234 protein-coding genes, 1 tRNA gene, 21 pseudogenes, 2 riboswitches and 2 other annotated features are annotated in these 230,686 nt (G+C 33.6%); of the genes and pseudogenes, 122 read left to right on the top strand and 134 right to left on the bottom strand.

Going from position 1 to position 230,686, the window contains the following annotated elements:
• Positions 1-61 precede the first annotated feature (61 nt).
• Together C568_RS0101870 and C568_RS34095 are read right to left on the bottom strand one after the other, a co-directional pair.
• Positions 62-135: transfer RNA gene (locus C568_RS0101870), tRNA-Ile, on the bottom strand.
• Positions 136-404: 269 nt separating this feature from the next.
• Positions 405-494, bottom strand: a pseudogene (locus C568_RS34095) (class D sortase); the annotation flags it as partial.
• Here C568_RS34095 and C568_RS0101865 point away from each other — a divergent pair.
• The 4 genes from C568_RS0101865 (at position 482) to C568_RS0101850 (ending at position 4,278) form a co-directional block, all read left to right on the top strand.
• A complete protein-coding gene (locus tag C568_RS0101865; RefSeq protein ID WP_231398626.1) occupies positions 482-862 on the top strand; it encodes a hypothetical protein in 381 nt (126 codons plus the stop codon). The pseudogene C568_RS34095 and the gene C568_RS0101865 sit on opposite strands and share 13 nt — an antisense overlap.
• A 218-nt stretch (positions 863-1,080) precedes the next feature.
• Complete coding sequence (locus C568_RS0101860) at positions 1,081-3,084, top strand: serine hydrolase (protein ID WP_018780617.1); 2,004 nt, start codon at positions 1,081-1,083, stop codon at positions 3,082-3,084.
• A gap of 264 nt (positions 3,085-3,348) precedes the next feature.
• Positions 3,349-3,561, top strand: a complete 213-nt coding sequence (locus C568_RS0101855; protein WP_006097103.1) for a hypothetical protein — start codon at positions 3,349-3,351, stop codon at positions 3,559-3,561.
• 189 nt (positions 3,562-3,750) lie between these two features.
• Positions 3,751-4,278 (top strand): hypothetical protein, encoded by a 528-nt coding sequence (locus tag C568_RS0101850; RefSeq protein ID WP_018780616.1) that lies wholly within the window; start codon positions 3,751-3,753, stop codon positions 4,276-4,278.
• Positions 4,279-4,575: 297 nt separating this feature from the next.
• Here C568_RS0101850 and C568_RS0101845 read toward each other — a convergent pair whose 3' ends face one another.
• Positions 4,576-4,923: a YkgJ family cysteine cluster protein gene (locus tag C568_RS0101845; RefSeq protein ID WP_006097101.1), complete on the bottom strand. Its 348-nt coding sequence runs from the start codon at positions 4,921-4,923 to the stop codon at positions 4,576-4,578.
• 463 nt (positions 4,924-5,386) lie between these two features.
• Complete coding sequence (locus C568_RS0101840) at positions 5,387-5,800, bottom strand: hypothetical protein (RefSeq protein WP_018780615.1); 414 nt, start codon at positions 5,798-5,800, stop codon at positions 5,387-5,389.
• An 823-nt stretch (positions 5,801-6,623) separates the two neighbouring features.
• On the opposite strand from C568_RS0101840, the gene C568_RS0101830 reads away from it, so the two are divergent.
• From C568_RS0101830 to C568_RS31685, 12 genes and pseudogenes are all read left to right on the top strand, one after another.
• A complete protein-coding gene (locus tag C568_RS0101830) occupies positions 6,624-6,845 on the top strand; it encodes a carcinine hydrolase/isopenicillin-N N-acyltransferase family protein (RefSeq protein WP_231398618.1) in 222 nt (73 codons plus the stop codon).
• A gap of 138 nt (positions 6,846-6,983) precedes the next feature.
• Complete coding sequence (locus C568_RS0101825) at positions 6,984-7,430, top strand: GNAT family N-acetyltransferase (RefSeq protein ID WP_003204648.1); 447 nt, start codon at positions 6,984-6,986, stop codon at positions 7,428-7,430.
• Positions 7,431-8,031: 601 nt separating this feature from the next.
• Entirely contained in the window at positions 8,032-9,021 is a 990-nt protein-coding gene (locus C568_RS0101820; protein WP_018780613.1) for a trypsin-like serine peptidase, read from the top strand.
• 755 nt (positions 9,022-9,776) lie between these two features.
• Entirely contained in the window at positions 9,777-10,490 is a 714-nt protein-coding gene (locus tag C568_RS0101815) for a class I SAM-dependent methyltransferase (protein ID WP_018780612.1), read from the top strand.
• A 547-nt stretch (positions 10,491-11,037) separates the two neighbouring features.
• Entirely contained in the window at positions 11,038-11,376 is a 339-nt protein-coding gene (locus tag C568_RS0101810) for a DUF952 domain-containing protein (protein WP_006095027.1), read from the top strand.
• A gap of 93 nt (positions 11,377-11,469) precedes the next feature.
• The gene (locus C568_RS0101805; protein WP_018780611.1) at positions 11,470-12,234 is read left to right on the top strand and encodes a serine hydrolase; all 765 of its coding nucleotides are present in this window, start codon (positions 11,470-11,472) and stop codon (positions 12,232-12,234) included.
• A gap of 21 nt (positions 12,235-12,255) precedes the next feature.
• On the top strand, positions 12,256-12,672 hold the full coding sequence (locus C568_RS0101800) for a GNAT family N-acetyltransferase (RefSeq protein ID WP_018780610.1): 417 nt from the start codon (positions 12,256-12,258) through the stop codon (positions 12,670-12,672).
• 221 nt (positions 12,673-12,893) lie between these two features.
• Positions 12,894-13,487: a DUF2441 domain-containing protein gene (locus C568_RS0101795; protein ID WP_018780609.1), complete on the top strand. Its 594-nt coding sequence runs from the start codon at positions 12,894-12,896 to the stop codon at positions 13,485-13,487.
• 55 nt (positions 13,488-13,542) lie between these two features.
• Positions 13,543-14,157, top strand: coding sequence for a DUF4241 domain-containing protein (locus C568_RS0101790; protein ID WP_018780608.1), 615 nt, complete (start codon positions 13,543-13,545; stop codon positions 14,155-14,157).
• Positions 14,158-14,268: 111 nt separating this feature from the next.
• Positions 14,269-14,649: a GNAT family N-acetyltransferase gene (locus C568_RS0101780; protein WP_003204624.1), complete on the top strand. Its 381-nt coding sequence runs from the start codon at positions 14,269-14,271 to the stop codon at positions 14,647-14,649.
• Positions 14,650-14,666: 17 nt separating this feature from the next.
• The gene (locus C568_RS0101775; protein ID WP_006095033.1) at positions 14,667-15,053 is read left to right on the top strand and encodes a ribosomal maturation YjgA family protein; all 387 of its coding nucleotides are present in this window, start codon (positions 14,667-14,669) and stop codon (positions 15,051-15,053) included.
• A gap of 34 nt (positions 15,054-15,087) precedes the next feature.
• Positions 15,088-16,016, top strand: a pseudogene (locus C568_RS31685) (phosphotransferase enzyme family protein).
• A 98-nt stretch (positions 16,017-16,114) separates the two neighbouring features.
• Here C568_RS31685 and C568_RS0101765 read toward each other — a convergent pair.
• Both C568_RS0101765 and C568_RS35095 read right to left on the bottom strand, forming a co-directional pair.
• Positions 16,115-16,567, bottom strand: coding sequence for a GNAT family N-acetyltransferase (locus tag C568_RS0101765; RefSeq protein WP_003204617.1), 453 nt, complete (start codon positions 16,565-16,567; stop codon positions 16,115-16,117).
• A gap of 45 nt (positions 16,568-16,612) precedes the next feature.
• Positions 16,613-16,789: a hypothetical protein gene (locus C568_RS35095; RefSeq protein WP_231398616.1), complete on the bottom strand. Its 177-nt coding sequence runs from the start codon at positions 16,787-16,789 to the stop codon at positions 16,613-16,615.
• A gap of 153 nt (positions 16,790-16,942) precedes the next feature.
• Here C568_RS35095 and C568_RS32490 point away from each other — a divergent pair.
• Both C568_RS32490 and C568_RS0101755 read left to right on the top strand, forming a co-directional pair.
• Positions 16,943-17,053 (top strand): annotated as a pseudogene (locus C568_RS32490) (Thoeris anti-defense Tad2 family protein); the annotation flags it as partial.
• Positions 17,053-17,316, top strand: coding sequence for a Gp49 family protein (locus C568_RS0101755; RefSeq protein ID WP_006095034.1), 264 nt, complete (start codon positions 17,053-17,055; stop codon positions 17,314-17,316). The pseudogene C568_RS32490 and the gene C568_RS0101755, both read left to right, overlap by 1 nt.
• Before the next feature lie 106 nt (positions 17,317-17,422).
• Here the strand turns inward: C568_RS0101755 and rpiA are convergent, their stop codons facing one another.
• Both rpiA and C568_RS0101745 read right to left on the bottom strand, forming a co-directional pair.
• Positions 17,423-18,088, bottom strand: a complete 666-nt coding sequence (gene rpiA / locus C568_RS0101750) for a ribose 5-phosphate isomerase A (protein WP_018780605.1) — start codon at positions 18,086-18,088, stop codon at positions 17,423-17,425.
• Positions 18,089-18,100: 12 nt separating this feature from the next.
• Complete coding sequence (locus C568_RS0101745) at positions 18,101-18,421, bottom strand: 2Fe-2S iron-sulfur cluster-binding protein (protein ID WP_006095036.1); 321 nt, start codon at positions 18,419-18,421, stop codon at positions 18,101-18,103.
• A gap of 148 nt (positions 18,422-18,569) precedes the next feature.
• Here C568_RS0101745 and C568_RS0101740 point away from each other — a divergent pair, with 148 nt between their 5' ends.
• Both C568_RS0101740 and clpP read left to right on the top strand, forming a co-directional pair.
• Positions 18,570-19,268: an RNA polymerase subunit sigma-70 gene (locus tag C568_RS0101740; RefSeq protein ID WP_018780604.1), complete on the top strand. Its 699-nt coding sequence runs from the start codon at positions 18,570-18,572 to the stop codon at positions 19,266-19,268.
• Positions 19,269-19,289: 21 nt separating this feature from the next.
• Positions 19,290-19,871: an ATP-dependent Clp endopeptidase proteolytic subunit ClpP gene (clpP, locus tag C568_RS0101735; protein WP_018780603.1), complete on the top strand. Its 582-nt coding sequence runs from the start codon at positions 19,290-19,292 to the stop codon at positions 19,869-19,871.
• Positions 19,872-19,924: 53 nt separating this feature from the next.
• Here the strand turns inward: clpP and C568_RS0101730 are convergent, their stop codons facing one another.
• Positions 19,925-20,782, bottom strand: a complete 858-nt coding sequence (locus C568_RS0101730) for a glycine betaine ABC transporter substrate-binding protein (RefSeq protein WP_018780602.1) — start codon at positions 20,780-20,782, stop codon at positions 19,925-19,927.
• Between the two features lie 190 nt (positions 20,783-20,972).
• Between C568_RS0101730 and C568_RS0101725 the strand changes: the two genes are divergently transcribed.
• Complete coding sequence (locus tag C568_RS0101725) at positions 20,973-22,178, top strand: quaternary amine ABC transporter ATP-binding protein (protein WP_003204603.1); 1,206 nt, start codon at positions 20,973-20,975, stop codon at positions 22,176-22,178.
• On the top strand, positions 22,171-23,010 hold the full coding sequence (locus C568_RS0101720) for an ABC transporter permease (RefSeq protein ID WP_018780601.1): 840 nt from the start codon (positions 22,171-22,173) through the stop codon (positions 23,008-23,010). Before C568_RS0101725 ends, C568_RS0101720 begins: the two co-directional genes overlap by 8 nt.
• Positions 23,011-23,082: 72 nt before the next feature.
• Here C568_RS0101720 and C568_RS0101715 read toward each other — a convergent pair whose 3' ends face one another.
• The gene (locus C568_RS0101715) at positions 23,083-23,328 is read right to left on the bottom strand and encodes a hypothetical protein (RefSeq protein ID WP_018780600.1); all 246 of its coding nucleotides are present in this window, start codon (positions 23,326-23,328) and stop codon (positions 23,083-23,085) included.
• 209 nt (positions 23,329-23,537) lie between these two features.
• On the opposite strand from C568_RS0101715, the gene C568_RS0101710 reads away from it, so the two are divergent.
• The 4 genes from C568_RS0101710 to C568_RS0101695 are packed head-to-tail and all read left to right on the top strand — an operon-like array spanning position 23,538 to position 25,721.
• Positions 23,538-24,017, top strand: a complete 480-nt coding sequence (locus C568_RS0101710) for an HIT family protein (RefSeq protein ID WP_018780599.1) — start codon at positions 23,538-23,540, stop codon at positions 24,015-24,017.
• Positions 23,995-24,837: a PP2C family serine/threonine-protein phosphatase gene (locus C568_RS0101705; protein WP_029426837.1), complete on the top strand. Its 843-nt coding sequence runs from the start codon at positions 23,995-23,997 to the stop codon at positions 24,835-24,837. The genes C568_RS0101710 and C568_RS0101705 overlap by 23 nt, the downstream gene beginning before the upstream one ends.
• 18 nt (positions 24,838-24,855) lie before the next feature.
• Entirely contained in the window at positions 24,856-25,302 is a 447-nt protein-coding gene (locus C568_RS0101700) for an NUDIX domain-containing protein (RefSeq protein ID WP_018780597.1), read from the top strand.
• Between the two features lie 56 nt (positions 25,303-25,358).
• Positions 25,359-25,721, top strand: coding sequence for a DUF4181 domain-containing protein (locus C568_RS0101695; RefSeq protein WP_018780596.1), 363 nt, complete (start codon positions 25,359-25,361; stop codon positions 25,719-25,721).
• A 76-nt stretch (positions 25,722-25,797) separates the two neighbouring features.
• On the opposite strand, the gene C568_RS0101690 is transcribed toward C568_RS0101695, so the two are convergent.
• Positions 25,798-26,640: an oxidoreductase gene (locus tag C568_RS0101690; RefSeq protein WP_018780595.1), complete on the bottom strand. Its 843-nt coding sequence runs from the start codon at positions 26,638-26,640 to the stop codon at positions 25,798-25,800.
• A gap of 105 nt (positions 26,641-26,745) precedes the next feature.
• On the opposite strand from C568_RS0101690, the pseudogene C568_RS36370 reads away from it, so the two are divergent.
• The 3 genes and pseudogenes from C568_RS36370 to C568_RS36190 form a co-directional block, all read left to right on the top strand.
• Positions 26,746-27,021, top strand: a pseudogene (locus tag C568_RS36370) (transketolase C-terminal domain-containing protein); the annotation flags it as partial.
• Positions 27,022-27,337: 316 nt separating this feature from the next.
• A complete protein-coding gene (locus tag C568_RS0101680) occupies positions 27,338-27,883 on the top strand; it encodes a GNAT family N-acetyltransferase (RefSeq protein WP_018780594.1) in 546 nt (181 codons plus the stop codon).
• A 3-nt stretch (positions 27,884-27,886) separates the two neighbouring features.
• Positions 27,887-28,027 (top strand): annotated as a pseudogene (locus tag C568_RS36190) (helix-turn-helix domain-containing protein); the annotation flags it as partial.
• Positions 28,028-28,160: 133 nt separating this feature from the next.
• Here C568_RS36190 and C568_RS0101675 read toward each other — a convergent pair.
• A complete protein-coding gene (locus tag C568_RS0101675; RefSeq protein ID WP_018780593.1) occupies positions 28,161-28,712 on the bottom strand; it encodes a hypothetical protein in 552 nt (183 codons plus the stop codon).
• A 217-nt stretch (positions 28,713-28,929) separates the two neighbouring features.
• On the opposite strand from C568_RS0101675, the gene C568_RS0101670 reads away from it, so the two are divergent.
• Together C568_RS0101670 and C568_RS0101665 are read left to right on the top strand one after the other, a co-directional pair.
• Complete coding sequence (locus C568_RS0101670; RefSeq protein ID WP_003207301.1) at positions 28,930-29,172, top strand: DUF3977 family protein; 243 nt, start codon at positions 28,930-28,932, stop codon at positions 29,170-29,172.
• 36 nt (positions 29,173-29,208) lie between these two features.
• On the top strand, positions 29,209-29,646 hold the full coding sequence (locus C568_RS0101665) for an NUDIX domain-containing protein (RefSeq protein ID WP_018780592.1): 438 nt from the start codon (positions 29,209-29,211) through the stop codon (positions 29,644-29,646).
• 41 nt (positions 29,647-29,687) lie between these two features.
• On the opposite strand, the gene C568_RS0101660 is transcribed toward C568_RS0101665, so the two are convergent.
• Entirely contained in the window at positions 29,688-30,305 is a 618-nt protein-coding gene (locus C568_RS0101660; RefSeq protein WP_018780591.1) for a TetR/AcrR family transcriptional regulator, read from the bottom strand.
• Between the two features lie 160 nt (positions 30,306-30,465).
• On the opposite strand from C568_RS0101660, the gene kynU reads away from it, so the two are divergent.
• Genes kynU through kynA form a run of 3 tightly spaced genes read left to right on the top strand, consistent with a single transcriptional unit; the run spans position 30,466 to position 33,263 of the window.
• A complete protein-coding gene (gene kynU / locus C568_RS0101655; protein ID WP_018780590.1) occupies positions 30,466-31,752 on the top strand; it encodes a kynureninase in 1,287 nt (428 codons plus the stop codon).
• 3 nt (positions 31,753-31,755) lie between these two features.
• The gene (gene kynB / locus C568_RS0101650; protein ID WP_018780589.1) at positions 31,756-32,385 is read left to right on the top strand and encodes an arylformamidase; all 630 of its coding nucleotides are present in this window, start codon (positions 31,756-31,758) and stop codon (positions 32,383-32,385) included.
• Positions 32,386-32,423: 38 nt separating this feature from the next.
• Positions 32,424-33,263: a tryptophan 2,3-dioxygenase gene (gene kynA, locus C568_RS0101645; protein WP_018766018.1), complete on the top strand. Its 840-nt coding sequence runs from the start codon at positions 32,424-32,426 to the stop codon at positions 33,261-33,263.
• Positions 33,264-33,467: 204 nt separating this feature from the next.
• Here kynA and C568_RS0101640 read toward each other — a convergent pair whose 3' ends face one another.
• Positions 33,468-34,133: an HAD family hydrolase gene (locus C568_RS0101640; protein ID WP_018780588.1), complete on the bottom strand. Its 666-nt coding sequence runs from the start codon at positions 34,131-34,133 to the stop codon at positions 33,468-33,470.
• Between the two features lie 520 nt (positions 34,134-34,653).
• Between C568_RS0101640 and C568_RS0101635 the strand changes: the two genes are divergently transcribed.
• Positions 34,654-35,571: a serine hydrolase domain-containing protein gene (locus C568_RS0101635; protein ID WP_018780587.1), complete on the top strand. Its 918-nt coding sequence runs from the start codon at positions 34,654-34,656 to the stop codon at positions 35,569-35,571.
• Positions 35,572-35,757: 186 nt separating this feature from the next.
• Here the strand turns inward: C568_RS0101635 and C568_RS0101625 are convergent, their stop codons facing one another.
• The gene (locus C568_RS0101625) at positions 35,758-36,090 is read right to left on the bottom strand and encodes a DUF3889 domain-containing protein (protein ID WP_003204562.1); all 333 of its coding nucleotides are present in this window, start codon (positions 36,088-36,090) and stop codon (positions 35,758-35,760) included.
• Positions 36,091-36,235: 145 nt separating this feature from the next.
• On the opposite strand from C568_RS0101625, the gene sleB reads away from it, so the two are divergent.
• The 4 genes from sleB to C568_RS0101600 all read left to right on the top strand — a co-directional run bounded on the left by sleB (position 36,236) and on the right by C568_RS0101600 (position 39,916).
• Positions 36,236-36,991 carry a spore cortex-lytic enzyme gene (gene sleB, locus C568_RS0101620; protein ID WP_003204560.1) on the top strand — a complete coding sequence of 252 codons (756 nt, stop codon included), beginning with the start codon at positions 36,236-36,238 and terminating at the stop codon, positions 36,989-36,991.
• A gap of 15 nt (positions 36,992-37,006) precedes the next feature.
• Positions 37,007-38,347: a germination protein YpeB gene (gene ypeB / locus C568_RS0101615; RefSeq protein WP_018766015.1), complete on the top strand. Its 1,341-nt coding sequence runs from the start codon at positions 37,007-37,009 to the stop codon at positions 38,345-38,347.
• A gap of 26 nt (positions 38,348-38,373) precedes the next feature.
• Positions 38,374-38,970, top strand: coding sequence for a YhcN/YlaJ family sporulation lipoprotein (locus C568_RS0101610; protein ID WP_018780585.1), 597 nt, complete (start codon positions 38,374-38,376; stop codon positions 38,968-38,970).
• A 457-nt stretch (positions 38,971-39,427) separates the two neighbouring features.
• The gene (locus C568_RS0101600; protein WP_018766012.1) at positions 39,428-39,916 is read left to right on the top strand and encodes a GNAT family N-acetyltransferase; all 489 of its coding nucleotides are present in this window, start codon (positions 39,428-39,430) and stop codon (positions 39,914-39,916) included.
• A gap of 239 nt (positions 39,917-40,155) precedes the next feature.
• On the opposite strand, the gene C568_RS0101595 is transcribed toward C568_RS0101600, so the two are convergent.
• On the bottom strand, positions 40,156-40,560 hold the full coding sequence (locus tag C568_RS0101595; protein WP_018780584.1) for a hypothetical protein: 405 nt from the start codon (positions 40,558-40,560) through the stop codon (positions 40,156-40,158).
• A 240-nt stretch (positions 40,561-40,800) separates the two neighbouring features.
• Here C568_RS0101595 and C568_RS0101590 point away from each other — a divergent pair, with 240 nt between their 5' ends.
• On the top strand, positions 40,801-41,970 hold the full coding sequence (locus C568_RS0101590) for a ParM/StbA family protein (RefSeq protein ID WP_003204545.1): 1,170 nt from the start codon (positions 40,801-40,803) through the stop codon (positions 41,968-41,970).
• An 11-nt stretch (positions 41,971-41,981) separates the two neighbouring features.
• On the top strand, positions 41,982-42,317 hold the full coding sequence (locus C568_RS0101585) for a hypothetical protein (protein ID WP_006095004.1): 336 nt from the start codon (positions 41,982-41,984) through the stop codon (positions 42,315-42,317).
• A gap of 222 nt (positions 42,318-42,539) precedes the next feature.
• Here the strand turns inward: C568_RS0101585 and C568_RS0101580 are convergent, their stop codons facing one another.
• Complete coding sequence (locus C568_RS0101580) at positions 42,540-43,439, bottom strand: SMP-30/gluconolactonase/LRE family protein (protein WP_018780583.1); 900 nt, start codon at positions 43,437-43,439, stop codon at positions 42,540-42,542.
• Between the two features lie 127 nt (positions 43,440-43,566).
• Positions 43,567-43,824 (top strand) — a binding site (T-box leader).
• A gap of 83 nt (positions 43,825-43,907) precedes the next feature.
• On the opposite strand from C568_RS0101580, the gene lysS reads away from it, so the two are divergent.
• Positions 43,908-45,467, top strand: a complete 1,560-nt coding sequence (lysS, locus tag C568_RS0101570; RefSeq protein ID WP_018780581.1) for a lysine--tRNA ligase — start codon at positions 43,908-43,910, stop codon at positions 45,465-45,467.
• Positions 45,468-45,619: 152 nt separating this feature from the next.
• On the opposite strand, the gene C568_RS0101565 is transcribed toward lysS, so the two are convergent.
• The 5 genes and pseudogenes from C568_RS0101565 to C568_RS30360 form a co-directional block, all read right to left on the bottom strand.
• A complete protein-coding gene (locus tag C568_RS0101565; RefSeq protein WP_003204532.1) occupies positions 45,620-46,048 on the bottom strand; it encodes a cell wall hydrolase in 429 nt (142 codons plus the stop codon).
• Between the two features lie 266 nt (positions 46,049-46,314).
• The gene (locus C568_RS0101560) at positions 46,315-46,953 is read right to left on the bottom strand and encodes a class I SAM-dependent methyltransferase (RefSeq protein WP_018780580.1); all 639 of its coding nucleotides are present in this window, start codon (positions 46,951-46,953) and stop codon (positions 46,315-46,317) included.
• A gap of 207 nt (positions 46,954-47,160) precedes the next feature.
• Positions 47,161-47,766, bottom strand: a complete 606-nt coding sequence (locus C568_RS0101555; RefSeq protein WP_018780579.1) for a response regulator transcription factor — start codon at positions 47,764-47,766, stop codon at positions 47,161-47,163.
• A 34-nt stretch (positions 47,767-47,800) separates the two neighbouring features.
• Positions 47,801-48,613, bottom strand: a complete 813-nt coding sequence (locus C568_RS0101550; protein ID WP_003207223.1) for a sensor histidine kinase — start codon at positions 48,611-48,613, stop codon at positions 47,801-47,803.
• A gap of 113 nt (positions 48,614-48,726) precedes the next feature.
• Positions 48,727-49,425 (bottom strand): annotated as a pseudogene (locus C568_RS30360) (DUF418 domain-containing protein); the annotation flags it as partial.
• Positions 49,426-49,634: 209 nt separating this feature from the next.
• On the opposite strand from C568_RS30360, the gene C568_RS0101540 reads away from it, so the two are divergent.
• The 19 genes and pseudogenes from C568_RS0101540 to C568_RS0101450 all read left to right on the top strand — a co-directional run bounded on the left by C568_RS0101540 (position 49,635) and on the right by C568_RS0101450 (position 70,581).
• Positions 49,635-50,342 (top strand): response regulator transcription factor, encoded by a 708-nt coding sequence (locus tag C568_RS0101540; RefSeq protein WP_018780577.1) that lies wholly within the window; start codon positions 49,635-49,637, stop codon positions 50,340-50,342.
• Positions 50,339-51,322, top strand: a complete 984-nt coding sequence (locus tag C568_RS0101535) for a sensor histidine kinase (protein ID WP_018780576.1) — start codon at positions 50,339-50,341, stop codon at positions 51,320-51,322. Before C568_RS0101540 ends, C568_RS0101535 begins: the two co-directional genes overlap by 4 nt.
• Positions 51,323-51,464: 142 nt before the next feature.
• A complete protein-coding gene (locus C568_RS0101530) occupies positions 51,465-52,235 on the top strand; it encodes an ABC transporter ATP-binding protein (RefSeq protein WP_018780575.1) in 771 nt (256 codons plus the stop codon).
• Complete coding sequence (locus C568_RS0101525) at positions 52,210-54,141, top strand: ABC transporter permease (RefSeq protein ID WP_018780574.1); 1,932 nt, start codon at positions 52,210-52,212, stop codon at positions 54,139-54,141. Before C568_RS0101530 ends, C568_RS0101525 begins: the two co-directional genes overlap by 26 nt.
• Positions 54,142-54,238: 97 nt before the next feature.
• The gene (locus C568_RS0101520; RefSeq protein WP_018780573.1) at positions 54,239-54,907 is read left to right on the top strand and encodes a lipoprotein BA_5634 family protein; all 669 of its coding nucleotides are present in this window, start codon (positions 54,239-54,241) and stop codon (positions 54,905-54,907) included.
• A 262-nt stretch (positions 54,908-55,169) separates the two neighbouring features.
• The gene (locus C568_RS0101515; RefSeq protein ID WP_018780572.1) at positions 55,170-56,411 is read left to right on the top strand and encodes an esterase/lipase family protein; all 1,242 of its coding nucleotides are present in this window, start codon (positions 55,170-55,172) and stop codon (positions 56,409-56,411) included.
• Between the two features lie 186 nt (positions 56,412-56,597).
• Positions 56,598-57,623: a homoserine dehydrogenase gene (locus tag C568_RS0101510; protein WP_018780571.1), complete on the top strand. Its 1,026-nt coding sequence runs from the start codon at positions 56,598-56,600 to the stop codon at positions 57,621-57,623.
• A 169-nt stretch (positions 57,624-57,792) separates the two neighbouring features.
• Positions 57,793-58,514 (top strand): annotated as a pseudogene (locus C568_RS31680) (MBL fold metallo-hydrolase).
• 180 nt (positions 58,515-58,694) lie between these two features.
• Positions 58,695-58,801: riboswitch (TPP riboswitch) on the top strand.
• Between the two features lie 178 nt (positions 58,802-58,979).
• Positions 58,980-59,669: a thiaminase II gene (gene tenA / locus C568_RS0101500; RefSeq protein ID WP_018780568.1), complete on the top strand. Its 690-nt coding sequence runs from the start codon at positions 58,980-58,982 to the stop codon at positions 59,667-59,669.
• 327 nt (positions 59,670-59,996) lie between these two features.
• On the top strand, positions 59,997-61,529 hold the full coding sequence (locus tag C568_RS0101495) for an alpha/beta hydrolase (protein ID WP_018780567.1): 1,533 nt from the start codon (positions 59,997-59,999) through the stop codon (positions 61,527-61,529).
• A gap of 536 nt (positions 61,530-62,065) precedes the next feature.
• Positions 62,066-62,986: a macrolide 2'-phosphotransferase gene (locus C568_RS0101490; protein WP_018780566.1), complete on the top strand. Its 921-nt coding sequence runs from the start codon at positions 62,066-62,068 to the stop codon at positions 62,984-62,986.
• A 384-nt stretch (positions 62,987-63,370) separates the two neighbouring features.
• Entirely contained in the window at positions 63,371-64,138 is a 768-nt protein-coding gene (locus tag C568_RS0101485; protein ID WP_018780565.1) for a DUF3959 family protein, read from the top strand.
• A gap of 171 nt (positions 64,139-64,309) precedes the next feature.
• On the top strand, positions 64,310-64,558 hold the full coding sequence (locus tag C568_RS0101480) for a hypothetical protein (RefSeq protein ID WP_186372058.1): 249 nt from the start codon (positions 64,310-64,312) through the stop codon (positions 64,556-64,558).
• Positions 64,559-64,817: 259 nt separating this feature from the next.
• Positions 64,818-65,234 (top strand): annotated as a pseudogene (locus C568_RS31675) (DUF3995 domain-containing protein).
• A gap of 73 nt (positions 65,235-65,307) precedes the next feature.
• The gene (locus C568_RS0101470) at positions 65,308-66,321 is read left to right on the top strand and encodes a DUF1835 domain-containing protein (RefSeq protein ID WP_018780562.1); all 1,014 of its coding nucleotides are present in this window, start codon (positions 65,308-65,310) and stop codon (positions 66,319-66,321) included.
• Positions 66,322-66,552: 231 nt separating this feature from the next.
• Positions 66,553-66,969 carry a hypothetical protein gene (locus C568_RS0101465; protein WP_003204498.1) on the top strand — a complete coding sequence of 139 codons (417 nt, stop codon included), beginning with the start codon at positions 66,553-66,555 and terminating at the stop codon, positions 66,967-66,969.
• Positions 66,970-67,169: 200 nt separating this feature from the next.
• Complete coding sequence (locus C568_RS0101460; RefSeq protein WP_018780561.1) at positions 67,170-68,405, top strand: cytochrome P450 family protein; 1,236 nt, start codon at positions 67,170-67,172, stop codon at positions 68,403-68,405.
• A gap of 276 nt (positions 68,406-68,681) precedes the next feature.
• Positions 68,682-69,953, top strand: a complete 1,272-nt coding sequence (locus C568_RS0101455) for an MFS transporter (RefSeq protein WP_018780560.1) — start codon at positions 68,682-68,684, stop codon at positions 69,951-69,953.
• A complete protein-coding gene (locus tag C568_RS0101450) occupies positions 69,943-70,581 on the top strand; it encodes a Vat family streptogramin A O-acetyltransferase (protein WP_018780559.1) in 639 nt (212 codons plus the stop codon). Before C568_RS0101455 ends, C568_RS0101450 begins: the two co-directional genes overlap by 11 nt.
• A gap of 25 nt (positions 70,582-70,606) precedes the next feature.
• On the opposite strand, the gene C568_RS0101445 is transcribed toward C568_RS0101450, so the two are convergent.
• Positions 70,607-71,020 carry a hypothetical protein gene (locus C568_RS0101445; RefSeq protein WP_018780558.1) on the bottom strand — a complete coding sequence of 138 codons (414 nt, stop codon included), beginning with the start codon at positions 71,018-71,020 and terminating at the stop codon, positions 70,607-70,609.
• A 190-nt stretch (positions 71,021-71,210) separates the two neighbouring features.
• Between C568_RS0101445 and C568_RS32470 the strand changes: the two genes are divergently transcribed.
• Entirely contained in the window at positions 71,211-71,366 is a 156-nt protein-coding gene (locus tag C568_RS32470; RefSeq protein ID WP_003204488.1) for a DUF1540 domain-containing protein, read from the top strand.
• Between the two features lie 97 nt (positions 71,367-71,463).
• On the opposite strand, the gene C568_RS0101435 is transcribed toward C568_RS32470, so the two are convergent.
• A complete protein-coding gene (locus C568_RS0101435) occupies positions 71,464-71,961 on the bottom strand; it encodes a PadR family transcriptional regulator (protein ID WP_018780557.1) in 498 nt (165 codons plus the stop codon).
• Positions 71,962-72,099: 138 nt separating this feature from the next.
• On the opposite strand from C568_RS0101435, the gene C568_RS0101430 reads away from it, so the two are divergent.
• The 3 genes from C568_RS0101430 (at position 72,100) to C568_RS0101420 (ending at position 76,625) form a co-directional block, all read left to right on the top strand.
• Positions 72,100-73,311: a cytochrome P450 gene (locus C568_RS0101430; RefSeq protein ID WP_018765994.1), complete on the top strand. Its 1,212-nt coding sequence runs from the start codon at positions 72,100-72,102 to the stop codon at positions 73,309-73,311.
• 340 nt (positions 73,312-73,651) lie between these two features.
• Positions 73,652-74,512: a Cof-type HAD-IIB family hydrolase gene (locus tag C568_RS0101425; RefSeq protein ID WP_018780556.1), complete on the top strand. Its 861-nt coding sequence runs from the start codon at positions 73,652-73,654 to the stop codon at positions 74,510-74,512.
• A gap of 331 nt (positions 74,513-74,843) precedes the next feature.
• Positions 74,844-76,625, top strand: coding sequence for a PAS domain-containing sensor histidine kinase (locus tag C568_RS0101420; protein WP_018780555.1), 1,782 nt, complete (start codon positions 74,844-74,846; stop codon positions 76,623-76,625).
• Positions 76,626-76,756: 131 nt separating this feature from the next.
• Here C568_RS0101420 and C568_RS0101415 read toward each other — a convergent pair whose 3' ends face one another.
• Positions 76,757-77,437: an aspartate/glutamate racemase family protein gene (locus C568_RS0101415; RefSeq protein ID WP_018780554.1), complete on the bottom strand. Its 681-nt coding sequence runs from the start codon at positions 77,435-77,437 to the stop codon at positions 76,757-76,759.
• Between the two features lie 157 nt (positions 77,438-77,594).
• Positions 77,595-77,712: riboswitch (SAM riboswitch) on the top strand.
• Between the two features lie 146 nt (positions 77,713-77,858).
• Between C568_RS0101415 and C568_RS0101410 the strand changes: the two genes are divergently transcribed.
• The 4 genes from C568_RS0101410 to C568_RS32465 all read left to right on the top strand — a co-directional run bounded on the left by C568_RS0101410 (position 77,859) and on the right by C568_RS32465 (position 81,205).
• Entirely contained in the window at positions 77,859-78,407 is a 549-nt protein-coding gene (locus C568_RS0101410; RefSeq protein ID WP_018780553.1) for an ECF-type riboflavin transporter substrate-binding protein, read from the top strand.
• Between the two features lie 10 nt (positions 78,408-78,417).
• On the top strand, positions 78,418-80,118 hold the full coding sequence (locus C568_RS0101405) for an ABC transporter ATP-binding protein (RefSeq protein ID WP_018780552.1): 1,701 nt from the start codon (positions 78,418-78,420) through the stop codon (positions 80,116-80,118).
• The gene (locus C568_RS0101400; protein ID WP_018780551.1) at positions 80,111-80,938 is read left to right on the top strand and encodes an energy-coupling factor transporter transmembrane component T family protein; all 828 of its coding nucleotides are present in this window, start codon (positions 80,111-80,113) and stop codon (positions 80,936-80,938) included. Before C568_RS0101405 ends, C568_RS0101400 begins: the two co-directional genes overlap by 8 nt.
• Positions 80,939-81,106: 168 nt before the next feature.
• On the top strand, positions 81,107-81,205 hold the full coding sequence (locus tag C568_RS32465; protein ID WP_018765986.1) for a YjcZ family sporulation protein: 99 nt from the start codon (positions 81,107-81,109) through the stop codon (positions 81,203-81,205).
• A gap of 249 nt (positions 81,206-81,454) precedes the next feature.
• On the opposite strand, the gene C568_RS0101390 is transcribed toward C568_RS32465, so the two are convergent.
• Positions 81,455-81,766 (bottom strand): hypothetical protein, encoded by a 312-nt coding sequence (locus tag C568_RS0101390; protein ID WP_018780550.1) that lies wholly within the window; start codon positions 81,764-81,766, stop codon positions 81,455-81,457.
• A gap of 687 nt (positions 81,767-82,453) precedes the next feature.
• Here C568_RS0101390 and C568_RS0101385 point away from each other — a divergent pair.
• Positions 82,454-83,248 (top strand): alpha/beta fold hydrolase, encoded by a 795-nt coding sequence (locus C568_RS0101385; RefSeq protein ID WP_018780549.1) that lies wholly within the window; start codon positions 82,454-82,456, stop codon positions 83,246-83,248.
• Positions 83,249-83,793: 545 nt separating this feature from the next.
• Here C568_RS0101385 and C568_RS0101375 read toward each other — a convergent pair.
• Positions 83,794-85,059, bottom strand: a complete 1,266-nt coding sequence (locus C568_RS0101375; protein ID WP_026008587.1) for a sensor histidine kinase — start codon at positions 85,057-85,059, stop codon at positions 83,794-83,796.
• Positions 85,060-85,169: 110 nt separating this feature from the next.
• Positions 85,170-86,042 (bottom strand): serine/threonine protein kinase, encoded by an 873-nt coding sequence (locus C568_RS0101370; RefSeq protein ID WP_018780547.1) that lies wholly within the window; start codon positions 86,040-86,042, stop codon positions 85,170-85,172.
• A 129-nt stretch (positions 86,043-86,171) separates the two neighbouring features.
• Between C568_RS0101370 and C568_RS0101365 the strand changes: the two genes are divergently transcribed.
• The 5 genes from C568_RS0101365 (at position 86,172) to C568_RS0101345 (ending at position 90,181) form a co-directional block, all read left to right on the top strand.
• Positions 86,172-86,690: a GrpB family protein gene (locus C568_RS0101365; protein WP_018780546.1), complete on the top strand. Its 519-nt coding sequence runs from the start codon at positions 86,172-86,174 to the stop codon at positions 86,688-86,690.
• Positions 86,691-86,830: 140 nt separating this feature from the next.
• Complete coding sequence (locus tag C568_RS0101360; protein ID WP_018780545.1) at positions 86,831-87,361, top strand: hypothetical protein; 531 nt, start codon at positions 86,831-86,833, stop codon at positions 87,359-87,361.
• A 12-nt stretch (positions 87,362-87,373) separates the two neighbouring features.
• Positions 87,374-88,048 carry a response regulator transcription factor gene (locus C568_RS0101355; protein ID WP_003203539.1) on the top strand — a complete coding sequence of 225 codons (675 nt, stop codon included), beginning with the start codon at positions 87,374-87,376 and terminating at the stop codon, positions 88,046-88,048.
• Positions 88,045-89,472 carry a HAMP domain-containing sensor histidine kinase gene (locus C568_RS0101350; RefSeq protein WP_018780544.1) on the top strand — a complete coding sequence of 476 codons (1,428 nt, stop codon included), beginning with the start codon at positions 88,045-88,047 and terminating at the stop codon, positions 89,470-89,472. The genes C568_RS0101355 and C568_RS0101350 overlap by 4 nt, the downstream gene beginning before the upstream one ends.
• A 109-nt stretch (positions 89,473-89,581) precedes the next feature.
• Positions 89,582-90,181: an undecaprenyl-diphosphatase gene (locus tag C568_RS0101345; RefSeq protein WP_018765976.1), complete on the top strand. Its 600-nt coding sequence runs from the start codon at positions 89,582-89,584 to the stop codon at positions 90,179-90,181.
• 285 nt (positions 90,182-90,466) lie between these two features.
• On the opposite strand, the gene C568_RS0101340 is transcribed toward C568_RS0101345, so the two are convergent.
• Positions 90,467-90,790, bottom strand: a complete 324-nt coding sequence (locus C568_RS0101340; RefSeq protein ID WP_018765975.1) for a hypothetical protein — start codon at positions 90,788-90,790, stop codon at positions 90,467-90,469.
• Positions 90,791-90,960: 170 nt separating this feature from the next.
• Between C568_RS0101340 and C568_RS36040 the strand changes: the two genes are divergently transcribed.
• Together C568_RS36040 and speD are read left to right on the top strand one after the other, a co-directional pair.
• Positions 90,961-91,086 (top strand): hypothetical protein, encoded by a 126-nt coding sequence (locus C568_RS36040; RefSeq protein ID WP_006094941.1) that lies wholly within the window; start codon positions 90,961-90,963, stop codon positions 91,084-91,086.
• A gap of 388 nt (positions 91,087-91,474) precedes the next feature.
• Positions 91,475-92,308, top strand: coding sequence for an adenosylmethionine decarboxylase (gene speD, locus C568_RS0101330; protein ID WP_018780543.1), 834 nt, complete (start codon positions 91,475-91,477; stop codon positions 92,306-92,308).
• A gap of 590 nt (positions 92,309-92,898) precedes the next feature.
• On the opposite strand, the gene C568_RS0101325 is transcribed toward speD, so the two are convergent.
• Positions 92,899-93,849, bottom strand: a complete 951-nt coding sequence (locus C568_RS0101325) for a nucleoside hydrolase (RefSeq protein ID WP_018780542.1) — start codon at positions 93,847-93,849, stop codon at positions 92,899-92,901.
• A gap of 514 nt (positions 93,850-94,363) precedes the next feature.
• Here C568_RS0101325 and C568_RS0101320 point away from each other — a divergent pair.
• The gene (locus tag C568_RS0101320; protein ID WP_018780541.1) at positions 94,364-95,107 is read left to right on the top strand and encodes a YrrS family protein; all 744 of its coding nucleotides are present in this window, start codon (positions 94,364-94,366) and stop codon (positions 95,105-95,107) included.
• A 105-nt stretch (positions 95,108-95,212) separates the two neighbouring features.
• Here the strand turns inward: C568_RS0101320 and C568_RS0101315 are convergent, their stop codons facing one another.
• Entirely contained in the window at positions 95,213-95,737 is a 525-nt protein-coding gene (locus tag C568_RS0101315) for a GNAT family N-acetyltransferase (RefSeq protein WP_006094954.1), read from the bottom strand.
• A gap of 90 nt (positions 95,738-95,827) precedes the next feature.
• On the opposite strand from C568_RS0101315, the pseudogene C568_RS36365 reads away from it, so the two are divergent.
• Positions 95,828-95,944 (top strand): annotated as a pseudogene (locus C568_RS36365) (DUF1453 domain-containing protein); the annotation flags it as partial.
• 80 nt (positions 95,945-96,024) lie between these two features.
• Entirely contained in the window at positions 96,025-96,531 is a 507-nt protein-coding gene (locus C568_RS0101310) for a DUF3189 family protein (RefSeq protein WP_018765970.1), read from the top strand.
• Positions 96,532-96,565: 34 nt separating this feature from the next.
• On the opposite strand, the gene C568_RS0101305 is transcribed toward C568_RS0101310, so the two are convergent.
• The gene (locus C568_RS0101305; protein ID WP_006094955.1) at positions 96,566-97,276 is read right to left on the bottom strand and encodes a hypothetical protein; all 711 of its coding nucleotides are present in this window, start codon (positions 97,274-97,276) and stop codon (positions 96,566-96,568) included.
• A gap of 563 nt (positions 97,277-97,839) precedes the next feature.
• Here C568_RS0101305 and C568_RS0101295 point away from each other — a divergent pair.
• The 3 genes from C568_RS0101295 (at position 97,840) to C568_RS0101285 (ending at position 101,220) form a co-directional block, all read left to right on the top strand.
• Entirely contained in the window at positions 97,840-99,045 is a 1,206-nt protein-coding gene (locus C568_RS0101295) for an MFS transporter (RefSeq protein WP_003197956.1), read from the top strand.
• A gap of 203 nt (positions 99,046-99,248) precedes the next feature.
• Entirely contained in the window at positions 99,249-100,154 is a 906-nt protein-coding gene (locus tag C568_RS0101290; RefSeq protein ID WP_006094956.1) for a glycerophosphodiester phosphodiesterase, read from the top strand.
• A gap of 211 nt (positions 100,155-100,365) precedes the next feature.
• Entirely contained in the window at positions 100,366-101,220 is an 855-nt protein-coding gene (locus tag C568_RS0101285; protein ID WP_018765965.1) for an alpha/beta fold hydrolase, read from the top strand.
• 250 nt (positions 101,221-101,470) lie between these two features.
• Here the strand turns inward: C568_RS0101285 and C568_RS0101280 are convergent, their stop codons facing one another.
• Positions 101,471-101,938 carry a DUF2306 domain-containing protein gene (locus C568_RS0101280; RefSeq protein ID WP_018765964.1) on the bottom strand — a complete coding sequence of 156 codons (468 nt, stop codon included), beginning with the start codon at positions 101,936-101,938 and terminating at the stop codon, positions 101,471-101,473.
• Between the two features lie 323 nt (positions 101,939-102,261).
• On the opposite strand from C568_RS0101280, the gene C568_RS0101275 reads away from it, so the two are divergent.
• From C568_RS0101275 to C568_RS0101240, 8 genes are all read left to right on the top strand, one after another.
• Entirely contained in the window at positions 102,262-102,786 is a 525-nt protein-coding gene (locus tag C568_RS0101275) for a GrpB family protein (protein ID WP_003197949.1), read from the top strand.
• Between the two features lie 153 nt (positions 102,787-102,939).
• Positions 102,940-103,398, top strand: coding sequence for a GNAT family N-acetyltransferase (locus C568_RS0101270; protein ID WP_003207254.1), 459 nt, complete (start codon positions 102,940-102,942; stop codon positions 103,396-103,398).
• Between the two features lie 509 nt (positions 103,399-103,907).
• Positions 103,908-104,198, top strand: coding sequence for a heterocycloanthracin/sonorensin family bacteriocin (locus tag C568_RS0101265; protein ID WP_018780539.1), 291 nt, complete (start codon positions 103,908-103,910; stop codon positions 104,196-104,198).
• Positions 104,199-104,573: 375 nt separating this feature from the next.
• Entirely contained in the window at positions 104,574-105,020 is a 447-nt protein-coding gene (locus C568_RS0101260; protein ID WP_018780538.1) for an NUDIX domain-containing protein, read from the top strand.
• Positions 105,021-105,486: 466 nt separating this feature from the next.
• Entirely contained in the window at positions 105,487-105,759 is a 273-nt protein-coding gene (locus tag C568_RS0101255; RefSeq protein WP_029426834.1) for a heterocycloanthracin/sonorensin family bacteriocin, read from the top strand.
• 167 nt (positions 105,760-105,926) lie between these two features.
• Positions 105,927-106,949, top strand: coding sequence for a serine hydrolase domain-containing protein (locus C568_RS0101250; protein WP_018780536.1), 1,023 nt, complete (start codon positions 105,927-105,929; stop codon positions 106,947-106,949).
• 53 nt (positions 106,950-107,002) lie between these two features.
• Positions 107,003-107,146: a hypothetical protein gene (locus C568_RS34560; RefSeq protein WP_018780535.1), complete on the top strand. Its 144-nt coding sequence runs from the start codon at positions 107,003-107,005 to the stop codon at positions 107,144-107,146.
• Between the two features lie 305 nt (positions 107,147-107,451).
• Positions 107,452-108,660: an L-lactate MFS transporter gene (locus tag C568_RS0101240; RefSeq protein ID WP_018780534.1), complete on the top strand. Its 1,209-nt coding sequence runs from the start codon at positions 107,452-107,454 to the stop codon at positions 108,658-108,660.
• Positions 108,661-108,702: 42 nt separating this feature from the next.
• On the opposite strand, the gene C568_RS0101235 is transcribed toward C568_RS0101240, so the two are convergent.
• On the bottom strand, positions 108,703-109,146 hold the full coding sequence (locus C568_RS0101235) for a permease (protein WP_231398613.1): 444 nt from the start codon (positions 109,144-109,146) through the stop codon (positions 108,703-108,705).
• Positions 109,147-109,299: 153 nt separating this feature from the next.
• On the opposite strand from C568_RS0101235, the gene C568_RS0101230 reads away from it, so the two are divergent.
• From C568_RS0101230 to C568_RS0101215, 4 genes and pseudogenes are all read left to right on the top strand, one after another.
• Entirely contained in the window at positions 109,300-109,737 is a 438-nt protein-coding gene (locus C568_RS0101230) for an NUDIX hydrolase (RefSeq protein WP_006094969.1), read from the top strand.
• Between the two features lie 98 nt (positions 109,738-109,835).
• Positions 109,836-110,381 (top strand): hypothetical protein, encoded by a 546-nt coding sequence (locus tag C568_RS0101225; protein WP_231398611.1) that lies wholly within the window; start codon positions 109,836-109,838, stop codon positions 110,379-110,381.
• 63 nt (positions 110,382-110,444) lie between these two features.
• Positions 110,445-110,687, top strand: a pseudogene (locus C568_RS31670) (NUDIX domain-containing protein); the annotation flags it as partial.
• A gap of 263 nt (positions 110,688-110,950) precedes the next feature.
• On the top strand, positions 110,951-111,727 hold the full coding sequence (locus tag C568_RS0101215; RefSeq protein WP_018780530.1) for a Cof-type HAD-IIB family hydrolase: 777 nt from the start codon (positions 110,951-110,953) through the stop codon (positions 111,725-111,727).
• A 34-nt stretch (positions 111,728-111,761) separates the two neighbouring features.
• Here C568_RS0101215 and C568_RS31665 read toward each other — a convergent pair whose 3' ends face one another.
• A complete protein-coding gene (locus C568_RS31665) occupies positions 111,762-112,436 on the bottom strand; it encodes an erythromycin esterase family protein (protein ID WP_018780529.1) in 675 nt (224 codons plus the stop codon).
• A gap of 455 nt (positions 112,437-112,891) precedes the next feature.
• Between C568_RS31665 and C568_RS31660 the strand changes: the two are divergent.
• A pseudogene (locus C568_RS31660) lies at positions 112,892-113,709 on the top strand (LAGLIDADG family homing endonuclease).
• A 773-nt stretch (positions 113,710-114,482) separates the two neighbouring features.
• On the opposite strand, the pseudogene C568_RS35075 reads toward C568_RS31660, so the two are convergent.
• From C568_RS35075 to C568_RS0101180, 4 genes and pseudogenes are all read right to left on the bottom strand, one after another.
• Positions 114,483-115,187, bottom strand: a pseudogene (locus C568_RS35075) (YwqG family protein); the annotation flags it as partial.
• 91 nt (positions 115,188-115,278) lie between these two features.
• Positions 115,279-115,686 carry a J-domain-containing protein gene (locus tag C568_RS0101190; protein ID WP_018780524.1) on the bottom strand — a complete coding sequence of 136 codons (408 nt, stop codon included), beginning with the start codon at positions 115,684-115,686 and terminating at the stop codon, positions 115,279-115,281.
• Between the two features lie 21 nt (positions 115,687-115,707).
• Complete coding sequence (locus C568_RS0101185) at positions 115,708-116,901, bottom strand: alpha/beta hydrolase (protein WP_018780523.1); 1,194 nt, start codon at positions 116,899-116,901, stop codon at positions 115,708-115,710.
• Between the two features lie 181 nt (positions 116,902-117,082).
• Positions 117,083-117,934, bottom strand: a complete 852-nt coding sequence (locus C568_RS0101180) for a patatin-like phospholipase family protein (protein ID WP_018780522.1) — start codon at positions 117,932-117,934, stop codon at positions 117,083-117,085.
• 191 nt (positions 117,935-118,125) lie between these two features.
• Between C568_RS0101180 and C568_RS0101175 the strand changes: the two genes are divergently transcribed.
• A complete protein-coding gene (locus C568_RS0101175) occupies positions 118,126-118,503 on the top strand; it encodes a PH domain-containing protein (protein ID WP_003197904.1) in 378 nt (125 codons plus the stop codon).
• A gap of 177 nt (positions 118,504-118,680) precedes the next feature.
• Here the strand turns inward: C568_RS0101175 and C568_RS0101170 are convergent, their stop codons facing one another.
• From C568_RS0101170 to C568_RS0101120, 11 genes are all read right to left on the bottom strand, one after another.
• Positions 118,681-119,154 carry a GNAT family N-acetyltransferase gene (locus C568_RS0101170; RefSeq protein WP_018780521.1) on the bottom strand — a complete coding sequence of 158 codons (474 nt, stop codon included), beginning with the start codon at positions 119,152-119,154 and terminating at the stop codon, positions 118,681-118,683.
• A 5-nt stretch (positions 119,155-119,159) separates the two neighbouring features.
• Positions 119,160-119,681, bottom strand: coding sequence for a YfiT family bacillithiol transferase (locus C568_RS0101165; protein WP_018780520.1), 522 nt, complete (start codon positions 119,679-119,681; stop codon positions 119,160-119,162).
• A 32-nt stretch (positions 119,682-119,713) separates the two neighbouring features.
• A complete protein-coding gene (locus tag C568_RS0101160; protein WP_018780519.1) occupies positions 119,714-120,235 on the bottom strand; it encodes a GNAT family N-acetyltransferase in 522 nt (173 codons plus the stop codon).
• Between the two features lie 81 nt (positions 120,236-120,316).
• Positions 120,317-121,648: an NAD(P)/FAD-dependent oxidoreductase gene (locus tag C568_RS0101155; RefSeq protein WP_018780518.1), complete on the bottom strand. Its 1,332-nt coding sequence runs from the start codon at positions 121,646-121,648 to the stop codon at positions 120,317-120,319.
• 304 nt (positions 121,649-121,952) lie between these two features.
• Complete coding sequence (locus tag C568_RS0101150; RefSeq protein ID WP_018780517.1) at positions 121,953-122,732, bottom strand: undecaprenyl-diphosphate phosphatase; 780 nt, start codon at positions 122,730-122,732, stop codon at positions 121,953-121,955.
• A gap of 142 nt (positions 122,733-122,874) precedes the next feature.
• On the bottom strand, positions 122,875-123,498 hold the full coding sequence (locus C568_RS0101145; RefSeq protein ID WP_018780516.1) for a DUF4352 domain-containing protein: 624 nt from the start codon (positions 123,496-123,498) through the stop codon (positions 122,875-122,877).
• A 175-nt stretch (positions 123,499-123,673) separates the two neighbouring features.
• Positions 123,674-124,048 (bottom strand): nucleotide excision repair endonuclease, encoded by a 375-nt coding sequence (locus tag C568_RS0101140; RefSeq protein WP_006094986.1) that lies wholly within the window; start codon positions 124,046-124,048, stop codon positions 123,674-123,676.
• Positions 124,049-124,174: 126 nt separating this feature from the next.
• On the bottom strand, positions 124,175-124,738 hold the full coding sequence (locus C568_RS0101135) for a GNAT family N-acetyltransferase (protein ID WP_018780515.1): 564 nt from the start codon (positions 124,736-124,738) through the stop codon (positions 124,175-124,177).
• 189 nt (positions 124,739-124,927) lie between these two features.
• Positions 124,928-126,043, bottom strand: a complete 1,116-nt coding sequence (locus C568_RS0101130) for an NAD(P)/FAD-dependent oxidoreductase (RefSeq protein ID WP_018780514.1) — start codon at positions 126,041-126,043, stop codon at positions 124,928-124,930.
• 326 nt (positions 126,044-126,369) lie between these two features.
• Complete coding sequence (locus C568_RS0101125; RefSeq protein ID WP_018780513.1) at positions 126,370-127,020, bottom strand: YdeI/OmpD-associated family protein; 651 nt, start codon at positions 127,018-127,020, stop codon at positions 126,370-126,372.
• Positions 127,021-127,171: 151 nt separating this feature from the next.
• On the bottom strand, positions 127,172-127,963 hold the full coding sequence (locus tag C568_RS0101120; protein WP_018780512.1) for an arylamine N-acetyltransferase family protein: 792 nt from the start codon (positions 127,961-127,963) through the stop codon (positions 127,172-127,174).
• Positions 127,964-128,619: 656 nt separating this feature from the next.
• On the opposite strand from C568_RS0101120, the gene secY reads away from it, so the two are divergent.
• A complete protein-coding gene (secY, locus tag C568_RS0101115; protein ID WP_018780511.1) occupies positions 128,620-129,924 on the top strand; it encodes a preprotein translocase subunit SecY in 1,305 nt (434 codons plus the stop codon).
• Positions 129,925-130,104: 180 nt separating this feature from the next.
• Here the strand turns inward: secY and C568_RS31655 are convergent.
• Positions 130,105-131,012 (bottom strand): annotated as a pseudogene (locus C568_RS31655) (DMT family transporter).
• Positions 131,013-131,160: 148 nt separating this feature from the next.
• Here C568_RS31655 and pdxR point away from each other — a divergent pair.
• Positions 131,161-132,627, top strand: a complete 1,467-nt coding sequence (gene pdxR, locus C568_RS0101105) for a MocR-like pyridoxine biosynthesis transcription factor PdxR (RefSeq protein ID WP_018780510.1) — start codon at positions 131,161-131,163, stop codon at positions 132,625-132,627.
• Here the strand turns inward: pdxR and C568_RS0101100 are convergent, their stop codons facing one another.
• The 3 genes from C568_RS0101100 to C568_RS0101080 form a co-directional block, all read right to left on the bottom strand.
• Positions 132,628-133,125, bottom strand: a complete 498-nt coding sequence (locus C568_RS0101100; RefSeq protein ID WP_006094925.1) for a DUF421 domain-containing protein — start codon at positions 133,123-133,125, stop codon at positions 132,628-132,630.
• A gap of 285 nt (positions 133,126-133,410) precedes the next feature.
• Positions 133,411-133,965 (bottom strand): undecaprenyl-diphosphatase, encoded by a 555-nt coding sequence (locus tag C568_RS0101090; RefSeq protein ID WP_018780508.1) that lies wholly within the window; start codon positions 133,963-133,965, stop codon positions 133,411-133,413.
• 372 nt (positions 133,966-134,337) lie between these two features.
• Complete coding sequence (locus tag C568_RS0101080; RefSeq protein ID WP_080740374.1) at positions 134,338-134,790, bottom strand: CHRD domain-containing protein; 453 nt, start codon at positions 134,788-134,790, stop codon at positions 134,338-134,340.
• Positions 134,791-135,110: 320 nt separating this feature from the next.
• On the opposite strand from C568_RS0101080, the gene C568_RS0101075 reads away from it, so the two are divergent.
• Complete coding sequence (locus C568_RS0101075; RefSeq protein ID WP_017149453.1) at positions 135,111-135,326, top strand: spore germination protein; 216 nt, start codon at positions 135,111-135,113, stop codon at positions 135,324-135,326.
• Positions 135,327-135,352: 26 nt separating this feature from the next.
• On the opposite strand, the gene C568_RS0101070 is transcribed toward C568_RS0101075, so the two are convergent.
• The 4 genes from C568_RS0101070 to C568_RS0101055 form a co-directional block, all read right to left on the bottom strand.
• Entirely contained in the window at positions 135,353-135,589 is a 237-nt protein-coding gene (locus tag C568_RS0101070; protein ID WP_006094922.1) for a DUF3947 family protein, read from the bottom strand.
• A gap of 209 nt (positions 135,590-135,798) precedes the next feature.
• Positions 135,799-136,677, bottom strand: coding sequence for an SDR family oxidoreductase (locus tag C568_RS0101065; protein WP_018780505.1), 879 nt, complete (start codon positions 136,675-136,677; stop codon positions 135,799-135,801).
• Positions 136,678-136,689: 12 nt separating this feature from the next.
• A complete protein-coding gene (locus C568_RS0101060) occupies positions 136,690-137,037 on the bottom strand; it encodes a hypothetical protein (protein WP_018780504.1) in 348 nt (115 codons plus the stop codon).
• 10 nt (positions 137,038-137,047) lie between these two features.
• Positions 137,048-138,421, bottom strand: a complete 1,374-nt coding sequence (locus C568_RS0101055; RefSeq protein ID WP_018780503.1) for an aminotransferase-like domain-containing protein — start codon at positions 138,419-138,421, stop codon at positions 137,048-137,050.
• Between the two features lie 125 nt (positions 138,422-138,546).
• Between C568_RS0101055 and C568_RS0101050 the strand changes: the two genes are divergently transcribed.
• Positions 138,547-139,485, top strand: coding sequence for a DMT family transporter (locus tag C568_RS0101050; protein ID WP_018780502.1), 939 nt, complete (start codon positions 138,547-138,549; stop codon positions 139,483-139,485).
• Positions 139,486-139,502: 17 nt separating this feature from the next.
• Entirely contained in the window at positions 139,503-141,188 is a 1,686-nt protein-coding gene (locus tag C568_RS0101045) for a M3 family oligoendopeptidase (protein ID WP_018780501.1), read from the top strand.
• A gap of 485 nt (positions 141,189-141,673) precedes the next feature.
• Here C568_RS0101045 and C568_RS0101040 read toward each other — a convergent pair whose 3' ends face one another.
• From C568_RS0101040 to mtnN, 6 genes are all read right to left on the bottom strand, one after another.
• The gene (locus tag C568_RS0101040; protein WP_018780500.1) at positions 141,674-142,480 is read right to left on the bottom strand and encodes an N-acetylmuramoyl-L-alanine amidase family protein; all 807 of its coding nucleotides are present in this window, start codon (positions 142,478-142,480) and stop codon (positions 141,674-141,676) included.
• Positions 142,481-143,042: 562 nt separating this feature from the next.
• On the bottom strand, positions 143,043-143,621 hold the full coding sequence (locus C568_RS0101035; RefSeq protein ID WP_018780499.1) for a GNAT family N-acetyltransferase: 579 nt from the start codon (positions 143,619-143,621) through the stop codon (positions 143,043-143,045).
• Between the two features lie 462 nt (positions 143,622-144,083).
• On the bottom strand, positions 144,084-144,581 hold the full coding sequence (locus C568_RS0101030; RefSeq protein ID WP_018780498.1) for an SRPBCC family protein: 498 nt from the start codon (positions 144,579-144,581) through the stop codon (positions 144,084-144,086).
• Between the two features lie 168 nt (positions 144,582-144,749).
• A complete protein-coding gene (locus tag C568_RS0101025) occupies positions 144,750-145,601 on the bottom strand; it encodes a GNAT family N-acetyltransferase (RefSeq protein ID WP_029426831.1) in 852 nt (283 codons plus the stop codon).
• 26 nt (positions 145,602-145,627) lie between these two features.
• Positions 145,628-146,263: an SDR family oxidoreductase gene (locus C568_RS0101020; protein ID WP_018780496.1), complete on the bottom strand. Its 636-nt coding sequence runs from the start codon at positions 146,261-146,263 to the stop codon at positions 145,628-145,630.
• A 46-nt stretch (positions 146,264-146,309) separates the two neighbouring features.
• Entirely contained in the window at positions 146,310-147,017 is a 708-nt protein-coding gene (gene mtnN, locus C568_RS0101015; RefSeq protein ID WP_018780495.1) for a 5'-methylthioadenosine/S-adenosylhomocysteine nucleosidase, read from the bottom strand.
• A gap of 475 nt (positions 147,018-147,492) precedes the next feature.
• On the opposite strand from mtnN, the gene C568_RS0101010 reads away from it, so the two are divergent.
• From C568_RS0101010 to C568_RS0101000, 3 genes are all read left to right on the top strand, one after another.
• The gene (locus C568_RS0101010; RefSeq protein ID WP_029426830.1) at positions 147,493-148,185 is read left to right on the top strand and encodes a response regulator transcription factor; all 693 of its coding nucleotides are present in this window, start codon (positions 147,493-147,495) and stop codon (positions 148,183-148,185) included.
• A complete protein-coding gene (locus C568_RS0101005) occupies positions 148,175-149,332 on the top strand; it encodes a sensor histidine kinase (RefSeq protein WP_018780494.1) in 1,158 nt (385 codons plus the stop codon). Before C568_RS0101010 ends, C568_RS0101005 begins: the two co-directional genes overlap by 11 nt.
• Positions 149,333-149,929: 597 nt before the next feature.
• Positions 149,930-150,940 (top strand): D-alanyl-D-alanine carboxypeptidase family protein, encoded by a 1,011-nt coding sequence (locus tag C568_RS0101000; protein WP_018780493.1) that lies wholly within the window; start codon positions 149,930-149,932, stop codon positions 150,938-150,940.
• 60 nt (positions 150,941-151,000) lie between these two features.
• Here C568_RS0101000 and C568_RS0100995 read toward each other — a convergent pair whose 3' ends face one another.
• The 5 genes and pseudogenes from C568_RS0100995 to C568_RS0100975 form a co-directional block, all read right to left on the bottom strand.
• Positions 151,001-151,768 (bottom strand): glycosyltransferase, encoded by a 768-nt coding sequence (locus tag C568_RS0100995; RefSeq protein WP_018765921.1) that lies wholly within the window; start codon positions 151,766-151,768, stop codon positions 151,001-151,003.
• A gap of 265 nt (positions 151,769-152,033) precedes the next feature.
• Complete coding sequence (locus C568_RS0100990; protein WP_018765920.1) at positions 152,034-152,564, bottom strand: shikimate kinase; 531 nt, start codon at positions 152,562-152,564, stop codon at positions 152,034-152,036.
• A gap of 23 nt (positions 152,565-152,587) precedes the next feature.
• On the bottom strand, positions 152,588-153,073 hold the full coding sequence (locus C568_RS0100985; protein ID WP_003197807.1) for a DinB family protein: 486 nt from the start codon (positions 153,071-153,073) through the stop codon (positions 152,588-152,590).
• A 258-nt stretch (positions 153,074-153,331) separates the two neighbouring features.
• A pseudogene (locus tag C568_RS31650) lies at positions 153,332-153,841 on the bottom strand (GNAT family N-acetyltransferase).
• 29 nt (positions 153,842-153,870) lie between these two features.
• Entirely contained in the window at positions 153,871-154,479 is a 609-nt protein-coding gene (locus C568_RS0100975; protein ID WP_018780491.1) for a flavin reductase family protein, read from the bottom strand.
• A 94-nt stretch (positions 154,480-154,573) separates the two neighbouring features.
• Here C568_RS0100975 and C568_RS0100970 point away from each other — a divergent pair, with 94 nt between their 5' ends.
• Entirely contained in the window at positions 154,574-155,254 is a 681-nt protein-coding gene (locus tag C568_RS0100970) for an ArsR/SmtB family transcription factor (RefSeq protein WP_018780490.1), read from the top strand.
• Between the two features lie 201 nt (positions 155,255-155,455).
• On the opposite strand, the gene C568_RS0100965 is transcribed toward C568_RS0100970, so the two are convergent.
• From C568_RS0100965 to C568_RS0100930, 8 genes are all read right to left on the bottom strand, one after another.
• Positions 155,456-157,396 (bottom strand): AMP-binding protein, encoded by a 1,941-nt coding sequence (locus C568_RS0100965; RefSeq protein WP_018780489.1) that lies wholly within the window; start codon positions 157,394-157,396, stop codon positions 155,456-155,458.
• Between the two features lie 48 nt (positions 157,397-157,444).
• Positions 157,445-158,986, bottom strand: coding sequence for an acyl-CoA carboxylase subunit beta (locus C568_RS0100960; RefSeq protein WP_018780488.1), 1,542 nt, complete (start codon positions 158,984-158,986; stop codon positions 157,445-157,447).
• Positions 158,987-158,988: 2 nt separating this feature from the next.
• Entirely contained in the window at positions 158,989-159,777 is a 789-nt protein-coding gene (locus C568_RS0100955) for an enoyl-CoA hydratase (RefSeq protein WP_018780487.1), read from the bottom strand.
• A gap of 4 nt (positions 159,778-159,781) precedes the next feature.
• On the bottom strand, positions 159,782-160,693 hold the full coding sequence (locus C568_RS0100950) for a hydroxymethylglutaryl-CoA lyase (RefSeq protein WP_006094897.1): 912 nt from the start codon (positions 160,691-160,693) through the stop codon (positions 159,782-159,784).
• 22 nt (positions 160,694-160,715) lie between these two features.
• Positions 160,716-160,931 (bottom strand): acetyl-CoA carboxylase biotin carboxyl carrier protein subunit, encoded by a 216-nt coding sequence (locus C568_RS0100945; RefSeq protein WP_003197789.1) that lies wholly within the window; start codon positions 160,929-160,931, stop codon positions 160,716-160,718.
• Between the two features lie 27 nt (positions 160,932-160,958).
• Positions 160,959-162,296, bottom strand: a complete 1,338-nt coding sequence (locus C568_RS0100940; protein ID WP_018780486.1) for an acetyl-CoA carboxylase biotin carboxylase subunit — start codon at positions 162,294-162,296, stop codon at positions 160,959-160,961.
• 14 nt (positions 162,297-162,310) lie between these two features.
• The gene (locus tag C568_RS0100935; protein ID WP_018780485.1) at positions 162,311-163,456 is read right to left on the bottom strand and encodes an acyl-CoA dehydrogenase; all 1,146 of its coding nucleotides are present in this window, start codon (positions 163,454-163,456) and stop codon (positions 162,311-162,313) included.
• 215 nt (positions 163,457-163,671) lie between these two features.
• Positions 163,672-164,640 carry a YbgA family protein gene (locus C568_RS0100930; RefSeq protein WP_006094900.1) on the bottom strand — a complete coding sequence of 323 codons (969 nt, stop codon included), beginning with the start codon at positions 164,638-164,640 and terminating at the stop codon, positions 163,672-163,674.
• A gap of 542 nt (positions 164,641-165,182) precedes the next feature.
• Between C568_RS0100930 and C568_RS0100920 the strand changes: the two genes are divergently transcribed.
• Positions 165,183-165,830 (top strand): DUF2625 family protein, encoded by a 648-nt coding sequence (locus C568_RS0100920; protein ID WP_018780484.1) that lies wholly within the window; start codon positions 165,183-165,185, stop codon positions 165,828-165,830.
• 191 nt (positions 165,831-166,021) lie between these two features.
• Here C568_RS0100920 and C568_RS0100915 read toward each other — a convergent pair whose 3' ends face one another.
• The 9 genes and pseudogenes from C568_RS0100915 to C568_RS36180 all read right to left on the bottom strand — a co-directional run.
• Positions 166,022-166,234: a hypothetical protein gene (locus C568_RS0100915; RefSeq protein WP_018780483.1), complete on the bottom strand. Its 213-nt coding sequence runs from the start codon at positions 166,232-166,234 to the stop codon at positions 166,022-166,024.
• The gene (locus C568_RS0100910; protein ID WP_006094832.1) at positions 166,234-166,614 is read right to left on the bottom strand and encodes a hypothetical protein; all 381 of its coding nucleotides are present in this window, start codon (positions 166,612-166,614) and stop codon (positions 166,234-166,236) included. Before C568_RS0100910 ends, C568_RS0100915 begins: the two co-directional genes overlap by 1 nt.
• 211 nt (positions 166,615-166,825) lie before the next feature.
• Positions 166,826-167,197, bottom strand: coding sequence for a GntR family transcriptional regulator (locus C568_RS0100905; protein ID WP_018780482.1), 372 nt, complete (start codon positions 167,195-167,197; stop codon positions 166,826-166,828).
• Positions 167,194-167,850, bottom strand: coding sequence for an ABC-2 transporter permease (locus C568_RS0100900; protein ID WP_018780481.1), 657 nt, complete (start codon positions 167,848-167,850; stop codon positions 167,194-167,196). The genes C568_RS0100905 and C568_RS0100900 overlap by 4 nt, the downstream gene beginning before the upstream one ends.
• Positions 167,843-168,697, bottom strand: a complete 855-nt coding sequence (locus C568_RS0100895; protein WP_018780480.1) for an ABC transporter ATP-binding protein — start codon at positions 168,695-168,697, stop codon at positions 167,843-167,845. Before C568_RS0100895 ends, C568_RS0100900 begins: the two co-directional genes overlap by 8 nt.
• Positions 168,698-168,825: 128 nt before the next feature.
• Positions 168,826-169,173 (bottom strand): annotated as a pseudogene (locus C568_RS0100890) (N-acetylmuramoyl-L-alanine amidase); the annotation flags it as partial.
• Positions 169,173-169,400, bottom strand: coding sequence for a BhlA/UviB family holin-like peptide (locus C568_RS0100885; RefSeq protein WP_018780478.1), 228 nt, complete (start codon positions 169,398-169,400; stop codon positions 169,173-169,175). The pseudogene C568_RS0100890 and the gene C568_RS0100885, both read right to left, overlap by 1 nt.
• A 73-nt stretch (positions 169,401-169,473) precedes the next feature.
• Positions 169,474-169,698: a hemolysin XhlA family protein gene (locus tag C568_RS0100880; RefSeq protein ID WP_006094839.1), complete on the bottom strand. Its 225-nt coding sequence runs from the start codon at positions 169,696-169,698 to the stop codon at positions 169,474-169,476.
• 93 nt (positions 169,699-169,791) lie between these two features.
• Positions 169,792-170,099 (bottom strand): annotated as a pseudogene (locus tag C568_RS36180) (hypothetical protein); the annotation flags it as partial.
• Here C568_RS36180 and C568_RS36360 point away from each other — a divergent pair.
• A pseudogene (locus C568_RS36360) lies at positions 170,089-170,784 on the top strand (site-specific integrase); the annotation flags it as partial. The pseudogenes C568_RS36180 and C568_RS36360 overlap by 11 nt on opposite strands.
• A gap of 41 nt (positions 170,785-170,825) precedes the next feature.
• On the opposite strand, the gene C568_RS0100865 reads toward C568_RS36360, so the two are convergent.
• From C568_RS0100865 to C568_RS0100840, 6 genes are all read right to left on the bottom strand, one after another.
• The gene (locus C568_RS0100865; RefSeq protein ID WP_006094842.1) at positions 170,826-171,485 is read right to left on the bottom strand and encodes a TetR/AcrR family transcriptional regulator; all 660 of its coding nucleotides are present in this window, start codon (positions 171,483-171,485) and stop codon (positions 170,826-170,828) included.
• Between the two features lie 25 nt (positions 171,486-171,510).
• Positions 171,511-172,530, bottom strand: a complete 1,020-nt coding sequence (locus tag C568_RS0100860) for an ABC transporter permease (RefSeq protein WP_018780475.1) — start codon at positions 172,528-172,530, stop codon at positions 171,511-171,513.
• Complete coding sequence (locus C568_RS0100855; protein WP_018780474.1) at positions 172,527-173,252, bottom strand: ABC transporter ATP-binding protein; 726 nt, start codon at positions 173,250-173,252, stop codon at positions 172,527-172,529. The genes C568_RS0100860 and C568_RS0100855 overlap by 4 nt, the downstream gene beginning before the upstream one ends.
• A 203-nt stretch (positions 173,253-173,455) precedes the next feature.
• The gene (locus C568_RS0100850; RefSeq protein WP_018780473.1) at positions 173,456-173,707 is read right to left on the bottom strand and encodes a hypothetical protein; all 252 of its coding nucleotides are present in this window, start codon (positions 173,705-173,707) and stop codon (positions 173,456-173,458) included.
• 305 nt (positions 173,708-174,012) lie between these two features.
• Positions 174,013-174,864 carry a metallophosphoesterase gene (locus C568_RS0100845; RefSeq protein ID WP_018780472.1) on the bottom strand — a complete coding sequence of 284 codons (852 nt, stop codon included), beginning with the start codon at positions 174,862-174,864 and terminating at the stop codon, positions 174,013-174,015.
• 303 nt (positions 174,865-175,167) lie between these two features.
• Positions 175,168-176,634, bottom strand: coding sequence for an aminoacyl-histidine dipeptidase (locus tag C568_RS0100840; RefSeq protein WP_018780471.1), 1,467 nt, complete (start codon positions 176,632-176,634; stop codon positions 175,168-175,170).
• A gap of 341 nt (positions 176,635-176,975) precedes the next feature.
• Between C568_RS0100840 and C568_RS0100835 the strand changes: the two genes are divergently transcribed.
• Positions 176,976-177,317, top strand: coding sequence for a GNAT family N-acetyltransferase (locus C568_RS0100835; protein WP_018780470.1), 342 nt, complete (start codon positions 176,976-176,978; stop codon positions 177,315-177,317).
• A 14-nt stretch (positions 177,318-177,331) separates the two neighbouring features.
• Here C568_RS0100835 and spoIISB read toward each other — a convergent pair whose 3' ends face one another.
• From spoIISB to C568_RS0100785, 10 genes are all read right to left on the bottom strand, one after another.
• Entirely contained in the window at positions 177,332-177,508 is a 177-nt protein-coding gene (gene spoIISB, locus C568_RS0100830; protein ID WP_003197743.1) for a stage II sporulation protein SB, read from the bottom strand.
• A gap of 79 nt (positions 177,509-177,587) precedes the next feature.
• A complete protein-coding gene (locus C568_RS0100825) occupies positions 177,588-177,725 on the bottom strand; it encodes a hypothetical protein (protein ID WP_003197740.1) in 138 nt (45 codons plus the stop codon).
• 113 nt (positions 177,726-177,838) lie between these two features.
• On the bottom strand, positions 177,839-178,579 hold the full coding sequence (locus C568_RS0100820; protein WP_006094848.1) for a type II toxin-antitoxin system SpoIISA family toxin: 741 nt from the start codon (positions 178,577-178,579) through the stop codon (positions 177,839-177,841).
• A gap of 197 nt (positions 178,580-178,776) precedes the next feature.
• Positions 178,777-179,511 carry a 2,3-diphosphoglycerate-dependent phosphoglycerate mutase gene (gene gpmA, locus C568_RS0100815; RefSeq protein ID WP_018780468.1) on the bottom strand — a complete coding sequence of 245 codons (735 nt, stop codon included), beginning with the start codon at positions 179,509-179,511 and terminating at the stop codon, positions 178,777-178,779.
• 159 nt (positions 179,512-179,670) lie between these two features.
• Positions 179,671-180,147, bottom strand: a complete 477-nt coding sequence (locus tag C568_RS0100810) for a MarR family winged helix-turn-helix transcriptional regulator (RefSeq protein ID WP_006094850.1) — start codon at positions 180,145-180,147, stop codon at positions 179,671-179,673.
• A gap of 185 nt (positions 180,148-180,332) precedes the next feature.
• Positions 180,333-180,743: a VOC family protein gene (locus C568_RS0100805; RefSeq protein ID WP_018780467.1), complete on the bottom strand. Its 411-nt coding sequence runs from the start codon at positions 180,741-180,743 to the stop codon at positions 180,333-180,335.
• Positions 180,744-181,055: 312 nt separating this feature from the next.
• Positions 181,056-182,330 (bottom strand): MFS transporter, encoded by a 1,275-nt coding sequence (locus tag C568_RS0100800; protein WP_006094852.1) that lies wholly within the window; start codon positions 182,328-182,330, stop codon positions 181,056-181,058.
• Positions 182,331-182,379: 49 nt separating this feature from the next.
• Positions 182,380-183,015, bottom strand: coding sequence for a TetR/AcrR family transcriptional regulator (locus C568_RS0100795; protein WP_006094853.1), 636 nt, complete (start codon positions 183,013-183,015; stop codon positions 182,380-182,382).
• 269 nt (positions 183,016-183,284) lie between these two features.
• Positions 183,285-184,595, bottom strand: a complete 1,311-nt coding sequence (locus tag C568_RS0100790; protein WP_029426828.1) for a DEAD/DEAH box helicase — start codon at positions 184,593-184,595, stop codon at positions 183,285-183,287.
• A 74-nt stretch (positions 184,596-184,669) separates the two neighbouring features.
• Positions 184,670-184,939, bottom strand: coding sequence for a hypothetical protein (locus C568_RS0100785; protein WP_018780465.1), 270 nt, complete (start codon positions 184,937-184,939; stop codon positions 184,670-184,672).
• 188 nt (positions 184,940-185,127) lie between these two features.
• Here C568_RS0100785 and C568_RS0100780 point away from each other — a divergent pair, with 188 nt between their 5' ends.
• Entirely contained in the window at positions 185,128-185,457 is a 330-nt protein-coding gene (locus C568_RS0100780) for a YkvA family protein (RefSeq protein ID WP_003197720.1), read from the top strand.
• Between the two features lie 44 nt (positions 185,458-185,501).
• On the opposite strand, the pseudogene C568_RS35060 reads toward C568_RS0100780, so the two are convergent.
• From C568_RS35060 to C568_RS0100745, 8 genes and pseudogenes are all read right to left on the bottom strand, one after another.
• Positions 185,502-186,505 (bottom strand): annotated as a pseudogene (locus tag C568_RS35060) (aminotransferase class V-fold PLP-dependent enzyme); the annotation flags it as partial.
• Positions 186,489-186,680, bottom strand: coding sequence for a hypothetical protein (locus tag C568_RS36355; RefSeq protein WP_018780463.1), 192 nt, complete (start codon positions 186,678-186,680; stop codon positions 186,489-186,491). The gene C568_RS36355 and the pseudogene C568_RS35060, both read right to left, overlap by 17 nt.
• A 13-nt stretch (positions 186,681-186,693) precedes the next feature.
• On the bottom strand, positions 186,694-187,242 hold the full coding sequence (plsY, locus tag C568_RS0100770; RefSeq protein WP_018780462.1) for a glycerol-3-phosphate 1-O-acyltransferase PlsY: 549 nt from the start codon (positions 187,240-187,242) through the stop codon (positions 186,694-186,696).
• A 40-nt stretch (positions 187,243-187,282) separates the two neighbouring features.
• A complete protein-coding gene (locus C568_RS0100765) occupies positions 187,283-187,567 on the bottom strand; it encodes a hypothetical protein (protein WP_018767041.1) in 285 nt (94 codons plus the stop codon).
• Between the two features lie 46 nt (positions 187,568-187,613).
• Positions 187,614-188,513: a BadF/BadG/BcrA/BcrD ATPase family protein gene (locus C568_RS0100760; protein ID WP_018780461.1), complete on the bottom strand. Its 900-nt coding sequence runs from the start codon at positions 188,511-188,513 to the stop codon at positions 187,614-187,616.
• Between the two features lie 18 nt (positions 188,514-188,531).
• Positions 188,532-189,595, bottom strand: a pseudogene (gene anmK / locus C568_RS0100755) (anhydro-N-acetylmuramic acid kinase AnmK); the annotation flags it as partial.
• Positions 189,596-189,690: 95 nt separating this feature from the next.
• Positions 189,691-190,962, bottom strand: a complete 1,272-nt coding sequence (locus tag C568_RS0100750) for a PTS sugar transporter subunit IIC (protein WP_018767039.1) — start codon at positions 190,960-190,962, stop codon at positions 189,691-189,693.
• A 12-nt stretch (positions 190,963-190,974) separates the two neighbouring features.
• Positions 190,975-191,280, bottom strand: a complete 306-nt coding sequence (locus C568_RS0100745) for a PTS sugar transporter subunit IIB (RefSeq protein WP_003197701.1) — start codon at positions 191,278-191,280, stop codon at positions 190,975-190,977.
• Between the two features lie 251 nt (positions 191,281-191,531).
• On the opposite strand from C568_RS0100745, the gene C568_RS0100740 reads away from it, so the two are divergent.
• Positions 191,532-193,091 (top strand): glycoside hydrolase family 10 protein, encoded by a 1,560-nt coding sequence (locus C568_RS0100740; protein ID WP_029426827.1) that lies wholly within the window; start codon positions 191,532-191,534, stop codon positions 193,089-193,091.
• 266 nt (positions 193,092-193,357) lie between these two features.
• Here C568_RS0100740 and C568_RS0100735 read toward each other — a convergent pair whose 3' ends face one another.
• Together C568_RS0100735 and proB are read right to left on the bottom strand one after the other, a co-directional pair.
• Positions 193,358-194,605 (bottom strand): glutamate-5-semialdehyde dehydrogenase, encoded by a 1,248-nt coding sequence (locus C568_RS0100735; protein WP_018767037.1) that lies wholly within the window; start codon positions 194,603-194,605, stop codon positions 193,358-193,360.
• A 239-nt stretch (positions 194,606-194,844) separates the two neighbouring features.
• A complete protein-coding gene (gene proB, locus C568_RS0100730) occupies positions 194,845-195,948 on the bottom strand; it encodes a glutamate 5-kinase (protein WP_006094865.1) in 1,104 nt (367 codons plus the stop codon).
• A gap of 168 nt (positions 195,949-196,116) precedes the next feature.
• Positions 196,117-196,326 (bottom strand) — a binding site (T-box leader).
• Between the two features lie 755 nt (positions 196,327-197,081).
• On the opposite strand from proB, the gene proC reads away from it, so the two are divergent.
• Positions 197,082-197,900, top strand: coding sequence for a pyrroline-5-carboxylate reductase (gene proC / locus C568_RS0100725; RefSeq protein ID WP_026008671.1), 819 nt, complete (start codon positions 197,082-197,084; stop codon positions 197,898-197,900).
• Positions 197,901-198,227: 327 nt separating this feature from the next.
• On the opposite strand, the gene C568_RS0100720 is transcribed toward proC, so the two are convergent.
• The 4 genes from C568_RS0100720 to C568_RS0100705 form a co-directional block, all read right to left on the bottom strand.
• Positions 198,228-199,061 carry a DUF3974 domain-containing protein gene (locus C568_RS0100720; protein ID WP_006094868.1) on the bottom strand — a complete coding sequence of 278 codons (834 nt, stop codon included), beginning with the start codon at positions 199,059-199,061 and terminating at the stop codon, positions 198,228-198,230.
• A gap of 24 nt (positions 199,062-199,085) precedes the next feature.
• On the bottom strand, positions 199,086-200,195 hold the full coding sequence (locus tag C568_RS0100715) for a toxic anion resistance protein (RefSeq protein ID WP_018780459.1): 1,110 nt from the start codon (positions 200,193-200,195) through the stop codon (positions 199,086-199,088).
• 213 nt (positions 200,196-200,408) lie between these two features.
• Positions 200,409-201,842 (bottom strand): class I adenylate-forming enzyme family protein, encoded by a 1,434-nt coding sequence (locus C568_RS0100710; protein WP_018780458.1) that lies wholly within the window; start codon positions 201,840-201,842, stop codon positions 200,409-200,411.
• A gap of 38 nt (positions 201,843-201,880) precedes the next feature.
• Positions 201,881-202,471, bottom strand: coding sequence for an O-methyltransferase (locus C568_RS0100705; RefSeq protein ID WP_029426826.1), 591 nt, complete (start codon positions 202,469-202,471; stop codon positions 201,881-201,883).
• A 305-nt stretch (positions 202,472-202,776) separates the two neighbouring features.
• Here C568_RS0100705 and C568_RS34545 point away from each other — a divergent pair, with 305 nt between their 5' ends.
• The gene (locus tag C568_RS34545) at positions 202,777-202,935 is read left to right on the top strand and encodes a hypothetical protein (RefSeq protein WP_018767033.1); all 159 of its coding nucleotides are present in this window, start codon (positions 202,777-202,779) and stop codon (positions 202,933-202,935) included.
• A 54-nt stretch (positions 202,936-202,989) separates the two neighbouring features.
• On the opposite strand, the gene C568_RS0100695 is transcribed toward C568_RS34545, so the two are convergent.
• The 5 genes from C568_RS0100695 to C568_RS0100675 all read right to left on the bottom strand — a co-directional run bounded on the left by C568_RS0100695 (position 202,990) and on the right by C568_RS0100675 (position 208,279).
• Positions 202,990-203,859 carry a sigma-70 family RNA polymerase sigma factor gene (locus C568_RS0100695; RefSeq protein ID WP_018780457.1) on the bottom strand — a complete coding sequence of 290 codons (870 nt, stop codon included), beginning with the start codon at positions 203,857-203,859 and terminating at the stop codon, positions 202,990-202,992.
• A gap of 17 nt (positions 203,860-203,876) precedes the next feature.
• Positions 203,877-205,160 carry a protoporphyrinogen/coproporphyrinogen oxidase gene (locus tag C568_RS0100690; RefSeq protein WP_018780456.1) on the bottom strand — a complete coding sequence of 428 codons (1,284 nt, stop codon included), beginning with the start codon at positions 205,158-205,160 and terminating at the stop codon, positions 203,877-203,879.
• Between the two features lie 139 nt (positions 205,161-205,299).
• Entirely contained in the window at positions 205,300-206,940 is a 1,641-nt protein-coding gene (gene spoII / locus C568_RS0100685) for a beta-amylase (RefSeq protein ID WP_018780455.1), read from the bottom strand.
• Between the two features lie 225 nt (positions 206,941-207,165).
• Positions 207,166-207,669 (bottom strand): GNAT family N-acetyltransferase, encoded by a 504-nt coding sequence (locus tag C568_RS0100680; protein WP_018767030.1) that lies wholly within the window; start codon positions 207,667-207,669, stop codon positions 207,166-207,168.
• 289 nt (positions 207,670-207,958) lie between these two features.
• On the bottom strand, positions 207,959-208,279 hold the full coding sequence (locus C568_RS0100675; protein ID WP_018767029.1) for a luciferase domain-containing protein: 321 nt from the start codon (positions 208,277-208,279) through the stop codon (positions 207,959-207,961).
• A 301-nt stretch (positions 208,280-208,580) separates the two neighbouring features.
• On the opposite strand from C568_RS0100675, the gene C568_RS0100670 reads away from it, so the two are divergent.
• Together C568_RS0100670 and C568_RS34540 are read left to right on the top strand one after the other, a co-directional pair.
• Positions 208,581-209,222 carry a cupin domain-containing protein gene (locus C568_RS0100670; RefSeq protein WP_003197674.1) on the top strand — a complete coding sequence of 214 codons (642 nt, stop codon included), beginning with the start codon at positions 208,581-208,583 and terminating at the stop codon, positions 209,220-209,222.
• A 310-nt stretch (positions 209,223-209,532) separates the two neighbouring features.
• Positions 209,533-209,685 (top strand): hypothetical protein, encoded by a 153-nt coding sequence (locus C568_RS34540; protein ID WP_016114857.1) that lies wholly within the window; start codon positions 209,533-209,535, stop codon positions 209,683-209,685.
• 842 nt (positions 209,686-210,527) lie between these two features.
• Here the strand turns inward: C568_RS34540 and C568_RS0100650 are convergent.
• The 3 genes from C568_RS0100650 to C568_RS0100640 form a co-directional block, all read right to left on the bottom strand.
• Entirely contained in the window at positions 210,528-212,324 is a 1,797-nt protein-coding gene (locus C568_RS0100650) for an ABC transporter ATP-binding protein (RefSeq protein ID WP_018780453.1), read from the bottom strand.
• Positions 212,317-214,071 (bottom strand): ABC transporter ATP-binding protein, encoded by a 1,755-nt coding sequence (locus tag C568_RS0100645; protein ID WP_018780452.1) that lies wholly within the window; start codon positions 214,069-214,071, stop codon positions 212,317-212,319. The genes C568_RS0100650 and C568_RS0100645 overlap by 8 nt, the downstream gene beginning before the upstream one ends.
• A gap of 445 nt (positions 214,072-214,516) precedes the next feature.
• Positions 214,517-215,401, bottom strand: a complete 885-nt coding sequence (locus C568_RS0100640; protein ID WP_018780451.1) for a GNAT family N-acetyltransferase — start codon at positions 215,399-215,401, stop codon at positions 214,517-214,519.
• A gap of 514 nt (positions 215,402-215,915) precedes the next feature.
• Here C568_RS0100640 and zwf point away from each other — a divergent pair.
• Positions 215,916-217,436 (top strand): glucose-6-phosphate dehydrogenase, encoded by a 1,521-nt coding sequence (gene zwf / locus C568_RS0100635; RefSeq protein WP_006094878.1) that lies wholly within the window; start codon positions 215,916-215,918, stop codon positions 217,434-217,436.
• On the top strand, positions 217,423-218,037 hold the full coding sequence (locus tag C568_RS0100630; protein ID WP_018780450.1) for a cyclase family protein: 615 nt from the start codon (positions 217,423-217,425) through the stop codon (positions 218,035-218,037). The genes zwf and C568_RS0100630 overlap by 14 nt, the downstream gene beginning before the upstream one ends.
• A gap of 79 nt (positions 218,038-218,116) precedes the next feature.
• On the opposite strand, the gene gnd is transcribed toward C568_RS0100630, so the two are convergent.
• The 3 genes and pseudogenes from gnd to C568_RS35055 all read right to left on the bottom strand — a co-directional run.
• Positions 218,117-219,019, bottom strand: coding sequence for a phosphogluconate dehydrogenase (NAD(+)-dependent, decarboxylating) (gene gnd, locus C568_RS0100625; RefSeq protein WP_018780449.1), 903 nt, complete (start codon positions 219,017-219,019; stop codon positions 218,117-218,119).
• Between the two features lie 181 nt (positions 219,020-219,200).
• A complete protein-coding gene (locus tag C568_RS0100620) occupies positions 219,201-219,890 on the bottom strand; it encodes an MOSC domain-containing protein (RefSeq protein WP_018780448.1) in 690 nt (229 codons plus the stop codon).
• Positions 219,890-220,180 (bottom strand): annotated as a pseudogene (locus C568_RS35055) (aminotransferase class III-fold pyridoxal phosphate-dependent enzyme); the annotation flags it as partial. The pseudogene C568_RS35055 and the gene C568_RS0100620, both read right to left, overlap by 1 nt.
• A gap of 259 nt (positions 220,181-220,439) precedes the next feature.
• Between C568_RS35055 and C568_RS0100610 the strand changes: the two are divergent.
• A complete protein-coding gene (locus tag C568_RS0100610) occupies positions 220,440-221,351 on the top strand; it encodes a LysR family transcriptional regulator (RefSeq protein WP_006094882.1) in 912 nt (303 codons plus the stop codon).
• A gap of 136 nt (positions 221,352-221,487) precedes the next feature.
• On the opposite strand, the gene C568_RS0100605 is transcribed toward C568_RS0100610, so the two are convergent.
• The 3 genes from C568_RS0100605 to C568_RS0100595 form a co-directional block, all read right to left on the bottom strand.
• Complete coding sequence (locus C568_RS0100605) at positions 221,488-222,684, bottom strand: MFS transporter (protein ID WP_018780446.1); 1,197 nt, start codon at positions 222,682-222,684, stop codon at positions 221,488-221,490.
• Between the two features lie 153 nt (positions 222,685-222,837).
• The gene (locus tag C568_RS0100600; RefSeq protein ID WP_018780445.1) at positions 222,838-223,260 is read right to left on the bottom strand and encodes a MarR family winged helix-turn-helix transcriptional regulator; all 423 of its coding nucleotides are present in this window, start codon (positions 223,258-223,260) and stop codon (positions 222,838-222,840) included.
• Between the two features lie 133 nt (positions 223,261-223,393).
• Positions 223,394-223,999 carry a PRK06770 family protein gene (locus C568_RS0100595; protein WP_018780444.1) on the bottom strand — a complete coding sequence of 202 codons (606 nt, stop codon included), beginning with the start codon at positions 223,997-223,999 and terminating at the stop codon, positions 223,394-223,396.
• Between the two features lie 391 nt (positions 224,000-224,390).
• Between C568_RS0100595 and C568_RS36350 the strand changes: the two are divergent.
• Positions 224,391-224,571, top strand: a pseudogene (locus C568_RS36350) (arginase family protein); the annotation flags it as partial.
• Between the two features lie 112 nt (positions 224,572-224,683).
• Here C568_RS36350 and C568_RS0100585 read toward each other — a convergent pair.
• On the bottom strand, positions 224,684-225,580 hold the full coding sequence (locus C568_RS0100585) for a CPBP family intramembrane glutamic endopeptidase (RefSeq protein ID WP_006094887.1): 897 nt from the start codon (positions 225,578-225,580) through the stop codon (positions 224,684-224,686).
• A 503-nt stretch (positions 225,581-226,083) separates the two neighbouring features.
• On the opposite strand from C568_RS0100585, the gene cspD reads away from it, so the two are divergent.
• Positions 226,084-226,287 carry a cold-shock protein CspD gene (cspD, locus tag C568_RS0100580; RefSeq protein ID WP_003203959.1) on the top strand — a complete coding sequence of 68 codons (204 nt, stop codon included), beginning with the start codon at positions 226,084-226,086 and terminating at the stop codon, positions 226,285-226,287.
• A gap of 87 nt (positions 226,288-226,374) precedes the next feature.
• The gene (locus C568_RS0100575) at positions 226,375-226,560 is read left to right on the top strand and encodes a cold-shock protein (protein ID WP_000286203.1); all 186 of its coding nucleotides are present in this window, start codon (positions 226,375-226,377) and stop codon (positions 226,558-226,560) included.
• A gap of 84 nt (positions 226,561-226,644) precedes the next feature.
• On the opposite strand, the gene C568_RS0100570 is transcribed toward C568_RS0100575, so the two are convergent.
• A complete protein-coding gene (locus C568_RS0100570; RefSeq protein ID WP_018780443.1) occupies positions 226,645-227,199 on the bottom strand; it encodes a GNAT family N-acetyltransferase in 555 nt (184 codons plus the stop codon).
• Positions 227,200-227,715: 516 nt separating this feature from the next.
• On the opposite strand from C568_RS0100570, the gene C568_RS0100565 reads away from it, so the two are divergent.
• Positions 227,716-228,276 (top strand): hypothetical protein, encoded by a 561-nt coding sequence (locus C568_RS0100565; RefSeq protein ID WP_018780442.1) that lies wholly within the window; start codon positions 227,716-227,718, stop codon positions 228,274-228,276.
• 85 nt (positions 228,277-228,361) lie between these two features.
• Here the strand turns inward: C568_RS0100565 and C568_RS0100560 are convergent, their stop codons facing one another.
• Complete coding sequence (locus tag C568_RS0100560) at positions 228,362-229,762, bottom strand: protoporphyrinogen oxidase (protein WP_018767017.1); 1,401 nt, start codon at positions 229,760-229,762, stop codon at positions 228,362-228,364.
• A 739-nt stretch (positions 229,763-230,501) separates the two neighbouring features.
• Positions 230,502-230,651 (bottom strand): aspartyl-phosphate phosphatase Spo0E family protein, encoded by a 150-nt coding sequence (locus C568_RS0100550; protein ID WP_003203953.1) that lies wholly within the window; start codon positions 230,649-230,651, stop codon positions 230,502-230,504.
• Positions 230,652-230,686 lie beyond the last annotated feature (35 nt).

Genomic DNA, 230,686 nt, shown 5'->3' with positions numbered 1-230,686 from the left:
ACAAAAGAAAAGACCTCTTCCGAGTATCTTTTTGTGATAATTAGTTTATGAATTGTGAAAGTGGACCTTGTAGGATTCGAACCTACGACCGGACGGTTATGAGCCGTCTGCTCTAACCAGCTGAGCTAAAGGTCCATGGTAAGCGATTAGTTTTCCAGGATAATCGCAATAATGAAGTATACCGATATAATTATATAATATTTTGAATGAAAAGAAAAGACACTCAATGAGTGCCTTCCTTCAGTTCTTTAGTTCACCAATTGTTTTTCTATAGGGTTTCAACATGATTAATGAAAAATATAGAGCAGATCTATAACAAAATAATAGCATTATGTTACCTGGTGTTTTCATGCAATTTTACATATGAGAGAATTCGTCCAACGAGGGTCTATAAAATCAGTATTTTAATGAACAGAAACTAAAGATGATTCAATTATATAACGATTAGGCGCGTCACCAATATAATCAAAAGGATAACAGGTTGTTAATGTTAGGAAGCGGTACCATTGTTAGTGGAGAAGCTGCCCATGCAGAAGGTACTGGTTCAATAGCTATAGGAACGGCTTCTCATACGGAAGGTACTAGTACGGAAGCTAGGGGACAATCTTCTCACGCCGAGAGGGAGGCTACGAGAGCCATTGGAGATTTTTCACACGCTGAGGGAGGAGGTTCACAAGCGAGTGGTGAATCACCTCATGCGGAAGGTAACTTAACCATCTCTAGTGGAGACTTTTCCCATGCAAAAGGGAGAAGAACAGATACAGCCATGCATATGATGAAAAAAGGACAACTTGTTTTACCGGACAAGTCCGTCCAAAACCAGAGAGAATTTATTCATAAATTGTTTGGCTCAGCTTCATAAGAGGGAAATGTAGAGCAATTTGCTACTCTATGTTTCTCACTAACATTTTTGTGCCAGAACCAAACTGTTTATAAAGTTAGAGGAGGATGAAATTACAGAATATAAATAAAATTATGTAAACAAAATAAATTATGGTAGAATATGGTTGTGTTATCCGGATCAATGTTTAGCACACTGAGAAAATAATCAACAAATCTGGCTTTAAAGGGGGAATTAATTTGGAAAGAAGAAGTCATAGAATTATTCATCATTTTCGAAGTTTATTAGTTATAAGCCTATGTTTCTTTCTAGTATTTTTGGGTGGTAATAACTCGAAGGCTGAAACAGTTTCTTCTATAGCATTAAATGCTATAGATGTAGAAGCTTTCACAAATAAAGTAATTCCAGAGAAAATGAAAGCAGAAAATGCACCTGGTGTAGCTATTGTCGTTGTCAAAGATGATCAAATTCTATTTCAAAAAGGATACGGTTTTTCCAACAAAGAACAGAATATTCCCATCGATCCTAAAAAAACCGTTTTTCGATTAGCGTCAGTATCAAAGGTTTTTACTGCTAGTGCTGTAATGCAGTTAGTTGAACAAGGAAAAATTGATTTAAATAAAGATATAGTAAATTATATGGGGGGATTAAAGTACCAAAATAATGTGGGTGAACCAGTTACAATGAAACATTTACTCACCCATACAACAGGTTTTGATGATGTGGATCCTAGATTGGGGGATATTCATGATCAAATAAATGACTATACAAAACTTAAAGATTATGTAGAAGAAAATATGCCCACAGTAGTGAGAAAGCCAGGAGATACGTATACATATGATAATTTTGCTTCTATGCTGCAAGGATATATTGTTCAAAATTTGACAGACACACCTTTTTATAAATATATGGCGAAAAATATTTTTTACCCTTTAGAGATGCAAAATAGTAGTTTTGTTATGACTAATTTTATTAAAGATAAGCTTGCAACAGGATACGATAAAAAAGGCGATGTCATCCCATTTTATCAAACAAGACCGACGGACATGCCACAAGGGAGTATGTTTTCTACAGGAAGTGACGTAGCCAATTTTATGATTGCTCAATTGAATGGTGGTAAATTCAAAAATAAACAAATACTAAAAACAGAAACTGTGCAAGATATGCAACAAACAAAATTTGCGTTGCATCCAAAGTATCCCAATATGACATATGGATTTGAATTCTTTTCACCGCAAAGCCATAATGGTCAATATGTTTTTGGGAAAGGTGGAAATATACCAGGGTTTTCTTCTTTAATGTGGTTAATTCCTGAACATAAATTAGGTGTTTTTGTTGTCACGAATAAAGATAGTTCATTACTTCCTTATAAATTATTTGATGAATTTATGAATCACTATTTTCCAGATAAAACGAAGCCAGAGTATTTAAAACCTAGCGAGGAAGAGTTAAAGAAATTTGAAGGTGTGTACCGTGATTTACGGGTGAAAAACCTTATTACGCATGTAAAAATAAGCGAAGGAAAGTTATTTGTAGCTGATAAAAGGTATGGTAAACAGGAATTAAAACAAATAGATCCTTTACTATTCGAAGATGAAAAGGGTAATTACATGGCGTTTAAACTTCACAAAGATGGTACTGTAAAAGAAATGATACATTGGAACTCTGGTAGTTCAGCGGTGAAAGTAAGTGAACCTAAGAGATTTCAAGATGTAGAGGTGAATCATCCATATGCTAAATTCATAGATCCTTTACATCAATATGATATATTAAAAGCAAATAAGGAGGGGAGTTTTGTTCCTGAAGCCCCTCTTACACGTGGAGAGTTTTCATATTGGTTGTCTCAAATTGCGTACTTTGCACCACCTTCAAAAAAAGACCCTGTATTTTCTGATGTAAAGGGTCATCAGTATGCATCTCATATTCAAAAGTTATATGAACTGGGTATATTATACGAAAAAGAGGGAGAACACTTTTATCCAGATCGTGCTATCACTAGACAAGAAGCAGCATGGATTGCTTGGCATTATTTAGAAATGCTAGAGGCTCCACCTGCAGAAGCTACTTTAAAAGGACAAACTGATGATTGGGCGATAGAGTCTGTGAAAAACATTGTAGGTCATCACTTAGTCGGACCAGAGGTTATATATAATGAAGATGGATCAGCAGATTATTTATCAAAACAAATAATGAAACGGCAAGAGGCAGCGGCCTTGTTATTATTTGTTATGTTAGGTAGTTAATTTGCCACAAAAATAGAATAAATATCTGAACAGAAAAAGAGGGATAGCATAAAGATGCTATCCTTCTTTATTGAAGTATATTTTTTACTTCTTGGCACAGATACGCCTTAAATCCCTTAATGAGTATTATTATGCATGGTCAAATTTAAATTAAATATTCGGAATAAATAATTATATTTTTTTCTATAATTTTTAAATATTTACAATTTATAGAAAATATAATATCTTCTAAAGTGTACGTTCAGATTAAAAAAGGAGTTTTTTATGTTAAAAAAACTAGTAGTTGGGGTTTTAGCAACTGGTATTCTATTGACTAGAGCTGGAGGTGCACTTGCTGCAGAAGAGTTTCCGTATCAAGTAAAAACAAAAGGGTTTAATGGACAACCAGTATCTATTGGTTTTGATAACAAAACGGATTTAGAAGATTACCTAAAGAAACATCCTGTTCCGCATTGCCATAAAGCTAAGTTTTTATGATACCACCAAAACGAAAAAAACGAATTGGGGCTACAAAAGTGAAATATATTATGTGTTAAAACAATTAAAATAAATATTTCTTATTATTCGAATAAAAATAATACGTTGATAAATTTTTACATTTATTACAAAAAATTGATAAAAGGCGTAAGATTAGTTTGCAAGCCATTTTATAAAGGAGTGATTCATTTGAAACGAGTTATGGGAGTACTTTCTACAGGTTTATTAGCAGGCGCGATGCTATTTGGTGTTTCAAGCCCGCAGGCGTATGCAGATTCTCCAGCAAAGCCTTACCAAGTAATAACTGATGGATTTGATGGGGAGCAAACAACGATTGGATTTGAAAACAAGACAGATTTTGAAAATTACTTAGAAAGCCATCCAGTTCCTAAAAGCAACAAAGTGCAACCTTTAGCATCAATTTATTCTACTTTTTATTATGATAATGATTTGAAGGGCTCACGTTTTACTGTAAATGCAAGTAGAAACCCAGTTGTTGTTGTAAACTTTAGTGGTTCTAATAATGATAATGTTTCTTCTATACTTACACATCCTTATGGAGATTATACGACTATTTATGAACATGTTAATGCAGAAGGGCGAGCACTTGCAATTGTAAACAATGGAAAGTATATTAATTTGACTGATGTTAGTATGGGAGATGGAGCTAGAACTTGGAATGATGAAGTTTCATCAGCGATTGTAAAATCTAATTAAGCTTAGTAGAAAAACTGATTTTCATCGAGATTTTCTACAATCTGAGCATTTCACTGATAGTGAAATGCTTTTTTGTCATGTTTAATTTCACTTAAATATGCTTTAACTTAGTTTAGGGTACCGCCCATCGCTATCAAGTTAACAAAATTCCATTAAAGTAAAAAAATACGCTATTCTTTCTATAGAATTATAGGAAATGATAACGTATTTTTTGCTTTATAGATGGTGAAAAACCTTAGCTTTATAGCGATGTGGTGCTACCCTGCATCTATCAACTTAAGAAAATAGATAAAACCATTAAGAAAAATCTTTCCATGTAAAATCAACACTCAAAATACCAATGGGCTGTTCGTTACTCATATAGTTTTTTGCGGAAACTACTTCCGGTTTGCGAAAACAAACAAGATTGTTGTAATACCCAAATGCTCGGCAAATTATTGGACGTACCGGATGAATACCGCAACGATCGTTTATTTCGTCATAGAAAATACATGTTCCAAAATATCGTTGCTGACTTTTTAAATCTAGGCGTTTTTTTGTAGGCATCGATTTTATTTTCTTCTTTATTTTTTTAAATTCTTCTTCTGTAATTGGAACGGGACCGCAACACATTCCTTTGCAGCCATTACAAGGTAACCCTTCCATATAATCATCTCCTAAAATAAGTAATTGTTATAATTAATCCAAAAATAAGGTTTTTCTAGTTCAGCAACCAAAAAGAGAGGATTTCATTTTATATTCAGAGAGTTTGGCTTGAATTCTCCTTTCTTATCGTTTTAGAACAACACAAAAAGGTCTTTAGACGCACTTGAAGAAGAATGCTCTTCAAGTGGTTCAAAGACCTTGACCTGCTATTCAAATAAAATACCCGATGTCATTTTTTCTAAAAAAGAAAAGTATCTCTATTATTATTTTAACAGATTTATCACAATATTACAACGATAGACGAATTAAAAGAGATTTCTTAAACATCATTTTTAATTTTTTTAATCTCTGTTAAATATTCAAAGTTTCTTTTCTACACTAGCAAAGGGATAGAAAAGATTTTGAAGCTACGTAAAGCTAGAAGAAAATGTATATATTTCCACTTTATTGATAATTCTTACTATCAATTAAATTTAGAAAGAGCGAATTTAGCTGTAAAATTCATTTTCTTCATAAATGAAGAATTCACTCCTGCTTGAAATTGTACAGAAATATTACCGTCTTTTTGCGCTTTGAATACGCGTCCATAAGGTGAATTAGCATTGTATGTACCAATTACTTGATTGTCTGCGTCAAAGACTGTGTAAGAAATCGGGAATCCTGAATTATTTACAAATACTGTAAGTTCTTCTCCTTTTTTAAGATTAAAAGATTCTTTTTGAGACACTTCATATGAACTCAGAGAATAATATTTAGTAACCTCTTGAATTTCTAAATCCATAGTTGCTGCACTAGCTTTCGGAACTTCTAACCCTGGTAAATTCATACCCGAAAGTACTGCTACTCCTAATGCTCCTGCTAAAATGGCTTTTTTCATAATTCTAACTCCTCCTTTAATATTCTTTCATAAAATAGTTACAATAAGTAAATGTAAAATCTACTTACTGTAACTATTATAGTTACGGTAATAATTGTTTTCAATAAAAAGTGGTATGCAATTTTGCATACAGAGAGGTATCACTACATGTCCATAAAGCTAACAGAACAGATTATCCCAAAAACGATAATGTCGGTGTGAAGTCCTACATGGGCTTTTCCGAATCGTGAAATTTGTAAAACATGTGCTTAAATTGATGTTAAATAATACCACACTGAAAATATTCATAAATAAAGGACGTATACGACGATGAAACAACCAGTGAATTTTAAATGGGAGCATTATGAGCCGGATATTCTTATAGAGCTACTAGACAAGAGAATAAAAACTCCATCCTATGAAGTCCTAAAGTTGTTGAGAGATAGGGCTTCATAGGATGAAGTTACTTTGCGAGAGGATTAAGTGTGCAAAAAATTTTGTTAAACGAATCCTAAAGGGAGTAAGAGGCATTCGTTTAAAAGAATTTACCTCGCAAAAAATATTAACATAGGCCTGCCGGTGAAGATGTGATAAAAATTACAGAGTTAATAAAAACTTCATTTTGTACAAAACAAAACCCTAGTTTCCTAGGGTAATGGATATAACAACCCGATTTAATCTAGCTTCTATATTATAAGGTGTAATCACAATGGTTATTAATGGTAAATGCAACCGGAAAGAGCAGCTAGCAAAAGCTAACTGCTCAAGGATCTCCAGGGGGACGGAGAAATTATTATGGTATCTATAATATTGACGGAATATTGAAATGTTTGCTTCGTGTGGTATGCCGATAGGTAAATATCCAGGTATGAGAGAACCAGTAGTTACGGGGTTACAGTTTATGGTGGTTGTTAGAGCCATACTAGAGACGTGTAAAAATATTGAAGAAGCCGTCTATGCTGTGAAAAACATGCCTGTGGGAACGAATATGAATTTACTTTTAGCGGATGCAAATGGTGAGGCAACTTTAGTTGGAACATATGACGGGGTTAAATATATTATTTAGAAGGTTAAATCCTAATGTTAAGAAGGTATTGTCTATGCAAAAGGAATTAGTATTTTTAGGGTGTAAATATGAGGGGAAAACATTTTAATAGCCCGAAAGCTACGTGGTTCCCTTCTATATTCGAAAGGAGTATCCATATTGAACAAACTATCTTTAAAACCCATTGACAAAAGTAATTGGGAAGAGGCTATAAAATTATCAGTAAAAGAAGAACAACGCACATTTATCGCCTCCAATCTTTATTCTATTGCAGAGGTTCAATTTTTAGATAATTTCTATGCAAATGGTATATATCTTGATAATAAGCTAATAGGATTTGCGATGTTTGGAATAGACTCTGATGATAATAATTATTGGATTTATAGACTAATGATTGATAAAGAGTACCAGGGACAAGGTATAGGTATACAGGCTATATTTCTCATTATTGAAAAGATAAGAAGTATTAATAATAAAAATATTCCTCTAATCATGATTGGATATAATCCTAAAAATCTTTCAGCAAAAATTGCTTATAGGAAAGCTGGATTTGTTGAAACTGAAGTATCATCTTGGGGTGAACAATTGGCGAAGTTCACCTTATAGGGGCACTATACATGCCCATCAACTTAAGAAATTGGTTGTTCCCCAAAACGAAAAAACGAGCTAAATTCTCATAAATACTTAACTATAGAGAAGTGAATTTTTTGTTTAGGGGGTGCTTCAAAATATTAGCTTGATGGTAAATAAATTTTGACTAAATTGATAATTGTAATTCTAGGCGCTGCCTGAGTTTAACTTAAAGAAACTAGCCATGCTCGTTTCATATGATGATAATACATTTATAGTGGTCTTTGATGAAGAGGTGCAAATAGCTGCTCAAGGTAGAAAGGCTTTGGAGCTTTACTTGCTAAACATCTTCTTAGTTATCAAAATATCATTGAAAGCTATATGAGAGTCCAAAGAGAGTTTAGCAAGTAAAATAACTTAATTAATATTATCAAGAGCTGAATTCTCAACACACCTTATAACCAAGTCTTCAACATATTAGAGATATATAATATGTTGAAGACTTTCTCATTTTATAATAAAATACCGTCGGAATATTCGGGTTATTTTTAGGTTTTTTTATCTTTTTTACGAATAATAAATTAAGGCAGGATATAGTATTAAATGGTATTAACAAAATATGCAAACGGGGGTATTTATGAAAAAACTAAAATTTTTATGTTCGGGGATTATAGCTAGTATAACTTTAACAACATGTTTAAGTATTAATTCTGTATATGCAACCTCTGATGAAAAAAATTCTCTTATTCAATCTAAAAGCTCTCCTAACATTCCATACTCTATTCAAGATCCAAACAATACAGAAGATCCTTCGGGTTATTGGACAAAAGAAAAAATGCAGAATGCAATCCCAGCAGATGAAATCAAGACTAATGAAAAAACTACTCCAAAAAAACAGGAAGCTCCCTCAACAGAAAAACCTAGTAATATTTCTGATCCAGTTCCGCCTGATACTAGTGGTGGAATTAAAGCACTAAATGTTGTTGTTCCATCTACAGCAGGCAAAGTATTTTTTTCATATAGCGGAAGGGACTATGTTTGTTCTGCTTCTGCTACTAATAATGATTATAAAAACCTTGTCATAACAGCGGGTCATTGTGTACATGGAGGTAAGGGGAAAGGATGGCACTCAAATATTGCATTTGCTCCAGCATATAATAATGGTTCCACACCGTATGGGATTTGGAATTGGAAAGATGCTCGTACATTTAATTCTTGGATAAACGATAGTGATTTTAGCCATGATCAAGCGTTTTTTACTGTTTATCCTAGAAGTGGAAACAATTTAATAAATACTGTCGGAGGAAATGGACTTTCAACTGGATATGGTACTAATCAACCGAGTGTTCGTATTTGGGGTTGGCCCGCTGAAAATCCATACAATGGACAATTACCTTATTATTGTGGCGGATCAACAAGTAGTGCGGGATTGTTTAGTAGTGATGCCAAGATGAGTTGCGGTATGAATGGGGGAGCGAGTGGCGGACCTTGGTTAAGAGCGATAATCAATGAAAACCTTGGTTATGTTTTTGCAGTGACATCCCGACGTTCAACTTCAGGAACACCAACTTTGTATGCTACTCCTAATTCTAAGGATGTAAAAACAATGTTTGATCAAATGAAATAAGTGAATCTGATATGATTCTTTATTCTCAGTATAAAGTACACAATTCGAAAGAGAACACGTATTACATTACGGCAAGTAATGAGTATGTAAACGTGCATTGATATACGAAAAAGAAACCGGCTCGGTAATCGGAATCGGTTTCTTTTACTATATACCGAGGAGTGCAAACAAAACGTGGATTACGTACTAAAAACAAAATTCTACAGAGATACACTGATTTTCTGTACGATGAGGAATCCATTTTTCTAAATATTTTCTTTAAATAAAGCCTACGGCCGAAGAAGATTTTAAGTATTATATTTTCTATTTAAATTAAAAGAAGGGATAAAAGAATTAAAAGTGCAACCCGTCACTCCGCAAAAATAAGGCATGTGCTTATTTTCTTACTACTAGTAATGGAATTTATGTAAATTACCAAAGAAACATCTTTATTTAATGAGAATGTATAGCTACTCCATTTGTAATATTATTGCAATAATTGTAATGGTAATTCTGGAAAATCGAAATCAAATTCCAATTCTAAGGGTATTTCTAATTGTTTGATTGGATTTTCAGAAAGAGTAAGGTAAATACTTTTAAAATAATATAAAAGGAAAATTAGGTGCATTTATGCGTGTTAAATTAGCATAAATAGGCATATGTAGAGAGTTCAAACTTATTTGAATTTAAAGTATTGTTAACCCCGATGAAACACGAAATATTCTAATTGTTAGTACAATTAGAATATAAGATTTAATTGGAAAGAAGGGGTTATTATGAAAGAAACAATTAGTAGTTATGAAGATTTATTGGATATGTTAGATTCGTTATTGCGTGAACCAACTCAATTTTGGGATGATTTTTATTCTAATCGTGAAAAAGGAGTTCCCTTTTTTACTAATAAGCCAGATGAGAACTTAGTTAATTATTTCGAGAAAAAATTACTTAATCCAGGAAAAGTTCTTGAACTCGGATGCGGTCCAGGCAGGAATGCAATTTACTTTGCTGAAAAAGGATGCTTAGTTGATGCAGTAGATCTATCGCAGGAATCAATTCAATGGGCAACCGAACGGGCAAAAGAAAAAAATGTAAATATAAATTTTATTTATAACAATATCTTTGACTTACAAATTGAAGAGGGTACATACGATATTGTGTATGATTCAGGATGCTTTCATCATATTGCTCCACACAGAAGAATGAGTTATATAAATTTGGTGAAAAAGGCTTTAAAACCAGGTGGTTATTTTGCAATCACTTGTTTTGTTCAAGGTGGAGAATTAGGTGGAGCAGACATAACAGATTGGGAAGTATACAAACTGCAAAGTTTTAAAGGTGGATTAGGTTTTACAGATAAAAAACTTAGAGCCATCTTTAAAGGCTTTTCTGAAGTAGAAATACGTAGAATGAAAGAGATAAAACAATCGAATAAAGTATTTGGTGTCTCTGGACTTTGGACAGCCTTATTCACGAAAAATTCCACTGAATAGTAAAAAATGTTTTCTAAAGAATTTATATCCGTTATTTAAAAATTCGCATTTTACAATGTCCACAAAAGAGTGTTATGGGGTATAATTAATATAATCTTTCAGATGAGGTGAAGAAGATGACCTTCCGTATGGTTCGAAGTAACTAGTTTTCGGGCTGGAAAAAACGCGTACCAGCCATCAAGGGAGAAGTCTGTCCCTTTTCGGAAATGAAAACTATACGTCGCGGTAGTTACCGTTATCATCAAACAAGGGTACGGGATTGCTTGATTAACAAGTCTCAGAACCTTAGTTTTTACACTCTTTTGGAAGGTGGATATACAATATGAATGAATTAGATTACAAAAGCCGATTTCCATAGTTTAGGAGAACGGCTTTTTTCGTGGGGTACCTTGTGCTATCTAATTAAGAGATTCGGAATCCAAAAAGCAAAATAATTTCGTTTTGTGGGCATTTTAAAATCTGAGGTTGATGGGCATTGGCGTTACCCCGTAACGAGCGGGAAAATCCTCTTAATGTTTCTATAAAGTAGGGAAGAAGGAGATTGACTATGATTACAAAGGTAATGGAAAAAAGTGAATGGGAAGTAGCAAAAGCAAAAGGAAACATAATGGAACCTTCACTGATGCAAGAAGGGTTTATTCATTGTTCTTTTTTAGAACAATCTCTTCAAGTGGCAGAAAAGCATTTTAGTACTGAAATGGAGTTAGTATTACTTGTAATTAATCCGTCGTTAGTTGAGGCGGAGATAAAATATGAATTGGCTTCTAATGGTCAAAACTATCCACATATATACGGAACCGTAAATGCTAATGCTGTTGTGAAAGTAGTAGAACTTCAGAAAGAAAATGGCGGCTATGTTTTACCAGTAGAGTTGGAACAAAAATAGTAGAATGCATTTGTTAACCTCATAAAAGGATTTTTGATTCGTATTATCGAAATACTGAAAGGGATAAAAACGAAATCGAGAAGAGGCGTACAAATGGAGGAAGTAATCAAGAAAATAAAGGAGATAAAATCAGGTCAAGTAGGTATAGTTGCTTATTCGGCAGAAAGACAAAATATTGTCGCTTTATATAATGATGATATATTGGTTCCACTAGCGTCTGCCGCAAAGGTTGCAATTGGATTTGCTGTAGCTAAAATGGTTGCAGAGAATCAAGTTCGCTGGAGTGATGAAATCGAAAATATCGAATTTAATCCGAAAGAAGATAGTAAAGAAATATACCCACATTTACAAAGAAGAACCGTATTAACACTCAAAGATGCTGTAGAAGTAATGATTGCATGTCATGACAATTGTATTGCACAATCTGTTGTCAACTTTTGCGGTGGATGGGAAGAAGTAAATAGGAGAATTCAATGTTCTTTTTCAAAGATTTATATTACGAAAGACCCAAGGAATATGAAAAATGTTGGGAAATTAAAACAAGTTCTTAAACTTTTAATTCGTATATTCCAAGGATATGAATTGAATCCGGTGCTATGGGAACCAATTATAAATGGAATGGTGAGACAACAAGGACAATATGAAGGAATACCAGGGTACCACTTAGCCCATATGACAGGTGGGTTACCTACAGCTGTTATAAATATCGGTATACTAGGAACGTTTTATGAAAAACCATTGCTTTATGTGATTGGCGGAATGGAGTTACCAAATCGTTATGAAAATCAAGAAGCTGATATGAAAATAAAAGAAACATTGCAATGTTTGTATAAAAAGTATACAGAATGCTATATATAGTGATGAGAAAGGAGAATAGACTTGAAAATTATACAACAAAATAACTCAAAAGATAGCGAATATATTAAAAATAAAGTAATCCAATACAATATGTCTGTACTATCAGATGAAGTAAAAAGCCCATTAGAACATGTAAGTTTTCTATTAAAAGACGATGTTGGCAAAATATTTGGGGGCATAACAGGCACAATATATTTCTATCACCTTCATATTGATTTTTTATGGGTGGATGAGTCAGTACGTCATGAAGGATATGGTAGTCAACTATTAAATGAAATCGAAGAAATTGCCAAAGAGAAAAACTGTAGACTTATATTACTTGATTCATTTAGTTTTCAAGCACCTGAATTTTACAAGAAACATGGTTACAGAGAGTTTGGCGTAGTGGAAGATCATCCTAAAGGGTATAGTCAGCATTTTTTAGAGAAACGTTTATAAGTATAATATAATAATGTTATGTAAATTAATTTTCGGGATATATAATCATGCATTCTAACCAGTTAAGCAATTAAGAGCAGATAAGAGGAGAAAAAGAAATGGAATCAACACGTACATACTGTCTTTCAAAAAAGCAACTGAAACTAACTCTTCTTTGCGGACAAGAGTGATGGAAAGTACATAATATAGTCAATATGATGAAGACCAATAGGAGACAGACCATGAAAGAGAACGAATTGTATGTTTATCACATTGTTACTAGGAAAAAAATGATTCTTGGGCAGATAATTAACTTTGACAAGAACAAAAACAATACCTTATATCGCTTCTTTTTTGAGAGAGAACAATTGAATTCTAAAGGCGAAGACTGTATTCAGATTTTACAAGATCATTATACAAATGAAGGCTTGAACATGAATAAAGAAAATGCCGAAGTAGCTATAAAGTATGTAGACCAAACAATCAGAGCTATTAGAGAAGTAATAGTAGAAATGGTTAGACTACAAGAATATCCTGAATATCCTTCAAGATTGTCTTGCTTATACGCTGCGAAAAGCTATGAAGATGCTTTGAAATGGAAAGAATTATTTGATTCTTATAATCGGAAAGTTTTGCAGATTGTTAAACTTCGAGTTATTGGGAATTCTTTTGAGGGGGATGGAAACCTTTTACCAAAGGAAGATGGTGTTCCTTTCTCTCGAAAAATTGAACAAGCTAAAGAATATTGGAAGGGTAATGTAAAAAACGAGCTTCCAGAGCTTTTGATTAACGGAAAAATTGAAGTGGTAGAAATTATTGATGATTTCTCAGCTTAAATTCTAGGAAAGTTGTATAGTCTAATAATAAGAGAATGAAGGGAAGAGAAACATTATGTCAAAGCTACTACATGAATTATCTAAACTGGATAGTGAAGTCCTACGTCCTGAAGTATTAGACCATTTAAAAGTTACTTCAGGTAAAATGGTTGCTTGTGATCCTCTTATTTTTAATAAAAATCACTTCGAACAAACAATTCAGCCCGGCACATATCCAATTGTTGCTTGGTTGAACGAGGAAGATGGTGTAATTGCTGGTGCTGAATTGAAAGTATCAGAAGCAAAAGTGACAGAATGGAAGATGGCAATAAAGCCAGGACAGAATGTAAGTGAACTAAAGGAAGGATATATTTTTGGGTATCCAGTTGATACGGGACTAGGGTGTTTTGCAGATGTGGAAGCAATTGATAAGTTAGAAGAAATAGAAAATAGATTACAACAAGAGCTAGGAGAAGAATTCATTAGTTTGTATGATGATTTGATAGACGACGTACTAACAGAACATGATGATGAGTGGGGAAATTGTGTAGTATGTGAGGAAACAGGAAGTAATATTATTATGTTCCGATCAGGTTATGGTGATGGTTTTTATCCTTCTTATTGGGGATTTGATGAGAATGGGAAAATTGTTTCGCTTGTTACTGATTTTCAAGTGTTATATGAGGAATAAATGAATGATGATATAAGAACCAATGATGTGACTAGTGAAGGGGAGAGTGCATGGAAATCAGAAAGGCACATTCAGATGATGTACATGATTTAACTTCATTTAACTTCATTAATGGGACACCTTGGCTATCCAACAACTATAGAAAAAATGAAAGTAAGACTTCAAAATATTTTTTCTCACCCAGATTACTATACGTTGGTAGCAGAAGAAAATGAGCGTGTTATTGGAATGATTGGCTTATGTACAGGCATACTTTACACTGAAGATGGAATATACACTCGCATTATTGCATTAGTAGTAGATGAAGAGTTTCGAAATCAAGGAATAGGAAAAAGTTTAATAGAAGCAGCAGAGAAATGGGCGATGGAACAAGGGATAGATTCGATTTGCTTAAATAGTGGGAATCGTGAGGAAAGACACCATGCGCACCAATTTTATAAATGTATGGGATATGTTGAAAAAAGTACAGGGTTTGTAAAACGTTTTGTGTAATAAGAAAGGACTTCATAATGAGTTATAAACGAAATAGGTTGCTGTATGCAATCTTGACAATAATAGTAGTTATTTTAGGATTGGCATCAAGGAAATTTGCTTATGCTTTACCTAATCTATTAAATGCATATTTAGGGGATGCACTTTGGGCTCTCATGATTTTTATTGGATTTGGATTCCTTTTTCATAAAATGAAGATTAAAAAGATCGCGTTTTTAAGTTTACTATTTTGTTATGGTATTGAAATCAGTCAATTATATCATGCGGATTGGATAGATAATATTCGTGCAACGACTTTAGGGGGACTTGTATTAGGGTATGGTTTTTTGTGGAGTGATTTATTAGCTTATACAATTGGAGTTGGAACGGGTATGCTGTGTGAATTAATGTTTCGAAAAGTATAAAAGGCTTCGGATTTCATAAAGGGGTATATATACAATGGAACACATATTAGATATTACAAATTTTTGGTTTCAAGACGAGCAAGTAACAACAGAAGCAATCCAACCGAAAGTAACAAAGATTATAAGGAATAAGCAAAATTATATATTAAAAGAAAAAGGTTCGATAAAGCAGTTGTTGGCTGAAACAAATGTATTAAATCAACTTGCACAAAAAGGAATTAGAATACAAAGGCTTTTGAAGACGAGAGGCAACGAAAGCTATATTTTACAAGATGATAAATATATTGTATGTATGAGTATGTAGAGGGAAATGTTGTAGAAGTAAAACGCGTTGGAAATCTTAAAGTGTTAAGTAATACTATTGGAAGTGAAGTTGCTAAGTTACATCAGGCACTTTGTTCCACAAATCATGTAGACGAATTTGTGGAACGTAATTTGTACAATGTAATTTATGATTGGGCCACACCTGTTTTGAAAAGCAGTGAGCAAGTTCATCCTGAGCTCATTCAAACTATGAACCAGCTGCAAAAAGATTTTAAAGACTCCATTACGCTGTTACCAAGGCAACTCATTCATCGAGATATGCATTTTTCTAACTTAATCTTTAAGGAAAATGAGTTTCAAGGATTTATAGATTTTGAACTTGTAGAAATAAATGTGAGAGTGTTTGATTTGTGCTACTGTTTCACTAGTATTTTAAGCGAAGTATTTTGTGATGAACAATTAAGAAGGGACTGGTTATATATTGTTCGAAATATTTTTGAGGGATACCATAAACAGAATCCTTTATCAGAAGCAGAAATTCAGGCGATTTGGTATGTAATGCTAGGTATTCAAGTCATCTTCATTACTTATTTTGTTCAATCAGCAGAATTATTAAAGTTAAATGAAGAAATGTTCTTTTGGATTTTAACAAATAAAGAGGCGATTGAAGAAACAATAAAGGGAGTAGAGATAGTTTAAGAGACGACAATGTATAGATGAAAGAATTGATAGAGTATATTATAAATGAATCGTTTTAAAATCCCCTTTATATAGTGCAGAAAGGGGATTTTACTTTATTATTTACTAACTTCTTTAATCGATAAATCCTTTGTCATAAGAATATGCGGAATACCGTCTTCCATAAATACGTCTGAAGAAGTATGATAGCCTAGTTTGTTATAAAACCCTTCTGCATGTGTTTGCCCATGTAATTTAACTTTGGATATTTCTTTTTCTCTAGCAATCTCTTCTAATGTTTGAATAATTACTTTGCCTAAACCATGTTTTCGATAAGGTTGTAATATGCAGATTCTTTCTAGTTTACCAATGTTATCGACGAATCTTATGCGTCCAGTCCCTACAGGTATTTCATTAAAATAAACTAAAATATGATGACATACATCATTTAATTTATCGAATGTATCAAATTCATCTTCCAGAGGAACACCTTGTTCTTTGACAAACACTTCTTTTCGAATTTGAAAGGCAGTTTCTAAGTCAGTTATTTCTTTTATTTGTTTTGATTTCAACTTATTCAGTCCTTTCTTATATGATGGGAATATAAAGATACTGTTTTATATCGAGAAGCCCATTTTTGGGTTTTTTCCTGTCTTTGGACCTGACTCAATATCGATAATAATACACCACTTGAAACTCTTTTTCGAATTGTATGCACTTGCTTCATCTAATTTTGAATGACGTTGTAAGCCTAGTTTTAATTTTATTGCTATGAAAATTACATGTTTGGACATATTAGCGAATGAATTAATTTTATCATATATGAATTTGGAGAATGAGCAGAGGGCGGTAAGAAACCGCATTAGGACAAAAGACCAATGGAATTCATATAGACGGTCAACGGTGTATTAGTGTCGTGGTCTTTATAAAACAAGCATAGAGGACATAATGTCTCATATGTTGCATATATTGCAATGAAAACAGTACAAGAACATTTTGTTCCTTGGTTAGCTTCACCAACTGATATGTTAGCAGAAGATTGGGAGGTTGTTGAATAATGGATAATACGGTAACTCAACAGGATATTGATAATATTTTAGAGAAAACTCAATGGACAGTAGAAGAATTTCATGGCAAATGTACAGTCGTAGTTGCGAAATTGCCAAATGGATTTATTTTAACTGAATCCAGCGCATGTGTTGACCCTGCTGATTATGATATGGATATTGGTATGGAATGCTGTAAAGAACGAATTGTAAATAAGATTTGGGAATTAGAAGAATATAGATTGCAATGTGAATTAGCTAAATTAGTTAAGTAAGTCGCTATTAGTGAAGTGATCTCAAAAAGTTAGACAGGCTACTTCATTAGTCAAAACTAAAGGGCATGGGCTTCGTATTGTACCGGGCTCATGCCCTTTAGTTTTGTCATAATACTTTTATTCCTTTTTCAGTTGCAATAATCGCTTTATTTACCATATTAATAAATAAACCAGTTTCAATTACACCAGTTACTATTTTTACCTGCTGATGAGTTTCGATTGGGTTCGTTATTTGGTTTGGAAAAACACAATCTAAGATCATATTGCCATTGTCTGTTATAAATGGTTGATTATTTTGGGTACGTAAAATCGTCTGGCAACCAAAGGATTGAATTCGTTTTGCAGTTTGCTCCCAAGCGAACGGTACGATTTCAATAGGAAGAGGAAAGGTACCTAAATCTTTTACAAGTTTTGATTCATCAGCGATTATAATGAGTTTTTGGGAAGAAGTGGCGACTATTTTTTCACGTAGAAGAGCGCCGCCGCCCCCCTTAATTAAATGTAGATTGGGGTTAATCTCGTCTGCACCATCAATCGTGAGATCAAGGTAATCAACGTTACTTAAAGGAATTAAAGGGATAGAAAGCTGCACTGCTAATTTCTCAGTTTCTATTGATGTTGGTACAGCTTGAATCGTTAAACCTTCGCTGATTAGCTGTCCTAATTTTTGCATTGTCCAATATACAGTAGAACCAGTACCAAGGCCGATTTTCATCCCGTCTTTTACAAAATCAGCAGCATATTCACCAGCTAATCGTTTTAAATCCGTCATTCTGTTGCCTTTTCATTCTACAGGCCGTGGCCCAGCATCTAATCCGGAATTTTCAACTGTTAATATGGGACGAACGGTGAGATCAGTATGTACATGCATTTGACATGATAATCGCAAATGATCTTCAATACCTTTTTCAGTAATAGCGTTCTTCTCAACATGTGTAGGTTCACAAAAATCCCCAGCTATGATTTCTACACGGCAAGTGGTACAACGCGCTTTCCCGCCGCAGCGGTGAAGAATATGGATACCATTATCTTCAAGTGCTAGTGCTAACTTTGTTCCTTCTTTTACATCAAATGTTCCACTACCAATAACGGTTAATTTTGGCATATTGTTGCCTCCTCATGTAAAATTCTACATAACATATTTATGACCCCACTTTCGTAATCATAAACGTTATAAAATTTTTTTATCAAACCCGTAACTTTTTTATCGGTAAAATCGTTTATTAAGTAAGCGCTGAAAAGGAGTGGTTATTTTGTGCACAAAAGTAACTCAAATGTTAAAAAATCATATCGATATGAATCATTCAAATATAAACTTTATCATTGAAAATTATGCGGAGTTAAAAAGGTACTGTACCTTTTTAACAAAAAGCAAATGGGATGGGGAAGACCTGGCCCAAGAAACGGTTTGTAAAGTACTTCAAAAATATATAGGTGTAGAACATAAAGATGTTTGTATTACGCTTCTATATAAAATTGCTCGAAATCAATGGCTCGATCAAATGAAAGCAAAATCAGCTAAGAAGAAATTAGAGCAGGAGATTACATTTGAAGAACCACATGAAAAAATTGCTGATTTGCATGAGATGGCGGAGAAAGTCTTGTCTTTATTAAATGTACAGCAATCCGTTATCTTCTTGTTAAAAGATGTTTTTCAATACAGCTTATCAGATATTGCGGAAATATGTTCAATCTCAGAAGGCGCAGTGAAGGCTTCGTTGTTTCGTAGTAGAAATAGATTGAAAACGGTAAGTGAAGAAGAGGAGATTGAATTAGCCGGGCAGGATGATGACGTTGAAGTAGTTGTAACAGCTATTCGTGAACAAAAACCACAATTGTTAACAAGACTTCTTCCAACAATCGACTTTACACATCTATCATCTAAGCAGCCTGTGTTATTATTCAATACAAAAACACCTTCTTCTTACGGTTATATGCTATGCGCAGCTTAAAAAGTAGATGGAGGGATTATGATGAATACAATTCCGTATGTTGTAGAACAAACAAAATTAGGAGAACGCTCCTATGATATATATTCAAGGTTGTTAAAAGACCGTATTGTCATGATTGGATCAGAAATTAATGATCAAGTAGCAAGCAGTGTAGTGGCACAGTTATTATTTTTAGAAGCAGAAGATGCGGAGAAGGATATTTTTCTTTATATCAATAGTCCAGGAGGCTCAACTACAGCGGGATTTGCGATATTGGATACAATGAATTTGATTAAACCTGATGTTCAAACGCTTTGTATGGGATTCGCAGCTTCATTTGGAGCGCTATTATTACTCGCTGGAGCGAAAGGGAAAAGGTTTGCGCTTCCAAATAGTGAAATTATGATTCATCAGCCGCTTGGCGGAGTGAAAGGGCAAGCGACAGAGATCGAAATAACTGCAAAACGAATATTAAAGTTAAAACACGATATTAACAAAATCATATCAGATCGAACAGGTCAGCCAATTGAAAAGGTAGCTCTTGATACAGAAAGAGACTACTTTATGACTGCGGAAGAAGCTAAAATATATGGTATTGTCGATGCTGTTATTGAAAAAAAATAACTTAAAATAGGCCAGAGAACATTAGGCTCCCTGGCCTATTTTTGCGTAATAAATTAATCTTTTATCCACTCATTTACTAACGCCTGATTCTTTTTAATCCATTTTCGAGCCGCCTCTTCGGGATCCTTTGTTTTATTTAACATAACCATCAATGTACCAAGTTGTTCATCACTCATTTTCCATCTATCGAAATATTTCACAATCTCTGGATAATCTTTTTCAAAACCTTTTCGTACAGAGTAATAAATGTCGTCTTTTTCACCATATACTTTCTTAGGGTCTTTTAAATATTTTAAATCAAATTCTGAAAAGCTCCAGTGTGGATTCCAAAGCGTTACAGCGATGGGTTTCTTTTGTGTATATGCTTTTTTTAGCTCACTCATCATCGCAGCTTCTGAAGATTGGACAAGTTTTAGCTTTATATCATATTCTTTCATTGCTTTATCTGTTAAATTCATAAGGCTACTACCAGGCTCAATTCCGATAATCTTATTATCCAATTCATCCTTATGGGAATTTAAATCCTCGATACTGTTAATGTCTTTCATATAAGAAGGAACGACTAATCCAAGTCCAGTTCCCTCATACCATTTCGATTTTAAGACAATATCATTTTTATATCGGTCATTTAAGGGCTTATCGGTTACAGGAAGCCATACTTCTAAGTTTGCATCAACATCGCCGCGAGCGACGCCAGTCCAAATGGCTGCTTTTTCTAAATACATGAGTTCAACTTTATATCCTTTTTCTTCTAATAAAACTTTCCACATATTTGCAGCCGCAATATTTTCCTTCCAACTTGTTACACCAAGTTTAATTTTTCCTTTTGTATTTGCATTTGTGGCATTACAAGAGGTAATAATCATACTGATAAATAACAAAATGCTTATAAGCCATATTTTCTGTTTCATCGAGTCCTCCCGTTTCGTAAATAGAGATTTTTCATTCCGTTTTGTATCACGTTGTTTGTAGGAATAAATCTATAAGTGAACCTTCTTATTATGAACGGAAACAAGAATTTTAAAAAAAGCCTCTTTATGTAATATTTCTGTTTAAAATCGTTACACTATGTGAATAGATAGGCAGAAAAGGAGTCGTTGTATGGAAAATACAAAAGTACGTGTTGAAAACGTAACAAAAGTATTTGGAAAAAACCCTCAAAGAGCAGTCACCTTATTAAAGGAGGGAAAAAGTAAATCAGAAATATTAAAAGAAACGGGAATGAACGTTGGGGTGAAAAAAGCAACATTTGAAGTGTATACAGGAGAAATTTTTGTCATTATGGGGCTATCTGGGAGCGGGAAATCAACTCTTGTTCGAATGCTCAATCAGCTTATAAAGCCAACAGCAGGCCACATATACATAGATGGGGAAGATATCGCAACAATGGGGAAAGAGGCACTTAGGAAAGTACGAAGAACAAAGATGAGTATGGTCTTCCAAAAATTTGCGTTATTTCCTCATCGTACCGTGATACAAAATGTTGCCTATGGATTAGAAATACAAGGAGTACCAGTAGAAGAAAGAGAAGCGAAAGCTTTGGAGTCACTTAAATTAGTTGGATTGAATCATCATAAAGATAGCTTCCCAGGACAATTAAGCGGTGGTATGCAGCAGCGCGTTGGAATTGCAAGAGCTCTTACGAATGATCCAGATGTTTTACTTATGGATGAGTCATTTAGCGCATTAGACCCACTTATCCGTAAAGAAATGCAAGATGAACTGTTAGAGCTACAAGATAAGATGGAAAAAACGATTATTTTTATTACACATGATTTAGATGAAGCACTTCGAATTGGGGATCGTATCGCATTAATGAAAGACGGAGAAATTGTGCAAATTGGAACGCCAGAAGAAATTATGATAAGCCCAGCTAATGAATTCGTAGAGAAATTCGTTGCGGATGTGAATTTAGGAAAAGTGATTACGGCTGAATCTATTTTAAAAAGACCAGAAACATTATTGATTGACCGCGGCCCTCGAGTGGCCCTGCAAATTATGAGAAATGCAGGGGTATCTACCGTATATGTTGTAAATAAAAAACACGAGTTTTTAGGGATATTAACAGCGGATGATGCGAGTAAAGCTGTTCAAAAGCAGTGGCCAATTGCTGACTTGTTACTAAAAGATATTCCGCACGTATATTTAGATACATTATTAGAGGAAACGTATGCGAAAATGGCGGAAATGAAGCTTCCATTACCAGTCATTGATGAAAAGAAAAGGTTAAGAGGCATCATAAAACGAGAAAGTGTCATTCAAGCCCTTGCAGGAAATATTGAGGAAGAGGTGAATGACGATGAATAGTATTCCGCGTATTCCTTTAGGTGAATGGGTCGATGCATTTGTTACGAGTTTATATGCGCATTTTGAAGGATTGTTTAGAGGATTTTCATACATCATTGGTGGTTTCGTTGATTTACTTACAAATTTCTTAACATTAATTCCAGCATTTTTAATGATTATAATCGTATGTTTTCTCGTTTGGTATACAACAAGGAAAATATCTTTAGTGGTATTTGCGTTAATCGGCTTATTATTTATTCTAAACATTAACTACTGGGGACAAACGATGCAAACATTAGCGCTTGTTCTTACATCAGTCATTATTTCCATCATTGTTGGAATCCCAATCGGCATTTTAGCATCTCAAAATGAGCAATTTTCAAAAATATTGAGGCCAACATTAGATTTTATGCAAACAATGCCAGCATTTGTATACTTAATTCCAGCGATTACATTCTTTGGAGTAGGTGTTGTTCCTGGTATTATCGCATCTGTTATTTTTGCGATGCCACCAACGATTCGTTTTACTGATTTAGGGATTAGGCAAGTACCAGAAGATTTAATTGAAGCTGCAAATGCATTTGGTTCAACTACATCACAAAAGTTATTTAAAGTTCAGTTACCTCTTGCAACGGGAACTATAATGGCTGGTGTAAACCAAAGTATCATGCTCTCTTTATCGATGGTTGTTACAGCTTCGCTTGTAGGTGCACCAGGACTTGGGGTAGATGTATATCGTTCTGTAACACAGGTTAACATTGGAATGGGGTTTGAGGCTGGACTAGCTATTGTAGTAATTGCGATTGTATTAGATCGGATTACGCAAGGATTTCATAAGAAAAGAAGAGTGTAAATAGAAATGAAACATGCATCGTAAGTGAGGCTACTTATTATGATGCGTGTTTTTTATTTGAATGAAATAAGGTTACATACGCACAATTACTGAACTTCCAGCTGGTGCACACACTTGATTTTGTTGTTGTTCCATCGCTTTTATTAATTGATTATTTTCTTCAATCAATGAGATCAATTTTGCTAATTGATGTTCCAGGTTCGCTATACGTTGCATCATGTAATGAAAAGCATTAGGGATTGGTGGTGTAGTTCGTACGGCGTTGTTTGAATAAGAGGTTGGTGGGTAATTCATGTGAGAATTCCAATGTGGATGCATATGATTTGTTCCACCTTCAAGAAAAGATTTCTTTTTCTATAATAAATGCCCATCTCTGTTTAAAGGTGACTCGATGAAAAAGAATTACAAAGGTTTATACTGTTAAATTGAAATAATAGGAATATATAATAAATTTATTTCTGAATAGTCTGAACGGAAGGGTGTTTTATGGTATTATAATGGTAAATCCAAGGGATAGAGGGATGCATATGTCGACACAAAGTCACTTTGAAGCACACTGTTTTATATGTCAGAAACATAAAGGGGAGATTAAGGTGCTAGGCGGGGCAATCTATGAAGATGAACTCGTATATGTGGGGCATGTTCATTGGGAAGAAGAGGAAACGTATCTCGGATATGTAATGATTGATATAAAAAGACATGCACCAGGATTAGCTGAATTAACAGAAGAAGAAGCGAAAGCTTTTGGTTTAATTACGAGTAGAGTAAGCCGTGCATTAAAAGAATGCGAGGGTGCAGAACATATTTATGCTTTCGTTTCCGGTAATGGAGTCAATCATATGCACATGCATATAATTCCTCGTTATCCAAATACACCGAAGGAATTTTGGTCACCAACTAAGATCGCCAATTGGAAAGGTGCACCTTATGGACAAGCAGAACAAATCCAAAAACTATGCGAAAGAATACGAACGTATATGGTGAATGAGTATGCATACAACAAATAATACACAATCTTCATGGGTTGGTAGTGATGAAATGTGTTTAGGCGAAATTTCAGTTAAACAGTATGGTAATATAGTGCTTGGCAGATATGGTGGAAATACGAGTGCAGGCGCAAAGAAGAATGAAGATGGCGCTTTCGTTTGGTCAAATGGAGATTGGGAATTTGCGATGATATTAGATGGACACAATAGTGCAGAAAGTGTCGCCTTAGTAGTAAATACAATCCAAAATGACTATGAAAATATAAAAGTTTTATTAGAAGAACCAATTGAAATAGCATTCCGTTCTGTTGAAAATCATATCCTTACACTTTTTCAATCTAATTCGTTTCAACAGGCGTGTCAGCAAGTAAAGGGTGAAACAGCATGCTTAATTTGTGTGCGAAAAGAAAATTATATTTGGTGGTTTTCTATAGGAGATTGCCTCGTTTATGTATTTCATGAAGAGTTACATAAGCTAGGACAGTATATGCTGAACCAACGTCATTTTTATGAATGGATTGGGAATGTGAATACATTTTCTTTACCTGTTCCATGTTATTCTTCAGGTGCTCGAGAGCTACGTACAGGAAGAAATAGAATCGTAATGGTAACAGATGGCGTACTAGAATACGGAGAACGTCGTTATGAAAATCCAATTCATTTATATAAAGATATATATGAAAACAAAGTGAAACTAACAGAATGTATTCAAAATGTACTAGAGCATGTTCATCACCAACTTGGTCGAGATAGTGCAACGATAATTAGTTGGGATTATGATAATCGTGTATATGCTACTTATCCAAGCGATCAGCCGGAGAAAATACGATCTTCAAATTAGTAAAATAGGGGGTAGGAAATGAAAAGCCCCTTATTGCGCGCGGAAGCTATTATCATAGATGAGGAGTATTCTAAAATTCTTGTTCAATGTAATGAAGAAGAGACATTTTATCGTTTTCCAGGTGGATCGATTGAGTATGGAGAATCGGCATATGAAGCGATTATACGGGAGTTACTTGAGGAATATGATTTACAAGTTCGAGTAGCAGAATTAGCGATTGTAAAAGAACACATATTTGAAGTTGATGGAGAATCACACCATCAATGTACGTTGTTTCATTGGTGTAAACCTGTAAAGTCTATAAGTGAAGTGTTAGTTCATAAAGAATATAAGAATATTATTCTTATATGGAAAAGTATACAGGAGTTAAAAGATAAACTGACTTATCCTGAGGGGATTGTTTCTTTGATAGAACAAAAGAGCGATAATATTGCGCATTTACTTACTCAAAAAGTATATTCCTAATTAATATGTATAACATTGGATTTTTAAGGATGGGGGGATGAACAATTTTCACAATAGTGATTGTGTTGATTCTATGGATTTTCGTGCTATATCTTTTAGAAAAGCTTGTGAGAAAGAAATTAAATATACCAAAACAAAGTGGCTGGATTTATGAGCCTGTAAATGAGCTTCATAAATGGGGAGAGCGGATTATAATCATAATCTATTTAGTGGCTGGCTTTGTTTGTATTTATACTTCAGAGTATATAAAGGGTGTATATATATTATTTGTATTTTTAGGTACGCAACAGCTTTTTCGGGCGTATATGGAATGGAAATATGATAAAAAATCAAAAAAATATGTAATTTCTCTATTGGGAGTATTTTGTTTAATCATTACATTTAATGTAATGATATATTTATTCCAACCTGTTGGTTAAAAGGGCTAGATAATAAGAGTCGTTATCCCAATTTCAATGTGTATAACGACTCTTATTTATCAGTAGTCTTTTTACATTACATCTTCTTAAAACTCCTCAAAACAAGAAACTCCCATACTCTCCACGGAAGAATTTTTTTAGCAACGATCATCAATTTTACACCTTTCCCAATTGGGTATCGTAATGTTGCGTTTTTTGCTTCAGCAATCGCTACAATCTTTCTTGCAACATCTACTGGATTGCCAAATGTATCACTGCCATTATTAATATGATTTTGTATTTTATCCATATACGCTTTATAAGGAGAGGTTGATTCTGAATAATTTTCGGCAAGTTCTTTCCCAACTTCCCATATGTTTGTGTTATAGGAACCGGGTTCGATTAATGAAACGTCTATTCCATATGGTTTTACCTCTAGGCGAAGGGATTCACTCCAACCTTCTAATGCGTATTTTGAAGAAACATAGGGGGATAAACCTGGGAATCCAACTTGGCCACTAATACTACTTACATTAATAATTTTCCCACTTTTTTGTTTTCGCATATAAGGTAATACAATTTGAGTTATGGATATTGCTCCAAATACATTCGTCTCAAATTGTCTACGATATTCTTCTACCGGAATTTCCTCTATAAATCCACCACTCGCATAGCCTGCGTTATTGACGAGAATGTCTACTTGGTTTAATTCTTTTAAAAACAATTGGAATGCATGTATAGATTTTTGATCTGTTACATCTAATTGATGAATTTTGATATTTTGTTGTAAGTGTAATGCAGCAGCTTGAGATAATAATTCCGTTTGTTTATTAAGATTACGCATTGTAGCGATGACGAAATAGTCCTTTTTCGCAAGCTCGAGGGCAGTTAAAAATCCAAATCCACTGGATGCACCTGTAATAATCACGATTTTACTCATTTTCCGCTCACTTTCTTTTTTCTTACATCATAGCGAGTTATACTTCAAAAATCTATCATTCTGGTCAAATTGACCTCCAGACATAGAGTTTATTCTCTCGTTATATACTACACAATTCCATTAGGAAAAGCTGAAGTAAAGCGCGAAGGTTCAGATGTCACAATTGTAGCAATCGGGGAACAAGTTCATACTGCTCTAGAGGCTGCGGAGCAATTAACAAAGAAAAGATTTGAAGTAGAAGTAATTGATCCGCCCTGCATCTATACAGCACCAGAGATCGCAAGCGTTGGTTTAACAGAAAAGGCAGTGCGTGATCAATATGGAGATATTTTCGTTGGAGAACTCCCCTTTACTGCAAATTTCGAGAAGGAGAATGTGTAAAAAACTAGCCTGTATCATAGATTATGATACAGGCTTTATATGTCAGTAATTAACTCTCTTTATATATATTTAACTTATGTAGGTAACTTTTATTTAATATAAATCGATTAAAGGATTTTTAAAAGAGAAAGGTGGTTACAGATAGCTACTTATTCTTAACTAACCTATGATAAACTGAAATTATCAAGATTTACCATATAGGACAATATCTTATGGAACAAATCGTGGGAGGTTATTTGGTTAAAATTGCAGTAAATTACTAAGATCTTTACCTGTCTTATTCTTCTAAATCAACTTAATATCAAAGGAGTATATTATGATTATTAACAAACAAGAATTTTATGTAAATGGGATTAATTATACTGTTAGATCTGCAATGGATAAAGATGCAAATGATTTGTCTAAATTAAGATTACAAATTGATGGAGAAACTGAAAATCTGGACAGAGAAGAAGGGGAGGGATTCATAGATACAACGAGATTTGAAGAAATTATCAAAACGGACACTGAAAGTCCAAGAAACTTATTTTTAGTCGCGGTAGTGAACGATCGGATTGTTGGGTTTTCAAGATGTGAGGGAGTGTATTTAAAGAGATTCTCTCATAAAGTAGAATTTGGAGTATGCGTATTAAAAGAGTTTTGGGGATATAGGATTGGGAAAAATCTTTTAAAAGAGTCTATATCTTGGGCTGACGTTAATAGCATTAAAAAAATGACTTTGAATGTTTTAGAAACAAATGATAAAGCGATTAAATTGTATGAAAAACTTGGTTTTGAAATCGAAGGTGTATTAAAGAATGACAAAAGGCTTGCGGATGGTAAATACTATAACACTATTATTATGGGGAGATTTAATGGATAATAATTAACCTTTCGTGAAAAAATACAGCGGAATGGGATAATTGAGGCATTTCAATAAACAAAGGGAAATGTATCACTTGCGGCAAAACTGTTAGATGTCCCGCGTAGTACTTTTTATAAACGGATGCAGCGATTTCAGATATAAAAGAAGCAGGCTTCTATCAATCTGCTTCTTTTATATGTAAGTGCACGTTCTGTCGGAATATGCGCTTACCGGGGAAATAGTAGAGTCAAATAATTTCTAAAAACTAATATGATCTTATCTCCGGCTATACAAATTAAAGATAATTTTGCTTAAGGAATTGGGAAATCATATGATATTCATTCAACACTCTTTTTTTACCAGTATCCGTTAAATGCCAAGTATCTTTCGTAAGATTTCTATTATCTTGTAATGGAAGAACATCAATAGTCATGTCATTTGTAGCAAACGCAGTTGCTATAAGCAAGAATCTTTTCATAAAAAAAGTTTTTCCCGCTAATAAAATATTTTTGTTTTCTGTTGTTTTTGATAGAAGAAGTATTGCGTTTTTTATAACATCGTTAGCTGTATTCGCTTCTCCTGTTATTGGAATAACTAGTTCTTGAGGAATTCCTGATTTAACTAGGATTTCTTTATGAAAGATAAACTCATTAGCATTTAAAAATGCATTATGTACACTGGGAATCATAATTGTTTTAAAGCCTTCCTCATGAAATAATGTGATGATTTGTTCATTTAATTCTGTGTAATGACCGGGATGATAGAGAACAACATCTGGATTTCGAAATTCATATTGTCTTTCTATAAAGGTCATTTCACTTAGGAGAGTAGTAAATTGATCGTTCATAACATATATACCTCTTTCAAAAGAATGGATTATTTTTGTGTTATTCGGTATATATGAAGCTTTTTCCTTTTTCTTTATAACAGGAATGTTGCTAATTTCAATTAAGTAGAAATAATAGAGAATCTGTCAAAATCTGCGCTTACCAGGGAAATAGTAGAATGCTTAGAACAACATTTCCTAAGGAAGATGTAAGTATTTCATATAAGGGGAGTTGTAAGTGAAGTACATAGAAGCCGGAATCGGAAATAAATGGTTGGTTCGAACAGAAATAGAACGAGAAGATGGAACAGAGTTTGAGCAAAAAGGAGTTGTGAAACCTATTTATTTTGAATCATGCTATTTACGAGTTTGGTTTAGAAAAACTTGTTTGATTTTTGATTCAAAAGAAGGGTTTAAAAAGATGAGAAAAAATCGAAATGAGTATAAGTTTATTTTGGGGATTGTGAGTAAAGTACAATAATATAAGCATACAGAAAATCTGTAAGGAGAATGGCATATGGCGATTTCTACATACTACAAACAAATCCGTGAAAAAGTAGGGTCTGATCTTATTTTCATGCCGAGCGTAGCGGCAATTATTAAAAATGAGCAAGGGGAAATCTTATTTCAATATCCCGGTGGGGAATTTTGGAGTTTACCTGCAGGAGCAATTGAACCTGGTGAAACTCCAGAAGAAGCAGTTGTTCGTGAGGTGTGGGAAGAAACCGGTTTACGAGTACAAGTGAAAGAAATAAAAGGGATTTTTGGAGGGAAAGACTTCCGTCATACATATTCAAATGGAGATCAAGTGGAATATATCGTTGTTGTGTTTGAATGTGAGGGAGTTGGAGGAGAGTTGAGAGCGATAGATGGAGAATCGTTAAAACTTCAATACTTTTCATCACAGGAAAGACCAAAGCTTGCATTGCCATATCCAGAAGAAATATTCCTATAAACGATTAAATAGCACACTTTCTTCATAGAGACGAGAGTGTGCTATTCATTTTTATATAAGCCTGCCGTATACAGCTCTGTTAATGTACAAACAACCTCCTCTAGATTTACATCGATCTCATTTCGGACAATCTCCCACTGAAACGCTTCATTCATATAAAACCAACTGCGTGCCACAATTGCTTTATTTAATTCTTTTCTAGCTAATCTATTATTTTGAGAATAGGTAATATCTTGTATAATTCGGCTAATAAAACGTTCTCGAATGTCATTCCACTTTTGTCGAACTTCTTTTGACACACCGATAGCCTCTTCAACGACTTGTAATATATTTCTTTCTTCTTCAGCTAATTGTAAAAAAGCTCGCACTTGATTTTCAATCATACTGTGAGCTTCTTTTTTTGTTTTAGGAAAAAAGGAACGTTCAGCGATTTTGTAAAAACGATTCATAACATCTTCCATAAGGACTATGAGGAGCTCGTCTTTATTTTTAAAATAAACATATGCCGTACCATAACCAGTTTCAGCATGTTTAATAATTTGAGAGATTGTTGTTTTGTGAAATCCGTTTTCTAAAAAAACATTGCGGGCAGATTTTAATAATTTATTTCTCGTTTCTATAGATCGCTGTTGTCTTGTTGAAAGAAGATCTTTTCCCAAACTGGACACTCCTTTATACTGAAATATCTGAAAATATAATTTTATTCTAGTAGAAGCGAATGCAAAAAGTCAACTGACATAATATCATTGACGTCATGTCAGTTATAGTGTTATATTTCAACTAGTTAGAATAAAAAGAAAATTAAGAGAAGGTGAAAGAATGTATCGAGAGCCATTTGAACCATCTTACGACTATGCAATGGAATGTGATAAATACGATGAACTTGCTGATTTTCAAAAAGAATTTTATAAGAAAGCAGATACAATATATTTAGATGGTAATTCATTAGGATTACTTTCAAAAAGAGCAGAAAAATCTTTACTTACTATGCTAGATTCATGGAAAGAGTATGGTATTGACGGGTGGACAGAAGGAGAATATCCTTGGTTTTTTCTCTCTGAACAATTAGGTGAATTAACTGCTCCTCTTGTTGGTGCTTTACCTGAAGAGGTAATTGTAACCGGTTCCACGACGACGAATATTCATCAAGTGATTGCGACATTTTATGAACCGAAAGGAATTCGTACAAAGATTCTTGCGGATGAATTAACGTTCCCATCAGATATTTATGCTTTGCAAAGTCAAATCCGTTTAAAAGGACTAGATCCAGATGAACATCTTGTACGAGTGAAGAGCAGGGATGGTAGAACGCTGCAAGAGGAAGATATTATTGATGCGATGACTGATGATATTGCGTTAATTTTATTGCCTGCAGTGCTATATCGAAGTGGACAAATTCTTGATATGAAGCGATTAACAGCTGAAGCGCACAAGCGTGGTATCTATATTGGTTTTGATTTATGCCATTCCATCGGTTCAATTCCGCATGACTTTAAAGGGTGGGGTGTTGATCTCGCAGTATGGTGTAATTATAAATATTTAAATGCAGGACCTGGTGGGGTTGCTGGATTATATGTAAACAAAAAACATTTCAATCGTCTTCCAGGGCTTTCTGGTTGGTTTAGTTCAAGAAAAGATAAGCAATTTGATATGGAACATACATTAACAGCAGCTGAGCATGCCGGGGCATATCAAATTGGCACACCTCATGTGTTAAGTACAGCGCCACTTATTGGTTCACTTGAGATTTTCAAAGAAGCTGGCATTGAAAGATTGCGAGGAAAATCATTACACATTACTCGTTATATGCTAAATTTAATCAACCATGAACTGAAGGGGATGGGATTTACAATTGGAAATCCATTAGAGGATGATAAACGCGGAGGGCATATATATTTAGAGCATCCAGAAGCTGCACGTATATGTAAAGCTTTAAAAGCAAATGGAGTTATTCCTGATTTTCGTGCACCAAATGGGGTTCGCCTTGCGCCAGTTGCTTTATATAACACGTACGCAGAAGTGTGGAAATCTGTGCAAATCTTGAAGAAAATCATGAAAGATGAAGAATATAAAAAGTTTGAAAATAAGCGAGAGGTTGTGGCATAAGCGATGAAGGAATCTGATTGGATTGATATTTCACAACCATTAAATAATGATATTGCGACATGGCCAGGAGATACGCCATTTTCATACGAAGTATCATGGGCAAAAGAACAAAGTGGATCTGTTAATGTTGGAAAATTAACGATGAGTATTCATACGGGTACGCATATTGATGCGCCATTTCATTTTGATAATAACGGAAAAAGGGTACTAGATTTAGATGTTAATGTCTATGTTGGTAAAGCTCGAATTATAGATGTATCAGGTATCGAAAGTATTGGCGCAAAAGAATTAGAAAAATTCCCTTTAGATGGGGTAGAGAGGTTATTACTTCGGACTTCTTCGCATGGGAATGCACAGGAATTCCCGCAAGTAATTCCGTATTTACGTGCTGATATTGCACCATTTTTTTCGGAAAAAGGCATTCGATTAATTGGAGTGGATGTACCTTCTGTAGATCCGCTAGATGATAAAGAATTAGCGGCGCATCACCAATTATTTAAATATGGTATTCATATTTTAGAAAATGTTGTATTAGACCATGTACAAGACGGAGATTATGAACTGATTGCCCTGCCACTTGCATTGACAGATGCGGATGGGAGTCCAGTTCGAGCTGTAATAAGACCACTATAAGAGCAAGCAGATGATGCATAGAAGGGGTGTTCATTTTTATGAAAGAAAATGAAAAAGTAATTATGGAAAAGGGAATTCATACGGATTTTAAAGAAAATATGACATACGGAGAGTACTTACAATTAGATAGTTTGCTAGGAAGTCAAAAAAGGTTATCTGATCATCATGATGAAATGTTGTTTATTGTCATTCATCAAGCGAGTGAACTTTGGATGAAGTTGATTTTACATGAGCTTAGTGCAGCGATTGAATCTATTCAAAATGATAGGCTGGCTCCAGCTTTTAAAATGCTTGCGCGCGTTTCAAAAATTCAATCGCAAATTATTCAATCTTGGGATATTCTTGCAACGCTCACACCATCTGAATATATTGAATTTCGTGATTCACTCGGCCAAGCATCAGGATTCCAGTCTTATCAATACCGTATGATTGAGTATGCGCTTGGTTATAAAACACCTCATGCATTAAAAATTTATGAAAAAGATCCAGAGTTACATGCTCGTTTGCATAAAGCGCTTCATTCACCAAGTCTTTACGATGTTGCAATTCAGGCACTTGTAAAAGAAGGGTTCCCAATCAATCCAAATGTTTTAAATCGTGATATTACACAACCTTATGAAGAAGATGCGACAGTTGAAGCTGCATGGTTAGAGGTGTATGCTGATGTGAAGAAATATTGGGATTTATATCAACTGGCAGAAAAGTTAATCGATATTGAAGATTGGCTCCAGCAGTGGCGCTTCCGTCATATGAAAACAGTAGAGCGAATTATTGGACATAAAATGGGAACAGGTGGATCATCTGGTGTTTCTTATTTAAAACGTGTTCTTGATCAACGCTTTTTCCCAGAACTTTGGAATGTGCGGACGAAGTTATAAAGTAAAGATTATATAATTGTTAGTACATCACTTATTGAAGCGTGGTGTACTTTTTTCTTTGTAATTATGTGTAAAAAAGATATCTAATAACACGGTAATTCACATTATAAATCGCATACCTAATAACAAACAAAAACGCCCAGACATATATCATTCTGAGCGTTGATTTATTATTTCGCTTATTCAGTTAAAGCACCCGTTGGTTTAGTAAACTATTTTCATTTCAGGCAATATTGTTTTTAACTCCATTAAGTCATTTATTACCAAATCAGCCTGAGCAAGTTCATCTTCTTGTGCAAAATCAAAATTACATCCAATTGCAATTAAACCATTATCCTTAGCTGCATTTATATCAGATAGACGGTCTCCAACTACCGCTGCCTTTTTTATGTCATATTTTTTTATAATTGTTTTAACTAAATCTCCTTTGTCGAGTGTTCGTATTTGTTGAATACTAAATGTTTCAGTAACCCAATTATCCAAATTATAATAACTCACAATTGCTTGTAAATATTCCGTTAAACCATTACTCGCTATGTAAATTGAACAATTATTTTCTTTTAAATAACGGAAAACTTCCTTTACATTAGGATATAAAGCACCTTTCCCACTTCTTATGTTTTCAACTAATCTTTCCAGAAAATAAGCATCCGTTTGTTCTCTTACTTCATTGGAATGATTAGGTAACAAAGCTTCCCAAACTTTTGGTAAAGGTACACCCATAATTTCACGGTATTTATCAATGGGGGTTACTGTATCCCATAAATTTAGTGACCGTAAATGGTTAAAAGTATCATTAAGTGATAATTCTAGAATTTTTTCTGTTTGAAATAGAGTTCCATCCATATCAAAAATCAGTGATTGTAACATTACTTTCTCTCCCTTTTTACCATTGCTGAATAACTTCTAAAGTTTAACATAAAGACAGAATAACTTAACCAATCCCTATTCAACTAATCTGACTCATCAGTTTAAGTACAAATTCTCACAATCTTTATATACATTTTAACATAAATTTACAATAACCTTTCTCTTTTTTTTAAAAGAGTTTAGAAATAACATAGCATTTAACAATAAAATTAACACCATAATTCAAACAATGACAATGACTATTGTCACGCTGTTATTTGGTATGCTATTTTGTACTTATTTTCCTTGGAAATATTGTTACATCAATGAAAAAAGCATACCAATTCGTATGTTATTAAGTGTTTTTCCACGAAAACGAAACTACTTAGTATGAGTGACCATGTCTTATATCTATAGTATATGTTTGCCACACGTGAAATTGGATATTTTTTTAGAAAGTACATAGAAATAGAAATATTTATTTGATTTGAGTAGAATAGTAAAAACAGACAAGAACAGTATACATTTGGAGGAATACATATTGGATTTTTACAAGTTGGAAAATCAATTTATGAAAAAGAAAGTGAATGCATTTCTCGTATATCAACAAGGTGAGTTAACAACAAAATATTATAAAACAAAAGAATGCGCACACAATTTATATAAAATTAATTCTATCACGAAAAGTATCGTATCAATTTTAATCGGTATAGCAATAGATAAAGGCTACATAAATGATATACATACGCCTATAGCAAAATGGTTTCCCAATGTACCGAAAGAAAAGAAGGAATTAACCATTTATCACTTGTTAACAATGACAACTGGTGAAGAGTGGCAGGAGTTTGGAAATGGAGTTGTATTTCCAAATGATTTCGTGGAATCAGATAATTGGATAAATTATATTTTGCAGAAGCCGTTAATGGAAGAGATAGGGGCAAAAATGAATTATAATTCAGGCTCTTCACATCTGTTAAGTTGTATACTACAAGTTGCTACTGGAAAGACAACGGAGCAGTTTGCAAAGAAATATTTATTTAATCCTTTACAAATTACCGAATATGAGTGGCAACAAGATCCTCAAGGTATTTATGTTGGTGGATTTGGCATGAAAATGAAAGCGGAGGATTTGCTGAAAATAGGATTATTATGTCTACAAAATGGATTCTGGAGTGGAGAAAAGATTGTATCCTCAAGTTGGATTGAACAATCGAGTAAGGCTGTTTTTTTAACATATGAACATGTTGGAGCATACGGTTATCACTGGTGGGTATTAGACAATGAAAGATTTCACATACCGTATTGTATATATTTTGCAATGGGATATGGTGGGCAATACATTATCATTATTCCACATTTAGAAATTGTAGCGGTAATAAGCAGTCAAATGCCAAAGCGTGGATTAGTACCATTAAAATTATTTATAAATCATTTACAAGAGAACGTTAATCATACATAAATAGAAGGAGAGTATAGTTAAGTAAGAAGTGAAAGTTAAATAGTAATAAAAAAGAGGGAATCGAGATGATTTCCTCTTTTTTAATCCCGCTATTCGCTGACAATAAGATTCTAATGTCAAGAATCAAAGAAACAACAGAAGATAAGTGGGGAAATAAAAGCCTGTAAAAGCTTGGTTAGTTGAACATTATCTACTGCTCTTTTGAAATGTAATCTTCAAAAACTTCTCCGTTCTTGTATCAAACTCTACATCAACAAAAACACCATATTCCTTTCCATCTTCACGCAGCCATAATTTGAATTTTTCTGTTGTTATATTCACTGTCTTCGGTTTTCTTCCAATATGAAGGTAATCAATAATTTGCGCTTTTGGATAGTTTTCTTTCGTTTTTTCTACCGCAAGTTTACCCCATTTTGCATATGGTGGTTGTGCGTGAACAACTGATGAATGAGTATATGTATTGCAATATGCTGTAACAAATACAATTCCTAATACAAAACATGCAAAAATACGCTTCATAATAAACTCCTTTTAGCCGTTTTTCTTATTGTGTACATGCAGTCTAAATCATATAAGTTTGGATTTTTTTGTCTTCTTTACATAAAAGCGTTTTATTTACAAAACATAACCATGAAATCATCACTGCAAATAAGGAGGGAAATATATGCGTCATACAGTTATTTTTAAAATACTGATTTTGTTTGTATTAATCGGTATATCTGTAATTGTAAGTAGCGGGCAGACAAGAAATGTCCAAGCCTTTTCTAATCAGGTGATTCAAAGAGGTGCCTCTGGAGAAGATGTCATTGAACTACAGTCTCGATTGAAATATAACGGATTTTATACGGGAAAAGTAGATGGTGTATTTGGTTGGGGTACATATTGGGCACTAAGGAATTTTCAACAAAAGTTCGGTTTACCTGTAGATGGCTTAGCGGGGGCTAAGACGAAGCAGATGCTTGTAAAAGCGACAAAGTATGAGAAATCAACTGCTAATAAAGGGAACACAGGTGGACAAAGTAATAAGCCAGCCCAAAATAAAGGTACAAATGTGCCAAATGGTTATTCACAAAATGATATTCAATTAATGGCGAACGCAGTTTATGGTGAATCCCGTGGTGAACCATATTTAGGGCAAGTTGCAGTTGCGGCAGTTATTTTGAATCGTGTGACAAGTGCATCATTCCCGAATACAGTATCTGGAGTGATTTTTGAACCACGTGCATTTACAGCAGTTGCTGATGGACAAATTTATTTAACGCCAAATGAAACGGCGAAAAAAGCTGTATTAGATGCTATTAATGGTTGGGATCCTACTGGAAATGCACTGTATTATTTCAATCCAGATACTGCAACGAGTAAATGGATTTGGAGTCGACCACAAATTAAAAAAATTGGCAAACATATTTTCTGTAAATAGAGCGGAGGTGAAGAAATGTTAAGAGGTATCGTAATTGTATTGTTAACAATCGGCGTAGTTGGAACAGGGTATTGGGGTTATAAAGAACACCAAGAAAAAAATGCGGTGTTAATTCGAGCAGAAAACAGCTATCAGCGTGCGTTTCATGATTTAGCGTATGAGGTTGATTTATTACACGATAAAATCGGAACAACACTGGCAATGAATTCACGTACATCTTTATCACCGGCATTAGCGGATGTGTGGCGTTTAACATCGGAAGCTCGTTCTGATGTAGGACAACTACCTTTAACATTAATGCCGTTTAATAAAACCGAGGAATTTTTAGCGAATATTGGTGATTTTAGTTATCGCACTGCCATTCGTGATTTAGAGAAAGAACCTTTAAACGATCAAGAATATAAAGCGCTTCAAACTCTATATTCAAATGCTGGCAACATTCAAGATGAGCTTCGAAAAGTACAGCATCTCGTTTTGAAAAATAATTTACGTTGGATGGATGTAGAACTTGCGCTTGCGTCAAATAAAGATCCAGCGGATAACACGATTATTGACGGGCTTAAGACGGTTGAGAAAAATGTAACATCCTATTCTTCAAATAATTTCGGTCCAACTTTCACAAGCATGCAAAAGGCGAAAAAAGGCGGCTTTGAAGCAAAAGGTAAAGCGATTTCAAAAGAGGAAGCGGCAAAAATAGCAAAATCATTTTTAAATTTAAAAGGCAATGAAAAAGTAGAAGTTGAGAAAAGCGGAAAAGGTGCTAAAGAATCATTTTATAGTGTGAAAATTCAAGATCCTGAAACAAAGAATGAATTTTATATGGACATTACCGAAAAAGGTGGATATCCAATATGGGTAATGAATAACCGTGAAATTAAGGAACAAAAAATCAGCTTAAATGACGCAGGAAGTAAAGGATTAACTTTCTTAAAGGACCATAAGTTTACCAATATGGAGCTCTTTGATAGTTCACAATACGATAATATTGGTGTGTTTACGTACGTTGTGAATGAGAATAATGTGCGTATTTATCCAGAAGCAATTCAAATGAAAATTGCTTTAGATGATGGATCAATTGTTGGTTTTTCAGCAAAAGAATATTTAGCATCACATCAAAAACGCACCATTCCAACTGCAAAATTAACGGCTGCTGATGCAAGAAAGAAAATCAATCCAGATGTAAAAGTAATGGAAGAACGCAAGGCGGTTGTTGTAAATGATGTGCATAAAGAAGTATTGTGCTATGAATTTGTCGGGACATTAGGAAAAGATACGTACCAAATTTTTATTAATGCAAATGACGGAACTGAAGAAAAAGTGAAAAAGATGCAGGCTGTCGAAAAGATTTATGATTAAACATCAATGATAAAGTGGTGAAAATGATGAAAATCCTTATATATATGCTTATGATTTGTTTTGCTATCACAGGGTGTAGTGTAGGAAAAAAAGAGAATGCTCATGAAAAACCAGAACAAAAAAATGTATCTATGCGAAATGTTAGCTATACAAAAGATAAAACAAAACCGAATGAAAAAGTGGCAGATCATTTAGCTTCTTTAGCTTCTAGTATACCAGGTGTAAAAGATGCGACCGCAGTCGTTATTGGAAAATATGCTGTTGTTGGCATTGATGTAAAGGCAAAACTGGATCGAACTCGTGTAGAATCAATCAAGTATTCTGTCGCTGAAAGCTTAAAACATGATCCAAATGGTGCAAATGCAGTTGTTGTAGCGGATGTTGATACGTATGAACGATTAAAGCGAATGGGGAATCAAATTAAGCACGGAAAAGCTGGCGAAGGAATTCTTGATGAACTTGCTGCAATTGTCGGACGTGTTATGCCACAAGTACCAAATGATATGATTGAAAATAAAGAAACGAATCCAATTAAAGAAAACGACAAACAGTTACCAAAAGATGAAGAGAATGAATTAAGAAAAGAACAAGAAGATCAATCAAATAATCATCTTAAAAGATAACAAAAACATCTCGTGCTATATGGCGCGAGATGTTTTTGTTAATTATTAATATTCAGTTTATCGAAAAGGGAATATATGGTTTAATAATAATTAGGAAGTTACGACAGATCCACCGTGTATAAAACTATCTGAAAATGATGAATAAAAAACATAACAAAGAAGGAGGTTTATCCTGGTTTCTCTGCGATATATTACATTTAGATATGCTTGGGTATCATTTTTAAACCAGAGATAGTTGTAATGATGAAAAATAAATGCGCACTCATAGTTTGTGGTCTTAGTCTGTGTGTGATTTTTGGTATGACAGCGTGTGATAAAAAGAAATAAAGAAATAAACTTTTGCCTAGAAAGGAAATCCACCGCAATCCTTTGCTGAGATTACCTTTTTAGATGGAAAAGTACGTTCTAAGTCACAGCAAGGTTTAAGTTAGTAATTAGAAGAAAAGGGGAAATAAAAATGAATTTGCAAACAGAAGATATTCAGCTTATTCCATATGATGAAAAATATAAAGAAATTATAGACGCATTTATTTTACCTAGTGAACAAATTCAATTTACAGCAAAACCAAGTGACTTGCTTGAAAAAGCTAAAAAAGACACAACTCGAAATGTTGTTGTTATTTTAGCGAATCATACACCAGTAGGAATTTTCGCATTACAATCAGGAACGAGGGTAGCAGAATACACAGATAATCCCAATGCTTTACTTTTAGTTGCCTTTTCTATCAATTACGAGAAACAAGGAAAAGGGTATGCCAAAAAAGGATTAGCCTTATTACATGACTTTGTAGCATCCTATTTTCCGAATAAAAATGAAATTGTACTAGCTGTAAATGAAAAAAATATTCCTGCTCAAAAGCTGTATTTAAAAGTAGGATTTGAAGATAGAGGTCAAAGAAGAATGGGCCCAATTGGAAGGCAGCTTGTTTTATATTTACCATCTTGATAATTCACCAAGTATACGTGCGACCGAATGTAGATGGTCTCCAAAAGGAAAAGAGACGCTGCGTAGTGTGGTAATATCAATGATAGCTATTTTGCGTAATAACTGTTATGAAATTGATTATAAACATTACCGGCTTATTGATGAACTGGACCAACATTAGAACAAGTTTGTAAAAAATATGAAGAAGAAAGAGAAGGCATTCCTATGTAAGGGAATGCCTTCTCCTATTATGTATACCTTTATTGATATCGTTTCGAAACAACGAATTCTACAAGTGGAATAACAATGAATGAAGAACAAAGCGCTATAAATAAAGGGAGATTTTGAATATTATCAAGCGAATATAAGGTAGAAAATCCTTCTGACCAAATCAATAAAATAAACATAATAACGACTAATACAAAATATCCAATTTTGAAACTTTTATATGTAATTTGTTGTCCCATTTCATCTTGACTTTCTTCTGACACGCCGTTTGGATCTCCCCATGTCATATGATTTATTAAATAACTAATTATTAAAGAAGCTCCAAAAATAGTCCCTCCGAGAATGGCTCCTTCGGTCGTATATTTGTATGCGCCATGTATGAGTATTCCAAGTAATGATAGTATAATAACTACGAAAATAAACTTATTCTGATTCATCGTATTCACCTCTTTATAAGTGTAAAAAACTCTTTACACTTAATAGTATAAAAATGACAGGGAGTAATGTCAAATATATTTTACATAAATAGATGAATTTATGAAAATTAATTATTTATTTCTCAGTTTAGAAATAAACATTAAAAAACAGAAAGGAAAAAGATTTCTATTTGGTTTGAATGTTAAAGTTATTATTTGCATATATTTGGAAGGGATGTCAGATTAAATTGGGGGGTAAATATGTCCATACTTTTAAAAGCGGGTGCAGACGCTGGAAATAATGGTTTAAAGTTAATGGTGAAAGGCCAAAATCCGATTTATATTCCAAGTATATATTCACTGTATATTGGGGAACCGACAGGCTTATTAGACGAAGAGGATGTACCGATATCTGAAGTGGAAAATCATATAGATGTGACGATTAATTCATCTTCACTCATGTTGAATAATGTACGTTACATTGTTGGGCAAAAGGTTATCAATGATCAGTTAAAAGGGACCGAAGTAGAGAAGAAGTCTAATAAATCTACAGATGAATTAATGGTTCTAACGATTTTATCAGGTTTAGCAATTAGCGCTATGCGTCATAGTCCGAAATTAGATCATATTAATATTCGTTACGATTTATCAGTTGCTCTTCCAATGCAAACTATTACGCAAGAAATCGCAGCAGAAAACGCTAAACGTTATATGGGAAATCATAAAATTATTTTTCATTATCCAAATGGAAGAGATGTAACGATAAATATATCCATTGAGTACTGTAAATGCTTACCAGAAGGGGCGTCTGGGACCTGGGGGATTGTGTACGATGAGGAAGGTAATATTTTAAAACATAAAGTTGCAAGTGAAAAAGATGCTATTACAGAGATTGATTTTGTGGATAAAACATTATTATCTTTTGATATTGGTGCGGGTACAACTGAGGAAGTTGTTTCATTTGGAGTGAATTTTAGACCGCAATTAAGTAAAGGATTGTCCTATGGAGTTAAAGAAACTTTATTGCAGATTATTACAAGATGGAATCGGAAGCATCCGACAAAAACAATAGATAGTATTACAGAGTTTAATCAAATTTATTTAAATGAGAAACACCCAAGGCATGCAATGCTAGTAGAAGAGTCACAACAGGCATTTCTAGGATTAGCTGCACGAGTTGCAACGGATATTATTAATAAAATTGATGATATGAAAGATGATCCGTATGTATTTATCTATGGCGGGGGCGCTGTCATCATTAAAAACAGTTTGCAACTTATTTTAAAACAAAAAGGTCGTTTAAAAAATGTAATATTTGTAGATAACCCTCTATTTACAAATGCACGTGGATTATTAGTTTATACATGTTCACCACGGTATAGAGAACATAAACAAAAAGAATTGGGATTTACGAATTTAACAATTAGTTAGTTGGTGTGAGTATGGGGCGCAAGCGGTATAAGCGTGGTGATCGGGTAAAAATCCATTTAAATAAATCTGTATCTTCTGAAATGATCGCATGGATTAATAAGCAATCTGATGTAACAAAATTTTTTTTATACGGTGCCCAGCAATTGTTTAAACAAGTAGGCGATATTGATGTATCTAAAACTTTACCTAGCAGCTATGTTTTTTCCATGTATATTGAACCTACTTCTATGTTTAAATTTGAAGTAAATCCTCTTAGAAAAGTGTCAATGGAAAAGAAAGGACCTGCCGAATGTGTAGAAAATAAATCTTGGGAATTTATTGATCAAATAGATTGTCCCTTCTTTTAAAACATATAAAAGTATATCTAAAGCCTACCACTGTAAATATGATTAAGTGGTAGGCTTTTTTTGCCCATTAATCATGCGAAATTCAAACCGAAAGTACGGAATATTTTGAAGGTAAATGGATGTTTATTAAAATAAAAAAATAAGGAGGGAGAATTTTGAAAGCGATTCTTCATAACAAAGGTCATGATACTTTTTTTCCTTGTCTAATGTACTCTATTCGATTCATTTTTTTACCTGCGATTTCTTATGATTAAACTGATAAGTTGGACACCCTTTAACCTGTGTTTTTATTCGGAATACGCCACCAGCATATGGATAAACTTCTAATTGATCTTGGTTCATTCTTGTCCTGGCAGTAGTAATATATAATTCTGTTAAGTCAGGTCCTCCAAATGTACAGGAAGTTACATTGAGTGCCGGAACAGGAACTGTTAGAATTTTTTCGCCAGTCATTGGATTCCATCTTGTGATTTTAGCACCGCCCCAATGTGCAATCCACAAACAGCCTTCCTCATCAATTGTCATTCCATCAGGTAATCCTTCACTATTAGGAATAATAATGATATCTATTGGGTTACTAATTGTTCCAGTGTGTATATCATAATCAAAACGAGTGACTTTTTTAGTAGGTGTGTCAATGAAATAAAGATACCGCTGGTCGGGTGACCAGGCTAAACCATTGGATGTATTTACATGTTCTAATTGCTTTTTTACACTAAAATCAGTATCCAAGAAATATAAAGAACCAGCTGCGCTGACTCCATATAAATCGGTAGTGCCAGCCCAAAAGCGACCAGCGGGATCGCACTTTCCATCGTTAAAGCGATTTTCTGACAGGTGAGACTCCGGGTTATGAATAAGTTTTAATTCCTCTGTTTCAAGATTAAGAGAATGGAAACCACGCTCCATTGCTAATATAACTCCGCCAGATGCATCTTGAACGACACATCCAATTTGTTGGTCTAATGAAATTTTACGATTTATATTTGTAATAGGGTTATAAATGCATACCTTTTTCCCTAAAATATCAACCCAGTATAATATTTGCTTTTCTTCATCCCAACAAGGGCCTTCTCCTAAGTTTGCTTTAGCATCGATAACTAATTCTAATTTTCCTAACAATGTATTTTTCTCCTTTCTATAAAGATAACCTATATATATTCGATGAAAATGGTAGCAAACCCTTTAATTTGGAGAAATTTGACAACGATAACATTATAAATTATTATATGGAAAATAACTTATAACAAAAGTGGCAATGAAGAGAAGAGTAGTTAAGAATGATTGCATACAGAGAACTCCGGTAGCTGAGAAGGAGGGGTAAAAATCTTAACGAAAAAAGACTTGGAGCTGTGCATAGAACTAACTTGTTTAGGGATAATGCGACGGGTTCTCCCGTTATAGAGATAGGGTATAAGCAAATGATTGCCGTACCTGAAGAGATTAATATGGTGACATATTAATAAACTGAGGTGGTACCACGAAGTGAACAACTCTCGTCCTCAAGATGAATAATCTTGGGGGTGGGAGTTTTTTTGTTTTGAAAAGGAAGTGGAAGAGTAAATAAAAAATTAATAAGAGGTGAATTATATGCACTGGGCATATCAAATCGCGCATGAACTTATTCAAAAACATCCAAATAAAGAGACGTTTGTATGTGCATCCGGAATTAGTCCTTCGGGGTCTGTTCATATAGGTAATTTTCGAGAAATAATAACGACCTATTTTGTTGTAAGAGCACTTCAAGATTTAGGAAAAAAGACACGATTTATATTTTCATGGGATGACTACGACCGATTTAGAAAGGTTCCGAAAAACGTTGATTCATCATTTGAGAAATATATTGGTATGCCATATTGTGATATTCCAGATCCATATGGTTGCCATAAATCGTATGCAGAGCATTTTGAAAAAGAATTTGAAAAATCATTAGAAACTTTTGGCATTGATGTGGAGTTTATTTATCAACATGAAGAATATAGAACTGGGAGATATAATCAACATATACTTCAAGCATTAAAAAGAAGAAAAGAAATCTACGACGTATTAATGAAATTCAAAACGAGTGAACCATCTGAAGATGAGCGGGAGATTTTTTATCCAATTACGCTATATTGTGAGCAATGCGGGAAAGATTCAACAAAAATAACAAATTTTGATGAAACATCGGAAACAATCCGATATGAGTGTGAATGTGGGAGTCATAATGTATTATCAGTAACGCAAACGAGTCACATGAAATTAAATTGGAAAATTGATTGGCCGATGAGATGGATGATAGAAGATGTGATTTTTGAACCGGGTGGGAGAGATCATTCAGCCGAAACAGGTAGTTATAATGTTTCAAAGGAGATAGCTAGTAAAATTTTCAATTATGAGGCACCGAATTATGTTGCCTATGATTTCATTGGAATAAAAGGTAATAATCAAAAAATGTCAAGTTCTGCTGGGAATATCATTACTCCAAGTGAATTATTAAATGTGTATTTGCCAGAAGTCATTCTATTTATGTTTTCAAAATATAAACCAAATGCAGCATTTCATATTGGTATGGATGAGGATGTGATTCGGAATTATACTGAGTATGAAAGATATAAAGAAGGTTATCAAAATAATAAGCTAAATAATGAAGAGTTCCGTGATGTAATTAGGCTTTCCGGCGTTAGTGATGAAAATGCCAGCTTACCAAAATTTAATCAAGTAGCAGGCATCTTGCCATTAGTGAACTTTGATACTCATATTTTACAAGAGATATTAGCGAAAGTGGATGCAGATTATAGCTTGATTGACATTATGAAAATAAGTAATCGTGTGGAATACTGGATTCGAAATTTACAACCGCAAAAAATCATTGAAGTAAATAAAGAAAAGAATTGGGAGTTTTACGAAACATTGGAAGAGGTACAGAAAAAGTGGATTTTAGAAGTTTGTGAAATAGTTCCTACAAATGCGGATAGTCCAAAGATAATGGAACAGATATATGAAATTTGTCATAATGAAAGTAAAAAGATAATGAAAGAGAATCAAAAATTACTTTTTAGAATCATTTATAGACTTGTTATCAATCAGCCAAGTGGTCCACGGATACCGTTACTTATATCTGTAATAGGTGCCGAGAAAATAGTGTCCTTATTGGATTTTTGTAACTAAGTAGAGTAGAATACTAACTCAAACACAAATTATATTATCAAGCTGTGTTTGAGTTGATTAATAGTATAACTAAGAATTCAAGGACTTGTATATGCGCGTCCTTGAATTCTTAAGGTTGTAACTAATAGAATGTGGTGAATTTTATAAAGTTATTATCGCGTATACATTTTCGGACATTCATCCCCGATTGGTTCATAAAAACAATGACTTTTAAATTGCCCTGCAAATGGTTGATTATACCATTCCGGTGGACAAGCACCAGTCGGCCGGAAATACCAAAGGGACCATCTTGCTGGCCAGCGCCATTCACCTTGTAATACACGTCTTGCAATTTCTTTTTCTGAGTCACGAGCACGTTGATAAAAATATCCGTATTGTACAGCTTCAAATCCACCTGGAGTTTGATATACCGCATCACTTACGGTACGTAATTGTTTAAAGTCTAAGCAGTCACAAAAAACGCGGTTTACTACAACGCAGCCGACAAGCTGTTCGCCTTGTCTACCTTCACCTTCAGCCTCAGCACGGATTAAGCGTGCTAATAAATCGACATCGCTTTCATTATAAGGAATAAGAGCCATATTAGTTCCTCCCTTGTAGAGGTGGTTATAGTAAAGGTTATGTAGGAAAATGAGTGTGGTGCTTTTACAAATGTGTTTTAAGAATAGTTGGCTTATAAAAGTGTTTGATTATTTTCTGTCTGTGTTGAATAAGAAAAGCATTGTTTCTTTCGCTGTGTTAACTTTAGTAAAGAATGTTGTCTTAACAAGGAGGGGATATGCAAGTGTAAAGTTTTTATTATTAGTCTGATTATAAATCACCATAGCATACTCCAAGTTCTAAGGTTTTATTTTATTAATTTCCCTATACAAACTACCCCGTTGGATCGATTCCCATTCATTGTTGTATATTCCACTTTCTCATATGCCAGCTGTTTAAAATCCTTCATCCAGCACTTTACTTGTTCTTCATTATGATGGCGTAAAATGGCTCCGTCAGGTAATTCAAATACACCGTATATATCATATTTTTGATAAAATTGATCGTATCGCTTTAAAATACGATTGTCCTGATTTAATAGAAAGTCATTAATATAAATTATTCCATTAGGTTTTAAGACTCTCTTAATTTCATCTAAAATCGCTCTTTGTTCTTCGTCACTATGAATACAAGTTAGTACTGCGAATAAAAGTACAGAGTCAAAATAATTATCAGGAAATGCTAGGTTTCTATTTTCAATGACACTAAAATGAATCCCCATATCGTCTACTTTTGCTCTTTTAATCATTTCTTCTGAGAAGTCAACGCCATAAAGATTGGTAAACTGTGTTTTTCTTAACTCACGCAATGTTCTTCCATATCCACATCCATAGTCTAAGATAGTCGCTTCTTGTTTTACATGTGTTTGAAACAAATCAAATCGAAAGGGAGTTGTAAATTGTTTTTCATGTGCAACCTCGTTCCAATATTGTTTTTGCTGTTTCATTAGTTAACTCATTCCTTTCTTATAGTTTACATTTGATTATAGAGTTTGCATTAAGGAAAAAATAGACTTTAAAAATACTGAATTTTTTGATATGAGAAATTTGAATAAAAAAAGAAATAATATTTAAATTAACTTATAACAAACTTGTATTTTAACAGGGAGGAAAGGTGTAGAAGAAGCATCCCTTTTACTATACCGCATCTTACATCATATCCATCCTTTTTCATCAGCGATACGAATGGCTTGAAATCTTGATTCAGCTTCAAGCTTTTGAATGGAAGATGATAAATAATTTCTAACAGTTCCGTTTGTTAAATACAATGTTTTACCAATTTCTCCCGTTGTCATCCCGTTTTTAACCATACGGAGTATCTCTACTTCACGGGCAGTTAGTGGATTATCTTCTTTTAAAAACAGCGTAGCAGTTAGGTCTGCACTTACTACACGTTCACCATTCATTACTTTATGAATCGCTTCAATAAGAAATTCAATTGGTTCGTCCTTTAGTAAATATGCGTCTACTTTTGCGTCCATCGCTTTTTGCAAGTATCCTGGACGAGCAAAAGTTGTAACTATCATTATTTTACAGGAATGTCCCATTGTTCTTAATTTTTCTGCGATTTCAAGTCCAGTGATGTCGGGGATTTCGATATCGAGAAGACACACATCGGGTTGTTGTTTTGTAATAATGTTCCAAGCATCTACCCCATTTGAAACTTCTGCAATCACTTCAATGTCATCTTCTAGTCTTAATAGAGAAACTAGGGCTCCGCGAAGCATTTTTTGATCCTCAGCAATTACAATACGAATCATTTTACTGCCGCCTTTCTTGTATCGTTTTACAAGGTTAATTTGTTTCTACTAAGTTTGTTGAAATAGGTATCTTTAAAATAATCGTTGTGCCGTTGTTTCTTAATGTATGTATATCTACTGTGCCATGTATTATCTTCATTCGTTCCCGAATTGATTGAACTCCGAATCCAAGTGGCTCATGTTGAAAGCCAATTCCATCATCGTTTATTTTTATTTGAAACCATTTTGTATCCATTTCTTGAACGATTGTACAATGGTTTGCTTGGCTATGCCTTAGAATATTTGTAATGGCCTCTCTTATAGAGAGAGCAACCATTGTTTCCGCAACATTTGTTAACAAAGGTGCGTTTCTATTTGCATTAGTCGTAAATTGGATACCGGCTGTATGTAATAGCTCACGTAGATGATTTAATTCACTTTCAATCGATATATATTTCATATCAGTAACTAGTTCACGTACTTGTTTTAATGCGAAACGTGATGTGTCTAAAATATCATTTAATTCTTGTTTTGCTTGTGGTGGATCCTTTTCTATCAATCGTATTGTCAGTTCACTTTTCAGTTTAATCATTGTCAATGTTTGCCCGAGTGTATCATGAAGGTCTCTTGCAATGCGGTGTCTTTCTTCTTCTTGAATATATCTTTCAATTTGAGAGTTTGCGGCGCTTAGCTCCTTTTGTAAAGATTTTGCTTTTTCCCGGATATGGATGACAAATGGTTGTACAAGTTGAAGGATAAAGGCAAGAAGCAAAGAAGTTTTTAATATGTAAAAAGGGTGACCAAAGGTATACCAACTAACAAGAAAAAACATCATTGCGATGCCTACTGTACCGATGCCGATATACAATTTAGATTGGGCTCTTCCTAATAAATTCCCGATGACAAAACCATAAAAAAGCAGCCATGATTCGATGAATATTGCAAGTAGTGCAAATAATATGCAGCTACATAAACTGGAGAGGAGAAGGCGCCAGCACGCATAAGACGTATCCCTAATAGGAAAAGGAAAATATTCATTGGAATAACAAAAATTACTTCCAGTCGATTCGCAATAAAGTTTGTTAGTCGATAATGGATTTGTTCAAACCAAGTTCCATCACTATAAAGAGTTGCAATTTCATTAGCGTTACCTAGTGAAATGTTACCTCCTATGAATTTTAAATACATAAATATAGCAAGAATGACAAGCATAGCAGCTCCGTGAAAGATACCTATCATTTTCATAGCTCGATTAATCCATTTGTCACCACGTTTAATAATGAAAGCAACAATAATTGCGGTTATTCCATAGCTCATTAAAATATCATATTCCATAACCAAGGTGAAATGAATGAAACCTTCTAATAAAAGTATAAAAGAAGTCCATAGGTAAACGCCAGGCCATGTATTTCCTTTGCGTAAAGATTGTTGATATTTGAGTTCAAGTCCTACACCAAACATAATTGTTAATAAACCGAGAAGTTTTCCGTTCACTAAAAATAAAACGAACAGCCGAATAAAATCATTAACTGACATCCACCAAATTGCATGATCGAACGTAAAGATATAAGAAATATCACCTAAATATGCAAAAATCCAAATGTTTGTACCAAGTGTTCCTAACACAGCAAAGCCTCTTAATATATCAAGCAAACGAATTCTTTTGTTGTTATTTCTCATTATTTTCCTCTTTTCTTATGATTTTGTCATTATTGTATCTTTAAAAAGGAGTATTTTGTATGCATAGGTGTCAGTTAAAGTAAATGACACCTGTCATATAGGCGAAGAAATGCAGTGTTTAAATAGTCATGCAATGAATTTTTAAAAATAAGTAAGAAAAAATATGGTAGTATATGCATACGTAGAGAGTATAAGAAAGGAATGAAAACATGGTTAAAATTATGATTGTGGAAGATGATCCTAAAATCGCGGAATTATTATCTTCTTATATCGAGAAATACAGGTATCAAGCAATTGTTATTGTTGATTTTCAATGTGTATTAGATATGTTTTTACAAGAGAAACCAGACTTAGTGCTACTAGATATTAATTTACCAAGTTTCGATGGATATTATTGGTGCAGGCAAATTCGCGCTATTTCTACGTGTCCTATTTTATTTATTTCAGCTCGTGAAGGAACAATGGATCAAGTGATGGCATTAGAAAATGGTGGGGATGATTATATTCCAAAGCCGTTTCATTATGAAGTTGTAATGGCGAAAATTCGTAGTCAACTAAGGCGTGCATATGGAGATTATGCACCCAAAATAGAAGAACGAATGATTGAACAACAAGGGCTTACTTTGTTTCCAGAGCGTTTAGTATTACAATTACGTAATCAAGAAATTGATGTAACAAGAAATGAAGCAATTTTGTTAGAAATGTTAATGAAAAATTATCCGCGCGTTGTAAGTAGAGAAGTGCTATTGAACAAACTTTGGGATAGTGAATCATATGTTGATGATAATACACTAAGTGTGAATACAACACGCGTTAGGAAAAAGTTGCAAGCATTAGGTATTCAAGGTGCAATTGAAACCATTCGTAGTGTCGGTTATCGATTACATATAACATGGGAAATCGGTGGAGAAAAATGATAAAACTATTTATACGTGAGCATATTCCACTGCTATGCTTTACAATTTTTCAATTCATTGCTATTTTTCTTGTTTATTGGTTTGATGGCTATCGTCATATGACAACTGCACTTTATGCAATGTTTTTAGGATTATGTTTTTTGATTGCATATTTACTATATCGCTATTTTACCCATAAGTCTTTTTATGAAAGGTTAGCAAATCCGCTGCGATCTTTAGATGAATCCGTGCAAAAATCAGATTTTGCAGTCTTGTCTACTGCATTACATGAGTTATTAGAAGTACAATACCGTCATTATCAGAATCAGTTACAAGTGCAGGAACGTAAAAATGAGGAGCATTTAACTTTTATGAATCAATGGATTCATCAAATGAAAACACCTTTATCTGTTATTGAATTACTTACACAAGATGAAGTTGATCCTCGATTTGAAAGTATCAATGAAGAAGCGGATAAATTAAAAAAAGGATTAGAAATGGCTTTATATGTGGCACGTCTGGAAACTTTCACACAAGATTTTTATGTAGAAAGAGTCCAATTGTATAAGTTAGTAAACGAAGCAATACATGAACATAAGCGTTTTTTTATCCGCAATTTTGTATATCCCGAAGTAAAAATTGAAAAAGACATCATTGTAGAGAGTGATGCGAAGTGGCTTCAATTCTTAGTTGGTCAGATTCTCTCTAATGCAATTAAATATTCAACGGGTAGTAGAGAAAAAATTATACTGAAAGCATATAATGTAGACAAGCGGGTCATCTTAGAAGTGAGTGATTTTGGAGTAGGCATACCGAAGCAAGATATACCACGAGTATTTCAACCTTTCTTCACAGGAGAGAATGGTAGAGATTTTAAAGAATCTACAGGGATGGGACTATATCTTGTACATGAAATTGCAAAACATTTAGGTCACAAAGTAGAAATCTATTCTGAAGTAAAAAAAGGTACGACTGTACGGATTATTTTTTATACTTTATAAAAGCTGATGAAAGATTCTATTTCATCAGCTTTTTTAGAAATCTTACAAAGTTGTAAGATAAATGAAAGACGAATCAATATGAGATGTAAGATAACTCCTTTACACTTCAAATTAGTTAGTATAAATGAAGGGAGAATAAAGTATGGAAATATTGCAGGCGAAAGGGATTAGTAAGGTATATAAGGGTAAAGTTCCTTATAAAGCTCTTGCTGATATTGATTTATCTATTCAAGAGGGTGAATTTGTTGGGATTATGGGACCGTCTGGTAGTGGGAAAACTACATTGTTAAATATGGTATCCACGATTGATTCACCAACATCAGGAAACATTTTAATAAATGGTACGAACCCTTTTCAATTGTCATCTGAAGAATTAGCGTTATTTCGTCGACAACAGTTAGGATTTGTTTTTCAATCTTTTAATCTTCTCAGTACGCTTACTGTAAAAGAAAACATTGTGTTGCCGATGACGTTAGATGGAGTGGCTGTAAAGGAAATGAATAAGCGGGTGGAAGAAGTTGCAGAAAAGTTAGGCATTCTCGATATTTTGCATAAAAGAACATATGAAATTTCAGGTGGTCAAGCACAGCGAACCGCAATTGCTCGTGCAATCATTCATAAGCCACAATTGTTATTAGCGGATGAACCTACGGGAAACTTAGATTCTAAGTCTTCGAATGATGTGATGGATATGTTAGAAGAACTGAATAAGAAAGAACGTGCAACCATGATGCTTGTTACTCATGATCCATATGCAGCAAGTTACTGTAGTCGCGTTATCTTCATTAAAGACGGTGAATTGTATAATGAAATTTACTGCGGTGAAAGTAGGCAAGCTTTTTACCAAAAGATTATGGATGTTCTCTCGTTGTTAGGAGGGAAAAGGCATGACTTTTCGTCAATTCGCGTTTAATAATGTTTTTCGTAATAAACGGACATATGCCGCTCATTTTTTAAGTAGTACATTTTCTATTATGATTTTTTTTACATACGCGCTTTTATTATTTCATCCTAATTTAACAGGGGAGTTAAAATCGACAAGTGAAACGATAAGTGAACTCGGAACAATCGGGTTTAGGATCTCACAAGGCTTGATTTTTGTTTTTTCATTTTTCTTTATCTTATATTCAGTAAGCTCATTTTTAAAAACACGTAAAAAAGAGTTTGGTATTTTAATGATACAAGGAATGTCTATTAGGCAGTTAAAAAAGTTAGTATTAATTGAAAATATGTTAATTGGTATTTCTTCGATTTTTATAGGTATTATCATTGGTCTTATCTTTTCTAAATTAGTGTTACTCATTAGCGCAAGTATTTTAATGATTAACAATGGATTGCCGTTTTATATTCCAATTCAAGCGATTGTATTAACAATTATTACATTCCTGCTTTTATTTTTAATTGTATCACTTGTTACTTTTAAGATGATAAAAGTGACTGAACTTGTGGAACTGATTCAAACAGAAGAAAAACCAAAGCCTGAACCAAAGGCCTCTCTTTTACTATCATTTTTATCTCTACTTAGTATAGGTGGGGGATATAGTACAGTATTTCGTTTTATCATTAGTCAAAATCCGGTTCTATTAGTATTAGGTGTATTACTTGTAATCATTGGAACATATTTTTTATACACACAATGTAGTGTTTTTTTATTGCGTATAGCGAAAAAGAGAGAATCTTTATTTTTGAAAAGAACAAATATATTAACATTTTCAGAATTAATTTACCGTATGAAAGATAATGCAATGATGTTTTTTATTGTATCTATCATTTCAGCAGTGGCGTTCACTGCAATTGGAACTACCGCTGCACTTGGGAATCAAGAACTAGCAAGAATGACAAATCCTTATACATTTACGTATATGAGTTTTGAAGGAAATAAAATGGTAAATGAACACCTTTCAACAATTAAGAAGCATCTTGAAGATGCCAATATCTCTTATCAATTTGCATCTGCTTCTACTAAATATACGGAAAGTAATGTTTCTGTTATGAAATTAAGTGAATATAATAATCTTGCGAAGGCTCTAGGCTATCAAGAGGAGACGCTTGATAGAGAAGATGAAATTTTGCTAGTCCCAGGATGGGTGGCACAAAAACAAGAATTTGAAAATAGGGAATTCAAAAAAGAAATTGAAGTAATTCATGGAGATTGGATGCAAACATTTCATGTGAAAAAGGCTGTGAAACATTTAGTTTTACCACATGAAGTAGGAAGTACTTTAATTGCAGTACAAGACCAAGTGTATGATAAAGTTCCTTTTATTGATCGTGAGGATATCCCGCAGTCCAAAGAACGTATTTACGGATTTGTTGCAGATAATTGGATGAAAACAAAAGAAATTTCACAACAATTAACTAGCATACTGGACAGAGAGAGTGGAGAGCGCCATTTTTATTTCGCAGCTCTAGCATTGCAGTGGTTACAAGCAAAACAGACAAACGGATTACTACTTATGGCAAGTGTTTTAGTGGGAATTGTCTTCTTTACATTTGCAGCGAGCTTTATTTATTTCCGTTTATATACAGATTTAAATCGAGATCAGCAACAATATAAAATGATCTCGAAAATGGGATTAAGTAGACGCGAGTTAAAAAGGATCGTAACAAGGCAGCTGCTAATCATGTTCTTTTTACCAATTATCGTTGCGGTAATTCATACTGCAGTTGCATATACCGCATTACAACAATTAGTGGATTTTTCTATTTTAAACAGTTCTATCGTTATCTTAATATCATTTGTATGTATACAAATTTTGTATTTCTTTATAACTCGTTGGCGTTACCTCCAAAAACTTTATAAGACAATGGATCAATAAAAGCACTATGAATAGGGCTTGATTATATTATAGAGAAATAAAGTCTCACCTTAGAGCGTATACTTGATAACTAATTCGTATAACGAAAGGAGTCGTAATGAAAAAAACGGTATCGATTTTTATGTTAATTGTCCTAGCCATAATAAGCCTAAGTGCTTGTTCTAAATCTAAGGAGAATACACAACCTGCAAACGGAATAATAATGATTGGAGACGAACAATATACATTACCAATTTTTACACGTTACAAAGAAAATATAAAAGAAAAAGAGGTATTTGAAGTAAAAACAGGCAGCATGGGTGAAAATAAAGTACTAATTATAGATGAATCTACAGCTCAAGCTATGATTAAAGATAAAATTTTTCGGACTAATGATGTAAATAACAGCTTAGATTATATTTCAATAAAAAAATTACCAACCATTCCTAAAGGCCATTCGTTAGTATTTACACATGAAGATCAAGAACATATAGAAAGTATAGACTTAAATGACAAAACAATACCAGTTCAATATGAAAGTAATGCTTGGATTGGAAACTCTCGTGACTACAAATCTCAATGGTATCTTATCGTTGCAAGAAATGACGTATATAAAGAAATACAAGCGAATAAAACAAAATTACAACTTATTCACTTGAAAAAATCATTAGGCTACGAAAAGCCTAAAATGTCAACAGACAATACATTAGTGAATGAATATTTAAAGATGAAAAGACAAGTCAAAGATTTTCATAAATTAATATCGGTCAAATTTGTTACTTTTTAGGATGAGGGTTAAAAAGAAAAGGAAATTGTCAACAAAACTTTATCAACTATGTAATATTCCGTAATTAATAGACAATTCAGATAAGATAGTTTACAGTATCTTTAAGTTAATAATTGTGATAGAGAATTGGAGATCCACACTATATAGCCATTGCTAATTGCGTTGGTATATCTTTGTGGATCTTTTTTTCTATTACATAAAGAAAGGAGCGAAATGAAAACGCTTTATTGGGGAGGTATAGAATAAGAAAAGGGGATGTAAAATGAAAAGATTACTTTTGGGATTTTTAATTTTATGTTTTATCGCTTCGAGTGTAATTATTCCAGTACCAACACATGCGGAAGAAGGAAAGAAAAATAACAATCCTATTATTTTGGTACATGGCTTTACAGGGTGGGGAAGAGATGAATTATTGGGCGTAAAGTATTGGGGGGGTGTACATGATATTCAAGAGAATTTAAAGAGAGATGGATACAGTGTACATACCGCTGCTGTTGGACCGTTATCAAGTAACTGGGATCGTGCTTGTGAGTTATATGCTGAAATTAATGGGGGAACAGTAGATTATGGAGCGGCTCACGCTGAGAAACATGGACATGATCGATATGGGAGAACATATACAGGGTTTGTCCGAAATTGGAGTGAGACAAATAAGGTTCATTTAGTAGGACATAGTATGGGTGGTCAAACGATACGTGCACTTGTTCAAATATTAAAAGAAGGAAATCAAGAAGAGAGGGATTATGCAAAACAGCATGTAGATGTGAAGGTGTCTCCGTTGTTCCAGGGCGGAAAATCATATGTTCATAGTGTAACGGCATTGGCAACACCTCACAACGGGACAACCCTTGCAGATGGAAGTTTACTTCTACCAGCTGTAAAGCAATTACTCGTCGCAACTGCTGGAATCGGAGAAAATAACAATCTATCACTATACGACTTTAAATTGGATCAATGGGGAATTAAAAAGAAAGCTGGGGAGTCATTTTATCAATATTCAAACCGTGTCTTAAATAGTTCCATTTTGAAGGATACGAAAGATATAAGTCAATGGGATTTAAGTACAGATGGAGCGAAGGAATTAAATGACTGGGTAAAAGCGCAACCAGATGTATATTATTTCTCTTACAGCGGACATGCAACACAAGCCGCACCTATAACAGGGATCCATTTTCCGCACATTACAATGAATAAGACACTAATGGGAAATGCAATTTTCTTAGGGGCATATGCAAGATACGAACAGAATCGTCCATTCATCGATTCATCTTGGTGGCAAAATGATGGTGTAGTGAATACAAGTTCAATGGTGGGACCATCAACTGATACGATTATAAATAATAATGACACACCAGAGCTTGGAAAATGGAACCATATTGAGACAAAACAAAACTGGGATCACCTTGATATGGTTGGACTAAGTGTTTCGGACTCATTAGGGTTTTCTGATATTAATGCTTTTTACCGAACAATCGCTGAAAAGTTATCCAATTTACCAAAATAAAGTAAAACTGTAATCATTGGGGGTCTTACTGTCCACGAATAGCGGGGGGACTGAATTCCTATTTATATCGAAATATAAAAACTCTCTCAGATTATTCTGAGGGAGTTTTTACTTCGTGAATTGTATTGTACTTTCGAAGTATAATGGAGTTAACATTAAAATAGCATGATAGTCCGAGGTGATGATATGAGAGTTAACGTGGTGATATCTGGATATGGAACTGTTGGAAAAGAGTTTGTAAGATTGGTATTTGAGAAAGCTTCATATATAAAAGAGATGTACGGCATCGAACTTGTTTTTACTGGAATTATTGGGAGTACAGTCAATCTTTATAATGACAAAGGTTTACATATTAAAGAATTATTAACTTATGGTACTGGTTCTCATGTATTAGAGAAGTATACCAAACACTATCCACTTGATAAAAGTGAAAAGCTTCCTTTTGGTACTGTATTAATTGAATCGACACCAACTAATCTTCAAACTGGTGAACCAGGAAGAACATACATTGAAACAGCGATTGAAAACCATATGGATGTAGTAGCTATTTCGAAAGGAGCACTTGTTAACGCATGGAAAGAAATAAAAGAAAAGGCAAAACTCGCAAACGTACGTATCTGTTATAGCGGCGCAACTGCTGCTGCACTCCCTACATTAGATATTGGACAATTCAGTTTAGCAGGATGTCAAATTGAAAGTATAGAAGGTATTTTAAATGGAACAACAAATTATATTCTTACAAAAATGTATGAAGAAGATGTAACATTCCAGGAAGCATTGCATCAAGCGCAGCACAAAGGGATAGCTGAAACAAACCCCTCATTAGATGTAAGTGGAATGGATAGTGCATGTAAACTTTTATTATTGGCAAATAGTTTGCTGCAAGCAGAATGTTCATTGAATTGTATATCTATAAAAGGTATAGAGGATGTTACAAAACAAGATATAGAGAAAGCAAAAGAACAAGGTAAATCTCTAAAACTAATTGCAACAGCATATAAAGATCATTCAGGAAATCTTAAACTTGAAGTATGCCCGCGTGAAATAGAGAAAGGGCATCCATTGGCTCATGTAAATGGAACAGAAAAAGGAATCACTTTTCATACTGATACGATGGGGAAAGTTACTTCAACCGGAGGAGCTTCAAGCCCAAGAGGAGCAGCGGCAGCGGCTTTGAAAGATTTAATTAATTTGTATCGAAAAGATGTATGATGAAAAAATATAGTCTTCAATTAAAATGAAAAAGATAACAATCAACTTGACAAATAAATATTTTCATGTTATAATTTAAATTTTAACATTTGACAGTGAACCCTTAGGGTGATACATTTTAGTAAGAGAAATAACTTCACTAATTTATGTATCGAGGGGGACGTGTAGTATGAAAATAGAAAACGGTCTAGCGGTTTTGAAATTGAAAATTCAAGGATTTGAATTAAATCCAACATTACTTTGGGATGAAAAGAAGCTCTATTAGTCGATACTGGTATGCCAGGTCAATTAGAAGGGATTCGCGATGCAATGATTGGTATTGGTGTGCCTTTTGAACAATTACAAGCAATTATTTTAACTCATCAAGATATAGACCATATTGGAAGTCTTCCTGAAATACAGCAGAAGGCAGATCATTCTATTGAAGTGTACGCCCATGGATTAGACAAACCTTATATTGAAGGACAGTTACCCCTTATTAAAGGAGATCCAAATAAAATGAGTGAAGAAAAATGGGCGGCACTTCCAGATGTTGTGCAAGCTTTATATAAAAATCCTCCAACAGCAAAAGTAAATCAAACCTTAGAAGATGGACAAAGACTTCCATTTCTCGGAGGCATTGAAGTGATTCATACACCAGGACATACTCCGGGGCATATTAGTTTATATAGTGAAAAGTATAAGACATCAATTGCAGGTGACGCGATCGTATGTGTAGAAGGAAAACTAAAAGGGCCAGTTCCACATACGACACCAGATATGGAAACAGCTACAGAATCACTTAGAAGATTTTTAGAGTTTGATATTGAGAGGATAATTTGTTATCACGGTGGTGTTTGTGATTTGAATGTGAAGGAGCAGATTGAAACATTAGTAAGAAAAGAAAAGTAATGTTGTTATGCAAACTCGTATTTTATCCAGTATAAATTGCCCATAAAAGCCCGACTGGTAAGGGATGATGAAGAATACCCCATTTTATAAAGTTTTACTTTATGAAGTTCGAACGTTCAAATTATATTTGATAGTTATATGGATTATGTTATGATAAGTATCAAAGTTAAATAGTTTATTTCTATCCACTAGGGGGGCCTTTTATAGGCTGAGATCAAAGAATATTTTTGAAACTCTTAGGACCTGATCTGGGTAATACCAGCGTAGGGAAGTGGAAGTGACAGAAGATGATATTTTTAAAATATTGATGATGTCCAGTCCGCTTTCTTTACGTGTTTGTAAAGAAAGCTTTTTTATTTTTGTGCACCTATTTGAAGTAAATCTCTGTAGTCTAGTTGTTAACGAGCGATTCGTTAAGAAATCTGTTTCATTTTTATTATTAAAATGTTTATTGGAGGGCCTTTCATGTCATTTTCACAGTTAGTACGTAAAGAAGTTAATCCAATTTGGGAAGCAAGTTTTAATCATCCATTTGTAACAAAACTAGGAGACGGCACATTAGATTTAGCTAGTTTCCGCTATTACGTTTTGCAAGATTCATATTATTTAAGTCATTTTGCAAGAATCCAATCGTTAGGAGCAGCAAAAGCTATTGAATTAGAAACAACAGCCCGTATGGCGCACCATGCACAAAATACATATCAAGCGGAATTATCACTGCATGAGAATTTCGCTAAAAAACTAGGAATTACGAAAGAAGAAAAAGAATCGTTCATTCCTGCACCGACGGCTTATGCGTATACATCACATATGTATCGCGCTGCATATGATGGGCATATCGGGGATGTTATCGCAGTAATTTTGCCTTGCTATTGGCTTTATTATGAAATTGGTGAGCGACTCAAGGAATGTCAACCTGAAGAACCAATTTACCAAGAATGGATTTCCGCATATGGCTCTGATTGGTTCCGTACTTTAGTAGAAGAGCAAATTGCTAGATTAGATGCCATTGCTGAAACAGTAACAGAAGCTGATCGTAAGCGAATGAAACAGCATTTTGTAATTAGCAGTCAATATGAGTATTCATTTTGGGAGATGGCTTACACATTAGAAAAGTGGCCAGTGGAAGAACAAGTAGAAGATGTAAGTTTATAATGAAAAGATATGTCTCTCATCAAGCATGCGAGAGTATAGAAAATGACTAACTTAGTTTAGTCATTTTTTTTACAAAATAATAATATCTATATTCTATGTTTTAGGAAAATTAATTTTAGTGATTAATTGATTACATATTATAAAAAAATTACACAATAAAAAAGAGGGAGAAGATGGTTTTTATTGAATTTTGTTTATAATTCCTTTTTAACTTGTTAGAGGGTAATCGTAAAGAAGATTATTAATCTTTTTGACACTTTTTATTCCACTTACAATAATTGGGGTGTTCTATTAAAAAAATTTAATTTTGGAAAGGGATCAATAAATATGAAAACAAGAAAACGAATAGGAAATAATTTTTTACTCGTTAGTGCAATTTGTGTGATAAGTATTCCTTCTGTTTCATATGCGGAGGAAGTAATTTCACCTAAAAATTTCGTGAGTCCTTCAAGTTTGTATGAGGGGAGGAATATGGATGTATTGAAAACAAGTTTTTATGCCAATACATATAATAATCCGTTCAACCACCAATTTATTTCGACATTAAAGGAAACAAACACAAATATAAAAGAAATAGACAATGTTGATGATGAAAATCCTGTTATATCTACTACTCTTACATTTATTCGTGATATGCATGCTGAAAATTATAAATCTGCATTTGATTTAACTTCTCGATCTTTACAGAAGATAATATCTGAAAAATGGCTGGAGAGTTATTGGAAGGGACTCCCAGTACAATTACAAGCAGGTTCTTTTATTGGAATTGGAGAGGTAAAACAAAAAGAGACAAATTCCGTTCATGCAAATGTAGAGATTGGATTAGTTTTTGAACAATTTACTGTGCCTTTACTAATTAAATTAGATCCATCTGGAAAAATAGATGATTTTCAATTTAGCATGTCGTTTAGTCCTGTCGCAGAACGTCCATCATATAGTAAGCCTGAATCATTTGTTGAAAAAGAAGTAGTAGTCGGAAGTGGCGCGTTTCCATTACCAGGAACATTGTCTGTTCCAAAGGGAAATGGTCCTTTCCCAGTGGTTATCCTTGTTCAAGGATCTGGAGCAAGCGATCAAGATGAAACTGCATTTGCTTTAAAACCATTTCGCGATTTAGCTGAAGGTCTTGCTTCAAAAGGAATTGCCGTCCTTCGCTATAATAAACGAACCTATGAACATGGATTGAAGACGCAATTTAGTCCTTTTTATACAGTTGATAAAGAGACAACGGACGATGCACTTCTTGCCACTCGTTTTCTTCAAAATGAACCTATGATAGACAAGAATCAAATTTATATTCTTGGTCATAGTCAAGGTGGAATGATGGTTCCGCAAATGATCGAAAAAGACCAAAATCAAAATATTGCTGGGGCGATTGTAATGGGAGGACCAGCTCGTACAATCCAAGATGTTGTTTTAGATCAATTTGATTATCTTTTTTCTATTGGAAGAATGAAACCTGAAGAATATAAATTTTACAAAGAGCAATTTAAATTATTAAATGATCCTAACTTCTCTAGTCAGAATCCTCCAAAAGATTTTTATTTAGGATCACCTGTATTTTGGGATTCTATTCGTAAAATTAAGGCAGCGGAAATGTCCAAAGAACAAAAGACACCTCTTCTTATTATTCAGGGAGAAAGAGACTATCAAGTTCAATCAAAAATCGAAATTCCTCTTTGGAAAGAACAATTAAAAGAGCGAGATAACGTAGATTATCGACTATATCCAAAGTTAAATCACTTCTTTACAGAAGGTGATGGGGAATTAAGTAAACCGGATGAATATAATAGTCCTACCAATATCCCTGAGTATGTTATAAATGACATTGCTACTTGGGTGCAAGGAAGAGCCAAATGAAAATAGGGACATTATCATTTAATAACGATTTGTTACATTTAAGATAAAATCATTTTTCATTGTGAAACACATATAATCATAGTATGATGTAAGCAACTATAAAGAACGGAGGGATTTACCTAATGGCATTTTTCAGATTCCGATTTCATACTTTGAGCCGCTAATTGAAGGCTCTGCCTGTGTGCAGGGTAATCGGGATTGGTCTGCCTATTTTTAAGGTAACCCCTATTTGGGTGATACGCAAAAAGAGAGCGGAGCAAAACTGCGCTCTTTTTGGTGTCTTTACAAATATAATAAATAATGTCATATGATTCATAATCGCTTCTATTTTTCTGATGAGGTGTTTTAAGTGATAAGGTGTGACTCATAAAATATTTCATTTTATCCAAAGACCATTCATAAGACTGAGAAGATCATTATTTTAAAAGGGGATTTTTTCAGTTTATTTGTGATAAATTATTCCGTTTACTCAAAGTACAGGTAATCAGCTTATGTTTTTTGTGCTTATATGAAGAATTTTAAAGGGGTGTTTAAAGATGACAAATGCAAATGAACAGAAAAGTATAGAAGAAATTTTAAAAATCGCTGAAAAAAATGGTTTACCATTGAATAAAGAAAGCGCTGAATTAAATGAATCAGGAATGGACTTTCAAGTTGTATTTGCTACTGATGAGAAGGGCGCTTCATGGGTTCTTCGGAAACCGAGAAGACCTGATGTCATTGAAAGAGGGGCATTAGAAGGGAAAATACTTGAGCTTGTTCAAAAATATGTACCTGTTGCAGTACCAAATTGGAAAATCAACACATCAGAATTAATTGCTTATCCATTAGTAAAGGGGAATCCTGCTGCTGTTATTGATTTAGAAATACAAAATTATGTGTGGCACATTCAAAATAATCCCCCTTCTATGACGTTTATTCGATCGTTAGCCGAATCACTTGTTGCGTTGCATTCAATTAATCATGTTGAGGCTACTAAACATGGACTTGAAGTTCTTCAACCTGCTGAAGCAAAGCGATTGTTAGTAGATAGAATGCATCAAATAAAATCACAACTTGGTGTTTCAGCCGAACTATGGGAGCGTTGGCAAAAATGGCTTACGGATGAATCGTATTGGCCAAAGTACTCTGCATTTGTTCATGGTGATCTACATCCACCGCATATTTTAGTTGATGAAAATACCAAAGTAACAGGCCTGCTAGATTGGACAGAGGCGAAAGTGACAGATCCCGCTACTGACTTTACTCTGTATCTCACAATCTTTGGAGAGGACAATTTGAAAGTATTATTAAACGAATATGAAAAAGCAGGAGGAAAAGTTTGGCCGAGAATGCTTGAACATATTATCGAACTTGGCGCTGCTTATCCGGTCATGATTGGATTGTTTGCACTACAGACAAAGGAAGAGGCACATATGGAGATGGCGCGTGGGGCTTTGGGAGTGAATGAGAAATAATAAATTCTATTGTGTAAAGCGGCTGTGTTGTGAGGGGGGGGATAATCATATAAAAAGGTATATCCAAGTTGTTGAGCTCTTGTCCATCACACGTTTGAAGATGCGAAAGTCCGTTAAATATACAATAGGATAATTTGATAATCCCGCTAATTTACAAATAGCGGGATTTGTCATTTCTTTATACAAATCTAGATCTCTATTGTCAATTATAGTTTTGTTTTTTTGTTTACTTTTTGGTACAAGTAGGATTAAGATGTTTTTTAGGAATGTTATTATTTGCATGCATATACACTATAATTTGGTGGAAGTGAGGAATACGCTAAAAAACAAAAAAATTGCTTTGTTATATAGAAGAAAGATAGAAAACTGAAAGGGATGAGAGTTTTGAAGAAACTTGATGTGCTTTTAATGGTACTCAGCTTCCTGTTCCCCATTGCAGGTATTATGAAAAAAATTCCTCTTGAATTGTCATTTTATTTAGGAGGACTATTGTTTTTCACGAGTTTTGGAAGCTATTATGCAAAACGAATGTATTCACGAATATGTAGTTGGCTCGCTTACACTATATTTATCACGTTCTTGCTCGCAATTTGGAATCAATACGTAACAACTAGTTCTTTACTAGCAAACGCAAAAATCGCTGCATGTATTGCGGTAATTCCATTATTATTCCGGTTCCGCACCTATGCAATTACCTTAGGGTTACTGGCATTATGGGGTGGCTTATTATGGGATATTAAACAAGCCAAATCATTAGTCGTTCTTGGACGTATTATGAACTTATTGACTTCAGAACGACTGTATTTACTTTTGCTAGTAGTTGGATTTTTACTTGGTGGATTGTTTGCCAACATGCTAAAGCGTGGTAGTATCAATGAAAAACAAGAAAAAACAAATCTATTCAAACAAAAAAAGAAACGAATTAAACCGAATTTTAAAATTCGTATTCCGAGTTTACCAAGATTGAAAGTGAAGATGCCAAAGTTTAGTAGAAAATCTTCTAACTCAAAAGAAACACGTACGTATGAACCAAATCGTGAAGAAAAGACAGCAACGTATCATACAACGCAAACAGAGCAGCAACATCATGAAGTTGAAACAATGCAAGGACAAACAAGGATGGAACGACGAAGAAATCGTTATAATGCATAGAGGATGTTTTTATACCAATATTTGAACCCGCAACGCCCCTGTATACAATTCGATGGGGTATTGCGGGTTTTCACTTTAATATATTAAACATCTTAATTATTGGAAATTTTCACGTAGAAGAGAATATATGATTAATGATAAGAAGAGAATACTATGAGAAAATTAAGTAATATGGCCATTGCAAGTATTATAGTTTCTGTAGGTTTAGGAATGACAATTTACTATATACAAAAAGCTGAAAATAAACCTGTAGAAGGGAAGCTACAAGCAATATATGAAATTGCACTGAATTTAGAAGGGATTAAAGAGGAGATATTAGATGAGCAAAGAGAAAAACAAATAGAAATCAGTAACGAAATAAAGAAAAAGATTGAAGATATAAAAATAGAACATATAATTTCATCTAATGATCTAAAATAGCATCTTCACTTAGGAAATTCAACCCAGTGAAAGGAATTAAATAAATATGCAACTTAACCAATGTACACGCCTGCTAATTACAAGTAAAACTTAATGACTTTATATTCAATTGTTTTTATACGGTATCAGAATATCAAGATTGAAGATTAAATAACATTACAAATGGCGGTATTGTGAACAATTTAGAAATAGATTGCTAATTGTTGTTTGGTTGAATATTCTTAATCTTAAAAGAAACACATTGATGGAGGTGTTAATATTGCTCATTATCATCACTATATCAGCATGTCTCTTAGTATGTATTAGTTTATTACATGTTTACTGGGCATTTGGCGAGAAATGGGGAATAAAGGCAGCGATTCCAACTGAGTCAGGAGAAAAAGCTTTTACTCCTGGAACTGGTATGACATTATTAGTTGCGCTATTACTATGTATAGCAGCGTGACTTTTATTATTACAGGCAAATGTTGTTTCCTCTTTTATTCCACATGTCATCGTTCAAATCGGTTCTTGGATTTGTATGTTTGTATTTGGATTAAGAGTGGTTGGAGAATTCAATTACTTTGGCATATTTAAAAGAAAAAAAGATACATATTTTGCGAAAATGGATACAATGTTGTTTATTCCATTGTGTGCTTTTTTATCTTTTTCATTTCTCCTAGCAATTATTAGATGAAAAGAATAGCATGCGTCTCATTATATGTTACACTATAAATTACATTATTTTAGAAACGAATAGAGGGAAGTACATGATAGATAATTTAAGTAAAGTAATCGATAATATGCCAGAAGATGAAGCAAAATCATTACTCCGCTGCATCTTAATTCAACTTGATTTAATGGAAACAGAGCCAAGCGAAGATAGAATGGACATTTTAACAGAAATCCCAAAACAACTCATTGAATCACAAAAACCTAAGCTACATATTAAAGAGAGTAAACATGTACATATTACATTTGGTGACTCGCCAGCTGGGTGTATTAAACATATGCTGAAACAAGCTAATTTAACAGAAGACTATGTTATTCTTTTCTCCGATGCGTTCTCTATCGGCCCAATTCATCAATTGAAGTTAGAAGCTGGACAAGTAGCTCGCCAGCAATGGCTATCTAGAAGTTTAAACTCTTATGATCTTTATTTTGAAGAAGAATATTTATTAACATTCAGACAATCAATGAAAGAATTACAGTCTATTCCTCAAGATATACCAATTACAATTTGGAAAGCTGATAATGCACATGAACATGTGGGCCTTTGTTTTGTCCTTGCACATTTACAAGATCGAGATAATATTCGTGTAATTAACACATCTGAAGCATATAGAGAACTGTTCCCAGAAGGCTATGATATACGCGGGACAGGAGGGTTATCTTCAGAGAAACTAGCAGTTATTTATGAAAAGTACGGAAAAGATTCATCACTGGCTAATGAAGCACGAAAAACTTTTGAACAAGAATGGGAATTACTCTCTGAAACTACGGATTTATTACGAATTTGGAATGAAAACCAAGTTCAATCCGTACAAGAAGATTATTTCGATTCTTTCATTATTGAATGTGCAGAAAGATTAGAAACAACAAGATCTTTCTGTAAGGCACCAAGATTAGTAGGAGAAGTTCTTGGGCATATTGAGCAAGTAATTGGAGATGTTTTTCTTGAATATCGCTTGCGTACATTAATCCAGCAAGGTGTATTTGAAATGGAAGGTACATTAAAAGCAATGCGCTATTATAGCGTTAAGTTGAAGAAGAGGAACCGTTAGGAAAGTACGGTTTTACAGTGTCCATTTTAAAAAGCCCAATTTCTCAGCATTAAAGTTGAAAAATTGGGCTTTTTTGTTCGGAAAAGGAAATGAGAACACCTCTATTGTTTTACAGTTATTTCAAAATAGAATCTCTCAACTTCTATTTTGGGCTATATAAATAAGCTTCCCATAGGAGCAATACAACATATGATTGGATAAAGTAATTAATCATAAGAGGTGAGTTTTTTAATGTATAATCAACCAACGTATTTTCCATATGTAGATTATAATCAAACAGCATATTATAACCCACAAACTTCTGGTTATGAAACATCTGATGAACTAAGAGATGTGGAGCTTGAAGAATATAGACCTGATGATGCGGAAGATGCTCCGACGTCACCACCGCCATCACAAGTACCATCTTTACCATCAACATTCGCCACTCCTGCACAAAGTAGTAATATGAAATCATGGATGTGTAATTGTTTAGGCAGATGGGGATATTTACGATTGCATCGACCAGGACCATTCGGAAGAGATTTATGGTTTTTCCCAACTGAAGTGAGAAGAAATGGAGTATCGGGATATACTTGGCAAGCCGGACGTCGCCGGAAAGTAAGTTACCGATACCAGCAAATTAGTAATTTCATGTGCTTTGCTTAGTGATAAAACAAAATGTAGGAAAGAAACACTAATAGGCGATAAGAAGAAAATATCTTCTTATCGTTTGTTTTTTGAAATGAATTATTTTTCAATATATAAAGTAAGATCGCAATGAAAAATTTACAATTTTCCCACTATTCATGAGTTATAATTCATATGTTGAAGTGCTTTTTACAAATAGATGAGAGTGAGGGAATGCAATGTTTTTTAAAAACAAAGTTGGCCTCAAAATAGAAGATGGTATTCAGTTAGCCTCTGCAGGTTTTAAAGAAGATGCTTATGAAATTTATAAAGAATCACGCGCATCACAACCAATTTTGTTCGTATATAAGAGTGAACTGTGGACAGAATGGCTTATTACAAGATATGAAGATGCATTACCACTTTTAAAAGATTCTCGCTTAAAGAAAAATCCAGAAAATGTATTTTCTCAAGAAAGATTAAAACCATTTCTTTCTCTTGAAAATAGTGACCGCTTAACGAAACATATGTTAAATTCAGATCCACCTGATCATAGTCGTTTACGAGCACTAGTTCAAAAGGCTTTTACTCCTAAAATGATTTCACAATTAGATGAACGTATTCAGAATATCGCGGATACTTTATTAGACCGTGTAGAATATAAGCATTCCCTAAATCTTGTTAATGACTACGCCTTTCCATTACCAATCAATGTAATTAGTGAAATGCTTGGCGTTCCAAAAGATGATCAAGAAAGATTTAGAATATGGTCTCATGCGGTAATTGCTTCCCCTGAAACACCAGAGGAAATAAAGGAAAATGAAGAAAAACTATCCGAGTTTATTACATATCTTCAATATTTAGTGGATGTAAAAAGGAAAGAGCCGAAAGAAGACTTAGTTAGTGGATTAATTCAGGTGGAAAGCGAAGGAAGTAAATTAAGTGCACCAGAACTTTATTCAATGATTATGTTACTTATTGTCGCAGGACATGAAACGACTGTGAATCTTATAACCAATACGGTATTAGCATTGTTAGAAAATCCAGATCAACTGCAGTTATTAAAAGAAAAGCCCCAACTTATTGATTCAGCGATTGAAGAAGGATTACGTTATTATTCTCCCGTTGAAATTACGACGGCACGTTGGGCAACTGAACCTTTTATGATTCATGATCAAGAGATTCAAAAAGGGGATATGGTAATCATTTCACTAGCGTCGGCAAATCGTGATGAGAATGTCTTTGTGAATCCGGACGTTTTTGATATTACGAGGGAAAATAACCGCCACATTGCATTTGGACATGGAAGTCATTTTTGTTTAGGAGCCCCGCTTGCTCGTTTAGAAGCAAAAATTGCAATTGCCACATTGTTAAAACGTATACCTAAAATCCAAATAAAAGGGGAACGCGAAAAAATTAAATGGCAAGGCAATTATTTAATGCGTTCTTTAGAGGAATTGCCGTTAACTTTCTAGAATAGGTATTTGAGACGTGCATACATTGTATTTCGTTCACATAGAGTATGTATGTGTCATTTAAAATCGAAACGGAAGGGTGAAGACATCCCAATGATCAACTAATTCTATTTTTTAAGAAATCTTCGTTATAAAACGAAATATTCTTCTGAATAGGATTAGTATGTACATTTTTATATGTAAAAGGGATGTATTTTCGCACTGCGAATAAACTGACTTTTATAATATGATGATGGTGCTGCCTCCTATTCAGAATGTAGAATAGGGGGCTTTATTATGTCTATGAATATAGAAGCTAAACAAAAAAGTAATATATCTGTAGTACTAAAAAATCGATTTGTGCAAGCAATTATTGCTTCAGCATTATTTCTCCAGATAGGAATTTGGATCCGAAACTTTGCGGTACTGCTGTATGTAATGGAAATGACCAATGGTGATGCGTTTGCCATTTCAATGATTTCAGTTGCTGAATTTGCGCCGATTTTTATCTTTTCATTTATAGGAGGAACGTTTGCAGATAGGTGGAAGCCAAAAAGGACGATGATTTGGTGTGAAGCCTTAAGTTCGTTATCAGTATTTGCAGTATTGTTTACACTTATGTTTGGTACTTGGAAGGTAGTATTTTTCGTTACACTTATCTCTGCAATTCTTTCGCAATTTTCACAGCCTTCAGGTATGAAATTATTTAAACAACATCTATCTACAGAAGAAGTACAGTTGGCTATGTCATTATATCAAACCATTTTTGCGATTTTCATGGTATTAGGTCCTATACTTGGCACGTTTATATTTCAAGCCTTCGGAATTTACACTTCTATTATTGTGACAGGAATTGCTTTTTTATTTGCGGCTTTAGTCTTGCTATTTCTTCCAAGAGATATTGAAGAACAAGAAGAAAAGAAAAAAGTTAGCTTATTGCAAGAGATGGTGGATGGAATTAAATATGTAAAGGCAAAGAAGACACTAACATTACTCGGAATTTGTTTTATGGCAGCAGGATTAGGGATTGGTCTGATTCAGCCACTAGGTATTTTTATCGTAACTGAACAATTAGGTTTATCAAAAGAAAGTTTACAATGGCTACTCACTGTAAATGGAGCCGGAATGATTATTGGAGGAGCGTTAGCGATGGTATTTGCCAAAAATGTTGCTCCGCAAAAGATGTTAATTTTAGGCATGTTTGCACAGGCCGTTGGCATTGGTATCATCGGATTTTCTACAAATTTATGGATTACACTCATTGCTCAGTTTTTCAGCGGTCTAGCACTTCCTTGTATCCAAATTGGAATAAATACGCTTATTATTCAAAACTCGGATACAGACTTTATCGGACGAGTAAATGGGATTTTAAGTCCTTTATTTACGGGTTCGATGGTATTAACGATGAGTATTGCCGGTTCATTAAAAGAAGTATTTTCACTTAGCACAATGTATGAAGGAACAGCATTACTATTTATTATTGGTTCATTATTTATTTTGCCAATATATAATTTGAAACCAGTAGTAGGAACTTCAAATGAAGGTGGTGCTGTCCAGCATGAATCCTAATTCAAATGTGCAATATCCGATTGAAGGAAATAAGAGTGTTCATTTCATTAAAAATACAATAACAAAACCAAATATTATTGTTGGAGATTATTCTTATTATGATTCAAAAAATGAAGAAACATTCGAAGATCAAGTGCTATACCATTATGAATTTTTTGGAGACCGATTGGTTATGGGAAAATTCTGCTGCGTAGCACCTGGAGTTACATGTATTATGAATGGCGCAAACCATAAAATGAATGGATTTTCAGCGTATCCATTTAATATTTTCGGTCATGGCTGGGAGAAATTCACACCTACACTTTCTGATTTACCGTTTAAAGGAGATACGGTTATCGGAAATGATGTATGGATTGGTATGGATGCGACGATTATGCCCGGAGTGAAGATAGGGGACGGAGCAATTATTGCTGCTAAAGCGGTTATAACAAAAGACGTTCCACCATATACAATTGTTGGTGGTAATCCTGCTACTGAGATAAAAAAGAGATTTTCAAATGATGTAATAAATGAATTGTTAGAAATAAAGTGGTGGGACTTGGACATTAAGATTATTTCTAAAAATATTGATGTAATTGTAAGTGGGAATATGGAAGCGTTGAAAAAATTAGCAGACGCTTCAGTGTGAAAAATATGAAAAAAGGAGGGCTCCATTACGAAAGATGAGTCCTCCTTTTTTCATTCGCTTTATCAATTTTATAAACAAAACCACCGTCACACCATAAGTCGTAACAAAATGTTTCTGGCTTAGCTAGAAGAGTTCGGGAGCGTTCAACCCATTTAAAAATATCTGAATTCGTTGAATTTGTTGCACTTTGTAAGATGTTTTGAAGAGATTCTATATTATATGTATTTCCGCGAGTTCGAATAGCATCTCCAACTAATAGATATAAACAGTGAAGAAAAAAAGTTTGATTGGGACAATTTGTATCACTTGCAATACTCAGTATAATTTCTGCTGCATTATCGCATATCGATAAGTCCCAGTCTTGCTCAGGGAAAACAGCATGTTCTGTATAAGCCCATTCAATAATTTCTTGTGTTGTAGGGTTCCACGGATCTTTCATTATACAATCTCCTTTATCATTTCTTAAATAATAAGTTAATTATATAATAGAGAAAAAGTTTAAGGAAAATGTTTTTCTTGTCCAATTTTTCATGATAATTAGCAAGCGTAGTATCAATACAAAGAAAAAAATAGAAGTATCGTACCTCTCAAATTTGTTAATGATAAAAGGATAAGGAGGTGTGATACTTATGGCACAAGATGTTTTATGTGAAGTAAACAACTGCAAATATTGGGGTAACGGAAACAAATGTAATGCAGATGCAATTTATGTAGTAAGTCATAAAGGTAACCAAGCATCTACAACAGAAGAAACGGATTGCAAAACATTTATTCCTGAAGCTTAAACGATAAAGGGTAACCGCACCGGGTTGCCCTTTTATTAATTATATTATTGATAATAAATTTCATTTTCATTCACTATATTTGCTTTTTTGTCATTTTTTATATTTTTTTCATAAGAGAAGTAATCCAAGCTAGCTCATGTTCAATACATGATTTTCTATGTTGTATGACCTCAGAAATAAAAAGTGAAGTTTCAGCTAGGGATTGAATAGAGGTTAATTGTGTATATAGCACATTTTGACGAGTCGTTAAAACTTCTTTACGAGCTTCGTAATCCAATTTCTCAAACAGTGCAACACGTACAAGAAATTCAGCAGCATTAGCAGCTAGTTTCTCTGGAAACTCTCGCATCATTTCATAAAAGATTTCTTCACCTGTAGGAGTTAATGCGTAAATGTTACGGTTTGGTTTACCTATTTGTTGATGAATCTTTTTTGTAATTGCTCCCATATCTTCAAAACGCCGAAGGGCAGGATAGAGCATGTTATGATTCAATTCAAAATTTTCTCCAAGACGATTTTGAATGTTTTTCTTTATTTCATAACCATACTTTGGTCCAGAAGTTAATTCTGCGAGTAGTAAAATATCAACATACATATGTATCCTCCTAATTTTTTCTCAAGTTTATATCCGTAAATATCCCCTGTATATATGTTAAAATAACATATGTTAGTCTATACATCTTTGAACTGCCTACCTATTACTTTATTTTAAAAGAAAAGGGAGGAAAGAACTATGAATTCGCCTGAAAATGTAATTTTGGTTCATGAAATTTCAAAGCTCAAAACAAAAGAAGAGCTGTGGAACCCTTATGAGTGGTATAAGCATATGAGGGAAAATCATCCGGTCTATTATGATGCGGAGCAGGATGTATGGAATGTTTTTTTATATAATGATGTGAACCGTGTTTTATCTGATTATCGCCTATTTTCAAGCAGAAGAGATCGTCGTCAATTTTCCGTTCCGCCTTTAGACACAAGAGTAAATTTAAACTCTTCTGATCCTCCAGAGCATCGAAATGTTCGCTCAATTGTTTCAAAGGCATTTACCCCAAGAAGTCTTCAGCAGTGGAAGCCACAGATACAAGCAATTGCAAATGAACTTGTGAAAGATATGAATAATTATGATGAAATTGATATTGTAGAGCAGTTTGCTGCAATTCTACCTGTAACCGTTATTTCTGATTTATTAGGTGTTCCAACAACAGATAGAAAAAAAATTAAGATGTGGTCAGATATTTTGTTTATGCCATATAGTAAAGAGAAGTTTAGCGATTTAGATAAGCAGAAAGAAGTTGCTTTACATGAATTTAAATCTTATCTTCTCCCGATTGTTCAAGAGAAACGATACCATTTGAAAGAAGATATTATTTCAGACCTGATCAGAGCAGAGTATGAGGGAGAAAGATTGACTGATGAGGAAATTGTGACATTTTCATTAGGGCTTTTAGCCGCAGGGAATGAAACCACTACAAACCTTATTATTAATAGCTTTTATTGCTTTTTAGTAGATGCACCTAAGGTATACAAAGAGTTAAGCGAAAGTCCAGAGCTGATTCCTAAAGCGATAGAAGAGGTACTACGTTATCGTTTCCCTGTTACATTAGCCCGTACTATAACGGAAGATACAACAATATTTGGACCAAAAATGAAAAAAGGACAAATGATTGTTACGTGGATAAGCGCTGCCAATTTAGATGAAAATAAATTTTCACAAGCAGATTGCTTTGATTTACATCGACCTGGAAATGAAAAACATTTAACATTTGGCAAAGGGCCTCACTTTTGTTTAGGCGCACCACTTGCTCGTTTAGAAGCTGAAGTTGCATTAACTACGTTTATTAGGAATTTTAAAAAGCTAGAACTTTCACCATCCTTTCATTTAGAGAACTGTATATTAGAGAATGAACAAACGTTAAAGCGGTTTCCTATCCTTTTAAAGAAATGAAGCATATTAAAAAATGAAAACCCCTATTCTAAGTAGGGGTTTTCATTTTTTTAATATGTTTTTTTAACAAACTAAAAAATATTTCTTGACCTGAAACGCTTTTCATAAATTATAACTAAGTTGTGTTTGACAAAGTGAATATGGAAACGATACCTAATTTGTGTATTTATCCCGCTATTTGTGAATAGGAAGCCATCCACCTTTAATCTTAGTGGAAGGAACTGGAGGAATCAACTGCCTGTAAAATCTTGATTAGTGAAGACGAATATTTAGTGGGCTCCACTGATTTAAGTTTCACTTTATACAAGCATGTTTATTTATAGAAAGTGGTGACGGAACAATGAAACTAATTACAATCGATTTAGATGGAACTCTTCTTTCAAGAAATAAAATGATTAGTAAAGAAAATGCAGAAGCTATTCAAAAATGCCAGGAGCAGGGGCATGTAGTAGCGATTTGTACAGGACGTTCTCTCGTAGATATTGAACGTTTACTACTGGAAGCTGATTTACAATGTCCTATTATTGCAGAAAACGGTGCTCTTATTTATGTGGATCAAAAAATGATGAAGAGATACCCTATTCAAAATACACATGCCTTTGAAATTGTTGAATATCTTGAACAAAATCGGATGTATTATCAACTGTATACAGATCGAGGAGTATACGTTCCGGCATATGGTGAAGAAAGTGTGAATCATGAAATAGAATGGATAAAAAGGTCAAATAAAGATATTGATCAGCAAGAGCTTGAAGTCATCGCAGCATTGTATCTTGAACATACAGCATTTCATATCACAGAAAGTTGTAAATCGATATTAGAAGAAGAGATTTATGTGCATAAGCTTTTACCATTCTCCTATAATGAAGAGAAATTACAAAAATTAAAAATGCATTTTCAACATAATACAGAGCTAGCAATTACTGCTTCGTATTGGCATAATTTAGAGATTAATCATTGTGACGCTCAAAAGGGGAATGGTTTATATACTTTAGCAGAACATCTTAATATTCCGGTGGTAAATACTGTTGCAATAGGTGATGGGCTAAATGACATTTCTATGATGGAAAAGGCACATATATCTATCGCAATGGGAAATGCAGTGGACGAAATCAAACGGATTTGTCACTATGAAACATTATCGAATGAAGAACATGGAGTTGCACATGCTCTTTATCAATATGTCATGGTAAAAAAATAAAAAAGAATCCATCAAGGATTCTTTTTTATTTTTTATTAGGGGTAAGGTATTCTATGAGATACATAGAATACCTTATTGCATTTTATTATATAGAATATATTGGAATAATTGTATATGATTCACAAATAATTTGTGAATAATTTGTGAATATTTAGATCATTACATATTTATATTAATAAGATTATATATCATTTCAAATAATTTTTGATTGAAAAATAAAATTTATTTGAATAATTATGCTCTTTCTATATACCTATAAGAACATTATTCGTATAATGGAGAGGCGTGAGTAAAAATTGGTATTAAATTTACATATAGAGGTGGAAAGAGAATGAATGCGCGGCTATTGGAACTCATTGATGTGAACACAATAGAAACCATGGCAGAACAATTTTATAAATTAACAAACATTTCACATCAACTTCTTGATCAAAATATGGAATGTGTTTTTTCATTTGGTATGAATCAAGAAGAAAATATACAACTTACAAAAATTGAAATCCCTATCTTTTTACATGAGCAACACCTTGGATCATTTATTGTTTGTGCAATTAAAAATGACATCCGTACTTGTTATAAATACTTCGAAATGCTTTCAAATCTCATTGTAGATGGTGCAATGAATAAACTTCAAAACCAAACAAAAAATATACATTTACTTTCTCAAAAAGAAGAACAGCTACATACAATCTTACAAAATATGCCCATTATGGTCGATGCTCTTGATAAAAATGGGAATTTTATATTATGGAATCGTGAATGCGAGCTCGTAACAGGCTATGCTGCAGAAGAAATCGTTGGAAATCCCAAAGCACTTGAACTGTTATATCCTGATGAAAGTTATCGCAGACAACTTCAAAAGAAATTTTCGATTCGCGGAAAAAGTTTTCGAGATTGGGAAATGAATTTAACATGCAAAAATGGGGAAATAAAAACAATCATGTGGTCAAATATTTCGGAGCAGTTCCCAGTACCTGGTTATAGTTATTGGGCAGTTGGAGTTGATATTACTCATCGAAAAGGAATTGAAGAGCAATTAAAACAGCAAACTTCTGAGTTAGAGCTTATTTTTAAAGCATTACCGGATTTGTGTTTCTTAACTGAGGCTGATGGAACAATTATAGACTATAAAGCAGGTTCACCAGCTAAGTTTTACGTACCTGCAGAATCCTTTATGGGGAAGAAATTTTATGAAGTCTTGCCATCACCTGTAGCACAACAATTTCAAGAAGCAATTCATCAAGTACAACAAAAGGAATCGACAGTTATTGTTGAATATCCGTTAACACTTAAAGGAAGTGTTAGTTTCTTTGAAGCTAGATGTTTACCACTCTTACAAGATAAGATTATGATAATCGTTCGAGATATTACCGAGCGGAAAAAGACTGAGGAGTTATTGAATAAATCTGATACACTTGCAGCAATTGGACAGTTAGCTGCCGGGGTAGCACATGAAGTTAGAAATCCATTAACCGTAATCAAAGGGTTTATTCAATTATTTCAAATTAACCAAGAAGATCAAGATAAATATTTTGATCTTATGCTATCAGAAATCGAAAGAATTGAAGCTATACTTCATGAGTTTTTATCGATTGCAAAAACTGATGTCATTTCAACTGAAAAGAAAAACCTCTGCTCGATATTAAAAAATGTCGTTTCATTAATCAACACGAAGGCAATCATGACAAATATTCAAATTGATCTGCATATAGAATCAAAAGAATTAATGATTGATTGCTGCGAAAATCAATTAAAACAAGTTTTTATTAATATTTTACAAAACTCAATTGAAGCAATGCCAAATGGAGGGGAAATCTCTATTTATGTAAAAAAATCAGAGCGTGAAGAAGTTACGATTAATATGGTTGATGAGGGCGTAGGAATTCCTGAAGAAAGAATTAAAAGACTTGGTGAACCTTTTTATAGTACGAAAGAGAAAGGAACTGGGATTGGACTAATGCTCAGTTATAAAATTATTGAAAGTCATCAAGGAAGAATTAGTATTATGAGTGAGGTAGGAATAGGAACATCAGTTACAATCTATTTACCAATGTTTCAAAGTGAGCAAGTTACTTCTTGTGCAGCAATGTTACCTATAACAGGGGCTTTATGAGGATATTACTTTCCGGTTCATATAATAATAGAGTTAAAAAGCTATCTTATGATTTGTAAGATAGCTTTTGTTATATATTAATTTATTTTGAGAGTTAAAGAGTTCTTATAAATTATACAGTTGTTTATCTATTATCCAGCGAATTGTACAGCAGTTTTTGCATGTAAAAAAGCAGTATCAAATACAGGAATAGAAATGTCTTTCTGTGAAATAAGTAACGGTATTTCTGTACAACCTAATAAAATTCCTTCTGCACCATTTTCAATAAGTTTTTGAATGATTTGTAAGAAACGTACTTTAGATTGCTGTGAAATAATCCCTTTACTCAATTCGTGAAGAATGACATGATGAATGAAATTTCGTTCATCTTCTTTCGGAATAATTGTTTCAACATCATAATTAGCTAGTCTTGTTTTATAAAAGTCCTGTTCCATTGTTTGTTTTGTTCCAAGTAAACCAATCCGTTTCACATCATGTTCAACAATTTCTTCAGCACTGACATCACCAATATGAAGAAGGGGGATAGAGATTGCTTGTTCTACTTCTTCCGCAAATTGATGTACTGTATTTGAGCACATAAGTATACAATCTGCACCGGAACACTCTATTTTTTTTGCTACTTGAACGAGTTGATTTTGCACTTCCTCATATTGTTGATTTTGTAATAAATTTGTCACTTCGCCAAAATCCATGCTATATAGAACAAGCTTTGCATTATGATTATACTGAGATAGAGTTAGTGTATTAATATGTTTATAATAAAGAGACGTTGATTCCCAACTTAATCCACCAATTAATCCGATTACTTTCATGTCAAATTCCTCCCGTTAACATGTTTTGTTATGTCGATTATTCCATAATTCCGATAAGGATACAATGATTTATTTGATTGTTTTAAGAAAAATAAAAATAGCGAGAAAAATATTGAAATTAACTTGCGTTAATGCAATAATACAAATTACAAGCGAATACTTATCCAGAGAGGTGGAGGGAACGGCCCTATGAAACCTCAGCAACCCCTATTTATTCATACAAATAGGAAGGTGCTAATTCCGCAAAAGACATATTGTCTTTTGAAAGATAAGAGGATCATATCTCAATAAAAAATGACCTCTTATAAAAGGGGTCATTTTTTATTGAGAAATTGAGAAGAAAGGAAGTGAAGACGCATAATTTAATTTTCTTATACATATAGGACTAATATAAACTAACTAGAATGAAAGGGGAATTCATATGAACAAATTATCTACAAAATTAGTCGTAGCAATTGGAATCGGTTCTGCAATATATGGTGTATTAGGTCTATGGGGATTTTCAATTGCACCAAACACATTTATAAAGCCTGCTTTGGCTATATTAACAATTTTTGGTGCGATTTTCGGGCCGATTGCAGGACTTTTGATTGGTCTTATCGGTCATATAGTGACAGATACCATCGCTGGATGGGGAATATGGTGGGGATGGGTACTTAGCTCAGGTATTATTGGATTTACGATGGGACTTGTACAAAAACGAGCAAGTTTCAGTGTGAAAAATGGAACATTTCGTAATCGAGATATTTCATATTTTGCTATAACAGGTTTAATCGGGATTGTCGTTGCAATCATATTTGCCGGTGCTTTTGATATTATCGTTATGGGTGAGCCTTTGGATAAAATTGTTATTCAAGTATTCGGTGCAACGATTGCAGATATCCTTGTATTCTTAATTCTTGGTTTACCAATCACACTGGGATTAGCGAAAGCAAATAAAAAACATACACATTTGAAGATTGAAAAGTAGGGAGATTACAATGAAGCCGATTATTTCCTTTGAACAATTTACATTTCAATATAAACAAGTGACAGAACCTACTTTAAAGGATGTTACATTCCGTATTTATCCAGGTGAAAAAGTATTGATTGCCGGTCGAAGTGGATCAGGAAAATCAACATTGGCCCATTGTATAAATGGGCTTATCCCTTTTTCATATGAGGGATCAAGTACTGGGAACATTTCAATATGTGGTAAGGATCCGCGAAAAGGTAGTATTTTTGAGCAAAGCAAGCATGTAGGAACTATTTTACAAGATCAAGATTCTCAGTTTATTGGTCTAACCGTAGGAGAAGATGTTGCTTTCTCATTAGAAAACGATTGTGTAGAACAGGAGAAAATGAAGGCTGTTGTTATGGACTCACTACAGAAAGTACAGATGCATACGTTTCATCTACGAAGCCCGCATGAATTATCTGGTGGTCAAAAACAAACTGTTTCTCTTGCTGGACTGTTAACAACAGAAGCTGACATATTACTATTTGATGAGCCATTAGCAAACTTAGACCCCATGAGTAGTTTGAAAACAGTAGAACTTATACGAAAGGTGCATCAACAATTTAATAAAACAGTTGTTATTATTGAGCATAGAATAGAAGAAATATTAAAATTAGACCTTGATAAAATCATATTAATAGAAGAAGGGAAAATTGTAGCGGTTGATTCACCAAAAAGAATTTTACAAACAAACATGCTACAAAAAATAGGGTTAAGAGAACCTGTATATATTGAAGCATTAAAAAATATAAGAATGAATATTTTAGATGAAGAATTATATCCAATTGAAAGTTTAGATCATGAAAATGTGAATAAAGCGATTAAGCAATGGGTGTTAAATTCTACCATGTTTAAAGAACAACAAAAAAAAGAAATCTTATGTGAAATAGAAAATATATCATTTTCATATTCGCAAAAAGCTTTTACATTAAGGGATATAACACTCTCTATACAAAAGGGAGAAATTGTAGCATTATTAGGCCATAATGGTGCAGGTAAGTCTACATTTGCACATACATTAACGGGAATGAACAAAGCGAAGGAAGGGGAAATTGTACTTGATAATGAAAATATAAGTTCATGGTCTATTCGAAAGCGTGGAGAAGTGATCTCCTATGTCATGCAAAATCCTAATCACATGATTACACAATCTACTGTTTGGGATGAAGTTGCTTTTTCATTAAAATTAAAGAAGACTTCTAGCGCAGAAATAAATAAACGCGTGGAAGATGCATTGCGAATTTGTGGATTATATCCATTCCGAAATTGGCCTATTCAAGCGTTAAGTTACGGACAAAAAAAGAGGCTTACCATTGCATCGGTTTTAACAAGGAATCCGAAGCTTATCATATTAGACGAGCCAACAGCAGGACAAGATTATTTTCATTATAAACAATTTATGTCTTGTATAAACCTACTAGCGGCACAAGGAATATCATTCATCTTTATTACACATGATATGAATTTAGCTTTAGAATATGCAGACCGTGCAGTTGTCCTTCATAAAGGGAAAATACTTGCTAATGATACTGTTCCAAACGTATTAGCAAATAGCGAAGTATTACAACAAGCTAATTTACAGGAGAGTTCGCTAACAACTTTAGCGAATTTGAGTGAAATTCCTTTTCCAGACGTTTTTGTACAAATGTATATGGAGGCAAAAAGGAGAGGGGATTATGAATAAATCAGATTTATTTTATATAGATAATCATACATATTTTCATCGTATGGACGGCGCAATTAAATTGTTGTTATTTATAATTTGGATGACTCTTACGTTTATATTTTTTGATTTTCGTATTTTATTATGCTTGTTTTTCATTGGTTGTTTAGGATTAGTGATCGCTAAAATCCCTATAAAAAAAATTGTAATTATATTTAGTGCTATTTTCACATTTAGTATGCTAAATTCAATGATGATTTTATTGATTACACCAACTCATGGATCTGAGTTAACTGGTACAAGTACAGCATTCTTGCATATTGGATATGCTACGATTACATTTGAAACACTATTTTATGCTCTTACGCTCTCATTAAAGTATTTTACGTTATTACCATTTACACTTATTTTCATATACACGACACATCCAAGTGAGTTCGCTAGCAGCCTGCATAAAATTGGCTTACCATATAAGATTGCCTATGCAATAAACATTGCGCTTCGTTACATACCGCATATACAAGCGGAATACAAATTGATTAAGCACGCTCAAGAAGCAAGAGGTGTACCATTTGAAAGAGGAGAGACGAATTTTTGGGAACGTATTAAAAATCGGGTACTCATCTTTTGGCCACTTGTTATTCATTCTTTAGAGCGAATTGATACGGTTTCAAATGCAATGGACTTACGAGGATTCGGAAAAAAAGAGAAGCGAACATGGTATTTTACAACAAAAGCAAAACAAGAGGATTATCTAGGGCTCGTTATCGGCATTATAATTTTAGTACTGGCCATTTACCTAAAGTTCAATATTTTCAAAGGGTTTTGGTATCCATTGTAAGTTTTCTGGATATTATTGGGATGAAATTTAGGCACTCAGAGGAATGTCTTTTTAAATTTATCCAAGACATGCTCAAAAATGACATAGAAACATACTGTATAATACGAACCTGTTAATAAACGATCAATTTCATTATCCATTAGTTTTATACTAAAAGGAGGAGAGAATATGAGTTTCGGTGGTTCTTGTGGTTTTGGTGGAAGTTTTGCTTTATTAGTTGTGTTATTTATTTTATTAATTATTGTTGGATGCAGCTGCTGGGGCTGAGGGTATTAAAAACATATAACTTTTGAATCATTCGTCACAGAATCATGTAATCAGAAAAACCATTAAAGATACTTTTTTAGTATCAATACGAGATTCAACATAAAAAAAGGAGCTGCTATGCTCCTTTTTTTATGTTGAAATTTCACCGAAATAATAAAGATAATTTCCGGAAAATCCGTTTAATTTACATGATTTTTTAATATTGTAAATACTTGTGACTAAAAAGCGAGTTTTTATTATTCACGATAGTTATTGGTTTTGATTACCCAGTCTCTTTTGACTGTTAGGCGTAATTTCATCGGCAAATTCTATATTTGCCAAATTTACTTTGGATGGAATAAATGTTTTTGTTGTATTTTGAACACCTTGGAACAAACGTTGAATAGGTTTCATCATATTTGAATTACGTGTTGCTACTACACTAAAAACTGTTCCTAATCCTAGTAAAGAAAACCAAATCCAGCTTCTATTGTTATTCCGTCTATTTCTAAATAATTTAAACATTTGCTGAGTTCTTCTTCCAGAATTGAATAGTGACATCAAGAAGTTAAGAGTATTCATTTTTTACCCCCTGTAAAGATAATTAGGAAAAAGAAACACTAAGTTCAATTTCACATGATTTATGTTGCAATATTTTATCGGAATTTATGCTAACATTTCTTGATTCTTTTTTCCTAAAAACCCTAAGTTTACTCATTACAAAGGGAAACATGCACAGATAAATAAGGATTTAAAATTCATTTACATAATGTTTATTTAATCAATGAGATGCAGTATATTGAAAAATGGGATTAAAAAGAATTATTGTAATTTTATGTGTGATTCATAAGAAAAATCCATCGTAATTTATTCTAAATAGTTGCCAGAATAGAAAAAAAGAAGTGCCACATAATAACAGAAATGAGTGAAAAGACACATCGTCAAGTGTACTGTAAGAGGTTATTTTATAGCATAACATTCAAAAAAAAGACCATCTGTTTTTCTGTCTAAATAAATGAAAAGATTAAAAGAAAAACTTGAGGAGCGACTAAATTCATTTTTTTCAAACGAAAATCAGCTTCAGCGTTATCAGGAACGTATAACAGAATAATATCGACAGCTTATAGCTAACAAATTATAAAGAAATTAATAACAAAAGGAAAATACTCATGTACTAAAATCAATTTTTAGTATGCATCATTTTTTAGAGCTACTGTTTTTTTGAAAAAAAGTGGGGAATAATTTTAGATTGTTGAGGTGATTACATACATGCCAATGTTGGATGTAGATGGTAGTAGTCTGTACTATATCGTTAAGGGAAAAGGGGTTCCTATTGTTTTTATTCATCCTCCTGTACTTACATGTGTGAATTTTGAGTATCAAATAGAGGGATTATCCCAAAATTTTAAGGTGATTGCTTTTGATATTAGAGGACACGGAAGGAGTCAGTATTCAAAACAACCGATAACCTATCCACTGATTGCTGAAGACATTAGATGTTTGTTGGATCATTTAGAGATTAAGAAAGCATTTGTATGTGGATATTCGACTGGAAGCTCTGTCGCATTAGAATTTTTATTGGCCTTTGCTGAAAGAGCGTTAGGAGGTATTCTAATCGGGGGAATGTCAGAAGTGAGGGATGGATATCTAAAGAATAAGATTTCACTTGGCGTGAAACTTGCGAAAGCGGGGGCAGTTTCATTTTTAGCATGGTCTATTTCATGGAGCAACTCAAATACACATAAATTGTTCAGAAAGATGTTTAAAGAGGCACGAAAAGGGAATGGCAAAAATATCTGGCAGTATTATTGTTATAGTTTGCATTATGATTGTACTAATCAGCTTAGAAATATTCAGCTTCCGGTTTTGTTGGTGTATGGTAAGAAAGATAAAATATTTTATAGTCATGCCAAATTACTACATGAAAAATTGCCATGTAATGAATTAAAATTCATTGATAACGTAAAGCATCAAATTCCTACAAAAGCAGCGAGATGCCTAAATGAAATGATTCAGCAGTTTGCTTTTATTCATACTGAGATGAGACTTTTTCTTTACCCATAAAAAAGTATATTTATTTCGAAGTTATATGCGTTTATTGTGCTAAATATTTAATGGGAAAGGAGCTATCAGGCTCCGTTTGATAATTGATATGTGAAAGAGTAGTGAGCGCTCAAGTTATCCCTCCTAAATATTTCGAATTATTTTTCCGTACCGGTGATTGATGCGGATGGAGTCTTGCGAATGTAAAACCTAATGAGTAAATATACGAGAAGTGGTACAACTATGTTAGGTAATAAAAAATAGAGTAAAGAAGGAATACCTTCAAGTTAGCTATAGCCAGGACCTTTTATAGGAGGGTTCATATATAAATAATTTAAGCCAAGGTTTATGAAAAGCATATCTTATTTTGTATTAACTAGTAGTAATATTCCCGCTTTAAAAATCATCGAAAACAATGAAGTTAGGCGGGAGATGAAATGTTAGTAAATACCTGATTAGTGAAGGCTAATAATCAGTGGGGGATGGAGAAAAAACATTGATTAAAATTTCAATTTATGTAGTGAAAAGCAAAAAGGAGCATAGGAAGCTCCTTTTAAATCAAAATGTTAGTGTTTTTTAGCAATCTCATTATTTTGTGGAAATGTGATCGTTAAAGTGGTTCCTTTATTAACAATACTATTTATATCTAAAGTACCATTCATCGTTTCAATGATTTTTACTGCAACCATCGTACCTAAACCTGTTCCTCTTGTTTTTGTACTAAAATAAGGTTCACCAAATCGATTGATTTGCTCTTGTGTCATCCCAATTCCACTATCTTTAATGACAATAGTAATTTTGTTTTCACAAGCAGATGATTTGATACTTAGTTTTCCGCCATTTGGCATCGCTTCAATACTGTTCTTTATTAAGTTTAAAAAGCATTGCTGAAAATGTTGTGTATTCCCAGTGATGGAACCTGTTACTAAATTCTCAGAAACATTTATAGAATTCATATTACATAATGGCATCATCATACTTATTATTCTTTTTAATTCTTGATCTATTACAATGTTATCAACTTTTTGTGATGCTGGCTTAGCAAATGTTAAGTAGTCATCAATGATAACCTGAGCGCGGTTTAGCTCTCCAAGAATATGTTCAATATATTGTTCTCGCGATTCTTGTGGTAAATCTGGAGTTTTAAGGAGTTGAGTAAAACCTTTTACTACGGTAAGAGGATTTCTTACTTCATGTGAAATACTCGCAGCAAGTTGACTCACAATCTCCATCTTCTCCATCTTTACTAATTTAGACCTCATAATAACGGCATCTCTTAAAACCTCATTTATATATACAACAAATAACATGACAATTGGAGGGAGTAGAATAAAATAAGTGATATATGAATTTGTAATTGGGAAATCTGACAGAACAACAGCGATAAAGGTTGTAAGTAAAGCAAGGAAAAAAGGTAAAGTCATTGACATGATAAGCTTCTTTCTTCTGTTTAATTGATTAAATTTAGAAGAAGAATAGGCAGTGAAAATAAGCATGGTAATATAAACAATAACTGTTAAAAAGTTAACACCATAAAAAACAAACCGAATCAATAACATGATAGATAATAAAGCGATCCCAACTGGTAAACCACCATAAAGTGTACCTATTAAAAAAGGGATCTGTCTTAAGTCGTGAACGCAGTTTTCGTCTATGTATATAGGGAATTTCATACATAAAATCAATGGTATACTAGTGCATATAATGATAAGAATCTTTTTATAGTTTTTAAAAAATATTTCATTATTATATATAAAATAAAAAACAAAGATGCTGCTTAAAATGTAAAGCAGATTATTTAATACGTTTTGGTTAATGTATACAAAATTCATCTAGCATGCCTCATTATTGTAGTTTTCAGTACTATAAGTATTATACCGGAAAAATACAACTTCTTCATGTTTTAATTATTGGAATGAGGACTGTGATTACTTTTGAATTGTTATTTGTTTCGAGCAAATTCCCATGCTAAGTGAAATTCTTCAACTGATGCATAACGTTGATTTCTATTTTTTTCTATCGCACGAGCTGCTACGTCATACAATTCTTTCCCTGCTTCCCATTTAGTGAAAGAACGATCGAGTTCCCCTCCTAAGAACGCAAAAGCGATTGCTCCCATATTAAATACATTTGTTTTCTCATCAATCACTGCATCAAGTTCGAATTCCTCAGGTGACATAAATCGTGATGATCCCCAAAGTCTTCCCATTGTATTGATATAAGGTTTCTTCTGATATAAATCGATATCACAAATCTTTGTTATCTTTGTTTCAAAGTCATACAAAATGCTTCCATCATAAAAATCTATTGCTACATAATTTTTTCTTTCAACATGAACATGGAAAGAAAAAATATGATCTAGTGAAATAAGACGTTCTTCAATTGATAATTGTTTATAGCGATAGAACGGAGAACTAGGATTACTATATTTCGCTAGTGGTGGAAATGACCAATGGGAATGAAGGCATTCTCCGGTAAACCAATTAAAGATTGCCACATAACCGTTTTCTACTTCATAATGATCAATTAATTCGATTAGATGATCGTGTTTTAATTCTTCATAAAGAAAAATAGCTTCTTTTAATCTAGTAACAGCGGCATCTGGATTTCCCGAATACTCCATTGTTTTTGCACCAGCATATTTAACAAATCTTTTCTGACCATCTATTTCAATACCAAAGCATATATTGCCAGAATCTTGTTGATCAAATACAGTAAACACTCTACCAAGCTTCACAAGCCATTCAAAATCTTGATATTCTTTTAATTTAAAAGTTACATCATCAAAGCTAAGTGTGACTGGAATTTCGTTCATTTTACACCTCTTATTTTATATAATGAGATTAAATATTAATAAATTCGAGGAGAGTAATAAAAATCCTGTTTTGATTAGTTAAAAAGAATTACTTTTAAAGCTATGTAATTATTATGAAAGGAGTAAAAGATGGATAAAGAAATAATCATTGAACCGTATAATTTAAATTGGCATACGGAATTTGTGAAGGAGAAAGAGAAATTTATCACATTGCTAAAAAAGGACATCTTAGCGATTGAACATATCGGAAGTACGTCAGTAGAAGGGTTAGATGCTAAACCTCTTATTGATATGATGATAGGTGTTAAAGATTTAAAATTAGTTGATCATTGGATAGAACCATTGCAAACAATAGGATATGAATATGTATTTCATAAACCTTTTCCGCAAAGGCGTTTTTTTAGAAAAGGGAAATGGAGAGCAGGTACACATCATTTACACGTCTATACGCACGGTGGTCAAGATTGGAAAAACAATTTATTATTTCGTGATTTTATGAGAAATCATGAATGGGCACGTGTGGAATACAAACAATTAAAATATGAGCTTGCTATGAAGTATCCATTTGATCGAGTGGCGTATACTAATGCAAAAGAACCTTTTATTCAAAGGATCATTACACTGGCGAAAGAAAATCTATACATATAAAAATTACGGTGGGAAATTTGTTTTTTAGTTCACATAAAGTATTTCTCATCTTATTCTAATCTTTCTTTCATTCTTTTTTCTTTTTTGATTGCTACAATTTGGAATGTAGTGATGTTTTGAAATTGAAAGAGGGATGCAAAATGAAGAAAACGTTCGGAAGTCAAATTTTTAATTTGTTTATAAAGATCGCAGGAGCTTGTGTGATTGCATTTAGTGTTACAATGTTTATCGTAAACTTTATGCTAGGAGATCAAATAGGATTAAAAAGCGTAAATAAAAATCTTGGTTCTCTTGGTGAATATGGTGCGATTGCAGCTGCATCACTTTGGTTTTTACGTCATATTTGGCTGTTTTTACACAAAAATAAAATACCCGGATTCAAGTATATGAAAGAATTATATATGTTAGCAAAGAAATATCATATGTTTATCGGTTATGCTATATTAGCTGTTGCAACAACACATGGAGTTTATTTTTTTATAAGGGGAAATCACCATATGATACAGATTTACAGCGGCATATTTGCTTTTGGTAGCTTAGTATTGCTAGGAGTTGTTGGAATTCTTTTGAATAAGGTTAAAGACAGAAAAAAATCGGTATTATATCGAAACATACATCAAATGATTGCGATTCTATTTGGATTAGGATTGATCATTCATTTAATAATATAGGAGGAATTAGGGTTGCATCATATATTAATAATTGAAGATGAAGAAAGTTTAGCTGAATTTTTAGAGTTAGAATTAAAATATGAAGGATATGCAGTAGAGGTACAATACGATGGGCGAAAAGGATTGGAAGCAGCCATAGAGAAGAACTATGATATTATACTTCTTGATTTGATGTTACCAGGACTCAATGGGATTGAAGTATGTCGTAGACTGCGTGCGACGAAGAATACTCCCATCATTATGTTAACAGCGCGTGATAGTATTATGGATCGTGTTACAGGATTAGATAGCGGCGCTGATGATTACTTACCGAAGCCATTTGCAATTGAAGAACTCCTTGCACGAATACGTGTTATATTTAGACGCGAACAAAAAGAAGAAAGTAAGCCAACACTTTTGCTTGCTTTTAAAGATTTACAGTTACATGTAGAATCAAGAACGCTAAGAAAAAATGATGAAATCATTGAATTAACGAACAAAGAATTTGAGTTATTACTCATGTTTATGAAGAATATTAACCGCGTACTTACACGAGATATACTTTTAGAGCAAGTGTGGGGTTACGATGCGATTGTAGAAACAAATATTGTTGATGTATATGTTCGCTATTTACGAAACAAATTACATGGTGTAGATAAGGAGGAGTATATCCAGACTGTTAGAGGGGCTGGATATGTGATGAGATGATCAAAAATTTTGCACAGCGCATTCGAAACCTTCCGATAAAATGGAAACTAACTCTTTGGTCAACTACGTTACTATTTATCTTGTTCGCTTTATATAATGTTTTACAGTTTATTGTGATTAATCAATGGACAGTAGACTATGAAAAGAAACAAATGAACAGGCAAGTGAAAGAAATAGCAGCATATTTTACTGATAAAAAAGAAACACTTTCTAACCAAACGATTGAAAACAGTAAAGACTTCCTTAATAATATGAATGATAAACATCAGATTATTCGAATTTTAGATAAAGATGGACAACCAATTGTCTCGATTTCTCGTGATTTTAATCCGAGGTGGGCGCCTCCTAAATCGGTTACCCAACCTGAAGCTTATATAAAGAGGCATTTAGAAGATAGAATATTAATTGAACGTATGCCGATTCAAACAGCAACATTTATGGGAACAATTGAGGTTGGGAAAAATTTAGAAGCTTTCGATCATTTGTTAAAAATCATTTTCGTTGTAATGGTTGCAGCTGGTATCGGTGGACTTATACTTAGTTTTTTAGGTGGAACAATTATTGCTAAACAACTTTTATTAAGTGTTCAGAATATAACTGATACGATGAATCGAATTAAAACAAACGGGTTAAAAGAAAGAGTTCCTGTACGGGAAAATAATGATGAACTTGCAAAGTTAGGCATTCTATTTAATGAATTAATGGATGATGTAGAAAAGTCTTTTTTACAACAAAAACAGTTTGTTGAAGATGCATCACATGAACTTCGAACACCCCTTACAATTATTCAAGGCCATTTATCCATGTTAAACCGTTGGGGAAAGGATGATCCTGTTATTCTACAAAAGTCACTTCAATCTAGTTTAAAAGAAGTGGATAGATTGAATAAATTAGTCTCAGAATTATTAGAGTTATCCAGAGCAGAATCAGAGCAAATGCCCTCATTAGCAGTCGAGCCTGTACATGTAAATACTGTATTAAAACAAGTAATCCAAAACTTTGAAGTTCTTCAAACTGAATTCGAATTCGATATACAATTATATGCCGAAGAGGCTTACGTGGCTATACCAACACCTTATTTAGAGCAAATAATGATTATCATACTAGATAACGCAATTAAATATACCAAAGCAAATGATAGATACATTTGTATTCAAACAAACATGCAAAGAGAAAATATTACTATACGTATTATAGATCATGGCGTCGGAATACCCGAATCAGATTTACCATATGTACTTAATCGTTTTTATAGGGTGGATAAAGCAAGGAGTCGTAAACAGGGTGGAAATGGCCTGGGGCTTTCCATCGCAAGACGGCTTGTAGAAAAATATAATGGAAACATTATATTAGAAAGTAGGGAGAAAGAAGGTACATCAGTTACAATTTCGTTTCCTTATGTTTTACATGAAAATGAGAAATAGATGAGAAAAGTTTCAAAGTATTTTCATATTACTGTTGTATACTGTGTAAACCAATAGAACTTGTACTTTCTTAAAGTACGAATGTAATGAAAATAAGGAGAGGGTAGATATGAACTACACAGTATTTCAATGGATTAATAATTTAGCGGGAACCTCAATCATTTCAGATAAGATCATGATTATGATTACGAATAGCGCGCCTTACATGGCGATCCTTTTTATGCTTATTTTATGGTTTAGTAATACTAAAAAAGAAATGGCGATTCAAAAACAATATACTGTTGTATATACTGTTCTTACAGTCGGAGTTTCATTGCTGTTAAATGTTTTCATTCATGCAGTATATTATCATGCGCGACCTTTTGTAACTTATCATGTTCATCAATTAGTGCCACATGCAGTAGATTCATCATTTGTAAGTGATCATTCTGTACTTGTATTTTCAATAGCATTTACGATGCTATTGAGAGGGGAAAGATTAAAATATATTGCATTAATTTGGGCCGTACTAGTTGGAGTTTCACGTATTTACGTTGGTGTCCATTATCCAGCAGATATAATTGGTGGAGCATTCCTGTCATTTATAACTTGCGGCATAGTAATGCAAAGTACGCGAAAATTAGAACCATTAACACAAATGGTATTTGTAATTTATGCATCCATTGCAAAACGAATTCCATTGTTATCGAAATATAACCATACACATTAATCATACAAGTTACTAGAAAAAGAACCTATTCGTAAATGATGGGTTCTTTTTCATGCATACAAACATTAATTTCACGCACTGTATTTAATTGGAAAACAAAAAATATTAGGGCTCGTTAGAAGATATATAGCATGTGTAACTTTTCGTGAAAATTTTTTCGAACGAAATGTACGATGCCTATTGAGCACGAAACAGTCATATGTTCTGTGAAAATTCCATTGCGAAATAAGAGATTCCAGCGAATATGTTAGTTAATAGGAACCTCTCACTTCAAAATGGGATCATTCAATGACCTGTATACTTCATCCATCCACTCTCTGATCGTTTTGCTTTAAATTTACCGTAAGATAAAAGTTTCATCGCTGAACGAGTAGCTGTGTGAAAAACTAAGATCTTCATCCATTCATCTTCCATTTCACTAGGATAAGGGGTGGACTCGTAAGCATAATAAGCAGCCATGATACAAGGAACTACTTGGTCTGGTTCAAATTCATATGCAGTTGCATCATCGATAATTAAATCAATGATGCGCTTGTTTCTTTCTTTAACGTCTTTCTGGATTAACTTTTTTACCGCTTCTGGTACTAACTTTAATATTTCATTTTTCATAACGGTCACCTCATTCTTTAGCATGTCCAAATCGCTTGGAGAAATATTGAAAACATTGTGTTAAATCGGATTGCGTAAGTTGAACGGGACTATACTCATGAAATTATCAGTATGAAATAGTTCCTTTTGTACAAAATAGGTACGAACGTTTATAAGAGGAGGGATCATTCATGACGAATCGGAATGATAATCGAAAACAAAAAAGCAAATATCCAAATAACCTAAAAAATGATACTGAATTCTCAAAAGATGTAAATATTAGAAGTGAAGTAACGAAAAAAGATTTAAAAAAGTAGTGTTTTGATTTGGAATATAATTGAGAGTAATTATAAAAATCGGCGCAGTATTTAATTAGTTTTAAGCATAGAAAAAAAGAAAAGATGTGTAAGCTAATTTAAGCTTACACATCTTTTCTTTTTTGATGCATTTACTCACAATGGTTTCTTCATTCAAATTTTACATAGTTGCTATTTCAAATTTCAATTACCGTATTTTTCCAATAAAATTAAAATAATCCATAACAATATAATAATTAGCCATCACCAACGAATTAGAAATAACTTGTATATTACAAGTAATCCCAATTCAAAAAGAAGATGCATGAAAAAATTGTAGAATGGAACTATATTTCATAAAGGATTTATAAAATAGTATTAATCAGAAAAAAGAATGGGGCATTTTATCATGAACCTAACACCAGAACAAAGGATTCAATTACATGGTTTTAATAACCTCACAAAATCATTAAGTTTTAACATGTATGATATTTGCTATACAAGAACAAAAGAAGAACGAGAAGCTTATATAGAATACATAGATGAACAATATAATGCAGACAGATTAACTAAGATTTTGAAAAATGTCTCGGACATTATAGGTGCGCATGTACTGAATATTGCTAAACAAGACTATGTACCACAAGGGGCGAGCGTAACTATATTAGTATCAGAAGGTCCCGTGGTAGAAGTGCCGACAGAATCATTCACTGAATCACCTGGACCTCTTCCTGATTCAGTTGTTATGCAGTTAGATAAAAGTCATATAACGGTTCATACGTATCCTGAATATCATCCAGATGAAGGTATTAGCACTTTTAGAGCGGATATTGATGTAGCTACATGCGGTGAAATCTCACCTCTTAAGGCTTTAAATTACCTTATCCACTCATTTGATACAGATATTATGACAATTGATTACCGCGTTCGGGGATTTACAAGAGATATAACAGGTAACAAGTTATTTATTGACCATGAAATAGGTTCTATCCAAAATTACATTCCAAATAACGTGAAAAGTCTCTATGACATGATTGATGTCAATGTTTATCAAGAGCATATCTTTCATACAAAATGTAAACTAAAAGAATTTGACTTAAACAACTATCTATTTGGATATACACAAGAAAAATTATCCGTAAAAGAACAAGAGGAAATTACAAAAAAATTAAAAACGGAAATGGATGAAATATTTTACGGAAAAAACATGAGTCATGGATCAATAGAAGAAAGTTTTGAATGATACCTCTTTTTAGGGAAATACAAATAACTCCTATGTCACCTTAGCAATAAAGTAAACAGGCTGGACATCCTTAGTGTGTGAAAATCCAGCTTGTTTACCTTTTTATTTTGCTTAATGTGTGAAATTTGTATTTTGTTGTTGGTATCCCTAATTCTAGAGGGATACATACTCAAGCAAGCAATTTCACGCACTGTATTTATATAATAAATAAATCAAATAAACAAATTAGCATAAACATCTAGTTTGTATGAATACCACTGGTTTATCCCGCGTTAACGGCTAGTAATACTCCCACCTCAAAATTCGGCGAAAACATTGTCCAGCTCTAGCGGCTAGAATCTCCGGTCGTTTCGCCCTCTCGGACGAGGCAAAAAGCGCCTCTCTGTCGGGGGCTCCAACGTCCTGCGATTCTGAGCGAGCCGCTTAGGTGGGAGATAAACTGCCCGTAAACGCCCGATTCGTTCAACTACTAATCAGTGGGGGATGAAGAAAACCCCCACTGATTAAAGTTTTACTTTATGGGAAAGAGACAGGATTGCTGTTATAGATCGCAAAGTAGAAACACAAAGTTATCTCTCAACGAAAGAATGCTACAGCCTTCTCCTTAGGAATGTTTCCATAATATCATTCTTGAATTTTTCATAATCAAACTGAAAAGCCACATTATGCGTTTTATAACCTGGATTAGTCACAAAACGAAAGTCTGCAATGCTTTGACCGAATCCTTCCCCTTGATCTGGAATTACTTTGATGGGTACTCTTGAAAGACCAACAGCCTCTTGATTCAGCAAATACCACACTGTTACAAAATCATGCATAGGGCTTCCTCCTATACCGGGATTCGACTTGGAGTAGAAATTATAATAGTAGTCTAACATAGGCTTGATGATGAGTCCTGCAATATCCTGTGTATCCTGATGAAATGCATCGATTTGTTGGACCATTTCGGGTGTAACAACCGCATGTTGAGTTACATTTAACGGAATAATTGTCAAGTTCTTCGCATGCTGCAGAATTAAGTTTGCTGCATAAGGATCCGCATAAAAGTTAGCTTCAGCCACCGCAGTCACGTTTCCTGGATAAAAAAAAGCTCCGCCCATGCAAATATATTCCCTTACATTCCGCATTGTTTCTAAATTTAAAACAAAGGTCGTAGCTAACGAAGAAAGTCTTCCCAAATTGATAATTGTAAGATCATCTAAATTTGAATTTATAATTTGGTAAATATCATTTAAGGGATAAACTGGATAAGAAATTTCAGGTGGAATGATAGGTCCTAATCCGACTTTTCCATGTACCTCAGGAAAATACTGAACCAATATACCCGTTAACGGTACAGAAGCACCAAGGAATACAAGTATCTCTTTTTTTCCCGCAATGTACTTCAAATAGTTAATATTTCTTATGGCATTCTCTCTTGATACATTTCCATAATCGGCTACAATCCCTAAAATTTGAATATCTTTACGAAAAAAGGTGTACAGGATGGCAAATGCATCATCAATTCCCAAATCTGTAAACAGGAGAACCTTTTTTGGCATGTGTATTCCTCCAAAAGTTATAGAGTTCTATTTTCACTAAGGATGTAGTGAGTAGGCTTGTACATATATATTTTATGTATTCCTATAGAGTGAATTCTATTCATATGTAGTTGAAATAGAACATCATTAGGAAACTTACGGTGTTAAGGTGAGTGTATTATGCCCAACTTTTGCAGATACACCAATAATTGTAAAATATTTTAATAAAAGTAGATGAATTCTTGGAGTGGTTGACGCTTTTATTAAAAATAGTAGAAACATTCTAGCTTAACATTAATTTTGTTGTTGAAATTCTGAATATTAAAATGTAATATAAAAAAAGCGTGTTTAACAATGTACTTATTTTAGATAAGAAAATGTATTTACAATAAAGGTGTGTGTAAGTGATAAGGAGGAAGGGGTTAACAACTATACAGATGAATTTTAAAGTTCATCAACATATAAACTTACTGGATTCTAAAATAGTGAGCAAAGCATACAGTTTCACAGTAAAAGTTACATGGAGGTTTCAGAAATGGGAAATGAAGGTAGATTTCAAGAAAAGCAACAAGCCCGTCGACAACGCAGTGTTGTTAATATTGGATTAAGTTTAGTATTATTGACAGTCAGCATGGTATCTTATCAGTTATTTTTTACTGATCATACAAAAGGAAAAGAACATCCAGAAGAAAAGAAAGTAGCCCAATTAGCATCTAAAGAGGCGAAAAACAATAAATTAGAGGAACGAAAAACAAAACAATCAGAAGCAGACTCATCAAAGGAACAAGCAAACAAAGAAAGTGAAAAACAAAAATTAATAGAACAGCAAAATCAAGAGAAAGAAAGCTCAAAAGTACAGGAAAAAGAAAAAGAAAAACAGAACAATGAAAATCTAGTAAAAAAACAAGAAGAACAAAAGGATAATAAAATTGAAGAACAGAAGGCTAATGTAGAAACAATAAATAAAAATCAATCAGATAGAGATGCAAATCAAACAGAACAAAATAAGCAATGGAATCCAGTTGGTACAGAGCAAGGGGCAAAACCTGCCATGCAATTTAAAGAGGGAACGACAGATTGGAATGAGATGAAAAAAGCAATTTCCTACGCTGTTGAGGTTCCTGAATCACAACTCATTTATGATTTTATTGGAAATAACGGAACGAATAAGGCCTATGGTAATGTGCGAGATAAGCAAAGCAATAAAAAATATAAAGTGTATATTGATTGGATTGAAAATAAAGGCTGGAAACCAGTATCTGTTCAAGCTGTGAAATAATTATACCGACAGATATTCCGCCGAAATTCAGCAAATAAAGCAAAGACTCTCCCAAACGGAGAGTCTTTTATATGAGTTATTATTTTTGATATCTTTGCTGTTTATTTATGTGGTTTCTTTTCGTTTATCAAATGCAAACAGGTTAAGTTCTTCAGAATCATTGGCCAGCTGCATCGATCGTTCAAACCGCAACCCTACTTTTTCAAGAAGTTTGGCTGAAGCGTGATTATCTGGAGTAGTAATCCCCACAATACGATTTAGCCCCAATTTATCTTTTCCATATGCCATCACCGCAGAAGCTGCTTCATAGGCGTATCCTTTAGCCCAATACTTTGGGAGAAAGGCAAATCCAATATCTACATCTTCCAAGGAATCTCTTTTTACTAGACCACAAATTCCAATCGGAACATGATCCTCCTTCCGTTCTACTAAAAAAAGACAGAAACCAAATTGCTCATACATGCGAATCGGTCCATTCAAAATATAGATCCTTGCATCTTCTAACGTTCTCACCCCGCGATCTCCTATAAATTGTAACCAAGAGGGGTCATTCAAAAGCTCGAGGATAAACGCTGCATCGTCGGTTGTTTGTAGGCGAAGAGTAAGACGCTCTGTTTCGAGAATATTCAAAAGAAATACACCTTCCTTTCAGTATTATATTCTATCTAGATATCATAATCGTATATTAACTTAAAACTCAAGGGTATTTTTTCGTGAGGTACACATTATATGTTAACCGTTGTAACAAACATTTTTTTATGTACGCCACTTGGTACAATAATTAGTAGAAGATATTATATTTGGAGAAAATATCACGAATTAACAAGTAAGTTATAAAATCAAAGCTTCACTTGATTAGTAAATGATGAAATGGTGATACTAATAACTATGAAACGTTTATGATAAGGGATGGTATTATGATTTTTATTTATACAGATTTTGGCGGAACACATACAACTTCACTTGCAGCAGCATATCATTTAAACAAACTCCCCACTGATCGAAGACTGACAAAAGAAGAAATTTTAAATGTGGACTATTTTAATAAGCTTAAAACGTCTGATATGGGAAAAATAATTTTTCATGGAAGGGACGAAGGAGGAAATCCGGTTTATACAGTAGGACACGGGACATCAAAAGTAGTTGTTCCATCCATGAAAAATTTAGCGGAAATTCTTCAACATCAGTATCAAAACAATGAAAAAATCATTTTTTCAAATACTTCACCAACAGTTCCACTTCCTATGACGTTTGGAGGATTGTTTTCAAGAAGATTACATATTGATTTTATTGGTGTTCCCTTACTCGTATGGGGAGCAAAACTGTGTTGTGATAATATACAACGACTTGTTGATTATACAAAAGAAGCGGGTAGAATGACTAATGATTATGTTGTTATTTTAGAGAATGAAACTTTCAAATAAAAAATGCAGGATTTATTGGAATCCTGCATTTTTTCTATATCAATTCAACTTTTTTTCGAATGACAATCTTATCAATTTCGTCTTCTTCATCCCCAATATATAAGCCACGTTCTTTTAAATATGTTTCAAAATATAAATCTGCTTCTGCACGTTCATCATAAGGTTTTACAGATAAAACAAATCCTAATTTATTTTGTTCCTCTAAATGAGAAGTAGAGATATAAGCGGGGGTATTATGACGTAAGAATAGCTCCTTAACAGGAATTATCATATCCTTCATTAGCTTTGATAACATGCTCATTTCAAAATCAAAGTTAAATCGATCAATACTAGATATGTCAGCAAATACCACCCCAATAAAGCCTGTATTAAATACTTCTTGAAATTCGGCGTCTTGCTTATCATAAAAATTCTTTTCAATTAAGTAATTTTTAAAATAAGCAACACCATCAGCTTGTTCAAAAGGTTTTGTTGAAAGAACAAAACCTATCTTCTTTTGTTTATGTAAATACACACAAGACATATGTGCAGAAATATTATGCTCTTTAAATAAAGAACTTGTTGCGCCTGCAAGGCCATCTAATACATGATGGACAATTTGAAGCTTTTTACGGGCAAAATAATAGGATTTTTTTTGTAGTTCCAATGTATCAATAAACACAGAACCGATAAAGCCTGTATTTGAGATAGTAGGTGTATGCTTTTTTCTTCCTCTGCGTTTGTTTTGAGCCATTGTAAAAATCATCCCTTCAAGTACGATTGAAATAAAAGAACGTTTGTTCGTATATTTATATTTTACTATTTAATCGTTATAAAGTAAAGGGATTTTTACCGGAAAAACATAAAAAAGACACCTTTTAAAAGGTGCCCTGAATGCGATAGGGAAGAGGATTCAACCCATTTTATTTACGATTTATATTATGAAACAGAGACAAGTTCTTCTGCATCTTCTACATCTAAATGACAATCCATTGTACGTACATCTTGATCTTCATGACTTCCGAAATAAATAGTAATTTTCATATGTATCGCTCCTTTATTCTAGGAATACCTAAAATAATTACTAGTAATGTTACTGCCTATTATATACCACTTTTTCCATTTCGACAATCTTATCCAGTTTATAATTTTATTTTGTAAATATTAAGAATATTTGTTATGATACACTTAATTAAATGTAAGGAGGAATTAACATGTTAAAAACTTTAAGAACATTCTCAAGTAAAGGAAGAGGAGTGCATAGTATTTAAGCTAACTTAACACTCCTGCTTCCGCGAAGAATATAAATATCGGAAAGTAGGAGAACGTTTGGATAAGTATACGCTGGCAAATCATAATATTTCTATTTTATTTTGGGTACATTTTTTTGGAACAATTAGCTTTTTACAAGCAGTTATGACGTTGTTTTATGTGGAAAGAGGATTAACTCCTTCAAATATTTTTATTGTATTGATGTGCTGGAGTGGAGCGGTTTTAATTGGAGAAGTACCAGCAGGCATTTTTGCAGATCGTTTCAGTTTAAAACTCTCTTTTATAACAGGCGCTTGCATAAAAATTATAAGTATCTCTATTTTGTTCTTTGCTGATAACATATGGCTATTTTGTTTATATAGCTTATTGAATGGTTTATCAGTCACATTTTTTTCGGGTGCTGATGAAGCCTTAATATACGAATCTTTAAAAGAAACGAATGAACAACATCTTATGGATAAAGCGATGGGAAAAATTCAATCCGCTAGCTTTATTTCAATGTTGATTGCTGTTATTTTCGGATCTTATTTTGCGAAAGATTTGAAGGAAGAGCAATTCTTTATTTTAATTACACTCGGACTTCTTTTTCATTTCGTAGAATTAATTTTACTTTTATTTATAAAAAATCCGGCGGTGGAATTTGAATATAATGAGTCAGCTTATTCACAAGTAATCGAAGGAATACAAGTTATCCGAAGAGCACCTCAATTACTTATTATGTTCTTAAATATATCGCTTGTATTTATTCCAGCGAGTGCAGTTTTTGACAACTATGATCAATTACTTTTGAAAAATGCAGGCGTGCCCGTATTTGCAATTGGCATATTATATGCAGTCGCTGCAATAGGCGGATATTTTGCATCCATTTCTATAGGGTGGTTAACCCGAAAATTCTCTCGTATATTTTTATTAAATCTTTCAGGTGCATTAGCTGTCTGTGGATTACTATTAGCAGCGTGCTTTGGAAATACGTTGTGGAGCGTTTTAGGAGCATTTATTATATTACGATTTGTAAGAGCAATAAGATATCCGATTTATTCACAGCTGAGTAATGATATAATTCCATCACATGTACGTGCAACAACAATTTCATTGTTATCAGTACTAGATTCTGTACTGGATTTAATTATTTTTGGTACGTTATCTATACTTGCTGTATACGGGTTACCTGTTATGTTTATGGGTTGTACTATAATTGCACTGATAGGTACTTGCTTACCGATTAAAGGTATAAGAGAAGTGCCTAAAAATATTGAATCGTAAATCTGTTTTAAGGCGACCATTCTTTAAGGTATATCCAAGCCTTAGAGGATGGTTATTTTTTATCAAGACATTAGCTATCCAGTTGTTTATTTTGTAGACTGAATGATTTTGTTACAAAGCTTTAATAACATATTTATACGTGCTTAAATTTTATCGTGTAACATATATAAACAGAGTATAAGATTAGGAGTTAAAATATCACTATGAAAAAAGCACTTATTACTACAACTGTTTGTATCTTGATAGGAATAAGCATTGCTATTCTACAGCAAACAAAAGAAATAAATTATATAAAAGCTAAGAATCGATCAGATCATGTCATAACAATTGCCCATAGAGGGGCATCTGCATATGCTCCAGAACATACAATATCAGCCTATAAATTAGGTCAACAATTCAAAGGTGATTATATAGAAATAGATCTTCAAATGACAAAGGATGGACACTTAATTGCTATGCATGATAATACATTAAATCGAACAACAAACGGATCAGGACTTGTTAAAGATCATACATTAGAAGAAATAAAAAGACTTGATGCTGGTAGCTTCTTTAATAAAAAACATCCCAAGCTATCAAAAGAAGAATTTAAGGACGTAAAAGTACCAACGCTTGAAGAGATTATTGAAACGTTTGGCCATGATGCTCGTTATTATATTGAAACAAAATCACCAGAGGACTATCTAGGAATGGAAGAAAAGCTTTTAGAAATACTGAATCGATACCAACTAAGTGATCCCGCTATTGTAAAGGAGAAAATAATCATCCAATCATTTAGCACAGAAAGTTTAAAAAAGATTCATAGTCTAAATTCTAGCATTCCGCTGGTGCAATTATTAACACACAAAAAAGCAGTCAGACTAACCAATGAAGACTTAAAGGCGTATAAAACTTATTGTGTAGGCTTGGGCATGAACTATACATATATGAATGCTACCGATGTTCCAAAAATACAAAAACAAGGCTTAGAAGTTCACCCATTTACAGTAGATAAAGAGGAAGATATGAAAAAAATGATTGAATGGGGTGTAGATGGGATGTTTACGAATTATCCGGATCGTTTACAGCATGTAATTTTATCATTATCCATTAGTAATGAAATAGATTAACCTAAGTTACAAAAATATAATATAATTAGCAATGGGGTTAAGCCTCTTATTCATTTCTTATAAGGAGAGTGCTTATTATGATTATTAAATTCATTCGTTTCCGTTAATTTCAGGTACATTTCTATTCGTTCATTTTTCTAAAGGGAATTTTGGGCTGTCTTGATGTACCTTTTTTCAAATGACCAAATTCGAATGAAATGAGGAATGAATTATGAAAGAAAAGATAAATAAAATTAATGGAATTGATATATGCACAGAGAGTTTTGGAAATCCTAATCACCCAGCGACTTTACTGATTATGGGAGCAATGTGTTCGATGGTTTACTGGGATGAAGAGTTCTGTAAACGATTAGCAGATACAGGGCGATACGTTATTCGATATGATCATCGAGATGTTGGGCGTTCCGTTACCTACAAGCCAGGAAGTTCTCATTATACTGTGATAGACATGGCGGATGATGCTGTTGGAGTACTCGATGCATACGATATTAATCATGCACATATTGTAGGAATGTCTTTGGGAGGTATGATTGCTCAAATTATCGCAGTAAGGCATCCTCAAAGAGTCCTAACAATGACATTGATTGCATCAAGTATTTATGGGTCTGATGAAAACAATCGGAATTTACCTCCAATGGATGAAAAAATTCTTGCTTATCATGCGAATGGAAGTAAATTGGATTGGACAGATAACGAATCTGTTGTGAATTATTTGGTTAGAGGATCAGCATTACTCTGTGGACCAAAGCATAAATTTGATGAGCAAAGAGTTACGAAGCAGGTAACAAAAGAAATAAAACGAGCAAACAATCTACTCAGCATGTTTAATCATGCACTGCTTAAAGGTGATGATTACTATGAGGGGAAATTAAAAAAAATAAATATATCTACTTTAGTTATTCACGGCACCGAAGATACGGCACTTCCGTATGAGCATGGCTTAGCTCTAGCGAATGAAATTCCTAATGCGTCGTTACTACCACTAGAGGGAACGGGGCATGAAATTCATTTTGATGATTGGGATAATATAATTAACGCTATTTCGAAACATACTTCAAGAGTGTAGGGAATTACACAGTCAAAATAGACGATTTAAGAAGTTTTCTGCTCCTTAGATCGTCTATTTTTTATTGACACTTCGTTTCAACTATTCACGAATAATAAATTGTATTTTATCTAAATGGCTTTTTTTCTTTGGACTAAAATGATTGAGTAGTAATAAAAAAATCGCTGAATCCAGTTATCGAAGCAGAATAGCAGAATATTTACTGCATGATTAATAGCGTTTCTATTTTTTCAAAGAGGAATAGAGCTTTTTACTTGTTTGTATGCTTTTTATATTTTTTTATAACCATTATTGTAAGTGGGGTACCAATCAATGTTGGTAAAAACCAAAACGATAGTGTAGGAAGTAAATTTAATATCGGTATAGAATTCCCTATGTTCACTAGGAGAGCCGTTACAGCACCTATATATGAACCTAGCATACCTCTAATATGATGATGAATCCAATTTTTCCAGCGTCTTTTTCTTGCAAGATAGCCATAAATAGCAAATGAATAAGAAAAAAGTGCGACATAAAACAAATAAGCAATCTCATTCCAATGTAAAATAGACAATATAATTGCAGTGATGAATATTACAACGTAAGATGCATGATAAACTTCACCCCATTCTGTATGAGTTCCTTTCCTCTTTTTTGCAGACATTGCGACAGCTCCTGAAATTAAACATATGATCCCAAATAGAATATGAATTATTAAAAGTATAGGAAAGATATCCAATATACTTCCTCCTTTGCCATTTTAATATTTTTGGTTTGTTAAAGAAGAGATGCAATACATCTTTGATTGAATTTAACATATTGAAATTAAGGTGTTTGTAGAACATCTTCTAGCAATAATAATTTTCATCATATTTTGTTTGCTGATATAAAATGTATATTGTAAATTAAGAAACTACTTCATATTTGAAAAGATATTATAGTTCTAAAAAAGGTGTAAAATAGAAACTGCTTTTGCAGAAATTCTAGGGCTTGATGAGGATTCGTATGAGCAATTTATTATATTTGGAAAAAAATTAAATTATGATAAGGAGGTATATAATAATGGCTGAAAAAACGAGAATAATAGAAATCATGTCTTATAATCCTGAATGGAAAATGGAGTTCAAGAAAATCAAAATAATGATTGAAAGTTATATCGGCGATTTAATTTTAAGAATTGAGCATGTAGGTAGTACCTCTGTTGAAGGGTTAGCAGCAAAACCAATTATTGATATTGATGTAGTTATAGAAAGTTACGATCTATTACCTGACATTATAGAACGATTAGAAAAAGAAGGTTATCACCATCAAGGAGATCTAGGTGTTGAAGGACGTGAAGCTTTTCAAAGAAATAATGAAGATAATTTTATGAAATACCACCTCTATGTCTGCCCGAAGGATGGGAAAGGCTATTTAGAACATGTCGCTTTACGGGATTATTTATCAGCAAATGAGGGTGCACGGAAAGAATATGAAGAACTGAAATATCGATTAGCTGAGAACTATCGATATAATATTGATGGCTATTGTGAAGCTAAAACTGATTTTGTAAAAGGGATTTTGAATAAGACGCTTTATATAAACTAAAAAGAAAAAGTGGGAATTACTACTTGTAATAGAAGAACAAATAGAATCTAATTAAATTGGAAATTTCAAAAATATTTTCATCTAAAGAAACAATTATGAAAGAAAGATATTTTTTAAATAGGATAATTTGTTATTCAAAAAGGAGTCCATACGATGAATATCCAATTAAAAATAATAACAAGAGATAACTGGGAAGAAGCACTGAAATTACAAGTATCGAAGAAACAAACTACATTTGTACCACCAGTAGCAGTATCACTTGCGAAAGTATATATTAAGCCGGATGGTGAAAATGTCGAATACATTCCATTAGCCATATATGATGACGATAGTATGATTGGATTCATTATGCATGCATTCGAACCAAATACATCGGACATGTATTGGATTAACGGATTTATGATTGATGAGCATCATCAAGGAAAAGGATATGGTAAAACTGCTTTAGCTGAAATGATTAAATGGATTACAAATGAATTTACGGAATGTAAGGAGATTCGATTAACTGTACATAAAGAGAATATTATTGCAAAGAGGTTATATGAAGGTTATGGATTTAAAAAACTTGATTATGTTTATGACGAAGAGCAAGTATATCGTTTATATGTCTAACTACATATAAAATAATGCCTGAACCTTCAGTCCGAGGATTAATAGAAAAGGTGCAAAAAGAGGAATTATCAAGTTGTTGGCTTAGCAATTTATAAAATAACATGCAAGAGTACTACGTTGTAAAAAAACATGATATAAGTCCCCTTTCTCGAAAAACTAATATACTCTTAGTTCATCTTTTTAAAAATTTCATATCTGTGTTTTTTTATGACTAAAAGATATCACGCAAAAAACTACCACGCTTAAGCTATAGAACTAGAAAATGATGACATAAAGCTAAATGTTATTGTTTAAATTCATATTTTATAATTTCCATTTATAAAAATGAGTCCATAGTAAAAACAACCTAAAAATAGGCATATGAACAAGGTGCATCATCTAGTGATAGGTCATATTTTGTTGGTGTACGTATTGAACTTAGTTTATAGCGCTATTTCTATTTAGATTTAACGAACAGAAATATAGGAAAGCATCGATGGGGTTTTAATTTATAAACGGAGGTCATGAAAATGAATGAGTTTCAACAAGAACTACAAGCGTTAAGCCTTAATGATTATCAGTCTGGAAATGTTATGTATTGGGACCAGCAAAACCAATATCCATATTACTATATTGAAGATGATGCTCGTCGCTGTGGCGGTTGTGGCCGTTGCGGTGGATTTCGTTGTGGTGGATTCCGTTGTGGTGGATTCCGTTGTTTTGGTTGCTTCGGTTGCTTTAGTTGTTTTGGTTGTGGTGGTTGCGGTGGTTGCTCTAATTGTTTTGACGGTTTTAATGGTGCTACCTGGTGGGTCATTTAAATTCGTGACATAAATAAAGATATTTTTGAAAGAAAAGTGTATATACAAGTATGAACTGTAGAGACACTTTTCTTTCATTTTGTGAATTTAACAAATAAAAGGGCATCTTCTATTTTCGTCGAAATTAATATTTGATATAGCATTTCATATAGAGGTGAATGGTACATTGGATACATATCAAAAAATAGTTTCATGGGTAGAAGAAATAAAGGCACGGAATAAGAGATTCGTCTAATTGTACACAAAAAGAACACTCGGGCAAAAAGGTTATATGAAAGCTATCGTTTTGTAAATCTTGGTCATGTTTATGATAGAGAAGAAGTATACCGTTTACTTGTTTTTAATTAAGAAAATGGATAAAGAGGAGAAACCTAATTGAAAACAAAATTTCATCATATTGTAAGAGGATTCATTATAAAAGATAACAAACTTTTAATAGCAAATTACAAAGGGCATCACTCTTTTCTACCAGGTGGTCATGTTGAATTTGGAGAACCTGCAGAATGCGCATTAATTCGAGAACTTAAAGAAGAAATAGGGATCGATTGTGAAGTTAAGCGCTTTTTAGGAGTGATTGAAAATCAGTGGCAAGATAGCGAGACGCTTCATTATGAAATTAATCATGTTTTCGAAGTCGCTAGTAACGACCTACATAGTGATATACCACCGATTTCTAAAGAGTCTCACCTGGCTTTTCATTGGATCATCCCCAATAATAAAAATCTAATTACATATAAAATAATGCCTGAACCTTCTGTTCAAAGATTAATAGAAAAGGTACAAAAAGAGGATTTATCAAATTGTTGGATTAGCAATTTATAAAGTATTAAGGATGGATATTGGGTACTTAAATGTTAATAAAAGTACTGCATAGGTACCCAGCTTATTCTTAATAACCACTAAAGAAAGCTATAATCCCGATCAAGTAAAATAACTGATTCGCCTCGATTGTATGAAAGAAATAAACCTCAGCCCATGTTCCTACAAAGAATGTAAGATTTCCTCCTATATTTACAAATGAGAAATTCATATGAATTTAAATACTATTGTTCAATTTCATATCGTTTATAAAAATGAATCCATCATACAAGCTATCTAAAAATAGGCAACCGAACAAGGTACGTCACCCAGTAAAAGCTCATATTTTGTTGTTGTACGTATTGAAATTGGTTTCTAATTTCTATATTTATTGCTGTTTATTATGCCGATTAAACAAGTGATACATATAGAAAAGCACCGATGAATTATGCTAGACAGAAACTTTAATTTATAAACGGAGGTCATAAACATGAATGAATTTCAACAAGAACTGCAATCATTGAATCTAAATGATTATCACCCTGGAAATGTTGTGTACTGGGATAATCAAAATCAATATCCATATTATTATGCACAAGAAGATGCTCGTCGCTGCGGCGGCTGCGGACGTTGCGGCGGTTGCGGCGGACGTTGTGGTGGTTTCGGCGGACGTTGTTTCGGCTGTTTCGGCTGTGCAGGGTGCGGCGGTTGCGGCGGCTGCGGCGGGGGATGCTTTAGCTGCTGGAGCTGGTGGTTCATTTAACTTTGTAACATAAATGAAGTTATTGTATGAAAGAAAGGTGTATGTACATGTTCAGAGTGTAGAGACACTTTTCTTTCATTTTGTGAATTAAACAAATAAAAGGACATCTTCTATTTTCATCGAAATTAATATTTGATATAGCATTTCATACAGAGGTGAATGAGACATTGCATACATACCAAAAATTAGTTTCATGGGTAGAAGATATAAAAGAACGGAATCATAGTTCTGCAGCAGCACTTTTTATTATGAAAGATAATGAAGTGATACTTGAACATTATAGTGGAAATCATTCTAATACTGAAAACAGTGCTACTATAACAGCGTCTTCACAATTTAATGTTGCTTCCGCTAGAAAGAGTTACTTAGGTTTAGCGGTTGCTTATGCACTATATGAAGGGAAAATAAAGCATCTTGACGATTACGCAGCTGATTATTTTAAAGACTATGATACAAATTTACTTGGTAAAACAACATTAAGGCATTTAGTAACCCATTCACATGGTTTAAATGAAAAAGTAGACGGAACTATTTATCGAGAATTCGAACCTGGACAAGGGTGGGCATATCGAGATATTAACGTACGTATGATGACCCATCTTATTTATCAACTATATAATAAAAGTTTTCCTGCGTTATTAAAAGAACGTATCTTTATACCTGCAGGTTTTAAAGAAACAGGATGGAGAAAAAAGTATCATGAGAATTTGGTAAAGGTAATAGTAAATCCTCATGAAGAAGCAATATGCAGTACTGGAATATTAGATGATGGAACGGAAAAAAACCTTTTTGTTTCTGCTAGAGAATTCGCCTATTGGGGAAATTTACATTTAAATGAAGGATACATAAATGGAAAACAAATCGTACCGAAAGAGGTTATTAAAATTGCAACAAGTCTTCAAAGCCCAGAATATGAAAACACGGACTTACCACAAAACGGATGCTTCTGGTTTGTTCAAAACACACCCGCTATACAAAGCGAGCTTGGGGAAAGGGTACCTAAAGGCTCGTATCAAATATTAGGCATTACAGGACCCACCATTTTAGTCATTCCCAAGTATAATGTTGTCGTTGCCAAAATGTATAATAAAAGATATAACTATGGAGGAGACAACTATCTGTATTATTTACGAGAATTTAGCAATTTAGTCGCTGATACATTCTCGAAATCATCTTTTACATACCTGTAAAAATATTTGAATTAGGGTATAACTACTTTTATAAAGAAAAGGAGTGAACCCTTATGAAAAAGCAAACGAATAGAAGTAAAAAACAAAACATCAAAGACACGAACACCGAGCAAAATGCTATATATAGCGATCCAAAAGATGCTGCAAATATGCAAACTGTTTCGCAACCAAAAGATTATGAGGAAATCGAATATTAATTTTTTCTCTTTATAAGACTTTTTTATGAAAGAAAAATACATCTTAAGCCCCATAAAAATAAAGACATCATTTGGTACTATAATGTATATAAGCATTTGAAAATGTCTTATCTTAACACAGCTTTTTTACAATAAACCCGTATATAATCTAATCGACAAAAAGGCACTTCTTAACGAAGTGTCTTTTTGTTTATTTTGTACAATGACTCCAATTTAATTTCCAGTTTTAAATTAGTATCTTGTATTTCATCACGGATATACTAAATTGTGATAAACAATGTCATGATAAGAGAGGGACAGTTCGCGTGAAACAAACATCTATAAATCCATGGCTGATTGTCCTAGGCACAATTATTGTGCAAATTGGTCTTGGAACGATTTATACATGGAGTTTATTTAATCAACCGTTAGTAAGTAAATTGGGCTGGGAACTTCATACTGTGGCTATTACTTTCTCAATTACCAGCTTTTCTTTATCATTTTCAACTTTATTTGCAGGTAAATTACAACGAAAGATGGGGCTTCGTAAACTTATCGCAACCGCAGGAATTGTTCTTGGAATTGGATTAATACTTAGCTCACAAGTTTCCTCATTACCACTTCTTTATTTACTAGCTGGTGTCGTCGTAGGTTATGCAGATGGTACAGCCTATATCACATCATTATCAAATTTAATTAAATGGTTTCCAAATCGTAAAGGACTCATTTCTGGTATATCAGTCTCAGCATACGGAATGGGAAGTTTAATTTTTAAATACGTAAATGGGAAGCTAATTGATACAGTTGGTGTATCGGAAGCTTTTTTATATTGGGGTATAATTGTTTTGATTTTAGTGGTTGCGGGATCTTACTTCTTACGTGAAGCTGCTACGAATGAAACAGTATCTGAAACTTTAAGTGATGATTATTCAACGAAAGAAATGTTACGAACAAAACAAGTTTATTTATTGTTTTTTATGTTATTTACATCATGTATGAGTGGCCTCTATTTAATCGGTATGGTAAAAGATATCGGAGTTCAACTCGTAGGACTTAGTGTAGCAACCGCAGCTAATGCCGTTGCAATGATTGCGGTTTTTAATACTGTTGGCCGAATTGTTCTTGGGACATTATCAGATAAAATAGGTCGATTAAAAATTGTTTCAGCAACTTTTATTGTAATCGGCTTATCTGTTTTTACACTGAGTTTTATGAATTTAAACTACGCTATTTATTTTACTTGTGTTGCAAGTGTCGCATTTTGTTTTGGAGGAAATATTACCATATTTCCAGCAATTGTGGGTGATTTCTTCGGTTTGAAAAATCATAGTACAAATTATGGAATTGTATATCAAGGTTTTGGTTTTGGTGCACTCGCAGGTTCATTTATCGGAGCGCTATTAGGTGGATTTCAACCAACTTTTATTACAATCGGTATACTATGTATTATATCCTTTATTATCTCCATTTTAATTCGACCACCAAGCAAGGAGAAAAAGAAAGAAACACAAAAGTTATATCGAAAAATAGCTTAACATTTTGCATATGTTCCTTCTCAAAAGAGCCCCAAATGAACATTAGGGCTCTTTTGAGAAGGAATTAAATTTTTTATTTCCAGTTATTTTATAAATAATGTAGTTCACACCAAAGTACGTTACACCAAATAATAACAAAAACAATGGAAATAAAATAAGAGCTAGTAAACAACCTCCAATATCCCCATTAAAATTCACATCTGTATTTGAAAAATTCCAGTCCTTAACTTTGCTGATAATATGCCCTAGAATATAGGACAGCACAAAACAGATTACAAAAGCGAAAACAAGATGAACTGTAAATTCCCGATTCGATACTTTATCAAATATGTAATAACAAAATCCCCAAAACGCGCCAAAAAGCACTAAAACAAACAATACTTTAAAAAACTTCTTAATATTGATCCAGCATTGAAATACAATTTGTTTAAATGTTTTTCGATTACGTTTTTTCTTTCTAAGTCTTTTCTTTTTATGCGGTTTCATTTCATCCATTCACAATCTTTGTTTTTTCTTACTATTATATCTTTAAATAAAAACAAAAGATATCCTTAATATTCCATATAATAATATTTTAAAGCAAGGAGATACATCGCTTTATAGAGAACTGTATACTAGAGATCTACTAAGGAGGTTCCTATGAAAAAAGTAACTGTAACGTACGTACTACTTTACGATGAGTTTCAAGAAAAAGTATTAATGGTTAAAAATACAGGTTCAAATGCTTCTTATTTTACTTTACCGGGTGGTGCAGTCGAGTTTGATGAAACGTTAGAAGAAGCAGCAATTCGCGAAGTAAAAGAAGAGACAGGATTAGATATAGAGGTAGATGGGATTTTTTCAATAAGTGAAGCATTTTTTGAAGAAAGAGGTCACCATGCTATTTTCATTAACTTTATTGGGAAAATTACAGGTGGAGAAATACATATATCACGACCAGAAGAGATCGAGGAAGTTACGTGGATGGAACTACAAATTGCAGAAACATATTTACGACTTCCCGAACATTTAAAAAATCTATTGCAAAGAAAAGAAACTGTACCATATATTTTTAATGGGACAATTATTCACAAATAATAAAGCTAATATTTTAAGTTGAAACAAATATGAGAAGAAAGATACTTAATAACCAAGAATATCCTATTGAAAATAAATTAGAGTAATTGATTCAAAACATGAATGGAAAAAGGTTTATTAAAATACAAATCGTTACCTTTTTAATTATTATGCACAGAAATAATAGGGGCTTAGGAGAAATAACTATGCAAATATATAACGAAATACTTTCAAGCGAAAAACTTGAGGAACTTATACTGAATGAAAGCGGAGAAATACTAGAAAATTTGAATAACAAAGAAATGTTTATTAGTAGTTTTATTGATTATTATACAAAAGAATACGAGAATTCGGAATGTAATTACGTTGAACTATTTGACATTGACAGTCCAGACTATATTAAATTTGAATTAATAGATAACAAAGTGTTTATTACTGCTTCTTTGTTTGCAGGATTATCTATATGGTTGGATAAAAAAGCGTTAGGAAAAGTAACAGCTACTATAGAGGGTGTTTATTCGTTCATATTGATTGATACAGACGGCAACATTATTACCTTAGATGAAAAGTTACATTTACATGAGAGTTCTTTTGCTATTATAAACTTTGAAGTAGAGAAACTAAAAAGTATCGATCAATATTTTGATGACTATACGATTATATAAGTAATGGTTGCCTTATATTAAAATTAGAAACTATGTTTTATTAAAAGAAATGATGAGATACTCATGTTAAACAAAAAATACGCCCCTGCTAAAGGATTATGGAACGGAGTAGGCGGAAAAATAGAGAGCGGAGAAACGCCATTAGAAAGCGCAATTTGTGAAATAAAAGAAGAAACAGATATCGATATCAAAAGAAATCAAATCCAGTTCAAAGGTATCATAACATGGGAAATGGATCATACATATTCAGGTGGCATGTATGCGTATGTAGTAGATGTGCCTAATGACTTTTACTACGAAACTCCTTAAATCATACATTAGTAGAATATGAATGCAAAGAATTTAACAGGTTAGACAACCTACCTCTAAATAACCTAGTGAAAAAATAGGATAACATCAGTTTTTTAATTTAGTAAAAGGCCCGTACGAAAGAAGAACTCCATGTTTTGAAAAAACGCTTAAACTGCTTCATTTTAGTTGAGTGTAGAACGTATTTTGAGATGTTTGTAAAAAGTACACTATTAGTTATTGTATAAAGATAGCGCAATTTAACAAGGGAGGGATTACATATGTACAAAATTGTATTTTTTGATGTTGATGGCACCCTATTAAGGGAAGTGGATAGAAGTATACCGTTAAGCACAAAAGAAGCACTTGAGAAATTAATCGAGAGAGGATTAAAAGTTGTAGTTACAACAGGAAGACCGTACAATTTGTGCGAAGAGTTTAAGACTATGGGCATTGATACGTTTATTTCTGCTAATGGTGCGCTTATAACATGTAACGAGAAGGTTATACATAAATCAGTACTATCAACAGAAACAGTTCAAGATGTTTCTGCTTTTGCTGAGTTGAACGGACACGGTGTTTCTTATTTTACCAAGCTATTTACGATGAACGGCATGGGTTCCGATGATGAGCGGGTCATGGGGGCATTAAAAGAAACTTTGAACCTTACACAATATCCCGAAAAAATGAAATCTCTATCAGACGAAATTTACTGTATATGTTTGTATGCGGACGACAGTGAAGCGCAAAAATTTCTAGATAGATTTTCAAAACTTAGATTCGAGCGTTTTCATGGCTACGTAATGAATGTACTTGAAGAAACGGAAGTATCCAAATCAGCTGCGATTAAAAAAGTATTGGAGCATCTCAACTTTTGCAAATCCGAAGCCATTGCTTTCGGTGACGGCGGAAATGATATCGACATGTTGGAGTATGTGGGTTTGGGAATTGCCATGGGAAATGGAGAAGATACGTTAAAACAAAAAGCAGACTTCGTTACCAAAAGAGCAAGCGAAGGAGGAATATCTTACGCGTTAAAGAAATTTGGTGTCATTTAAACTAGAGTAACATTACAAATTTGTAATGTTTATGTCACCTTTTTTTGTTTTTATACTGCAGTTCACTTAACCACGCTAAATTTTGTCCCATTTGTTTGTCATGTGAGTAATATGAAAAATCCGAAAAAACTGGCTGAGGGGGGATGCTTAATTCTTCTTTTACTTGATTTGGAATATACGTTTTAAGGGTATCAATTCGAATCTTGATTAACTTTTCTAGCAAATTCACATCATATGATGCTTTAGGCGCTACTTGTTTTAAATCATTCGAATGCTGTTGGATAAATTCTTTTACTTTTTCATATTTACGTAAAAGAGAGGACTGCATTGTTTGAAATTCTTCATAAGTAGAAACGGAACGGTATTTCACAATTTCTTCTTCTGCTTCTACAAGTTGTTTTCCTATTTCCGGATTTAATTTTCCAATCCATTCATTTGCAGGAGTTGCAAATGTTGCAGTAGAAGCATTCCACGGTATTTGTATGTCAAACCCTGTTAAAATAATGGGCGTTCCTTTTTCCTTTTGTTCTTTTATGTATTGAAATAATTCTTCTACATCTTTTGTGAACCAATTGCCAAAAATAGATTTTTTCATGGTTTGCTCAGCAGTTAAATCATCTAAGTTTTGATATACGGAATTCGCTGCCGTAAATCCTGATTCAAACGCAAGTACATCATAACCCATTTCTTCATGTAAATACTTAATCATTTAAACCTTTGATTGATTCATTTCTGTTGAACCATGAGTAGACTCACCTAGTAAGACAATAACCCCTCCTAAATTTTTATAAACCTTATCACATAAATCTAATCAGCTATGATTCATTTAAACAAAATAGGAACAATTAGATTTATATATTCATACTAAAGGATGGAATTTATACAAATCAAGAAGAATAGGAGGATATTTCTGTTTAATTTAAAAATTTTATAAATTAAACAGTGTTAAAATAATCCTCAGAAGAGAACTCGAGGAAATATGCTACATAATTGCCACAAAAATAGAGCAGATAGCAGCAGAAAAAATGGAGGATACGAAGATCTACAATGAATAAAAATGTTACTCCGATTTTAATAGATAAAACAGACGGAACATCAGTTCTTTTATATAATGATATGGAAGATGCGCACTTCATTTATATCTATTGAAAGGAGAGAATCGAAATGACTGACAGGAGCAAAAAGAAATCTAAATGCGCACTGGAAAAGGACGAAATGATTAAACTGTATTTAAAAGGGGAGAGCACGTCAAATATTGCAAAACTAGCTAATGTTTCACCTAGATATGTTCGGATGGTCCTAACGGATAACAACGTTGAAAAAAGAGCAAGAGGCAGCTGGAAACGAAAATATAACTTAAATGAAGATTACTTTAAGCGTTGGTCTAATACTATGGCATATATTTTAGGGTTTTTCATTGCAGATGGTGTCATTACAAAAGATAACCAAACTGTAAGTATTTCTCAAAAAGAATCAGCGATTTTAGAAGATATAAAAATAAAACTCAATTCAAACCAACTATTATATAAAAACAAGAACACTGGTGTTTATATGTTAAATTTAAATAGCAAAATCATGAAAAATGATCTAATAAACTTACATGGAATCATGCCTTGTAAATCATACGACGTACAATTTCCATTTGTTCCAAAAGAGTATCTGCATCATACCGTGTGATACTTAGTGGTCGAAGAACTATTAAACTTTTTTCTAATTGGATCTATAAAGATAAAGAAATATTTTTACAAAGAAAATATGATGTGTTCCAAAAAGAACAATTGGACTTAGAACAACTACAAGATAGAAAGTTAAAAAGAACAAGAACGGCAGTAGCTCAACGAAAAAAAGAATTTCTTATTCAATATCAACAACATCAATGCATTGATAAATCCTGCGAAAATATTAGCATTAAAAAATCAACATTCAAAAACTGGTTACAAAGTGATTCCAAATTTAAAAATAGCTTCGAACAAATTAATTAAAAATAAAATCCCTTGTACAGATTAGTGTGAATGCTATATTTCAACGCTAATCTTTTTTCTGTCAAGCAACAGAAGTAAAAGGGAGATTTAAACTAAAAACAAGTTACTTCTATTTTCACAGTTAACATAATATATATTATAGGTAGTTATACAAAAGAAGTGTTTCCTTGTCTCTGAACACAAGTATACTATACAAAATGAGATGAAACGGATATTTTTTATGAAATCGGCTTTACATATTACTTATTTAAATTTTTATAAATTTTATAGTAAATGTACGATTAAATTTCTCTACAGCATTTTTAGAATAAAAATTTTGCTGAGTTTACAACATACAAAAACATTGATGAACATAAATTTATTACGTAATTCGTTAAAAATTTTTTTGTTATTACATTGTTTCCGCGTGCGCATTTAAGTTTTTCATCATCTATTATACATTTCCTTATAATTACATCTTATTTTCTTAATATGGTTAAATTTAGGGTTTATCTATAACAGGTTGTTTATTGCGTTGTATTTTTTATCTTAGTTAACATAACCCGATACTATTCCTATAAAAATTCTCCCTATTTTTTAGGAAGAATTTTTATATTGGTTTATATTTCTTTTTGTAAATTATATTGACTTTTTATTCATGTAACTACGTACATAAGTTTTAAAATTGTGATTTCACACTAAGATTCTTGCTATAACCGGTAATTCACACAGATATAGCGAAATACTTCAACCCCTCTTCCCTATTTTCCGCTATATTAAAGGTGTTTTTAGACTTAACAGCAATCCCAATTATAAAGTACATTTGAAAAGTTTAGGTTTAGTAGATCTTCTTTTCGTATAAAAAAGTTAGCAATGCCGCAATCTCCCCACATAATTCCTAGAGAATCATCTGTATCGATTTGTAGCAATAAGATATTATGTTCTTGATAGGTTTCTTCCCATTCTCTTGGATCCGTTTGTGTGAAGAATGGATATCCTCCAATTTTATGCCCTTGGCTTTCAAAGTGTTTATTGTACAATCTATGAAATTCCATTTCTACGCTATCGTCATCGATTCCTTCTAAATGAATTGCATCTCTAAAAAACTCTTCAAATCGATAATCTCCTAGTGTTACAGGGTGATAACCTGCTTCAAATCTTAACTTTGCTGCTCTAGGCACAATAAAATTCTCTGAATCAATAGCATTTAAGTAGCTAAAATCCGTTACAATTTGAGTTTCATCTTGCGTTAATTCTGCATGATAAATAATACGAAAATCTTTTTGTTTTGTTGGATGGTCAAAATCAGCCCCAACAAGATCAGCATCTCTGCTTACAAAAAACTATAGTAATCCTTTCTTTGGCACAGATTCAATATGCGGAATCTCTCTAAAATTCAACTGCACAAGTAACATCATAGGCTGTCCATTCGAATCCTTTGGATGCTCATGATGAATAGGTACATACGGATACCCACCAAATTCACTTTCAAATATGGTATGTATTTGTCACCCTCTACTCCTCCTTTGCATAATATATGAAATAAGCCTATTTTAATTATATAACAAGAAATAGGCTTATTGAAAAATACTAAAAATCCGTTTTCACTCTCATTTTTTGTGCAGATGCTGGGCACAAAAGGTTATGTTCCAAAACTTTTTTATTAATAGTCCGAACTAGCTTTGCTGCTTCTTTAGAATCTATAATCTCTTTCAGCTTTTCCTTTAAATAATCAATTTCTTTCGAAAGCTCAATCCACCTAGGCAAAACATGATTATCTTTCAATGTTTTATAAAGTTGTTTTTCAGGATTATACGAAAGGCTTTTATCAATATTAAGTGGTTTCCCCTTGCCAGGTAGGTCATCAAAAGCTCCTGATTTTTCTGCCCGCTTAACGATAGAACTAATATGATCTTCATACGTGAAATCCCAAGCCTTCTCATCCTTTACTAAAATCTCTTGTTTTTTTAACTCTTTATCTAAATCCTTTTGATTCATATTTTACTTCCTCATTTCTTTTTAAGATAACGATCTTGAATTATTTAATGCTAATAAACCTTTAGTAAGTTGCTCTCGCCACCAAATCTCGTCGTGACCGCCTTGAAACTCACTATAGGTAATTTGGTATTCTTTTTCTCTAAGCGTCTTATACAGGCTCCTATTGGCTTTTAAAAGCGATTCATTCTCAAGAGTTCCAGCTGCCATATACATACGTAATCTCAGCGTATTACTAATTGATAAAAATTGTTTCTCCATCCAGGGAAGTTTTTCTTCATACCCGTCCTTTTTCCAATGTACAGAACCTGACAATGACAGCACATTTCCGAAAACATGAGGATTCTGAAGTGCTGTATAAAACGCCGCTAGGCCACCTAAACTTAAACCAGCAATTGTTGCATGCGCCGGATCCTTATATACATGATATTTTGTTTGAATCCAAGGAAGTAGCTCTTCTATTAAAAATGCATTCATCTTGTCGTTATAAGTAAGCTCATTTAATCGATCTACGTGTTCAATTCCAACAACAATACACGAAGGTATTTCTTGTTTATGAATGAGATGATTGAGTGTTGCTGGTGCTGAAAGATTTTGCATAAATGAGTTTCCATCAAATGTGAGGATAAGATTTTGAAGGCTTGATGTAAGAGAATAATCATGAGGTGTGTAAATATATATCTTTCGTGTATTGCCTAAAACAGAACTGTAAAAAGAATATGTTTCAACTTTTCCCTGAGGATTATAATTTTTAGGGAATCTTTTATCGTACTGCATTTCCATTCCTATTTCTAAAACAGCTGCTCTATCTGTTCCTTCTCCAAATATATGACTGTTAAATGGATCTAACTGATACTGTTCACTACGCGCTATCCAATTTTGTTCAAAATAATCATTAACTGAAAAGTGATAGGTAGAAATAAACTTTTTGTTCGTTCTGAATGTTTTGTACCATAAATTCGTGTCTGAAAGCCGTTCTAGTCGATTAGAATGAAGATCCCAACCAGGATAACTACCAAATACATAAATATTTTCTGTGTCTTTATCGCCTAGCCATATGTAAGTAATAAGATGATACTGATTATTCATTGGACAAGTTTCTATAAGTGGCGTCTCATTTGCTTTGAGTTCATCTAAAAATGTATGAAAAGCTCGTGTATCTCCATTGCTTAATTGATCTGTAAGCTCTGTTATTTTGGGGCTTAGTATTGACTTCATTCCTTTTCCCTCCTCCACTGCAGTATATTAGTACTTCTTTTTTTGTAAATAAATTCCTATATAAACAGGGTACTAATGTTGTATATTTTATGAACAAAAACACACAAACAATATAGTCTGTGTGTTTACATTCTTATTTTACATGCTGTTTCCTAGTATCCACTGTTCACCCCTATAGTTATTATTTCTCTATCCATTCTAATAACTGCTCATACTGATTCTTTGCATCCTGATACCCAAGATTATATAAATTAACAAGCTTGTCCTTATTTCTTTCAATCCCACTAACAGGAAGCTGCATGCTTGGTTGAATTACAAAAAAGTTTTCTTTTTGTTCATCTGAAGACATGTATGAAATGCTCTCATTATAAAACCGATAATGATCTACTAAAAGCTTAGAGACTTTCGGATATCGTCTATATAAATATTTTGCCATTGGTGAAAACTTATTACGCTTTTTCTCATATCCTTTTGGCTTTGTCATAATAACAATGTTTTTTTGAAATCCATCTATTTGTGCCTTTCGAACAGGGATAGGATCAATGATCCCCCCATCTAAAAGTTTTTTACCATCATAGTCCACAGCTGGAGCAATAAATGGAACAGAACTTGATGCGCGAATAATTTTCAATATATCATTCCCATGCTCTTGCTTATTATAATAAACAGCTTGTCCTGTCTCGCAATCTGTTGTGCCTATTACAAATTGCTCATTTGCATGTGAAAAAGTTTGAAAGTCAAATGGTACAATTTTATTAGGCACTTCATCAAAAAGAAAGTCCATACCAAACAATTCTCTTTTTCGTATTAAGTTTCGATAAGATATATAACGATGATCAGATACTAACTCTGTATTTACTTTTTTATTCCTTCCTTTTTGACGCGATAAATAAGTTGCACCCATGCATGCTCCTGCCGATACTCCAACTACATATGGGAAAAACAAATCATTTTCCATAAAGTACTCAAGTACCCCTGCTGTATATAACCCTTTCATGCCTCCACCTTCTAATACTAAACCGATATTTTTCATTTATAATCCCTCTATATTTGTTTCTTGATTTTCTAAACACTTATATTTTAGCACAAGATATTATGATGAAGTATCAATAAATTCATTGCATTTGCTTAAAAAAGCTCTTGCTGCATTGTAAGAATCTCTTAGTCTATAACATGATACAATAAAAGAAACTCATTCCACAGATCATAAAGGAGGAATTTTATATGGGTTTATTTAGTGGTATTTTCGGAAATGCATCTGATACGAGTACAGAAAATGTTGAGCGTGACTTACAGAAGATTATGCTTGATGATGAACAAGTTGAGTATGCGTATAAATTGATTCGAGATTTAATTGTATTTACAGATCGACGAATGATTTTAGTAGATAAACAAGGAGTAACTGGTAAGAAAACAGAATATCATTCTATTCCATATAAAAGCATTACACAATTTAGCATTGAAACAGCAGGTCATTTTGATTTAGATGCAGAACTTAAAATTTGGGTATCTAGTATGCATGAACCGATTACAAAGGAATTTAAAAGTGATGACAGTATTTTAAGCGTTCAAAAAGCATTAGTAAAATATACAACAAAATAACGCCTTTGCATTTTTATACAAAAACAAAAGTTATAACCCCGTGTTTTTTGGAACAACATGCATTGTTTTGTTTTAAAAATACAAAAAAACTTCGCAGCATTGTATTATATAGGACCAAAATAAAGGGATAGATAATACAGATATACTCTGTTGTATCTATCCTTTTAAAATCTATTTTTATAATTTTTTCTTATAATAAACAAGTGTTGTATTATCATTCAACTTCTTTCTTAACCCCGTCTGAATGTAGCCCACTTTTTCATACAGATAACAATTACGTTCTTCTTCTAAAATGGTAGCTAATTCCCAACTAGTTGCTTGTGGGAACATCTTCTCTATTAAAACGAGTGCTTTCTGGGCTACCCCTTTCCCTTGATAAATAGGCAGAATAAACATAGGGCTTATCCAGAATTCCGTTGTCTTTTCTTTCCAAAATATACAAATAGCCCCCGCAAGAGTATTATCAACTAATATTTTATAAAATCCACCATAAGGATTGTTTATTCTTGTAATTACTTTATCAATTGTTTCATTAGCAGGATTCGTTTTATAGTCCTTATATTTTTCTAATAACGGTTTAAATGCTTGTACTTGAATATTGAAAATATATTCCGCATCAAAACTTATTGCTCTTTCTAGTGTTATTTCCATAACATTTACCACCCTAATCGCTCCCGTAAAGAAGTGATATGTGCAGTATGATGCCGACCGTGCCATGCATATAATCCAATTGCTACCTCCAGTTTTGTTTCACCTGATTCAGGATGATTAAAAGTTTTTTCAAGATCTGTATGCTCTAAAGAGCTTAATACATTTACCCATCTTTTATGTAATGAATCTAATAATACAAGGGAAACATCTACAGGTAATTTTGAATCAGGGAGCTCTGCCCATTTCTCTTCCATATATGGTTTAATTGTCGGGTTATTTTCTGTAAGAGCTAACTTAAAACGAATATAACTATTCATATGACTATCGACAACATGATGAACAACTTGCCGTACTGTCCATCCACCCTTTCGATAAGGTGTATCTAGCTGTTCTTTATCTAAACCGTTAATTGCTTTTGTTAGTTTTGCAGGGAGATTTTCAATTTCTTGAATCCACTTTTCTACCATTTCCTCCGTAATATTTCCTTCATAAGTAAACTTCCCAATTGGATAACGTAAGTCCTGCATTGTATTGTTCCCCTTTTGTTTTAAAATTTCCTTTATAATACTTTAGTATGTTTCCAAACGTAATGAATGAAATTAATCATTTGACCATTTAACCCTATACCTTTTTTATCAATTGCGGTACGTGAAAAGCCGCTTTTTTCTAATACTAGTTGTGAAGCAATGTTATTATTTGTTGTCTTTGCATGAATTTCGATAATTTGATGGTTTGCTGCTTGAATTAAGAGTAATTGGACGGCCTTAGTTGCAATTCCATTTCCGATAAAATCTTCTCCTACACGATAACCAAGATATCCCAATTCTCTATCTTTCTCTATGTCTACTAAGTTTATTCGACCTACAATTGTTTTTTCCATATTCCGTATAAGATAAAAGTAGGAAGTGCCTTCTTTTTGTTCCTTTAACAATTCATCATGTTTAGATTGAAACGTCTCATAAACATAGTAATCATCACCACGACTCGGTACCATCTTTTCAAAAAAAGTTCTATTATAACTCTCAAAAGCAAACAATTCTTCCGCATCTTGTTTCTTTAATTTTTCTATGTATATTTCCATTCATGACTCATTCCTTTTTAATCAATTATCTACTTATAAATTCTCCATTTAATAGTTAAAATCCTACTGCTTGTAATGAGATTAACCTCCTTTATTTTTTCGAGTTGTAAGAATAGCAAGCCATACCTTAGGATGAAGAAGATGTAGGGGACTACGCATAAGGTTCATGACCCTAACTAAACGAATGTAAACGTCTGTATTACTCGCGGAAAGTTGGTATATTTTTTTCGTATACCATTGTTGAAATGGTTGTATAAAAGGCTTTTCTCCTTTTATCTTAGGGTGACGGAAAGCTTCTGTAGTAACCATTTCCCACGGCGTTGCAATAATTTTTGAAATTCGCTTATAAAAGTCACGCGTAAAATCTTTCTCTAGCACTTTCCCCTTCTTTAAACACATTTGTAATTCTTCAGCTTCCATAGCAGTGACAGAAATTCCTTGTCCAAAAACTGGATCAAAGCGACAGTGAGCATCTCCAATTACTAAAAATCCTTTTGGCATATTTTTCACTAAATCGAATCGACGACGAACTTGGTATGGAATCTTATGTATTTTTATATCTGTAATTGGCTCTGCTTGTTCAAGAAAATGAATGACATCTGGTGCAGGTAACTTATAAGCAAATGCAAGAAATTCTTCATCTGTTTTTGGTGCATTTTCATTGGCGTATCCGCTAAAAGTCACGAAATATCGATTGTCTTCAATGGTTTGAATAAAGGCGCCATAAGGATTTTCAGGAAAGCTAGGAGAAATAAGTAAATTACACCAATCAGGATATTCATTCTTTTTTAGACGGAATACCCTAGTCGCGTAAAATAATTGAATCCATACTTTTTCTTCTTTTACTTCTATGTCATGTGTTTCTAACCATTCTATAGTTTTCGAACCAAATCCACTTGCATCCACAACTAGTTCTGCGTGGAAATTTTCTTTATTTCCGGTCTTCACGCATCGCACTTTTACTCCAGAGATTTTGTTATGCTGCCGATCTATTATCAACTGTTCAACCATTGTTTCATATTTTGTTGTAATATTAGTTACTTCACTCATTCTTTTTTGTATGTGCCACTCAAGCATAGGACGACTTTGTTGAACCGCATTCAACTCTCCGATAAATGGTTGTTTCCATAAACCAAAATGATGCCATTTCAAATCCCCAGTAAAATTATTTTCGATACCACCATCTTCTTTTAATTGATTCATAATTGCCGGGAATAATTTCTCAATTGCTACTTCACCACCTTTTAATAACACATGAGGATGATGGCTTTGAGGTACTCTTTTTCTAGGCCTTTTTTCATTCCATTCTTCGCCTGCTTCTAAAATTATTACTTCTTGAAAATAATCAGATAAAGCTTTTGCTGCTAGTTTCCCAGCTATACTTCCACCAATAACGATTGCTTTTCCTAACATTTTTTTACCTCCCGCAAGATATTTCCGCTACTTTCATGATGCTAAAATAAATTTTTCATTTTCCTCTTTATTCTTCTGACATATTAATAGAATCATAAAATAAAAAATCCTGCTATAAAATTGCGCAACAGGATTTTTTTATCAACATTTATTCGTCTTTCCCCTTAATTACAAGTACTATTTAAGCAAAGAATCAACATGTAATTCCGCTAAAAATAGCATTGTTTATCTAATAACGTTCACCAGCAAGACTCAGCATAAAATAAGATTATTGCATGACTGTATTTTTTCAAGGTCGTTCTCCTTAAAATACGCCAGTGAACTGTAAAGTTAAAATGATAATGCCTAGAGCCCAAACATAATATGCAAATACTTTAAGAGAATGCTGCTTTAAATATTGAATCATCCAAGATACTGCAATATATCCAAAAAATGCAGCAGATAAGGCGCCAACGATTAACGATGTACTTGAAATGCTTTCAGCTTTCCCTTGAAATACGTCTACAGACTGTAAAATGATTGCTCCAACAATAGCGGGAGTAGATAACAAAAACGAAAAATATGCAGCTGTTTCACGATCTAATTTTCTCCAAAGTGCTGCGACAATCGTCATACCAGAACGAGAGATTGCTGGAAAAATAGCAAACGCTTGAAACGAACCAATAATAAAAGCATCTTGATATGTAATGTCATCCATTTTCTTACGTCCATTTTTTTGTTTCTCTGCCATATATAAAAACAAACCTGTCACTAAAAACTCCCATCCGATTGTTACACCCGTTTTTGAAATCTCTTCAAAGAAATCTTTAAATAATAAGCCAATTATAACTGCTGGGATTGTTCCAACAATGAGTAAAAATGTAAGCTTTGAAAGTGGATTTTTAATTAAATAGATAAACTCTTTTTTATAATAAATAAACACCGCTAACAGGGTACCAATATGCAGCATCGTGTCTAAAAAAAGCCCAGCTTCATCTAAATGAAACAAATGTCTTCCTAAATACAAGTGTCCGGTACTGCTTATAGGTAAAAATTCCGTTAATCCCTGAATAATTCCTAATATAAAAGCTTCTAACCAGTTCATGATTGTCTCCTTTCTTGTTTGCTTGTACCAGTATATGTTTGTTTTTACCTGTTATGAAAGAAAAGAAAGGTAAAGGAATTCAAGATTTAAGGACTTTTCCAAACAACAAAAAAAGAGGGTATATACCCTCTTAACATAAACTTTATTTAATTTGTTCTTTATGTTCATGATTAACAAGAACATACCATTTACCTGTATCAAACTTTTCTTTATTAATCACATAAACTTTATTTCCTCTCTTTACATCACCAGGTTTTAATTCCTTACTAATAGTAGAGGTCTCGCCTTTTTCAACCTCATAACTACTAGTTGCCCACACATCACTTTGGTAAGCATTATCATTTTCATCCACTAAATCAACTGATGGCAAAACTGCTAATTTCATCGGTTCGTTTGTGATATTTTTCCCTTCAACCTCTATAACAATAAAGACATGTCCATTTTCAGGCTCTTGGATCCCTATACTTTCTTTACCAACCTTATCTCTTTCTACAACTCTTTTCACAGTTACATCAAATTTTGGCGTATTAAAAGTTTTGTTTAATGAATACTCTTTTTCTTTTATTTTTGTCTTTTCTTTTGTTTGTTCCGTGTTTTTCGAATCTGTATTCCCTTTCGTTGTATCGTGTGTTTTCACATTCTTTTCTTCTTGCTTAGAAGTGGTTTCTTTAGATTCAGAAGAAGTTTTGTCAGATGTACTTCCACACCCAGATAAGTTAAATACTAAAGCGCCACCCAAAATACATGTAGTAAATTTTTTCAACATCCTTTTTTATCCCCCAATAAACACAATATATAAATTTCCTATTTATCATAGCAAAAAACAATTTTTTGCATTGTTATATTTTGTCGAATAGTCTAAGGGGATCAAATGTTTTTTATTAAATAAAAAAACATGACCTTAATATAATACTAAGATCATGTTTTAAATTACTCTTATTTTATTTATAAAATACTTTATCAACATTATACTTCGCTTGAAGTTCATTAATGATGTATGTTTCGTAAATTTCTCTTTCCATTGGATCTTCTACAATACATACATCAATACGGTATACTTCATCGCGATGTGCTTGAATTGGTGAAACATTGTCTTCAAAATGCTTTTTAATACGCTGTCTTATTTTACGTGCTTTCCCAACAAAAAGAAGTTCATCATTAATGTTATAAAACATAAAAATGCCGCCTTTATCTCTTGGAAACAGGTGGAAATCAATGAATCCATGAATTGGAGTGATTCTTGGCTCATCGCCTTTTATTACTTGTTTTCTTTCTGTTATAGAAACATCAACTGCAGGTAAATCAATTTTAATCAAGTTACTTCACGTCCTCTTTTATAGTAAAGGTAAATAATAGCATAAGTATGAAAGAAAAGCTATGCGTGTTGATTATAAATGTAATTTAATTAAATTTATACAATCGATTTGCTAAAACAACTTTCATTATCTACTAAATATTATAGGTATATCATTTATGCATTTTCTCCAAATCATATGATCATACGCCTCGCCCCAATAATCCTTTAACAAAAAGTTAGGCTCTCCAAATTTTTTCTTCCATATTTTTTGTGCGTTAGTATATCCGCTATCCAAACAGAATTCTTTTATTCCTTTATCCAATAAGGTAAGAAAAATCGCATTTAAAAGCAAATTACCTATGCCGCGTCTTTGGTAATTCGGGAGTACAAATACAGTCCCTATCTCATATAAGTCTTTTAATGCGCCATCTGTGCAATTATTAATCAGTTTACTAGATGGCCCAAATTCAATTGTGCCGAAAATTTTATTACAATGTTTGTCTACAGCGATCAAAAAATATCGATTTTTCCCGTCGCTATCAAAGTCACATTTCAAGTACTGTTTTTTAGTTTCAATTTCATTTTCTATATCGCCAGTCAACTCCGATAAACCTTCTCTAGCAAACGTATCTACAATGACTGTATGAAACAATTGATGTAACTCTTCATAATCACCAATGATTGGTCTTCTTATTTCAACGTTATACACTTAAGGCAACTCCTTAATCCTCTAAAATTGTATGTGTAATTGATTTATAATTTTCATGCTATCTATTTCAAATTTACAATCAATATAGCTTTTCTCCAAAATGCTCAAAATTCCCTCTGCAAATATAAAAAGAAACAAAAAAAGATTAGGTAGCTATTCCTAATCTTTTTTTGTTTCTAGATCTAATCACTATTCAAGTGCACCAGCTACATCATAATGACTTAAATCCAATTCTATCGGTTGGTCAAGAGCAAGTTTTGCAAGTTCTGAACCTAAGTATGGACCTGCTGTTAATCCAGAAGCACCTAGGCCGTTCGCAACTAGTATACCTTTAAAATTAGGTAACGGACCAATGACTGGAAGAAAACCTGGTGTAAATGGTCTAAAACCAACTCTTGTTTCCAGCATCGTACTATTTTCTAACCCTGGTGCCACAGACAATGCTTTATCAAATACTTCATGTAAACCACCAGCTGTAACACGATAATCAAGACCAGTATCATTTTCATGTGTTGCACCTACAACTACACGGCCATCTTCAAAAGTTAAAATATATTGATCGTTTGGCGGCATAACAACTGGCCAATTTTCAGTATTCGTATTCGGCATATGTAAATGAACAATTTGTGCTTTTTGGAAAGTCACAAGAAAGTTAACACCAAGAGGTTTTAACAACTCATTTGCCCATGCTCCTGCAGTAACAATTACTTGATCTGCCGTTACTGTTTCACCATTTACATGAACACCTTTAACATAATTGTTTTCATGAATTAAAACAGCATCTCCCTTTATAAAGGTAGCGCCATGTTTTTTCGCAGCATTTACAAGAGATTGACGAAGTGCTCGTCCATTTACCCGAGCAGCACCGCTTATACGCACAGCTCCATATTCTTCCGATAACGGCGGGAATAATTTTTTTGTTTCCTCTGGTGATAGACGAGTGATTTCGCCAATTTCAGGAGCATCCTCACGTCGTTTATATGCTCGCTCCTCCATTTGATCTAACTTTTTATCATCTGTATGTAGGCTAATAGCACCTACTCGATTATAACCTGTATCTATTTCACCATCTTCTTCTAATTGCTGGATTAAAGAAGCGTAATATCTCGCTCCACCTTTCGCGATTTTATACCAAGCTTTGTTACGCCGTTGTGAAAGCCATGGACATACAATTCCTGCTGCTGCATCCGTTGCTTGTCCTAAATCCTGGCGATCAACCAAAGTAACACGAGCTCCCTCTTTAGCGAGATGATAAGCAGTAGACGCCCCTAAAATTCCAGCTCCAACTACAATATACGATTTCATTTCAAACACCTTTTCTTATTCATTCTTTTATATTCTATTTACTGCACGAGAGCTCTACACATTTTATGTGCTGTAAAAAGCCACTCTCATAAATTCTGAATCATATTCAGTATACTTGAAGGAGATGTTTTTTCAACTTTTCTCTTCTATTAATTGTGTCATCATTATGTATTTTGATATCGAAAACGGAAGTTCATAAAAAAACATATTCTTGATGAGATCAAGAATATGTTTTACATCTTAAAATTAGACTTACGGTACCTATAACTACACTTTAAAAAAATTCCACTCTTTTTGAATATCCTAGTTTTACTATTAAATCTTCTTTATTTCTTCTTTCTGCGGAATAAATCAATTGATTTATAACCTTGTGAAAGGATTTCAACCATTTGCTGCGCACGCTTTTCACGTGTCTGTTGCTGTTTTGCTGAGAATATGTGGCGTGCCCAATCTTTTTGATAGCCTGGTGTTAAACTTTGATAAAACTGAAGTTCATTTGGGTGTTTAGCTAATAATACTTCTACATCTTTAATATTCTCTACATAATCAGAAACACATTGACTGGCAGCAGATGTCTTTTTAACTTTCTTTTTTTCGCATTTCAAACCAACGACAGTAAAGACATCATCCATACTTACCATCCGTGCGAACTTAATATCACTATTGCCTACATATCCATCTTCTCCAACGTTCATTGCTGGAAATATTTCATCTCTGTGAACAAAAGTTTCATAACGAGTGTTACCTTTTTTCGGATAAGCGAAAAATAAATAACCTTTTTCGAGTAATATTTGCTTATTAATAATAAGTTGCGTGTACTTTACCATCTCATCAATTGTTTCTACAAAAATGAAAATAGCATCATGATCTTTAGATAACTTAATTGCTTGTTCAGTAAAAAGGGCATAATCGTTTGGTTGATTAATCACTGCCATATTACTATATTTACTAAGGTTCAATTTATCGATAACTGACATAGTAGACTCCTTTTTTATTCATTGTTACTTTTATCGTACCTATATTACCATAAAAGAGAATGACCTTACTGTGCAAACCAAACCATTTATTTACCATGACGCTTTTACATTAAGGATCATACTATTTCTATTTTGAATGCAAAGGTAAGGTTTACATTTCAATGTTAAATATATCATGTAAGAGCTTCTTATAGTGATTCTCTGTAATTACACTTTTCCTTTTTTGACCATTCATTACTTGAGTCAAACTATCTTTCGTCAAAGAGACATATCCAGAATGCGTAAGTTTTACTGCAATCGGCCCTTTATTAAAACTAGAATTCTCATCTTCTATGACTTTTCTTTGAACTTCATTTAAAGTTGTTTCATCAATAGGATCCGTACGAAAAGCATGACATACTTTCCATTCTATCTTTTCATGTGGGTCATGCCACGAATGAGTGTCTCGTCTTTCTAAAATATAAGTTCCTTTATCTGTATCTTTTCTCCTAACACGATATTCGCCATTTTTTGAAGTAACAATCTCACCAGTAAACGGTACAAGTGTGAGAGGTACAAGTGAGGCAATTCCTACATCAGCTAAATACGATACTGAATCATAATTTAAAATGATTGTAATATGGCTTTCTTCAAGAGCCCATACATTTAAATCACTTTTATAAACTGTGCCTAATGCTAACTTCACATCGAATCCACAATCTTTTAATAAGTAATATAGAATAGAATTCATTTCATAGCAAAGCCCACCTCGTGAACTCATTAGTATTTTCTTTTGTAAATTCTCTTTAGAAATTTCTTTCGTATTACCTGTTACGATATCTAAATTCTCAAACGGAATTTCATACGCAATTGCGCTAATTATTTTGTTCAAGTCCTCAAATCTCACAGTCTGTTGTTTCTTTAGGTTTAACCTTGCAAAAAACTGATCTTGTAACTCTGTCATATAAAGCACCCCTTCAATATTTAGAGTGAATGTATTATATGCTAATTTTAAAAGCTATGAAGAGCATCAACAATGTTCATTTACAATAACTGTACCGGTACAAAATTCCTGATTTTTAATAAAAAGAAGTAGATACCGATGTTTGAAACACCAGCATCTACTTCTTTTTCATTTTATTTTAATGTGTTTTGAACAACAAGGTCCGGAAATATTGATTCCATAACCATAAAGGTGTATGAATATCACTTGGAGTAAACACACTTCCTATTAACACTTAATCCTACGCTACAGCCACAACTTGACTGCTATCAATTGTAGATAATTCTCTACTTATACATAGATAACAATTACAAACTTATGTAACCAACTCTTCATATAACAATGTAAAGAATTACCCTTTTCATTCATTTTTCATGCGTATCTATGTACATTTTTTTATTTATTAGTTATATTATGGTTATTGAATGATTACGAAAATAAATCTATCGCTTATAAAAACGTTTGTATTTTTTATATCCATAACAACACTACAAAATGTATGAAAATCCATTTGTCAAATGAATTCTACACGGAAGGAGGCTTGTAGTTCGTTCATCAGGATATAAAAAAACAGTTTTCTTTTTAGATAACTGCTAAAAAATACAGGAGGCGACACGATGTTTCGTACGATTTCAAACTTTATGAGAGTAGCTGAGATAAGAAGGAAAATCTTTTTTACACTTGCGATGTTAATTGTTTTTCGAATTGGCACGTTTATACCAGTTCCTCATACTAACGCAGAGGTATTAAAAGTACAAGATCAAGCCAATGTTTTAGGTATGCTTAATGTATTTGGCGGAGGAGCCTTACAACACTTCTCAATCTTTGCTGTAGGTATCACACCATATATTACAGCCTCCATTATTGTACAGTTGTTACAGATGGATGTTGTACCTAAATTTACAGAGTGGGCAAAGCAAGGGGAAATGGGCCGTAAAAAATCAGCTCAGTTTACCCGATACTTTACAATCATTCTCGCATTTATTCAAGCCATTGGAATGTCTATTGGCTTTAACAATATAGCAGGCGGGCAACTAATTTCTAATCCAGGATGGACTACGTATTTATTTATCGCTACAGTGCTAACTGCTGGTACTGCATTTTTACTTTGGTTAGGTGAACAAATTACTGCAAACGGCGTAGGTAACGGAATTTCAATGCTTATCTTTGCAGGACTTGTTGCAGCGATTCCAAATGTCGTAAATCAAATTTATTTACAACAATTCCAAAATGCTGGAGATCAACTCTTTATGCATATTGTAAAAGTAGTATTGATTGGACTCATTATTTTAGCGATCGTTGTTGGTGTTATTTACATCCAACAGGCAATTCGTAAAATACCTATTCAATATGCAAAAGCTGTTTCAGGGAATAATCAATATCAAGGGGCAAAAAATACACATTTACCGCTTAAAGTAAACAGTGCGGGTGTAATTCCTGTTATTTTTGCTTCTGCATTTCTAATGACACCACGGACCATTGCGCAGTTATTCCCTAACTCTGATATATCTAAATGGTTAAGTACAAATCTGGACTTTACACATCCAGTTGGAATGATCCTTTACGTTGGACTCATTATTGCTTTCACATACTTCTATGCATTTGTTCAAGTAAATCCTGAACAAATGGCCGAAAACTTGAAAAAGCAAAATGGCTACGTTCCAGGTATTCGACCAGGGAAATCGACAGAGAAATATGTAACAAAAATTTTGTATCGCTTAACGTTTATTGGTGCAATTTTCTTAGGTGCTATTTCAATTTTACCAATTGTATTTACGAAAGTGGCTACTTTACCACCTTCTGCTCAAATTGGTGGTACAAGTTTACTCATCATTGTAGGGGTAGCGTTAGAAACAATGAAAACACTAGAAAGCCAGCTTGTGAAGCGTCACTATAAAGGGTTTATAAAGAAAGTAAACTAATATTTTTACATACAAATTAGGCATAATGAAACCCTCTCATTTTCTATATGAGAGGGTTTTTATTTATGTAACTTTGAAAAACAACAGTATACATATAAAAAAACATTTAATTACATATCAATTCCATTGTCATAAACACACTATTTTATTCTTCTATTTCACAACTGAAATACAATCATGTTACATTTCTTTTTTCAATAATCTCCCCTGTTTAAAGTACACTCCAAGTGTAGAGCGATTTGCTAAAAATACACCAATCAAGATGAGACACGCTCCGATTCCCATTACTGGATTAATTGGTTCTCCTAAAAATACGTATCCTGTAATAACAGCAATTGATGGAGATACATACAGCCAAGTTGATGGGAATACTGGATTGGTCTTTGACAAGAGCCAATAATATAAACAATTGACCCTACAAAGATAAGATATAGAATGGGCCATTGTACACTCCAAGATGTTAATATATCGAGATTTGGCTGTTCTATAAAAGTAGAACTAATCAGAAGAAAAAGTCCACCGTAAAACATTTGGATTCCGTTAATGAGAAACGGCGATACTTTTGGCAGATCTGACAGTATTTCTTTTGAATGGATGGAACCTATGCCATAAAATAATTCGCCGACTAATATGACAAGGCAAGCGATACTCCATATAAAAGTGAGTTGTTGGTGCATCCCTGGTAAGGAGATACAAACAACTCCAATAAGCGCTATGATTAGAGCGAGAAATTGCTCCCGTTGTAGTTTTGTTTTATTTCTCTTCGATTGTAATAACAAAATCATCATTGGCCCTGTTGCAGAAAGAACAGCTGCTAAACCCGAAGAAATATACTGTTCAGCCCAATATAATGTTGCAAATGTCATAAAGGTTAAACAAAAACCAGCATATATAATTCGTTTTGAAAGTAGATATGGTATAATACCTTTCCGTTTTAAGGTAAATATGATGATTAGAATAACACCCGCTAAAAAGAAACGGATTCCCGCCGAGAATAATGGTGGTGCCCCCGCTTCAATCCCAATTTTTATCGTTAAAAATGTTGTGCCGAAAATCATACAAATTAAAATATAATTAAAAATGACTATTATGTTTCCTCCTTTTGATTTTTAAGATGAGTATAGAGGAAACAGTGTATAACAGTATATCAACGTATATAACAGTTGGATAAATCTATAGTTGCTCCTACATATGTTTTTAGATTTAATTAAATTAAAAAGAAACTCAGGTGAGATCATGAAAATTGTACTACGCAAAGAGTCTAATATACCATTCTATCAACAAATTTATATGCAAGTTGTTGAGCGGATTCAAAGTGGAATGTTATTACATGGTGATTCCTTACCTTCTTTACGTACTATAGCAGATGATTTGAAAATAAGTATATTAACCGTTCGTAAAGCCTATAAACAGCTGGAAACAAAAGGCTATGTACAAATTAAACAAGGAAAAGGTGTGTATATACATAAACATGAACATCGGAAGCATCAGCCTACGCCGTATGATTGGCAACATACGAAATCAATCAATGTCATGCGATCTCAATATGTAATGAATCAACATAGGAAATATTATGATTTTTCACAGGCCATTCTTTATCCTCGTCTTTTACCTAATCCATTTCTTTCGGATGAAATGCAAAAAATAATAGACAAAGATCAAATGATATTAGCAACTTATGGACCAGTTCAAGGAGATGAAGAGCTTCGAATAGAAATTGCAAGATACTTAAAAGATTATCAAAGACTAGCTGTAGATCCTTCTAATTTATTAATTACAAGTGGCGCCCAGCAAGGAATTGATTTAATCGCTCAAACATTATTACAACCAGGTGATACAGTTATAATAGAGAGCCCGTGCTACGGTGCAGCAATTGATGTATTTATAAACAAAGGGGTTAAAATCATACCAATTGAGCTTGATGAACAAGGAATTCGCTCTGATTTAATCGATGAAGTTTGTCAAAAACAGAGACCCGTTTTAGTATATGTGAATCCTACTTTTCAAAACCCTACAGGTACTATAATGAGTAGCCAAAGGAGAAATGAACTTGTAGAACTAGCAGAACTGTATCATTTTTTTATAATTGAAGATGATTCTTTTGGGGAAATATATTTTGATGAAGTTATAATTCCACCTCCACTTAAAACATTTGATACAAATGGTCACGTTATATATTTAAAAGGATTCAGTAAAACATTAGCGCCAGGCCTTCGTATTGCAGCATTAGCTGTAGAAGGACCTATTTTTGAATGGTTATATGCTGTGAAAGCTTCAATGGATATAGGAAGTCCGTTACTACCACAAAAGGCACTTCTTCCATTTTTACGAGCAGAAAGAATGAAAAATCATTTAGAAAAATTACGCACTGCATTACAACTAAGACGCGATACAACACTAGAAATATTAACTTCTCTAACAGGGGAAATTCATTTTCAAAAACCTCTAGGTGGTTTTAATTTATGGATTACACTTCCAGATTCAATCAATGCTTTTATGTTACTTAAAAAAGCGAATGAAGCGAACGTTTCTTTTCTACCAGGAACGGCTTGTTTTTTGAATCATGAATCAAAATATAACTATTTACGAATTAGTTATTCTATGTTAAATGAAAAAGACATATTGATTGGATTAAAAAGATTTCATAACGTATTGCTAAACTCCCTAAAACAACAAAAAACAGTTAATATATCTCCATATTAACTATTTTTTCAGGTTGTATTGGTGCAATATCTTTTCTAACATTTCGCAAGTAACTGGTTGTGCTCCAGCTGTTAGTTGATAACCAACGCGACCGTTCGGTTCTGCCGTTGCTTGTTGTAATGTTTTAATATCATGAATTCCTTGTTCTCTTAAATACATCAGCAGTTGCTGTTCTGTCATTTTCGTACGTCTCAAATTATTTTTCAAAATTTCTCCATTTTCAACAATAACAATGCTATTACCATTTAAAAATTGTTCCATCCCTCTTGATTTCATTTCTACATAATGAATAATAAATAAAACACCTGAAAATATACAAGCAGCAAGGATAGACGGTCCTACTTTTCTACTTAGCACTGGTTCTACAATAATACGCCCAATAGAGACAACGATAATAATTTCAGCTCTTGTCATCTGATTAATTGATTTACTTCCGGTTAATTTTAAAGCGAGGATACCCGTAACAATTAAAATTATGCTTTCAAAAAAAATATTCATCAACAATCCATTCCTTTAATGCTAATTTATGAATAACATTACCATTAATTAAATTCTTTATTGTTCACACAGTTCCTAAAAACTAAAAACAAGTATATACTAGCACTCCCTAGCATGTACTTGTTTTTAGTTATCCTAGTCAATCCTTACTAGATTTTTTAAAATTCCAAAAGAGATTTTCAATTTGTGCCTTCTCTTGCTCTACTCCATAAAACAAAAGAAGCGGATGTTCTCTTTTTATTTGGTACAATTCCCAAGAATGACATAGGGAATTTTTCTTTTTTTTCATTTAAATAATTTTGTGAACGATGAATATATATTTATAATCCAAGTAATAAGAGACTGAAATGTATATGTATTCTTATCAATAATCACACTTGTTAGACTACCTATAACAGCACTCCCGATTATGTCAAATGGATAATGATGTCCTACCCAAATACGTGAAAAACCTGTCAAAACTGCTAATAACCACATAATAGAGCCAATTAAACGTTCACGAAGTAAAACGGAAATCGCTACAGCAAAAGCTAAGGCAGTATGTTTACTTGGAAATGAGGAATTACTCTTTGATGGGATAAGCAAACGAATTCGATGGAAAATAAAAGGACGAGGTTTAAAATAAAAAAGTTGGATGATACGGTTTATAAATAAAGTAACTCCTGCTGAAATTCCTGCATACAAAATAATTTTTTTGTAGAAATTGTTTCTAAACCACATAAATATTAATATGAAAAGGTATAGATAACGCGTCTTCTGTGAAAGAAAAACCATTATCGCATCCATAGTAGTTCCTCGTCCAGCAAGACGATTTATAACCTTAAACAGCATATAATTCATTATAAATGTTCTCCTTTATTTCTGAAATGATATATAAAGTCCATTAACTAATAAAAAATGGAAAACAGTTTATGACTGAATTGCCTAGGTGGCAATTGTTCACCAATGAATTTAAAATGGTCCCCACAAACTATAAACCATCCCTCCAACAATGAACACTAAACCTAGAAATAACACTATAAAAGCGAGAATTGATTTTTTATTATCTTCCATGAACTTTACCTCCTTAAAAATTATTGGTTCTATATAAATTTCCCCACAACAAAAACCTTTAGTCATAATTATGGCTAAAGGTTTTTGTCATCATACTTATAAGGAATAAAAATATGGAATTATAACCTGTAAGAACAGACTATATACAGTTAAGAAAGATTAAAACCTTTTTATTTGCCCTCGAATTTCTCCGTTTGGGTGGTTTTCCGTATGAGCGTTTACATACGAATTGCCGATTTCCATCTTTCTTGCTAGTTCTAACAAGGACATACCTTGTAAAGGACCAGTAAGGTCACTTTCTACAATTATTCCCGTTACCACTCCTCTATTGACACTAATACCACGCGTTACTGGTCCAAAAAGAAATGCGACAACCTGACCATTTTCGCCTCGCGTCCCTAGATGAATGTGAACAGCAGTCAATATTTCTATATCATTAAGCACCAATTTAAATCGAAGTCCTGTAAAATCAGTATTAAATCTAAATAGTACTAAACCGCAAGCATCTGTTTTTACAAGAGGCACTTCTTCTCGCCCTGTTAATCTAGTTAAAAAACATTTAGACAAAGTATAGTTCACTTCCCTATTCATTAAATAATGTATTTTATTCATTTGATAGAAAACAGCTTGCACGTTTTTACTATAAATAGATTTATCGCTTTTAGATGCACAACGATAACTACATTTTCTTGGGTTAATGGAATCTTATCAATGTTTTTTCTTAATGCATTTATCAAAATAGCACGAAATATTAATAAAAAAGAGTCCATCTCAATTCCACAAATCTATGCATTTTTTGTTCAATGATGTCTTTGGTTCATACGATACATTTCTCTTCCGCTCAAATTCGCTTTATGCTAAGCTGCACTTTTACAAAAATAAATCATATAGTGACTTTAACAATCCCTAATCTAATAAAGTAGGTGAAGACTATGCCCTCTGTTGTCGGAAATCTTGTTGTTCAAAATAGTAACGGTTCTTTTAACTTAGGTGATTTCTATAATGTTTCTCCGAAAGAGAATACAAAAGCCTATAATGGTTCAGGATCATCTAATGTTGCTTTTATAACTAATACCTTTAACGGTGTGAGTGCAACGAATACATTTGATTCTGATGTTGCAGATCAAAATCAAGTTGGAACAGCTTAATTTTATTAAGAGTAATAAAATCAGTTTTATAAATTGTACACAGCACCAATTGGAATTGTTGAAAAATATATCCCATTCTGAGTCATATACGTAGGATAATAATATTGTACAGACGGATAGTCAAAATGCATACCTTGCATCTGCATTGTTTGTACCTGCGCTTGTAATGCCTGCTGAACAGATTGAAGTGTACCTTGTGCTGAAGTATATGTTACAGCAGGAACTCGAATTTCATTATTAAAATATGGAACATTCATATTCATTCAACTCCCTCTTATATAATCATCCACACACTGTTTTATATATTATGGATATGAGTTTTAAAAAGTTCTAAAGCGTAACAATATTTAACAACCTTTTGTCCACCGTTGGAAGGAATGAAGATGCAGCAAAAATATTTATACAAACGAAAATGAAGACTAAGAACCGATATATACATGGTTCTTAGTCTTCATTTCATTTTATACAATACTCATTGTCCTTTTAAAACATTCTCTTCAAAATATTTTCCCCAATCAGGTTGTCTTCCATCAATATCTTTAAATCCATATTCTCTCGCTAACCCCCAAGAACTAAGGGCTTTTCCTGTTTTATTATGAACGTTCGAATCACTTGCTAAAGCAGCGATTGCTCTACCAATAAAGAAAGGTGTTTCAGATGCGATAAAGTGTGGATCTTTCTTTACACCTTCTTGCCAATTTTCTTCTGTTACACCAAATAAATCTAACATTGCTTCCGAACGGAGAAATCCAGGACTTACCGCAACAGCAGTAATATGATGTTCCTCTAAATCTTTCGCCATTGCTTCTGCCAAATGGATGGTTGAGATTTTTGCTAAGCTATAATATAGGTTACCACGGTACTGATAATCGACACCATCTGTAATTTCAATTACAAGTCCCTTCTTATTGTTCACCATTAGGGGGGTACCATAGTAACTTGTCATCATGTGTGAATGGACAGCACGTTGTTGCATAAGTAATCCATTATGTAAGTCATGTTCCCAAAATGGTTTTCCCCATTCAGTAAGCGGATCTCCGCCCCAAACATCATTTACTAAAATATCAAGTTTGCCGTTTTGTTCATCTTGAATTTTTGTAAATAATGCTTTAATATCCTCTTCCACTGTGTGATCTACACGTACGGAAATCCCCTTTCCTCCTTGTTTTGTAACAAGCTCTGCTGTTTCTTCAATCGTTTCTGTTCTTCCCATTGATGATAAATTACCCTTTGTACTTCTTCCTGTTACATACACAGTTGCTCCTGCTTCACCAAGCATCATTGCAATACCTCTTCCAGCACCACGCGTTGCACCAGCTACAACTGCGACTTTTCCTTGTAATGGTTTCATATACAATTCTCCTTAATGTTTATTTTCCAGTCTAATTAATTTAGGTACATGCTCTCTATCATACTTTTTTGTATATATTTCCTCATCCGGAGTAACAAATTGTAGCGTAATCTTACCACAAACACCAGTGTAAAATTCGAACTCACCTTCTGAATTTGAAATAGCAAGTTCTTTATTTACGATTGAGTCTGCATAAACTTTAACATTCGATATAGAAAGGTTGTTGCCATCTACAATAACTGACTTTATATGAATAGCAACCCCTTTACAATTTTCACTTCCTTTATTATACATAACCATTACTATCACTCCGGTTCCTACGATAATACATATCAACAAGGCTATTATGTTTTTCTTCATAATAAACCTCCTATAAGTCTTTCTTAAAATGGAAATCTACACGATTTACTTGTTTCATTTCCTCGATTACTCTATGAATTCCTATCCTAATTTTATCTTCTTTCATATTTGATACATTCAGTTTTAAAAGTTTTTCTTTACGGAAAGAAGACAAATAATTTTTATCAACAGTCTCTATAAATATTTGATTTTGCCCTAAGTTTTTAATAAGCGTTTCCGTAACAATACTTTTATGTAATGATAAGCACGTATGTATTCCTATTTTGCTTTCTGTTTTACAAAACAGATGTTGATTTTCTTTATAAGCTTCTTCTAATGCTCCAGATAACGCCTTAGATCTAGCGTAATATGACAATTGGATTTTTTGTTTGTGTCGTTCAAACATCCCGCTTTTTATGTAAATTTCTAAAGCAGCTTGGGAAATCATTGAACTATCAATATCTAATAGCTTTTTATATTTATGAAACGCTTCTGCAATAGAAGCAAGAATAACTGCCACACCTACACGTAATCCAGGGAAAATAATCTTCGAATAACTTTTTAGATAGATTACATGTGAAGAATTATCGTAACTATATAGTGGATCTACCTTTGGGTTTTGTTCTAAATCTGCTAAATAATCATCTTCTACTATAAATACATTGTATTTCTTTGCGAGAGAAATAATCTTTTCTTTTTCCTTCTTAGAATATGAAGTGCCGAGTGGATGATGAAATCTTGGGATGGTATAAAAGAATTTTATCTTTCCCGTTCGAAATATCTTTTCTAACTCAAATAAATCAATACCTTTAGCAGTGCGTTTTATTCCGATTACAGGAGTCCGATTTGTTTCTAGATATTCAATAAATAAGTGATAACTCGGTTGCTCAATAAGTATCGTTTCATTTTGATTTGGAAAGGGTATTGAAGTTAATATAACTAGAGCTTGCTGCACTCCTGAGGTGATAAAGATATTTTCTTCTTTTGCGAAAACTTGATAGTTCGCTAGTTGTTTTTGCACAATTGAAATTAAAGATGGCAGCCCTTTAGGTGTACCATATATAAACAAATCATTCTTATACGTATCAATTGCCTTATTAATACAATGTTGAAAATCTAAGTAAGGAAATACATCAGGATCTGGAGCTGAAGATGCAAAATCAAAATTCTCTGTTTCATCTTCTTCATAATCCCCCATTTTTTTCACCACATAATATCCACTTTGAGGTACGGAATAAATAATATGGCGCTTCTCTAATTCATGAAGTGCACGTATAATGGTTGCTTTGTTGCACTCATATTGTGATACGAGTGAACGTATAGACGGTAATTTCCTACCTTCTTTTATCTCTCCTTTTTGAATCATGCTTTCTAAATCATTTAATACATTTAAATATTTATACATGATTACACCTCAACGTCCATTTTGTACCGGTACAGTTTGTATTTGTTCACATTGTAGCACCGATTCAGAAAGATTACCATGTACATATACTGGCCAGTAGTAAATCAATTATATGAGGTGAAATTATGAAAAACACAACTAAAGCATATACAGCCGCATTAGTATATGCCTTTATTATCGGATTTTCATTTATGTTTGTGAAATTAGCATTAACGGTTACAACTCCTCTCGATACACTTGCACACCGTTTTACAGTTGCTTTTTTAATAGCAACTATTCCTATCATTTTTGGTTTTGTAAAATTAAATATTTCATTTAAAAACATACTTTCACTTTTACCACTAGCAATCTTTTACCCAGCATTATTCTTTGCGTTCCAGGCTTTCGGCTTAGTATATACAAGCTCGTCTGAAGCTGGGATTATCCAAGCTGTCATTCCGATATTCACAATGATTTTCGCTTCTTACTTTTTAAAAGAATTTACAAATGCATGGCAAAAAATATCTGTACTCATTTCTGTAATTGGTGTTATTTATATATTTGTTATGAATGGCACAGGAACTCATGAGACTAGTTTTATAGGAGTTGCTTTTATTCTGCTATCAGCGTTATCATCTGCTTGCTACAATGTTTTAGCACGAAAAATGACAAAGAAATTTAAGTTAATAGACTTAACATATATGATGACAATGATTGGGTTTCTTAGTTTCAATTTAATCGCTATCATTGAACATATGAATGAAGGTACTGTAAATATATACTTTAAACCATTTACAAACGGAACATTTCTTATATCTATTTTATATTTAGGATTATTGTCTTCTTTGCTAACAGCATTTTTATTAAATTATTCATTGTCTTATATGGAAGCAGCTAAAATGAGTGTCTTTAGTAATCTATCTACACTTATTACAATTATTGCAGGAGTATTATTCTTACACGAACACATTGCATACTATCATATCGTTGGGGCCATAATGATTGTTCTTGGTATAGTAGGTACAAACTTCCTAGGTAAAAAAGGAATTCATATAAAAGAAAAGAATACCTCTATTAGTAAATAAAAAGCGAGGGGTTTTTCATGCAGCAGGTAATGCCTATTAATATTAGTAATATAGCTGAACTAACAAAAGAATTGGATACATTATTAAACGTATCAATATCTTCTAATCAAGAACTTGAGAATTGGTTAATACAACAATCACAGACTTTAAATTCTATCAATGAGCAACTCATGCAACATTATATTGCTTTTCAACGAAATACAAATGATATAAAGGTAAAAGAAGCTTTTGACTTTGATCAAAAAAATGTACAGCCTACATTAAAACGTTATAAAAGTCTACTAGATCAAAAATATTATGAATCACCCTATCGCTTCCAGTTAGATCCCTCTCAGTTTGGATTCTTAGATACAAAAATCCAAAACATTCGAAGCCTCTTTAACGAAGAAAATATTAGTTTAGAGGTTACTGAAGATGAGTTAATAACAAGATATTTTGAAATCACTGGTAATCTCTCTTCTATGTGGGGCGGTGAAGAGGTAAACCTTTCTGAATTAAGAATATATCTACAAGATTCTGATCGAAACATTCGTCAAAAAGCGATGACTGCTATCTCTGAAAAGTTTTTATCCGTAGAGAATGAAATTCAAGAAATCTTAAATCAGTTAATTGTGCTTCGAACAAAAAAAGCTAGGAACGTTGGTTTAATGAATTATCGTGACTACATGTTTAAAAAATACGAGCGTTTTGATTATACGGCCGAACAATGCAATAAATTCGCTGAATCTATTCGTAAATACGTTGTGCCGCTTCAAGAAAAAATGCATAAAGAATTACAGGAAAAGCTTGGGGTAGATACGTTACGTCCGTGGGATATACATGCTGTACCTGCAGATCATAAACCTTTACACCCTGTAAAAAATGAAAATGAATTAATAGAAAAAAGCAAAACACTTTTCGCAGAGATTGATTCAAGTTTTTCAGCTCTTCTAGAAAAAATGCATAACCATCTAGATTTGGAAAGCAGAAAAGGGAAAGCACCTGGTGGATTTTGTGAATATTTGCCCGCATCTAAGTTATCATTTATTTTTATGAATTTAACAAAAACACAAGATGATGTTGTTGTTTTCTTACATGAGATGGGTCACTGTATTCATCATAATTTAATGAAAGATATTTCGATACATCAATATCAACATTTACCAATGGAGACTGCTGAATTAGCAAGTATGACAATGGAACTATTTACAATGAACAACTGGGATGTTTTTTATAATAATCAAGAAGATTTTAAACAAGCTAAGCGAGAACAATTAACACAAATTATAGAGTATTTACCAATTACACTGATTATTGATCAATTTCAACACTGGTTGTATGAGAATCCAACTCATACTGTCGAAGAAAGAAATGCTAAGTTTTTAGAACTTTCTTCTGTATATAATTCAAGCATCGTAAATACAGATGGCTATAAAAATTGGATCGTCGCACAATGGTTATCTATTCTACATATTTTTGAAGTACCCTTCTATTATATTGAATACGCAATTGCACAAATTGGCGCTTTACAAATGTATAAACAATATAAAGAAAACCCTCAGCAAGCATTGCAAAACTATAAAAAAGCTTTATCTTTAGGTAGTTCTAAGTCTGTAAAAACAGTATATGAAGCAGCTGGAATTCGATTTGACTTTTCTGGTGAAACAATTAAGGATTTGATGTGTTTTGTTGAAGAGGAATTAGCGTTATTAGAAAAAATATGAGTAATTAAGCCTACGTTTTATTTAATTTAACCTGTACTAAAAGACTCTATTTTGAAATTATATTTTTCAAAATAGAGTCTTAGTTTATTATTATTAGTTTACATAATAATATTATATTTCTTTCAAGATGATGACTTACAAGCAAAACACCAACTGATTGGTATTTATATGATGATTTAAAGGAATCAATAACTATTCGATCCTTTCAGATATTTGCTGAACAAATTGTCTTGGTCGTCGATGAGGCTAATAATGAAGTGATTGGCCTTGATATTTTTGGATAAGCTTTTACTTCTAACTGAACTATTAAATGATTGTTAAAACGAAAAAAGCACAATGATGTGCTTTTTCGTTTTAACCCTTCACTTTTAATCAGATAACACCGCTTATTAAAATCTTCTTCTGGGGATCGAATCTCAATAAACAAATCCTCATAAACTCCTACTCATTAAGAAAGGGTAGAAAATTCCTTCTATGTAATTACATCAAGCTTTCTGAGAATATTGTAAAATACCATTTGCATCAAAATAATAATAATAACCATCTAATAAAATCCAACCTCTAGTCATATGATATCCTGCATAAAAATGATACCACTTGCCATCATATTTTAACCATCCAACATGTTGTGATCCATCTTGTTTCATATAAGCCCAACCTACACCATCATGTATCCAACCTGTTTGCATTTGACCGTTGGAATTAAAATAATAAAGCTTTCCATCAATATGATTCCAGCCAGTACTCATATATTTATCTTTAGGTAAATAATACCAATACCCACCGTTTTGAAACCAACCAGTTTGCTGTGAGCCGTCCGCTTTAAAATATGCCCAACTTACACCGTCATGTATCCAACCTGTCTGCATTTGACCACTGGAATTAAAATAATAGTTTTTGCCATCCACCTTATACCATCCTGTTGCCATTGCCCCGGAACCATTCAATAAAAAATACCATTTCCCTCCGTCTTGTAGCCAACCATGATATAACGATCCGTTTTTAAAATAATACCAGTATCCATTATAAGAGAACCATCCATTTCTTGGAGCTTTGACCGTATTACGTTCTTGGTTAGAGTATTGAATACCATGTTTATTTCCTTTAATATCACTATTCCTTATTTCTGGTGAAAGTTCTGTTTTTATATGAATTGATTTTTGCTGTTGTACAGCAGGTGTTTTTTGAAATCTTTGATTCTGTTTTTCTTGCTTAGAATTTTCCTGTGCATGTGAAATAGTAGGAAATAAAATAGCAGACGATAAAATAACTGAAACTATTCTTTTTTTCATATGTATCCCCCTATGATAATGTTAAGAGTAATTTGGTAAAAATATACTCTATTAAAATATATTACCACAATGATTGTAGTTCGAATATAAAAACATTGGAACTTGGATATAACAAGTTACGTATAAAATGGTTTCAGAAAAACATATTGCCTCGCAAAAAAGTTTTTCATAATAATAAGAATTAAATAATAAAAAAATCAGGACGACTCCAAAGTTTCATTTCTCCACTCTGTTCATTATAGCTTTGAAAAACCTCTTATTTTAAACATTAGTCTCTCCTATATATTACTATTATTTCGAAGAACAAATTTAATTTAAACAATGACATAACGTGAGAATCAATTCTCCATTACCTAGGGGGTTAATTGTATCTATAATTCTATTTTTAAGGTATTATAATTACATAATAAAATCTTGATATAATCAGATTTAATAACACCTACATTAATACTACTTGATAAAGTGAAACTTTAATCAGCGCGGTTTTATCCACTACCTAACTTTTTTCTTTCTTTAAATTTTATCCCATTAAAGCGAGATGAAAATAAATAGGTGTATCATTTTAATTGAAATTTTGTATGTAGTCCTCTTTAAGGATTCCGTATATTTCCAAATCAATCACTCCTTTACCAGACCATAAAGAAGCTTGTCTTAACACCCCTTCTTTTATAAAACCGTTCTTTAAGAGGACTTTCTTTGAAACCTCGTTTACAGGCATGACCTCCGCTTGAATTCTGTTTACATTAATTTCTTCAAATAAAAATTTTACTACCATACGAACAGATTCAGTTGCAATGCCCTTACCCCAATAATCCTCTGCCAAAAAGTATCCAATAGATACCATGTTCACTTTTTGATTAAAATCCATAGATTCAATAATTCCAACCAATTTATCACTTTGATTCTTCTGAAAGATACCCCATTTAATTTTGCTTTTTTTATGATAATCCCTATCAAAATGACCAATCGTCTTTCTTACCGTTTGTAAGTTATGTTTAGGAATGATACCGCAATATTCAAATACCTTGTCATTGTCGTAGATCGAATATAATTCCTGTAAGTGTACCTCTTCGATTTTTCTTAATACTAGATTAACAGATTCCAATACTGGGAAATCTCCAAAAACCATTTCAATATTCATTTTATTCTCTCCTTAGGTTATTCCTTAATTGGTCTTATAAGTTCTTTTCAATATATTTAGGTTTTGTATTCTTTCAAAGTGATACATTCCTCAACCCTCTGTATATTCACATTTTATAATTCAAACAAAAGTTTTTTTTGATAATTTGTGCTAATTTTACATTTATATTGCAATCTACACTGTGTTCCTCTTTATGAAATTTAAGTGTATTTAAAAAGCAACAAAGCAAGTTTTCTCCTGTTTTGTTGCTTTTTGTATTAGGCATCAGTTAATCAATCTAAGAGAAATGTAATTTAATCATTTTTTGTCGAGAACATTGCAAATCAAACTTATGTGCTGTTTTTTATTATTGTTAACAATTATGTACTCTTTTCTGTATTTATTTCATCCCATCATATAATCAACAGTTTTTATTTCACGATAAAAGCTTTTTTAATCTGTAATTATCACATAATAATACGATTAATTTAAATCATTATTTTCGATTTTATTAATCACTAACTTATATCTTTTATACCATTTTTCCCATTCATCTTTTGGAAAATCCATGTCATGACCATCTAATACAGAAGAAAAAATTTCTAAACATATATGCCATCCAGATAAATCTTTTGGTGTGTGTTCATTTATTTCATGAATAAATTCCTTTAATATTAATAGACAACCATCTGAATTTTTATGTACTTCAAATCGAACACGATCTTCTCCCCAAGTAAATTCTAATACAGAATTTACTTGACAGTCTAAAATATTAATATCAATAAAATTCCCTGAGCCATCCATCATATCAAATTTTATAATACCTCCTTTTCGTAGATTCTCTACATAAAGGTTTGGCATCCATCTTGCTAGTTTATCATTCTCTGTTAATACAGCCCAAACTTGTTCTACTGCATGATTTAATGAACGGTTAAATTGAGCTACATATTCATTATCTATTTTCTCTATTAGAGCTAACATAGTCATACCTCCATTTAAACTCGAAAAACAAACATACGCTCGTTTTTTAAAATTTCACACAAAACACATGAAAAAGCAAATAAAAACTTATGATGTCTATAAAAATATAAATCCTTCAGTTTCTTTTAAAGTATGCAGCTAAAAGATTTTTCTATTTTCCTCTAAACGTTACAATGTATAATACATTTCATACTGAGCCAACGAACTTTTCTCGAATCCGCATTTTTTTACAAATCCTTCAAGTAAACCATTATTAGGGAATCCAATAGAAAGACTGGGAAGCTGTAATTCTTTGCTTACAGTTTGTAATAGACTTGTAGCCACTCTAATTCTTCTATATTTTTTATCAACAAATAATAAACTTATCTTACCATTGTCACTAACACATATACATCCTTTTAAATCATCATTAATATAAGCTCCATAATACGTATTATTTTCAGTTTTCTCCATATAATCGATATCATTTTGCCAATTTATATGGAAGTTTAACCATTTTTGTATACCGTTTTGAAATTCGCCAAACTTAATTTGCCTTATTTCTATATTTTGTACACTCTTACTTGTCAAAATAGAAGTGTCCCTCAAATTATAGTAAGACAGATCATATACTTTTTCATACCCTAACTTCGTATAAAATTGAATCGCTCTATCATTACCGACAATGACTTCAAGAAAAAGTTGCTGACATCCATTTTTTATCGCTTCTTCTTTATGAAATTCAAATAATTTATGACTAACGCCAACCCCACGATAGTCCGGATGAAGCGCTAATGTGCCACATCGCATTGTTTTTATACTTTCATATTCTTTAATTCCACCAAGTATAACTCCAATTGATTTATTTTCATCTAACGCTATATAAGAATGCTTAAGTTTATTACCTTCTGGACCGAAAAATCTTTTTATAAAGTCTTCTTTTGAAACTTCCATCTTTATAATGTAATCAGAAAAACCATCTCGAAAAGCTTCGTATACTAAATCTATATCTGCTTCGCTACATTTTTTATAATGAAACATAGTAAAATTTTCATCTACCTTTCCCACTAATTTGAAATAAATGGACATTTTCTGCTATACATTTCATCATTAATTTGCTTTATAACAAACGGCGCAATATCTCCATTTTGAATCTTAATCCCTGGTAAATCTCTGATACTCTCTTTGATTTTACCACTCCCTTGTCCGTCTACAACAAAAGGTAACCGCACAATAGTCCAATCCACATTGCTATTTTGTATCACTTGTAATTCCTTATACTTATCTTTCATCATATTCGAAAGAAACACACGAAATAACATTGCTCCTAGTTTATTTAATATACTCTTTTGATCTCCTTGTACATCCAATGATCCTCCAGAAACAAGAATATATCGCTTGATTCTGTATTCTTCCATTACTTTTAAAATATGATTTGTCACCGTACTAAATATATATGATTCTTTTTTAGGTTTCCCCACTGCATTAATAACAGCCTTGCAGCCTTGTAGTAATCGACGTATTGCAGAAATATCGCGAGCATCTCCTTTTACAACTTCCAAATGTTTATGCGATATTTTAAATATTTGTGGATTTCGTGTGAGAATTCGTACAAAGTATCCTTCTTGTAGTGCTTGAGTTATAAGGTATTTACCAGCCTTTCCGTTTGCACCGATAATTGCTACTTTATTTATTATTTTCATGACTAAAGTTAGGCTCCTTTTAAAGGATATAGATTTATATATCGTATTATTGATGAGATGTAGTTAATTCGTAAACGCGTAAAAACGCAATTAAATATTCACATGCTCTCTCACAGGCTAACATTTTAAACACCTTTTGTTCCTCTACAGTTTTATCATTTGCCTGATCTGAAGCTGCTTTCAAACAAAGAAAAGGCTTTTTATTCACATGACATACGTATGCAAAAGCAGCTATTTCTTGATCAACAGCTATTGCACCATATACAGTATGTAGTAAATATCTCATTTCCGTACTGCGAATACGCTGATCTCCGGATATGAAAGTTCCAAAATGTACTGGATCATAAGCACGCACTTTTTTTATTTGTCTTACAAGGTATTTCGTTGTTTCAATAGGAGCTGCTCTACCAGTATATAAATCGAAACTATCCGTTCCTGTTCCCGCAGCGGTTACATCATGCTGTAGTGTGTTAAGTGCAACAACAATATGACCATTCTTTACTTTCTCAGATAAACTTCCGCAAATGCCTGTCATAAATAACTGTTCAGGCTTAAATTCACTTATTAGTAACTGTACGCAACTAGCACAGTTCACTTTTCCAACACCAGTAACTACAGAGATTATTTCTAATTCATTTATAGAATGAAAATGAAATTCCCAAGCAGCTCGTTTTTCTACACGATGGCTTGGATAATACTGATACAAGTATGTAAGCTCTGGTTCCCATGCGGATACAATTGCAATACGTTTCATTACACTTTTCACTTCCCCCTATTTTCATTTGAATAATTCACCAATGTTTTTTCGCTCATAACATGGAATCCACTTTTTATGTAAATACCTTATTAATTCTTTATTCTTCGTAAGTACTTCACATCCTCTTCTAGATCCTTTCTAATCTACTATTCCTTTTAAATAATTCAAATTCCACTTATTTTATATTTCAAATCCTAATCTAATAAAAACTTTTTTATATCACTTTTCCAAGCTCCACTGGATTCAAATGTATATAGTTTTTTATGTAACACGCTACTTTCTCCTCAATAAAACTTTGTTTCAACATATCATAAGGAAACAAATTATCCTGTTGTTTTTATTAGTGATGTATTTTTTTAATTCTTTTCAATACATTACATGAAATTTTATGTATGATCTTAACTCCCAAATGCCTAAATGTTTGTTATTATATTAATGATGAGGGAATGCAAAGAAAGGAATTAAGTATATGATGGAAAGAAACATTTTAATTATTGATGATGATAAAGAAATTGTAGAATTACTAGCCGTTTATTTACGAAATGAAGGCTACAGCATTTATAAAGCATATGATGGTGATGAAGCGTTACACATGCTCTCACTTTATCAGATTGACCTTATGATATTAGATATTATGATGCCAAAACGAAATGGACTAGAAGTTTGCCAGCAAGTTAGAGAAGAAAATACGGTACCTATTCTTATGCTAAGTGCAAAAGCCGAAGATATGGATAAAATCCTAGGTCTTATGACAGGTGCAGATGATTATATGATTAAGCCCTTTAATCCATTAGAATTAATAGCTAGAGTTAAAGCGCTATTACGTAGATCTTCATTCCAACAAGTTACATCACTTAATGATGATGGTATTATTCGCATCCGCTCTGTTGAAATACATAAACATAATCATACTGTGAAAGTGAATGGAGAGTATATTAAACTTACATCTATTGAATTTGATATCTTATATTTACTTGCCAGCAATACTGGTAGAGTATTTAGTTCAGAGGAAATATTTGAACGAGTTTGGAATGAGGATGGTTATGGTTCCAATAAAACTGTAATGGTTCATATTAGTAACCTAAGAGAAAAACTTGAAACAGGAACGAATGGTGAAAAACTCATCCATACTGTTTGGGGAGTAGGTTATAAAATTGAGAAATGAGACATTTGACATATTAAAAGTCATTCCGAAATGGAAAATTGTTTTTTGGCTTTTAATATCTATTTTGCTTACACCAATTACCGAGGTTGTCATATCCCGTCTTGTTACGAGTGTAATTGACAGTTCCCTTACATTAACGGCATTAAGTGGAGAATTTGTCAGAATCGTCGGCTACGAAAAGTATATGGGATTAAAGGAGTCTCTTTGGACAATGATGGGATCCTATCTGTTTTTATTCTCAATTTTTTCATTCTATGTTTATATTTTCTATCGTCACGAAAAAAAACTATATTATGAAGTATGCATAAAGCAAATGATTGACGAAATTCGTTATATTGCGGATGGTAATTTTAATCATAAAGTATCTATTTTACAACATAATTATTTAGAAGACTTAGCAACTGGTGTCAATCACATTGTAGAGCAGTTAAAAGTTTCAATTGAAGAAGAACGTCAAACTGAACAAGCCAAAAGTGAACTCATCACAAATGTATCACATGACTTACGGACACCGCTAACATCCATAGTTGGCTATGTTAATCTCATACATCATGATAATTACAGAGATGAAGTAGAATTACGTCATTATATTCAAGTTATTTATGACAAAGTAAATCGATTAAACATGCTAATGAATGACTTATTTGAGTATACGCGTGTTCAAAATAACGAGTTACAACTAAATACTGTACTTATTGATATAATTGAACTACTTGGTCAACTATCTGTTCAATTTCGTATGCAATTCCAAGAAGCCAATATTGAGTGTAGACTTTCATTTCCACCAGAAAAACTTATGGTCCTTGCTGATGGAGATAAATTAGTACGTGTATTTGAGAACTTAATTATGAATGCTATAACGTATGGTAATGATGGGAAATTTATTGATATAACAGCTTATCAAGACGGAAACATGATTGTAATCGATATTACAAATTACGGACAGCCTATCCCAAGTACAGATTTAGCACATATTTTTGAACGCTTCTATCGTGTTGAAAAATCCCGTTCTGCATACACAGGAGGATCAGGCCTTGGATTAGCGATTGCAAAAAGTATTGTGGAGATTCACGATGGAACGATTGAGGTATATAGCGATACTGAACAAACAACATTTACTGTGAAGCTTCTTTCATATAAGCAATAAAAAGCATTTATCTCAACAACTAAAAATCCACTAAAAAAATCACCTATTAGAACAAGAAAAGTACTATATTCTAAATATAATAGTGATTTTATTGTAGCTATGGCACGCCAGATGGGTTATGAGCCTCCAAATACAGATGTTTTAGGGACTAAAGAATAGTGAGAAATAAACAAACTGATTTGGAATCAGTTTGTTTATTTAAGTAGATTGTATTAAATAACAGTTTGTACCTGCGAAAGTTGATTTTTTCCAATAATTCCAAATGATTCTTCACTTTCCCCACTGTACTTAAGAAAATTCTCCACCTCTAACTGTTACTTCCACTTCATAATTTACTTCTACGTTAAATAAATTGAAAAAATTTACTCTTTAAGAATTCTTAATTTATCCATTACTAATTCATTCCTGTCCTCTACTACTAAATCTTCTTTATGTTTAAATGTGAGTGAAAATACATGTTTATTTCCTCATGATGACCATAATTATCCAAAATTTATATATTCCTTATAATTCTTTAGAAATTCTTTACCTTTTCTTTCCTCCTAGTTAAAGATTAATTTTTACACTAGTAATATCGATATACAAGGAGGATAGCTTATGCAACATTTTAAGAATTTGGTGCTTCTTATATTGTCTTTTCTTATTACTGCAATTCTTGTTTTTTATTTTTATTTCTATGTAAACGGACCTTCAATTAAAGCGAAATCAGCTATTTTAATAGATGCAACATCAGAAGAGATTGTATATAAAAAAAATGAAGATACCCCTTTCTCCTCAGCAAGTTTATCAAAAATGATGACAGAGTATATTGTGTTAGAACAAATACAAAAAGGAAAAATCAAGTGGGATGATCGTGTGAAAATAAGTAATTCTTCCATTCAAATGGAAGGAAATAATATCGATATAACTTTTGAAGATCAAATAACGATTCGAGATTTGTTTCATGCAATGGTTCTTGCATCTGATAATAGTGCGGCCGTATTTTTAACAGAACATATTTCAAAAAGCGAACAAGACTTTACAAATTTAATGAATGAAAAAGCGACACAATTAGGATTATCTAATAAAACGTATTTTGCAAATGCAACCGGCGTAATAAATAAACAAGAAGAATCTAAAATAACAGCCTTAGATGCCTCGAAACTAGCCCAGCATTTAATAAAGGATTATCCTATGATATTAGAAATCACCCAATTAACTTCTTATCAATTCACCTTCAAAGATATACATGTTTTCAATACAAATAAAATGTTGTATTCACTTGATAGTAAAATAAAATTCAAAGGAGTCGATGGTTTACAAACTAGCTTTTCAAATCCTGCTGGATATAGTTTTGCTAGTACAGCAAAACAAGGAAACAAGAGGTTTATTTCGATTGTAATGGAGGCAAATGGAGAAAATAGTGCTTTTATCGAAACAAAAAAACTATTTACTTATGGTTCCGAGCCTACTCACCTTCCATCTCTTCAATCTGTTAAGGATTATTTGATATCGTGGATATCTCTGCTTCAGTTTAAAAATCTATTTTTACAAACAATAATAATTTTTGTTATTATTGCCATTTCACTATTCGTACATATACGAAAAAAAGATTCAGAGGATTTTTAACTAAAAAGCCTCTTTCACATAAAAAAACCGGCTTGTATTTTCTAAAAAAGTCGGTTTTCCTTATTTCCCTTTTTTCTTTTCATAGTATAATTCATCTGCATACTTTTTATTTGTTCCCTTTAAATATGCCAAAATAATTTGAGGTCTCTTTACTAAAGTCCAATCACCATGCTCATCAAATTTTCTACAAGATGTTGTCATATAAGCTTTTTTAATGGTAGTAAAGCCTTTTCCATGGATCTTACCGTATTTTTTTAAACGCATTGCAAATTCCGCATCTTCAGCCATTAATAAATCCTCATTAAAACCACCAATTGCTTCAAAATCCTTTCTATAACACCAAAACATTCCGACAGAAACGAATCCATATTTGAAAATGAGAGGAATAATTAACAATAATCCTGAAACAATAATTCCTAATGAAATACGTTCAAATTTCCCTTTTACTCCCCCTCCTATATATTTTCCAGTTTTTAAATGCTTATCTATTTCTCTTAACATATTCTCACTCATCCAGCTATCAGCATCAATTGTAACAATGATTTCTCCTCGAGCTATTTTCGCCCCAGCATTTCTAATTTTAGATAGGTTCTTATTCTCATCTTGTAAAGTTATACAATGATAAGATTGTGCAATTTCTTCTGTGCAATCACTACAACGATTTAATACAACAATTACCTCGACTTGATTTTTATAAAATTTAGATGCAACCACAATGGAATCAAGACATCTACCAATATATTTTTCTTCATTGTGTGCAGGTATGATAATGGAAAACTTAACATCTTGTTCACCATCTGTTCCGACAAAACAACCATTTCTATCCATATCATATCTCTCCTATGTAAACCTTATTTATCAATTCATTTTCTTACTATATTTACAACCGACTTATTACGCCGTTGTTTATTCAAGTTGTACTATGAACAAAGCCTTACTATTTTTGAAATGATTGAAGTCTATAAAACAAAAAGTTTTTTCTTAATGTATGTACTTTTTCAAAAAAACACCAAGGTATAGGACTCACATCTAATATCTTGGTGTTTTCGCTTTATATCTTCATTTAAATCGCAACTTTTCCGATTAAAATGTCTCAATTTAAGCGTGACAATCCTACTCTCGATACTTTCATCTCTGTATTATCTTTCAGAATAATCAATTTCTCCTCATGCTGTTTTAACATCCTCAAAATTTCTGATTTACTATCTTTTTCAAAATCATTCGTCCACTTAAACATTTTCATTAACATTTTAAATGTGGGCTTATAGTTAGCCTTTTCCAGGTTAAGTAACTGCAAAATAAATCTTTTTATTATTCTGACTATCCTCTTCACTACACTTACATCTAAGAATATGATTAAATCTGCTTTTTGAAAGCTTTGCGATACCCATTTATGATGGGCACCTTCAACAATCCAAGCATTTGAATTTACAATATTGTAAAGTTGTTCATCTCTTTCCTTAGGTGTATTTCTTATATCTCCATTTTTAGTCCTTCTCCAAACAACATTATCTAGCTCATAATAAGGAATATTTAATTGATAAGATAATGCTCTTGCTAAGGTTGTTTTTCCACTTCCAACAGAACCAATGATATGAATTTTATTAGGTATAATACTTTTCAAAACAACCACCACTTTATAGATTTTTACAAAATAGAATTCCCAGCTTCTTTCATTAAACCTCTTCTAATTAAATTTGCTGACACAGGCTGAAGATTCAATTGTCTTGCCCAAATAGATAATTGACCAATATGATGGATCTCATGAGCAATCACATGACGTAGAACCTCGCCATATTTGAACGTCTCATCAGTCCATGAGGCTGTTAATATTTTATTCTCTAAATTACTTGACCATGTTTGTGTAAAGTCTTCCATTTTAGTTCGAAAGGAATCAGAAAGCTGCTTCACTTTTTCTAGCGTTCTATAATCTTCAAACTTCAGTTCGAAATCTGCTTTCCCTTGAAGCGCACGTATCCAGCTATACTCTACATCTACAATATGAAATAAAGTTTCTAAAATACTCCCTACTCCTCCAACACGTTTACAGAGTAAATCTTCTTCCGAAAGCTGTTTACACCATTCAAACCATTGATCTCTTACTTGCCAATTGTATCGAAATAAAGTTTCCACTAAATATCGCTCCTTTTAATATGTATCCAGTTAATACCATTATATTACTTATACAGAAAATTCTTTTATTTTATAGTGCTATTTTGTATAAAGAGCGCTATCCAAGAACATATCAATAGAGTATTCGTTTGAAAGATAAATAGCTATAATTTTATACCTGAGCACTTAAAAGAAACCAAATTAGATTTTTATAATTTTTCCAATTAGTTTAATATCTTCTCCATCAGTTACATCATATCATTTTAAGATAAATTTTAGTTACATTCTATTAAACCATTCATATTCCAAAATACTCATTTCCCACAAATTCCAATATTCATCTCCTATTTTCCTCGCATCTCTTAATAACCCTTCTTTTACAAATCCCACTTTTTCATAGCAATAGCAGCTGAATTAAAATCGAACACTCCGAGAGAGACTCTATGTAATTTTAATTGTACAAATGCAACATTGAGCACTGCTTCCATCATCTTTTTCCCAATAGATTTTCCCCTCATACTTGTATCACCAACCAAAACTTTCCCAATTCTTGCAGATTTATTTATTCGGTCAATTTTTCCAAGTGAAATATGCCCAATAACCTTTTTCGTTTCTTGATCTATCACTTTATAAACAAATACATTTGCATTTTCATAACTTCTCTAATTATTTGTTCTGTAATGGGTATGAAAATACCGGACCGCCCCATTGTAATAAAAACTCTTCCGAATCAATCCAATCTATAAGTTGCTTAAAATTGTTTCTTTCAAAATACTCAAGTTTGATCATTTCCCCTGACTCCTTTTAAGATTTCAAGCTCAATAATTCTTCCCTAACTCTTCTCCTATTGAAAAATAATGTCTAAAATTATAAAATAACGGACTCCATTTTTGCGGATCAATATGGTTTTCCCCTTTTATTATCTCTTCATGCGCATGTACATGAACAACCTCGGTTTCAACAATTGCAAAGAAAGGATCATATTCTGGAATCCTAATTTGTTTTACGTTTGCTTCGATTTGTAGTGGGCATTCTTTAATGCGTTGTGGCTTTACTGACTGTGAATCCAATGGTGTAAAACCAGCCATTGTAAATTTATCTTTTTGATATGTATACCCCATTTCTTGTTTATAAACTGGGACATGTTCTACTCCAGTATAGGGTGCGATTTTTTCTACTTGTTTCCACTGCAATGCAGAAGGGAAATTAATAACACATTCTCTACTCCTTTCAAGATTTCCAACCGATTTCCCTCCCAAACCAATGCCTAAAATCATATATTTTCCTAATGCCCATGAAGAAGACATTGGACTGATATTTGTTGTCCCATCTTCATTTAATGTTGATAATAAATAAATTGGCATTCCATAATATAAAATCTTGGGCTGTATCTCTTTGCATAATAGTTTACTTATTTCCGAATTCATATTATCACTCCTAATTTTGATTCTTTATCTGTATTGTAAAACATAAAAACTTCCATTATCATCGAAATATGGATGTAAAAAAGGAGTGAAGAGGATGAATGAAAATATAGCGAAAATCGCTTCCTTAATTAGTGATACATCACGAGCAACTATCTTGGTTCACCTTATGGATGGGCGCGCCCATCCCGCTACTGAATTAGCACATGTTGCAAAAATCAAACCACAAACAGCCAGTTTTCATCTCAATAAATTATATGAGGCACAAATTGTTGAAGTAGAAAAGCATGGCAGACATCGTTATTACAAATTGGCAAATCATGAGCTAGCAGAATCACTAGAAAAGCTATTATACATTGCCCCTTGCGAACCAATTCGATCTTTTAAACAAGCAAAAGAAAATAAAGAAATTCAATATGCAAGAACATGCTATGATCATTTAGCAGGAAAATTAGGAGTTGAAATTACAAATGCTTTATTAAATAAACAAATATTAACAAAAAAGGATACTGAATTTACAGTAACAAAAGTCGGTGAAGCATTTTTTTTAGATTTCGGTGTGAACTTAGAACGATTACACAATAAAAGACGTGCATTCTCCAGATGTTGTTTAGATTGGACCGAGAGACAACACCATATTGCAGGTGCACTGGGAAATGCAATTCTGGTACGAATGTTAGAACAAAATTGGATTACTAAGTTCGAACAATCAAGAGCGATACACATAACTTCATTAGGACAGCAAAAAATTTATGAAACTTTTTCTATAAAACTTTAGTTTTATAGATGAACAATTCTCATATTTATAGACTTATACATGAATTATTCGGCAAAGGAACTACAAAATTAATCTTTATTTCAATTTGGCATAGATAATGTATGTGCTTTTCATTCATATTAAAGGAGATTCTCAATACAAAAAATCTATCCATCATAAAACAAGACATGAGCCCCTTTTATACGGGGCTCATGTCTTGTTTTATATTTGACTAGATTGTAATCCCTGAATATAAGAGACAACTTCCGGATTTACAAGTGAAGATAAATCTCCCAATTCTCTCCCTAAGTAAGCTGCTTTAATTACTCGTCTCATTACTTTAGAATTGCGTGTTTTCGGTAAGTCTTCTACAACATGAATATCCTTTGGACATAACGCTTTTCCAATGTGAGAGTTTACTAAATTTAATAACTCTATCTTTAATTCATGTGTAAATATAGTTCCTTCACGTAAAACAATGAAGCAGTGACAAACTTCGCCTTTTACTTCATCTGGTACACCAATTGCTGCTGCTTCTATTACATCATGATGCTTTACAAGAATTGATTCGTATTCCGCTGGTCCAATACGCTTCCCGGCAATATTTAATGTATCATCAGAACGTCCTGTAATGATATATTGCTCTCCGTCATAGATTACCCAATCACCGTGCACCCACTTATTTTCAAAACGTGACCAATACGTATTAACGTAGCGCTCGTCATCTCCCCAGAAGCTTTTTGTCATTCCGACCCATGGTTTTTCTAAACATAATTCTCCAACTTCATCACGAATTGGATTACCTTGTTCATCTAATACAACAGCTGCCATTCCAGGTAAAGATGCATTGAAACTAATCGGTGCAATTGGTTTAACTAAAACGTTTCCAAAGATCCCACCAGAAATTTCTGTTCCACCTGAATAATTACAAATTGGCACCTTCCCTTTACCAACTGTTTCAAAAAGCCACATCCAAGGGTCAGGATTCCAAGGTTCACCTGTTGATGCAAAAACTTCTAAACTTGCTAGGGAATGTTTCTTTACATACTCATCACCTTTTGCCATCAATGCTCGAATTAATGTTGGTGAAATCCCAAGATGCGTAATTTGATATCGATCAACCGTTTCCCATAATCGATCTGCTTCCGGATAATCTGGAACACCTTCATACATTACCATTGTTGCACCATTAATAAATGAACCAAATAATAAGAACGGTCCCATCATCCAGCCCATATCAGTAACCCATAATACACGATCACCTTGCTTAATATTCATACCAAACCCTGCATCAAATGCAGATTTCAGAGGAAATCCGGCGTGCGTGTGTACTGTTCCTTTTGGCTTACCAGTCGTCCCAGATGTATATATGAGCATAAGCGGGTCATCACTTTTCATTTCTTCAGCATGTGTAAGTGGTTTTTCTTTTTCTAAAACGCTCCATGAAAGATCATAATTATGAGGTGTAAAATCATTTCCAGCATGACGAACAATGACAACTTTCTCAACAGACGGGCATTGTTCACACGCTTTATCCACCTCATCTTTTAAAGAAACAATTTTACCACGGCGCGAGAATCCATCCGCTGTAATAATCATTTTGGATCCTGCTGCCTGTACGCGCGTCATGACTGCATCAGAAGCAAATCCTGAAAAAATCGGAGAAATAATCGCACCTATTTTCATTACTGCCAGCATGGCAACAACTGTTTCAGGAATCATTGGCATATAAATCGTTACGCGATCACCTTTCTCAATTCCGGAATTCTTTAGTCCATTTGCAACTCGGCTCACCCAGCTATCGAGCTCTTCATATGTAAATGATTTTGTTGTTCCGTTTTCCCCTTCGTACATGAGAGCAGGTTGTTGTTTTGTTTCTTCATCTGCAAGCCAACGAGATAAAGCTGATTCTACTACATTACACGTTCCCTCAGTGTACCACTGAGCGAATGGTGTACCGTTTTCTAAATCTAATACTTCTGTATACGGCTTCATCCATTGATAACCAACTGCACGTTCCGCTTCTCCCCAAAACCATCCAGTTTCTTCAATTGACTTGTTATAAAATGCTTCATAATCTTCATAGCCAAGCGATTTCATCCACCCATATAGACGTGTTTTATCTTTATATTCTTCTGTTGGAAACCAAACGGCTTGTTTCAATGTTTTCCCCTCCTCATTTTTCGAACAAGAAAGCCCTTAATAGGGCTTCTATACTGGATACACTGGATGTTTTCGATCTGTAAACACTTGATATTTACTCATGTACATTTCGAAACGCTTCTTTAGTTCTTCACGTAAATCATTCGGATGAACAATACCATCAATCACCATTTCTGATGCTAGGCGATAAATATCGATATCTTTTTTATACTCTTCACGTTTTTCTGCAATGAAGCTTGCACGCTCTTCTTCTGGTAATGCTGCGATTTTATTCGCATATACGGCATTAACAGCAGCTTCTGGTCCCATTACAGCAATGGAAGCCGTTGGTAACGCTAAACAACAATCTGGTTCGAAAGCTGGGCCTGCCATTGCATATAGACCAGCACCATATGCTTTACGAACAACGATTGAAATTTTCGGTACTGTCGCTTCACTCATAGCAGAAATCATTTTCGCACCGTGACGAATAATACCAGCTCTCTCAACTTTCGTTCCAATCATAAATCCAGGTACATCCGCAAGGAATAATAATGGAATATGATATGCGTCACATAAATTAATAAACTTCGCTGCTTTATCAGCAGAATCGTGGAATAATACACCGCCTTTCATACGCGGTTGATTTGCAACAATACCAATAGACTTCCCATCAATTCGGCCTAATCCTGTAATAAGTTCTTGTGCAAATAATTTTTTCACTTCAAAGAAAGAACCTTCATCGATAATACGATTAATAAGATCTTTCATATTAAAAGGAGCATTTTGATTTTCTGGGATGATTTGTTCTAACGTTTTTTCGAACTGTTTTGGTTCTTGAGGCTTAGTCATAGGAGCATTTTCTTGATAGTTACTTGGAAAATATGAAATATATTGTCTTGCTTGAGCAATCGCATCTTCTTCTGTCTTACATAATACATCTCCGCATCCTGATACCGAGCAATGCATACGAGCGCCGCCCATTTCCTCTAGTGTTACTTTTTCACCAATAACCATTTCAGCCATACGCGGAGAACCTAAATACATAGAAGCATTTCCTTCAACCATCATGACAACGTCACAGAAAGCAGGAATATAAGCACCTCCAGCTGCAGAAGGACCAAACAATAAACAAATTTGTGGTACCTTACCTGATAGCTTCACCTGGTTATAAAAAATGCGTCCCGCACCGCGGCGCCCTGGGAACATTTCAACTTGGTCAGTAATACGAGCACCTGCAGAATCAACAAGATAAAAAAGTGGTACACGTAACTTTTCAGCTGTTTCTTGAATGCGTAAGATTTTTTCAACAGTTCGAGAACCCCAAGACCCTGCTTTAACTGTTGAATCATTTGCCATGACACATACAGTACGACCATGTATTTTACCAGTAGCAGTTACAACACCATCTGCCGGTAAGCCTGTTTGCTCACAATTAGCAAATAATGCATCTTCTACATATTCACCATTATCAAATAGAAGAGCTAAGCGATCTCGAACAAAGATTTTTCCTTTTGCTTTATTTTGTTCATGATATTTTGGTGCCCCACCTTGTTTAATTGTTTCAACACGTTCTTGAAATGCATTCGATTGTTGTTTTTGTTCTAGCACATTTACTCCCCCTTATACACTGGTTTACGTTTCTCCTGAAATGCTTGTAGTCCTTCTAATCGATCTTTCGTATGGATTACACCTTCATACGCCTGCTTTTCCATTTGTAATCCGGTATGCAAATCTACCTGTACCCCATTTGAGATTGCTTCTTTTGCTAATCGAATAGCAATTGGTCCATTACTCGCAATGCTTCTTGCAATTTCAATTGCTTTTTCTTCTAGTAAGTTAGCTGGTACCACAAACTCTACCATTCCATATTCCTTCGCCTCATGCGCTGAAATACGTCTTGCTGTATAAATTAATTCTTTTGCCCTGCCAACACCAATTAGTCTTGGGAGACGCTGCGTCCCACCAGCTCCTGGGATGATAGCTAGAGATGTTTCAGTGAGTCCAAGGCTTGCTGTTTCTGCCGCAATTCTAAAATCACACGCTAAACTTAACTCGGTACCACCACCAAGTGCAATTCCATTTATTGCAGCAATAACAGGTTGTGATAATTGCTCAACCATATCCATTGTAGAACGAATCATCCCAACTGCATGACGTACTTGCTCCTCATTCATATTGGCACGTTCTTTTAAATCAGCTCCGGCACAAAATGCTTTTTCACCATAGCCTGTTAAAATGACAACGCGAATATCGGCTTCTTCATTAATATGATTTAATGTAGATTGCAACTCTTCTAATAGTGCAAGAGATAATGAGTTTGCTTGCCGTTCGCGATTTAATGTTATTTTTACGATATGCGGTGTTACATAATCTACTGAAATATTTTGTAATTGTAGCATTTTATCACCTACTTATTGTTTTATGTTGCAATGCTTTATACACATGACTTGGCAATTGAATATTTAGCTTGCTTTGAATAAATTGACTAGCCTTTAATAAGTTTTCTTCATTTATATTTGTTTGTACGCCCATTTTGTGGAGCATATGTACTAAATCATCAGTCGCGACATTACCTGATGCCCCTGGTGCATACGGACAACCACCAAGCCCACCACAGGAACTATCAAATGTCGTAACACCGTATTCCAATGACTGAACGACGTTTGCAAGCGCCATCCCGTAGGTATTATGAAAATGCATCGCAAATTGAGAAGAATCATATTTTTTAAGTAAATGTTCCAATACTCGCTCTACTTGCAATGGATTTGCTACACCAATCGTGTCTCCCAACGAGACTTCATAAATACCATATGAGAAGAGTTGATTACATAACTCGTCTACAGCATCAATGCTCACATCCCCTTCATAAGGACAACCAAATACAGTAGAAACGTAACCTCTTACTCTTTTACCTGCAAACTCTGCTTGCTTTGTAATATCTTGGATGACAGATAATGCTTCTTTAATAGACTTATTAATATTGCTTTTATTATGTGATTCACTCGCTGATAAAAAAACATTCACCTCATCTACATTTTGCAAAAGAGCTCGTTCCAAACCATTTTGATTTGGAACAAGCGCAGCATATGTAATATCTGAATTCCGCTTTAACTCTGTAAATACATCACTCGCATCAGCTAAAGCAGGAACCCATTTCGGGTGAACAAAAGAGGAAACTTCAATATATGATAATCCAGCTTCTGAAAGTAATTGAATCCATTTCACTTTATCTTTTGTGCCAACAATTTTCTTTTCATTTTGCAAACCATCACGTGGTCCCACTTCTTTAATGACAGCAAAAGTAGGTAGCTTCAATACATTTCACCCCTTCTTCTCCCTATTCAATCTCTACCAATACATCTCCTTCATTAACAAAATCGCCCTCTTGCACATTTATTTTCATAACTGTCCCAGCTTCTTCTGAAACGATTGGAATTTCCATTTTCATAGATTCCAAAATGACGACATCCTGTTCTTCTTCTACTGTATCTCCTATTCCCACAACAATTTTCCAAACATTACCTGCCATCGATGCATATACTTTTGTCATCATTTTTTCCCCCTTTAATATTCATAAACCTTATTTTTTTACAAGTTGTTTTGTTACAAAACCTGTTGTATAAATACCACTTTGGAACACTTCATCTTCTAGCACTTGCAATAGCATGGATGTATTTGTCTTAATGCCTTCTACTTTCAAGTTTTGAAGTGCATCCTGTAATTTTTCAATTGCTTCTTCACGCGTTTCACCATGAGCAATCACTTTTGCAATCATCGGATCGTAAAACGGTGTGATTGTAACATTATTTTCTAAAAAGTGATCAATCCGCACTGTTTCTGGTAACGTTAGGTCCGTAATCTTCCCAGGTGATGGGAAAAATGTTTTTGGATCTTCTGCATAAATACGTGCTTCAATGGCATGACCACTACGATTTATATCCTCCTGCGTAAAGGAAAGCTTTTCACCAGACGCAATGAGTAATTGTTGTTCAACAAGATCTAGACCAGTAATTTCTTCAGTAACAGGATGCTCCACTTGTAACCTGGTATTCATCTCTAAGAAATAGAAGTTTTTCTTATCATCCACAAGAAATTCAACCGTACCTGCATTTGTATAGCCAAGAGCTTTTGCTGCTTGTACAGCAACTTTCCCCATCGCTTTACGTGTTTCTTCATCTAAAAATGGAGACGGTGCTTCTTCAATTACTTTTTGATTCCGGCGTTGTACAGAGCATTCACGTTCCCATAAATAAACTGTATTGCCATGTGTATCAGCTAAAAGTTGAATTTCAATATGATGCGCATCTGCAATGTATCGCTCTAAGTACATCTCACCATTACCAAAAAAGTTTTGTGCACGCGTTTTATTGCTCTCGAATGCTTTGGTGAGCGTTTGCTCAGTTTCCATCAACTGCATTCCAATGCCCCCGCCGCCCGCGGATGCCTTCAGCATTAATGGATAACCAATTTGTTTTGCAATTTCAATCGCTTCTTCAGCAGTCTCAATATTCGTTGTGATTCCTGGTACAACTGGAACATTTGCTTCTTGCATTGCCAGACGTGACTCGATTTTACTTCCCATCTTAGCAATGATTTCTTCAGAAGGACCAATAAATACAATTCCTTCTTCTTTACAGCGAACCGCGAAGGAAGGATTTTCTGATAACAATCCATATCCTGGATGAATCGCTTCAGTATTTGTTTTCTTAGCAATTTCTATAATCTTTTCGAGATTTAAATAGCTCTCTTGGACACGTGGGCCACCAACCAAATAAGCCTCATTTGCTAGTTTTACATGAAGTGCATTTTCATCTGCCTCTGAATAAATAGCAACTGTACGAATTCCAAGTTTTTGACATGTTTTTATAATTCGAACTGCAATTTCGCCACGATTAGCGATTAATATTTTTTGAAACATAGTGAATCCTCCTTTTATCTACACCCTAAATGTCTTGCGATTACGAGACGTTGAATTTCAGAAGTTCCTTCACCAATTTCTAAAAGCTTCGCATCACGAATATGACGCTCTACTTCATATTCACGCATATAACCATATCCACCATGAATTTGCACTGCTTGATTCGCAATACGACTTGCTGCTTCAGATGCAAATAACTTTGCCATAGCCGCTTCTTTACCGAAAGGTTTATCATGATCCTTTAACCAAGCCGCTTTATGTACTAAATTACGCGCCAATTCCACTTCAGTAGCCATATCAGCCAGTTTAAATTGAATCGCTTGGAAATTAGAAATCGTTTTTCCGAATTGCTGACGCTCTTTTGCATATTGAAGTGCACGCTCAAAAGCAGACTGTGCAATTCCTACAGCTAATGCTGCAATTGAAATACGCCCTCCATCAAGTGTATATAAGAATTGTTTAAATCCTTTATTTACATCACCAAGAATATTCTCTTTCGGTACACGAACACCATCAAGTACGATTTCACAAGTATTAGAGGCACGAACACCCATCTTATCGTATGGACTTGAAATCGTTAATCCCTCACTTGTTGTCGGCACAATAAATGCAGAAATACGTTTTTTTCCATTTTCTTCGACACCATTGATAGCGGTTACAATGATTGTATTTGCATACTCTGCATTCGTAATCCAACACTTCTCACCGCTAATCACATATTCATCACCATCTAAAAATGCTTTTGTTTGTGTGCCACCTGCATCGGATCCAGCATTCGGTTCAGTTAAACCAAAAGCACCTAATGTTTTTCCAGATGCCATTGGAACTAAATACTTCTGCTTTTGTTCTTCTGTACCAAAGTAATAAATTGGAGAAGCACCTAATGAAATTGTTGCAGCATAACTTAAACCTGTACCGCCACAAGCACGGCCAATTTCTTCAACAGCTAACGCATACGATAGAGTATCGCCGCCAGAACCTCCATACTCTTCTGGGAATGGGATTCCTAATAATCCTAGTTCGCCCATTTTTTGAAACGTTTCGTATGGAAATTCAGCTGTTTTATCATAATACACAGCTTTTGGTGCAACTTCCTTTTCAGCAAAGTCTCGTACCATTTCTTTAATCATTTGTTTTTCGCGAGTTAGAGTAAATTCCATTCCGCTACACACCCCTTATCGAATATTGAGTTTCGACAGCGTGCGAGTCTGTACTACAAACATTGCTTTTAAAAGACAAGAATAGTAGTTAGATAATTGTTATAATTCTGTCATAACTTAATTTTAAAACAGAATCTGTACTCATGCACAAAAAAATTCCTACATTGTTCTACAACAACATAGGAATAACAGTGTCGAATTATGTGGTTTTTTCTTTAATAATCTCTTCCTTTTCCGGAATCTGAAATTTCTACTAATGCTTCAGGGTACGGTTCAAAATATGTTTGTCGTAATAAATAGTGGTCTTCAAAACGTAAGACCCACGACTTTAAAACTACAAGTAAATTGCTAAGAGGTATTTTCTTATCTGCATATTTTTGAAGTAGCGTTAAAAAATACTCTTTTTCTTGCTTGTTTAGCTTATCTTTAAAGTATCCAAAAATATGCTGACATACGTTTATATTCGATGTATAGCGAGGTGTTCGCTTCAATAATTCATACAAGGTTTTTTCGTAATTTTCAAAGATATTTTCAATATTATCCTTTGCATGATTTGCAATAATACGGCCTAATTTTTTTTGTTTCACCTGATTATATGCCATAAATAAATATTTATGATCTGACTGAAATGATACTAATTCTTTCAGAGTTTTACTCTGTTTTATTGTTTTGAAATGGGCCATTGTAAACAACCTCGTAAAGAAATGTTCACGAATAATAAAATTCGACAATCTACCTTCTTCTTCTACTGCAATATGCGAAAATTTTTTTAGTACAGCTCCACCAAAAAATCCAACACCCTTCTCTTTTACTGGTGATTTTTCATATCCTGTATAAATTTTCACATCTCTAGTTCCGCAACTTGGGGAACGATTTTTTAAAATAAAACCATCAACATCCAGTAAAGTACTTAAAAATTGATCAGAAAACCGTTGCATCCTCTCTGTAACATCTTTTCTTGTCGAAGGCTGTACAAGCTTATGAATGCCACTATCTTCGATAATCCGAATTGTCTCACGTGGAATTCCTAATCCAATTTCCACTTCAGGGCATACCGGAATAAATGTAACAAACGGCTGTAGATTTCGAATAGTCACATCATGAATCAAATCTCCATTATAACGGCAAGCACCAAATTCTAGACATTTACTTACAACAACTGTTGGTTTAGCAAATTGTCGCATTTTATTACCTCCGCGGCGTTAATCCATATAATATAAATTGTACTACAATGAGTATTCTAAGCAAGGTTAGTTTGTATTGTCTCTTTTTATTATGACTATATATCAGTGACATATCAGTGACATATCAGCGATAATTTATATCTATTTCATATAAGTGTTAGCAAGTTCGTTTGCAAACTTGTTAGCACTTTTTTATATTTCTTCTATTATAAGCCTCTCCCCTCTTTACCTCTACGTTATATCAGATTAATTCTTGTTTCCCTGTTCAGAACTACGAGAAACACATATGACATGAACTGTATTTTCGAGGGGATTTTAACCATTTATTGTTATAATTAAATCCGCAATGTTTTTTCAGGATGGAGTTCTACCTTACAAGATGAATTGAAATATATTGTATCTGATTTTGAAAAAGCTGGATTTTCCAAAGAAACAATTAAAGAAACTTTAGAACAACAATATAAAATGCTTGATAAATTGAAAGTAAAAATGGAACAAAAATAAAATATAAAGTAACTGATGACTAAAAAGGGAGAGAATAAATGGATACTATAAATAATGGGCTATGGAAAGAAATCAGTAATATGTTTACTGATTCGAGCAAAAAAATAAAGTTGAATATCAATGAAACAACAAACGGGAAAAACACTTTGGAAGTATTGCAAATACCATCAAAATCCGCACTAGGTTCAATAGTATATAATACATCAGAAATAATAGTCGATGATTGGATTAGAATACTTGGTTCTGACAGTGAAAAGAATAGAGGGATACTTTCATATAATCTAGTTAACAAAGATGAAGTTGCTACAAAGATTGATAAAATGCTAATAGTTGCAGATGATATTGTCGGGGGCGTTTTCGCATTAAATGCGGGTAAGTTTTCTATTGGTGTAGGCCATATTTGGTATTTTGCTCCTGATACATTAGAGTGGGAGTCATTAGATATGAAATATTCAGAATTTATAACTTGGATTGCACAAGGGAATATGAATGAATTTTATAGTACCCTGAGATGGAATACATGGAAAGAGGACTCTGAAATTATGAAATTCGATGAGGCCATATTGATATATCCATTTTTATGGTCTAATGAATTACAGTTAGAAAAAGCAGATAAAAAGATTGTACCTGCTAAGGAACTATTAAATATCAATCAAGAATATAGCAAAAAGTTTAACTTGAGTTAAGTTTAACTACATTTATAATTAGAATGATATCGCCCCTGTTGCTTTAAAATAAAGTTTGATCAAATTGATACTAATAACCTTGATAAACGTTCATAGAAAAGAGCGTGTTTTGAAAAAAAGATTGCTCAAAACACGCTCTTAATATTTTCAGTTGGTTCATTCTTTTATAAAAAAGTTTGATAATTTCCTATCTATGTTGCTCCACAATCGCGCCCGATTGTGGAAGAGATTAAAAAATTTGAATGGTCCATAGACAAAGTAAAGTTGCCTGACTGATCTAACTCAAAAACCAAAAGCACACCCGTAAAATGATGGGATTCTTTGGGATTCCTGCGCAAAAAACTCAATTTAAATATAAAGAGCTGCGTAATAATAGGAGAAGTTTCCATCTCCCAAAGATCCATCACCCCCTCCTAATCGATTTCAGTGGAAGGGAGTATAAAGCACGCCCGAGGAAAAGACCTCCAACGGCAAAAATAATCGACAGCCAGAGTCCGACCTGACTTATTGCTAAATACGAAGGAATCGTAATATTTAATGTAACTTTCAGAGCAACAAACACGATAAGTGTTACAACCACATAGAGGTTCCTCTTGCCCGTTCCGATTTTCCCTTGTTCTTTTTGAGCGATTGCCCATCCTTGGGCCATCCCTGCCAAAATGCCTAATACGACTCCCACTAATAACAACATCCATTCAGTCGTTCCAATGCTGTTCGTCGCAATGGACCACACGATCCCGACAATAAGTAGCATTGTTCCGATAAAAAATGTTTTATCTAACATTTTCACTACTCTTCAAACCCTTCTGATTTTTTTACTGAATACTATCAACTTGTGTTATAGAATCAACTCTATCCATTTCAAACCTCCGACTTGCGCAGCATCTTATAAGTTATGGTAGCGCAGATGGTAGATACCGAAACGAGCCACATTAGAAGTCATTGGTTGAGAGAGTTAGGATGCCAAGAACACATTTCGTATCACAACGTCTTATTTAAACTGTATAAGCCTTCTTCAAAAGTTCAATCACTTCTTCTATTGTAAGACCAAAGGATTTGTAGTATGAAATGTCGCTAACCATTTGCTTTATGACCATTTCGTTGCGTATTCGCAGTATCTCATCGGATGAGAATTCTGCTACAAAGCACCCTTTACCCGTTATTGTATTTATCAAACCACATCGTTCGAGTTCTTCCCAAGCTTTCTTTACGGTGATGATACTAACACGAAGTTCCTTGGCTGCTTGTCGAATGGGTGGTAAACAATAGCCGCCTTCTAATTCGCCTTTCAAAATTTGGGCGCTGATTTGTTCGAAAAGCTGCTGATAAATTGGCTTTTCAGATGTGTTCGAAATTGCTATATTCATTGTATCTCCACTTGTAGGAATCGCTTATACGCAATTCGATAAGCAATCATGGTGAACAAAGTAAATATCACGATTCCTGCGATCAGGATGGATATTTGAAGCGCCATATTGTCAGCGCCGCTACCATTGAAAATGTCAGACACAAAAGAATTCTGGATTCCGAGCCATTGTGCAACTCCGGCAAAAACCATTGCGGCTGTAACGGATGCGAAGGTTGCTTCACCATATTTATACGCTGTCTTGTAATACATGGAAATAAAGATGATGTTGAAGATCGCGAGCATGACAAAACATAGTCCCCAGAAACCCATGTGCGGTGCGAAGAAATAGTAGGTTTGATTCGGATATAAGCGAATATTTAACATTCCAAAGATAATTGCACTAACAATATGCAATAATTCCAGAATGACAATAACGAACACCCTCGCCTTTACCATGTCTTTTTTGGTTACAGGCATCATAGTAGTAAATATTAAATCGTTCTGAGTTCTATATCCTGCAAACATAATCGGTATCGTTATCCAGCAAAAATACAGAATGACAATAAAATATAACCAACCGGGAACAAGCATTAATGCACCTATAAAAACAGGTAATACAAAAAACATGGGATTTAGGCCTAATTTTAAATCCTTCATCACTAAGTTATACATACATATCCTCCTTTTTTGAGAAGTAAATCATGATTTCTTCGAGACTCGGCGTGGTTGCTTTAATATCGGAGGAGGGATCGAAGTCTTTGGAGTGAATCAATCCCGTAAAGCCAAATGAATTTATTTTGTAGGAAATCAAATTTTCTTTCACCTGATTTAGCTGGTTTCCGTTACCATTTAGTAGGCGATATGAGGCAATAAATTCATCTTTCTCAGAACTGTTGATAATTTGACCGTTTTCGATAAAGGTAATAAAATCCGCGCATTTCTCCAAGTCGGATGTAATATGAGTAGAGAAAATAATGCTGATCTCGCCATCTATCACGAGCTCTTGAAAAATATCCAACAGATCATCTCTTGCGGCTGGATCGAGTCCGCTTGTCGGTTCGTCTAGGATGAGAAGCTTCGCCCCATGGGATAGGGCAAGGGCCAAACTGTACTTTACCTTCATCCCCGTCGACAATTCAACGATTTTTTTGTTTTCATCCAATTTAAATCTTCGTAAATAGTTGTAATAGGTTTCATCATCCCAATTCGTGTAGAACTTCTTAATCACATTGGTCAACATCTTCATTTTGCTTCGAGTATAAAAGTCAATGCCGCTAAATGTGTATCCGATTTCCTGTTTCAATTCAACCTCGTGTTCGGCAATGTTCTTGCCTAAAATGCGTACCTCGCCGCTATCAAGATTAATCATGTTCAAGATCGATTTAATGGTGGTTGTTTTTCCTGCGCCATTGGCACCGATAAAGCCCATAATATAACCCTTTTCCAGTTGAAACGATACATCCTTTAACTCGAAATTTTGATATTTCTTATTTAAATTTCTAATGTCTAATGCCAGCATACAGAACCTCCTTATTAATTGTGTATACCGTATATGCACAATATATGCCAGAGTACTTATTAAGATAACTATCAAATTTTCCAATATGCACCCATTTTTCATGCATCACAATATAAATTGTGTTGTTTTGCTGTTTCGCATAGTTCTACATGTACAAATCGCTTATTTGCTGCAGAACCTGCACCATACGCAATATAACGTGTATCCGCAATTTGAATTGTTTCGTCCCAATCAACTGCATAATGTACAAATGCATTACGCCAAGTACAAGACTCGTATTTTTGGATATTAATAGCTGGTGCTTCAGATGTGGCTGTGGAATGTGCCACTACTCCTTCATATGCACCGTAACGATAAGGGATTTTAGATAAACCATCAATAATTAAAAGTCTATCAGCAAATGCACCCGTAACAAACGAAAATAAAATAAGTAACGTTGCAAGAACAGAAGTACATAGTTTCATTGTTTTCTTCATTACACATCACCTTCCCCCAGGATTTTTTGTTTGATATCTGATACATCTTTTGATAGTGAACCAAAGGCTTTTGCTTGTTCTTCGATGACTTGTTGGTTTTTCTCAATGACCTTTTGATATTGTGCTGCACGCTGTTCATTCTTTTTTTGCGTAGTAAAAAGCATCCACACGAATAACGCTACAAATGCTCCTCGTTGAATCATTGAATTAAAAATTTGTTCCTCCATCGTTCTCATCTCCTTTGGAAAAATAAAAAGAGAGACACTTGTCCCTCTTTCGCAAAAATATATTTCTCTGATATCAAATTGTCCCTTTGATTATTAGGCTTAAAATCCCCATTACAACTGCACCAATAATAATTCGCAAAATCCAAGTTGTATTCATACTAATTTTCTCTAATTGCTTATTAATTGTCGCTATATCTTTTTCATTTATGGTGGTACGTGTTTCTAAATTTCGAATATCCTTCATTATCTCTGTTTGCTCTAACTTTAAGTAGTCTATTTTTCGTTCTAAATCTTCCATATTTTCACTTCTTTATTCCTAATAAATATGAAACATCTAAATATCCTATTCTAACAGTGGACAAAATGTTCTTTATCACATAAAAAAGAGCTCTTACTTATAATTAGGTCCAAAAATTTTAATACCCTCTCGTGCGAGTGCACGCATTTCTTCATCCAAACGATCCAATTCATTACGTTCTACTTCTGAATCCATTTCTGTATCGGATTTCACTTGATAGTATTCTTTACGTAGCTTAGCCATTTCCTTATCTACTTTATTGAACGCCTTCATTTCAGAAGCATTTGGCGCTTCTTCATCATTCTTTTACTATCAGCTTGAATCGCTTGTTGTTCGTCCGTGACGTTATAGTAATCTTCCGTTACTTTTCCGCCACCTTGACCATTTACAAAGAATGCTTTAAATTTAGCTGTTAAGCAACAAATTATTCTTCGGAATCCTGTTAAAAATGCAGAAATACCTAAAAAGGAAAAAAACCACCCGAATTTGGACAGAGGAAGAAGTAAAAAAATTTTTATTGCATTCTCAAGAATCACCTTATCATATTGGATTTGTTCTTACAATAACCACAGGATTTCGTTTAGGAGAGGTTCTAGGTTTACGATGGCAAGATGTTGATTTTGATAATCATACAGTAACTAGTAATCAGACATTAGGTAATGATAATAAATTGAAGTCAAGTGCTAAAACAAACTCATCAAAACGGACTATTCCTATTCCTAATGAAACAGTCGAAGAGTTAAGAAAACATAAAATCAAAATTAACAAGGATAAATTACGACTTGGTTCCGCTTATCGAGATTTAGATTTAATTAATTGCAATGATTTTGGAGAAATAGTAAAAAGGAATACATTTAGAGAAAATTTAGTTAAAGTAATCACAAGAGCTGATGTGAAAAAATTAAATTCCATGATTTAAGACATACTCACGCAACGCTATTATTAAAACAAGGGGTCAACCCTAAAATTATAAGCGAAAGATTAGGTCATACGGATATATCTATGACATTAAGAGTTTACTCTCATGTGTTATCCAACATGCAAGAAGAATCCGTTAAAACTTTCGGGAAAAATATCTTTGGATAGTCAATGTTTGCAAATACGAAAATCAAAACCCACAAACGTTGTTATAGCAACGTTTGTGGTGTTAGTCCATACAATATAAATTGAATCGTATTTTCAATTTCCACTTCATCGTCCCATTTTTCTTCAGGTAATAATAAAAATCGAGTTAAAATTAACCCCATTATAGCTGATAAAGTAAAGCGGATAACTGAAGGGATTGGCATTTCAATAATTTGTCCTTGTTCTTGAAAATGTACAATTAATTTTTCAAAGCGAGAAAAAAGTTCCTTCTCTACTAATTGTTGTATTTCATTTTTTAATTCTGGTTGAAACGGTACTTCTTGTATTAAAATTTTTAACATTGGAAAATGTTTTTTAGCAAATTCAAATCGATTTCGAATTGCTTTTCTTAAAAATTCTTCATACGTTTCATACGTATTCTCCAGTATTTCTTTTGCAAAAGCCTGTACAAAAAATGGAGCAGCAAACTTTGTTAATGTTGGCATGACAACCGCTAATAGTAAATCTTTTTTTGTTTTATAGTAGCGGAAGATTGTTCCCTCCGCTACACCAGCACGCTTTGCAATTTCACTCGTTGAAGTTGACGCATATCCTTTTTCTCCAAACATATCAACCGCTGCTTCTAATATACGCATTTGACGTTCATTACGTTTATCTGTGTCTGTAGCAGCAATTAATTCTTCCAGCCAATCTTTCTTCATTCGTAAAGCCCCTTTTTTATAAACATTATATTTTGCGATGTTTCTTCAAAGCAAATATATTCCCTACTGTAAATACTATCGCAAAAAGAAGTAACACACAAAGGTCTCCCGCAATTTCAGTAAATCCTTGATTACGAATCATCACTTGTTTCATTGCATCAGCACCATATGTTAGCGGAAATACCTTACCTAGCATTTGTAGCCACTTATTCATTGATTCCATTGGAAATAAACCTGAAAAGAAAATTTGCGGTACGATGACCAGTGGGATAAACTGAATCATTTGAAATTCGTTATTGGCGTATGCCGATAAAAAAGTACCTAGTGTTAACGCTGTTAGTGAAAGCATACATGTAATTAGTAATGTAAGCCACGGTGACCCTGCTACATATAAATCAAGAATATAAACAGAGAAACTTACAATGATAACAGACTGTAAAAACGCAAAAATACCAAATCCAATTATATAACCAACAACAATTTCCCAGCGGCGCACTGGAGTAGATAATAATCTTTCCAACGTCCCACTTAAACGTTCTCGTACAAAGGAAACTCCTGATAAAATAAAAACAAAGAAGAATGTAAAAAAGCCAATTAATACCGGTCCAAGTCCATCAAACATCGTGAAATCTGCGGAACCATGTAAAAAATCAATTTCTGGTTTCATACCGGGCATATCATTTTTTTCTGTGGCCTTTTGTAATGTCTGTAGCACTGCACGGTTTTTTGAAGAATCACTACCTTCTAGCAATACATTCGCTTTTCCATGTTCTAAAGTGATAATGGCATCTATTTGTTGATTTTTTAATTTAGAATACGCTTCATCTTTACTATACTCATAGATGGTAGCATCTTGCTTTTTCATTGATTCTACTATAGGTGCTGGAACATCTATTAATGCAATATGAGGAGTGTAATCCTTTTGTGTAAACACAAGCGATAATAACCAAAGGAGTAACATTGGCGCTCCAAACATCATCGCAAGTGACCGTTTATCCCGAAGAAACTGACGAATAATCCGAATAATTACACCACCGACTCTCATGATTCAACCGCTCCTTCCAATAGAAAGACATCTTCAATCCGTCCTGATGAAGTTCGATCTTTTAAATCATTTGGAGTTCCTGTTGCAATTAACTTCCCATCTCTAATTAATCCAAGACGTTCACAAAATTCAGCTTCGTCCATAATATGTGTTGTCACAATAATCGTTGTTCCTTGCCCTTTGAGCTCATAAAATTTTTCCCAAATAGATTTACGAAGAACTGGATCAATTCCAACCGTTGGCTCATCTAAAATTAAAAGCTTTGGTTTATGTAAAAGTGCCATCGCTAGAGATAACCGCTTTTTCATCCCCCCTGAAAAGTGTTGTACTTGTTTTTTAGCATGCTCTGATAATTCAACTAATGTAAAAACTTCTTCAATTCTCTCCTTCTTATGTTTACCTTTCAATCCATACATTGTTGCGATAAAATCTGCATTTTCATAAGCTGATAATTCTTCATACAGCGCATCGGCTTGTGCCATATAACCTATTTGCTTCATGCCGTTTAAGTTTGGCATTTGTACCCCTAATGCTATTACATTCCCTACTGTTGATTCACTAATGCCAGCAATCATTTTAATAAGCGTCGTTTTACCAGACCCGGATGGACCTACTAAACCAAAAATCTCTGTCTCTGCTACAGATAGTGAAATATTGTGCAGTACTTCTTTTTTTCCAAAACACTTTGATACATCTTGTAAAATGACTGAAGGTTGTTGCAATAAGATCTCCTCCTTTTCAAAATGAGTGAGTACTCACTTTTATTTTACTCTTAGATTATTATATGTCAAATTATATTTATGAGTATTATCTTTTCAATCTTTCTAACAACTAGTACATTGTCTATAGAACAATGAAACAGAGTCGACAATAGAATTCATTTCTCACTGTCGACTCTGTTTCATTTTAAATCATTATTTATAGGCTACGTTTCTAAATTTAAATACTTTCTAATTCTAGCAAGATCTAAAGAATACTCAATTACTAACTGCTGGATAGGCAAAATAACTTTTTCGGGATACAAATGTGCATATTTTAATGTTTCTGTATATTTTTCTAACCTTTTTTCTAAATACTTCACAATTTGCTCAGGATGATTCACCAATAAACATTGACTATAATAATAAATTTGTTCTTCAATTGCAGTATATTCCTCAATTTCAAATTCTTTATGCATGTGTACACTCCTTTATAATTAGTTTTTTATATGCACAAGCCATAAGCATTCTAATCTGAATTAAAACTGATTATTTTGATTATTTACACTATAACAAAGAAAGAACGTCAAAATTTGTTAGTTTATGTAGCGTAGAACAAATTTAACAAAATTGTAATGGATACTTGTACTTTTTAGAAAACACCAATCTTTCATCATACATATTTTCTGTTACTTACATTTGTTATCTTATTTTCTATTAAAAGAGTTATAGTGAATGGACCACCGCAACGTCACTCAAAGCTAATAAAAAAAAGTCGTACAAATTAATCCAGTTGTACGACTACAATTTCTGGTCTATTAAAAATCCTTTGAGGAATGATGCTATTCCCTAACCCTCTGCTTACTATCATGGAAGTACCTTGTTCCTTATATGAACCTGCTGTGTATTTGGGTAATATGCCTTGATTAGGTGCAACTAAGCCTCCAATAAAAGGTAGTCTTACTTGTCCTCCATGGGCATGCCCTGTTAAAACTAAATCAATTTGTTGCTCAGCGTATACTTGTAAAAGTTCAGGTCTATGTGAAAGTAGTACTTTATATTCATCCTGATCTACCTCATTTTTCGCTTTAACGATTTCATTTTTCACTGTAGACATCTCTTCATTTTCATCGTTATTTTTCGCGGTAAATGCCGGATCATCTATGCCGAGAAGGCAAATTTCCTGCCCCTCTTTTTGAATACGTTCATGTTCATTTCTCAAAACTGTCACATTATATCTTTTCAACTCTTTTTCTAAACTATCATACCTCCCTGACCATAATTCATGATTTCCTGTAACAAAATAAACGGGATAGTGTTTTACAAGCTCTTTCACTACCTTTAAACTCACCTCTGCATCATACCTCTTACTATCAATTAGATCTCCTGTAATAACGATAATATCAGGGTTCAAGCTTTTTACTTTTTCAATTAAAACTTCTTGGTTTTCTCCAAATTTTTTACTATGTAAATCCGATAACTGTACAATTTTAAATCCCTTGAAATTAGAAGGTATCTTACTAGATGTTATTGATATTTTACTTACACTTATTAAATTATTTTGTAAGTATGAGAATGCACTGACTCCTATTGCTATTGCACTTATAATAAATAACCTTTTATATCTTTTTTTCATATCTTCTCCCTTATAAAAATTCTATTAAATATATTTTTAGCAATTCTTTTTAATCATATCATTAACATTTTATCAAACTATCTATTTCTACAAAATAGATAGTATTTTATTTTTATAATGTTTTATTTTTTCTTTCAATACAGTATGTGAAATTATCTTTTTTTCGCAGTGTTCCTTGCTCCTTAACTAACATTACAGATATCAACTTCATTGTATCTATATAAGAATTTCTTTGTTTTATCTATATCAATGCAGCAAAAAAACTGCCTAAGGGGGACCTTAGGCAGTTTGATTCATTTATATTTATGCTAGTGATTTCGTTTCTCTCATTACTTCAATGAAGTATCCCCAGTTATTTATAACTGATGAAATACTAATATGTTCATCTGGCGTATGAACATTGAAAATATCTGGTCCGAATGAGATGGCATCCAATTCAGGCATTTTTTGAACAAATACACTACATTCAATACCAGCGTGCACTGCAAAGATTTCAGCATCTTTGTTATATTTTTCTTTATGCACTTTTTCAAACAAATCACGAATTGGTGAATTAGGATTGTACGGCCATTCTGGATACTCTGATTCCTTCTCAAATTGCGCCCCAACTAATTCTGCAATATACTTAATTTCATTCGTAATGTGCTGTTTTAAACTGCTTACAGAGCTTCTTACTTCATTTCTTAATTTAATTTCATTATGTAACGTTTCAATAACACCTAAGTTTGTTGAGCTTTCTACAAGTCCTTTAATATCCATGCTCATGCTTTGAATGCCATTTGGAATCAAGAATAAAGAAGAAATAAGTTGTTTCTGTGTTTCTGTTGCAAATACTTTTTCTACTTTTTCTTCTAATTTTGTAAGAGAAACATGTACATCAGGATCTACAGCACGTAGCTCGTCTTGGAAAATACGTGTCCATTCTGCTACTTTCTCTTCTACCTTTTGTACATCATTTACAGATAATAAAATTGTTGCTACGCTTTCACGCGGAATCGCATTTGTTTTTAATCCACCGTGAATTCCACTCATGTTAAATGAAATTTCATTTGATAAATCATGAAGAACGCGTCCTAAAACTTTATTGGCATTTCCTCTTTGTTTATCAATCTCCATACCAGAGTGGCCACCTTTTAAGCCTCCAACATATAAACGGTATACTTCTAGTTCAGCAGGTACTTCTTCCCAAGCAACAGGAATCGTTTCAACTGCCTTCGCTCCACCTGCACTGCTCACTAGTAATTTATGATCTTCTTCAGAGTCGATATTAATAAATATTTTCCCATCAAAGTGCTTCGCATCAACAGCAAAAGCACCACCCATTGTTGTCTCTTCTTCTGTTGTAATCACAACCTCAAGAGCTGGATGTGGAATATCAGTTGAATCTAATAGTGCTAATGCATACGCAACCGCAATACCATTATCAGCACCTAAAGTCGTTTGATTTGCATACAGCATGTCCCCAACGATTCGTAATTGAATTGGATCCTTTTCAAAATCATGAACGGTTGCTTGGTTCTTCTCACAAACCATGTCCATATGGCCTTGAATAATAATTGCAGGAACATTTTCATAACCGTCAGTTGCTGTCTTTTTAATGACTACATTTAATGCTTCATCTTGTACAACATCTAAATTACGATCTTTTGCAAATTCAACTAAATAATCACTAATTTCTTTTTCATTTCCAGATCCTCTTGGAATCTTTGAAATTTCTGCAAAATGATAAAATACAGGGTGCTTTGTTAATTGTTCTAAATTAGAATACATTTTGAAGCTCCTCTCTTAAATAAAACTGATTGGATAAATCTTTGAATTTCAAATTATTCTTTTCTTTACCATTATACCATGCTTCATCATTTTACTTTTTATTAAAGGTGTAGATCTATCACTTCTATTTATCAAAAACTATCCCATATCCATTTCACAGAATATCAGTATAATTTTATACTACATTTAAAAAATTAAGGAAAATGCATATGTATTTTACAGAAAACCTTCCTTGTCCTGAACACATTTTCAATTTACCCCGCATTAACGGGCAGTAAAATCCCCACCTCAAGATTCAAAGAAAAACGAGTAAGATAGGCCTGCCCGTAAAAGCCCGATTGATGCAACTAATAATCAGTGGGGATGACTATTTAAAGCTTTCAAAAGAGCAATTGTATCATACTCTCATTCAAAGTACTTTTGTCATAAGTACTTATGATAACGATCAATTAATTGGAACCAGACGTATTATTTCAGATGGGATAATTAACGCTTATCTATGTGGATTAGTCGTTCATCCCTCCTTTCAAAATCGCGGAATTGGAAAGGAGATCGTTCAAAAATTAATTGTAGAATGCCAAAAACAGAACCTACACTTGCAATTAATTTGTACAGCTGAATACATTCCATTCTATGAAAAGCTAGATTTCGAAGAATTTGCGACAGGAATAAAGAAAAAATAAAAAAGAAAATGCACCTATGCATTTTCTTTCAAGTTTTTTCCCTGTATATATTTTGATGCATCACCATTCACGATCTTTTCTAGTCGATTAATATTTTCCGTTAATGCACCTTTCACAAGAGAGAAATCTGTATTTGAATCTTCTTTTTCTTTCTTAAAAAAAGCAAGTTTTTGCTGTTTCATTTCTTGCATTTTCTCCTCCCCCTTTTGTAAAAAAAGATACAATCTTTGTCTATCTTTATTATATATTAAATATAAAAATGGTGCACTTTTATCCTTTTCTTTTTAATTCTTCTTCTAAATTTTCTACTTGCTGCATTGTATCTCCTTTTATTAAAGAGAAATCTGTTGTATCTTCAGCTTCTTCTTTGAAAAATTCACTACCATATTCTTTTTCCACTACAATCACCTCTACGTGCTAGTGTAGGAATGATTGTCCGATTTTATTCAACTTTGTTCCATCTTCTCGAAATTTGTTCTACATTATGTATAAAGGAAAAGGACAGAATTTAGATTCTGTCCTTACTTACTAAAATAACTATGATGAATTGTTAAGTTATATACATTTTCAAAATCCCGGTCTTGAAGGTTATTCTTTTGACCATCAATAACAATACAAACATCTCTTACTATTTTGGCTGGTATGATACCAACATTTTCAACTTGCACTGCTTTCTGTTCATTTAATTGTTCTATATGTTCCACAGGAACTGTAATACTAAATTGAGAACGGATACCACGAAAATTCGTATTTAATTCACCTTCTGTCACAAATACGACAATCTTCGCCCCAATTTTTTCTGCATACGTATCAAGAAATACATTTAAACTTTGTGCATATTCTGTTTCAGTTTGCCACTCCATCGTACCAAATGCTGCTGGGTTTACATTTTGAATAATTGTTGTGTAGATCTCACCTCGTGCTTTCGAAGCAATTAATGATCGTTTAATAGATTGAACGGTCTTTCCGATATCACTAAATTTTGCACCCCATATTTCAGAAATGTTTGGAGTTAAAATAAATGCAATATCAACAAAAATCACCATTGCAACGAACATTAAAATATTTTTCCAGAGGGTTAAATCAATTCCTTTCATCATGAAATACATTGTGACTGATGTAATAAACACACCATACCATGTTTTTCGAATAAGTTGCTTTTTTTCTTCGTACAATTCTTCATTTTTCCAATAAAAGAAAATAAGAAATAAAAAGACTAATACGAGAAGAAACAAACCAACTCGAATGTTAGAGACCGTCAATCACATCACCCTCCATTCAAAAACTTCTCACGATATCATTACATGCTGATTTCCCTCTCATTATGACAAAAGACATGGACAACCTTCTAAAGTTAGCTGCATTGCATATACATGAGAAGGAAGCCACGTCTTTTATAATGAATCTACATTTTATATGTAGACAAGCATACATTTCAAATTTTCACAAATATTTTTTATCAGGATATATGTTTCGGAATCACACCTTCCGGAACTTCACCATTCATACTTAAATAGTAATGACGAATTGGGCGTAAATTTTCATCTAGTTCATATACGAGTGGTATACTCGTCGGAATATTTAATGATACAACACCATCATCCGATAGATTATCTAAATATTTTACAAGCGAACGAATTGTATTCCCGTGTGATGAGATGATTACCTTTTGACCAGATTGTAACATCGGTGCAATTTCATTATGCCAAAAGTCCAATACTCTTTGTTCTGTATCCTCTAAGCACTCAGTAAGTGGAAATTCACCTTTTTTCAACAACTTATATCTTGGATCATCAGCTTCATACCTTGGATCATCTTCAGTAAGTGCTGGCGGTCTTACATCAGTACTTCTTCTCCATATATGAACTTGCTCATCACCATATTTCTTTGCTGTCTCATCCTTATTTAATCCTTGCAATGCTCCATAATGTCTTTCATTTAACTTCCATGATTTATGTACAGGAACCCATGCAAGGTCCATTTCATGTAGAATAATCCACAACGTTCGAATTGCCCGTTTTAAAACAGATGTATACGCAACATCAAACGTATATCCATTGTTTTTTAAAATTGCACCTGCTTCTCTTGCTTCATTTAATCCATTTTTTGATAAGTCTACATCTGTCCATCCTGTAAATCTGTTTTCAAGATTCCATAAACTTTGTCCGTGACGAATGAGTACAAGCTTTATCATAATAATCCCCTTCCGGAAATGTAAATTTAAATTTTGCAATGCGTACACGTAATAAAGTATCTGGTAATGTTATTTTTTTATCCATAGTTGCCAAAATACATGGATAAAATCGGTTCTTTTTCAAACTCAAAAAACAGATGAATAATTTATTTACTCATTTTAATCAATTGGTTCTTCACGCTTAGATAACCATGCATCAAAACCTAAACGGCTATTTGCTAGTTCAGTCATAACTTGATGCCAATTCTCTTCACATGTTTCACCAAATTTTGAAAAAATACTGCTCATTTGTTCTCTTTGTACATCGCTTAGTTTTCTCTCTAGCTCTGCTCCTTCTGTCGTTAGGACAAGCTGTTTCACACGACGATCGTGTTCTGCTTCCTTGCTTTCAATAAGCCCCTTTTCAAGAAGCTGACGGAGTGGCCCGTGAAGAGCTTGTTTACTTATTTCTAACAGAGATAACAATTCATTTATACTAAGCCCAGGAAAACGAGCAATAAAAAATAAGATTCGATGATGAACTCGCTGTATACCATACTCTTTTATAATTTCATCTGGTTTTTCTGTAAATGTTTTATATGCAAAATAAAACAGTGCAAGTGCTTGATTCATTTGTTCTTCTTTATGTTGTGTCATCTACTTTCCCCCTATATGTAAATTATACCACAATTTATCTCTGAAATATTAAATCAACCCATTTGACTTAATAAGAGGGAATTTCACTTAAAATCACTAGCAGAACTTACAAAGCAAAATTCTAAATGAATAAAAAACGTATTACTCATTAGATTGAGAATACGTTTTTATTTACTAACATAGACCTAGTTTGCAGAAAAGTTTAGCTGCCAAGAAACACCATACTTATCATTAAGCCAACCGAATTTCTTGCTAAATGGATAAACTGCAAGCGGCATTAAAACTTCTCCTTCTTGCGCTAGCTTATTAAAGACTTCATCAATTTCCGCCTCTGTATCACAATTTACATACAGTGACATAGAAGGAGTAAATGTAAATTCATGCTTCACACTACTATCTATACACATGAACTTTTGCCCATTTAATGTGAATGTAGCATGCATTACAGTTCCCTCTTTACCAGGCTCATTTGCACCGTAACGAGAAATATTTATAATTTCTGATTGATCAAATAAAGAAGTATATAAAGTCATAGCCTCCTCTGCATTGCCGTCAAACATTAAAAAAGTAGTAATTTTTTGTCTTGTATTCTTCAATTAGAAACATCTCCTTTTATGTAGATACACTTGAAATCGCTAGTCCTCCAACGAACAGAACGTACATTCCTATAACTGTATTTTCCTCAAAAAATATTGGATTGTCAACTTATAATAGCCTCTAAGTTTTAAGAGAATAACAATATAAAAAGGAGTTTCAAATGAATAATACTGGTAGTAATCACAGAACAATAACATGTGTACCAAATAAATTATAAGTGTCAAACATGAATTTCATTGGAGAAATTTGATTAGAAATATATTAAAATATAGTAGTTGTTTCAATACTTCCATTGGAATAACCAAATCATATCACGCCGTTTCCCCCTCATTTCTCAATATTCCCTTCGTTACAATTGCTATTACTATCATTATGAGGCTTATAAATAATATAGGTAAGTAAACTTTTATACTAAAAATTTCAAACATAAATCCATATATGACCTGACCTATAGGTGCCATACATTGCGCTACCGCTGTAATAATTGCCATGACTTTTCCTAAGTTCTCGTTAGGTGTTTTCTTTTGTACGACTGTAATAACGAAAATGGAGATAATGGTCATTGCCATTGTAATAAGAATTGCACACAAGATAAAGAGGATAAATGACGGATAGTATCCAAATCTAAGAACAAGTGGCATAATGGAGACCGCCATCGGTACAATTAATAGAGCAATCATAAGTATCCACTGATATATTGTTTTCATTTGCATCTTTTTCGCAAAGAAACCGATGGATAAAGCCCCTAAAATTGTAGCAAAATCTATGAGTCCCATCCCGATGCCATACAACGTTTCGCTACTTCGCATCGTTACTCGTAAAATGATGGGACTACCGACAATAAAGAGTGGTGTAAGGATCAAGTTGAGCAAAGCGGCTAATATCATGGATTTCAATATATAAGGCTGTTTGACAACATAGGTAAATCCAACTTTCAGGTCTTTTGCGATTGTTGGCACAATATGCTCATCCTGTTTCCTTTTAACAAACGGAATCTTAATAAAAGTCTCTAATATTGCTGACAAGAAAAAAGTGATACCACTCAGCACGACAAGCATTTTTAACCCTACAAGGCCGTATAGCACTCCGCCCAAAACAGGTGCCGCTACACCCGACAAAGCTTGAACACCATTCACGATACCATTTGCCTGTTCTAGCTTTTTTTCCGTAACGAGCAGCGGAATACTCGCCATAACAACAGGGAAATACATTGCACTAATAATCGCTAGCAAAACCATAACAACACCGATAAGTACCACGGAAGTCTTGCCGACTGATAATAACAAAAGAAAGCAGAAAATAATAACACTACTTAATATGTCATAGATTACCATCAAATTACGCCGGTTAAATCTATCAGCGATAGCCCCGCCAAGAGGTGACAACAACAAAGGGACACTCGATATAGCATACAAAGTAGCATAAATGTCCGCACGCCCCGTTATATCCAGTACATAGAGTGATAAAGCAAAACGTAAAAGGGTGGAACCTAAGATAGATACAATTTGTCCAATCACCATGAGGTTAAAATCTTTAGGGAAAGATTTTATATTGATGGTATTTTGCATCGTATACACACCTTTCATCAAGGGTCTAGACCGACTGCCGGTCTAAAAATTTTATAAAAAAATTATTTTAGGACTGCCTCATCAAAATATCCAAAATGTAATTAAACGTTCCTTTTTTAGCTCCCAAAGTCGTTTCCATTATATTGATAAACGCCTTTGCTCTTTGCATTGCTTCATGCGGCTGCCATTGAAACAATCCTTCATCGAATATGACTTGTGCAGACGCGATCAAGAACTCCATTGTTTCCTGGGGGTAAGCCGTCTCAAAAATTTTTTCTTTGATTCCCTGTTCAATTACCTCTGTTAAAACAGGTGTTAAATGTAAAATAGCTTGCACTAAACTTTTTTGATGCATTTCTGCATTATTTGGCTGGTGAAATTGTTCAATCATTTTTTCTTTATTCCCACCTGCTTTCGGCACTTGCACCATTAAAATTTGAAACAATTTATCCAACACAGTGATATTAGGACTTGAGGCAATCTTTTTTGCGGCCACTACATCTGCATTTACAATCCGAGTAATAATAGCGTCCATTACTTCCTCTTTTGATTTGAAATAATGATAAAATGTTCCTTTCGCAATACCAATTTCTCGTAAAATATCATTTACAGTTGTTTTCATATACCCTTTAGAAACGAACAGTTTTTCTGCTGTATCCAGAATTTCATTTCTACGTTCTTCATATTCTTTTACTGTTCTCACAAAGAAACTCCTTTCATCTAGACCGACTGTCGGTCTAGTATAAATATATGCGTAGCCTGTGAAAAAGTGTCATACAAATTAAAATGAATCAAGTTGTTTTTACCACATGTTTCCTAATGATGTATACAACATCCTAATTAAATTATCCTTCTACTTTAATGAACAAAAAAGAATTCTTTACATCTATTTACCTGCTGTACATAAAAACAAAAAAAGTCGTTCCCTTCTTTAAAAGGAAACGACTTTTCACTATAAACACTTACTCTATATTATCTACCGCGTCTCTGCTGACCTTGCTTTTTGCTATTTTTCTTTTCACTTGGTTTATGAAATGATCGTTGTTTTGTATTCTTTGATCCCCCAGGGTTATCTTTTTGACCGTATTGACCTGTTTTCTTTGGTTTTTTGATTTGCTGTTTTTTCTTTTTTTCACTCGCATCATCGTTTTGTTTAACAGGTAGTTCCAACTCTTGTCTTTGCAACGTTGCGCCAATGCCTTTTTCAATCTCTTTTAAATACATTTCATCTTTCGGTGCAACGAATGTAATTGCAAGGCCTGATCCACCAGCGCGTCCAGTTCGGCCAATTCGGTGTATATAACTCTCTACATCTTCTGGAATGTCATAGTTAAATACATGTGTTACGCCTTCTACATCTAATCCACGAGCTGCTACATCTGTTGCGATTAAATATTGAATTTTCGCATCACGAAAACTCTTCATTACTCGTTCCCGTTTTCCTTGAGATAAATCACCATGAAGCTCATCGCAGTTATAGCCGTACCCTTTTAAATCATCATATAACTTACTCGCTCTACGCTTTGTACGACAAAAAATAACTGCTAAAAACGGCTGATCCCGGTCCATCACATGGCGCAGTGCATCTTGCTTTGTCCGATCTGTCGTTTCAATAATACCTTGCTTAATATTATTCACCGTTACTTCCGCACTTTGAATTTGAATCATCTCAGGTTCTTTCATATAGCGCTTCGCAAGCTTTTTAATATCTTTTGGCATCGTCGCTGAAAATAACATCGTTTGTTTACTCTCAGGTGTTTCTTCTAAAATGTCTTCTATATCATATAAAAAGCCGAAATGAAGCATTTGATCTGCTTCATCTAATACAAGCATAGAAACATTGGATAATACAATCGTTTCGCGGCGTAAATGGTCTAATAAACGTCCTGGTGTTGCCACAACAATGTGCGTATTTCCTTTTAACTTTCTCATTTGCTGCGCAACATCTTGACCACCATATATCGCAAGAACATTGATATTTTCTTGATGAACAAGCATTTTTTCAATTTCAGTTGTGATTTGTAGTGCTAATTCTCTAGTTGGTGCAACAATTAAAGCTTGTACATCACTTGACTCAGGATCAATTTTTTCTAGAATTGGTAAGACGAACGCCAATGTCTTCCCTGTTCCTGTTTTTGCTTGCCCAATTATATCTTTTCCAGCCATAACAACCGGGATTGCTTTCTCTTGAATTGGCGTTGCTTCAGCAATCCCATTTTCACGTAATGTATGATTAAATGTCTCACTAATTCCTAATTCTAAAAAGTTTTTCAAACAGATCACTTCTTTTCCTCATTTTTCACATTAAGCTCTCATTGTACCACTTGTTTCGCTAAATATGAAAAATAAGATAATTCTTATCTCCTTTTTTTATGCTCACTATGAATGATTTGGATTAGTTCTTTCTGTTTCTCTTTTGATTTTGTTAGCAATTTCATATTTGTAGGTAACAAAATCAGCATCTTGATTTTCCGATTATTCCAAATAATCCCTGTATACCTTGTATCTTCATGTACATCTCGAAACCATTCTTGTTCACTTAGCTGCGCAATATGATATTTTAATTTCGCGTCAGTCCTCGGATAGAACAGAATAATATCGGCTATTACATCAAACAAAAGCCACATGTTTTCTCCCCCCAATATTCTTCTTTTTTACTCATATGAGTATGAACAACAAGAAAGAAATGATAAAAAGGGTTATTTTGTCGATTGTTTGTCTATCCTTTTAAAAAATCTATATTTTTAAGCGCATTTACATAATGTTAAATATACTTTTACAAAATTAATGAAAAAACGAAATAAGGAGTGATTATATGGAGAAACAGAAATTATGGAAAAAATTAAATGAAGGTGCAACGAAATTAGGAAAATCCGGTGTGTATGAGAGCATTATTTTATATTACACTTTAAAAAAGAACGGACTGCCTACTAAAGCCAAAATAATTATATTAGCTGCGCTTTCCTATTATGTATGGTCAATCGATTTCATCCCAGATTTAGCAGCTATTATTGGAATCGGCCTGTTAGATGATGTTATCGCAATTGCTTGGGCACATAGATATATCATGGTACATACAAATGCAGAAATTCGAGAAAAAGGAAAAGTAAAGATGGAATCCTTATTTGGAGCAACACATACATAATGCATCAAACAAGAAAGACGGTCTTCATAACCGTCTTTTCTGTACTATACATGTACTTGTTCTATCTGCATTTGTAAGCAATCCAACATTCTTTTCATTTCACGTTCTTTATAGTGATTTAAGCAAGCAATTTGAATCCAGTTATTTTGTTGTAAATAGTTTGATTCATAATGGATAATAAACCCTTGCAATGCTAATGAATCTCCTATTTCCTTAGAAGAAAGTTCTTTATCTAATGCAATTGTAAGAATGATAGATGAAGCATACTTTTTTTGAGATACAAGTTGTAATTCCATATTGGTAACAGCTGCTTCAATAAAGGTATACATCTTATATATTTTCTTAAATTTGTTTTCATCTTCAAGATTCTTTAATGCTTCTTTTAAGGCGCATATTAAATTCCAAGACTGAGAGTACGGTACACTTCTGTTCTCTGTGTACATTCCTATATCCATGTACACAGAGAAAGTTGCAGTCGGATTTACAGTATGATTATAAAATACAAAAGAGAGCCCAGTGTATGCTCCAATTGCTTTTCCGCTAATTCCTCTATTTCATTGTATAAAAATGGTCTCCCCATTTCTCTTTCATATGTATCAAACGATAAGTTTGCTCGAATCGCCTGCTTGATTAAACGATTTCCAAACTCACCATTTGTTAAAACGAATCCACGTCCCTTTAATAACTTTAGCTGTAAAGCGATTGAATCATTAGCAATAATCGTTCTTTCACATTCTCCATCGCAGCTTTAAATTGAATGGAACGATGCGAAATTGGATTAGAAGCAAATGCTTGCTGGACATTTTCTGCGATTTCTACGGGTCCAGGTCAAAATGTATATTCTTTCGTCACAAGACTTGTAATACTAGATTGTTCAAGCATTTTTCGGGTGATATCCATCGGCTAAAATGAGCGCTAAATCATACCCATTTAGAAGCAAATAGCGATGCAAAAATCGAATCAATCTGAGTAAAGCTCTTCCGTTTCGATATTCTTGCTCCACAGCTAATAAACGAATTTCATATACACGATCACCACGTTCTGGTAACCACTCCTCTAAATGAGGTATTTAAATACGTATTTTCTTCATGGAACAAATCTATACGTTTGCGCTCTTCTGTTTGTTCATGCTGCGGAATTTCTTCTACGAATGTTTTATAATTTAGTTTATGAATACTTTCAAACTCCCATGCTTGATCAGCAATTTTATACATTAGCCCCATGTTTTAATCCCCTTTATTTTCTATGTGCGTACAAAATCAATATAATAATGCAAACACTTAATACAATCGCTACCATAGAATAAGAGTATGCAATCATACAAAGTGGTAAACAAGCGATTGTAATTAAACCAGCCTTTGTAAAACTCTTAAAAATTAAATAAAACAAAATAAATATAAGTACCAGAGTGAGCGCTATCAAATAATTGAACACAATCAGTCCGCCAATAAATGTCGAAATTCCCTTTCCGCCTTTATATTTAAAGAAAATTGGATATATATGACCTACAACAACTGCTAGTAGCGAGATTAATAGAAATATAGACTCCCCAAATAAGATTCTTGCTACATAAACAACAATTGCTCCTTTAAGGACATCTCCTAGAAATGTAGCAATAAAATATACTTTTCCGTATAAACGCCCCATATTCCTCGCACCAGGATTTCCACTACCAACATCTCGAATATCTATCCCGTATTTCCATTTTATAATCATATATGCTGTTAATATGTTCCCAACCATATAAGCACCTATTACATACAGAAACTGGTTGATATGAATCATATAATCATTCACTTTCTATTTACTATTCTCAATACACTCTTCAAGCATAAGTGGCATAGAAGTAAGCCATACAATAAAATATGAAACTTGCTACCGTTGTAATTCCTATCAAATTCCATGCAATAACACGTACGGATTTAATATATTGTAAAATATATCCTATTGACCAGGCTATAAACAAACTTACAAGTATTATAACTTGCGGTTTATGCACCGGAACCTTATCAATTCCTATAATGGCTATAATATTCATACATACGATAAGCAAGAAGATCGGAAATGAAATTCTAAATAAAAAAATCCATATTTTAATCCCAAAATCCATATAACACCTCCTTTTTAAAGAAGACTGCTATATGGAAAAACTGTATTTAAAATAAAGTAGATTTTTTTACAGCTAAAAAATAAGCTCCTTTTGCTGATGAAATTTCACTCTGAATAAAATTTATTTCATTAATATAGTTTTCGCAATACCTCTTAAATTCAGCATATATTTCTGGTACAGAGCACAAAATTCCGCCTTTTACTGCAATTGAAATTGGTACTTCAAATGACATTTTCTTATACACGTCAACTGTAATTCTGGCTAATTCTTCACTAGCTTTTGATATAATTTTGAACGCATCATCATTACCTTTCCTTGCTTCCTCTATTACAAGGGGGGTAATCGCAGCAACCTGATCTTTCTGTGAGGAATATACAAGTTGTTTTATATCAAATGGTGTATGAATAGGAACTTGCTTTTGTATTACTCTGCTAAGATTGCAAAATTGCTCACCTTTATCATACTCGATTGTCATCCTTCTTAACGCCTGCAAAGCAATCCAATACCCACTCCCTTCATCTCCTAAAATATGGCCCCATCCTCCACTATACTCATATTCTGCTCCTTTTTTCCCTAAGCAGATAGCACCTGTTCCCGCTATTGTTAAAATACCATCGTTTCCTCCTAATAAGGCCGCATGTGCAATTACTGCATCATCATAAATTTCAATATTTGTTTGATATCTCGCTATTAAACGTTCCTTTAACACATTAATATCTATACTTTTCACACCCGCCAGCCCTAAACAAATACAAACGCAGTCCTCTTTAGACAAGCTTTGTTGACAATATTCAATTGCCTCCATAATATGCGATAAAGCTTTCTCATAATCTAGTAAAACATTTCCGAAACAGCTCATACTTCTTGCTATTTCTTTACCATTTTGGTCAAATGCAATCGCTTCTGTCTTCGTCCCACCACCGTCTACACCTATCATATACTTCATCTTTCCACCCACTTTTTCTTACCTCACAATTGGAGGGAATGTTACATTACCTAAAACGACAGGATGTCTTCTGTAGCACTTGGTACATTACTTGGATTACGATGATATGTTTCATTTGCTAGCACAGCAAAAGCAATTGCTTCTTTTGCGGATGATGAATACCCAATTTCCTCTTGTATAAGTACTTTACAGGGCGCCTCCTTCAAACTCTCTTTTATCATTTCTACAAGTGTTTTATTATAACTTCCACCTCCGTCAAGAATAACTTCATCAATATGATAATAAGGAGAAATAACTTTTTGATAATGATGAACAATCGAGTTTGCTGTAAACATCGTTACAGTAGCTACAATATCTTCCTTACGGTGCTCCTTAAATCGCTTTAGCAATTCATCTGTAAACTCTTCTCCAAACTGTTCTCTTCCTGTTGACTTAGGTGGAACAGTTTTAAAAAACGAATGACTCATACAAGAATAAAGCATTTCATTTATGACACTTCCTTGTCTTGCTATCTCACCATTTTTATCAAACGAGTACTGGAATAATCGCTGACATACTTCATCTATCACCATATTTCCTGGCCCCGTATCAAAGGCAATCACTTCTTGTTTAGATACTCGGCTTGGAATTACAGTTACATTCCCTATCCCACCAATATTTTGAAGTAATCGATTTTTATTTTGGTCTCTATATAAAATAAGTTCTGAATATGGAACAAGAGGGGCTCCTTGACCACCAGCCGCCATATCCATTGTTCGAAAATTTGAAATGACTGTTGTTCCTGTTTCATAGGCTATAACTGCGGGTTCTCCGATTTGTAGTGTCGATGGAACAATCGTCTTCTCTTGAACAGGCTGATGATAAATCGTTTGACCATGCGAGTCAATTAAATCTAATTGTTCTATTGGAAAATCAGATTGTTTACAGACTTTTTTCACTGCATTCGCAAAACATAGCCCGAGCTTAAAATTCAAACTACATATAAGTTGTACGTTAGAAGCTTCTATAGATAAGGCTTGCTGAATTTCATTTGTTATTTCTTTTGAAAACGGTACTGTAATAAAGCTGATTAGTTTCACCTTTAATCATGAAAGAAGTGATAGACTAGTTGCCTATCACTCTAATACATATCTGTATGATTTCTTCATATTTCGCATCATTACACGTTCACAGAACCTCACTCGCCATCACCACTCTTTTCGACTTCAATCATATTTTTATCGTACATTTTAAAAAATGGCAGATAGATAAGGAATGAGATTGCTATATTAATGAAGACTAACACAACAGCTCTCCAATCTCCACCCGTCGCTAAATATGCACCAATTGGAGCTGGTAATGTCCATGGCGGCATAATATAAGTTGGTGTAACCAGTCCCATTGCTGTTGCAGTATAAGCAATTGTCGCTGTTACTAATGGTGTAATAATAAAAGGAATAATTAAAATCGGGTTTAACACGATTGGAAGCCCAAATATAACTGGCTCATTAATATTAAAAATACCAGGTACAATACACGTTCTTGACAGCGCTTTGGAATACTTTGATCTACCGAAGACAATCATGGCTAATACAAGCCCTAATGTAGCTCCGGAACCACCAATCCATATAAACCATTGGTATAATGGTTCTGGTGCAATAAATGGTATACTGCTTGCTCCATCTGCAACTGCAGCAGAGTTTTTACCAAGATAAACTTCCCATAAAGGACGGGCAACTGTCCCAACAACAGAAACACCATGTATGCCAAATGACCAGAAGAATGTAATTAGAAACACAGGTAGAATAACTCCAAAATAACTATCACCAGCTTTTACTAATGGTGCAGCTAGCTTATCAACTAAATGATGTAAATCAATGCTAAAAACAACAGTAATAATACTCATAATAATAATAACGAAAGCAGCAGGTATAAGTGCTTCAAAAGAACGAGATACAGACGGTGGTACTTGCTCTGGCATTTTAATCATCACATTTTTCGTCTTACAGAATCTCAAAATCTCAACCGATAAAATGGAAACAATCATTGTAACAAATAACCCATGCCCTCCAAGGTTTGTCATTGGGAGCATAAATCCTTTCTTATCAATGAGTTCAGGTGTCAATGTAAGAAGTAATGAGCAGACTGCAAGCTGCGCTCCTGATAAGGCATCTAATTTGTAACTTTTCGCTAAATTATATCCAATACCAAAGGCGATATAGAGCGACATAATAAACATCGTTAACCGATACGGTATTAAAATACTCGTTTGATGTTTGGCTGCCCATAGTGAAATAAAACTATCCTTTGGAAGAGGCGGAAACGCCACAATTAGAAAGAAACTTCCTACAATAATAAACGGTAATGCTGAAATTACACCATCACGAATTGCTTGTAAATGCCTTTGCTCAGAAAGCCTCGCCATTGGACCAGATAAGTTATTCTCAAGAAATGAGACAAACTTATTCATCAAACTTCCCTCCTAACGGATTAATTCATTCACAGCCTTTAATAGCGTCGGTCCACCAAGTGGTGTATAAGCTTGTGGCGGAATTATACCACAAGGAACAGACTGCTCATCTGCTATTTTTTTCACTGCATCAAATCTATGCCTTACTTGCGGAGCAACCATTACAACGTCCCAGCCGTTCTTAACCTCTTCTTCCACTTCACTCGTTCCAATTGCGTGTACATCCATATTAATTCCCTTCTTCTCCGCTTCTTTTTTTAAAGCGTTTACAACAATTGAACTGGACATTCCTCCAGAGCATACAAACAGAACTTTCATTTCATAATCCTCCTATATGCTTTAAGTAATTTTTATCCTTTTTCAAGGACTGTCAAACCACCAACGAAAGGAAGTTTCACGTTATTAAAAATCATATGAAGAATGTAGACAAATTAGTTCTGACGAAATGAAATTTCAGAAAAAAATTTTTTTATGTTAAATAAAAGTTTCAGCCCCTACTTTCTCAATTGTGAATCTTATATTCACGTGATATAGTAGTCTCGAAAATAGAATATGTAAGGAGGCGTACGATTATTTTCAGAAAATTATTGATGAGTTGTTGTAGCGTCATCTTGATTATTCCCTTCTTGTTCATAAGCTCTAGGTTCACACAAGCTGAAGTACCTACTACGTATCAAAAACATGAATTACGCGCCGCATGGATTGCATCTGTTCTCAACATTGATTGGCCCTCTAAGCCAGGATTACCTATCGAAAAGCTGAAACAAGAATTTATCAAACTACTAGATGATGTAAAAAATCTAGGTATGAATACAGTTGTTGTTCAAATTAAACCAACCGCAGACGCTTTTTACCCTTCCCAATATGGCCCTTGGTCCGAATATCTCACAGGCATACAAGGAAAAGACCCCGGTTATGATCCACTCGCATTTATGATTGAAGAAGCACATAAAAGAAATCTTGAATTCCACGCTTGGATTAATCCCTACAGAATAACGATGAATCATACCGATATAAACCGATTAGCAGAAAACCACCCAGCAAAGCAACATCCCGATTGGGTCATACCCTACGGCGGGAAACTATACTATAATCCTGGTATTCCAGAAGTGAAAGCTTTTATAACGGAAGGTGCATTGGAAATTGTACAAAATTATGACATTGACGCACTTCACATGGACGATTATTTTTATCCCTACAAAGTAGCGGGTGAGGAAATTCCAGATCAAAACACATATGAAACATATAATAATGGGCGATTTTCTAACATTGAAGACTGGCGTCGTGATAATGTGAACCAACTTGTAAACGGATTAAATACTGCTATTAAACAAGAAAAATCTTATGTCAAATTTGGAATTAGTCCATTTGGAGTATGGAGGAATATTGCTGATGATCCAACCGGTTCTAATACAACTGCTGGACAAAGAAATTATGATGACCTATATGCTGACACACGAGAATGGATACAAAAAGGGTATATTGACTATATTACACCACAAATCTATTGGAATATCGGTTTTGCACCTGCAGCATATGACGTTTTACTAGATTGGTGGATAAAAGAAACAGAAAACAAACAAATTCACCTATATATTGGACAAGCTGCATATAAAATTAATAATAACTCAGTCCCCGCTTGGTCAGACCCTGAAGAATATCCAAGGCAAATTGCATTAAATCATCAATATTCACAAATAAAAGGTAGCATGCACTTTAGCCTTAAAGATATAAATAACAATCCATTAGGAATAAAAGATCGACTACAAAAAGATATTTATACACATCCTGCATTAATTCCACCAATGCCTTGGCTAGATCACGATCCACCTAAGCAACCTACTTTAAAAGGTGCTATTGCAAGAAATGATGGTATTGCCTTAGGAATCATCAATGATAGAAACAATGATTCTACGTATTATGCAATCTATCGAGTAAATGAAAAGAATGACGTTGACATTCAAAAAGCTGAAAACTTACTTACTACTGTACGAAAAACAAAACCTGGGGAAATTTATGTAGATAAAACAGCTGTGTCTGGTAAGACGTATACGTATGTGGTGACTGCTTTGGATCGGTTGCATAACGAGAGTATCCCTTCTAGCAAAACTACTATACAAGCGAAGTAATCATAAAATCCCTCACTCTATATATGAGGGATTTTACCTTACGCATATTCAAAAAACAAACTACCCAGGCTTAGGAAGGGTATGCATTTACTATATTTGATCTGTTCATCCATTTTTTCATGTTATATGGTTCTAATAGGGTTAAAGGTAGTATCCGGCGATATTGCTGTCATTTACCTTTAGACGTTTTTTCATTAACATATAAGTGGCTGTACAAACAAAAGCAAAAATAAAGCAGGAGGGGCTTTGCATCTGCCCTCTGCTTCTTATCCCCGAATCTGTCCATTCCCACGAATCACATATTTCGTGGAAGTCAATGCAGGCAATCCCATCGGCCCCCGCGCGTGCAGCTTTTGCGTGCTGATGCCGATTTCGGCGCCGAAGCCAAATTCAAAGCCGTCCGTAAAGCGAGTCGAAGCATTATGGTACAGCGCCGCGGCATCGACGGAAATGAAAAATTTACTGACATTTCCTTCGTTTTCTGTAATAATCGCTTCGGAATGCTTGGAGCCATAAGCATTGATGTGGCGAATCGCTTCTTCAACCGAGGAAACGATTTTGACTGCCAGCGTAAGAGACAAAAACTCTGTTTGCCAGTCTTCTTCTGAAGCAGGGACAAGAGATGAATCAATTGTCAAAGCTTTCTTATCCCCGCGTAGCTCCACTCCTTTTTCCTTCAAGAAGGAAAACAGCTCAGTACCGTAACGCTCCACCCAATTCTCATGAAGTACAATTGTTTCAATAGCGTTGCATACGGACGGGCGCTGTGTTTTAGCGTTTACAATAATGTCGAATGCCATCTGTTTATCTGCTGTTTCATCAATGAAAATGTGACAATTTCCCGCACCTGTTTCTAATACAGGGACAGACGCTTCTCTCACTACCATATCAATCAGCTGCTTGCCGCCTCTTGGAATAAGAACATCTAAGTACTCGTTCAATGTAAACAGCTGCTTTGCGCTTTCACGTGACGTATCTTCAATGAGCTGTACGCTGTCTGGAGGCAGGCTAGTTTGTTCGAGTGCCCGGTGAATGACAGCGACAATGGCTTTGTTGGAATAAATGGCGGAAGAACTACCGCGCAGAATCACCGCGTTTCCTGTTTTCAAGCAAATCGTGGCCGCATCCACCGTCACATTTGGCCTCGCCTCGTAAATCATCCCCACAACGCCGAGTGGCACGCGCACCTCCTGAATGGACAATCCGTTCGGCCGTTCCCATGCCGCCACGCACCCTCCGACAGGGTCACGCAAATCAATCAGCTGCCGGATGCCCTCTGCCATGTCAATGATGCGCTGTTCGTTCAACAGGAGGCGGTCAAGGAGTGATGCAGACATTCCTTTCGCTTTTCCTTGTTCGATATCCCGTTTGTTTTCCGTCAAAATGTAGGATGTCTCCGCCATCAATTTCTCAGCGATAGCCGCCAGCGCCTTATTTTTTTGATCCGTCGATTTGGCCACAAGCTCTCTCATAACCGCTTTCGCTTTTTGTCCCTTTGCTAATACTTCGTTCATTTTCGCTTCCCCCTTTTAAAGATAAAATTTGAGACGTGTCTAACTCCGCCAGCTAGGCACTGCAACCCAAAACTCTCCTACACAGATATTAGTTGAATCGACCGGGCTCTTAACGTTCTGTTGCTCATCCTGTCTAAACATTCAAGTTACTGACGCTTTGAGCAGAGAAAAGGCAAAAAACGCCAGTTAAGACGAAAAGCCTTGGTTTTTGCACCTAAACAAGCCGGCTTCTGTTTTTCTTAAGATGAAACCCAATTATCCCTATGAATGACCTCGTAGCTATGCCTTTCTTCTCGCGCTTGAATGTCACGGCTCCGCATGCCTTTCAGCGCCCGCAATTCCTCTGCGCTATATCTGCACTGCCCTTTGCCGATTACGCGTCCTTTTTGCGTGATGACCTCCACCACTTCGCCGGCCTGAAAGATCCCGAACACGCCGGTAACACCAGCGGGCAGAAGACTTTTTCCATGATGGACGATAGCAGCGGCTGCGCCAGCATCCACCTCGATTTGTCCTCTCACGAGCGAATGCAATGCAATCCATTGCTTGTTCATCTTGATCACTTTTTGCGGCGTATTACCGATGTACGTTCCGTCACCTTTGCCTTTCAAAACATCTAAAAACTTCTCCTGTCCGCTTCCTGTTCCGATGAATACGCTCACACCGAGAGACAGCGCCGTCTTCGCCGCATCGATTTTCGATCTCATGCCGCCGGTACCGAGCTTTGAGCCAGCATCTCCGGCAAGAGCGTCAATTTCTTCCGTAACGTCAGGAAGAAAGTAATACTTTTTCGCGTCCGGATTTTTCTGAGGATTCCGGTCGTACAAACCGTTCACATCCGTAAAAATCATGAGCATATCTGCCGACACGAGCCCGCTTACTAAAGCCGACAGCATGTCATTATCTCCGAACGTTAGCTCCTCTACAGAAATAGAATCGTTTTCATTGATAATAGGCAAGGCAGAGCGGTCCAGCAGCTCTGATAAAGTTGCATAGGCATTGCTGTATTGTTCTTTTCTAGAAAAATCGCTTCTTGTTAGTAGAAGCTGCGCGGTAACAATCCCATATTTGAGGAATTCCTCTGTATACGCCTGCATTAAGAGACTTTGCCCGACAGCGGCGGCAGCCTGTTTTCCTTTGATTGTCACAGGCCGTCCGGGATACCCAAGAGCAGAGAAGCCTGCGGCAACGGCCCCGGATGTAATCAGCAAAATTTCATGTCCTTCCTGTTTCAGCCGTGCCAAGGCGGCAACGTGATCTGAAAGCTGTTCGCTAGAGATGCCGCCTTGATTCGCTGCCAAAGAACTGCTTCCAATTTTTATGACAATTCGTTGTTTTTTCACTTTTGTACCTCCTCGTCTAAAATGAAAATTTTTTTATAAGGTGTGCCGCTTCTTTTTTCGAATGGAAACAAAATACTCTTCTACCGCGTGCAATTTGCAGGGAAAAATCCCCTGCAAATGATGCCCATTTCGCAACAAAAATTCAAATAAAAAGACCGCTCCGCCCTTAAAAAGGACGAAACGGTCATCGTTCCGCGGTACCACCTTCATTGATATGATCCATATCCGCTTGTCGCCTGTAACGCAGACATACGCTTAAACTTTCGTTTAAAACTCGGGGATAGGTTCGATAGTTTCTTTGCGAGGAATCTTTCAGCCTGCGGATTCCACTCTCTTGCGCAAGAAAACATATGTACTAGTTCCCTTCAACGATTTTAATTTTAATTTTAATTTTAATTTTTTATATTATGCAATACAGTGGATTTTTATGTCAAGAGATGTTTTAAAAAACAAAGAAGGCTGCATATTTAATTTTTATTGATAAATGGAAATTATCGGGGTTTATAAAAATACAACACCATTCTTGGGAAATTGCACGCTAAGGACTAGAAAAATTTACTATGACAACGTTCTTAAAGGATAACCACATGTTCAGAAAGAAAACGCCAAAAATTAATTGATCACTGAATCTTGTACGCACTTTATTAACTTGATTATATCTAGAAAACGTTGATATAGTTTTCTGAACAAATATCTCTTAACGTACAACAAAAGAGGTATTTTGTATTAACACGTATAATTTTCCCGAAAGAATATAGTGCTTCATAAGTACTCTGTATATCAAATTGTTTTTTTTCAAATATTTTACGTAGCAATCCTTTCAATTTCCCCTTTTCATTATACTACTGATAATGATATGTTATATTCTCCAAAAGTATTTAAGATGTTATAGAGTGAAATATAATAAAAATTTCAAACTATAGAAAATGTGCTTGTTTAGTACACAATAAAAGTGATTTCTATGCATATTTGGTATTGCAAAAAACAATGTACTCTCTTAAAATATTTTTTTATAGTAATCTCGATATTATTTATAATGCCTATTTCTCTTTTACAGGATATCACAAAGTTTTTTAGAATAATAAATTTCAATCTAATGAAATTTATACTAAAAGGAGCGAGAGCGAATTATTATGAACAAACAAATAGGATTCATAGGATGCGGAAATATGGGTATCGCTATGATAGGTGGAATGATTAACAAAAATATAGTTTCCTCAGATAAAATAATTTGTTCAGATTTAAATGTCATTAATTTAAAAAATGCTAGTGAAAAATACGATATAATCACAACTACTGACAACAATAAAGTAGCTAACAATGCTGATATTTTAATTTTATCAATCAAACCAGACCTATACTCATCAGTAATTAACCAAATAAAAGAGCAGATAAAAAGCGATGTAATAGTAGTAACTATTGCTGCAGGGAAAAACATTAAGAGTACTGAGGACGCCTTTGGCAGAAAGTTAAAAGTTGTTAGAGTAATGCCTAATACACCTGCTCTTGTTGGAGAAGGAATGTCTGCATTATGTGCTAATAAAATGGTTACGGAAAAAGACCTAGAAGATATACTAACTATATTTAATAGTTTTGGCCAAACAGAGATAGTACATGAAAGATTAATGGACGTTGTAACATCTGTAAGTGGTTCTTCTCCAGCATATGTATATATGTTTATAGAAGCTATGGCAGATGCTGCTGTACTAGATGGTATGCCAAGAACTCAAGCATATAAATTCGCAGCCCAAGCTGTATTAGGTTCTGCAAAAATGGTACTTGAAACAGGAATACACCCAGGTGCACTTAAAGACATGGTTTGTTCTCCAGGTGGAACGACAATAGAAGCTGTAGCAACGTTAGAAGAGAAAGGATTAAGAACAGCTATTATTTCGGCTATGAAGCATTGCACTCAAAAATCTATTGAAATATCCAAGTTAACTAATAAATAAGAAATAACTTATAGAATGTACCATAGCAACAAAAAATTCTATACTAAGAAAACAATTATTTATTTCCTCCTATATTTACAGATAATAAGGAGCAACTTCTAGGAATACTGTTCAGTTAATATCATTAATTAATAAAAATCCTGATTACAAATATAATTTTTCTTTTTCTCTTCTTCAAACACTCTCTAAAACATTAACACCTCTTGAAGTGCTTGAAATTGAAAGCCTATATAAAGAAAAATTAGGCACGCGTAAGTTTGGATACAATTCAAACTTAATAGTTAAACTACAAAAACCTCTTGAGTACGTGACTCAAGAGGCTTTCTTTTACTTATTCTTAAATTTTTCCTTCGCCGCTCTCATTTTCACATTCAAATCATGATTAATGGAGTCACGAATATCACGCTCTACTGCTTCCATTTCTTTTTGGAAGTTTTGTAAGTAAACCTGCAATTCTTCTTCTTTTTCAGGACGCTGTGATGGCGGTAGCTGAGCCACTAGTGACAGCATATCCGTTAAATCTTTCATTAAGAAAGTTTCAAGTTTGTGTTGTTGTTCAAACATGCGATGTTCTTGGTAATACGGAAGTGCGTTTAATACGGCAATTGTAATTTCATCGACTGTTCTTTGTAGTGACGGATTGATTGCGCGTTTATACGCTTGAATTGTATTTAATGCATCTGGATAACGGTCATAAAAATACAATTTATAAAACGATAAATCTGTTGGCTTAGATGATTGTTGTGATTCTTGTCGTAAAAAATCTTTTACTTTCATCGCTGCTACATCGATATCTTCATTCGTCACTTTTTTCGTTGTTTTTGCCATAGCGTGTACCTTTTTCTGTTTATCTTTCGGTAACATAGAGAAAACTTGTTCTCTTGTACGTTGATCCGCCGCACAGAAAAGAGTATTCAATGTTTGTTTTTCTTTTTTCCCCTCTGTACGAATCCAGCGATAAAAAAGCGGATTCTGCGTAAATTCTTGTAAGAACGGTGTTGATTTATTTGATAATTTTTCAATTGATTCATTCGCTCGTTTATACGGTTTCGCCCATGATAAATAAAATTTCCGGCCGAAATACACAAGCAAGACAACAATTGTAAATCCTACTAAAAGCAATACTCCAATTAGTATTAAAACTAATTTAAAGAAGCCCATTTTTTCACCTCCTCTAACGATTCTTTATTTCTTTGGACGCTGAATGAGCTTCTGCTTCATTTCATTATTAAATGTGTCGAGTTCAATAACAAACTTTTTACTAGATTCAATAATACGCTCTGATGATTTCTCAGATGCTTCAATAGCTGCAAACACATTTTGGAATGATTCGCGTAGCTTATCCATGCTGATTGCTGGGTTTTCAAGTAACTGTGTTGTTTCTTCTGTATTCTGTTTTAATGCTTGTGAGTTACTTAACACCATTGATTCAATTGCTTCGTTTGTCGCATTCACTGCATCAATCGTCTTACGTTGATTTGTTAATGCCAGCTGAATCGCTGCTGAAACAGTAACTACGTTTTGCGTCATTGTAATCGCATTACGAATTGCTTCTGTCAACTTTTCATTATTCTTCTTAATAATGTCTACAGATGCAATAGACTGCAGTAATACACTTTTCGCTTGCTGCATGTTACGCGTACGTACAAGAATTTTTTCTAACGCATCATTGATTAATGGAATATCCTTTTGACGATCTGGATTTTGCTTTTCTACTTCAAGCATGCCAGCGAGCTTTCGTCCTAAATATACTTGTTTATCAAGCGCATGAATTTTATCATGTGATTGCTCTTTTAACATTTCTAAACCAACTGTATCCTCTTGTAAGTTGTCACGCCCAATAAGCAACGCTCGTATGATTTCTTCAATTTGTTTATCTATAGATTGATATTTATGCACATACGTTTCAAGTGGGTTTTTCTTGAAAACCTTAAACATAAACTTCTTCATTCCCGATGCTTTCATTGAATTGGGATCGAGTTCTGATACCACTTTACGTAATTCTAATAACGTATTTGGAATTTCTTCATTCTTTCCATTCATCATTGCAGTAACAGGACGTTTTAGTGCTGATAATGTTTGCCCTGCTGCTTGCTGCTCTTTATCTCCTAAATCTCCCAGCTGGGATAATACTTTTGAAAGGTCAGTATTTTGTTCACTATTTAACTTTTGTACATATAAATCAGCTTCTTTATTCAGTTCAACAAGCTCTTCATCTTTAATAACTGTATCAACAACTACTTGCATATTATCTTTCACTACTGATACATGTTCTTTTTTCTCTAATTCAGTCACAAAATCGCTCCTTTATTTATATGTGCGAATTTATTTGCACTATATTTCATCTAATATATCGTATTCAACATGTATGATACTTGTTTAAAATCGATTTTTAATAAACTCCTGCTTATGCAGTCATTCCCTGTTTCTTATCCTAAGTATACCTGTTTCGTACATTATTTTCCTCAGACTTAAGACCTAGAAGGCTACGTGCGGAAGACGGATTCTTCACATGTTATACAGTTTATTACTTAGCAATTCGGCCCTCAATTTCATTTTGTCTACCTTTCCGTTCGGCTTCTTCGGTAAACGTGATAGTACAGTCCAATTTCTTGGCTGCTTATATGCTATTAGTTTTTGACGGCACTCTTTCTGAATATCTACTAATTCTCGAGAAACTTCCTTAACGATAACAGCCCGTATAATTTCCCCGCGATTCTCATCTTTTTCCGAAAACACTACTGCTTCTATAACCCCGGTGATTCCAAGTAATACATCCTCTATTTCACCAGCATACACAAAACTCCCAGCAGCTTTTATAACATCTCGGTCTCTACCTACTAAAACAATTTTTCCATCTTCTCTTTGGAAACCAATATCATGTGATGTTACCCAATCTTCTATGAAAGTTGCTTTTGTTTGCTTTTCATTTTCAATATATCCTTCAAAAGCCTGACCAGATCGAACAAATAATTTCCCAAAGTTTTCTTTATTAGTTACTATTCGTTCTTTTTTCTCATTAAAAAAGGCAATCTCTACATCTGGGAATGGTATCCCGACTGTTTCAGGTGCAGTTCTTGCATCTTCCGGTGTTAACAGTGAGGCATAGCCCATTTCTGATGATCCGTAATATTCATACAAAAATGATTTAGGAAAACATTCTTCAAATTTTTGTCTTTGTATAGGCGATAATTTTGTCCCAACTGAAATCATACACCTCGGAATCATTTCCTGCACACTTCGTTTTTGCTTTGCATGGCGAATTAAAGGTTCAATTAAAGCTGGTGTGATAGAAGCACACGATCCTTTCGCTTTTAAAAAGGCTTCTGGTGTGAACTTAGATAATAAAACAATCTCAGATCCTATAGCTAATGCCTGAAGTGCCGGATATAGCTGGGCTGAATAAGATAAATGTAGCGGAACTACTACACGATCGCTTTCAATTAGTGAAAATGCCTTACTCCACCCTTCAAAACTACTAGTCCATGATTGATGACTTTTAACAAACCCTTTCGGTGTACCCGTTGAACCTGAAGTATAACCAAAGAAGTATAACTCATCCTTACTACTCACATGAAGAGGAAATGGGATGGTATTAGGCTCCATTGTTTGACATAAAGTCTCTTTGGATGTGATAATCCAATTAGGCTCCGTACTACTTATAATTGTTTGCCATTCAATTTCGGTAACGTCTGGATGAACCGGCATTATAATTCCACCAATTTTTGAAACCGCAAGTGCATCTTGAATCCATTCCATACAATTTTCTAACTTGATAATAAAAATATGCCCTGGTATCGCTCCGTCTTGCATAAGAGCTGATGCGCGATTTGAAACACATTGCGCCAACTCTTTATAAGTCCAACTATTATGTTGTTCCGAAAGCACAACGCGATCAGGATATTTTTGTGCCTGCTCATAGAAATAAGAATGTATTCGCATTTTTTATTAAATCTCCTTGTTTGTTATGGCTATATTTTTTATTTTTTTCGTGCTACAAACGCTCCTTTTTGAAAGGCTAGTAATACAGTTTCAAACGTATCGTCTTCTTCAATCATCTGAATAAATTCTGCTAACTCTTCTGCATGCGAAGTCGCATTGTCAATGACAAGAAATCCTTGTGGTTCTAATATGCGTTTTATATTTTCCCACCACCACATATATTGCGTACGCTCTGAATCTAGAAAAATAAAATCAAATGAACGATTTACTTGTACATCTAGAAACGCTCCTGCTTCTTGATTATGAATATCAATCCGATATCTAAGATTTGCCTTTTCAAAATTCATAAGTGCCTCTGCAACCCTTTCTGAAGAAAGCTCAACAGTTGTAACATTTCCTTTTGTTTCTTCAGCCGCATTTGCCAGCCATAATGTTGAATATCCATTTGAAGTACCAATTTCTAAAATTTTTTGTGCACTACACCCTTTTATTAAAATAGATAAAAATTGTCCCATCTCACGAGAAACATTTCTTAACTTTTCTTCTCGCTTTTCTTTTTTGCTATCATGCTCTTCCCCGTACTTTTCAAGTTCTAACAACAATAATTCTAATGAATTCATACTATTCATCGCCTTTCTAACAAATTTAATGATTAAAAATTGATGAGAAAGTTGATTATGTTTGTCTACTTTTCATTATATGCGAAACGAAAATCTTTTTCCTGTTATAAAACAAAGAATTGAAATTTTTTGTAGCATATTGTTTCATTTTTTGGTAAAGTTAATTTCTACGTGTAATTATTCCATTCACATTATTTTACAATCAAAATGCAATCATAAAATCATTTTTAATCGGTATTTCACATTAAAGAAGCGCCCTTTTCGGACGCATTTTCTTTTGTTTATAACTGTATGTAAGAAAGGATGCTTTGAACATGAACGTGATTAATTTAGAAGCTGCTAGAAAACGTAAGCAGTACAAAAAGCAAATGATAACTATACCGATTATTAAACGTATTTACGAAGAGGACGGAGAAATTAAGTGCGAGGTATTAGGCGAAAAGGATGTTCCTCTTGAAATGTTAGAGAAGTAAATTACATGATCTTAAATCGAAGACGCATCTCTCTTGAGATGCGTCTTTTTCATTCTATACATTCTGATTTAAATGAATAAGCTTTTCTGGATTCATCATCATATAAATAGATGCGATTTTCTCTTCTTGAAACTCAAACGAAAGCACATACGTAGCGCGATTATTTATATTTACAATAATACCTGGTGTACCATTTATCATTCTAAATGCAATGGAATGTCCTTCTGGTAACTTTTTGGTAATCCCTAAGAATAAGCGAACAATCCTTTCAGGTGTGTAAACTGGTTTAAGAGCCGTTGTAACCTTTCCACCACCATCGGATTTAAATATTGCATCTGTTTTTAAGATGCCTAACATTTCCTGTACGTCTCCTCGCTGCAAAGATGCAACGAATTGTTCTACATATGCAGCCATTTGCTTTGTACTTAATTTTGAGGCTTTCGGTTTATCTCTTATACTTTTTCTGGCCCGATGAAAGATTTGTCGACAATTCACACTACTCTTTTCGACAATTGATGCGATTTCATCATAATCGTATCCAAAAACTTCTCGTAATATAAACACCGCCCGTTCAACTTCAGATAACTGTTGTAAAAGCAAAAGATACGCTGTAGAAATAGACTCCTTCATTATATATGTCATTGAGGGATCATCATTTTCTTCAACAAGTGGTTCAGGCAACCACATGCCAACATAAACATTTCGTTTATGAGCTGTTGAACGTAATTTATCGATTGTACGATTCATAACCATCTTACACAAATACGCTTTTACATTATCAACAGACTCTAGCTCTTCTATTTGACTTAATGCAAGAAATGTATCATGAACAATATCTTCAGCATCCATAACACTCCCGAGCATACGATAGGCTAAAGAAAACAATAAAGGTTTATATGCTTGATACAATTGTTCCATTTCCACACTAACATGACCCTCTTTCAATTTGTGACTTTACTTTGTTCTAAAATTTGTAGTGCTGCTCGTTTACCGCTAGCAACCGCAGCGTCAGCTAATAATTCATCATGCCCAGCCCAATCTCCTGCAACATATATCCCTGGCATTTCAGGAACCCTAGGCCCTGGATTTTCAGTACGGTCAATATGAGGAAAATCATAGACAACTGTTATTTTAGGTAAATATTGCTTTTCAACTAACTCCTGTTGCCATTTCGGATGTAATAAATCCATTGTATGTTCTAACAAAAATTTATCATCATTAAAATTACTAGTCTGTACTGCATGATTATGATATTTTATCAATCCCACTACTACCGTTCCATCGTCACTCAGCTTAGCGGCTCTCGATTGATTCGTAAAAAACAAAGGTTGATCTAATCCTAAGGCAAATTGATATGATGGATTGGGTAATTTTCTTAGGCCAAGATCTAAGGAAGCTACTGTAACTGGCACTGATTGTTCTTCCCATATACGCAGCATAGTGTCTCTTGCACCTTTTACAATTTTACAAGCCTCTTTTGGTGGTATAGTAATAACAACCGTAGGGACTTCAAAGAATTCGTCACCAGAACAACGAATTCTTTGAATATGACCACAGTGCTCAATTTCAACTACATTTTTGCTCTCTAAAAAATGAACTCCAGCATTTGTAGCATCTTCTCTTAACTTTGTTATGATTGTCTCCCATCCGCCATCTACATAAAAGACTCCTTCTTTCATTGATCGTTGTATTTGTTTTAGTACAGAAGATGCTAACTGTATTGTCGGAGCATATGTGTAAGTTGATGTTCGGCATAATGCATAAAACATATTTCTTACCATGGGATCTTTAATTTCTTTTTCTGTCCATACACTCAGACTCATTTTAGGAATTGTATTTAAATCTAATTTCCCTAGCTTTAACATCAGATGAGAAAATTGTATTTTAGCCGCCCATGAAAGTAATGGTGTAGATAAGATTGATCGAAAATCTGTCGGTATTGTATACACATCATTTTTCCATATACCATGCGCGCTAGTTGAAGGTATGTCTCCTGGAATGTTAATTCCAAGTTCCTCAAAAGTTGATAGTGCTTCTCCCCCGCGATATAAAGCGTGCGCCCCAAGATTCATAAGGACTCCGTTTTTATTCGTTGTTATTGCTCTTCCACCAAAGCGACTTGATTTCTCTAATACAACAACTTTTTTACCTTCCCTAGCTAAATAAATCGAAGCTGTTAATCCAGCAAGTCCCCCGCCTATAATTGCCACATTAAAGTTCTCCATATATATTCCCTCCTTATTGTTCTACACACAAGACGGATGAAGAAAGAGGAATGTGACATCTTTTAAGATTTATTTTTCCTTCAAAAACAAAAAGATCCTTTATCACATACTAAAGGATCTTTTTGTTTACATAATATAATTACCAACTACTTGTATGAGAGGTAGTCTTTAGTGGCACTGGATTCCAACTTTGTTGTATTGTTTGCCATGATTTAACCGTTCCATCTTTACTTTTAATAAATGCTTTAAATTCTATATTTCTTTCAGCTGGCAACACAACATTTCCTCTCCAATCATTACTATGAGAATCATAATATAATTGAATTGGATACTGTTTTGTGTCCCAACTTCCTAATTCCGCACGATTCCCAGTAATATAAACAGTATCTCCTATTGTTGTAGGAACATTTTTTACTACAATCGTTTGCATAACAGGGGTTACACCTAATAAATCTTTAAATTTCCCCATTAATGAATTGTTATACATTACATCTTGATAACGAAGTAACGTAAATCCAGCAAAATTATAATTGAAAGCCATTTCTGCAACTCTTTTATACTCTTCTTCATTTCCGATACTTAAAGCATTTTCACCGTTTAATACAATTCCCTTTTCATTGGCTAATGTTGCAATATTTTGTACCAATGTTTTTGGCATTGAATATTCCGGATAACTACCTTTATCTGTCATTTCTAAGCAAGTAAATGTTACATCTAGCTTTGCACTTTTGAAAGCATCAAGTAAATGGCTATAATCATTATACCCTGCAGGCTTTTCAGCTCCATGAGGTATTGTTGGGTTATTATATTGCCAATGTACGCCTGCAATTTTTGCACCAATTGGTACTTGGAAAGTTGTGTCAAATGCGTTATGTGCTAATTCACCAATTAATTTTGTATGATTTTCCAAGATGCCCTGATACCATTCTAAATAGTCTTTTCCATACATAGAAAGATATCCATTCATTAAGAATTGTTCCCCATCGCTTGGTGGTAAAATTGCTAACTCTGAAATCAGTTTCGTGCCCCATGCTTTATTCACTTCATTTAGAGAACCATATTTATTTAATACCCATAAACGAAATTTAGATTTTGCAAACTCTGTATACGCTTGAAACTTTCCACGTGAGGGATATCCTGTCCCATCGGAAGTTGTATATGAAGGATATCTTAGTTCACCAGCTGGTCCTCCAGATAAATATATTTTTGCAATTACATCTTTATACGGTTTCATAGCTGCTGCGAATGCTGTATATAGTTCACCATATTCCTTTCGAATTACATCTGAAGCAAGTGGATTTAATGTTTCTTTATTGACAGTTCCTGTTTCAGACTTAAAATAAAGGCTATCATCGGATTTTTGATTCCAAACCCATGAAGGAATTGGTACATTGCAATCATCCCCAACATTTCCACCGCACTGATGTGTGGAAATAATAGGAATCATTTTCATACCTGCATTTTTTACCGATTGAGCAAAGCGCTGTGCGTATGAAAAATCAAATTGCTGATCTCCGTTCTTTTCCATATCCCCCCACCAAAAATCAACTGTAATAGCATAAAAACCATTTTGTTTTGCCCATCGTAAATCATTTTCAAATGTCTCCCAATTTGTTACTTCCGGTATCTTTTTTAATGGCGCCATTAAATATGCTTTGTAATCTGGATTCATTCCTTTTCCATTTACAGCTGCCGAACTCGCTTGCGGAATTAATAATGATACAAATAACATCACTACAGACAAAATGACAATACAACAATATTGAAACTGATTTTTCATTGCTTCTCTCCCCTTTAATTTACAAATTTCATGTATTCGCTTTCATTATAAACGGAAAGACGCAATCGTTTGCATGTAATAATGCATAATATTAAAATAAACAAGCTAGATTAGTCTACTTGTTTATTTTAATATCCAGATGCATACTATCTACTTTCATATACAAATATCATTTCTTATTTTACTGAACTTGTTATACTACTTTTTTCATATTTTATTAAAATATCATAAAACCCTTTTACCAAGAATGATTAAATCCCTTTCAACCCCATCTAATTCTGCAACGTTAGGCAGATGCGCCCATTTTTCAAAATCAAAACAAGAAAATAGTTGAAGACTAGCTTTATTATGAGCAAATATAAATGCTAGTAATGTTTTAATCTGGAGCTTTGGACAAGTATCTAACACTTTATGTAGTATATGTTTACCTATCCCCCTACCTCTATACATTTGATGAATGTATATACTTATTTCAGCTGTTCCATTATAAGCAGGTCGACCGTAAAAGGATTGGAAACTAACCCATCCGCATATCTCATCTTGAGATTCTATTACCCATAGAGGTCTAAAAGAAGGTGAATGCTCATTAAACCATTGTTCTCTACTCGTAACAGTGACAGGTTCTGTATCAGCAGTTACCATTCTACTTGAAATAGTTGAATTATATATATCTACTATACTAGATAAATCTTCAATTTGGGCATCTCTAATCTTAATATCTTCTTTCATAAACAACTCACACTCCTCAGTTAATATTCTATTTTTTCATATATTAACTGAATTCATACATATAATTCAAACATGAATTGTATAAATCTAATATTTTTTATCCTTTTATAACTTTCAAAAACATTATTAATTTACTACCTTTTTTTTATATTAATAATATTTTATCCAGAATATTAGGTATGTACGGGTCATATTTATTTTCCAAAGAATTAATCAAAATTCCTCTGTAATTTACAAAATAACTAGGTATAAATACCTAGTTATTTTGTGTTTAAATGAAATACCAACTTCATCTTTTCTCTAATTTTTTTGTGAATCTATCATATTGCATCCGAAAAAGTTCAATGACAACCGGAAGATCCTCTTCGCTTTTTATATGATAACTAATCCATCCTGATTCAGGTAATACATGATGGGGCTGCGCTAACCCTTGGTTAACCAATTCATCCCGTTTTAATTTTGGAAATGGAAGATCAGCTAATGTATCTCCATGAAGATGACCTAACTCTTTCTTTTTATAATTTAATTCAATACCACCAAATCGATGTGGTTTTTCAGAAACCCCTTCCCAGCTCAGCACTTCTTTTCTAATCATTTCACTATATGACATGGCCATTCACTCCTTTATCATTCTGAATGTAAGAATACGATACCTTTTTTCTTTAAACGTTACATCACTCAAAGGTATCAATGTATTTACGAAAATAGTTTGATATTTGCAAGGTAAATGAAACTCATGCTTTTTCAAAAAAAACATCATTTATTCGCTCTAATTCTATTTTATATTTGATTCAAACATACATTCATTGTATACGAATAGGTACAATCAATACTGCACACTAAAATAACTAGACTCATATCCTAATTCGTATACTTAATCCTATTTCAAAACAGAAAGGCAGGAAGAATAAATGACTTCTTATATAGATTACACCTCTCCCTCTGTCCGTTTCACTCATGATCTAAGTACGAGTAATTTTTTTAAAAAAGATGAGCAAAATTATATAAATGTACTGGGAATTAAACAATTAAATACATTAGACAATACATCGTTATTAGATATTTTTTTAAGCACTGGTAACGTCGTTGAACCTCATGTACATCAAAATGCAGCTGAACTTGTTTACTGTATTTCTGGAGCAGCTATTGTTTCATTACTTAACCCGTTTACGAATCAAATTCTTAATCTCCCTATTAAACCAGGGCAAGTTGCCAACGTACCCCAAGGTTGGTGGCATTATGAAATTGCCTCTGTAGACAATACACATTTATTAGCAATTTTTAACGCTCCTACACCAGAAGTTATATTTGGTTCAGATATTTTAAGGCTGACACCCTCAAATGTAATGGCTCATACCTATTGTCTTGATGAACAAGAGTGGAAGAAAGCAATATCTCCTATTCAATCAACTACTGTAATTGGACCTCCGGCAAACTGCACTCAAAATCGAAATACTATGTACAATACACTACCTCAAAACCCAACCTATCCCGAGCAGCCACCTTCATACTACCAACAACAGTTTCCATTTCATCCATATTGGGGGTATTAATAGAAGGAGTTATCATTAAATTTTATAAATATATGAAAATTCCAAAGCTATTCTTTATCCAGTAAATTAGAGTTTAAGTATCTTTCACTTAAGACCCTATAGAAATTACATTGAATTTTACTTGAGTTAATAAGCTGAAAAATGAGTTCTAAAAAGATGTTTACTTACTCTGTAAACATCTTTTTAGAACTGTAAAAATCTTGTATGTACGAATCATATTTTCATCTTGTTTCATTACCTTAAACTACCGTAACGATTACTAGAGTTTTCACATATACTATTTATATATCAAACTGGAGGTGATGGTATCATGAATAAAGAGTACGATTCTAACAAAGATTCTTCTAACAATAAAGATATCCGCACTTCATCTTCACAATCTTCCAATTACCAATCATCACAAAACCTATATCGCCAAGGATATGTAAAGAAAAAAGGATGTAATTGCGGTAAAAACAAATAGAATTTTTCACTTTATTCAGAATTATATTTACTGTGTAATATATACACATCAAAAAAGAGCATCCATAACAGATGCTCTTTCTCTTATAAAATAAGTAAATGATTATTCATTTTGAAAGAACATTTATATAGAAAATCTGCCGTTTTGTTACTTTCCCACTGTAAGAGTAGATATGTCCGTTATTGTTTAAATAAACTTCTATATCCTCAGCAAACATCTTTTACATCCTCTTCTTCAATAACTCCCTTTTTATTTTCAGCCAATTTCTTCAAGTAATCAACGAATTTATTAATTATTTCCACTGCCATCATCCTTTCAATTCAAATGTCCATTTTGTTCAATAAAATAGAGTACCCGCCATTAGGTACTCTTTTGCGAAAGGAGTATGGAGCTCCAAGTATCATCTCAATTATGATAACTCGTCCCACACTTCATAATATGCTTGTCTCATTAAGTTGTTTACTAGTCCATTGTGTAATTTCTATATAACAAAGAAAATAAGGTATAATCATTTTCTATCTCCAGCATAGCTTCATACATTGGTTTATCATATCCAACGCCTTTTGCATAAACTAAAGATTTAATAAATGCCTTAATGACCCTCTTACTCTCAGAAGATAACTTACTATTGCTTATAAATTCAACTTGTGACCTAACTATCTTTCAATTCTTTATCCAAAAAAGCAATACACGCCTTTTCAACAGATGAATAAAAACCAACTGGCTTGAATCCGTATTTTGGTTCTTCGCCTTCTTTTGTTTTTTTGTACTTCTGATGTTTGCAATCACAAAAAAATGCGGTTTCTCAAATACAAGAAACCGCATTACATCAACATTTAAATTTAAATTTTAAACTGACTCGTATACAGTCCATAATAGAACCCTTGACTTTCAATTAAAGATTCATGATTGCCCCTCTCAATAATTTCTCCATCTTGAATAACCAAAATTTGATCCGCTTTTTCAATTGTTTTTAATCGATGGGCAATTACAAAGCTTGTGCGTCCCTTCATCAAATTGTTTAATCCAGATTGAATTTGGAGTTCTGTTCTTGTATCAATGTTTGATGTTGCTTCATCAAGAACTAAAATATCTGCATCTGCTAAAATTGCTCTCGCAATTGCAAGCAGTTGCTTTTGCCCCTGACTTAAATTCGATCCTTCTGAAGCAATCTCTGTTTCATATTGATTTGGTAAATGTTTAATAAAGAAATGTGCAGAGGCTGCTTTTGCTGCAGCAATAACTTCTTCATTACTTGCATCTAGCCGTCCATAACGGATATTATCCATAATTGTACCAGCAAAAAGATATGTATCTTGCAAGACGACTCCTATTTTACTTCGTAAGGAGCTAATATCGTAATCTTTTATATCTTTTCCATCAATCTTAATTTGGCCCTTATGAATATCATAAAAGCGTGTTAATAAATTAATGACTGTTGTTTTTCCTGATCCAGTGGGGCCAACAAGTGCAATCGTTTCTCCTGGATGCGCATGTAAGTTTACATCTTTTAAAATTTCTTTTTCTTTCGTATATCCAAATGATACATGTTCGAAAGAAACATTTCCTTTTAGATTCTGAACAACAATTGCATCTTTTTTGTTTTGAATTTCTGGAACTTCATCCATAATTTCAAAAACTCGCTCTCCCCCAGCAACTGCAGCTTGAATTGTATTCATAAGCATTGCAAACTGACTAAGTGGTCTTGAGAATTGACGAGAATAGTTAATAAAAGCTGCGATGACACCAACTGTTGTCATACCATTTAAAACCATAATAGCACCTGCTAAGATAACAAGTCCCATCCCTAAGTTGTTAATAAAGTTCATACTTGGGAAGATAAACGCTGAAAATGTATCAGCTTTTGTAGCAGAAATTCTAAGTTGTTCATTAATCGCATGAAATTTATTTACTGTTTCTTTTTCTTTTCCGTACAACGTAATAACATCTGCACCTGTAATCGCTTCTTCAATAAAACCGTTCAATTCTCCTAAATCTTTTTGGCGCTTCGCAAAGTTTTTACCACTATATGCAACCAATTTTTTTGTTACAAAAAACATGATGGGTACTGTAATGAGTGTCACAATTGCTAAAATCCAATCTAGTGAAAACATTGCAATCGTCACACCAACAAATGTTAAAGCAGACGAAATGATTTGCACGACACTTTGTGTTAACGCTTGGTTTAAACTATCGATATCATTTGTAACGCGACTCATTAAATCTCCCTGTAAACGAACATCAAAGAAACGAAGAGAAAGCGTTTGGATTTTTTCAAAAATATCTTGCCTTATTTTTTGTATCGTTTTTAATGCAACATTAACCATTAAGTATGTTTGCAGCCATGTTAATAATACCGTAACGCCATAAATCCCAATGAGCAGCATACACATTCTTGCTGTCCCATTTAAATCTCTTGGTATGATATATTCATCAATAATAACTCCCATATAATATGGACCTAGTAAACCAAGTAATGTTGTGACAAATACAAGAACAGTAACGAACATAAGAGCTGCTTTTTGATAACCCATATAGTTCCAAATCCTCATTACAGTTCCTTTTGTATCTTTTGGTTTTCCTGATTTGGAATTGCTACGTCCACCTTTATTTCCGAACTGTCCTTGAAAATTACGCATGCTCTTTCCCCCTTTCTTGATGCAAACTACCACCTTGGGAAAGATATATATCTTGATACACTTCACATGTTTCTATTAAATATTCATGCGTCCCACTTCCAACTAACTCACCATGATCTAAAACTAGAATTTGATCAGCATCTATAACAGATGATATTTTTGAGGCGATTAAAAATGTTGTCGTTTCTGTGTGTTCTTCTTTCAATGCTGTTTGTATAATTCCTTCTGCTTTTGCATCAACTGCAGATGTAGAATCATCTAACACAAGGATAGATGGCTTTCGAACAAGTGCCCTTGCGATAGAAAGACGCTGTTTTTGACCACCAGAAAGGTTCGTTCCGCCTTGCGTTAAGTTATACTGATATGTATTTTCAAGCTTATTAATAAACTCCGTCGCACAAGCTGCCCCTGATGCAGATTCTATTTCACCTTGCGTTGCTTCTTCTTTACCATATCGCATATTTTCTTCAATACTCCCTGAAAACAGCAATGCCTTTTGTGGAACAAATCCGATTGAAGAGCGAAGCACCTGTAAATCGTACTCTTTGACATTGACACCATCAACAAAAATCGCACCTTGATCAACATCATATAAACGTGGAAGTAATTTAACTAAAGTAGATTTCCCACTTCCTGTAGGACCAATAATCCCTATTTTTTCACCTTTTCTTGCGGTAAATGAAATATCTTTTAAAACATATTCATTATTTTTACTGTAACTGTAACTTACATGCTTAAATTCAACATTTCCCTTTACTTCCTCCGGCTGATACACATTTTTTTCATTTTCAATATCAACATTAGTTTCTAGTACTTGTTGCACACGATCAGCGGATGGGAAAGCACGCGCAATTTGAATAAATACCATACTGATGGACATAAGTGACATTAATATCATATTCAAATAGTTAATAAATGCCAAAATCGCTCCAACTTGTAGTGTACCATTAAAAATTTTTACGCCACCTATCCATAAGGTAGCTACAATACCACCATTTACAACGAGCATGATGATCGGCATCATTAATGAAATGATTTGTACTGCACGAATATTAATGCCCGTTAAGTTTTTATTTACTTTTTCAAACTGAGAAATTTCATGATTCTGTCTTACATAAGCCTTTACAACGCGAACACCAGATAGATTTTCTTGTAGTTTTGTATTCACTTTATCTAGCGCTTCTTGTACCCTTCTAAAGGATCCACTTGCATTCCCAGCGATAAAAACAATTGCAACTAAAAGAATAGGGACAACAACAAGTAGAATAGAAAATAGATCTTTTGCTGTAACAAAAACAATAATGATACTGCCTATAAATAATAATGGGCCACGAACAAGAACGCGTAATGTCATCGTCATGGCTGCTTGAATGGATGTAATATCATTTGTAACAATCGTTAGTAATTTTCCAGTCCCTAATGATTCTCGATTTTCACTAGAAAACGTCTCGATTTTTGTAAAAACATCTTTTCTTATATCCGTTGCGAAGTTAACAGCCGCTTTCGTAGAATACATCATACATCCAAGCCCACCAATTAATCCAAGTGCTGCTGCTCCTATCATAAAAATTCCCATTTTAATTACATAATGAAAATCTTGATTAGCAATTCCAACATCAATAATATGTTGCATAATTGTCGGTTGAATTAAATCCATCGCAACCTCAAGTACCATAAACAATGGTCCAATAACGGCGAAGAACATGTATGGTTTTAAATACTGTAACAATTTGCGAAATGATTTCATACATTGTCTCCTTTTCTTATGAAATTATCATTTTATAACTCTAATCCCCCTCCATTCTATTCATCTGGACATTTTCATCACTACTACAATTATGTTCCACAGATTAATATTTAACATTATTAAATGATAAGTATTAATTATACATTCGTCAATCAAAGTGCCTTAATTTGATGGAAAATAAGACTTTTATCACAAAACTTTATGGACGCTTATTTAACTCTATTTCAAGACAATAACAAAAAGCCGCATTCTTTCATAATAGAATGCGGCTAATTTTAATTATGTATGCTCAATTGTAAAATCCAAAAATTCTGTTTCAAATCCATTATCTTTTGATGGACTACAAGTATAATTTCTTAAACATTCCATAATTCACTTATCTATCATTTCCTGTAATCCAATCAAAAAGTATCTGTTAATAGTTACTTCTAGATTAAGATTCTATTTAAAATTCAGTCAAAACTGGAAATTTATATCCTTTAAAATCGATCTTTTCACCACCGCGAACCATCAAATGTTTTTTAGATTGAAACTCTTTGTGCGCTACCTCTTCAAGCCCTAACTCATCAGGGTAAAAGTAAAATTCAATCTCTGTAAATGGCTCAGATATTTCAGCACATATATCATCTAAAATCGGAAAGATTTGTGCGAAAATACCAAATAGTTTCAGTACTTGATTTTTTACTTCAAATACAATAAGCGCGTCGAGTTTCTTTGAATAATATAGTTTTTCATTCCATTTCGCATCGTACATATTAAAATAAAAAGAAGACTGATAGTTTAATGTTGAAAATTCCATTGAAAGCTGTTGAGCGTTTTCTATTATTCCCTTTATAAGTTCCATATCTTTTTCATCATAAAAGTTTAATTTTCGAAGTGAAGACGAGCGAGGTAGAGTATTATCATATGATAATGTCATCAGATATTCTTGTATGACTCGAAAACCAAATGGTTCGTATAATTCCGGTTTCTCTGTAAATAATATTGCACATTCATACTTTGTATCTATTTCTTGTAATACTTTACAAAACAGCTGCTTCATCAAGCCTTTTCTCCGATATTCTGGATGTGTCATGACAGATTGAATACCAGCTGCATAAATCCGTTCTCCATTTACAAACATTGGTAGCGAAAACATAGACACATTTGCTATTACTTGACCTTCTTGTAAATATGAAAAAGGTTTGTATGTAGTGTCCCAAAATCCATTGGCCTCAAAATTTTGTAACGTTTGAACAGGAATACGAAACACTTCTTCAAATAATTGAAATAACGGTTCCTTTTTCGATTCCTCCACAAAAAAGTTTTCAGAAAGAATAAGATTCCCCATATTGTTCCTCCATAAGTTCATTCTTATCAATGTAATTGTTTTCTATTGTGTTTAAATCAAGTAAGTCTTCTTACAACTCAACGCATCATCACAAAATATACCAAAATAAGTTAAGATTTTCAAGATAACTCCGAATACTAATCCACCTGTTTTTTCCCTTTATGATTCAGACAAGTTCTTTTCAGTAAAACTCTAAGGAATTATTTTTTTAGTATTACAGCACTTTTATAATTTTTATATTTAACAGCTAACCGATATATGTCAGATAAAGTGAAACTTTAATCAGTGCGGGTTTTCTTCATCCCCCACTGATTATTAGCCCTCACCAATCGGGCTTTTACGGGCAGTTTATCTCCGACTCAATTCCTGTACTTTCGCTGAATTGTGAGGTGGGAGGTCTTACTGCCCGCGAATAGCGGGATAAAAATTATTTTATCTTACTCTTACATGTATTGTTCAATAATCACCATACTAAGTGGGAACTAATTTCATTTAAAGTGAGGGCTATTTAACCATGAAAAATTATACTACTCCTAAATGTATTATCGTTATTTTTGGTGCGACAGGTGATTTAGCAAAGCGCAAATTATTCCCGTCTCTTTTCAGGCTCTTTCGACAAAGGAAAATCTCTGAAAACTTTGCCGTTGTTGGTGTGGCAAGAAGACCATTATCTACTGAAGAATTTCGTGAAAATGTTAAACAATCTATTCACAATTTACAAGAAGAAAACATGACTCATGATACATTCGCTTCCCATTTTTATTATCATCCTTTTGATGTAACGAATTTATCTTCTTATCAGGAGCTAAAAAGTTTATTAATCACTCTAGATGGAAGGTATTTTACCGAAGGGAATCGTATGTTTTATTTAGCAATGGCCCCTGATTTTTTCGGCACAATTGCCACGAATTTAAAATCAGAAGGATTAACTTCAACAGAAGGTTGGATTCGTTTAGTGATTGAAAAGCCATTTGGACATGATTATGAATCAGCACAAGCATTAAATGATCAAATTCGCCATGCCTTCACAGAAGATGAAATTTATCGTATTGACCACTATTTAGGTAAAGAAATGGTTCAAAACATTAAAGTCATTCGATTTGCGAATGCAATTTTCGAACCCCTTTGGAATAATCAATATATAGCTAACATCCAAATTACTTCAAGTGAAACTTTAGGAGTAGAAGAGCGAGGCCGCTATTACGAAGATTCAGGTGCACTACGTGATATGGTCCAAAATCATATGTTACAAATGGTGGCACTCCTTGCAATGGAACCACCAATAAAGCTAACCGCAAATGAAATCCGAAGTGAAAAAGTCAAAGTACTACGTGCTTTACAGCCACTTTCAGAAGAAACAGTAGAACATAATTTTGTACGAGGACAATATGGACCAGGTATGATAGACGAGGAAAAAGTAATTAGCTACCGTGAAGAGAACGCAGTAGATTCAGATTCGAACACAGAAACATTCGTTTCTGGTAAATTAATGATTGAAGATTTCAGGTGGTCAGGAGTTCCTTTCTATATTCGAACTGGGAAACGTATGCAAGAAAAATCAACTGAAATTGTCATACAATTTAAAGACTTACCAATGAATCTATATTTTAATAAGGAAAAAAAAGTTCATCCTAATTTATTGGTCATTCATATTCAACCGGAAGAAGGAATTACCCTCCATTTAAATGCGCAAAAAACCGATAGCGGTACTACTTCGACACCCATCCAATTAAGTTATTGTAATAACTGTATGGACAAAATGAATACACCTGAAGCATATCAGGTTCTTCTATACGATTGTATGCGTGGTGATTCAACTAACTTTACACATTGGGACGAAGTATGTCTTTCTTGGAAATTCGTTGATACAATCTCGAGTGTTTGGCGTAATAAACCGGCGAAACATTTTCCTAACTATGAGTCTGGGTCAATGGGCCCTAAAGAATCTGATGCTTTATTAGAAAGAGATCGCTTCCATTGGTGGCCAACGATAACCTCTCATTTGAAAGGAGAAAGTTACAATGAAAATATATGATATTACAGCACCTATATTTGAAGGGATGACTGTTTACAAAAATAAGCCTGAAAAACAACCACAATTTTCAAGAACAACAAATGCGCATGTCACGGAGTCACGTATTACATTAGACGTCCATACAGGTACACATATTGATGCACCATTACATATGATTAACGAAGGAGCAACCTTTGAAAGTATTCCATTAGAAAAATTAGTGGGACCTGTTAAAGTTTTTGATTTAACAACTGTTGAAGATGGAATTACAATAACTGATTTACAACACCTCGATATTCAAGAGAATGACTTTATCTTATTTAAAACTCGTAATTCTTTTGAAGACGAGTTTAATTATGAATTTATTTTTTTAAAAGAAGACGGTGCCCATTATCTAGCGGAGCGAAACATTAGAGGAGTTGGTATTGATGCTCTCGGGGTGGAACGTAGCCAACCAGGACACCCAACTCATAAGGCATTATTCGATGCAAATATTATCGTCATTGAAGGATTACGTTTAAAAAACGTGCCGGCAGATCCGTATTTTATGGTAGCTGCACCATTAAAACTAGTTGGAACTGATGCCTCTCCAGCACGTGTTCTTCTTTTTAAAGATATATAAATAATAAACAACCCCGTTCTTTTAAGAACGAGGTTGTTTTTATGTAGAAAACGTTTTTCAATTACATTAAGATAATGACTCATTTTTTGTCACTTTTTTCTACCGCATGTCCGCCAAATTCGTTACGGAGTGCTGCAACAACTTTACCTGTAAATGTATCATTTTCTAATGAACGATACCTCATTAATAAGGACAGGGCAATAACAGGTGTCGCTGTTTGTAAATCAAGAGCCGTTTCAACTGTCCATTTTCCTTCTCCTGAAGAATGCATGATTCCTCTAATGTCATCTAACTTTGCATCCTTTGAAAATGCGCGTTCCGTTAAATCCATGAGCCATGAACGAATAACTGAACCATTATTCCATACTCTTGCTACTTTTTCATAGTCATAATCAAACTCGCTTTTCTCTAACACTTCAAATCCCTCACCAATAGCAGCCATCATACCATATTCAATCCCATTATGAACCATTTTTAAAAAATGACCACTTCCTGCTTTTCCTGCATATAAATATCCATTTTCTACAGCTGTATCTCGAAATACAGTCTCAACAGTTTTCCACGCTTCCGGGTCTCCTCCAATCATATAACAAGCACCATTACGAGCACCTTCTGTTCCACCAGACGTTCCTGCATCCATAAAATGTACACCAGCTTTTTTAAACTCATCATAACGACGAATGGATTCCTTATAATAGGAATTACCCGCTTCAATCACAATATCTCCTTGACTTAAAAGCGGTGTAATTTCATTAATAACAGTATCAACAATAGCATGTGGCACCATAATCCATAGAATTCTTGGTTTTTCGAGAGATTGAATAAGTTCAGATAGACTAGATGTACCTATAGCTCCATATTCTTTTATTTCTTTTATAGCATCTGTATTTACATCATACGCCACTACTTCATGATTCTTATCAATTAAATTTTGACCTAAATTTAATCCCATTTTCCCTAGACCGATTAACCCTATTTTCATTTTTAACTCCTCCTAAAAATACCTAAGTGAGATTCGCTAATCCTTTGTTTATCTTTCTTCATTTGAACAATCAATATTTATCCAAATTTTTTCACTACGGATATATTTTGCACGAATCAGCTCTGGTAGATGCATAGGAGTCACTTAATATTTATACTTTAACATTACAGTTCCTACCCCGTTATTCACTAATCCCTTCTAATCTCTCCTTCGTACTTCCTTCTTCTCCTTTCAAACGTTTTTCAAATGTTTTTCTCCAACTTGCTGAAAGGGCCTCTACTCCTAAAATCCTTCGTACTCCCTCAAAGTTACGTTTTTCTTTATGCATTATATGGTTTGCAAAAGCGATTGAAATCCCTTTACGATCAGACTCAAGTTGCGTAAGAGAATCTGTTGGTGATACCCACGCCTCTTTTAGAACACGAAAATAAAATCCCGTATACCCTGTGTTTTGGAAGTAGAGTGGTAATTGCGGTATATCATACTTTTTTGCTAATTTAAAACAAGGTTGCCTTGGTTGACTTACTTGTACCACCGCTTCGCCAATTTGAAATATATCACCTATACAAACATCTTCCTCAAGCATGTCTTGCACTGTCATATTCTCTCCAAAAGCACCGTATACAAGCTTTCGATTCAATTCCTTTTCCCAATACGGATAATGGTTATAGGAATAAACACAAACTGCTTTATCTATTCCTCCATGATGGACTAAATCAGCTTGCCCATCTCCGTTAAATTTTAGTGATGATAAAAAAACAGGCTCACTTACCCGTGATTTATTAATACCCGTTTGAATTAATTTCCCACCATATGACACTTCTTTTGGCATACCTACATTAAGAGACCTCAAGTCATACGACCTTGGCATCATTCCCCACTCCTTTTACTATTTTGACAAAGCGCTTCAAAAGCTTGATTTATTATCTCAAACCCCTTATCAATTTCTTCATTCGAAATTACAAGTGGTGGTAAAAATCGAAGAACATTATCATGTATACCCGCCCCAATGCTTATAAGCCCATTTTCCCAAAACTCCTTAATTAACTGCGCTGTTAATTCTTTTGCGGGTTCTTTCGTTACATGATCGGTCACTAGCTCCATTGCACCAATTCCACCCGCAAAATCAATAAAGTTATTTCCATCTACATCTGTTATCATTGCTTCTTTTTCCGATTGTACGTACAAAGGTGTTAAATTATATACCCCTATTGGTACAGCTTGTTGATATCTCTTATGAAGTTCTTGAGAATAATTACCTGGTAATGTATTAGATTTTAATGCTTGTATCATTTCATCACCTCATCTATTTTTTACAATGATTACTTTGCTGTTCTACTAATGTGAGTATAATTTCAAGATGATCATTGTTCAATTCAATTATTTATATGATAATGATAGGTAAAACCTATCATTAGAGGTGATTCCCATCGAGTTAAGACAATTAGAATACTTTGTAGCTGTTTCAAACGAATTACATTTTACAAAAGCAGCTGAAAAATTAAACATTTCACAACCTTCACTGAGTCAACAGATTCGTGCACTTGAACATGAAATTGGTATGCCTCTTTTTGATCGAATTGGCAAAAAAATCTCTTTAACAGAAGCGGGAAGAATTTTGCTTTCACATAGTAAAAAAATCTTTCACGAAGTAGAACAAGCGCATGCTGCAATTCAAGATTTAAACGGGCTTCAGCAAGGAAAGTTAACCATTGGTGCTCTATTGACGACCGTAAACTACTTATTACCACCAGCCATTTTGAATTTTAATGAGTTATATCCCAATATTGAACTTTCCGTATTAGGTCTTCGTACTGGGGAAATTCGTGAAAAATTGTTACAAAACGAATTAGATATTGGCATTACATTTCTTCCTGTTCAAGACAAAGAAATCATATCTATTCCGCTTTATCAAAATGAACTTACTTTAGTAGTGCCAACTAATCACGAATTAACACAACACACTACTGTAACGATGGGAGTGTTACAGAAATATCCTATTATCCTTCTTCCCAAAAATTTCTTTTTAACACAGCTTATTCGTTCGCATTGTCAAAACTTTAACTTTACACCAAAACCAATTTTAGAAATAAGTACAATGGAATCATTAATTCACATGGTGTCAAAAGGAATGGGAATTACAGTGTTGCCTAAACCATATATAGACTTTCTACAGAGTAACTCTATTCAAGCTATTAAAATCAAAAATCCTACTGCAACAATAGAAATTGGAATTATTTATAGAAAGGATAAATATATGTGTGCCGCTACACGAATGTTTATTGAGCAGTTACAAAAGATTGTAGCTTCTTTTCAAAAAATAGAAATTTAAATATAAACTAGGTGAAACAACAAAGGTAAAGTAAACAAAGAAAAAGAGTTGATTGTCTCTGCTGAAGGATACCAACTCTTTTTGGAGTTTCATTCATTTCTCACCTATAACGTATACCTTCTTTTTCCTTCCCATTTTATATGCCAATTTGATTTTTCGTAGTTGTAGCCTTCTCTTGAACAAGAAAATATATGCTCGGAAGGACGAGTAAACTAGCAATTGCACAAATTATTCCTAAGACAAAGAACGGTAAACCTTTACTCAAAGCAAACGATGCAACACTTGAAGCAATCGTCATTCCGATATACATTGCAGAACTATTTAATGCCATAACTGTCCCTCGTATAGCTGGATTTAATTCTGAAATCAAGGCAGTGAGTGAAGCCTGACCAAACCCAATACATATACTCCAGATCATATGTGCGGTAATCGCATATTTTACATTTCCAATATATACAGAAAATAAAATCACACTTATAGAAGCAAATATACTTGCGATTGAAACCACAACTTTCTTACCTATTTTATCCGCCAATTTCCCACCAGCTATATTACCAATTACACTTCCTAAACCAGCAAAGAAAATAACAATTCCAATCTGTCCAATTGTAAACCCAAAATTTCTTCCATAATACACACCTATGTATGAGAACATACCATGTAGTCCTACAGTCCATAAAAACGTTGCTAATAACGCAAAGAAAACAGAGAAATTTGTAAATACGATTTTACAAGATCCAATCATTGCTTTGGGTGCAGAAATTGATAACTGGTTTTTCGAAATCTCTTTTTGTAACAATCGACTTGTAATTAACGTAACAAGCAAAGCCAGTAATCCAATAATATAAAATGTCCATTGCCAGTTTCCTACCTCAGATAAAAACGCACCGATAGGGACACCTAATACCGTCGATCCAACCATTGCTCCCATAATCATCCCCATCGCTTTTCCTCGTGACTGGTACGGTACTTTATCTCCTACTAATGCAAATACACTTGGCATGATCATAGCTCCGGATAAACCAGTCAGTCCACGAAACAATAAGAGTATTTCAAAATGATTCGTAAGCCCGGTACAAAATGTAGCGGCTGAAAAAATGATAAGACCTGTGACAATCATTTGCTTTCTCCCCACCTTATCAGACAATGGTCCAAAAAATGGAGCTGTTATCCCATAGCATAGTGCGTATGCTGTAATTAAAAGCCCTCCCTTTTCAGCAGGCATTCCTATTGTCTGTGAAATCGCAGGCAATAATGGTGAAACAATTAAAGAATCTAAACCGATAAAAAACGCGATAACTGCTAAAATACGTAACATTGATTTTACTTGCAACTTGTATTCCCCTCTTTTTACTTCATATATGAAATAATTATTTAAATTCCTCCCCACACCTCCGATTTTATATACGTTATTTTATTTCATATATGTATTATTTATATAAAGAAAAATGTAACAGAATGTTACACTTTTTCTTATATATCACAATTAAACTATACAATGCTTCCATTTTAATAATAGTTCTTGTAGCTTCTGTTCTTCTTCATCAGTAAAACAGCTACAATTTTCTTCTAAAAAACCTGCATATTTTACATCGACTTTTTCCCTAGCTATTTCTCCCTTTTCAGTTAAATACACAAGTGTTTCACGTTGATCATTTGGATTTTTCTCTGTCGCAACGTAACCATCTCGTTTCATCCTTTGGATCATCGTTGTCATATTACTTGGAACACACCCCATATTTTCAATTAGCTTAGACATAGAAACCTTTCCAGACTTCGCAAGTACTTGTATCACACCAAATTGAACATAACTTATATCGTGCTCTTCTATCGCTTTATCCAAATTTCTTTGCAGTTGATGATAGACATCTCGAATATTTCCATATAATTCTCTTTTTTTCATATCCATTCGAAAAAGCCTTCCTTTTTTATTTCATATATGAATCTTATTCCCATTTATTTCATATGTCAAATAAAGCGAATACGCAGCGGAACTTTTATATTTCGCTACGTATTTATCCTTATCTATCAAATTTTCAAAACTATTTTTTAACTTGTTCGCCACCTGCTATTAACATGCTTCCTGAGAATGTCTCCTTTTGCATGAAGACTTTATTAACCAACTCTTTCTGCTCATTTTGTGACATTACACCCTTACCTTCGCCAAGATTACCGCTTTGTAATTTCCAAATCGTATTATGATCCGCATCAACTTTCTCGTATTTCCCTTGTTTCCATCTTTCTAAAATATCTATATATGTATTTTTATGATTCATATCACTACTCTTAACAATCCCCAATAAACTTTCAATTCGTTCTTGCGTTATAAAAATATAACCCCACTTTTGATCCGCTTTTACTTTTTGATGTGCCATTTCATGTAATGCGATTTGTAATTTTTCATCAGCCCACTTAAAGCCTTTATTAAAGTCACTATTTGGCAACGAATAATTACCATTATCTAGAAGTTTTGCATTCTCTGCTTTTACTTTACTATCAGCTAACACTTCCACTGCCGGAGCCGCAGTTGGTGTTTTTTTAGCGGTTGGTTTACTATGATTGAGATAATATAAAATTCCGTAAGTAAGTGCCACACCGATTACTACCATTCCAGCAATTATCCCTAGTATTTTTAATAGTGTTTTCATTGTACATATTTCCTCCCCCCAACATTCCATCACTCATTTTTTCCTACCTATTGCGTTTTTCAAAAATAACTTGTTATAAATTATTCTTTAAAAATGCTTTTTCTTAAAAATTCTCCATCCATTCTCTCCCCAAAAATAACATTTGATCAAAATCTTTCATAGGTTTCCTTTTATTGTATTTCTATTCAGTTTCATATTGCAAGATTATTCTGTAAAAGGATTATGATTTTCTAAAATTCATATAAGAATTTTTCCACACTCCATCTCTGCTCGGCAAAATACGGTTAGCTTTATCCAGACTATACCCTTTGAAATCAGTTGAATTAAGAAAGCATTTTATTTTAAGTCATTTAAATTTGTGCTAGATTAGTACGTAAAGAAGATGACTGAAATGAGTTTATTACATAAAGGTATAACATTCCTTCATTTTGACGAAACGTATGAATTACAAAATAAACTTCATTCTTATCCACATGAAGATATTGATTTTAGGCATCTAGAACACTCAAATTTATATTGTAAAAAATATCCTGTATCATATCAAAGAACAGTTGCATAATAAAAAAATCAAATATACTAATCTTAGGAACCTTCTATCAAACATTTAAACGTTATAGTCATACTCATTACTTTTCACATTATGCACGATGTTGTTCTAATCACAATATAACTATCCCCCATAAATTATCCAATATTATGTTGTTTCAATTTTCTTCCCCACAATTGTCTCCATAATACAATGCAGGCAACAGCAAGCATAATTGTTGTGATTACACTTCCTTCAATCCCAAAAGTTCCTCCATGTAACGATTTCGGACCGCTTGTTGTTGATTTAAACAGAGGTGTAGAGTATATTGTTGTACCACTTACCGCAAAACCATATATATTATATTGAGCCCAGTTCCATATAGAATGCCAAGCACATATACCCCAAAGACTATTTTCCTTTAATACATAAAACGCTGCGAATACACCAACTAATATGATATTTGATATAGAAAGAACTGTAATGCCTGGATTCAGTAGATGGAGAAACCCAAATAGTAATGAGGTAACAGCAACTCCAATCCATACCCGACTTCTAACTGAAATAACTGGAAATAACCAACCACGTACAACAATTTCTTCTGTGGCACCTTGTACTAAAAATGCTATTAAAGAACCTACCATTCCCAATATGACTGTACTTGAAATCTGTTGTATATGTAAGGTAACAGAACCACTTAAAACTAAAATTAAAACGGGTATTGTTATAAATGTAAGCCCAATGAATGCTCCGCGTAAGTATTTTTTTAAAGCTTTATCTTTCCAAAAACCAATTGATGAAAATGGACGTTTTTCCACAAAACGAACCCATAAAAATACAAATAAAATTGCTCCGCCAAATGTTAATAACATCCTTAAGTTATCATAAATCCCTTTCATCAATGTCGTTTCTGCTTTTGGTAAAAACAACATAAATAGCATGAATAACTCACCAAGTGTTAAAAATACAATCGATAATATTACTGCTAAAATTGGGTGTACTTTTTTTCGACCTTCCTTTGCTGCTTCAATTGTTTTAAATCGACTATTATTCAAAACTACTCCTCCCTTCCCTTCTATAACTTACAAATACTTCCTATTTTACACTAAATTTATTATTTTTTATACTTTTATATCCCCATTTAAAATTCATATCCATAAATTTAAAAATACAACAAGGAATGCCACTCGTAATCATTTGGAGTATTTTCACATATTTTCGAACCAGGAATAATACATAAAAGTGAATATTTTTAATCTTGTTAATAAAAAACTTAGATACATGAAATACAATCAAATCCCTATACCAATAGCATTATTGAAGCACTCGCTCTTAAAAATATCCTGTTTCCTTCCAACACTTGCTATTTCTCACCATTTGTTGTAAGATAGGTCTTAAGGTCAAATTTATAAAAGCTTAACTTTACATATTATCAAGCATCTATTAAGAATAATAAGTATTCCTAATGGTTTTTTGATAATATGTGAATTTTTATTTTCGTTGAAATAAGACGGATCATATTGTAATTTATTTTTCTTATTTTTAGGAGGCATTTACCATGACATTAACAGGTAAAGTAAAATGGTTTAACAGCGAAAAAGGTTTCGGTTTCATCGAAGTTGAAGACGGTAGCGATGTATTCGTTCACTTCTCAGCTATCACTGGCGAAGGTTTCAAATCTCTTGACGAAGGTCAAGAAGTTAGCTTCGAAGTTGAAGAAGGCAACCGCGGACCTCAAGCTAAAAACGTTGTAAAGCTATAATTTAAACAATAAAAAGGTTGTTACCATCGCACGGTTAACAACCTTTTTAATATATAATTAAAATTTTTACATAAAAGGAGTGGTCACATGTATCGCAATCGAAAGAACGATGTAGCAGAAGTACCACCAGAACAAACCCCTGTTTGGGAATGTGAATCAGAGGATTGTTTAGGATGGATGAGAAAGAACTTTTCATTTGAAGAAGAGCCAAAATGCCCTTTATGTAAAAGTAGCATGAAAAGCGGAGAACGTTTATTACCTAAATTAGGTTAATTTCTTCATTCCCCTCTTATCTTTTGATAAGAGGGGTTCGTTATTTTTCATTACTATCTAATTATAAAAGAAAAACCATGCGTACTATATCTCATGGTTCTTTTCTATATCTGTTCGTATAATAGAATATATATATACATCTCGTTGTTGATCTCCTTGATGAATATACCCTCTTAATAGTCCTTCTTTCTGAAATCCTATTTTGGACAACATCTTACAAGATGCTACATTTTCAGGATATGTAATTGCACCGATTCTGAATATCCCTAGCTCCTGAAAACTATAGGTAATGATTTTTTGCACAGCTTCCGTTGCATAGCCTTTTCTCCAGTAAGAAGGATGTAAATCATAACCAATCTCAGAACGTTTACTCCAAAGTTGTAAATTATTTAATCCAATCGTACCAATTAAAATACCTGTTTCCTTCAATACAATTCCCCATCGAATTGCACGTTTTTCAAAAAAATTTTTTGAAAAAGATTCAATCATACGCGAAGCCTGACCAAATTCTGTAAAGGAATTCATTCCATAATAGCGCGTTACTTCTTCAAGCGAAAAAATTTCATATATTTTTTGACAATAAAATTGATCAATTTCAACTAAACGTAACCGTTCTGTTTCTAAAACAGGAAATGCCATTGAAATCCTCCTAATGTTTTTCTTTTTACTGATTTATTATATCAGAAAAATCTTCTCCAATCGGAAGTTTCATCATAAATAAAAGCCTGTTTTCTAAATAGATGAAACAGGCTTCCCCCATGGTTTTCTTAATTTATTCGGTTTATACACAATATTTAATTCGTTTTAAATCTAACCGAATTAATACTCTAAATTATTATCTTTCAAGTATTTCTAACACTTACCGGAAAAGAAATTCAAAACCAAAATCTGATGTTTACTGATTTAATAGTAACTGCAATCATTATGATTACCATAATCGGATTCCTACTATTATTCGGAACACGGAAAATGGAATTAACAAATAAAAATAAGGATTAATGTTTCTTTAAAAATGAACTATATACATTTGTTTCTCGAAAGCTTCCCCATATCCAATATCAATTGGATATTTATGTTAAAATATTAGTGAACTATACATCACGTTATTATTCAACGCAGAGATAAGAGTTGTATTAACGGAGGTGACCGAAAATCATGTATATTTTTATAGGCATTGCCCTCTTGTTCATTTCACTTGTTTTTTTATTCGCACAGCGATTCGCACCAAACTCGGCGATGATGACAAGTTTCAAAGGAAACAGCTTGAAAAAATTTATAATTGGGCTTGTAATCGCCTCGGTATTATCACTTTCATATGGATTTTATCACGCAGCCACTTATCAACCTTCCTTGCTAGACATTAAACCAAACAATACACAATATATCGTTTCAGGTGATATTGGTGAATTTGGTTATTTCTCAGAACAAATAATCAAAAAAGAAAAAGAAACCGAACTTTATTTCGCTTCTTGGAAAACACTGAGTTTAGAAAAACCTCAAATTATCATAAACTACCCTTCTGGTAAAACAGAAACTTGGAAACCGAATATTTCCCTAATAAAAAATACATCCACAAAAGAAATAAAAGAAAAATATAACATAAAAGAGGTTTATCAACTCTCCCCTTATTCATTTAAAGAAGCTGGTAACGTCACATTAACAATTACAGAAAATAAAACGAAACGTGCAGAAACCCTAATCAAAATTAAAGAATAAACGATAGATACAATTTTTAGTAAAAAACAGACGAAATCCCACTCTTATACTAGAGAGGGATTTCGTCAAAAATATAAAGGTTACGTTATTCAAAGTGATTATTCAATACTTCAATAATCTTCTCTGCCGTTTTCTTTCCATTTCCTATACAAGCCCCAATGCCTACACCATAGTATGAAGCCCCCGCTAGATACATATTTGGAAAAACATCTAATAATTTCTCATTTAAAGATTGAACTGCATGGTTATGTTCTAAATGATAATTTGGCATTAAATCTTTCCAGTCCGTAACTTCAACAATTTGCGGTTCTCCCTGAATTCTAAGGCTTTTCTCAATATCAGATAAGGCAACTTGAATCAATTCTTCCTTACTTTTATGTTTCATTTTTTCATAAGCAGGATTCGAACTTTTATAAAACAATCTCACCAATAAATTTTGTTTATCTGATGTATGCTTCCATTTCCTGCTTGTCCACGTGCATGCATCACAAAGTAAATCACTATTTTCTGAAACAATGAAACCAGTTCCATCTACCGGTAATTGTTCATCAGCTATTTCAAACCCTAAATAAATGCTAATTAACGAAGAATTTTTTAGTTTATTGAAATCATCATCTAATTCATTAGAACTTAATAATGTTTGTGCAACATCATGTGGAGTAGCTATAACAACGTAATCCGCTTTTATTGTCTCTTGATTTGAAAAAGAAACTTCATATCCATCATCAACTCTATTTACCTTCGTCGTTGTTACTCCTTTTCGTATATCTGTCTCAGCTAATTCCTCTTCTAAACGATTAATAATCGTAGAAAGTCCATTTTTAAATGATAAAAACTTCTTATTCCCAGCAGCCTGAAATTGTTTTTTATTTACTTCAAAACCTTTTATAATACTGCCGTATGTATTTTTGTAATCAAGTAAATATGGTAGTGTAGAAGCCATTGTAAGCTCATTCAATTTACCAGAATACACTCCTGAAAGAACGGGGGAAATCTGTTTTTCAACCAACTCTTTTCCTAAAAAACTTTCTAAAAATACAGCGAGTGATGTATCTTTCGTAAAATCTTTATTCTTTGTAATAAAGTCTTTCAGCGCAATGATTTTCCCTTTCGTTGAAACTAACGTACTACTAAATAACGACTCTACACTCATCGGTATACCAAATACTGTGTCAGCAGGAATCGGATGTAACGTATCATTTGAGTAAATATAAGAAATACCTGTTTCGTTATATACCATTTCATCTTCTAATTTCAGTTCTTTTACAAATGGCATAACATTTTCATTTCGTGCAACGATTGAATCGGCTCCTGTTTCCAGGATGAAATCTTTTTCTTTCACACTGTGAATTTTCCCGCCCAAATATTCATTCTGTTCTACAAGGATTAATTCCAAATCTATATCGTAATCCTTTTTTAATCTTTCTAAATGATACATAGTAGAAAGTCCTGTAATACCGCCACCTATGACAACAACTGTTTTCATACCTGCTACGCTCCTAACCGATACTATAAATAAATTCCTTTATTATTATACCCAAAAATGAGCTTTCTCGACTAGCAACTTTCAAAGTTCTTGAAAAGGTATACAATGTATGTGAATACATTTCAGATTGATCATTATACACTAAATGATTAAGCCAAAGGAAACATAGCAATATGAATCTCCGAATTTAGTTATTTAAAAGATATAGCAGCTGAAGACTCATCCTCCGAACTCCCTCCAGCAATACATAATGCAGGCACTTAAAGATTAGAAACATCACTAGTTTCACAAAAAGGATAACGATTCGTTTCATTCCATAATTGAATGAAAGTTCTCCCAGCACTATTCTCATGAATTTCATTCATATACGAAACTACTTCTTCATTTTCAAACATTTTTTATGATGCACAGCTTCTTGTTATAAGGTTTCTTCTCAATTCTATGGTTGAACTGAAAAAAACATCAACAAAAGTTAATAATTTCATTTTACTTGGTGGTCTTTTCATAAACAAAAATATCGCTAATCTATTTACTTTCTTTCATTAAATTATTTAAATAAAACATACTTCATATTACAGTAGTGTTTATAACATGATGAGATTCTAAAATGAGGTTCGTAACGCTTAATGATGTTAGAAGATATATTTAAATAAGGAAATAATTATACTTTTTAATATTTACAGCTAATAAACTAACCAACTATCACTTAATCATTATTTCTGTATAAAGTGACCGCTCTTTATTTTAATAACATAAAATAATTTATTAACTTGTCTAATTCCTGGCTCATTTCAAGTACTTTTTGGTGTTGAAATCCATAATTTGAAACAAGTGCAAAAAGTTCTTCTTTTTTCACTTCAATGATATGTTCTAATTTTCTCAGCTCCATGTTTTATTTACTCGCTCCAATTTGAAAATATATGT

The organism is Bacillus sp. 95MFCvi2.1 (assembly GCF_000374965.1).
Lineage (GTDB): Bacteria > Bacillota > Bacilli > Bacillales > Bacillaceae_G > Bacillus_A > Bacillus_A pseudomycoides.
The sequence above is the reverse complement of the archived record's forward strand: the minus strand, read 5'-3'. Positions and strand labels throughout refer to the sequence as shown.

Coding starts and splice junctions, on each gene's coding strand:
- C568_RS0101855 (WP_006097103.1), top strand. CDS start 3,349: ATGTTAAAAAAACTAGTAGTTGGGGTTTTAGCAACTGGTATTCTATTG.
- C568_RS0101845 (WP_006097101.1), bottom strand. CDS start 4,923: ATGGAAGGGTTACCTTGTAATGGCTGCAAAGGAATGTGTTGCGGTCCC.
- C568_RS0101840 (WP_018780615.1), bottom strand. CDS start 5,800: ATGAAAAAAGCCATTTTAGCAGGAGCATTAGGAGTAGCAGTACTTTCG.
- C568_RS0101830 (WP_231398618.1), top strand. CDS start 6,624: ATGCCGATAGGTAAATATCCAGGTATGAGAGAACCAGTAGTTACGGGG.
- C568_RS0101820 (WP_018780613.1), top strand. CDS start 8,032: ATGAAAAAACTAAAATTTTTATGTTCGGGGATTATAGCTAGTATAACT.
- C568_RS0101815 (WP_018780612.1), top strand. CDS start 9,777: ATGAAAGAAACAATTAGTAGTTATGAAGATTTATTGGATATGTTAGAT.
- C568_RS0101810 (WP_006095027.1), top strand. CDS start 11,038: ATGATTACAAAGGTAATGGAAAAAAGTGAATGGGAAGTAGCAAAAGCA.
- C568_RS0101805 (WP_018780611.1), top strand. CDS start 11,470: ATGGAGGAAGTAATCAAGAAAATAAAGGAGATAAAATCAGGTCAAGTA.
- C568_RS0101795 (WP_018780609.1), top strand. CDS start 12,894: ATGAAAGAGAACGAATTGTATGTTTATCACATTGTTACTAGGAAAAAA.
- C568_RS0101790 (WP_018780608.1), top strand. CDS start 13,543: ATGTCAAAGCTACTACATGAATTATCTAAACTGGATAGTGAAGTCCTA.
- C568_RS0101780 (WP_003204624.1), top strand. CDS start 14,269: ATGGGACACCTTGGCTATCCAACAACTATAGAAAAAATGAAAGTAAGA.
- C568_RS0101775 (WP_006095033.1), top strand. CDS start 14,667: ATGAGTTATAAACGAAATAGGTTGCTGTATGCAATCTTGACAATAATA.
- C568_RS35095 (WP_231398616.1), bottom strand. CDS start 16,789: ATGTCCAAACATGTAATTTTCATAGCAATAAAATTAAAACTAGGCTTA.
- C568_RS0101755 (WP_006095034.1), top strand. CDS start 17,053: ATGGATAATACGGTAACTCAACAGGATATTGATAATATTTTAGAGAAA.
- rpiA (WP_018780605.1), bottom strand. CDS start 18,088: ATGACGGATTTAAAACGATTAGCTGGTGAATATGCTGCTGATTTTGTA.
- C568_RS0101745 (WP_006095036.1), bottom strand. CDS start 18,421: ATGCCAAAATTAACCGTTATTGGTAGTGGAACATTTGATGTAAAAGAA.
- clpP (WP_018780603.1), top strand. CDS start 19,290: ATGAATACAATTCCGTATGTTGTAGAACAAACAAAATTAGGAGAACGC.
- C568_RS0101730 (WP_018780602.1), bottom strand. CDS start 20,782: ATGAAACAGAAAATATGGCTTATAAGCATTTTGTTATTTATCAGTATG.
- C568_RS0101725 (WP_003204603.1), top strand. CDS start 20,973: ATGGAAAATACAAAAGTACGTGTTGAAAACGTAACAAAAGTATTTGGA.
- C568_RS0101720 (WP_018780601.1), top strand. CDS start 22,171: ATGAATAGTATTCCGCGTATTCCTTTAGGTGAATGGGTCGATGCATTT.
- C568_RS0101715 (WP_018780600.1), bottom strand. CDS start 23,328: ATGCATCCACATTGGAATTCTCACATGAATTACCCACCAACCTCTTAT.
- C568_RS0101710 (WP_018780599.1), top strand. CDS start 23,538: ATGTCGACACAAAGTCACTTTGAAGCACACTGTTTTATATGTCAGAAA.
- C568_RS0101705 (WP_029426837.1), top strand. CDS start 23,995: ATGAGTATGCATACAACAAATAATACACAATCTTCATGGGTTGGTAGT.
- C568_RS0101700 (WP_018780597.1), top strand. CDS start 24,856: ATGAAAAGCCCCTTATTGCGCGCGGAAGCTATTATCATAGATGAGGAG.
- C568_RS0101690 (WP_018780595.1), bottom strand. CDS start 26,640: ATGAGTAAAATCGTGATTATTACAGGTGCATCCAGTGGATTTGGATTT.
- C568_RS0101680 (WP_018780594.1), top strand. CDS start 27,338: ATGATTATTAACAAACAAGAATTTTATGTAAATGGGATTAATTATACT.
- C568_RS0101675 (WP_018780593.1), bottom strand. CDS start 28,712: ATGAACGATCAATTTACTACTCTCCTAAGTGAAATGACCTTTATAGAA.
- C568_RS0101665 (WP_018780592.1), top strand. CDS start 29,209: ATGGCGATTTCTACATACTACAAACAAATCCGTGAAAAAGTAGGGTCT.
- kynU (WP_018780590.1), top strand. CDS start 30,466: ATGTATCGAGAGCCATTTGAACCATCTTACGACTATGCAATGGAATGT.
- kynB (WP_018780589.1), top strand. CDS start 31,756: ATGAAGGAATCTGATTGGATTGATATTTCACAACCATTAAATAATGAT.
- kynA (WP_018766018.1), top strand. CDS start 32,424: ATGAAAGAAAATGAAAAAGTAATTATGGAAAAGGGAATTCATACGGAT.
- C568_RS0101640 (WP_018780588.1), bottom strand. CDS start 34,133: ATGTTACAATCACTGATTTTTGATATGGATGGAACTCTATTTCAAACA.
- C568_RS0101625 (WP_003204562.1), bottom strand. CDS start 36,090: ATGAAGCGTATTTTTGCATGTTTTGTATTAGGAATTGTATTTGTTACA.
- sleB (WP_003204560.1), top strand. CDS start 36,236: ATGCGTCATACAGTTATTTTTAAAATACTGATTTTGTTTGTATTAATC.
- ypeB (WP_018766015.1), top strand. CDS start 37,007: ATGTTAAGAGGTATCGTAATTGTATTGTTAACAATCGGCGTAGTTGGA.
- C568_RS0101610 (WP_018780585.1), top strand. CDS start 38,374: ATGAAAATCCTTATATATATGCTTATGATTTGTTTTGCTATCACAGGG.
- C568_RS0101600 (WP_018766012.1), top strand. CDS start 39,428: ATGAATTTGCAAACAGAAGATATTCAGCTTATTCCATATGATGAAAAA.
- C568_RS0101595 (WP_018780584.1), bottom strand. CDS start 40,560: ATGAATCAGAATAAGTTTATTTTCGTAGTTATTATACTATCATTACTT.
- C568_RS0101590 (WP_003204545.1), top strand. CDS start 40,801: ATGTCCATACTTTTAAAAGCGGGTGCAGACGCTGGAAATAATGGTTTA.
- C568_RS0101585 (WP_006095004.1), top strand. CDS start 41,982: ATGGGGCGCAAGCGGTATAAGCGTGGTGATCGGGTAAAAATCCATTTA.
- lysS (WP_018780581.1), top strand. CDS start 43,908: ATGCACTGGGCATATCAAATCGCGCATGAACTTATTCAAAAACATCCA.
- C568_RS0101565 (WP_003204532.1), bottom strand. CDS start 46,048: ATGGCTCTTATTCCTTATAATGAAAGCGATGTCGATTTATTAGCACGC.
- C568_RS0101560 (WP_018780580.1), bottom strand. CDS start 46,953: ATGAAACAGCAAAAACAATATTGGAACGAGGTTGCACATGAAAAACAA.
- C568_RS0101555 (WP_018780579.1), bottom strand. CDS start 47,766: ATGATTCGTATTGTAATTGCTGAGGATCAAAAAATGCTTCGCGGAGCC.
- C568_RS0101540 (WP_018780577.1), top strand. CDS start 49,635: ATGGTTAAAATTATGATTGTGGAAGATGATCCTAAAATCGCGGAATTA.
- C568_RS0101535 (WP_018780576.1), top strand. CDS start 50,339: ATGATAAAACTATTTATACGTGAGCATATTCCACTGCTATGCTTTACA.
- C568_RS0101530 (WP_018780575.1), top strand. CDS start 51,465: ATGGAAATATTGCAGGCGAAAGGGATTAGTAAGGTATATAAGGGTAAA.
- C568_RS0101525 (WP_018780574.1), top strand. CDS start 52,210: ATGACTTTTCGTCAATTCGCGTTTAATAATGTTTTTCGTAATAAACGG.
- C568_RS0101520 (WP_018780573.1), top strand. CDS start 54,239: ATGAAAAAAACGGTATCGATTTTTATGTTAATTGTCCTAGCCATAATA.
- C568_RS0101515 (WP_018780572.1), top strand. CDS start 55,170: ATGAAAAGATTACTTTTGGGATTTTTAATTTTATGTTTTATCGCTTCG.
- C568_RS0101510 (WP_018780571.1), top strand. CDS start 56,598: ATGAGAGTTAACGTGGTGATATCTGGATATGGAACTGTTGGAAAAGAG.
- tenA (WP_018780568.1), top strand. CDS start 58,980: ATGTCATTTTCACAGTTAGTACGTAAAGAAGTTAATCCAATTTGGGAA.
- C568_RS0101495 (WP_018780567.1), top strand. CDS start 59,997: ATGAAAACAAGAAAACGAATAGGAAATAATTTTTTACTCGTTAGTGCA.
- C568_RS0101490 (WP_018780566.1), top strand. CDS start 62,066: ATGACAAATGCAAATGAACAGAAAAGTATAGAAGAAATTTTAAAAATC.
- C568_RS0101480 (WP_186372058.1), top strand. CDS start 64,310: ATGGCCATTGCAAGTATTATAGTTTCTGTAGGTTTAGGAATGACAATT.
- C568_RS0101470 (WP_018780562.1), top strand. CDS start 65,308: ATGATAGATAATTTAAGTAAAGTAATCGATAATATGCCAGAAGATGAA.
- C568_RS0101465 (WP_003204498.1), top strand. CDS start 66,553: ATGTATAATCAACCAACGTATTTTCCATATGTAGATTATAATCAAACA.
- C568_RS0101460 (WP_018780561.1), top strand. CDS start 67,170: ATGTTTTTTAAAAACAAAGTTGGCCTCAAAATAGAAGATGGTATTCAG.
- C568_RS0101455 (WP_018780560.1), top strand. CDS start 68,682: ATGTCTATGAATATAGAAGCTAAACAAAAAAGTAATATATCTGTAGTA.
- C568_RS0101450 (WP_018780559.1), top strand. CDS start 69,943: ATGAATCCTAATTCAAATGTGCAATATCCGATTGAAGGAAATAAGAGT.
- C568_RS0101445 (WP_018780558.1), bottom strand. CDS start 71,020: ATGAAAGATCCGTGGAACCCTACAACACAAGAAATTATTGAATGGGCT.
- C568_RS32470 (WP_003204488.1), top strand. CDS start 71,211: ATGGCACAAGATGTTTTATGTGAAGTAAACAACTGCAAATATTGGGGT.
- C568_RS0101435 (WP_018780557.1), bottom strand. CDS start 71,961: ATGTATGTTGATATTTTACTACTCGCAGAATTAACTTCTGGACCAAAG.
- C568_RS0101430 (WP_018765994.1), top strand. CDS start 72,100: ATGAATTCGCCTGAAAATGTAATTTTGGTTCATGAAATTTCAAAGCTC.
- C568_RS0101425 (WP_018780556.1), top strand. CDS start 73,652: ATGAAACTAATTACAATCGATTTAGATGGAACTCTTCTTTCAAGAAAT.
- C568_RS0101420 (WP_018780555.1), top strand. CDS start 74,844: ATGAATGCGCGGCTATTGGAACTCATTGATGTGAACACAATAGAAACC.
- C568_RS0101415 (WP_018780554.1), bottom strand. CDS start 77,437: ATGAAAGTAATCGGATTAATTGGTGGATTAAGTTGGGAATCAACGTCT.
- C568_RS0101410 (WP_018780553.1), top strand. CDS start 77,859: ATGAACAAATTATCTACAAAATTAGTCGTAGCAATTGGAATCGGTTCT.
- C568_RS0101405 (WP_018780552.1), top strand. CDS start 78,418: ATGAAGCCGATTATTTCCTTTGAACAATTTACATTTCAATATAAACAA.
- C568_RS0101400 (WP_018780551.1), top strand. CDS start 80,111: ATGAATAAATCAGATTTATTTTATATAGATAATCATACATATTTTCAT.
- C568_RS32465 (WP_018765986.1), top strand. CDS start 81,107: ATGAGTTTCGGTGGTTCTTGTGGTTTTGGTGGAAGTTTTGCTTTATTA.
- C568_RS0101390 (WP_018780550.1), bottom strand. CDS start 81,766: ATGAATACTCTTAACTTCTTGATGTCACTATTCAATTCTGGAAGAAGA.
- C568_RS0101385 (WP_018780549.1), top strand. CDS start 82,454: ATGCCAATGTTGGATGTAGATGGTAGTAGTCTGTACTATATCGTTAAG.
- C568_RS0101375 (WP_026008587.1), bottom strand. CDS start 85,059: ATGAATTTTGTATACATTAACCAAAACGTATTAAATAATCTGCTTTAC.
- C568_RS0101370 (WP_018780547.1), bottom strand. CDS start 86,042: ATGAACGAAATTCCAGTCACACTTAGCTTTGATGATGTAACTTTTAAA.
- C568_RS0101365 (WP_018780546.1), top strand. CDS start 86,172: ATGGATAAAGAAATAATCATTGAACCGTATAATTTAAATTGGCATACG.
- C568_RS0101360 (WP_018780545.1), top strand. CDS start 86,831: ATGAAGAAAACGTTCGGAAGTCAAATTTTTAATTTGTTTATAAAGATC.
- C568_RS0101350 (WP_018780544.1), top strand. CDS start 88,045: ATGATCAAAAATTTTGCACAGCGCATTCGAAACCTTCCGATAAAATGG.
- C568_RS0101345 (WP_018765976.1), top strand. CDS start 89,582: ATGAACTACACAGTATTTCAATGGATTAATAATTTAGCGGGAACCTCA.
- C568_RS0101340 (WP_018765975.1), bottom strand. CDS start 90,790: ATGAAAAATGAAATATTAAAGTTAGTACCAGAAGCGGTAAAAAAGTTA.
- C568_RS36040 (WP_006094941.1), top strand. CDS start 90,961: ATGACGAATCGGAATGATAATCGAAAACAAAAAAGCAAATATCCAAAT.
- speD (WP_018780543.1), top strand. CDS start 91,475: ATGAACCTAACACCAGAACAAAGGATTCAATTACATGGTTTTAATAAC.
- C568_RS0101325 (WP_018780542.1), bottom strand. CDS start 93,849: ATGCCAAAAAAGGTTCTCCTGTTTACAGATTTGGGAATTGATGATGCA.
- C568_RS0101320 (WP_018780541.1), top strand. CDS start 94,364: ATGGGAAATGAAGGTAGATTTCAAGAAAAGCAACAAGCCCGTCGACAA.
- C568_RS0101310 (WP_018765970.1), top strand. CDS start 96,025: ATGATTTTTATTTATACAGATTTTGGCGGAACACATACAACTTCACTT.
- C568_RS0101305 (WP_006094955.1), bottom strand. CDS start 97,276: ATGATTTTTACAATGGCTCAAAACAAACGCAGAGGAAGAAAAAAGCAT.
- C568_RS0101290 (WP_006094956.1), top strand. CDS start 99,249: ATGAAAAAAGCACTTATTACTACAACTGTTTGTATCTTGATAGGAATA.
- C568_RS0101285 (WP_018765965.1), top strand. CDS start 100,366: ATGAAAGAAAAGATAAATAAAATTAATGGAATTGATATATGCACAGAG.
- C568_RS0101275 (WP_003197949.1), top strand. CDS start 102,262: ATGGCTGAAAAAACGAGAATAATAGAAATCATGTCTTATAATCCTGAA.
- C568_RS0101270 (WP_003207254.1), top strand. CDS start 102,940: ATGAATATCCAATTAAAAATAATAACAAGAGATAACTGGGAAGAAGCA.
- C568_RS0101265 (WP_018780539.1), top strand. CDS start 103,908: ATGAATGAGTTTCAACAAGAACTACAAGCGTTAAGCCTTAATGATTAT.
- C568_RS0101255 (WP_029426834.1), top strand. CDS start 105,487: ATGAATGAATTTCAACAAGAACTGCAATCATTGAATCTAAATGATTAT.
- C568_RS34560 (WP_018780535.1), top strand. CDS start 107,003: ATGAAAAAGCAAACGAATAGAAGTAAAAAACAAAACATCAAAGACACG.
- C568_RS0101235 (WP_231398613.1), bottom strand. CDS start 109,146: ATGAAACCGCATAAAAAGAAAAGACTTAGAAAGAAAAAACGTAATCGA.
- C568_RS0101230 (WP_006094969.1), top strand. CDS start 109,300: ATGAAAAAAGTAACTGTAACGTACGTACTACTTTACGATGAGTTTCAA.
- C568_RS0101225 (WP_231398611.1), top strand. CDS start 109,836: ATGAATGGAAAAAGGTTTATTAAAATACAAATCGTTACCTTTTTAATT.
- C568_RS0101215 (WP_018780530.1), top strand. CDS start 110,951: ATGTACAAAATTGTATTTTTTGATGTTGATGGCACCCTATTAAGGGAA.
- C568_RS31665 (WP_018780529.1), bottom strand. CDS start 112,436: ATGATTAAGTATTTACATGAAGAAATGGGTTATGATGTACTTGCGTTT.
- C568_RS0101190 (WP_018780524.1), bottom strand. CDS start 115,686: ATGAATCAAAAGGATTTAGATAAAGAGTTAAAAAAACAAGAGATTTTA.
- C568_RS0101185 (WP_018780523.1), bottom strand. CDS start 116,901: ATGAAGTCAATACTAAGCCCCAAAATAACAGAGCTTACAGATCAATTA.
- C568_RS0101180 (WP_018780522.1), bottom strand. CDS start 117,934: ATGAAAAATATCGGTTTAGTATTAGAAGGTGGAGGCATGAAAGGGTTA.
- C568_RS0101175 (WP_003197904.1), top strand. CDS start 118,126: ATGGGTTTATTTAGTGGTATTTTCGGAAATGCATCTGATACGAGTACA.
- C568_RS0101170 (WP_018780521.1), bottom strand. CDS start 119,154: ATGGAAATAACACTAGAAAGAGCAATAAGTTTTGATGCGGAATATATT.
- C568_RS0101165 (WP_018780520.1), bottom strand. CDS start 119,681: ATGCAGGACTTACGTTATCCAATTGGGAAGTTTACTTATGAAGGAAAT.
- C568_RS0101160 (WP_018780519.1), bottom strand. CDS start 120,235: ATGGAAATATACATAGAAAAATTAAAGAAACAAGATGCGGAAGAATTG.
- C568_RS0101155 (WP_018780518.1), bottom strand. CDS start 121,648: ATGTTAGGAAAAGCAATCGTTATTGGTGGAAGTATAGCTGGGAAACTA.
- C568_RS0101150 (WP_018780517.1), bottom strand. CDS start 122,732: ATGAACTGGTTAGAAGCTTTTATATTAGGAATTATTCAGGGATTAACG.
- C568_RS0101145 (WP_018780516.1), bottom strand. CDS start 123,498: ATGTTGAAAAAATTTACTACATGTATTTTGGGTGGCGCTTTAGTATTT.
- C568_RS0101130 (WP_018780514.1), bottom strand. CDS start 126,043: ATGAAATCGTATATTGTAGTTGGAGCTGGAATTTTAGGGGCGTCTACT.
- C568_RS0101125 (WP_018780513.1), bottom strand. CDS start 127,020: ATGTCAGTTATCGATAAATTGAACCTTAGTAAATATAGTAATATGGCA.
- C568_RS0101120 (WP_018780512.1), bottom strand. CDS start 127,963: ATGACAGAGTTACAAGATCAGTTTTTTGCAAGGTTAAACCTAAAGAAA.
- secY (WP_018780511.1), top strand. CDS start 128,620: ATGTTTCGTACGATTTCAAACTTTATGAGAGTAGCTGAGATAAGAAGG.
- pdxR (WP_018780510.1), top strand. CDS start 131,161: ATGAAAATTGTACTACGCAAAGAGTCTAATATACCATTCTATCAACAA.
- C568_RS0101100 (WP_006094925.1), bottom strand. CDS start 133,125: ATGAATATTTTTTTTGAAAGCATAATTTTAATTGTTACGGGTATCCTC.
- C568_RS0101090 (WP_018780508.1), bottom strand. CDS start 133,965: ATGAATTATATGCTGTTTAAGGTTATAAATCGTCTTGCTGGACGAGGA.
- C568_RS0101080 (WP_080740374.1), bottom strand. CDS start 134,790: ATGAATAAAATACATTATTTAATGAATAGGGAAGTGAACTATACTTTG.
- C568_RS0101075 (WP_017149453.1), top strand. CDS start 135,111: ATGCCCTCTGTTGTCGGAAATCTTGTTGTTCAAAATAGTAACGGTTCT.
- C568_RS0101070 (WP_006094922.1), bottom strand. CDS start 135,589: ATGAATATGAATGTTCCATATTTTAATAATGAAATTCGAGTTCCTGCT.
- C568_RS0101065 (WP_018780505.1), bottom strand. CDS start 136,677: ATGAAACCATTACAAGGAAAAGTCGCAGTTGTAGCTGGTGCAACGCGT.
- C568_RS0101060 (WP_018780504.1), bottom strand. CDS start 137,037: ATGAAGAAAAACATAATAGCCTTGTTGATATGTATTATCGTAGGAACC.
- C568_RS0101055 (WP_018780503.1), bottom strand. CDS start 138,421: ATGTATAAATATTTAAATGTATTAAATGATTTAGAAAGCATGATTCAA.
- C568_RS0101050 (WP_018780502.1), top strand. CDS start 138,547: ATGAAAAACACAACTAAAGCATATACAGCCGCATTAGTATATGCCTTT.
- C568_RS0101045 (WP_018780501.1), top strand. CDS start 139,503: ATGCAGCAGGTAATGCCTATTAATATTAGTAATATAGCTGAACTAACA.
- C568_RS0101040 (WP_018780500.1), bottom strand. CDS start 142,480: ATGAAAAAAAGAATAGTTTCAGTTATTTTATCGTCTGCTATTTTATTT.
- C568_RS0101035 (WP_018780499.1), bottom strand. CDS start 143,621: ATGAATATTGAAATGGTTTTTGGAGATTTCCCAGTATTGGAATCTGTT.
- C568_RS0101030 (WP_018780498.1), bottom strand. CDS start 144,581: ATGTTAGCTCTAATAGAGAAAATAGATAATGAATATGTAGCTCAATTT.
- C568_RS0101025 (WP_029426831.1), bottom strand. CDS start 145,601: ATGTTTCATTATAAAAAATGTAGCGAAGCAGATATAGATTTAGTATAC.
- C568_RS0101020 (WP_018780496.1), bottom strand. CDS start 146,263: ATGAAAATAATAAATAAAGTAGCAATTATCGGTGCAAACGGAAAGGCT.
- mtnN (WP_018780495.1), bottom strand. CDS start 147,017: ATGAAACGTATTGCAATTGTATCCGCATGGGAACCAGAGCTTACATAC.
- C568_RS0101010 (WP_029426830.1), top strand. CDS start 147,493: ATGGAAAGAAACATTTTAATTATTGATGATGATAAAGAAATTGTAGAA.
- C568_RS0101000 (WP_018780493.1), top strand. CDS start 149,930: ATGCAACATTTTAAGAATTTGGTGCTTCTTATATTGTCTTTTCTTATT.
- C568_RS0100995 (WP_018765921.1), bottom strand. CDS start 151,768: ATGGATAGAAATGGTTGTTTTGTCGGAACAGATGGTGAACAAGATGTT.
- C568_RS0100975 (WP_018780491.1), bottom strand. CDS start 154,479: ATGAATTCGGAAATAAGTAAACTATTATGCAAAGAGATACAGCCCAAG.
- C568_RS0100970 (WP_018780490.1), top strand. CDS start 154,574: ATGAATGAAAATATAGCGAAAATCGCTTCCTTAATTAGTGATACATCA.
- C568_RS0100955 (WP_018780487.1), bottom strand. CDS start 159,777: ATGCTACAATTACAAAATATTTCAGTAGATTATGTAACACCGCATATC.
- C568_RS0100945 (WP_003197789.1), bottom strand. CDS start 160,931: ATGATGACAAAAGTATATGCATCGATGGCAGGTAATGTTTGGAAAATT.
- C568_RS0100940 (WP_018780486.1), bottom strand. CDS start 162,296: ATGTTTCAAAAAATATTAATCGCTAATCGTGGCGAAATTGCAGTTCGA.
- C568_RS0100935 (WP_018780485.1), bottom strand. CDS start 163,456: ATGGAATTTACTCTAACTCGCGAAAAACAAATGATTAAAGAAATGGTA.
- C568_RS0100930 (WP_006094900.1), bottom strand. CDS start 164,640: ATGCGACAATTTGCTAAACCAACAGTTGTTGTAAGTAAATGTCTAGAA.
- C568_RS0100920 (WP_018780484.1), top strand. CDS start 165,183: ATGGATACTATAAATAATGGGCTATGGAAAGAAATCAGTAATATGTTT.
- C568_RS0100915 (WP_018780483.1), bottom strand. CDS start 166,234: ATGGATCTTTGGGAGATGGAAACTTCTCCTATTATTACGCAGCTCTTT.
- C568_RS0100910 (WP_006094832.1), bottom strand. CDS start 166,614: ATGTTAGATAAAACATTTTTTATCGGAACAATGCTACTTATTGTCGGG.
- C568_RS0100905 (WP_018780482.1), bottom strand. CDS start 167,197: ATGAATATAGCAATTTCGAACACATCTGAAAAGCCAATTTATCAGCAG.
- C568_RS0100900 (WP_018780481.1), bottom strand. CDS start 167,850: ATGTATAACTTAGTGATGAAGGATTTAAAATTAGGCCTAAATCCCATG.
- C568_RS0100895 (WP_018780480.1), bottom strand. CDS start 168,697: ATGCTGGCATTAGACATTAGAAATTTAAATAAGAAATATCAAAATTTC.
- C568_RS0100885 (WP_018780478.1), bottom strand. CDS start 169,400: ATGGAGGAACAAATTTTTAATTCAATGATTCAACGAGGAGCATTTGTA.
- C568_RS0100880 (WP_006094839.1), bottom strand. CDS start 169,698: ATGGAAGATTTAGAACGAAAAATAGACTACTTAAAGTTAGAGCAAACA.
- C568_RS0100865 (WP_006094842.1), bottom strand. CDS start 171,485: ATGAAGAAAGATTGGCTGGAAGAATTAATTGCTGCTACAGACACAGAT.
- C568_RS0100860 (WP_018780475.1), bottom strand. CDS start 172,530: ATGAGAGTCGGTGGTGTAATTATTCGGATTATTCGTCAGTTTCTTCGG.
- C568_RS0100850 (WP_018780473.1), bottom strand. CDS start 173,707: ATGCATAAAGAATTTGAAATTGAGGAATATACTGCAATTGAAGAACAA.
- C568_RS0100845 (WP_018780472.1), bottom strand. CDS start 174,864: ATGAAAAAAAGATATAAAAGGTTATTTATTATAAGTGCAATAGCAATA.
- C568_RS0100840 (WP_018780471.1), bottom strand. CDS start 176,634: ATGTATTCTAATTTAGAACAATTAACAAAGCACCCTGTATTTTATCAT.
- C568_RS0100835 (WP_018780470.1), top strand. CDS start 176,976: ATGCAACTAATAATCAGTGGGGATGACTATTTAAAGCTTTCAAAAGAG.
- spoIISB (WP_003197743.1), bottom strand. CDS start 177,508: ATGCAAGAAATGAAACAGCAAAAACTTGCTTTTTTTAAGAAAGAAAAA.
- gpmA (WP_018780468.1), bottom strand. CDS start 179,511: ATGATAAAGCTTGTACTCATTCGTCACGGACAAAGTTTATGGAATCTT.
- C568_RS0100810 (WP_006094850.1), bottom strand. CDS start 180,147: ATGACACAACATAAAGAAGAACAAATGAATCAAGCACTTGCACTGTTT.
- C568_RS0100800 (WP_006094852.1), bottom strand. CDS start 182,330: ATGAAAGGTGTGTATACGATGCAAAATACCATCAATATAAAATCTTTC.
- C568_RS0100785 (WP_018780465.1), bottom strand. CDS start 184,939: ATGTGGCTTTTGTTTGATGTAATAGCCGATATTATTCTGTTCTATCCG.
- C568_RS0100780 (WP_003197720.1), top strand. CDS start 185,128: ATGGAGAAACAGAAATTATGGAAAAAATTAAATGAAGGTGCAACGAAA.
- C568_RS36355 (WP_018780463.1), bottom strand. CDS start 186,680: ATGGGGCTAATGTATAAAATTGCTGATCAAGCATGGGAGTTTGAAAGT.
- plsY (WP_018780462.1), bottom strand. CDS start 187,242: ATGATTCATATCAACCAGTTTCTGTATGTAATAGGTGCTTATATGGTT.
- C568_RS0100765 (WP_018767041.1), bottom strand. CDS start 187,567: ATGGATTTTGGGATTAAAATATGGATTTTTTTATTTAGAATTTCATTT.
- C568_RS0100760 (WP_018780461.1), bottom strand. CDS start 188,513: ATGAAGTATATGATAGGTGTAGACGGTGGTGGGACGAAGACAGAAGCG.
- C568_RS0100750 (WP_018767039.1), bottom strand. CDS start 190,962: ATGAATAAGTTTGTCTCATTTCTTGAGAATAACTTATCTGGTCCAATG.
- C568_RS0100745 (WP_003197701.1), bottom strand. CDS start 191,280: ATGAAAGTTCTGTTTGTATGCTCTGGAGGAATGTCCAGTTCAATTGTT.
- C568_RS0100735 (WP_018767037.1), bottom strand. CDS start 194,605: ATGAACGAAGTATTAGCAAAGGGACAAAAAGCGAAAGCGGTTATGAGA.
- proC (WP_026008671.1), top strand. CDS start 197,082: ATGAACAAACAAATAGGATTCATAGGATGCGGAAATATGGGTATCGCT.
- C568_RS0100720 (WP_006094868.1), bottom strand. CDS start 199,061: ATGGGCTTCTTTAAATTAGTTTTAATACTAATTGGAGTATTGCTTTTA.
- C568_RS0100710 (WP_018780458.1), bottom strand. CDS start 201,842: ATGCGAATACATTCTTATTTCTATGAGCAGGCACAAAAATATCCTGAT.
- C568_RS0100705 (WP_029426826.1), bottom strand. CDS start 202,471: ATGAATAGTATGAATTCATTAGAATTATTGTTGTTAGAACTTGAAAAG.
- C568_RS34545 (WP_018767033.1), top strand. CDS start 202,777: ATGAACGTGATTAATTTAGAAGCTGCTAGAAAACGTAAGCAGTACAAA.
- C568_RS0100690 (WP_018780456.1), bottom strand. CDS start 205,160: ATGGAGAACTTTAATGTGGCAATTATAGGCGGGGGACTTGCTGGATTA.
- spoII (WP_018780455.1), bottom strand. CDS start 206,940: ATGAAAAATCAGTTTCAATATTGTTGTATTGTCATTTTGTCTGTAGTG.
- C568_RS0100680 (WP_018767030.1), bottom strand. CDS start 207,669: ATGAAAGAAGATATTAAGATTAGAGATGCCCAAATTGAAGATTTATCT.
- C568_RS0100675 (WP_018767029.1), bottom strand. CDS start 208,279: ATGTCATATAGTGAAATGATTAGAAAAGAAGTGCTGAGCTGGGAAGGG.
- C568_RS0100670 (WP_003197674.1), top strand. CDS start 208,581: ATGACTTCTTATATAGATTACACCTCTCCCTCTGTCCGTTTCACTCAT.
- C568_RS34540 (WP_016114857.1), top strand. CDS start 209,533: ATGAATAAAGAGTACGATTCTAACAAAGATTCTTCTAACAATAAAGAT.
- C568_RS0100650 (WP_018780453.1), bottom strand. CDS start 212,324: ATGCGTAATTTTCAAGGACAGTTCGGAAATAAAGGTGGACGTAGCAAT.
- C568_RS0100645 (WP_018780452.1), bottom strand. CDS start 214,071: ATGAAATCATTTCGCAAATTGTTACAGTATTTAAAACCATACATGTTC.
- C568_RS0100640 (WP_018780451.1), bottom strand. CDS start 215,401: ATGGGGAATCTTATTCTTTCTGAAAACTTTTTTGTGGAGGAATCGAAA.
- zwf (WP_006094878.1), top strand. CDS start 215,916: ATGAAAAATTATACTACTCCTAAATGTATTATCGTTATTTTTGGTGCG.
- C568_RS0100630 (WP_018780450.1), top strand. CDS start 217,423: ATGAAAATATATGATATTACAGCACCTATATTTGAAGGGATGACTGTT.
- gnd (WP_018780449.1), bottom strand. CDS start 219,019: ATGAAAATAGGGTTAATCGGTCTAGGGAAAATGGGATTAAATTTAGGT.
- C568_RS0100620 (WP_018780448.1), bottom strand. CDS start 219,890: ATGCCAAGGTCGTATGACTTGAGGTCTCTTAATGTAGGTATGCCAAAA.
- C568_RS0100600 (WP_018780445.1), bottom strand. CDS start 223,260: ATGGATATGAAAAAAAGAGAATTATATGGAAATATTCGAGATGTCTAT.
- C568_RS0100595 (WP_018780444.1), bottom strand. CDS start 223,999: ATGAAAACACTATTAAAAATACTAGGGATAATTGCTGGAATGGTAGTA.
- cspD (WP_003203959.1), top strand. CDS start 226,084: ATGACATTAACAGGTAAAGTAAAATGGTTTAACAGCGAAAAAGGTTTC.
- C568_RS0100575 (WP_000286203.1), top strand. CDS start 226,375: ATGTATCGCAATCGAAAGAACGATGTAGCAGAAGTACCACCAGAACAA.
- C568_RS0100570 (WP_018780443.1), bottom strand. CDS start 227,199: ATGGCATTTCCTGTTTTAGAAACAGAACGGTTACGTTTAGTTGAAATT.
- C568_RS0100565 (WP_018780442.1), top strand. CDS start 227,716: ATGTATATTTTTATAGGCATTGCCCTCTTGTTCATTTCACTTGTTTTT.
- C568_RS0100560 (WP_018767017.1), bottom strand. CDS start 229,762: ATGAAAACAGTTGTTGTCATAGGTGGCGGTATTACAGGACTTTCTACT.
- C568_RS0100550 (WP_003203953.1), bottom strand. CDS start 230,651: ATGGAGCTGAGAAAATTAGAACATATCATTGAAGTGAAAAAAGAAGAA.